230 protein-coding genes, 2 tRNA genes and 2 pseudogenes (1 of these 234 only partly in view) are annotated in these 221720 nt (G+C 70.8%); 129 read left to right on the top strand and 105 right to left on the bottom strand.

The window, feature by feature from the left end; genetic code table 11:
- Window positions 1–46: 46 nt before the first annotated feature.
- Complete coding sequence (locus MUY22_RS04255) at window positions 47–1006, top strand: aldo/keto reductase (RefSeq protein WP_247057258.1); 960 nt, start codon at window positions 47–49, stop codon at window positions 1004–1006.
- Window positions 1007–1022: 16 nt separating this feature from the next.
- Here the strand turns inward: MUY22_RS04255 and MUY22_RS04250 are convergent, their stop codons facing one another.
- On the bottom strand, window positions 1023–2387 hold the full coding sequence (locus tag MUY22_RS04250; protein WP_247057256.1) for a wax ester/triacylglycerol synthase family O-acyltransferase: 1365 nt from the start codon (window positions 2385–2387) through the stop codon (window positions 1023–1025).
- Window positions 2388–2483: 96 nt separating this feature from the next.
- Here MUY22_RS04250 and MUY22_RS04245 point away from each other — a divergent pair, with 96 nt between their 5' ends.
- The 6 genes from MUY22_RS04245 to MUY22_RS04220 are packed head-to-tail and all read left to right on the top strand — an operon-like array spanning window position 2484 to window position 10537.
- On the top strand, window positions 2484–3662 hold the full coding sequence (locus MUY22_RS04245; protein ID WP_247057254.1) for an FAD-binding oxidoreductase: 1179 nt from the start codon (window positions 2484–2486) through the stop codon (window positions 3660–3662).
- Between the two features lie 43 nt (window positions 3663–3705).
- The gene (locus MUY22_RS04240) at window positions 3706–5337 is read left to right on the top strand and encodes a thiamine pyrophosphate-binding protein (RefSeq protein ID WP_247057252.1); all 1632 of its coding nucleotides are present in this window, start codon (window positions 3706–3708) and stop codon (window positions 5335–5337) included.
- Window positions 5334–7364 (top strand): hydantoinase/oxoprolinase family protein, encoded by a 2031-nt coding sequence (locus tag MUY22_RS04235; protein ID WP_247057250.1) that lies wholly within the window; start codon window positions 5334–5336, stop codon window positions 7362–7364. Before MUY22_RS04240 ends, MUY22_RS04235 begins: the two co-directional genes overlap by 4 nt.
- Window positions 7361–9061, top strand: coding sequence for a hydantoinase B/oxoprolinase family protein (locus MUY22_RS04230; protein ID WP_247057248.1), 1701 nt, complete (start codon window positions 7361–7363; stop codon window positions 9059–9061). Before MUY22_RS04235 ends, MUY22_RS04230 begins: the two co-directional genes overlap by 4 nt.
- Window positions 9061–9846: an SDR family NAD(P)-dependent oxidoreductase gene (locus tag MUY22_RS04225; protein ID WP_247057247.1), complete on the top strand. Its 786-nt coding sequence runs from the start codon at window positions 9061–9063 to the stop codon at window positions 9844–9846. Before MUY22_RS04230 ends, MUY22_RS04225 begins: the two co-directional genes overlap by 1 nt.
- Before the next feature lie 10 nt (window positions 9847–9856).
- The gene (locus tag MUY22_RS04220) at window positions 9857–10537 is read left to right on the top strand and encodes a GntR family transcriptional regulator (protein WP_247057245.1); all 681 of its coding nucleotides are present in this window, start codon (window positions 9857–9859) and stop codon (window positions 10535–10537) included.
- Here the strand turns inward: MUY22_RS04220 and MUY22_RS04215 are convergent.
- From MUY22_RS04215 to MUY22_RS04170, 11 genes are all read right to left on the bottom strand, one after another.
- A complete protein-coding gene (locus MUY22_RS04215; protein ID WP_256475985.1) occupies window positions 10527–12071 on the bottom strand; it encodes an NPCBM/NEW2 domain-containing protein in 1545 nt (514 codons plus the stop codon). The genes MUY22_RS04220 and MUY22_RS04215 overlap by 11 nt on opposite strands.
- Window positions 12072–12089: 18 nt before the next feature.
- Window positions 12090–13136, bottom strand: a complete 1047-nt coding sequence (locus MUY22_RS04210) for a site-specific integrase (protein WP_247057241.1) — start codon at window positions 13134–13136, stop codon at window positions 12090–12092.
- A 231-nt stretch (window positions 13137–13367) separates the two neighbouring features.
- Window positions 13368–13610, bottom strand: a complete 243-nt coding sequence (locus tag MUY22_RS04205; protein ID WP_247057239.1) for an AlpA family transcriptional regulator — start codon at window positions 13608–13610, stop codon at window positions 13368–13370.
- A gap of 23 nt (window positions 13611–13633) precedes the next feature.
- Window positions 13634–15295 (bottom strand): replication initiator, encoded by a 1662-nt coding sequence (locus MUY22_RS04200; RefSeq protein WP_247057236.1) that lies wholly within the window; start codon window positions 15293–15295, stop codon window positions 13634–13636.
- Window positions 15292–16875, bottom strand: a complete 1584-nt coding sequence (locus tag MUY22_RS04195; protein WP_247057234.1) for an FtsK/SpoIIIE domain-containing protein — start codon at window positions 16873–16875, stop codon at window positions 15292–15294. The genes MUY22_RS04200 and MUY22_RS04195 overlap by 4 nt, the downstream gene beginning before the upstream one ends.
- Window positions 16876–17207: 332 nt before the next feature.
- Window positions 17208–17357, bottom strand: a complete 150-nt coding sequence (locus tag MUY22_RS49685; protein WP_371827579.1) for a hypothetical protein — start codon at window positions 17355–17357, stop codon at window positions 17208–17210.
- A gap of 101 nt (window positions 17358–17458) precedes the next feature.
- Complete coding sequence (locus tag MUY22_RS04185; protein ID WP_247057232.1) at window positions 17459–17785, bottom strand: helix-turn-helix domain-containing protein; 327 nt, start codon at window positions 17783–17785, stop codon at window positions 17459–17461.
- On the bottom strand, window positions 17769–18008 hold the full coding sequence (locus MUY22_RS49680) for a helix-turn-helix domain-containing protein (RefSeq protein ID WP_371827654.1): 240 nt from the start codon (window positions 18006–18008) through the stop codon (window positions 17769–17771). The genes MUY22_RS04185 and MUY22_RS49680 overlap by 17 nt, the downstream gene beginning before the upstream one ends.
- A gap of 62 nt (window positions 18009–18070) precedes the next feature.
- Window positions 18071–18358, bottom strand: coding sequence for an AMED_5909 family protein (locus MUY22_RS04180; protein ID WP_247057230.1), 288 nt, complete (start codon window positions 18356–18358; stop codon window positions 18071–18073).
- Entirely contained in the window at window positions 18351–18653 is a 303-nt protein-coding gene (locus tag MUY22_RS04175) for a helix-turn-helix domain-containing protein (RefSeq protein ID WP_247057228.1), read from the bottom strand. Before MUY22_RS04175 ends, MUY22_RS04180 begins: the two co-directional genes overlap by 8 nt.
- A 473-nt stretch (window positions 18654–19126) precedes the next feature.
- Window positions 19127–19597 carry a hypothetical protein gene (locus tag MUY22_RS04170; protein ID WP_247057226.1) on the bottom strand — a complete coding sequence of 157 codons (471 nt, stop codon included), beginning with the start codon at window positions 19595–19597 and terminating at the stop codon, window positions 19127–19129.
- A 161-nt stretch (window positions 19598–19758) separates the two neighbouring features.
- Here MUY22_RS04170 and MUY22_RS04165 point away from each other — a divergent pair, with 161 nt between their 5' ends.
- Both MUY22_RS04165 and MUY22_RS04160 read left to right on the top strand, forming a co-directional pair.
- Window positions 19759–20682 (top strand): DUF5919 domain-containing protein, encoded by a 924-nt coding sequence (locus MUY22_RS04165; RefSeq protein WP_247057224.1) that lies wholly within the window; start codon window positions 19759–19761, stop codon window positions 20680–20682.
- Complete coding sequence (locus tag MUY22_RS04160) at window positions 20679–21464, top strand: inositol monophosphatase family protein (RefSeq protein ID WP_247057222.1); 786 nt, start codon at window positions 20679–20681, stop codon at window positions 21462–21464. The genes MUY22_RS04165 and MUY22_RS04160 overlap by 4 nt, the downstream gene beginning before the upstream one ends.
- 79 nt (window positions 21465–21543) lie before the next feature.
- Here the strand turns inward: MUY22_RS04160 and MUY22_RS04155 are convergent, their stop codons facing one another.
- The 3 genes and pseudogenes from MUY22_RS04155 to MUY22_RS04150 all read right to left on the bottom strand — a co-directional run.
- Entirely contained in the window at window positions 21544–22044 is a 501-nt protein-coding gene (locus tag MUY22_RS04155) for a hypothetical protein (protein ID WP_247057221.1), read from the bottom strand.
- A gap of 65 nt (window positions 22045–22109) precedes the next feature.
- A complete protein-coding gene (locus MUY22_RS49675; RefSeq protein ID WP_371827653.1) occupies window positions 22110–22325 on the bottom strand; it encodes an ANTAR domain-containing protein in 216 nt (71 codons plus the stop codon).
- A 630-nt stretch (window positions 22326–22955) separates the two neighbouring features.
- Window positions 22956–23420 (bottom strand): annotated as a pseudogene (locus MUY22_RS04150) (glycoside hydrolase family 27 protein); the annotation flags it as partial.
- A gap of 169 nt (window positions 23421–23589) precedes the next feature.
- Between MUY22_RS04150 and MUY22_RS04145 the strand changes: the two are divergent.
- Complete coding sequence (locus tag MUY22_RS04145) at window positions 23590–24780, top strand: CaiB/BaiF CoA-transferase family protein (RefSeq protein ID WP_247057219.1); 1191 nt, start codon at window positions 23590–23592, stop codon at window positions 24778–24780.
- Window positions 24781–24924: 144 nt separating this feature from the next.
- A complete protein-coding gene (locus MUY22_RS04140) occupies window positions 24925–26190 on the top strand; it encodes an aspartate aminotransferase family protein (RefSeq protein ID WP_247057217.1) in 1266 nt (421 codons plus the stop codon).
- A 225-nt stretch (window positions 26191–26415) separates the two neighbouring features.
- On the opposite strand, the gene MUY22_RS04135 is transcribed toward MUY22_RS04140, so the two are convergent.
- The 6 genes from MUY22_RS04135 to MUY22_RS04110 all read right to left on the bottom strand — a co-directional run bounded on the left by MUY22_RS04135 (window position 26416) and on the right by MUY22_RS04110 (window position 30752).
- Window positions 26416–26853 (bottom strand): VOC family protein, encoded by a 438-nt coding sequence (locus tag MUY22_RS04135; RefSeq protein WP_247057215.1) that lies wholly within the window; start codon window positions 26851–26853, stop codon window positions 26416–26418.
- Entirely contained in the window at window positions 26832–27029 is a 198-nt protein-coding gene (locus MUY22_RS04130) for a hypothetical protein (protein ID WP_247057213.1), read from the bottom strand. Before MUY22_RS04130 ends, MUY22_RS04135 begins: the two co-directional genes overlap by 22 nt.
- 143 nt (window positions 27030–27172) lie before the next feature.
- Window positions 27173–27676, bottom strand: a complete 504-nt coding sequence (locus MUY22_RS04125; RefSeq protein ID WP_247057211.1) for a GNAT family N-acetyltransferase — start codon at window positions 27674–27676, stop codon at window positions 27173–27175.
- A 43-nt stretch (window positions 27677–27719) separates the two neighbouring features.
- Entirely contained in the window at window positions 27720–28505 is a 786-nt protein-coding gene (locus MUY22_RS04120; protein WP_326951649.1) for a helix-turn-helix domain-containing protein, read from the bottom strand.
- Between the two features lie 151 nt (window positions 28506–28656).
- Window positions 28657–30204: a PH domain-containing protein gene (locus tag MUY22_RS04115; protein WP_247057206.1), complete on the bottom strand. Its 1548-nt coding sequence runs from the start codon at window positions 30202–30204 to the stop codon at window positions 28657–28659.
- A complete protein-coding gene (locus MUY22_RS04110) occupies window positions 30201–30752 on the bottom strand; it encodes a PH domain-containing protein (protein ID WP_371827578.1) in 552 nt (183 codons plus the stop codon). Before MUY22_RS04110 ends, MUY22_RS04115 begins: the two co-directional genes overlap by 4 nt.
- A 142-nt stretch (window positions 30753–30894) precedes the next feature.
- On the opposite strand from MUY22_RS04110, the gene MUY22_RS04105 reads away from it, so the two are divergent.
- Entirely contained in the window at window positions 30895–31815 is a 921-nt protein-coding gene (locus MUY22_RS04105; protein ID WP_247057202.1) for a proteasome assembly chaperone family protein, read from the top strand.
- Here MUY22_RS04105 and MUY22_RS04100 read toward each other — a convergent pair.
- Window positions 31812–32417: an NAD(P)-dependent oxidoreductase gene (locus MUY22_RS04100; RefSeq protein ID WP_247057200.1), complete on the bottom strand. Its 606-nt coding sequence runs from the start codon at window positions 32415–32417 to the stop codon at window positions 31812–31814. The two genes, MUY22_RS04105 and MUY22_RS04100, sit on opposite strands and share 4 nt — an antisense overlap.
- A gap of 83 nt (window positions 32418–32500) precedes the next feature.
- Here MUY22_RS04100 and MUY22_RS04095 point away from each other — a divergent pair, with 83 nt between their 5' ends.
- Both MUY22_RS04095 and MUY22_RS04090 read left to right on the top strand, forming a co-directional pair.
- Window positions 32501–33232, top strand: coding sequence for a class I SAM-dependent methyltransferase (locus MUY22_RS04095; RefSeq protein ID WP_247057198.1), 732 nt, complete (start codon window positions 32501–32503; stop codon window positions 33230–33232).
- 53 nt (window positions 33233–33285) lie between these two features.
- Window positions 33286–34107, top strand: a complete 822-nt coding sequence (locus tag MUY22_RS04090) for a class I SAM-dependent methyltransferase (RefSeq protein WP_247057196.1) — start codon at window positions 33286–33288, stop codon at window positions 34105–34107.
- Here the strand turns inward: MUY22_RS04090 and MUY22_RS04085 are convergent.
- From MUY22_RS04085 to MUY22_RS04075, 3 genes are all read right to left on the bottom strand, one after another.
- Window positions 34094–34444 (bottom strand): YciI family protein, encoded by a 351-nt coding sequence (locus MUY22_RS04085; RefSeq protein WP_247057194.1) that lies wholly within the window; start codon window positions 34442–34444, stop codon window positions 34094–34096. The two genes, MUY22_RS04090 and MUY22_RS04085, sit on opposite strands and share 14 nt — an antisense overlap.
- Window positions 34445–34465: 21 nt before the next feature.
- On the bottom strand, window positions 34466–35380 hold the full coding sequence (locus MUY22_RS04080) for an MlaD family protein (protein ID WP_247057192.1): 915 nt from the start codon (window positions 35378–35380) through the stop codon (window positions 34466–34468).
- Between the two features lie 69 nt (window positions 35381–35449).
- Window positions 35450–36640, bottom strand: a complete 1191-nt coding sequence (locus tag MUY22_RS04075) for an FAD-dependent monooxygenase (protein ID WP_247057190.1) — start codon at window positions 36638–36640, stop codon at window positions 35450–35452.
- A gap of 108 nt (window positions 36641–36748) precedes the next feature.
- Here MUY22_RS04075 and MUY22_RS04070 point away from each other — a divergent pair, with 108 nt between their 5' ends.
- Together MUY22_RS04070 and MUY22_RS04065 are read left to right on the top strand one after the other, a co-directional pair.
- On the top strand, window positions 36749–36934 hold the full coding sequence (locus tag MUY22_RS04070) for a hypothetical protein (RefSeq protein ID WP_247057188.1): 186 nt from the start codon (window positions 36749–36751) through the stop codon (window positions 36932–36934).
- 67 nt (window positions 36935–37001) lie between these two features.
- Window positions 37002–37667: a TetR/AcrR family transcriptional regulator gene (locus MUY22_RS04065; protein WP_247057185.1), complete on the top strand. Its 666-nt coding sequence runs from the start codon at window positions 37002–37004 to the stop codon at window positions 37665–37667.
- Here MUY22_RS04065 and MUY22_RS04060 read toward each other — a convergent pair.
- The 3 genes from MUY22_RS04060 to MUY22_RS04050 all read right to left on the bottom strand — a co-directional run bounded on the left by MUY22_RS04060 (window position 37647) and on the right by MUY22_RS04050 (window position 39372).
- Complete coding sequence (locus MUY22_RS04060; RefSeq protein WP_247057184.1) at window positions 37647–37922, bottom strand: YggT family protein; 276 nt, start codon at window positions 37920–37922, stop codon at window positions 37647–37649. The two genes, MUY22_RS04065 and MUY22_RS04060, sit on opposite strands and share 21 nt — an antisense overlap.
- 68 nt (window positions 37923–37990) lie before the next feature.
- A complete protein-coding gene (locus tag MUY22_RS04055; protein ID WP_247057181.1) occupies window positions 37991–38464 on the bottom strand; it encodes a GNAT family N-acetyltransferase in 474 nt (157 codons plus the stop codon).
- Window positions 38452–39372: an MBL fold metallo-hydrolase gene (locus MUY22_RS04050; RefSeq protein WP_247057179.1), complete on the bottom strand. Its 921-nt coding sequence runs from the start codon at window positions 39370–39372 to the stop codon at window positions 38452–38454. Before MUY22_RS04050 ends, MUY22_RS04055 begins: the two co-directional genes overlap by 13 nt.
- Window positions 39373–39459: 87 nt before the next feature.
- Between MUY22_RS04050 and MUY22_RS04045 the strand changes: the two genes are divergently transcribed.
- The 4 genes from MUY22_RS04045 to fxsT all read left to right on the top strand — a co-directional run bounded on the left by MUY22_RS04045 (window position 39460) and on the right by fxsT (window position 47564).
- Window positions 39460–40341: an AraC family transcriptional regulator gene (locus MUY22_RS04045; protein ID WP_247057177.1), complete on the top strand. Its 882-nt coding sequence runs from the start codon at window positions 39460–39462 to the stop codon at window positions 40339–40341.
- 235 nt (window positions 40342–40576) lie between these two features.
- Window positions 40577–42073, top strand: coding sequence for a hypothetical protein (locus MUY22_RS04040; protein ID WP_247057176.1), 1497 nt, complete (start codon window positions 40577–40579; stop codon window positions 42071–42073).
- Entirely contained in the window at window positions 42070–43110 is a 1041-nt protein-coding gene (locus tag MUY22_RS04035; RefSeq protein WP_371827652.1) for an AAA family ATPase, read from the top strand. The genes MUY22_RS04040 and MUY22_RS04035 overlap by 4 nt, the downstream gene beginning before the upstream one ends.
- 53 nt (window positions 43111–43163) lie before the next feature.
- A complete protein-coding gene (fxsT, locus tag MUY22_RS04030) occupies window positions 43164–47564 on the top strand; it encodes an FxSxx-COOH system tetratricopeptide repeat protein (protein WP_247057172.1) in 4401 nt (1466 codons plus the stop codon).
- A gap of 23 nt (window positions 47565–47587) precedes the next feature.
- On the opposite strand, the gene MUY22_RS04025 is transcribed toward fxsT, so the two are convergent.
- A complete protein-coding gene (locus MUY22_RS04025; RefSeq protein WP_247057170.1) occupies window positions 47588–49372 on the bottom strand; it encodes an HEXXH motif domain-containing protein in 1785 nt (594 codons plus the stop codon).
- A gap of 453 nt (window positions 49373–49825) precedes the next feature.
- A tRNA-Arg gene (locus MUY22_RS04020) sits at window positions 49826–49898 on the bottom strand.
- Between the two features lie 148 nt (window positions 49899–50046).
- Here MUY22_RS04020 and MUY22_RS04015 point away from each other — a divergent pair.
- The gene (locus tag MUY22_RS04015; protein ID WP_247057168.1) at window positions 50047–51147 is read left to right on the top strand and encodes an epoxide hydrolase family protein; all 1101 of its coding nucleotides are present in this window, start codon (window positions 50047–50049) and stop codon (window positions 51145–51147) included.
- Window positions 51148–51324: 177 nt separating this feature from the next.
- Window positions 51325–52245 (top strand): cation diffusion facilitator family transporter, encoded by a 921-nt coding sequence (locus MUY22_RS04010; RefSeq protein ID WP_247057166.1) that lies wholly within the window; start codon window positions 51325–51327, stop codon window positions 52243–52245.
- An 89-nt stretch (window positions 52246–52334) separates the two neighbouring features.
- Here MUY22_RS04010 and MUY22_RS04005 read toward each other — a convergent pair whose 3' ends face one another.
- Both MUY22_RS04005 and MUY22_RS04000 read right to left on the bottom strand, forming a co-directional pair.
- On the bottom strand, window positions 52335–53057 hold the full coding sequence (locus tag MUY22_RS04005) for a DUF305 domain-containing protein (protein ID WP_247057164.1): 723 nt from the start codon (window positions 53055–53057) through the stop codon (window positions 52335–52337).
- Entirely contained in the window at window positions 53054–53869 is an 816-nt protein-coding gene (locus MUY22_RS04000; RefSeq protein WP_247057162.1) for a DUF3105 domain-containing protein, read from the bottom strand. The genes MUY22_RS04005 and MUY22_RS04000 overlap by 4 nt, the downstream gene beginning before the upstream one ends.
- Before the next feature lie 251 nt (window positions 53870–54120).
- On the opposite strand from MUY22_RS04000, the gene argS reads away from it, so the two are divergent.
- From argS to prfA, 8 genes are all read left to right on the top strand, one after another.
- A complete protein-coding gene (gene argS, locus MUY22_RS03995) occupies window positions 54121–55785 on the top strand; it encodes an arginine--tRNA ligase (RefSeq protein ID WP_247057161.1) in 1665 nt (554 codons plus the stop codon).
- A gap of 3 nt (window positions 55786–55788) precedes the next feature.
- Window positions 55789–57219 carry a diaminopimelate decarboxylase gene (gene lysA, locus MUY22_RS03990; RefSeq protein ID WP_247057159.1) on the top strand — a complete coding sequence of 477 codons (1431 nt, stop codon included), beginning with the start codon at window positions 55789–55791 and terminating at the stop codon, window positions 57217–57219.
- Window positions 57220–57225: 6 nt separating this feature from the next.
- A complete protein-coding gene (locus MUY22_RS03985) occupies window positions 57226–58536 on the top strand; it encodes a homoserine dehydrogenase (RefSeq protein ID WP_247057157.1) in 1311 nt (436 codons plus the stop codon).
- Window positions 58533–59594: a threonine synthase gene (thrC, locus tag MUY22_RS03980; RefSeq protein ID WP_247057155.1), complete on the top strand. Its 1062-nt coding sequence runs from the start codon at window positions 58533–58535 to the stop codon at window positions 59592–59594. Before MUY22_RS03985 ends, thrC begins: the two co-directional genes overlap by 4 nt.
- Window positions 59591–60478, top strand: coding sequence for a homoserine kinase (gene thrB / locus MUY22_RS03975; RefSeq protein ID WP_247057152.1), 888 nt, complete (start codon window positions 59591–59593; stop codon window positions 60476–60478). Before thrC ends, thrB begins: the two co-directional genes overlap by 4 nt.
- A 410-nt stretch (window positions 60479–60888) precedes the next feature.
- Window positions 60889–62997 (top strand): transcription termination factor Rho, encoded by a 2109-nt coding sequence (gene rho, locus MUY22_RS03970; RefSeq protein WP_247057150.1) that lies wholly within the window; start codon window positions 60889–60891, stop codon window positions 62995–62997.
- Window positions 62998–63203: 206 nt separating this feature from the next.
- Window positions 63204–63434: a 50S ribosomal protein L31 gene (gene rpmE, locus MUY22_RS03965; RefSeq protein WP_247057148.1), complete on the top strand. Its 231-nt coding sequence runs from the start codon at window positions 63204–63206 to the stop codon at window positions 63432–63434.
- A gap of 80 nt (window positions 63435–63514) precedes the next feature.
- The gene (gene prfA / locus MUY22_RS03960) at window positions 63515–64585 is read left to right on the top strand and encodes a peptide chain release factor 1 (protein WP_247057146.1); all 1071 of its coding nucleotides are present in this window, start codon (window positions 63515–63517) and stop codon (window positions 64583–64585) included.
- Window positions 64586–64623: 38 nt separating this feature from the next.
- Here prfA and MUY22_RS03955 read toward each other — a convergent pair whose 3' ends face one another.
- From MUY22_RS03955 to MUY22_RS03930, 6 genes are all read right to left on the bottom strand, one after another.
- Entirely contained in the window at window positions 64624–65064 is a 441-nt protein-coding gene (locus MUY22_RS03955) for a hypothetical protein (protein ID WP_247057144.1), read from the bottom strand.
- 78 nt (window positions 65065–65142) lie between these two features.
- On the bottom strand, window positions 65143–66609 hold the full coding sequence (locus MUY22_RS03950) for a hypothetical protein (RefSeq protein WP_247057142.1): 1467 nt from the start codon (window positions 66607–66609) through the stop codon (window positions 65143–65145).
- 18 nt (window positions 66610–66627) lie between these two features.
- The gene (locus MUY22_RS03945; protein WP_247057140.1) at window positions 66628–67059 is read right to left on the bottom strand and encodes a GtrA family protein; all 432 of its coding nucleotides are present in this window, start codon (window positions 67057–67059) and stop codon (window positions 66628–66630) included.
- Window positions 67056–68039: a glycosyltransferase family 2 protein gene (locus MUY22_RS03940; protein WP_247057138.1), complete on the bottom strand. Its 984-nt coding sequence runs from the start codon at window positions 68037–68039 to the stop codon at window positions 67056–67058. Before MUY22_RS03940 ends, MUY22_RS03945 begins: the two co-directional genes overlap by 4 nt.
- A gap of 32 nt (window positions 68040–68071) precedes the next feature.
- Entirely contained in the window at window positions 68072–68860 is a 789-nt protein-coding gene (locus tag MUY22_RS03935) for a TIGR03619 family F420-dependent LLM class oxidoreductase (RefSeq protein ID WP_247057136.1), read from the bottom strand.
- A complete protein-coding gene (locus tag MUY22_RS03930) occupies window positions 68857–69627 on the bottom strand; it encodes an alpha/beta fold hydrolase (RefSeq protein WP_247057134.1) in 771 nt (256 codons plus the stop codon). The genes MUY22_RS03935 and MUY22_RS03930 overlap by 4 nt, the downstream gene beginning before the upstream one ends.
- Window positions 69628–69679: 52 nt before the next feature.
- Here MUY22_RS03930 and MUY22_RS03925 point away from each other — a divergent pair, with 52 nt between their 5' ends.
- From MUY22_RS03925 to aroA, 17 genes are all read left to right on the top strand, one after another.
- Window positions 69680–70030 (top strand): MerR family transcriptional regulator, encoded by a 351-nt coding sequence (locus MUY22_RS03925; RefSeq protein WP_247057132.1) that lies wholly within the window; start codon window positions 69680–69682, stop codon window positions 70028–70030.
- A gap of 97 nt (window positions 70031–70127) precedes the next feature.
- Window positions 70128–70994: a peptide chain release factor N(5)-glutamine methyltransferase gene (prmC, locus tag MUY22_RS03920; protein ID WP_247057130.1), complete on the top strand. Its 867-nt coding sequence runs from the start codon at window positions 70128–70130 to the stop codon at window positions 70992–70994.
- A gap of 318 nt (window positions 70995–71312) precedes the next feature.
- The gene (locus MUY22_RS03915) at window positions 71313–73283 is read left to right on the top strand and encodes a M6 family metalloprotease domain-containing protein (RefSeq protein ID WP_247057128.1); all 1971 of its coding nucleotides are present in this window, start codon (window positions 71313–71315) and stop codon (window positions 73281–73283) included.
- A gap of 76 nt (window positions 73284–73359) precedes the next feature.
- Window positions 73360–74010: an L-threonylcarbamoyladenylate synthase gene (locus tag MUY22_RS03910; protein ID WP_247057126.1), complete on the top strand. Its 651-nt coding sequence runs from the start codon at window positions 73360–73362 to the stop codon at window positions 74008–74010.
- Between the two features lie 74 nt (window positions 74011–74084).
- Window positions 74085–75242: a glycosyltransferase family 4 protein gene (locus MUY22_RS03905; protein ID WP_247057124.1), complete on the top strand. Its 1158-nt coding sequence runs from the start codon at window positions 74085–74087 to the stop codon at window positions 75240–75242.
- A gap of 48 nt (window positions 75243–75290) precedes the next feature.
- Entirely contained in the window at window positions 75291–75740 is a 450-nt protein-coding gene (locus MUY22_RS03900; protein ID WP_247057122.1) for a hypothetical protein, read from the top strand.
- A 531-nt stretch (window positions 75741–76271) separates the two neighbouring features.
- The gene (gene atpB, locus MUY22_RS03895; protein ID WP_247057119.1) at window positions 76272–77057 is read left to right on the top strand and encodes a F0F1 ATP synthase subunit A; all 786 of its coding nucleotides are present in this window, start codon (window positions 76272–76274) and stop codon (window positions 77055–77057) included.
- A 55-nt stretch (window positions 77058–77112) separates the two neighbouring features.
- Window positions 77113–77370, top strand: a complete 258-nt coding sequence (locus MUY22_RS03890) for an ATP F0F1 synthase subunit C (RefSeq protein ID WP_247057118.1) — start codon at window positions 77113–77115, stop codon at window positions 77368–77370.
- A gap of 44 nt (window positions 77371–77414) precedes the next feature.
- Window positions 77415–77960, top strand: a complete 546-nt coding sequence (locus tag MUY22_RS03885; protein ID WP_371827651.1) for a F0F1 ATP synthase subunit B — start codon at window positions 77415–77417, stop codon at window positions 77958–77960.
- A gap of 6 nt (window positions 77961–77966) precedes the next feature.
- The gene (locus MUY22_RS03880; protein WP_247057114.1) at window positions 77967–78791 is read left to right on the top strand and encodes a F0F1 ATP synthase subunit delta; all 825 of its coding nucleotides are present in this window, start codon (window positions 77967–77969) and stop codon (window positions 78789–78791) included.
- A 57-nt stretch (window positions 78792–78848) separates the two neighbouring features.
- Entirely contained in the window at window positions 78849–80489 is a 1641-nt protein-coding gene (atpA, locus tag MUY22_RS03875) for a F0F1 ATP synthase subunit alpha (RefSeq protein ID WP_247057112.1), read from the top strand.
- Between the two features lie 11 nt (window positions 80490–80500).
- On the top strand, window positions 80501–81448 hold the full coding sequence (locus MUY22_RS03870) for a F0F1 ATP synthase subunit gamma (RefSeq protein ID WP_247057110.1): 948 nt from the start codon (window positions 80501–80503) through the stop codon (window positions 81446–81448).
- Window positions 81448–82875, top strand: a complete 1428-nt coding sequence (gene atpD / locus MUY22_RS03865) for a F0F1 ATP synthase subunit beta (protein ID WP_247057108.1) — start codon at window positions 81448–81450, stop codon at window positions 82873–82875. Before MUY22_RS03870 ends, atpD begins: the two co-directional genes overlap by 1 nt.
- A gap of 113 nt (window positions 82876–82988) precedes the next feature.
- Window positions 82989–83354 (top strand): F0F1 ATP synthase subunit epsilon, encoded by a 366-nt coding sequence (locus MUY22_RS03860; protein ID WP_247057106.1) that lies wholly within the window; start codon window positions 82989–82991, stop codon window positions 83352–83354.
- 25 nt (window positions 83355–83379) lie between these two features.
- Entirely contained in the window at window positions 83380–83814 is a 435-nt protein-coding gene (locus MUY22_RS03855) for a DUF2550 domain-containing protein (RefSeq protein ID WP_247057104.1), read from the top strand.
- Window positions 83815–83886: 72 nt separating this feature from the next.
- Window positions 83887–84207: a putative quinol monooxygenase gene (locus MUY22_RS03850; protein WP_247057102.1), complete on the top strand. Its 321-nt coding sequence runs from the start codon at window positions 83887–83889 to the stop codon at window positions 84205–84207.
- A 10-nt stretch (window positions 84208–84217) separates the two neighbouring features.
- Window positions 84218–85456 (top strand): 3-phosphoshikimate 1-carboxyvinyltransferase, encoded by a 1239-nt coding sequence (aroA, locus tag MUY22_RS03845; protein ID WP_247057100.1) that lies wholly within the window; start codon window positions 84218–84220, stop codon window positions 85454–85456.
- On the opposite strand, the gene MUY22_RS03840 is transcribed toward aroA, so the two are convergent.
- Window positions 85453–86028 (bottom strand): cob(I)yrinic acid a,c-diamide adenosyltransferase, encoded by a 576-nt coding sequence (locus MUY22_RS03840; RefSeq protein WP_247057098.1) that lies wholly within the window; start codon window positions 86026–86028, stop codon window positions 85453–85455. The two genes, aroA and MUY22_RS03840, sit on opposite strands and share 4 nt — an antisense overlap.
- 61 nt (window positions 86029–86089) lie before the next feature.
- Here MUY22_RS03840 and murA point away from each other — a divergent pair, with 61 nt between their 5' ends.
- Window positions 86090–87364 carry a UDP-N-acetylglucosamine 1-carboxyvinyltransferase gene (murA, locus tag MUY22_RS03835; RefSeq protein ID WP_247057096.1) on the top strand — a complete coding sequence of 425 codons (1275 nt, stop codon included), beginning with the start codon at window positions 86090–86092 and terminating at the stop codon, window positions 87362–87364.
- 4 nt (window positions 87365–87368) lie between these two features.
- Here the strand turns inward: murA and MUY22_RS03830 are convergent, their stop codons facing one another.
- Window positions 87369–87962, bottom strand: a complete 594-nt coding sequence (locus MUY22_RS03830; RefSeq protein WP_247057094.1) for a TetR/AcrR family transcriptional regulator — start codon at window positions 87960–87962, stop codon at window positions 87369–87371.
- 94 nt (window positions 87963–88056) lie between these two features.
- Between MUY22_RS03830 and MUY22_RS03825 the strand changes: the two genes are divergently transcribed.
- From MUY22_RS03825 to MUY22_RS03815, 3 genes are read left to right on the top strand one after another with little or no spacing between them, the layout of a single operon-like run.
- A complete protein-coding gene (locus MUY22_RS03825) occupies window positions 88057–88494 on the top strand; it encodes a nuclear transport factor 2 family protein (protein ID WP_256475478.1) in 438 nt (145 codons plus the stop codon).
- Window positions 88487–89305 (top strand): NAD(P)H-binding protein, encoded by an 819-nt coding sequence (locus tag MUY22_RS03820; protein WP_247057092.1) that lies wholly within the window; start codon window positions 88487–88489, stop codon window positions 89303–89305. Before MUY22_RS03825 ends, MUY22_RS03820 begins: the two co-directional genes overlap by 8 nt.
- Window positions 89302–90492: a S9 family peptidase gene (locus MUY22_RS03815; RefSeq protein WP_247057090.1), complete on the top strand. Its 1191-nt coding sequence runs from the start codon at window positions 89302–89304 to the stop codon at window positions 90490–90492. Before MUY22_RS03820 ends, MUY22_RS03815 begins: the two co-directional genes overlap by 4 nt.
- Here MUY22_RS03815 and MUY22_RS03810 read toward each other — a convergent pair.
- From MUY22_RS03810 to MUY22_RS03800, 3 genes are all read right to left on the bottom strand, one after another.
- Window positions 90489–91103, bottom strand: a complete 615-nt coding sequence (locus MUY22_RS03810) for a LysE family translocator (protein ID WP_247057089.1) — start codon at window positions 91101–91103, stop codon at window positions 90489–90491. The two genes, MUY22_RS03815 and MUY22_RS03810, sit on opposite strands and share 4 nt — an antisense overlap.
- A gap of 472 nt (window positions 91104–91575) precedes the next feature.
- Complete coding sequence (locus MUY22_RS03805) at window positions 91576–92202, bottom strand: LysE family translocator (protein ID WP_247057088.1); 627 nt, start codon at window positions 92200–92202, stop codon at window positions 91576–91578.
- Window positions 92202–92831 (bottom strand): LysE family translocator, encoded by a 630-nt coding sequence (locus tag MUY22_RS03800; RefSeq protein WP_247057087.1) that lies wholly within the window; start codon window positions 92829–92831, stop codon window positions 92202–92204. Before MUY22_RS03800 ends, MUY22_RS03805 begins: the two co-directional genes overlap by 1 nt.
- 145 nt (window positions 92832–92976) lie before the next feature.
- Here MUY22_RS03800 and MUY22_RS03795 point away from each other — a divergent pair, with 145 nt between their 5' ends.
- The 3 genes from MUY22_RS03795 (at window position 92977) to MUY22_RS03785 (ending at window position 96165) form a co-directional block, all read left to right on the top strand.
- Window positions 92977–93498 (top strand): PH domain-containing protein, encoded by a 522-nt coding sequence (locus tag MUY22_RS03795; protein WP_247057086.1) that lies wholly within the window; start codon window positions 92977–92979, stop codon window positions 93496–93498.
- Window positions 93499–93555: 57 nt separating this feature from the next.
- A complete protein-coding gene (locus tag MUY22_RS03790; protein WP_247057085.1) occupies window positions 93556–94065 on the top strand; it encodes a hypothetical protein in 510 nt (169 codons plus the stop codon).
- An 84-nt stretch (window positions 94066–94149) separates the two neighbouring features.
- Entirely contained in the window at window positions 94150–96165 is a 2016-nt protein-coding gene (locus tag MUY22_RS03785) for a protein meaA (RefSeq protein ID WP_256475475.1), read from the top strand.
- Here the strand turns inward: MUY22_RS03785 and MUY22_RS03780 are convergent.
- A complete protein-coding gene (locus MUY22_RS03780) occupies window positions 96158–96712 on the bottom strand; it encodes a cysteine hydrolase family protein (RefSeq protein WP_247057084.1) in 555 nt (184 codons plus the stop codon). The two genes, MUY22_RS03785 and MUY22_RS03780, sit on opposite strands and share 8 nt — an antisense overlap.
- A 71-nt stretch (window positions 96713–96783) precedes the next feature.
- On the opposite strand from MUY22_RS03780, the gene MUY22_RS03775 reads away from it, so the two are divergent.
- Window positions 96784–97746, top strand: a complete 963-nt coding sequence (locus tag MUY22_RS03775; RefSeq protein ID WP_247057083.1) for a GlxA family transcriptional regulator — start codon at window positions 96784–96786, stop codon at window positions 97744–97746.
- Entirely contained in the window at window positions 97743–98516 is a 774-nt protein-coding gene (locus tag MUY22_RS03770; protein ID WP_247057082.1) for an enoyl-CoA hydratase-related protein, read from the top strand. The genes MUY22_RS03775 and MUY22_RS03770 overlap by 4 nt, the downstream gene beginning before the upstream one ends.
- Window positions 98517–98536: 20 nt before the next feature.
- Here MUY22_RS03770 and MUY22_RS03765 read toward each other — a convergent pair whose 3' ends face one another.
- The gene (locus tag MUY22_RS03765; RefSeq protein ID WP_247057080.1) at window positions 98537–99085 is read right to left on the bottom strand and encodes an NUDIX hydrolase; all 549 of its coding nucleotides are present in this window, start codon (window positions 99083–99085) and stop codon (window positions 98537–98539) included.
- Window positions 99086–99121: 36 nt separating this feature from the next.
- Here MUY22_RS03765 and nucS point away from each other — a divergent pair, with 36 nt between their 5' ends.
- The 10 genes from nucS (at window position 99122) to MUY22_RS03715 (ending at window position 108828) form a co-directional block, all read left to right on the top strand.
- A complete protein-coding gene (nucS, locus tag MUY22_RS03760; protein WP_247057078.1) occupies window positions 99122–99781 on the top strand; it encodes an endonuclease NucS in 660 nt (219 codons plus the stop codon).
- Window positions 99782–99991: a DUF1653 domain-containing protein gene (locus tag MUY22_RS03755; protein ID WP_247057076.1), complete on the top strand. Its 210-nt coding sequence runs from the start codon at window positions 99782–99784 to the stop codon at window positions 99989–99991.
- Between the two features lie 553 nt (window positions 99992–100544).
- On the top strand, window positions 100545–101321 hold the full coding sequence (locus MUY22_RS03750) for a hypothetical protein (RefSeq protein ID WP_247057074.1): 777 nt from the start codon (window positions 100545–100547) through the stop codon (window positions 101319–101321).
- A 196-nt stretch (window positions 101322–101517) separates the two neighbouring features.
- Window positions 101518–103212 carry a sodium:solute symporter family protein gene (locus MUY22_RS03745; protein WP_247057073.1) on the top strand — a complete coding sequence of 565 codons (1695 nt, stop codon included), beginning with the start codon at window positions 101518–101520 and terminating at the stop codon, window positions 103210–103212.
- A gap of 10 nt (window positions 103213–103222) precedes the next feature.
- A complete protein-coding gene (locus tag MUY22_RS03740; RefSeq protein WP_247057071.1) occupies window positions 103223–103516 on the top strand; it encodes a hypothetical protein in 294 nt (97 codons plus the stop codon).
- Window positions 103517–103563: 47 nt separating this feature from the next.
- Window positions 103564–104568 carry a DUF3558 domain-containing protein gene (locus MUY22_RS03735; protein WP_247057069.1) on the top strand — a complete coding sequence of 335 codons (1005 nt, stop codon included), beginning with the start codon at window positions 103564–103566 and terminating at the stop codon, window positions 104566–104568.
- A gap of 67 nt (window positions 104569–104635) precedes the next feature.
- Complete coding sequence (dhaK, locus tag MUY22_RS03730; RefSeq protein ID WP_247057066.1) at window positions 104636–105637, top strand: dihydroxyacetone kinase subunit DhaK; 1002 nt, start codon at window positions 104636–104638, stop codon at window positions 105635–105637.
- Window positions 105637–106266: a dihydroxyacetone kinase subunit DhaL gene (dhaL, locus tag MUY22_RS03725; protein WP_247057064.1), complete on the top strand. Its 630-nt coding sequence runs from the start codon at window positions 105637–105639 to the stop codon at window positions 106264–106266. Before dhaK ends, dhaL begins: the two co-directional genes overlap by 1 nt.
- A complete protein-coding gene (gene dhaM / locus MUY22_RS03720) occupies window positions 106263–106940 on the top strand; it encodes a dihydroxyacetone kinase phosphoryl donor subunit DhaM (protein WP_247057062.1) in 678 nt (225 codons plus the stop codon). The genes dhaL and dhaM overlap by 4 nt, the downstream gene beginning before the upstream one ends.
- Before the next feature lie 118 nt (window positions 106941–107058).
- A complete protein-coding gene (locus MUY22_RS03715; RefSeq protein ID WP_247057060.1) occupies window positions 107059–108828 on the top strand; it encodes a 3-hydroxyacyl-CoA dehydrogenase family protein in 1770 nt (589 codons plus the stop codon).
- Here the strand turns inward: MUY22_RS03715 and MUY22_RS03710 are convergent, their stop codons facing one another.
- The 3 genes from MUY22_RS03710 to MUY22_RS03700 form a co-directional block, all read right to left on the bottom strand.
- On the bottom strand, window positions 108829–109326 hold the full coding sequence (locus tag MUY22_RS03710; RefSeq protein ID WP_247057058.1) for a hypothetical protein: 498 nt from the start codon (window positions 109324–109326) through the stop codon (window positions 108829–108831). It lies immediately after the preceding gene.
- A gap of 142 nt (window positions 109327–109468) precedes the next feature.
- Window positions 109469–109897, bottom strand: coding sequence for a nucleoside deaminase (locus MUY22_RS03705; protein ID WP_247057056.1), 429 nt, complete (start codon window positions 109895–109897; stop codon window positions 109469–109471).
- A complete protein-coding gene (locus tag MUY22_RS03700; protein WP_247057054.1) occupies window positions 109894–110733 on the bottom strand; it encodes an LLM class flavin-dependent oxidoreductase in 840 nt (279 codons plus the stop codon). The genes MUY22_RS03705 and MUY22_RS03700 overlap by 4 nt, the downstream gene beginning before the upstream one ends.
- Before the next feature lie 92 nt (window positions 110734–110825).
- Between MUY22_RS03700 and MUY22_RS03695 the strand changes: the two genes are divergently transcribed.
- A complete protein-coding gene (locus MUY22_RS03695; RefSeq protein WP_247057052.1) occupies window positions 110826–111290 on the top strand; it encodes an Lrp/AsnC family transcriptional regulator in 465 nt (154 codons plus the stop codon).
- Window positions 111274–111798: an adenylate kinase gene (locus MUY22_RS03690; protein WP_247057050.1), complete on the top strand. Its 525-nt coding sequence runs from the start codon at window positions 111274–111276 to the stop codon at window positions 111796–111798. The genes MUY22_RS03695 and MUY22_RS03690 overlap by 17 nt, the downstream gene beginning before the upstream one ends.
- A gap of 16 nt (window positions 111799–111814) precedes the next feature.
- Here the strand turns inward: MUY22_RS03690 and MUY22_RS03685 are convergent, their stop codons facing one another.
- A complete protein-coding gene (locus tag MUY22_RS03685; protein WP_247057047.1) occupies window positions 111815–112291 on the bottom strand; it encodes an Lrp/AsnC family transcriptional regulator in 477 nt (158 codons plus the stop codon).
- 58 nt (window positions 112292–112349) lie between these two features.
- Here MUY22_RS03685 and MUY22_RS03680 point away from each other — a divergent pair, with 58 nt between their 5' ends.
- On the top strand, window positions 112350–113468 hold the full coding sequence (locus MUY22_RS03680; RefSeq protein WP_247057045.1) for a PLP-dependent aspartate aminotransferase family protein: 1119 nt from the start codon (window positions 112350–112352) through the stop codon (window positions 113466–113468).
- Between the two features lie 6 nt (window positions 113469–113474).
- On the opposite strand, the gene MUY22_RS03675 is transcribed toward MUY22_RS03680, so the two are convergent.
- A complete protein-coding gene (locus MUY22_RS03675; protein WP_247057042.1) occupies window positions 113475–113684 on the bottom strand; it encodes a zinc ribbon domain-containing protein in 210 nt (69 codons plus the stop codon).
- Between the two features lie 45 nt (window positions 113685–113729).
- Between MUY22_RS03675 and MUY22_RS03670 the strand changes: the two genes are divergently transcribed.
- Window positions 113730–114854: an alkaline phosphatase family protein gene (locus tag MUY22_RS03670; protein ID WP_247057040.1), complete on the top strand. Its 1125-nt coding sequence runs from the start codon at window positions 113730–113732 to the stop codon at window positions 114852–114854.
- Between the two features lie 265 nt (window positions 114855–115119).
- Window positions 115120–115425, top strand: coding sequence for a hypothetical protein (locus tag MUY22_RS03665; protein ID WP_247057039.1), 306 nt, complete (start codon window positions 115120–115122; stop codon window positions 115423–115425).
- Between the two features lie 36 nt (window positions 115426–115461).
- Here MUY22_RS03665 and MUY22_RS03660 read toward each other — a convergent pair whose 3' ends face one another.
- Window positions 115462–116001: a GNAT family N-acetyltransferase gene (locus MUY22_RS03660; protein WP_247057037.1), complete on the bottom strand. Its 540-nt coding sequence runs from the start codon at window positions 115999–116001 to the stop codon at window positions 115462–115464.
- Here MUY22_RS03660 and MUY22_RS03655 point away from each other — a divergent pair.
- Entirely contained in the window at window positions 116000–116761 is a 762-nt protein-coding gene (locus MUY22_RS03655; protein WP_247057035.1) for an alpha/beta fold hydrolase, read from the top strand. The genes MUY22_RS03660 and MUY22_RS03655 overlap by 2 nt on opposite strands.
- Here the strand turns inward: MUY22_RS03655 and MUY22_RS03650 are convergent.
- Entirely contained in the window at window positions 116749–117576 is an 828-nt protein-coding gene (locus MUY22_RS03650) for a phosphotransferase (RefSeq protein WP_247057032.1), read from the bottom strand. The genes MUY22_RS03655 and MUY22_RS03650 overlap by 13 nt on opposite strands.
- 136 nt (window positions 117577–117712) lie before the next feature.
- Here MUY22_RS03650 and ctaD point away from each other — a divergent pair, with 136 nt between their 5' ends.
- From ctaD to MUY22_RS03630, 4 genes are all read left to right on the top strand, one after another.
- Entirely contained in the window at window positions 117713–119494 is a 1782-nt protein-coding gene (gene ctaD, locus MUY22_RS03645) for a cytochrome c oxidase subunit I (protein WP_247057030.1), read from the top strand.
- 120 nt (window positions 119495–119614) lie between these two features.
- The gene (gene serB, locus MUY22_RS03640) at window positions 119615–120844 is read left to right on the top strand and encodes a phosphoserine phosphatase SerB (protein ID WP_247057028.1); all 1230 of its coding nucleotides are present in this window, start codon (window positions 119615–119617) and stop codon (window positions 120842–120844) included.
- Window positions 120841–121635 carry a peptidyl-tRNA hydrolase gene (locus MUY22_RS03635; protein WP_247057026.1) on the top strand — a complete coding sequence of 265 codons (795 nt, stop codon included), beginning with the start codon at window positions 120841–120843 and terminating at the stop codon, window positions 121633–121635. The genes serB and MUY22_RS03635 overlap by 4 nt, the downstream gene beginning before the upstream one ends.
- Window positions 121636–121651: 16 nt before the next feature.
- Window positions 121652–122056, top strand: coding sequence for an OsmC family protein (locus MUY22_RS03630; RefSeq protein ID WP_247057024.1), 405 nt, complete (start codon window positions 121652–121654; stop codon window positions 122054–122056).
- 6 nt (window positions 122057–122062) lie between these two features.
- Here MUY22_RS03630 and MUY22_RS03625 read toward each other — a convergent pair whose 3' ends face one another.
- The 3 genes from MUY22_RS03625 to MUY22_RS03615 form a co-directional block, all read right to left on the bottom strand.
- On the bottom strand, window positions 122063–122404 hold the full coding sequence (locus MUY22_RS03625) for a hypothetical protein (RefSeq protein WP_247057022.1): 342 nt from the start codon (window positions 122402–122404) through the stop codon (window positions 122063–122065).
- A 58-nt stretch (window positions 122405–122462) separates the two neighbouring features.
- Window positions 122463–124514: an ATP-dependent DNA helicase gene (locus MUY22_RS03620; RefSeq protein ID WP_247057020.1), complete on the bottom strand. Its 2052-nt coding sequence runs from the start codon at window positions 124512–124514 to the stop codon at window positions 122463–122465.
- 122 nt (window positions 124515–124636) lie between these two features.
- Window positions 124637–125224 (bottom strand): biotin transporter BioY, encoded by a 588-nt coding sequence (locus MUY22_RS03615; RefSeq protein WP_247057017.1) that lies wholly within the window; start codon window positions 125222–125224, stop codon window positions 124637–124639.
- Window positions 125225–125435: 211 nt separating this feature from the next.
- Here MUY22_RS03615 and MUY22_RS03610 point away from each other — a divergent pair, with 211 nt between their 5' ends.
- Complete coding sequence (locus MUY22_RS03610) at window positions 125436–126068, top strand: choice-of-anchor P family protein (RefSeq protein WP_247063621.1); 633 nt, start codon at window positions 125436–125438, stop codon at window positions 126066–126068.
- A gap of 13 nt (window positions 126069–126081) precedes the next feature.
- Here the strand turns inward: MUY22_RS03610 and MUY22_RS03605 are convergent, their stop codons facing one another.
- From MUY22_RS03605 to MUY22_RS03595, 3 genes are read right to left on the bottom strand one after another with little or no spacing between them, the layout of a single operon-like run.
- Window positions 126082–126768, bottom strand: a complete 687-nt coding sequence (locus MUY22_RS03605) for a bifunctional 4-hydroxy-2-oxoglutarate aldolase/2-dehydro-3-deoxy-phosphogluconate aldolase (protein WP_247057015.1) — start codon at window positions 126766–126768, stop codon at window positions 126082–126084.
- Complete coding sequence (locus MUY22_RS03600) at window positions 126765–127334, bottom strand: isochorismatase family protein (protein WP_247057013.1); 570 nt, start codon at window positions 127332–127334, stop codon at window positions 126765–126767. The genes MUY22_RS03605 and MUY22_RS03600 overlap by 4 nt, the downstream gene beginning before the upstream one ends.
- A 13-nt stretch (window positions 127335–127347) precedes the next feature.
- The gene (locus MUY22_RS03595; RefSeq protein ID WP_247057011.1) at window positions 127348–128646 is read right to left on the bottom strand and encodes a nicotinate phosphoribosyltransferase; all 1299 of its coding nucleotides are present in this window, start codon (window positions 128644–128646) and stop codon (window positions 127348–127350) included.
- Between the two features lie 74 nt (window positions 128647–128720).
- Here MUY22_RS03595 and clpS point away from each other — a divergent pair, with 74 nt between their 5' ends.
- From clpS to MUY22_RS03580, 3 genes are read left to right on the top strand one after another with little or no spacing between them, the layout of a single operon-like run.
- On the top strand, window positions 128721–129020 hold the full coding sequence (clpS, locus tag MUY22_RS03590; protein WP_247057009.1) for an ATP-dependent Clp protease adapter ClpS: 300 nt from the start codon (window positions 128721–128723) through the stop codon (window positions 129018–129020).
- Window positions 129017–129574, top strand: a complete 558-nt coding sequence (locus MUY22_RS03585) for a DUF2017 domain-containing protein (RefSeq protein WP_247057007.1) — start codon at window positions 129017–129019, stop codon at window positions 129572–129574. The genes clpS and MUY22_RS03585 overlap by 4 nt, the downstream gene beginning before the upstream one ends.
- The gene (locus MUY22_RS03580) at window positions 129571–130545 is read left to right on the top strand and encodes a P1 family peptidase (RefSeq protein WP_247057005.1); all 975 of its coding nucleotides are present in this window, start codon (window positions 129571–129573) and stop codon (window positions 130543–130545) included. Before MUY22_RS03585 ends, MUY22_RS03580 begins: the two co-directional genes overlap by 4 nt.
- Here MUY22_RS03580 and MUY22_RS03575 read toward each other — a convergent pair.
- Window positions 130542–130922, bottom strand: coding sequence for a hypothetical protein (locus MUY22_RS03575; RefSeq protein ID WP_247057003.1), 381 nt, complete (start codon window positions 130920–130922; stop codon window positions 130542–130544). The genes MUY22_RS03580 and MUY22_RS03575 overlap by 4 nt on opposite strands.
- 81 nt (window positions 130923–131003) lie before the next feature.
- On the opposite strand from MUY22_RS03575, the gene MUY22_RS03570 reads away from it, so the two are divergent.
- The 3 genes from MUY22_RS03570 (at window position 131004) to MUY22_RS03560 (ending at window position 132703) form a co-directional block, all read left to right on the top strand.
- The gene (locus MUY22_RS03570) at window positions 131004–131411 is read left to right on the top strand and encodes a Mov34/MPN/PAD-1 family protein (protein WP_247057001.1); all 408 of its coding nucleotides are present in this window, start codon (window positions 131004–131006) and stop codon (window positions 131409–131411) included.
- Window positions 131412–131476: 65 nt separating this feature from the next.
- Window positions 131477–131749, top strand: coding sequence for a MoaD/ThiS family protein (locus MUY22_RS03565; protein ID WP_247056999.1), 273 nt, complete (start codon window positions 131477–131479; stop codon window positions 131747–131749).
- Window positions 131750–131752: 3 nt separating this feature from the next.
- The gene (locus MUY22_RS03560; RefSeq protein WP_247056997.1) at window positions 131753–132703 is read left to right on the top strand and encodes a PLP-dependent cysteine synthase family protein; all 951 of its coding nucleotides are present in this window, start codon (window positions 131753–131755) and stop codon (window positions 132701–132703) included.
- A 1-nt stretch (window position 132704) separates the two neighbouring features.
- On the opposite strand, the gene MUY22_RS03555 is transcribed toward MUY22_RS03560, so the two are convergent.
- On the bottom strand, window positions 132705–133538 hold the full coding sequence (locus tag MUY22_RS03555) for an MBL fold metallo-hydrolase (protein WP_247056995.1): 834 nt from the start codon (window positions 133536–133538) through the stop codon (window positions 132705–132707).
- Between the two features lie 10 nt (window positions 133539–133548).
- Between MUY22_RS03555 and MUY22_RS03550 the strand changes: the two genes are divergently transcribed.
- Entirely contained in the window at window positions 133549–134256 is a 708-nt protein-coding gene (locus MUY22_RS03550) for an aspartate/glutamate racemase family protein (RefSeq protein ID WP_247063619.1), read from the top strand.
- Window position 134257: 1 nt separating this feature from the next.
- Here the strand turns inward: MUY22_RS03550 and MUY22_RS03545 are convergent.
- Window positions 134258–135101 (bottom strand): annotated as a pseudogene (locus MUY22_RS03545) (arylamine N-acetyltransferase).
- Between the two features lie 271 nt (window positions 135102–135372).
- Between MUY22_RS03545 and MUY22_RS03540 the strand changes: the two are divergent.
- From MUY22_RS03540 to rdgB, 5 genes are read left to right on the top strand one after another with little or no spacing between them, the layout of a single operon-like run.
- Entirely contained in the window at window positions 135373–136023 is a 651-nt protein-coding gene (locus MUY22_RS03540; RefSeq protein WP_247056993.1) for a rhomboid family intramembrane serine protease, read from the top strand.
- A complete protein-coding gene (gene murI / locus MUY22_RS03535) occupies window positions 136020–136826 on the top strand; it encodes a glutamate racemase (protein ID WP_247056991.1) in 807 nt (268 codons plus the stop codon). The genes MUY22_RS03540 and murI overlap by 4 nt, the downstream gene beginning before the upstream one ends.
- Before the next feature lie 29 nt (window positions 136827–136855).
- Window positions 136856–137623 carry an MBL fold metallo-hydrolase gene (locus MUY22_RS03530; RefSeq protein WP_247056990.1) on the top strand — a complete coding sequence of 256 codons (768 nt, stop codon included), beginning with the start codon at window positions 136856–136858 and terminating at the stop codon, window positions 137621–137623.
- A 25-nt stretch (window positions 137624–137648) separates the two neighbouring features.
- The gene (gene rph, locus MUY22_RS03525) at window positions 137649–138425 is read left to right on the top strand and encodes a ribonuclease PH (RefSeq protein WP_247056988.1); all 777 of its coding nucleotides are present in this window, start codon (window positions 137649–137651) and stop codon (window positions 138423–138425) included.
- A complete protein-coding gene (rdgB, locus tag MUY22_RS03520) occupies window positions 138422–139030 on the top strand; it encodes an RdgB/HAM1 family non-canonical purine NTP pyrophosphatase (RefSeq protein ID WP_247056985.1) in 609 nt (202 codons plus the stop codon). Before rph ends, rdgB begins: the two co-directional genes overlap by 4 nt.
- Here the strand turns inward: rdgB and MUY22_RS03515 are convergent.
- Window positions 139027–141825 carry a transcriptional regulator gene (locus MUY22_RS03515; protein WP_247056983.1) on the bottom strand — a complete coding sequence of 933 codons (2799 nt, stop codon included), beginning with the start codon at window positions 141823–141825 and terminating at the stop codon, window positions 139027–139029. The two genes, rdgB and MUY22_RS03515, sit on opposite strands and share 4 nt — an antisense overlap.
- A gap of 168 nt (window positions 141826–141993) precedes the next feature.
- Here MUY22_RS03515 and MUY22_RS03510 point away from each other — a divergent pair, with 168 nt between their 5' ends.
- Window positions 141994–142419: a hypothetical protein gene (locus tag MUY22_RS03510; RefSeq protein ID WP_247056980.1), complete on the top strand. Its 426-nt coding sequence runs from the start codon at window positions 141994–141996 to the stop codon at window positions 142417–142419.
- A 19-nt stretch (window positions 142420–142438) separates the two neighbouring features.
- On the opposite strand, the gene bcp is transcribed toward MUY22_RS03510, so the two are convergent.
- From bcp to MUY22_RS03485, 5 genes are all read right to left on the bottom strand, one after another.
- The gene (gene bcp / locus MUY22_RS03505; RefSeq protein WP_247056978.1) at window positions 142439–142912 is read right to left on the bottom strand and encodes a thioredoxin-dependent thiol peroxidase; all 474 of its coding nucleotides are present in this window, start codon (window positions 142910–142912) and stop codon (window positions 142439–142441) included.
- Window positions 142913–142937: 25 nt separating this feature from the next.
- Window positions 142938–143477: a hypothetical protein gene (locus MUY22_RS03500; RefSeq protein ID WP_247056976.1), complete on the bottom strand. Its 540-nt coding sequence runs from the start codon at window positions 143475–143477 to the stop codon at window positions 142938–142940.
- 191 nt (window positions 143478–143668) lie between these two features.
- Window positions 143669–143851: a hypothetical protein gene (locus MUY22_RS03495; RefSeq protein ID WP_247056974.1), complete on the bottom strand. Its 183-nt coding sequence runs from the start codon at window positions 143849–143851 to the stop codon at window positions 143669–143671.
- A 362-nt stretch (window positions 143852–144213) separates the two neighbouring features.
- Window positions 144214–145101: a hypothetical protein gene (locus tag MUY22_RS03490; protein ID WP_247056972.1), complete on the bottom strand. Its 888-nt coding sequence runs from the start codon at window positions 145099–145101 to the stop codon at window positions 144214–144216.
- A gap of 49 nt (window positions 145102–145150) precedes the next feature.
- Entirely contained in the window at window positions 145151–146032 is an 882-nt protein-coding gene (locus MUY22_RS03485; protein ID WP_371827650.1) for an AraC family transcriptional regulator N-terminal domain-containing protein, read from the bottom strand.
- A 120-nt stretch (window positions 146033–146152) separates the two neighbouring features.
- Here MUY22_RS03485 and MUY22_RS03480 point away from each other — a divergent pair, with 120 nt between their 5' ends.
- The gene (locus tag MUY22_RS03480; protein ID WP_247056968.1) at window positions 146153–147235 is read left to right on the top strand and encodes an aldo/keto reductase; all 1083 of its coding nucleotides are present in this window, start codon (window positions 146153–146155) and stop codon (window positions 147233–147235) included.
- On the opposite strand, the gene MUY22_RS03475 is transcribed toward MUY22_RS03480, so the two are convergent.
- Entirely contained in the window at window positions 147229–148149 is a 921-nt protein-coding gene (locus tag MUY22_RS03475) for a helix-turn-helix domain-containing protein (protein ID WP_247056966.1), read from the bottom strand. The genes MUY22_RS03480 and MUY22_RS03475 overlap by 7 nt on opposite strands.
- Before the next feature lie 70 nt (window positions 148150–148219).
- Here MUY22_RS03475 and MUY22_RS03470 point away from each other — a divergent pair, with 70 nt between their 5' ends.
- Window positions 148220–149170 (top strand): NAD(P)H-binding protein, encoded by a 951-nt coding sequence (locus tag MUY22_RS03470; protein WP_247056964.1) that lies wholly within the window; start codon window positions 148220–148222, stop codon window positions 149168–149170.
- A 228-nt stretch (window positions 149171–149398) separates the two neighbouring features.
- Here MUY22_RS03470 and MUY22_RS03465 read toward each other — a convergent pair.
- Window positions 149399–149472, bottom strand: a tRNA-Leu gene (locus MUY22_RS03465).
- A gap of 121 nt (window positions 149473–149593) precedes the next feature.
- Between MUY22_RS03465 and MUY22_RS03460 the strand changes: the two genes are divergently transcribed.
- A complete protein-coding gene (locus MUY22_RS03460; RefSeq protein ID WP_247056962.1) occupies window positions 149594–149815 on the top strand; it encodes a DUF3618 domain-containing protein in 222 nt (73 codons plus the stop codon).
- 1 nt (window position 149816) lies between these two features.
- Here the strand turns inward: MUY22_RS03460 and MUY22_RS03455 are convergent, their stop codons facing one another.
- Both MUY22_RS03455 and MUY22_RS03450 read right to left on the bottom strand, forming a co-directional pair.
- On the bottom strand, window positions 149817–150266 hold the full coding sequence (locus tag MUY22_RS03455) for a hypothetical protein (RefSeq protein ID WP_247063617.1): 450 nt from the start codon (window positions 150264–150266) through the stop codon (window positions 149817–149819).
- A 217-nt stretch (window positions 150267–150483) separates the two neighbouring features.
- Complete coding sequence (locus tag MUY22_RS03450) at window positions 150484–151041, bottom strand: TetR/AcrR family transcriptional regulator (RefSeq protein ID WP_247063615.1); 558 nt, start codon at window positions 151039–151041, stop codon at window positions 150484–150486.
- 116 nt (window positions 151042–151157) lie between these two features.
- Here MUY22_RS03450 and MUY22_RS03445 point away from each other — a divergent pair, with 116 nt between their 5' ends.
- Window positions 151158–152615, top strand: coding sequence for an NAD(P)/FAD-dependent oxidoreductase (locus MUY22_RS03445; RefSeq protein WP_247056960.1), 1458 nt, complete (start codon window positions 151158–151160; stop codon window positions 152613–152615).
- Window positions 152616–152686: 71 nt separating this feature from the next.
- Here MUY22_RS03445 and MUY22_RS03440 read toward each other — a convergent pair whose 3' ends face one another.
- The 5 genes from MUY22_RS03440 to MUY22_RS03420 all read right to left on the bottom strand — a co-directional run bounded on the left by MUY22_RS03440 (window position 152687) and on the right by MUY22_RS03420 (window position 161045).
- Complete coding sequence (locus tag MUY22_RS03440) at window positions 152687–153157, bottom strand: helix-turn-helix domain-containing protein (RefSeq protein WP_247056958.1); 471 nt, start codon at window positions 153155–153157, stop codon at window positions 152687–152689.
- A 202-nt stretch (window positions 153158–153359) separates the two neighbouring features.
- The gene (locus MUY22_RS03435) at window positions 153360–155009 is read right to left on the bottom strand and encodes an LCP family protein (protein ID WP_371827577.1); all 1650 of its coding nucleotides are present in this window, start codon (window positions 155007–155009) and stop codon (window positions 153360–153362) included.
- A gap of 327 nt (window positions 155010–155336) precedes the next feature.
- Window positions 155337–157490 (bottom strand): phospholipase, encoded by a 2154-nt coding sequence (locus tag MUY22_RS03430; RefSeq protein ID WP_247056956.1) that lies wholly within the window; start codon window positions 157488–157490, stop codon window positions 155337–155339.
- A 581-nt stretch (window positions 157491–158071) separates the two neighbouring features.
- Complete coding sequence (locus tag MUY22_RS03425; RefSeq protein WP_371827576.1) at window positions 158072–159472, bottom strand: diguanylate cyclase; 1401 nt, start codon at window positions 159470–159472, stop codon at window positions 158072–158074.
- A gap of 364 nt (window positions 159473–159836) precedes the next feature.
- Entirely contained in the window at window positions 159837–161045 is a 1209-nt protein-coding gene (locus MUY22_RS03420) for an MFS transporter (protein ID WP_247056952.1), read from the bottom strand.
- A gap of 384 nt (window positions 161046–161429) precedes the next feature.
- Here MUY22_RS03420 and MUY22_RS03415 point away from each other — a divergent pair, with 384 nt between their 5' ends.
- The gene (locus tag MUY22_RS03415; RefSeq protein ID WP_247056950.1) at window positions 161430–162326 is read left to right on the top strand and encodes an SDR family NAD(P)-dependent oxidoreductase; all 897 of its coding nucleotides are present in this window, start codon (window positions 161430–161432) and stop codon (window positions 162324–162326) included.
- Between the two features lie 87 nt (window positions 162327–162413).
- On the opposite strand, the gene MUY22_RS03410 is transcribed toward MUY22_RS03415, so the two are convergent.
- The gene (locus MUY22_RS03410) at window positions 162414–164273 is read right to left on the bottom strand and encodes a long-chain fatty acid--CoA ligase (RefSeq protein ID WP_247056948.1); all 1860 of its coding nucleotides are present in this window, start codon (window positions 164271–164273) and stop codon (window positions 162414–162416) included.
- 197 nt (window positions 164274–164470) lie between these two features.
- On the opposite strand from MUY22_RS03410, the gene MUY22_RS03405 reads away from it, so the two are divergent.
- The gene (locus MUY22_RS03405; RefSeq protein ID WP_247056945.1) at window positions 164471–165127 is read left to right on the top strand and encodes a transcriptional regulator; all 657 of its coding nucleotides are present in this window, start codon (window positions 164471–164473) and stop codon (window positions 165125–165127) included.
- Window positions 165128–165151: 24 nt separating this feature from the next.
- Here the strand turns inward: MUY22_RS03405 and MUY22_RS03400 are convergent, their stop codons facing one another.
- Complete coding sequence (locus tag MUY22_RS03400; protein WP_247056943.1) at window positions 165152–165724, bottom strand: TetR/AcrR family transcriptional regulator; 573 nt, start codon at window positions 165722–165724, stop codon at window positions 165152–165154.
- Between the two features lie 630 nt (window positions 165725–166354).
- On the opposite strand from MUY22_RS03400, the gene MUY22_RS03395 reads away from it, so the two are divergent.
- The 5 genes from MUY22_RS03395 to MUY22_RS03375 are packed head-to-tail and all read left to right on the top strand — an operon-like array spanning window position 166355 to window position 170811.
- Window positions 166355–168940: an ATP-binding protein gene (locus MUY22_RS03395; RefSeq protein ID WP_247056941.1), complete on the top strand. Its 2586-nt coding sequence runs from the start codon at window positions 166355–166357 to the stop codon at window positions 168938–168940.
- Entirely contained in the window at window positions 168940–169359 is a 420-nt protein-coding gene (locus MUY22_RS03390) for a roadblock/LC7 domain-containing protein (protein ID WP_247056939.1), read from the top strand. Before MUY22_RS03395 ends, MUY22_RS03390 begins: the two co-directional genes overlap by 1 nt.
- Window positions 169356–169727: a DUF742 domain-containing protein gene (locus MUY22_RS03385; protein ID WP_247056937.1), complete on the top strand. Its 372-nt coding sequence runs from the start codon at window positions 169356–169358 to the stop codon at window positions 169725–169727. The genes MUY22_RS03390 and MUY22_RS03385 overlap by 4 nt, the downstream gene beginning before the upstream one ends.
- A complete protein-coding gene (locus MUY22_RS03380) occupies window positions 169708–170310 on the top strand; it encodes an ATP/GTP-binding protein (RefSeq protein ID WP_247056935.1) in 603 nt (200 codons plus the stop codon). Before MUY22_RS03385 ends, MUY22_RS03380 begins: the two co-directional genes overlap by 20 nt.
- A gap of 30 nt (window positions 170311–170340) precedes the next feature.
- A complete protein-coding gene (locus MUY22_RS03375) occupies window positions 170341–170811 on the top strand; it encodes an NUDIX domain-containing protein (protein ID WP_247056933.1) in 471 nt (156 codons plus the stop codon).
- On the opposite strand, the gene MUY22_RS03370 is transcribed toward MUY22_RS03375, so the two are convergent.
- The 5 genes from MUY22_RS03370 to MUY22_RS03350 all read right to left on the bottom strand — a co-directional run bounded on the left by MUY22_RS03370 (window position 170801) and on the right by MUY22_RS03350 (window position 174786).
- A complete protein-coding gene (locus tag MUY22_RS03370; protein WP_247056931.1) occupies window positions 170801–171448 on the bottom strand; it encodes an HAD family hydrolase in 648 nt (215 codons plus the stop codon). The two genes, MUY22_RS03375 and MUY22_RS03370, sit on opposite strands and share 11 nt — an antisense overlap.
- A 28-nt stretch (window positions 171449–171476) precedes the next feature.
- A complete protein-coding gene (locus tag MUY22_RS03365; protein WP_247056929.1) occupies window positions 171477–171998 on the bottom strand; it encodes an O-acetyl-ADP-ribose deacetylase in 522 nt (173 codons plus the stop codon).
- A gap of 98 nt (window positions 171999–172096) precedes the next feature.
- A complete protein-coding gene (locus MUY22_RS03360) occupies window positions 172097–172894 on the bottom strand; it encodes an alpha/beta fold hydrolase (protein WP_247056927.1) in 798 nt (265 codons plus the stop codon).
- 28 nt (window positions 172895–172922) lie between these two features.
- Window positions 172923–173567, bottom strand: a complete 645-nt coding sequence (locus MUY22_RS03355) for a DUF998 domain-containing protein (RefSeq protein WP_247056925.1) — start codon at window positions 173565–173567, stop codon at window positions 172923–172925.
- A gap of 97 nt (window positions 173568–173664) precedes the next feature.
- Window positions 173665–174786 carry a metallophosphoesterase gene (locus MUY22_RS03350; RefSeq protein ID WP_247056923.1) on the bottom strand — a complete coding sequence of 374 codons (1122 nt, stop codon included), beginning with the start codon at window positions 174784–174786 and terminating at the stop codon, window positions 173665–173667.
- A 74-nt stretch (window positions 174787–174860) separates the two neighbouring features.
- On the opposite strand from MUY22_RS03350, the gene MUY22_RS03345 reads away from it, so the two are divergent.
- The gene (locus tag MUY22_RS03345) at window positions 174861–175133 is read left to right on the top strand and encodes a DUF6412 domain-containing protein (RefSeq protein ID WP_247056921.1); all 273 of its coding nucleotides are present in this window, start codon (window positions 174861–174863) and stop codon (window positions 175131–175133) included.
- Window positions 175134–175194: 61 nt separating this feature from the next.
- A complete protein-coding gene (locus MUY22_RS03340) occupies window positions 175195–175851 on the top strand; it encodes a membrane protein insertase YidC (protein WP_247056919.1) in 657 nt (218 codons plus the stop codon).
- Here the strand turns inward: MUY22_RS03340 and MUY22_RS03335 are convergent.
- Entirely contained in the window at window positions 175834–176247 is a 414-nt protein-coding gene (locus MUY22_RS03335; RefSeq protein ID WP_247056917.1) for a DUF1992 domain-containing protein, read from the bottom strand. The genes MUY22_RS03340 and MUY22_RS03335 overlap by 18 nt on opposite strands.
- Before the next feature lie 106 nt (window positions 176248–176353).
- On the opposite strand from MUY22_RS03335, the gene MUY22_RS03330 reads away from it, so the two are divergent.
- Window positions 176354–177136 (top strand): TetR/AcrR family transcriptional regulator C-terminal domain-containing protein, encoded by a 783-nt coding sequence (locus MUY22_RS03330; RefSeq protein ID WP_247056915.1) that lies wholly within the window; start codon window positions 176354–176356, stop codon window positions 177134–177136.
- Between the two features lie 36 nt (window positions 177137–177172).
- Here the strand turns inward: MUY22_RS03330 and MUY22_RS03325 are convergent, their stop codons facing one another.
- The 3 genes from MUY22_RS03325 to MUY22_RS03315 all read right to left on the bottom strand — a co-directional run bounded on the left by MUY22_RS03325 (window position 177173) and on the right by MUY22_RS03315 (window position 179723).
- A complete protein-coding gene (locus MUY22_RS03325; protein WP_247056913.1) occupies window positions 177173–177439 on the bottom strand; it encodes a hypothetical protein in 267 nt (88 codons plus the stop codon).
- A gap of 5 nt (window positions 177440–177444) precedes the next feature.
- A complete protein-coding gene (locus tag MUY22_RS03320) occupies window positions 177445–178614 on the bottom strand; it encodes a lytic transglycosylase domain-containing protein (RefSeq protein ID WP_247056912.1) in 1170 nt (389 codons plus the stop codon).
- 206 nt (window positions 178615–178820) lie between these two features.
- Window positions 178821–179723: a LysR family transcriptional regulator gene (locus tag MUY22_RS03315; RefSeq protein ID WP_247056910.1), complete on the bottom strand. Its 903-nt coding sequence runs from the start codon at window positions 179721–179723 to the stop codon at window positions 178821–178823.
- Between the two features lie 103 nt (window positions 179724–179826).
- On the opposite strand from MUY22_RS03315, the gene MUY22_RS03310 reads away from it, so the two are divergent.
- Together MUY22_RS03310 and MUY22_RS03305 are read left to right on the top strand one after the other, a co-directional pair.
- Window positions 179827–180531 (top strand): SDR family oxidoreductase, encoded by a 705-nt coding sequence (locus tag MUY22_RS03310; protein WP_247056908.1) that lies wholly within the window; start codon window positions 179827–179829, stop codon window positions 180529–180531.
- Window positions 180532–180623: 92 nt separating this feature from the next.
- On the top strand, window positions 180624–181274 hold the full coding sequence (locus MUY22_RS03305; RefSeq protein ID WP_247056906.1) for a hypothetical protein: 651 nt from the start codon (window positions 180624–180626) through the stop codon (window positions 181272–181274).
- Here the strand turns inward: MUY22_RS03305 and MUY22_RS03300 are convergent.
- A complete protein-coding gene (locus MUY22_RS03300) occupies window positions 181271–181708 on the bottom strand; it encodes a GNAT family N-acetyltransferase (protein ID WP_247056903.1) in 438 nt (145 codons plus the stop codon). The two genes, MUY22_RS03305 and MUY22_RS03300, sit on opposite strands and share 4 nt — an antisense overlap.
- Before the next feature lie 132 nt (window positions 181709–181840).
- Here MUY22_RS03300 and MUY22_RS03295 point away from each other — a divergent pair, with 132 nt between their 5' ends.
- The 10 genes from MUY22_RS03295 to MUY22_RS03250 all read left to right on the top strand — a co-directional run bounded on the left by MUY22_RS03295 (window position 181841) and on the right by MUY22_RS03250 (window position 192064).
- Entirely contained in the window at window positions 181841–182068 is a 228-nt protein-coding gene (locus tag MUY22_RS03295) for a hypothetical protein (RefSeq protein ID WP_247056901.1), read from the top strand.
- A 212-nt stretch (window positions 182069–182280) separates the two neighbouring features.
- A complete protein-coding gene (locus MUY22_RS03290; RefSeq protein ID WP_247056899.1) occupies window positions 182281–183162 on the top strand; it encodes an SIS domain-containing protein in 882 nt (293 codons plus the stop codon).
- A 7-nt stretch (window positions 183163–183169) separates the two neighbouring features.
- On the top strand, window positions 183170–184069 hold the full coding sequence (locus tag MUY22_RS03285) for a 1-phosphofructokinase family hexose kinase (RefSeq protein ID WP_247056897.1): 900 nt from the start codon (window positions 183170–183172) through the stop codon (window positions 184067–184069).
- Between the two features lie 4 nt (window positions 184070–184073).
- Window positions 184074–184928 (top strand): class II fructose-bisphosphate aldolase, encoded by an 855-nt coding sequence (locus MUY22_RS03280; RefSeq protein ID WP_247056895.1) that lies wholly within the window; start codon window positions 184074–184076, stop codon window positions 184926–184928.
- 126 nt (window positions 184929–185054) lie between these two features.
- Window positions 185055–186431: an ABC transporter substrate-binding protein gene (locus tag MUY22_RS03275; RefSeq protein ID WP_371827649.1), complete on the top strand. Its 1377-nt coding sequence runs from the start codon at window positions 185055–185057 to the stop codon at window positions 186429–186431.
- Entirely contained in the window at window positions 186431–187384 is a 954-nt protein-coding gene (locus tag MUY22_RS03270) for a carbohydrate ABC transporter permease (protein ID WP_247056891.1), read from the top strand. Before MUY22_RS03275 ends, MUY22_RS03270 begins: the two co-directional genes overlap by 1 nt.
- 10 nt (window positions 187385–187394) lie before the next feature.
- Window positions 187395–188318: a carbohydrate ABC transporter permease gene (locus tag MUY22_RS03265; protein ID WP_247056889.1), complete on the top strand. Its 924-nt coding sequence runs from the start codon at window positions 187395–187397 to the stop codon at window positions 188316–188318.
- Window positions 188319–188324: 6 nt separating this feature from the next.
- Entirely contained in the window at window positions 188325–189374 is a 1050-nt protein-coding gene (locus MUY22_RS03260) for an ABC transporter ATP-binding protein (RefSeq protein ID WP_247056887.1), read from the top strand.
- Window positions 189371–191176, top strand: a complete 1806-nt coding sequence (locus MUY22_RS03255) for a DUF5107 domain-containing protein (protein WP_247056886.1) — start codon at window positions 189371–189373, stop codon at window positions 191174–191176. Before MUY22_RS03260 ends, MUY22_RS03255 begins: the two co-directional genes overlap by 4 nt.
- A gap of 102 nt (window positions 191177–191278) precedes the next feature.
- Window positions 191279–192064 (top strand): DeoR/GlpR family DNA-binding transcription regulator, encoded by a 786-nt coding sequence (locus MUY22_RS03250; protein WP_247056883.1) that lies wholly within the window; start codon window positions 191279–191281, stop codon window positions 192062–192064.
- Here the strand turns inward: MUY22_RS03250 and MUY22_RS03245 are convergent.
- From MUY22_RS03245 to MUY22_RS03230, 4 genes are all read right to left on the bottom strand, one after another.
- Entirely contained in the window at window positions 192061–192906 is an 846-nt protein-coding gene (locus tag MUY22_RS03245) for an SGNH/GDSL hydrolase family protein (RefSeq protein WP_247056881.1), read from the bottom strand. The genes MUY22_RS03250 and MUY22_RS03245 overlap by 4 nt on opposite strands.
- A gap of 72 nt (window positions 192907–192978) precedes the next feature.
- On the bottom strand, window positions 192979–194481 hold the full coding sequence (locus MUY22_RS03240; RefSeq protein ID WP_247056879.1) for an alpha/beta hydrolase: 1503 nt from the start codon (window positions 194479–194481) through the stop codon (window positions 192979–192981).
- A gap of 138 nt (window positions 194482–194619) precedes the next feature.
- A complete protein-coding gene (locus MUY22_RS03235; protein WP_247056877.1) occupies window positions 194620–195999 on the bottom strand; it encodes an MDR family MFS transporter in 1380 nt (459 codons plus the stop codon).
- Between the two features lie 46 nt (window positions 196000–196045).
- Window positions 196046–197038 carry a LacI family DNA-binding transcriptional regulator gene (locus tag MUY22_RS03230; protein WP_247056875.1) on the bottom strand — a complete coding sequence of 331 codons (993 nt, stop codon included), beginning with the start codon at window positions 197036–197038 and terminating at the stop codon, window positions 196046–196048.
- A gap of 96 nt (window positions 197039–197134) precedes the next feature.
- On the opposite strand from MUY22_RS03230, the gene MUY22_RS03225 reads away from it, so the two are divergent.
- A complete protein-coding gene (locus tag MUY22_RS03225; RefSeq protein ID WP_247056873.1) occupies window positions 197135–198625 on the top strand; it encodes an FGGY-family carbohydrate kinase in 1491 nt (496 codons plus the stop codon).
- Window positions 198626–198628: 3 nt separating this feature from the next.
- On the opposite strand, the gene MUY22_RS03220 is transcribed toward MUY22_RS03225, so the two are convergent.
- Window positions 198629–198940, bottom strand: a complete 312-nt coding sequence (locus MUY22_RS03220; protein ID WP_247056872.1) for a hypothetical protein — start codon at window positions 198938–198940, stop codon at window positions 198629–198631.
- A 532-nt stretch (window positions 198941–199472) separates the two neighbouring features.
- Between MUY22_RS03220 and MUY22_RS03215 the strand changes: the two genes are divergently transcribed.
- On the top strand, window positions 199473–202607 hold the full coding sequence (locus tag MUY22_RS03215) for a TIM-barrel domain-containing protein (RefSeq protein WP_247056870.1): 3135 nt from the start codon (window positions 199473–199475) through the stop codon (window positions 202605–202607).
- 993 nt (window positions 202608–203600) lie between these two features.
- Here MUY22_RS03215 and MUY22_RS03210 read toward each other — a convergent pair.
- Window positions 203601–204035, bottom strand: a complete 435-nt coding sequence (locus tag MUY22_RS03210; RefSeq protein ID WP_247056867.1) for a GNAT family N-acetyltransferase — start codon at window positions 204033–204035, stop codon at window positions 203601–203603.
- Window positions 204036–204138: 103 nt separating this feature from the next.
- Here MUY22_RS03210 and MUY22_RS03205 point away from each other — a divergent pair, with 103 nt between their 5' ends.
- Window positions 204139–204735, top strand: a complete 597-nt coding sequence (locus MUY22_RS03205) for a TetR/AcrR family transcriptional regulator (RefSeq protein ID WP_247056865.1) — start codon at window positions 204139–204141, stop codon at window positions 204733–204735.
- 4 nt (window positions 204736–204739) lie between these two features.
- Here the strand turns inward: MUY22_RS03205 and MUY22_RS03200 are convergent, their stop codons facing one another.
- Window positions 204740–205717, bottom strand: a complete 978-nt coding sequence (locus MUY22_RS03200; RefSeq protein ID WP_247056864.1) for a helix-turn-helix domain-containing protein — start codon at window positions 205715–205717, stop codon at window positions 204740–204742.
- A 43-nt stretch (window positions 205718–205760) separates the two neighbouring features.
- Here MUY22_RS03200 and MUY22_RS03195 point away from each other — a divergent pair, with 43 nt between their 5' ends.
- From MUY22_RS03195 to MUY22_RS03165, 7 genes are all read left to right on the top strand, one after another.
- Window positions 205761–206150, top strand: a complete 390-nt coding sequence (locus tag MUY22_RS03195) for a cupin domain-containing protein (protein ID WP_247056862.1) — start codon at window positions 205761–205763, stop codon at window positions 206148–206150.
- Window positions 206151–206159: 9 nt separating this feature from the next.
- Window positions 206160–206738: a GNAT family N-acetyltransferase gene (locus MUY22_RS03190; protein ID WP_247056861.1), complete on the top strand. Its 579-nt coding sequence runs from the start codon at window positions 206160–206162 to the stop codon at window positions 206736–206738.
- Between the two features lie 32 nt (window positions 206739–206770).
- On the top strand, window positions 206771–207274 hold the full coding sequence (locus MUY22_RS03185; protein ID WP_247056858.1) for a helix-turn-helix domain-containing protein: 504 nt from the start codon (window positions 206771–206773) through the stop codon (window positions 207272–207274).
- 68 nt (window positions 207275–207342) lie between these two features.
- Window positions 207343–207840 (top strand): SRPBCC family protein, encoded by a 498-nt coding sequence (locus MUY22_RS03180; RefSeq protein WP_247056856.1) that lies wholly within the window; start codon window positions 207343–207345, stop codon window positions 207838–207840.
- On the top strand, window positions 207837–208889 hold the full coding sequence (locus MUY22_RS03175) for an LLM class flavin-dependent oxidoreductase (RefSeq protein WP_247056854.1): 1053 nt from the start codon (window positions 207837–207839) through the stop codon (window positions 208887–208889). Before MUY22_RS03180 ends, MUY22_RS03175 begins: the two co-directional genes overlap by 4 nt.
- 66 nt (window positions 208890–208955) lie before the next feature.
- Entirely contained in the window at window positions 208956–209501 is a 546-nt protein-coding gene (locus MUY22_RS03170; RefSeq protein ID WP_247056852.1) for a dihydrofolate reductase family protein, read from the top strand.
- Window positions 209498–210622, top strand: a complete 1125-nt coding sequence (locus MUY22_RS03165) for an epoxide hydrolase family protein (protein WP_247056850.1) — start codon at window positions 209498–209500, stop codon at window positions 210620–210622. The genes MUY22_RS03170 and MUY22_RS03165 overlap by 4 nt, the downstream gene beginning before the upstream one ends.
- Here the strand turns inward: MUY22_RS03165 and MUY22_RS03160 are convergent.
- From MUY22_RS03160 to MUY22_RS03150, 3 genes are all read right to left on the bottom strand, one after another.
- Window positions 210619–210948: a hypothetical protein gene (locus tag MUY22_RS03160; RefSeq protein ID WP_247056848.1), complete on the bottom strand. Its 330-nt coding sequence runs from the start codon at window positions 210946–210948 to the stop codon at window positions 210619–210621. The genes MUY22_RS03165 and MUY22_RS03160 overlap by 4 nt on opposite strands.
- Window positions 210945–212468 (bottom strand): AMP-binding protein, encoded by a 1524-nt coding sequence (locus MUY22_RS03155; RefSeq protein WP_247056846.1) that lies wholly within the window; start codon window positions 212466–212468, stop codon window positions 210945–210947. The genes MUY22_RS03160 and MUY22_RS03155 overlap by 4 nt, the downstream gene beginning before the upstream one ends.
- 103 nt (window positions 212469–212571) lie before the next feature.
- Window positions 212572–213390 carry a hypothetical protein gene (locus tag MUY22_RS03150; protein WP_247056845.1) on the bottom strand — a complete coding sequence of 273 codons (819 nt, stop codon included), beginning with the start codon at window positions 213388–213390 and terminating at the stop codon, window positions 212572–212574.
- Between the two features lie 191 nt (window positions 213391–213581).
- On the opposite strand from MUY22_RS03150, the gene MUY22_RS03145 reads away from it, so the two are divergent.
- Window positions 213582–214445 carry a hypothetical protein gene (locus tag MUY22_RS03145; protein ID WP_247056842.1) on the top strand — a complete coding sequence of 288 codons (864 nt, stop codon included), beginning with the start codon at window positions 213582–213584 and terminating at the stop codon, window positions 214443–214445.
- 177 nt (window positions 214446–214622) lie between these two features.
- Window positions 214623–215360 (top strand): nitroreductase/quinone reductase family protein, encoded by a 738-nt coding sequence (locus tag MUY22_RS03140; RefSeq protein WP_247056840.1) that lies wholly within the window; start codon window positions 214623–214625, stop codon window positions 215358–215360.
- Here MUY22_RS03140 and MUY22_RS03135 read toward each other — a convergent pair whose 3' ends face one another.
- Genes MUY22_RS03135 through MUY22_RS03115 form a run of 5 tightly spaced genes read right to left on the bottom strand, consistent with a single transcriptional unit; the run spans window position 215361 to window position 220033 of the window.
- Entirely contained in the window at window positions 215361–216209 is an 849-nt protein-coding gene (locus MUY22_RS03135) for an LLM class F420-dependent oxidoreductase (protein WP_247056838.1), read from the bottom strand.
- 25 nt (window positions 216210–216234) lie between these two features.
- The gene (locus MUY22_RS03130) at window positions 216235–216924 is read right to left on the bottom strand and encodes a TetR/AcrR family transcriptional regulator (protein ID WP_247056836.1); all 690 of its coding nucleotides are present in this window, start codon (window positions 216922–216924) and stop codon (window positions 216235–216237) included.
- 28 nt (window positions 216925–216952) lie between these two features.
- Window positions 216953–217891 (bottom strand): phosphotransferase enzyme family protein, encoded by a 939-nt coding sequence (locus MUY22_RS03125; RefSeq protein ID WP_247056834.1) that lies wholly within the window; start codon window positions 217889–217891, stop codon window positions 216953–216955.
- A gap of 11 nt (window positions 217892–217902) precedes the next feature.
- Window positions 217903–219081 carry a histidinol-phosphate transaminase gene (locus MUY22_RS03120; RefSeq protein WP_247056832.1) on the bottom strand — a complete coding sequence of 393 codons (1179 nt, stop codon included), beginning with the start codon at window positions 219079–219081 and terminating at the stop codon, window positions 217903–217905.
- Window positions 219082–219112: 31 nt separating this feature from the next.
- Window positions 219113–220033, bottom strand: coding sequence for a hypothetical protein (locus tag MUY22_RS03115; protein WP_247056830.1), 921 nt, complete (start codon window positions 220031–220033; stop codon window positions 219113–219115).
- 202 nt (window positions 220034–220235) lie between these two features.
- Here MUY22_RS03115 and MUY22_RS03110 point away from each other — a divergent pair, with 202 nt between their 5' ends.
- Window positions 220236–220535 (top strand): YciI family protein, encoded by a 300-nt coding sequence (locus MUY22_RS03110; RefSeq protein ID WP_247056828.1) that lies wholly within the window; start codon window positions 220236–220238, stop codon window positions 220533–220535.
- A gap of 624 nt (window positions 220536–221159) precedes the next feature.
- On the opposite strand, the gene MUY22_RS03105 is transcribed toward MUY22_RS03110, so the two are convergent.
- Window positions 221160–221555 carry an NUDIX domain-containing protein gene (locus tag MUY22_RS03105; RefSeq protein ID WP_247056826.1) on the bottom strand — a complete coding sequence of 132 codons (396 nt, stop codon included), beginning with the start codon at window positions 221553–221555 and terminating at the stop codon, window positions 221160–221162.
- Between the two features lie 15 nt (window positions 221556–221570).
- On the bottom strand, window positions 221571–221720 hold the 3' portion of the coding sequence (locus MUY22_RS03100; protein WP_247056823.1) for a hypothetical protein. It continues 1521 nt past the right edge of the window; only the last 150 of its 1671 coding nucleotides appear in the window; the start codon falls outside the window, past its right edge — the gene reads right to left on this strand; it ends in the stop codon at window positions 221571–221573.

Below are 221720 nucleotides of genomic sequence, written 5' to 3'. Positions count from 1 at the left end.
CGGGAAGATCGGTGCAGTGGTCCGACGTCTGTGCTGTGCTGGACGCATGCGTACGACGATCTTGGGCCGCAGCGGCCTCGAAGTCTCGAAGATCGCCTTCGGGACGTGGCAGCTCGGCGGCGACTGGGGCGCCTTCGACGAGGACACCGCGATCGCGGCGATCCACCACGCCCGCGCGCTCGGCGTGAACTTCTTCGACACCGCGCAGGCCTACGGCCGCGGCCGGTCCGAAGTGCTGCTGGGGCGGGCGCTGCGAACGGAGAAAGACGTCGTCGTCGCCACCAAGGGCGGCATCAACCCGCGGGCGCAGCGGCCGCGCGACTCGCGGCGCGCGTGGCTCACCCAGGGGCTCGACGAGAGCCTGCGCAACCTCGGGCGCGACCACATCGACGTCTACCAGGTGCACTGGCCCGACCCCGACACCCCGGCGGCCGACGTCGCCGGTCTGCTTCAGGAGTTCGTCGACGCCGGCAAGGTCCGGCACGTCGGCGTCTCCAACTACGACGCCGCGCAGCTGGCGGCGTTCGACGAGACGCGGCCGGTCGAGACGCTCCAGCCGCCGTACCACCTGTTCCGGCGCGGCATCGAGACCGATCCGCTGCCCTACGCCCGCGAGCACGACATCGGCGTGTTCGTCTACAGCCCGCTCGGCAGTGGCCTGCTCACCGGCGCGGTCACCCCGGACAGCACCTTCGAAACCAGCGACTGGCGGTCACGCTCATCCGCGTTCCAGGGCGACAACCTGCGCCGCAACCTCAAGATCGTCGACGAACTCACAGCGTTCGCGGCCCAGCGGGACGTCGAAGTCGGCCAGCTCGCCATCGCCTGGACGCTCGCCCGGCCGGGAGTGCACGCCGCGATCGTCGGGGCGCGCCGGCCGCAGCACATCGAGGCGAGCCTCGCCGCCGCGGACATCACGCTGACGCCGGACGACCTGGCCGAGATCGACCGCATCGCTGCCGGCGCCGTGCAGATCGCCGGCGCCGCGCCGGAAGGTGTCGCCTAGTCCACTGTGGACAGACCTACTTGACGGCGGCTTCCAGCTCCACCAGCGCCGTGTCGAGGTGCGTGAGGATCCGCTGCAGGTGCGGCACGCTGCGGCGGCACCCCATGATGCCGAAGTCGAGGTTGTCGCCGTTGCTGGTCAGCGTGATGTTCACGGCCTGGCCGTCGAGCAGCACCGACGCCGGGTAGATGCCGTCGAGCTGCGCGCCGTTCCAGTACATCTGCTTGCGCGGGCCGGGGACGTTCGAGATCACCAGGTTGAACGGCGGCCGCGTGTTGTTGACGACGCCGGGGATCGGCGAGACGCCCAGCTGCGCCACGTTGATCCCGGACAGCAGCAGCGTCTGCAGCGGCGTCAGCTCCGAGAACAGCCGCTTGCCGTTGCGCATCGACTGGTGGATCGCGACGAGCCGCTTGCCCGCGTCCGGCAGGTCGGTGGCCAGGTTGCACAGCAGGGCGCCGATGTTGTTGCCCGTCGCCTCGCCCGGGTCGGTCTTGCGGCGAAGCGAAACCGGCACCATCGCGATCATCGGCGCGTCCGGCAGCGCGCGCTGCTCGATGAGGTAGTCCCGCAGCGCGCCCGAGCACATCGCGAGCACGACGTCGTTGCGCGACACCCCGGCCGCGTTGGCCACCTGCCGCACGCGGTCGAGCGACCACGACTGCGCCGCGAACCGGCGCGCGCCGCCGATCGGCACGTTGAACATCGTCCGCGGCGCCTGACCCGGCAGGGTCACCGTGTGCTCGCTGAACGCTTCCCGCGCCACCTTCACCGCGGCCGGCGCCAGGCTCGCGATCTGGTTGACCGTCTTGCCGGCGCTGTCCAGCAGGGACCGGGGGCGCTTGGTGCGGCCTTCGCCCGGTTTGCGCCGCGTGCCCCACCACGGCGGGCAGTCCATGTCCGACGGGTCGTCCGACAGCGTGCCCTGCAGGTGACGCAGCGCCGAGACGCCGTCCATCAGCGCGTGGTGGACCTTGGTGTAGACGGCGAACCGCCCGTCGGCCAGGCCTTCGACGAGGTGGATCTCCCACAGCGGCCGGTGCCGGTCGAGCAGCGTGCTGTGCCAGCGGCTGGTGAGCTCCAGCAGTTCGCGGATCCGGCCCGGCTGCGGCAGCGCGGAGTGCCGGAAGTGGTAGTCGAGCTCGAGGTCGGCGTCGGTCGACCAGGCCACGTGCCCGAGCGTGTTCACCGGGCGGGCGGGGCGGCGGCGGAAGACCGGCCGCATGTTGTCCGAGTCGAGCAGGTTCCGCCGGAGGCCGCTCAGGTAGTCGGGGCCAGCGCCCTCGGGCTTCTTGAACAGCTGCAGGCCGCCGACGTGCATCGGATGCTCGCGCGTCTCCACCAGGAGGAACATCGAGTCGGTCACCGGCATCATCGGCATCGGGCATCACCTTCCGCGCGCGGAGCGTCGCTGCCCCGGTGGGCCGACTCTACGCGTTCGGGTGCCACCGGTGGATCACGTTCTACATTGGCGAGTATGACCGTCCGCGGCGCCGGGGAAACGTCTCTGCCACAGTTCGCCGAAGTCGTCGTGATCGGCGGCGGGGTGATCGGGGTGAGCTGCGCGTTCCGGTTGGCCGAGGCCGACGTCGACGTCCTGCTGCTGGAGCGCGACGGCCTGGGCGGGGGCTCGACGGCGAAGGCCGCGGGCGGCATCCGGTCGTCGTTCACCAAGCCCGTGAACGTCGAGCTCGGGCTGCGCGGGCTCGCGGAGTACAGCGCTTTCCGGGAGCGGTTCGGCGTCGAGATCGACTTCCGCCGCGACGGCTACCTCTACCTGATCACCGACCCGGCGGACGTGCCCGCAATCGGACATTGCGCGGAGCTGCAGCGCGCGCACGGCGTCCGGAGCTACCTGCTCGACCCCGCGGAAGTGCGGGACGTCCTCCCGCTGCTCGAGCCGGACGGCGTCGTCGCGGCGCTCTGGTCGCCGGACGACGCGAAGGCGACGCCGGACGCGGTCGTGCAGGGCTACGCGAGAGCTGCGCGCGCGTGCGGCGCGCAGCTCCGGACCGGCGTCGAGGTCACCGGGGTCGAACGGGACGGTGACGCTCTGACGGGCGTCCGCACGACGGCGGGGTTCGTGCGGACCGGCGCCGTCGTGTGCGCGGCGGGCGCGTGGTCGGGGCGGGTCGGCGAGCTGGCCGGGCTGGACCTGCCGGTGCGCCCGTTCCGGCGGCAGGTCGTCTTCACCGGCCCGGTGCCCGGATTGCCGGAGTCGGTGCCGCTGGCCATCGAGCTGCCGTCGGCGTTCTACTTCCACCGCGAAGGTGCAGGCCTGGCGATGTCCTTTTGCGAGGACGACGGCTTCCCGGGCTTCGGCACCCGCTACGAGGCGGGCGAGTGGCTGCCGCGGCTGGCCGAGCTGGCCGGGCGCCGGATCCCCGCGGTGCTGGACGCCGGCATCCGCACGGCGTGGGCGGGGTTGTACGAGATGACGCCGGACCGCAACCAGATCATCGGGGAAAGCGTCCTCCTGTCGCGGTTCTTCTACGCGACCGGCTTCTCCGGCCACGGCTTCCAGATGGGCCCGGCCACCGGCGAGCTGGTCCGGGACCTCTACCTGGGGCGACCGACGTCGGCCGACGTCGCCGAGCTGGACGTCCGCCGGTTCGCGGCGGCCGGTAGCGCACCGGCCGAGCACCACATCGTCTAGGGCCGATTGCCAGATCGTTCAACGATCTGGCAGTATCCGGGCCGTGGCTGTGAGTGGTGCGCGGGAGCTGGCGGACGCTTTGAAGGCGTTGGGCACGGAGATCGCCTTCGGCCTGCCGGGAGTGCACAACCTGCCGTTGTGGGAGGCGTTCGCCGAGGCCGGCATCAAGATCATCGGCGTCCGCCACGAGCAGACGGCCGGGTACGCCGCCGACGGGTACGCCCGCGCCACCGGGAAGCTCGGCGTCGCGCTGGTGACCACCGGGCCCGGCGCCGCCAACACGCTCGGCGCCGTCGGCGAGGCCATGGCCTCCGCCGCGCCGGTGCTGATCATCGCCACGGACATCCCCTCGACGCTGCGGCGGCCCGGCGTCGTCCGCGGCGTGCTGCACGAGACGTCGGACCAGCAGGCCATGTTCGCGCCGATCACCAAGGGCGGCTTCACCGTCCGTGCGGCCGACCAGATCGGCACCACCGTGCACCGTGCGGTCCGGCTCGCGCTGCAGCCGCAGAGCGGGCCGGTGTACTTCGGCGTGCCGACCGACTACCTGCGCGAGGCCGTGCCGCACCGGCGGTCGCCCGCGCCGCACCGCAAGCCCGACGGCGACGTCCCCGACCTCGCCCGGGCCGAAGCGCTGCTGTCCGACGCGCAGCGCCCGCTGATCTGGGCCGGCGGCGGCGCCCTGCGCTCGGGCGCGGGCGAGGCCATCGGCGCGCTCGCCGAAAAGCTGGCCGCGCCGGTGATCACCACGTTCGCCGCCCGCGGCCTGCTGCCGCTCGACCACCCCTGCCTGGCGCCGAACCCGGTGCACACGCCGGAGGTCGGCGAGCTGTGGGACGAGGCCGACGTCGTGCTCGCCATCGGCACCGACTTCGACGGCCTGATGACGCAGAACTGGCTGATGCCCCAGCCGCCCACGCTCATCGCGATCAACGTCGATGCCGACGACGCCGCCAAGAACTACCCGCCGGACCTGACGCTGGTCGGTGACGCGCGCGCGATCATCGAGCGGCTGCTGCCGAAGCAGCGCGACGGCCTCGACGACATCACGCTGCGGCTGGCCGGCATCGGCCGCCGGGTGCGCCAGCGGATCCGCGACGAGGAACCGCAGGCCTACGACTTCCTGTCCACTTTGGACGAAGTGCTGCCGATGGACGCCGTGCTGGTGTCCGACATGTGCGTCGCCGGCTACTGGGTCGGCGGTTTCCACCGGGTGCGGGCGCCGCGCAAGCTCGCCTACCCGATGGGCTGGGGCACCCTCGGCTACGGCTTCCCCGCGTCGCTCGGCGCCGCCGCGGCGGGGGCCGGCCGCGCCATCTGCATCACCGGCGACGGCGGTTTCCTCTACGCCTGCGGTGATCTCGCGACGCTCGCGCAGGAACAGCTGCCGGTCACGGTCGTCCTGGTCGACGACGGCGGCTACGGCATGCTGCGTTACGACCAGGAGCAGGAAGGCGTGCCGCGTCGCGGGGTCGACTGGGACAGCCCGGACTTCGTCGGCCTGGCCCGCTCCTTCGGGGTGCACGCCGACCGCGTCTCCGGGTTCGGGCGCGCGTTCCGGCGGCTGCTCGGCGAGTTCGTCGAGTCGGACGAGCCGAACGTGCTGGTGGTGAAGGCCAAGCTGAAGCCGCCGCTGAACACGTCGCCGCGGTGGTACCGGAAGACCGCCGGATGAAGGTCGGTGTCGACATCGGCGGCACGTTCACCGATCTCTGCGCGGTGGACGGTACCGGGATCGTCGCCGTCGGCAAGGTGCTGACCACGCACGACGAGCCGGCCCGCGCGGTCGAGGAGGGCCTGGCCGCCCTCTTCGCCGACGCCGGGATCGCCGCGAGCGACGTCGAGCAGGTCGTGCACGGGACGACGCTGGTGACCAACGCGCTGATCGAGCGCAAGGGCTCGCGCACGGCGCTGCTCGCGACCGCCGGGTTCCGCGACGTCCTCGAAATGCGGCGCGAGCACCGGTACGAGCTGTACGACCTGCTCATCGAACTGCCCGGGCCGCTGGTCCCGCGGCACCTGCGCTTCGACGTCCCGGAACGGATCTTCGCCGACGGGTCCGTCCACATCGGACTCGACGAGGCGTACGTCGCAAGGCTTGGCCGTGAACTGGCGGACCGGGGGATCGACGCCGTCGCGATCTGCTTCCTGCACGCGTTCACCAACCCGGCCCACGAGCGGCGCGCGGCCGAGGTCCTCGCCGACGTCGCGCCCGGCCTGCGGGTCGCGCTGTCGTCGGAGGTCGTGCCCGAGATCCGCGAGTTCGAGCGCGCGTCGACCACGGTCGCGAACGTCTACGTCCAGGACCTCACCGAACGGTACCTGCGCGATCTCGAACACCGGCTGCGCCGGCTCGGCGTCGCCGGCGCGCCGCACATCATGCTGTCCAACGGCGGTCTGGCCACTGTGGACACCGCGGCCCGGTACCCGATCCGGATCCTCGAGTCCGGCCCGGCCGGCGGCGCGATCGCCGCCGCGTCGATCGGCCCGGCGGAGCTGCTGGCTTTCGACATGGGCGGCACGACGGCGAAACTCTGCCTGATCGCCGGCGGTGCGCCGCTGGTGACGCACCAGTTCGAAGTGGACCGGAAGTACCGGCTGCTGCCCGGGTCCGGCTTGCCGGTGCAGGTGCCGGTCATCGACATGATCGAGATCGGCGTCGGCGGCGGGTCGATCGCCCGGATCGACGCGCTGGGGTTGCTGACCGTCGGCCCCGATTCGGCCGGGTCCGAACCCGGGCCCGCGTGTTACGGCCGCGGCGGCACCGAACCCACGGTCACCGACGCCGACCTGGTGCTCGGCTACCTCGACCCGGATTACTTCCTGGGTGGTGGGATGACGCTCGACGCGTCGGCGGCGCGTGAAGCGATAGGTCGCATTGCCGAAAAGCTGGGCGTCAGCGTCGAAGAAGCCGCGTGGGGCATCCACACGAGCGTCAACGAGGACATGGCGAACGCCGCGCGCGTGCACGCCGTCGAACGCGGGCAGGATCCCGCGAAGCTGCCGATGTACACCTTCGGCGGCGCGGGCCCGGTGCACGGCGTCGGGGTCGCCCGCGCGCTCGGGGCGCCGTCGATCGTCGCGCCGCCGGCCGCGGGGGTGCTCAGCGCGGCCGGGTTCCTGACCGCGCCGCTGGCGTTCGACTTCGTCCGGTCGGCCCGCGCGGCCGTGCTCGACCTGTCGTGGGGCCAGGTCGACGCGCTGTTCGCCGAGATGGAGGCCGAGGGCGCGGCGCTGCTCGCGAAGTCTGGTGTGGACAGTGTGACGCACCGGCGGATCGCCGAGATGCGATATTCCGGGCAGGGGTACGAGATCCGCGTGCCGGTCCACGACGGCAGCTGGCCGGACACGCTGATCGACGAGTTCACGCGCACCTACCGCGCGCTCTACCGGCGCTCCGGGCCCGACGTCGGCGTCGAGGTGCTGAACTGGCGGGTCGTCTCCAGTGGCCCGGCCCCGGACGTCACGCTCCGCCTGGCCTCGGCCGAGTCCGCGGGAGATGCGCACAAGGGCAGTCGGAAGGCCTACTTTCCTTCGGCAGGTGGATTTGTCGACACGATCGTCTTCGATCGGTACCGGCTCGAGCCCGGTGACCGTGTCGATGGTCCGGCCATCGTGGAGGAACGCGAGTCCACTGTGGTCGTCCCGCCCGGTGCCTGCTGCGTCGTCCGAGGTGACGCGGGGCTGGAGGTGACAGTGTGACGGTCGATCCCATCGTCGTCGGGCTGTTCGCCAACCGGCTGCACTCGATCCTCGCCGAACAGCAGAACGCGCTGGTCAACACGGCCTTCTCCGCCGTGGTCCGAGAATCGCTCGACCTGGCGTGCGCGGTGTTCGACTCGCGCGGCGAGATGATCGGCCAGTCCGTCGGCGGCACGCCCGGCCACATCAACGCGATGGCCACCGGCATGCACCACTTCGTCGCCGCGTACCCACCGGAGCAGCTCGAACCCGGGGATGTACTGCTCACCAACGACCCGTGGCAGACCGCCGGGCAGATCAACGACATCACCGTCGCGACGCCGGTGTTCCGGGCCGGCCGGGTGGTCGCGTGGTTCGCGTCGTGCTGCCACGCGCCCGACATCGGCGGCCGGCTGGTGTCGGCCGAGGCGCACGAGGTCTTCGAGGAAGGCCTGCGCCTGCCGATCCTCAAGTTCCTGCGCGCGGGCGAGGTCAACACCGACCTGGAACGGCTGATCCGCGTCAACGTCCGCACGCCGGAGGAGACCATCGGCGACCTGTACGCGCAGGTCACCGGCAACGAGGTCGGTGCCGCGAGCCTGGTCCGGCTGCTGGACGAGTTCGGGCTCGACACCCTCGACGACGTCGCCGCCGAGATCATGAACCGCTCCGAGAAGGCCCTGCGGGACGCGCTGCGGGAGCTGCCGGACGGCACCTACACCAACGAGATCGTCACCGACGGCTTCGACGACGAAGAGATCGTCCTGCGTGTCACGGCCACTGTGGACGGTGACGAGATCCACCTCGACTTCGCGGGATCGTCGCCGCAGAGCCGGCGCGGGATCAACGTCGTGCTGAACTACACCCGGGCGTACGCGTCGTTCGCGGTCAAGGCGGCGATCGCGCCGGAGGTGCCGCACAACGCCGGCTCGTTCCGGCCGGTGCGCGTGACCGCGCCCGAGGGTTCGGTGCTGAACTGCCTGCCGCCGGCGCCGGTCGCGTCGCGGCACCTGATCGGGCACTTCCTGCCGTCGCTGCTGATCGGCGCGCTGCCCGGCGCGGCGATCGCGCCGAGCGCGGACGCGCTGTGGATGACCATCTGGCGCGGCCCCGGGTTCATGCTCAACGTCTTCCAGACCGGCGGCATGGGCGCGCGGGCGGCCAAGGACGGCCTGAACACCACCGGCTTCCCGAGCGGGCTGCGCTCGACGCCGACCGAGGTCATCGAGACCATGGCGCCGCTCGTGCAACGCTCCCGGGAACTGCGGGTGGACTCCGGCGGTGCGGGACGCCGGCGCGGCGGCCTCGGACAGGTGACCACGATGGTGGCACGCGACGTGGATTCCTGGAGCGTCAACGGGAACGTCGACCGCGTGCGCGCGGCGGCGTCCGGTGTGGACGGTGGCGGCGCGGGCTCACCCGGACGGTTCGGCTTGCGCGGCGGAGCCGACCTGCCGGCGAAGAGCCGCGTTACCCTCGCCGCGGAGTCCGTTGTGGACGTCACGCTCCCCGGCGGTGGCGGTTACGGGCCGCCGCGCGAACGGCCGGTGGCGGCCGTGCTCACGGACGTCGTCGAGGGGTACGTCTCGGCGGAGGCGGCGCGCGAGGTGTACGGCGTCGAAGTGCGGTACCTCGGGAAGGCGGACACACTCGTCCGGCTGCCCGAGGACTACGTGGTGGACGAAGAGCAGACAGCACGACTGAGAGCGGGTAAGTGATGGGTCGGTTGGCCGGCAAGGTGGCGGTCGTCTTCGGCGGCGCACGGGGCATCGGCCTCGCCACGGTGAAGGAGTTCCTCGCCGAGGGCGCGACGGTGTTCGCGTCGGACATCCGCGAGCCCGCCGAGACGCTGGAGGGCTGCCAGCACTCCATAGTGGACGCCACCGACGAGGACCAAGTCGGCGCGTTCGTCGACGGCGTCGTCGCCGAGACCGGCCGGATCGACGTGCTGTTCAACAACGTCGGCATCCACCTCGGCAAACCGCTCGTCGACACGACGCTGGCCGACTTCGACCACATCTTCGCGCTCAACGTGCGCGCGGCGTTCCTCGGCACCCGCGCCGTGCTGCCGCACATGCTCGAGCGCAAGGCGGGCAGCATCGTCACGACGTCGTCGAACGGCGGCGTGATGGGCCGCCCGGGCGACCCGGTGTACAACGCCACCAAGCACGCGCTGGTCGGGCTGACCAAGTCGATCGCCGTCGCCCACGCGCACCAGGGCATCCGCGCCAACACGGTGAACCCGGGCGCGATCGACACCGACATGCTGCGCGGTACGCTCGCCTCGGCGGAGGAGTTCGAAGCCAAGCAGCACCAGCTCGTCGCGAGCACCCCGGCGGCGCGCGTCGGCGAGGCGTGGGAAGTCGCGAAGGCCGTGGTGTTCCTGGCCAGCGACGAGTCGCGGTTCGTCAACGGCGTCGTGCTGCCGATCGACGGCGCGAAGGCCGCGGGGGCGATGCCGGGGAACCGGTACAGCCTCGACTTCGAACTCGGCGTCAGGTAGCGGAGTTCCGATGTCCACTGTGGACGCATCGGGGCTGGAGCGCGAGCGGCACCTGCTCGCGCGCAGCGGCACGGCCGAGCGGGTGGCCGCGATCCTGCGCCAGTACATCACGGACGGCGTCTTCGCCCCCGGTGAACGGCTTTCCGAGCCGGTGATCAGCTCGGCGCTGGGCGTCTCGCGCAACACGCTGCGCGAGTCGTTCCAGCTGCTGGCCCACGAACGGCTGGCCGTGCACGAGCTGAACCGCGGCGTGTTCGTGCGCGAACTGACCACAGAGGACATCGAAGACCTCTACGTCGTGCGCCGGGCCACCGAATGCGGTGCCCTGCGCCGCGCGGCCGAGCGATCCACTGTGGACCTGACGGCGGCCGAGGGCGCGTTGCGGAGCGGCCGCGCGGCGGCGGCGGCCGAGGACTGGCCGGCGGTCGGCACCGCGAGCATCCACTTCCACCAGGCGCTGGCCGACCTCGCCGGCAGCGAGCGGATCTCCGCCACGATGCGCCAGGTGCTCGCCGAGACCCGGTTGTTCTTCGTGCTCAACGAGAACACCCGTGAGTTCTACGAGCCGTTCCTCGACTGCCACGAGCAGATCTTGGAAGACCTGCGCTGCGGCCGGTTCGACGTCGCGGAGGCCGCGTTGGACCGCTACCTCCGCGACGCCGAAGCCTGGCTCATCGACCTCAGCAGGTGACCGTGGCGTTCGCCCAGTCGGCGTGGTCGTTGGTGTTGCCGTCGCCGCCGTCGTCGACCGACAGCTCCAGCACCTGGACGCCGGAGAGCTGCGCGGTCAGCGGCCGCGCCTGGTCGCCGGGGTGCATGACGCCGGTGGCGGCCAGCTCCTTGCCGTCACCGAGAATGCGGAACCCCGCGCTGCCACCGGAGTTCTCGTCGTCCAGCCCGACCAGCGCGCTGACCGACGTGCAGCCGGCGCCGACGTAGATCCGCACGCTCGACGGCGCGTGGGCGCCGATCCCGTCGTCGTAGCCGGTGCCGGCGATGGTGATCTTGTGGCCGTCACCCGCTTGGGCCTCGCCGTTGCTCGTGCCGCGTTCGACCGGGCCCCAGCCGTTGTCGGACGACATCCACGGCGCCTTCGACAACGCCGTCGTCCCCGCCGCCGGCCGCGAGACGAGCGGTGACGTGCCTTCCGACGTCAGGTCGCGCTTGCCCCACAGGGTCAGGTAGCTCGCCTTCGCGGTGAGCGTGACGTGGTCGCCGGCCGGAGCCGCCGGCTTGAAGGTGACCTGCTTCTGCCAGGACTTGCCCGGCAGGACGACCGGCACCGTGAACGAACCGGGCCCGTCCAGCTTCCAGCCCGCGGGCGCCGTGACGCTGGTGCGGACGTCCGCGATCGGCGTGCTGCCGTCGTTGGTCACCTTCAGCGTCGTGGTCAGCGGCCGGTCGGCGGGCACGTAGTCCGGGCTCGGCAGGGCCAGCGTCGTCAGCGGTGCGGCCGCCGGGTGGGTGGCGGGCCAGACGCGGAACACGGCCGAGCCGTGGGAGGGTACGGCGGCGCGGACAGTGCCGGCGGTCTCGGTTTCGGTGCCGCTCCAGAGGTCGCGGACGCGGTAGTCGCGCGCCTTGAGGCCGAGGTCCTTCGCCGTCGTGCTCATCGCCGCCGTCGCGGAACCGCGGTTGAACAGCACCACCGCGGCCGAGCCGTCGGACATCGGCTTGGCCCAGACCTCGGTGTCGCCGTCGTCGCGGATCTTGTGGCCCTGCGTGCCCGCCCAGTCCTGGTCGAGCGCGATGACGTCCTTGTTCTCCAGGATCTTCTTGGTCGCGGGCGACATCGCGGGCAGGTCGTTCCCGGCCAGCAGCGGTGCGTTCAGCAACGCCCAGAGCGAGAAGTGCGAGCGGTACTCGGCGTCGGTCATGCCGCCGTTGCCGACCTCGAGCATGTCCGGGTCGTTCCAGCCGCCCGGACCGGCGTACTTCTCCAAGCCGACCTGCTGGTCGAGGATGCCGGTCATGCTGCCCCAGTTGTCGCTGATGTCGCCGGTGGTGCGCCACAGCTGCGCGCCGGCGTCGCGGCCCCAGGTCCACGGGTCGTTCTCGCCCCATTCGCAGAGCGCGTAGACCATCGGGTGACCGGTCTTCTCGATCGCTTCGCCCATCTTCGTGTAGCGCTCGATCGCGTCGCGGCCCTCGTTGTTGCAGTTGTCGTACGAATGACACCGAAATGTGCTCTGACCTGGGGATCTCGCCCCGCCTGGATGGGCTATCAGTAGCTCAGGCCGTCGTCAGGCCGTCAGGCCGTCCCCACGGCGATTCTCCGGGCTCCGGCGCGGCCTGACCAGATCATCGATCGCATCCCGAGCCCGGTCGAAGCTGGAGGGCATGAGGTGCGTGTACACCTTGAGCGTGAACGCCTCCGAGGAGTGCCCGAGAAACGCGGCCAACGCTTTGATCGACACCCCGCGTTCGAGCATGGCTGAGGCGAACAGGTGCCGCAGCGCGTGCATCCCATCCTCACGGTTTTCGTAGGACAGTCCGGCTCGCTTGAACGTGGGCCGCCAGATGACGTTGCAGAACGCCTGCCGCGTATACAGCTCCCCAGCACCGTTGACCATGAGCACGTTCACCGTCTCGAACTCTTTCGAGTCCTGCTCTGCCCATGGCAGCGTGACCGCTACTGGCGGAAACTCCTCCATGTACGCGTCGATTTCGTCCAGCACGCCATATCCCAGTGGAATCACCCGGGTCTTGTGCCCTTTAGGAAGTTTGAACTTTCGCACCCCGTTTAGCATGACCATCTGCCGTGTGCAGCGGTATTCCATCCGTTCACGGTCGATGTTGTCCGGGCTGAAGGCGAAAATCTCACCCTGCCGCAGCCCGAGGCCGGCCCCGAGCGTAGCGCACGGCTTGTGTCGAGCCGGTAGTGCCAACTCGACACGGTGAAGCCGAGACTCCTTCCACGGCGTCACCTTTCGCGCCACAGGTACCGGAGCCGTGACCGACTTATCTCGGCACGGGTTCTTTTTGATCCTCCCATCGGCGGCGGCAGCATCAAGGATTGATGACACCAGGTCGAACACCTGCCGCTGGTAGTTCACTGAAATCGGGTTGTCCTGATCGGCCATCCATGCCAGCCATTTCCGGATCACCTCCGGGGTGGTGAACGACCGCAGCAGCTTCCGTCCAAGAAACGGAATGACCTGACTTTCCATTCGGGATTTGATATTAGCCACGGTAGACTCGTCCCTGGATCGGCCGGCCAGCACCTCCCATGCGTATTTGCCGAACTGAACCTCACCTGCCCTCGGGTCCGCGTAGGTACCGTCGTACAACGCGTTTCCATTTTTGTCAGATACTTCTGCGCCTCAGTCAGTTTCCCGTCCGGAAACGAACGGGACCGCTCGATCTTGTCCGGGTCCAGATAACGGACCTTGTACCGCAGCCCCTTCCCGTGCAGCTCGGTCCGCTCCTGCACTGGCTTGTTCTTCTTGTTCAGCACAACGTCACCAGTGACCGGGTCGACCTGGTCCCGAAACCACCGGTCCTGAATGTGACCCATCCTCTTACCCCTTCCTCATCATCGGAATTTCCGAAGCGTCATCCTCGCCAGAATCGCTCAGCTCGACTACCCACGCCCGCACCACCGCCGGGTCATACCGGACGTGCTTACCCAGCTTGATGAACGCAGGGCCGTATCCCCTCAATCGCCAATCCCGCAATGTCTTCTCCGGAATGCCGAGAAAAGCCCCCAGTTCTTCCGGCCCCCACAGCCCTTCCAGCTCCACCACCCGAACATGCACCGTCATCCCCGCCTCCCCTCGCTGCTTGGTCAGGCCGCCTCCACGGTCGTCGTCGCAGTTGCCGAAGTTTCCGGACCTGGTGGATCAGCAGCGGCCAGCATCGCCCGCGTGTACTCCGCCTGCCACGTAATCCGCTCCGCGATCGCCCGCATCACCAGATGATCCCGAGGCGGGCAATGCGTGTCCCCGGGCTCGACCTTGCGCCACACGAACCGATCCGGAGCCGGTTCCGGCTTGACGATTCCGACCGCCGCCAACGCCGACAACACGAACCCCCGCCGATCCGCCTTGTGCTCAGCCACCGTCTTGCCCGACCACTTGCGCGACACCAACACCCGCCGACCCGGAAGCCCCAACGTCGACCGGCGATGCGCACGCCCATTGCAGTGCCCCGGAGTCGTCTTCCCGTTCGCTCCCTTCGGATTGATCCCATACAGCAGCCACACCGCACAGCGCGGCGAACACGGCGTCACCGCCAAGTGGGCGTGCAACAGTTCGTGGTGATCCCGCTGACCCAAGGTGTCGGCGTCGACGACCTCACCCGTGGACTTCGTCAAGTACTTCGTGAGATAGCCGATATGCCGGCCAGCTTCCTCCGTCCCACCGAGGATGCCCTTGGAGTGCACCTGGGCACCGAACCTCACCACGTGCGCCGGTTCGGTCACCGCCTCCACCGCGTCATCCCACGACGTCAGCGCCTCCCGCGTCTCCGGGTCCACAAAGGAACGACTATCCGGGTCCCACAACGGTTTCCGGTCCGTGTAGACCAGTTCGTCATGAGCGGGCCACCACACCTGATGGTAGGTGGCTTCGGTGACCAACCGGATGGTGTCGTGCGAGATCGCCCCGCGCAACGCCGTGTGCAGGTGCGGAGCGGCCCGCTTCTGCGGCTCCACCGTCGCGAAGTACTGCACATCCCAGCCCACGACACGGCGCAGGTTCTGCCACCACCGATCCACCAGCGCCGCGAAGTGCACCGCATCCCGAGCCGCCCGGCGATAGTCATAGCTCGCCGGGTCAACCGGGGACCCATCAGGCCGGACCCGGCCGTAGGTGTCACAGGTCAGCGTGACAAACATCGACGGCCGGAACTTCCCCGCGAACTCCCGCCCCACCGTCGTCTTGGCCACCTTCCGCCGAGGCAGGTTCGGAGCGTCCTGCCGCCGCTTCGTCGACCGCTTCACCGCCTTCCGGTCCGGCACGTCGAGCGCGGGCAGGCGCCCCGTCATCCCCGACTCCCGCAACTCGACGTCTACAGTGGCCACTTCGGCGCGCAGTTCCTCCGCCTCCGCCTCATCACCGGCTGCCACTACGTCCCGGTAGTGCCCCGCCAGGTCAGCCCGGTAGGTCAACAACTCGGTTTGCGTCTCCGACGGCTTCTCCCGGGTGATCACCGGTTCTTCGGTCAGGTGCCAGCCTTCCCGGCATTGGGCCTGCCGCAACGCTTTCGCCTTCCGCGCACACGGCAGACACACCGACTCCACAGCGGACCCACACGGCACCGGGACGTAGCGGACCTCCCCGGTTTCGGTGTCCCCGACTTCCATCGTGAACGGCCGGACACACACCCCGTGCTTCTCCGCCGTCGCCTTGACCACGTCAGCGGCCAGCGCGCCCCGGACCCGTTCCACCGGGGACGCCTGACCCGATGCCGGCATGGCCCCGACCTGGGGATCTTCCGTGGTGGTCATGCCGACCTCCCTTCGCCCGCGCGCCGATCGGCCAGGTTGACCACCTGGGCACCACCGTTGGTGACGTAGTGCTCCAACTGTTTGATCGTCTGATCCGGCACCCACCCAGCACGGACCCGCAGGGGTTCGCGGATGCCTTCGCCCCAGACGTAGCCGACACCCGCCGCCGACTCGGGGATGCGGTTGGCCCACGCGCCCCGCTCATACGCGCCGTCACCCATTACCATCGGAACCTGCGTCCTCGACGTAAGCCGCATGGCGATCCGCCGGGGCAGCAGCTCCCGCACCGGAACCGTGTCCTTCGTCGGCTCCTGCACATACCCCCGCACCGTGAACCCCAGCGCCCGACCTTGGGTGGTCAGGATCGCCAGCTTCTCCACAATGGACTCACGGGTTTTGCGGTCGGTGTACTTGGTCAACGCCCCGATCTCGTCGAACTCCAGCAGCTCCACCGGATACTCGGCCGAGATCGGCACCTCACGCGTGTTCCCGGCAAAGACACGCTTGCGGTTCTCCAGCTCATCCAACAGCGCGTCCAAGACCTCCAAGGCCTCTTTCCCGGACCGGCCGTAACGGGCGAAGATCCCACGCCCGTAGGACAGCTCCATGGCCTTCGGGTCAATCCCCGACACCCGGATAACACCGGCCCGGATCGCCGACGCGGCCGCGACCAGAGGGCACCACATCACCGAGTTCTTCCCCGACCCCGTAGCCCCGGCCACCAGCGTGTGAGACCCCGTGCCGACCAGCGGGAGCCGCCACGGCTTGCCATACTCCGTCGACCCCGCATAGACGGCCCGCAGATCCACCCCGGTGCCATCGACCGCGACCAGGTCCGGCACTGGCAGGCACGTCACCGGCGAGGCCAGCAGGTCCCGGCGCATGTAGTCGATCGACACGACGTCCGGTTCCAGCTCGCGAATCTGGCAGCGGGTGACCTTCCGAGCCACCGCCAGCGCGCGGGCCGCCTGGTCGAACTCCTCGGGGGTCTGGCCGGCCACCAGCCGAACCCGCACCTCATCCCAAGAAGGACCGGAACGCACGGACAGCAACTTGGGCACCGCCACCGCATCGGCGCGCTTCTCACTGCGCGACACCGAATTGCGTCGACGCCCGATCAGCGACACCGTCACATCCACCGGCACCGAGGCGTCCCGGACCACCAAGCCGCAGGCGGTCAGCCAGCCACCGAGTTTCTGCCCGTACAGCGTCCACCGCAGCCACCACGAGCGCACCCACCGGCCGCACCACTGGTCATAGCCCACCGCGTCCAGCCGCCACCAGACGAGCTGGACCAGGCCCAGCACCGCGACCGTGATGGCGAGAGACACCCAGCCCAGCCAGTGCCACCAGGCCCACGCGGCCACCAAGGTCACGCAGGTCCGCCTGTGCGTGACCAGTTGCCGAACAATCCAGCCCACTGCCTGCAGCAGGCCCCACAGCGCGATCCCGACGACCGCCACGGCCGCCAGCAACTCGGCCAGACCGGCCAGGGCACGACCGATCTTCGCCAGGACCCACAGCAGCACCGCCAGGCCGCCGCCGACCAGCGTCACCATCATCACCGCGTGTGCGTTCATCGGCGACCACCCCGCACCCCAGCACTCGGCAGCACCAGCAGCAGCGGCAACATCCCCAGGCACGGGGCACAACGGTCCTCGCCCGGCAGCAGACGGGCGAACCTCCTACATTTCGCGCAGCGCATCCGGGTGACCCCGGTTGACGGGCGTTGGTTGTCATCATTTATTGTTTGCATTGTTCGCTTACTCCAGTGAACAGGCGCAGAACCGGAACAGGTTGGTAGCCAGGGGCCGGTTCTGCGCTTTAACAGGTCGATTGTGCGCGTGAGGACGCGTTTGTTTATCGCACGTCCTCACGCGCGGAATTGTCGATATTCAGTTACGCTTGCGAATCAACGACCGAAGATCTTGTTCTCCTCTCGCTCGATCTCCTGCACCACGCACAGCCACAGCGACGACGGCGACACCCCGAGAGCGCTCGACAGGTGCAACATGACCTTCGCGTTGCGCAGCTTCCGGTTTCCGTTTTCCAGGTTCACCACGTGCGATTTGGACAGACCCGCCCGTAGTGCTATCGCCTCAGGGCTCTGCCTCAGCTCTTGGCGTCGCGCTCGCAGCCAATTCCCGACCGGCACCCCGCCACTCACCGGTCCTCCACCGTGCGGAAGTCCCAGACAGCCCGGATTACCAGTTCCTCCCGCGACAGGCGCAGCGCGTCCGCGATCCGTACCGCCGTCTCCATCTGAATCAGAGCCCGCCGGCCTGTCTCCACTGCCACCAGTGTGTCTGTCGAGGTACCCATCCGTATTGCCGTCGCCTTCTGCGACAGTCGGGCACGGGTGCGGTGCCAGCGAATCCACCCGCCGACCATGCGCGTATCCGGCACGGGCAGCGTCTCCTCGGGTCCGGCGCAGACCATCCACGTCGATCCTGCGGACAGCGCAACCATCGAATCAACGTCGCTCGTCATCGAAACCCCTTTCAAACTCGCGAAGGGCCAGCAGCGCAGGTACTGCCCGGTCAACACCGAACGCGTCCGCCAATGCGGCTACGTGTGCCAGTGACCACGATTCCCGCTGCGCATAGACCATCGCGTAGATCGTGTTCGTCGACACCCCCGAACGCCTCGACAGCTCCTTGTGCGACCACCCGTGTGCGGCACACGCCCTGTCCACCCACACACCGAACCGCATCGGCGGGACCGTGGGAAGCCACACCGCAAGCGGGCGACGACCCGGACCGATACGACTGTCCATCACAACACCTCCCCGTGGCTCGACTCGCCGTCGTTCGGTGTGACCTGGTAGTCCTCTTTCCACTCCGGACGCTTGGTCAGCCGCTCCACACACCGCAACTGAATACCGTGACAGGCCAACGCTTCCCACTTGTGGGCCGGGTCGGTCTCAGCGATCGCGGCGAACATCCGGGCGTTGTAGCGGTGAAAGTCCACCCACTCCGCCCACGGCGTCTCCCGGCACGGCATTCGCCGCAACAGATCCGCTTGAGCGTCACGCAGCTTGATCGGAAACCTGGTGTCATTCACTGTTCGGCCCGCGCAGCCCGGTGTGGTGAAACTCCATTTCGCTGGTCACCCATTCCAAAAACTGCGTGCGCGGTACCTCCAGGCCGTCAGCGAGACTGATCAACATCCCTACTGCCTTGACCGTACGTCGACCAGTCTCGATCAACGACAACGCTCGAATATCAATACCAATCTGGTCCGACGCCTCCCGCTGCGTCAGACCGCGCAGATGACGCACTCGCGTCACCAGCACCCCGACCGGCACGAACGTGCCCGCCTCCACATCCTCAAACAGCACCCGTTCGCACTCCGCCATCACGCACCCCGGCCGTCCGGACGAGGCCGACGCACCGGCGACGGACCACGACGAAGCGGTGCCGCATCACCCGAAACGACGGGAGAATGTCCCGGCAACCCACGCGGATCGTGGTCGGTGAACCACTCCCCACGAGCCTCGCTACCTCCCGCGATTGGCCCCGCCGGCCGATCCGGAGGAGCCGTTCCTTTCGCTCGCCGCCGCCAGAACTGCGTCTGCCCCTCGAACGCCTCCGCCGCCGACAACGTCGCCGCCAACGACCACCACGGCAGGTTCGCACCCACCGTGATGCGCCGCCAGGCGACCGCCACCGCATGAGACGCATCCGCCATCTCATTTAAGACAGCCGGATCGAACGCCCGTACCCGCGCGACCTCATCCGAGGCAGCCCGATACCGGCGATACGCCTCTTCCCAGTCCCGAACCACTTTCTTGGTTTCCATCGCACCGAATCCAACTCAACCCGACCGCGATTACGCCGCCTTGCTCTGCTGCTCCTGCGCCGGACCCCCGGCCGTCTTCCCAGCCGAACCCCGGTTTCCTCCGCTGGCAGCAGCCTTGAAACCCGTCGCACGGAACGCGTAGGACTGGTACTTGAACTCGCCCTGCCCCGCCACCTTCGGCTGCGCCGTCAGCCCGTCCAGCTCGACCGGACGCATACCGGGCAGAACCTCCGACGTCGTCGGCACCGGCTGAACATCCGCAATCAACGTCACCTCAAATGACGCCCGCTTGGCCTTGATCTCGTCCGGGTCCGTCACCGTGCACACCCACTGCCGCTTACCGGTCAACTCGTCCACCCGCTGACGCACCGGACGACCAGCCGCCTTGTCTTCGCGCGACTGATACTCGTTGTCCGGCGACACCTCACCCACCAACACCAACCCCTGGGGGAAAGCGTCGTGGAACTCGATCGCGAACCTGTGATCCCTGGTGATAGCCATCTCGTGTGAAACCTCTCTAGTAGCGGTGACCACCACAGCAGTGGCCCCACCACTACTATCGGCCGACGACGGTCCCATTAAGACGCCCTGTATGTCTCCTCTAGACCGTCTACTGCTCATCTAGTCTCGTCTATGTCTCATCTAGCTGGTAGGATGGTTGCATGACAGAGATCGAGGGAGCGGGATCGGCCGTGGTAGAGCACTCCAACGTGCTTAAAGTGCTCCTCAGGCAGCGTCACTTGCAGAACCATCGGATGTTTTGTCGAGAATACAATAAGCTTGCCAAAGCAATTGATCACGATCTCGTGGACAGCTTTCCAAAAAAAGCGCAGTTTTATCGCTGGCTCGCGGGTGACATCATCGGCCTGCCTTATCCGCATCACTGTCGAATACTGGAAAGTATGTTTCCCGGATGGACGGTCGAGCAGCTTTTCCAAAAACATTCGGGAGGAATTGGTTTCGTGCCAGAACCGCCCGTCACGAAGTCGCCTATATTGATTGCCGAGACCGCAAATCAGGTTGCTTCCGTGCGCGATGGAGTGGCTGACGTTACCGCCGTATTTGAAACTCGACCACAATTCGCGCACGAAATGCCTCCGCATGAACTGTTTGATGATGCCGAGAATATCAGCATGGTTGGACTTTCTTTAAATATGCTTTGTCAACAGTATTCGGATCGCGCATTGAAGGAACTCCTTGAGCGTGGAACAATAGTCAAATGTCTCTTTCTTGATCCTGACGGCTATAATATTAAATCACGCGAGCGTGAAGAATCGCATCCTGATGGCGTGTTGATCACGCTAACCAAACTGAATATCGACGCATTGCGCCGACTGCGAACAAAGCTTTCGGATGATGCGTGTGCAAATTTGCATATTCGCACCTACGATGAAGCGGTTCGATTCAATATCACGGTAATCGACAACACCCTGTGCATAGTTCAGCCTTACCTGCCTGATGCGAGAGGTGTTGAATCACCAACGCTGGTTTTGGAACGACAGGATGAGCATCCTTCTGGACTTTTTCATACTTTTTCGTCCGTGTTTGAGACCATGTGGGAGCGCGGTTCGGATGTGTTGAAATGAAGGCCCTGAAAGAGCTTCTTGCTGTTGCACAGGAGGCGGTTGCCATTGGTAGCAAACTTATGTTAAAGGATGGCCCTGGTGGCGTGCATTTGAAGGGCGATAGGGATCTTGTCACCGACATGGACATTAAGATTCAAGAACAAGTCCGCACTTTCCTTGAGGAGAAGACTCCGGACTTTAACTTCCTAGGCGAAGAGCAGGGTGGCGGCTCGGTAGACGAATCTGAGGAGTTTGTCTGGGCCCTCGATCCGATAGATGGCACTTCGAACTTCGCGCACAGAATTCCTCTTTGTGCGAGTCAGTTAGCTTTGATTCATAGGGGTGAGCCTGTCATTGGTGTCATAACGGCACCATTCCTTGGTCTCAATTACTACGGCTCTAAAGGTGGCGGATCATTCTGCAACGGAGAGCCGATCAATTCAAGTAGTGTTACCGAGATTGATCGCGCTATTGTTTCAATAGGCGATTACGCAACCGGTTCGGGTGCCGCCAAGAAGAATGAACGACGGTTCGCCGTGACTCGAATGCTTGCTGAACAGGTCGAGCGTGTTCGCATGTGGGGATCTGCTGCGCTCGATCTAGCGTTTGTTGCAGACGGCCGGACGGACGCGTGCGTCATACTCGCTAACAAGCCGTGGGACACTGCGGCAGGTGTTTTGATCGCTAGAGAAGCTGGCGCGTTGGTTGTCGATGCGACCGGCGTGCGCCACGACTTCAGTTCCACTGCCACAATCGCCACAGCGCCAGGGCTCGAACTTGCATTGCTCGATCGGTTGCGCTAGATGGCAGCTAGCGTCTGGCATTGGGTTGCCGAATTTGGCTCTATGGGATCAAGGCGCCGCCTGCGGCGGCGCGCACGGGTCACCTTGCGTGCGGCGGGCTCCCGCCCTTGGCGGACCGGCCTCCCGCTCCGCTCCGGCCGGCCGCCGGGCGAGCCCGCCGACGACTCGGCACCCGCACGCGCGCCGCCGGAACACCATCGTTCCCCGCAGCCACATCCGCCGAGCCGAGCGACGCGCTGTCTGCCTTGGCCGACTCAACCTCGACCCGTTCCCGATCTGCCCACACGGCGGGGGCGTCGCGTGCAGCGTCGATCCGGTTCAGCCGTCGCAGCAAGCGATCCAATATCTCCCGCGACCGCGCCAACAGCTCGACGCGGCGCTGGATCTGCTCGTCCACCTTGATTCTCAGTGCATAAGCCCGACCTCTGGCACGGGCTATGTCATCGCGCCAATCGACAGCCCGGTCATGTTCATCAGTGAGCCGATCGCCCTCAACGGACTCGGTGTCACGGGCGTCAGCCGCAGCCTCACGCTGGTTCAGAGACTGAAACCTCGCCAGGTCATGGTCTGGCTGGTCCATCCTCTGACGATACTGACATGCAGGCCCCAACCAGAAGGGCCGGAACCTGGCTGAGTGCAGGGCGACTACCACCGTCGCGCGACAACCACACGGGCCATATCCTCCAGCGCCAGGTGGGCCGCGTTAGCTTCGCGCAAGAGGATCGCCCGTGCCTGCGTCGGCTCGCAGCCTCGTCGCTCCATCAGTACTCCGGTGGCCCGTTCAACGGCGATCAGGTCGTCCACTGCGCGCCAACAGTGAGCAAACCACAGGCGCACCAAGCGGTCGTCGGGCCCATCCATGCCGCTCGGAAACACCATCGGACTCGTCACCACCGTCAGCTTGAGTCAGGCACCCGCCGAACGCAGGACGACTGGATCAGGCACCCCGATATCCCGCACTTTCGGCACGGACCAAGAGGCCCCCGGCGCCACCGAGGGGGAGGGAGTGGCGCCGGGGGCCGCATTAAGTGTCCCGGCATGATCGCTGCCCCGCAACACTCTGACGACGACGCAACGCGGCTCCCCAGAGGTTCCCTCGCATCGCAGCGTCTAGCGGTGAGCTGGCCGCGTCAAGGCGGGAAAGCGTGCCTTGACCCGGCCAGCTCACCGCTAGAGGCGGCAGGGGCGAGGGAAAGGCAGCAAATAGGCAATCCGGTTCCGACTCGACTCATCGGCTAGCGAGCCGTGAAGAGCTGAACAAACGAGAGGACTCGACACATGTCCAGCCGCCAGCTCAGTCCGAACCAGATCGCCCTGTTCAGCCACTACCAACTCACTCTCTGGACCGAGCAGGCCCGGCCAGCCAGGCCGTCACCAGGCCGTCAAACGACCGGACCTAACCGGACGCAACCGGACGCAACCGGCGTAAAACACCTGGTCAAAGCCCCGGCGCACCGAAAGTCCCCAGGTCAGAAGCGCCAGGTTTCAGAAGTCGTACTTGACGTAGTCGACGCCCCAGTCGGCGAACGACTGCGCGTCCGCGTCTTCGTGGTCGAGGGCGCCCGGCATGGTCTTCTGGCAGGTCAGCGTGCCGGCGCTGGTGTAGATGCCGAGCTTGAGGCCGAGGCCGTGGACGTAGTCGGCGAGCGCCTTGATGCCGTGCGGGAACTTCTCGTGGTTCGGTTCGAGCTTGCCGTCGGCCGTGCGGTTCTGTTCGGCCCAGCAGTCGTCGATGTTGACGTACTGGTAGCCCGCGTCCTTCATGCCGGACGACACGAGCGCGTCGGCCGCGCCGCGGACCAGGTCCTCGTTGATGGCGCAGCCGAACTTGTTCCAGCTGTTCCAGCCCATCGGCGGGCGGTCGCCGACGCGCTGGGCGGCGAAGTACTGGGGCTCCGCGGCCGCGGCTTGGGTGACCGTGACCAGCGTGGCGCAGACGGCCAGCGCGGCCGCCATTCCCACAAGACGACGCATTGTTCCCTCCCGGAGTGCGCAACTCTGCACAGACTCGCTCAACAATCAACACGATGGGGGTGATCGTCGTCTAGGTCCGTTGGTAGGAAATCCCTTACCCGGGTGCGCGAGGTACAAAGGGGCGGACGCCGAGCCCGACGAGGAGCCGTTGATGCCCCCTGCCCCTGACGGATTCCGGCCGCTGGACGGGATCAAGGTCGTCGACCTCTCCCGCATCCTCGCCGGGCCGTACTGCACGCAGCACCTCGGCGAGATGGGCGCCGACGTGGTGAAGGTCGAGCCGCCGGGCCACGGCGACGACACCCGCGGCTGGGGCCCGCCGTTCGTCGGCGACGAGGCCGTCTACTACCTCGCGGCGAACCGGAACAAGCGCGGGATCGTCCTCGACCTCAAGAGCGACCGCGGGCGGGACGCACTGCGCCGGCTGGTCGCCGGCGCCGACGTGCTCGTCGAGAACTTCCGCCCGGGGACGCTGGAGAAGTGGGGGATCGGCTACGCGGAGCTGTCGGCGGTGAACCCGCGGCTGATCCACGTGTCGATCACCGGGTTCGGGCAGACCGGGCCCTACCGCGACCGCGCCGGTTACGACCTGGTCGCGCAGGCCCTCGGCGGCGTCATGTCGCTGACCGGCGAGCCCGACGGCGCGCCGGCGAAGGTCGGGCTGCCGGTGGCCGACCTCAACGCCGGGACGTGGGCGATCATCGGGGTGCTGATGGCGCTGCAGGCCCGCCACACCACCGGCCGCGGCCAGTACCTCGACGTGTCCCTTTTGGACAGTCAGCTGGCCTGGCACGTCTACGCGGCGGGCGCGGTGTTCTACGACGCGCCGCGCCCGCGCCGGATGGGTTCGGCGCACCCGAGCATCGTCCCGTACCAGGCGTACCCCGTGTCCGACGGCTGGCTGATCATCGCGGTGGGCAGCGAAAAGCTGTGGCACGCGTTCTGCGGCGTGCTCGGCTTGGACATCGCCGCGGACCCGCGGTTCTCTTCGAACGCCGCGCGCGCGGCGCACCGGGATCCGTTGAACGCGCTGCTGGAGCCGGTGCTCCTGACCCGCGCGGCGGCGGACTGGCTGAAGGCGTTCGACGAGGCGGGCATCCCGGCGGCCCCGATCAACGAGCTCGACGACGTCTACGCGGACCCCTGGACGGCCGCGCGCGACCAGGTGGTGCGGCTGCCGCACCCGACGGTGGGCACGTACGTGGGCAACGGGTTCCCGGTGAAGGCGTCGGACACCCCCGCGCGGCCGACGTCCGCGCCGCCGACGCTGGGCCAGCACACCGCGGAGGTGCTGGCGGAGCTGGGTTATTCGGAGGCGGAGATCGCGGAGTTCCTGGAGTGAGGGGTCAGCCCGTGCCGGGCGGCGTCGGTGTTACGGGTTGCAGTGCCGTTCCGGCCAGGTCCGGCCGCCGAACTGTGCACGATGGAGTGTTCGCGCCGACTGCTTCGCCCTGGTAAGGATGGGGGCGGGACCTGAGGAGGACCGATGTCAGCACAACCGAAGCACGCCCTCTGGCACCCGTTTGCCGATATGGGGGCCGTCGACGGGGATCGGATGGTCATCACCCGCGGCGAGGGCTCCTACGTCTGGGACGACGCCGGGCGGCGGTACTTCGATGCCACCGCGTCGCTCTGGTACGCCAACTTCGGGCACGGGCGGCCGGAGATCACCGAGGCCGTCGGCAAGCAGCTGCGGGCGCTCGACTCGTACAACCTGTTCGGCTACAACGCGAACGAGCCGGCGATCGAGCTGGCCGACCGCGTCGCCGAGCTGGCGCCGACCCCCGGCTCGAAGGTGTTCTTCGGATCGGGCGGCGGGGACGTCATCGACACCGCCGTGAAGCTCGCGCGCGCCTACTTCGCGCAGACCGGGCGGCCGGAGAAGGTGCACGTCATCGGCCGGACACAGGGCTACCACGGCACGCACGGGTTCGGCACGGCCGTCGGCGGCATCCCGGCCAACGCGGCCGGCGTCGGCCCGCAGCCGCCGGAGTTCTCGCACGTCCCGTTCGACGACGCCGGCGCGCTCGAGGCCGAGATCCAGCGGGTGGGCGCGTCGCGGGTGGCGGCCTTCTTCTGCGAGCCGGTGATCGGCGCGGGTGGCGTGCTGCTGCCGCCGGAGGGGTACATCGAGGCCGTCGCGGAGATCTGCCGCCGCCACGACGTGCTGTTCGTCGCGGACTGCGTCATCGCCGCGTGGGGCCGGCTCGGCACGTGGTTCGGCATCGACCGGTGGTCGGTGCAACCCGACATGATCACGACGGCGAAGGGCATCACCGGCGGGACCATCCCGCTCGGCGCGCTGGTCGTGGCGCCGCGCGTGGCGGAACCGTTCTTCACCGGCGCGCCCGGCGCCCCGATCTTCCGCCACGGCGCGACGTACGCCGGACACCCCGTCGCCTGCGCGGCCGGCCTCGCCACGCTGGACATCTACGAGCGCGACGGCCTGATCCCGCGCGGCCGCGAACTCGAGAAGCCACTCGCCGACGCCGTGTCGGGGGTCAGCGACCACCCGCTGGTGGCGGAGGTCCGCGCCGGGCTGGGCTTCCTCGCCGCGGTGGAGCTGACGGGCGACGTCATGGACGCCGACCCGGGCGCTCCGGTCAAGCTGCAGCGCGCGTGCCGGGACGAGGGCGTGATCGTGCGCAACCTCGGCCGCGGGATCGCCGTGTCACCGCCGCTGATCGCGGCGGAACCGGAGTTGGACCTACTGGCCACGGCGCTGCCCAAGGCCCTGGACCGCCTGCGCTGACGCCGCCGAGCGGCGCATCCAAGGCCTCCGACGCCCTGGATGCGCCCGCTCACGGTCGTGCGGGCCTGCCGCTGGCCTTCGCGGTGCCGGAGCCCGCCGCTCACGATCGCGTGAGCTGGCCCCGGTCGCGGTTGTGCGGGCCTGCTGCTCCTGCCCTCGGCGCGCCGAGGCTGCTCGCCGATCGTGCGGGCGGGCCGGTCGCGAGCTGGGCGAACGTCGCGAACGTCAGGACACGCAGAACTCGTTGCCCTCCGGGTCCGCCACCGTCACCCAGCTGTGTGGTCCCTGCTGTCCGCGGTGCAGGAACTTCGCGCCCCTCGTGGTCAGCTTCTCCACCGTCGCGTCGACGTTGGCCGCGCCTACCCAGACATCCAAGTGGAGGCGGTTCTTCACGGTCTTGGGTTCCGGAACCAGCTGGAACAGCACCCGCTTCGGCGGGCCTTCTGGTGGGGAATCCGGGTGCCGGATGGCGGCACCCGTCTTCCACACCAGTGCCCCGTTGTGCATCTTCGTCTCCGCGTCGCTCGCGTAACCCTTCGCGATCATCTCGCGGATGAAGTCTTCATCAGTCGGTTCCACGGCCCAGCCGAGCGTCTCGGCCCACCAGTCGGCGAGCACGTGCGGGTCGGCTGAGTCGACGGTCACCTGGAAGTCATACGCCATACCGGCACGTTAACGACCGAGTCCGACATTTTCCGGAGCGCGAGGTCTTCGGGCACCACCGTGAACCGCCACTTGTCGACGCCGCCGCCCATGATCTCGGCGTAGCGGCGGGCGCCGTCCGCGTTCGCGAAACGCACTTGCTGGCCGTTCGCCAGGTGGGTGATCTTGACCGCCACGCTGCCTCCTCAGAACTCCCCGAAAAGATTGGGCCGGCCCGCGGAGCTTCCCCCTCCGGGACCGGCCCGCACAGTAGAACACATGTTCGACTGGTCGCGCCAGTGGATCCCCCAGGTAGGGGAGAAAAGGGCATTTGTGCAGGTCAGAGCGGACGGATCAGCGCGACGCGCGGCCAGGTGTCCAGGCCGCGGGCGGCCTCGGAGCGGCGGATGTCACGCAGCCCGTCGCCGATTTCGGCGTCCTCGACGGCCCGGAACCGCAGCCGTTCGTAGTAGGGCGCGTTCCACGGCACCTCGGTGAACGTCGTGAGCGTGAGCGCCGGCAGACCGCGCTCGGCCGCCCACTCGGCGAGCGTCTCGATCAGCGCGCTGCCCAGGCCGCGTCGCGCGTGGCTCGGCCGGACCGAGACCTGTTCGATGTGCGCGCGTCCGTCGACGACCTCCGCGATGAGGTAGGCGACCGGGCGGTCGTCGGCGTCGACGCTCACCCAGGCGCGGCCGTCGGCCTGGTAGACCGACAGTTCCGCGACCGAGCCCGGGTCGTCGTCGGCGATCGCGGCCATGCCGAGGTCGCGGAAGAGCTGCCCGGCCTCGCGTTCGACGTCGATCAGGGCGGGCAGGTCGTCGGGGCGCGCGAGCCGGATCACCCGCGCATTCCTACTCGCGCGCCGGCTCCGGCGCGCGGCATTTTTACAGCGAGTACGACGAAATCGTCCGCTGGATGCGGTCGGCGTAGCCGCGCAACGCCGTGATCGCGTCGTCGCGGGCGCCTTCGGAGATCCGGGCGGCGGGACCGGCCACGGTCAGCACCGTCGGCCGCCTGCCCATCGTCGGCACCGGGACCGAACAAGCCCAGACACCTTCGTCGATTTCGCCGGAACTGACCGAGAACCTGTTCTCCTGCGCGAACTTCAGCTCGTCACGCACACCGGTGCCGTACTGGTCGATGATCGGCGGCAGCCGCCGGTCGCGTTCGATCTCCGGCAGCAGCGCGAGCAGCATCTTGCCGGACGCGCCGAGCCCGAGCGGCACCGAATGCCCGGGCTCGAAGGTGAACCGCATGGCGCGGTCGCACTCGACGCGGTCCGCGCACACGGCGGCGTCACCGAACTGCTGGAACAGCATCACGGTCTCGCCGAGTTCGCGGGCCGCTTCCTCCATGGCCGGCTTCGCCAGCCGGACGAGGTCGTTCGCCAGCTGCGCGGCCCGCGCGAGCGGCATCACCTGACTGGTCAGGTGGTAGTGCCCGGCGGTGCCCTCTTCGAGCAGCTGCAGCTCCTTGAGCAGGGCGACGTAGCGGTAGGTCGTCGCGACCGGGGTGCCGATCGTGGCGGCGAGCTCGGCCACGCTGGCCTCCCACCGGCGCTCGGAGAACGCGAGCAGCAGCTGCAGGACCTTCCGGGAACTGCTGGCCCCGGGGGTACGGCGGGGGGAAGTGGTGGCGGAACCGTCGACGGCACTGACGGCAGGCGTCATCATGACCTCTCGGTGAGACAAAAACGACCTTCGCTATCACACGGGGTGAATAAATTAGCACGTTGCGTGAAACGAAAGCCAGCATTTCCGAATCCCGGTCAGATTCCCACTTGCGCTCGCCGAAGTGATTTTTGTTGTAGCACAACGGTGTTCAACGACGCTCCAGGAACGGCGTCAGCAGCCCCGGAAGTGCCTCGTCGGCCAGTGTCAGCCCGTCCGTCTCGCCGACGTCCAGCACTTTGTAGTGGCCCTTGCCCGCGGCCACCGGGGCGATCACCGTGACCAAGCCCGCGCGGCGCTGGAAGAACGAACGCTCGACGACGACGCCCGTCATGCCGTCGCACCGGACCACCGCCGTGCCGCGGTCCAGTGAGCCCGACCGCGTCACCAGGTAGCGGCCCGTGAGCGCGTGGCCCAGGCCGCGGTAGCGGTCCCAGCCGACCAACGCCGCGAACGGCAGCAGCACCACGGCCACCTGCCACGGCCAGTCCGGCCAGCCGGCGAGCCACGCCAGGGCGTAGAGCGCCGCTCCCAGCAGGAGCACGCCGATCACCGCGCGGGTCAGCCGGCGGTAGAGCGCCCGGCGGGGGTGCCGCACCAGCGGCGTCGCCGCGGGGTCTTCGCCGAGGACCGCCGCGACGACCTCGTGGACGCGGGCGACCGGCGCCGGGGGCAGCAGGAGGCCGCCGCTCTTGTCCGCGCCCTTGCCCTCGCGCAGGCCGCCCGCGATGGCGACGCAGCGGGCGCCACCCGCCAGGCGCAGCGGCAGCGGCTCGCGGACCTCGACGCCGCGCAGCCGGTCCTCTTCGATCGACACCGAGCGCGTCGTGATCAGGCCGCGCCGGATGTGCAGCGTGCCGGCGGGCTCGCGGGTGAGCCGGAAGTTCCAGAACGACAGGATGTAGCCGCCGACCGACAGCACCGACACGAGCAGCAGCAGCCCGACGGCGGCGAGCACCACGCTCACCCACGCCGGGGTGTCGGCGAAGTGCCCGACAACCGTCCGGACCAGCGAGAACTGGACCGGGTCGAAGTGCAGTTCGTGCGCGAAGTGGTAGACGGTGCCGACGGCCGCACCCACCACCGCCAGCCCGGACAGCGTGAACGGCGCGTACCGCAGCCACCGCTTGTCGACGGCGGCGACGAGCTGCTCCGTCGGCGCGGCGGGCGCGGCTTCCGTCGAAGACGGAGCAGCCACGGCCTTCCGGTGCAGCAGCAGCGTCCGCAGCCGCTGGGCCTCGGCGACCGTGACGGCGTCGAGCACCAGTTCGTCCTTGTTCGGCCCCTTGCCGTGGTTGTGCCGCCCGGTGCCGATCCGCGTCGCGGCCAGCGAGAACAGCCGGTGCTTGGGCTCGGAGGTGACGTCGACCGTGCGGATCCGGTCGCGCGGGATGGCCCGCTGCTTGCGCAGCAGCAGCCCGGTGTGCCACTCGACCTGCGACTCGGTGATGCGGTAGCGCGACGTCAGTACGTGCGAGACGCCGGTGAAGACGGCGATGGCGGTGAAGGCCAGGCCGATCCACTGCCACGGCTCGCCGTGGCCGAACAGCAGCGCGCCCAGCAGCACCGGCAGCGACTTCACCAGGTCCAGCACCGGCCGGATGAGCAGCATGCGCCGGTCGAGGTGGTGCCACGGCGCGTCCTGCGTGCCCTCGGCGGGCCGGACCACGGCCGTCTCGGTGTCCGCGGTGCTGCTCATGTCGCGTCCCCCCGGATCGCCTGGGTCGTCTTCGTGAGCTCGTCGGCCAGCTCCAGCGCGCGGTCGTGCCGCAGGCCCGAGATGCGCAGCGGGCCGGCCGCGGACGCCGTCGTCACCGTGATCTTCGCCAGCCCGAAGAGCTGTTCGAACGGGTCGCGCTCGATGTCGACGGTCTGGATCCGCGAGATCGGCGCGATCCGCCACTGCTGCTTCAGCCAGCCCGCCTGCGTGTAGACGGCTTCCCCGGTGACCTCCCAGCGGTGCACGCGGTAGCGCCACTGCGGCATCACGATCAGGTGCAGCGGGCCGAGCACGCACGAGATCACCAGCGTCACGTCGAGGAACGCGGGTGCGTCGTCGCTGGTCGCCACGATGAGCGTCTGCACCCCGATCAGCACGATCCAGAGGATCGCGGCGGTCGTCGTCCAGTAGCCGATGGCCCGGGGGCTGACCCGGTGTGCCGGCGGCCGCAGCCGCAGGGCCGTACTCTCGGTGTGCTCGCTCACTGCTTCAGCGTGCCCGATCGGTGGCTTGCGTGCCCAGGACAAGTGTCACGATGCCGATCCGGTCCGGGCTCGATCGCATGCCGTTACGATCCCGGGCACAGCCGGTGGAATGGAATCCCCGTCGGGGTGTGTTGTGCTTGAAGGATTCACATACGTGTCGGAGAGCAGTGAGCAGGAGGATCCGGTGGGATTCGATCCCGACGACCTGTACGAGGTGGACTCGGACGTCCCCGACCTGACCGGGGCGGTGTTGCTGCACCACTTCGAGGGGTTCATGGACGCGGGTTCGGCGGGTCGGCTGCTGGCCGAGCACCTGCTGAGCGGGGAGCACCGGGTGGTCGCGCGCTTCGACGTCGACCGCCTCATCGACTACCGCTCGCGGCGCCCGACGATGACCTACGCGGTGGACCACTGGGAGGACTACGACGCGCCGGAACTGGTCGTCCACCTGCTGCACGACGCCGACGAGACGCCGTTCCTGCTGCTGGCGGGCCCGGAGCCGGACCACGACTGGGAGCGGTTCTGCGCCGCTGTCCGGAACCTGGTCGAGCGCTGGGGCGTCCGGCTGACCGCCGGCTTCCACGGCATCCCGATGGGCGCGCCGCACACCCGCCCGCTCGGCGTCACCGCGCACGCCACCCGCCAGGACCTGGTCGGCGAGCACCAGCCGCTGCCCAACCGGCTGCAGGTGCCGGGCAGCGCCGCCGCGCTGCTGGAGTACCGCTTCGGCGAGTGGGGGCACGACGCGGTCGGTTTCGCCGCGCACGTGCCCCACTACCTCGCCCAGCTGGCCTACCCGACCGCGTCGCTCAACCTGCTCGACGCGCTGGGCCGCGCCACCGGACTGAACCTGACCGTCGGCGAGCTGCGCGGGGCCGCGGACCTCGCCGCCGCCGAGATCGAACGGCAGATCGCCGCGTCCGACGAGAACGCCGGCGACGTCGTCCGCGCGCTGGAGCGGCAGTACGACGCGTTCGTCGAGGCGTCCGAGAAGGGCAGCCTGCTCGCCGAGTCCGTCGAGCACATGCCGACCGCCGAGGAGCTCGGGACGCAGTTCGAGCGGTTCCTCGCCGAGCAGAACGGCGGCGAGACCCCGGAGCGTTAGGCCACGGCCAGCAGCACCCGCGAGTGCTTCGGCGTCGTCGCCTCGTCGACCAGCGCGAGCGCGAAGTCGGCGTAGGCGAACGTCTCCGCCGGGAGGAGCGTCGTGACGGCTGTGCGGTAGGAGCCCGTGCCGCCGCCCTCGCCCAGCACGACCGGCGGCGGCGCGACGACCAGCCAGTCCAGGCCGCTCTCGCGCAGCACCGCCAGTTCGGCCGCGTGCCCCAGCGAGAACGCGCGGTGCTCGGCCGGGAAGTCCGGCGCGTCGTGCACCGCGACGCCGGGTGCCGTCTCGAGCGTCGTCCCGATCCCGGCGACGACCAGCCGGCTCACCCCGGCCCGCTTCAGGCCGTCCGCCAGCGCGCGGGCGGCGGCCGGGAAGAACTCGCCCGACGCTGTTCCGGCGGCGTAGGCCACGCTGATGACCGCGTCGTGCCCGGCCACCACCTCCGCGACGCTGTCCGCGTCGGTGACGTCGGCCGCGACCCCCTCGTGGCGACCCGGGTCGCGCACCGCCGCGGTGACCTGGTGGCCCCTCCTGGTCGCCTCGGCGACGACACGCTGTCCGGCCCGGCCGCCGGCGCCGAACACGATGATCCTGCTCATGGAATCCCCTTCCGTCGCCGGTGAAACTAGGCTCGGGGGTGCCGGTTACCGCAAGGAAATCGGCTTCGACCTGGGGGTGGGCGATGGCGACCTACGACCGCATCGGCGTCGGTTACGCGCTGGGCCGGCGGACCGACCCGCGCTGGCTCGCGCCGCTGCTCGACGCGCTGGGGGACGCGGGCACGGTGCTCGACGTCGGCTCCGGCACGGGATCCTACGAGCCGCCCGGGCGGCGGGTCACCGCCGTCGAGCCGTCCGCGGAGATGATCCGGCAACGCCCTCCCGGCGCCGCGCCGGTGGTGCGCGCGGTCGCGGAGGCCCTGCCGTTCGCGGCGGGCACGTTCGACGCCGCGCTCGCGGTGCTGACCGTGCACCACTGGCCCGGGTGGCGGCGCGGCCTCGCCGAACTGCGCCGGGTGGCGCGGCGGCAGGTCGTCCTGGCCTACGACACCGGGCGCCACAACGACTTCTGGCTGGTGCGCGAGTACGTGCCGGAGGTGGCGGAGCTGGAGCGGTCACGCCCGTCGGCGTCGGACGTCGCGGCTTTCCTGGGCGCGCGGAGCGTCGTCCCGCTGCCGGTGCCGTGGGACTTCACCGACGGCGTCTTCCCGGCCCACTGGCGGCGCCCGGAGGCCTACCTCGACCCGGCGGTGCGGCAGGCGTGCTCGGCCCTGGCCCAGACGGCACCTGACGCCGTGGCGCGCGGCATCGCCCGGCTGCGCGCGGACCTGGCGTCGGGTCGCTGGCACGAGGCGCACCGGGATCTGCTGGACCTCCCGGAGTGGGACGCGGGCTTCCGGCTCGTCGTCGCTTGAGCGGGCGTGAACTACCTCGGTGGGGTGGGGGCCGTGTCGGGTACCGTCCCGGGATGAACCAGACGGAAAGCCCTTCGTCCGCAGCGAAAACCTTGAGGCGCACGCTGGGCAGGCTGTTGTTCCGGGTGGCCTCGAAAGTGCACGACCCGTACACCGATCAGCTGAACCGGATGCGCACGGAACTGCGTGAGGAGATCGTCCGCCAGGGTGACCGGCTCCTCGATCGGGTGGTGGAGTTCGAGATCCGCAGCCGCCGCGACATCGTCTACGCCGGCGACCAGGACGCCGCGCTGGAGAGCAACGTCTTCGCCCGCGAGCACTTGGTCGGCGCCCCGCACTTCGGCCGTCCGAAGCAGACACTCGAGTACGCGCTTTCCCTGGCGCCGCAAGGCGGAATGGCACTGGAGTTCGGCGTCGCGTCCGGCAACACGCTGCGCACGATCACCCGCGCTCGCAACAGCGAGCAGGTCTACGGCTTCGACTCGTTCGACGGCCTGCCCGAGGCGTGGCTCAACGGCATGCCCGCCGGCGCGTTCGCCCGCGACGACCTGCCGGACGTCCCGGGCGCCGAGCTGGTCGTCGGCCTGTTCGCCGACAGCCTCCCCGGGTTTCTGGACGGGCACCCGGGCCACGTCGACTTCCTGCACGTGGACGGCGATCTCTACAGCTCCGCCAAGACCGTCCTTGACCTCTGCGGGCCGCGGCTGCACGCCGGCAGCATCGTGCACTTCGACGAGTTCTTCAACTTCCCCGGCTGGAAGAGGCACGAATACCGCGCCTGGACGGAGTACGTCGAGCGCACCGGCGTCGAGTTCGAGTACGTGGCCTACACCTACAACGACAACCAGGTCACGGTGAAGATCACGAAGGTGTAGGCGGTCCGTCGGCGATCCGGCGCAGTTCGAGCGCGCCGGCCTCGGCCCACGGGTGCCGCGACGCGACCTCGACGGCCGTCTCGTGGTCCGGGCAGTCGAGGATGACGTAGCCGCCGATCTGCTCCTTGGTCTCGGCGAACGGGCCGTCGGTGAGCAGGACGTCGCCGTCGCGCACCCGCAGCGTCTTCGCTTCGGCCGGCGGACGCAGGCCCGTGCCGGTCTGCCGGATCCCGCGCCGCGCCAGCTCGGCGCCCCATTCGTGGCAGCGCTGAGCCATCTCGGGGCCGGCGGCCGCCTCCGCGGATTCGTCACCGGCGAGCAGGAGCAGGTATCGCATGCGGTCAGCATGCCACGCGGCTCAGCCGTAGCAGCCTTCCTGGTTCAGCGGACCGAACGACGGCAGCAGCAGCCCGCACAGGTAACCGTCGAGCCACCGGCCGTTGCCGGAGAGGTTGACGCCGAGGCGGACCAGCGGCGCGAACCCGCGGATCCCGGCGGCGAGCGCGTCCTGGTTGCGCTGCAGCATCGACGTCAGCTGGTCGAGCTGGGTGAGCAGCGGCCCGAGCTGCCCTTCGTCGTCCTCGATCAGCCCGGACAGCTCGGTCGCGAGCTGCCGCGAACCGTCGAGCAGGGCGGCGTCGCGGTCGACGAGCGTCTGCGACACGGTCCGGGTGTTGGCGAGCAACGTCGAGAGCCGGCCGTCGCGCGCGGCGAGCGTGTCCGAGAGCCGCGACAGTCCCGTGAGCGCGGCGCGGACGTCCTGCGGGGTGTTCGCGAGCGTCGCGGACAGCGTGTCGAAACTCTTCGCCAGCTGCGCGGTGTCGATTCTGTCCACAGTGGACGAAAGCCGGCCGAACGCGGCGAGGACGTCGTACGGGACGGTCGTCCGCGAGCGGGGGATCGGCTCGTCCGGGTCGAGCGTGGCGTCGCCCTGCGGGTCGAGGGCCAGGAACTTCTGGCCCAGCACGGTTTTCAGCCGGATCGCCGCGCTCGTCGTGTCGCCCAGCCACGCGCCCTTCGCCTGGAACGACACCAGGACGTGGTCGCCGGCCAGCCGGATGTCCGAGACGCGGCCGACCCGCACACCGGCGATCCGGACGTCGTTGCCCGCGAACAGGCCCGCGGCTTCGCCGAACTCGGCGGAATACGTGGTCCCGTCGCCGATCACCGGCAGGGACCGGGCGTTCATCGCGGTCACCACGCCCAGGGTCAGCACCGCCAGGCCGGCGAGCGCCGTCCGGACCGGGGCGGCGTCGGCCCGGCGTATTGACATGGCGTCAAGGGTGACGCACGTCACGCCGGGCCGCCAGTGGGGTCCCCCGAAGAGGCGAAGATCGCCGCGTCACGCCGATGTGAGCAGCGGGTATTCGCGGTACTCCAGCGCGTTGGCCGCCCGGTCGGTCATCCGCAGGAAGATGCCACCGAACAGCCGCGTGCTCAGCATCTTGTAGGCGCGGTTGCGGTTGCGGATCTTCTTGGTCGTGCGCGGCGCGAGGAAGTTGCCCGAGCCCTTGCCGTTCTTCTGCCCGACCGCGGCGGGTTTGCGCAGCCGCTCCTCGTACTTCGCGAACGCCGCCGTGTGGTCGCCGCCGGCCGCCGCGAGCTCCCCGGCCAGCACCTGGGCGCCCATCATCGCCAGCCCGGTGCCGGACCCGCCCGGCCCGGCGCACCACGCGGCGTCGCCGAGCAGCACGACCCGGCCCGTCGACCAGCGGTCCAGGTGGATCTGGCTGATCGAGTCGACGTAGAGGTCGTCGGCCGCGGGCAGCGCTTCGAGCAGCTTCGCCGTCTCCCAGCCGGTGTCCGCGAACAGCCGCGCGACGAGCGCCCGCTGCTCGTCGGCGGTGCGGCGGCGGAACTCGACGTCGTCGGCGGCGAAGACCAGCCCGACGTGCAGCCGGTCGGCGTGCCGGTGGCTGCCGACCATCAGGCCGCGGCCGGGCTCGTTGTAGAGCACGCTCGTGTGGTCGAGCCCGAGGTGGTTGGGCGCGGTGAATCCGGCGATGCCGAAACCGAGGTCGCGGCGGAAGTCCCGCTCCGGGCCGAACGCGGCGGCCCGCACCCCCGAGTGCACGCCGTCGGCCCCGACGACCAGGTCGAACTTCCGCGGCGCCCCGCGCCGGAAGGTGACCTCGACGCCGTCCGCGTGTTCGGTCAGGCTCGTGACGCGGTCGCCGAAGACGTACTCGGTGTAGTCCTGGGTGTGCTCGTACAGGACGCGGGCGAGGTCACCGCGCAGGATCTCGACCTCGCCGCTCCACGCGGCGCCGGGCACGCTCAGCTGCGGCTTCCCGTCGAGGCCGAGCACGGTCTGCTCACCCATCGCCGTCTCGAACCGGCGCACGTCGCCGAGGACGCCCATCGCGGCCAGCAGCTTCACCTGCTCACCCCGGAAGTCGACGGCCTGGCCGCCGGGCCGCAGCTCCGGCGCGGTCTCGACGACGGTGACGCGGTAGCCGCTGCGGTGCAGCCAGTAGGCCGCGGACGGGCCGGCGATGCTGGCCCCGGACACGAGCACGGTCTTGGCGGTCATCGGGAGTTCCTCTCGGTCGGTGATGACCGAAGACTGCGTGCCGCCGCTGACGACCCGCGCACCGTTCACTGACGGCGGCGCCACTCGCTGGGCAGCACGCCGTAAGCCGTGCGGAACCCGCGCACCGAGGTCAAGGCCGACAACCTCGACCCCGACCGCGGGCCGATGCTCGTCATCTCCGGCGAGTACGGCCACCAGGTGCCGCACGCCATCGCGCACGCCACCTGCGAGCGGCAGCTGAAGAACCCGGGGACGACGGAGTTCGCCGAGCTCGCCGGCCGGTTCGTCGAGTAACCGCAGGTCAGCCGGGTAAGGCGTCAGTTGGCCGGTGATGTCCGGTTCCAGTGGTTAGCATGGCGCGGTGGACCGTTCCGCCGCAGGCCGGATCCAGGAAGACGCCGACGAGGCCGTCGAGGCGCGCATTCTGGACGCCGCCGCGCACCTCATCGCCGAGGACGGCTTCGGCCGGATGAAGCTCGGCGGTGTCTGCGCGCGCTCGGGGTACGCGAAGTCCGTGATCTACCAGCACTTCGGCGACAAGGACGGCCTCGGCGGCAAGCTGGTCGAGTACGCCGTCGAAGAGTTCACCGACGCCTACAGCGAAGCGGTGGCGGCCCGGACCGGGTCCGCCACCGCGACGCCGATGGACATGCTGCGGGCGCTGCTGGACATCATCTTCGAGCTCATCACGACGATGCCGACGCTCAACCACGCGTTCCTGGCCCTCTGGGGTGACGCGTCCGCGGAGAGCTCGGCCATGCGCGCCGCCCTCACCGAGGCCGACCGCCGGTTCCGCTTCGCCATCGCCCAGACCGTCGCCAGCGGCGTCGCGGACGGCAGCATCACCGGCGTCCGGGACGCCGACGCGTACGCGTCCGCCCTGCTCGCCCAGCTGCGCGGGATCTCGATGCAGGCCCTGATCGACCCGGACGGCATCGACCTGCGCGGCGTCCGCGCCGAGCTGGAGCGCGGCGTCGACCGGCTGTCCGCGAGCTTCCGCGGCACGCTACAGGCTGAAGGCGATTGACCGCAGCACCAGCACGGCGACGAACACCAGCGTGAAGGCCAGATCGAGCGAGATCCCGCCGAGCCGCACCGGCCGCACCACCCGTCGCACCGGCCCGATCACGGGCTCGGTCGCCGCGTAGGCCAGCCCGCGAGCCCGCCGGGTCCACGGCGGGCTGTCGGCCACCATGCCGACCCAGTCCAGCACCATCCGCGCGATCAGCACGAGCATGTACAGGGTCAGCGCGAACCCCAGCAACGTCCCCAACGCACCCATCGGTCCTCCTCCGTCTTGCTACCCGATGAACGCGCGGGGGTGGCGGAGAGTGCCAGGTCTGTCCGGTTTCACAGCTTTTCGACAGGAACCAGGGTGACGCGGTACCGCCACGACCCGTCTTCGCGGACGCCGCCGTGCCGCTCGATGGTCTTCGCCGAGGCGACGTTGCCCGGCTCGCAGACGAGGACCACCTCGGGCATCCCGCGGGCGCGCGCCTCGTCGAGCACGCGGGCCAGGGCCCAGCCCGCGAGCCCACGCCGGCGCGCGGACGGCCGGACGCCGTAGCCGATGTGCCCGGCACCCGCGTCCCGGCGGCGCAGCGCGATCCCGCCGAGCACGCGCTCGCCGTCGACGATCCACCAGTACTCGGTGGACTCGTCGGTCGTCAGCCGCGTCAGCCAGGCCGCGAATCCGGCTGGCGTCGCGACCTCGTCGGCGGGGAGCAGCCCGAAGCCGTCCTCGTGGCGGCCGGGGCCCCACTCGGCGTGCGCGTCCAGCCAGGCGGTGCGACGGTCCGCGGTGGGCGTGATCAGTTCCGGCACTCCGCGACCGTATCCGCCCAGCGGTGGATCGCGAAGTGACTGCCGTCGCGGCGGATCTCGGCCGCGCCGGGGCCCGCGAAGTGCGCCGGCACAACGAGTTCCCGGTTGTCGGCCGCGCGTTCGAGCACGCTCCGGCGAGTGGCGGCGGCCTGGCGCGGGTCTTCGCAGAAGCAGCTGCTGTGGCGGGGATCGAGGATCTGCACCGGGCTGTGCAGCAGGTCGCCGACGAACACGGCGCGGTCCGCACCGGACGTCAGGCGCACGAGCGCCGAGCCGGGCGTGTGGCCGGGCGCCGGCTCGAGCGTGAGGTTGCCGTCGATGCGGTGGCTCGTCTCCCACAGCACGGCCCGGCCGAGGACCGGGGCGATGCTGTCGGCGTAGACGAGAAGGCTGCCGTCGCGGCGCAACTGCTCCTGCTCGGTGCGCGGCGCCGGGCGGCGGTGGGCGTTGCGCGGGTCGAAGTACGTCTGGTCGGCGCGGGGGATCACGTAGGTGGCGTTGGGAAAGGCCGGCACCCACTCGTCGTTGCGCAGCAGGGTGTTCCAGCCGACGTGGTCGTAGTGGATGTGGGTGTTGACGACGACGTCGACGTCGTCGGCCCGCACCCCGGCTTCGGCGAGGCGGTCCAGGAAGCCGGTCTTCAGGTGGTCGAACAGCGGGATCTGCGGCCGCTGCCGGTCGTCGCCGACGCCGGTGTCGACGAGGACGACTTTCCCCTCGCTGCGCAGCACCCACGTCTGGACGGCGGCGTGGTAGCCGTCGGTCTCCGGGTGCCAGTGGTCGGGGGAGAGCCAGGATGCGTTGTCCCGCCGGAGTCCGGCCGGGCTGTCCGGCACGATGGTCCGCAGCGGGGCGATCTCGCCCTGCCACTCGACGACCTTGAGCACTTCGACGTCACCGATCTGCATGCCTCCACGCTAAGACGTTCACGTGAGTGTTTCCATGGCCGAAATGCTCGTCTGAATGCGCGATCGTCTCACGGTTACGATGGACTCGTGGACCTCCTGAGCGACGCGATCGCCGCGATGCGGATCGGGCAGCCGACGTCGAACCGCCTGCGCGCCGGCTCGACGTGGTGCTACCGCTTCGCGCCGTACGAGGGCGCGGGGTTCCACGTGCTGCTGCGGGGGAGCGGCTGGCTGGTCCCTTCGTCCGGCGAGCCGGTGCCCCTGGGCGCGGGCGACGTGGTCCTGGTCCCGCACGGCAGCGCCCACACGCTGTCGTCCGCCCCGGACGCCGCCGGCGCGGTGCCGTTCGAGACGGCGGTGCCCGAGCCGGACGGCCGCACGGAGTTCCTGTGCGGCAAGTACCGCCTGGACCGCGCGCGGCAGCACCCGGTGCTCGCGGCCCTCCCGGAGGTCGTCCACCTCCCCGCGAGGATCGGCCACCACCCGGAGCTGCGGGCGGCGATCGACCTGCTGGGCGGCGAGGTTGCGGCGTCCCGCCCCGGCCGGGACACCGTGGTGACGGGCCTGCTGGACCTGCTGCTGGTGTACCTGGTCCGGGCCTGGCTGGCTTCGACGGAGCACCCGGGCTGGCCGGAAGCCTTGCGGGACCGCGAGATCGCGGCCGCACTGGCGGCGTTGCACGAGAATCCCGCGGCCCCGTGGCGCATCGAGGACCTCGCGGCCCGGGTCGGCCTGTCGCGCGCAACACTGGCCCGCCGCTTCACGGCGTTGACGGGCCGCCCCCCGATGGCGTACTTGACGTGGTGGCGCATGACCACGGCGGCCCGGCTGCTGCAGGACACGGACCTGCCGCTGCCGTCGATCGCGTCGAAGATCGGTTACGGCTCGCCGTTCACCTTCTCGCACGCGTTCAAACGCCAGTTCGAAGTCGCGCCCGGCACATACCGCTCGAGCTCCGGTCGTAAATGATCTTTCGTTCGTTATCTTGACGAACAAGTCATTCTCGCGGGGGATCGCTATCGGTGACAAGTTCGGGAAAGCCTCGAATATTGGCTGGTCAGGCTCATTTCGGTGGCTGTCGAGTTTGTTGGGCCGGGTCGAACAGTGAGCCCAATCGGACTAAAACGGCAAGGATGAGCAAGTTTGTTGCAGAACCTCGCTAAGATGGCCTGGGCTATGCCCATAGTGAGGTGGAGGACTTGCGATGATGGGTGAGACACCGGGCGCGGGTGCCCTGTGGTCTCTGGTCCAGGCATTGCAGGGCGTGTCGTGCCTGAGCGACCCCAACAGCCGTCGGCTGGTCCTCCGGTTGCTCTCCGACGAACTGGGCTATTTGTTGCCCGTTAACGAATATTCGCAGACGAACTTGCATTTGCTCGCGATCGTCGACTCGTGCCGGCAGCGGCCGGACGGCTTGCTCGTCCTCCTCGGTGTGCTGGAGAGCGTGGAGCCCGGCACCATCGCGCTGACAGAGGTCCGGCAGATAATTCTCGACCTGACGTCGCTGCAGGCCTGGACGGCCGAGGAGCGGCACCAGTTGTTCGGCCTGTTGTCCGGCGTGACCGCGTCCGACGTCACCGACATCTACGCGCACGTCGCCGGTACCGGTGCGCCCCCACTGCCGCCCGAAGCGCAGCTGGAGCAGGCGTTTTTGCTGCTGGAGACCCTGAACTGCGGTCCGGACGGGGTGCCGAAGAGCTTGATGCTCGTCGAGCACGTCGCCGCGCGGCTTCGGTTCGACCTGGCCGCGGAGATCCGGGGATGGGTGGACGAGAAGGCCCGCCGGATGGATCTGGTCAAGGAACTCGAAGGTTTCCGTAATCAGATCAAGGGTGTAGCCCGTTTGGTGGATCCGCCGAAACCCCGGTCGGAGGCCTACCTGGTTTTCCTGCTGCAGCCCGACGGGCCGACCGGCGACGGCTATCTGTTGTCGCACTGGCGGCAGCTTGACGTCTCCGGTGGCTGGTACCCGGAACGCGGGCCCGACTTCTTCGGTGGATTTGAAGAGGTGCGGCGCAAAGTCGCCGAACTGGCCGAGAAGGTCGAAGGCGAGTGGGCGCCGTACGATCCGGACATCCGGCTCGATTTCATCCTTTCCCGGGACCTGTTGCACCTGGACGTCGACCAATGGCAGTGGGAAGTCGAGACCAGCATTCCGGAACCGCTCGGTTGCCATTTTCCCATGGGGGTGCGAAGTCTGGAAAGAATGAAGGCAAGGAAATGGCACCGTGCTTGGTACGTGCGGTGGAAAGAACTCAAAGCGCAGGCGGGGGGCGGTGGCTCGATCGCGCCCGAATCCGGGTTCTGGAGCCCGCGGGACGAGGCGCGGAATTTACGTGAGCTGACGGCGTGGTTCGAGGCGAAACCGGATCTCGTCGCCTTCGTGCTCAGTGAGCCGCCTCGTCCGTTCACCGTGGAAAGCGACGAGATCGCCGTGGGCCTGCGCGCCGGCTTTCCCGTCATGGTCTGGCATCGAGAAGACTGCCGTTCGGAGGAATTTTCCCACACCGTGAAAGAGCTACTGCACGCCGAAGACCCGCACCACCTGCTGGAACGCCTTCGGCTCATCAGGCTGTCCGCGTTCGCCGAAGGGCCGGAAGGAAGTCACGTCGGCAGCCGGCTGGCGATCTTGTGGGACGACCCCGAACGCATGGTGGTACCGCAGCGCCCGACCGCACCCGAGGCGGTGTCGAGCGTATGACCGGTGCCGAATCGGAAAACCACGAACGTGACTGGCAGGTCTACCGGGGAACCGGGCTTCCCGCCGGAACCGGGGAGGTCTCGCTGCCGGACCCGCCGCCCTGGCGTGAGTTCGGCGGTGAGGGGCCAGTCACCCTGCCGCCCGACGACGGCGGTGACGGGCAACGCCGGATCGGACGGCTGCGCAGCCAGGCCCGGGTCTCGGACCGGCAAGAGGTCGCGATGGTCAACGCGGCCATCTACCTGCGGCGCCCGCTGCTGGTCACCGGTCGTCCGGGTACCGGGAAATCGAGCCTGGCCTACCTGGTGGCCACGGAACTCGGGCTCGGTCCGGTGCTCAAGTGGCCCATCTCCAGTCGGTCGGTCCTGAAGGACGGGCTCTACCTCTACGACGCGATCGGCCGCGTCCAGGCGGCGGGCGAGCACCACGCCGAACCGGCCGACATCGGCGACTACATCCGTGTGGGCCCGCTCGGCACCGCTCTGCTGCCGTTCGAGAAACCGCGGGTCCTGCTCATCGACGAACTCGACAAGAGCGACATCGACCTGCCGAACGATCTGCTGAACGTGTTCGAAGACGGCGAATACGAAATTCCGGAACTCGTCCGTCTCGCGAAACTGCGGTCGGAAGTCACCGTGCTCACGCACGACCGCGGCGGTACGGCTGTGGTCAAGGACGGCCGCGTCCGGCCGCGGGCCTTTCCGATCGTCATCATCACGAGCAACGGAGAACGGGATTTCCCGCCCGCATTTCTCCGCCGGTGCTTGAAACTCGAAATGCGGCCGCCCACGTTCGAGCAACTGGGGCTGATGGTGGCGGCCCAGTTCGGCGACACCGACGGCCTGGACATCCGGCTGCTCATCGAGCAGTTCCTCGAACGCAGTGAACGCGTGGGCGGCTTGGCGGCCGACCAATTGCTGAACGCCGTCCACATGGCCGCCGAACTCGCGACTTCGGGGGCGTACCAGCGCGACGGCGACTGGACCGAACTCCTCGAAGCGATTTGGCACCCGTTGTCGTCCTTGGAGTCGGAGTGACCGCGACGCCCAGTGGAGCTCAGCCGCCCCGGGAACCGGGCGCGGCTGAGCCGGTGCTGCGCGTGCGGGACCTCTCGTGGCGGGAGGCCCGGGACATCTTGTGGCTGGCCGGCCGGCTCGGTGTGCCGCGAGCGGCGGCGAAACCGGCGAGGCCTGGCAAGAAGGATCCGCCGCCGGCGGTCGACGGGACAGACCAAGCACCGCCCGAAACGCCGGACACCGGCGCTGCTCCCCGGCAACCGGACGACACGGACAACACCGGTCCGGCGGGAGGGAATGCCCCACCGGACCCGGGGGCGTCGTCACTGCGCAGGCAGGACTGGCTGCCGGGGCCGACCCGGTTCGTCCACGCCGCGGGCGTGACAGCGGACGACGGCCGGGAGACCGCGCCGCTGAACTGGCCGACCGCGCCCGCGCTGCCACAGGCGCGGGAAATCAGCCGGGCGCTCCGGCCGCTCATGCGGTCGTCGCCCTCGCCGTGGGCGACGATCCTCGACGAGGAAGCCACCGCCACTCGAGCCGCCGACGACGGGATGTGGTTACCGGTCTGGAAGCCGGACCTGTGGCACCGGTTCGAACTCGCGCTCGTGGTGGACACCGCGCCGTCGATGGAGCTCTGGCAGCACACCGTCGGCGAGTTCCGGAACCTGGCCCGCAGGCAGGGAGCCTTCCGGGACGTGCGGGTGCACCTGATGGACAGTTCGGAGCCGTCGGCCGGCGATCCCATTCTGCGCGCGGAAGGGAATGGCGGGGCGGTCTACCGGGCCAAGGACCTCGCCGATCCGACCGGGCGCAGGTTGATCATGGTCATGACGGATGCGATCGGCACGACCTGGCACGACGGCGTTGCCCACGAAATGCTGGCCCGGTGGTCCGAGCAGATGCCCGTGGCCGTGGCGCACATGCTCCCGCAGCGGCTGTGGATGTGGGGTGGGCTTTCCCCCAGCAGGCTGCGGCTGTCGGCGTCCGCTCCTGGCGTGCCCAACCGCCGGTTGCGGGTCCACACCAAGGGCTCCGGCGCGCCCGCGGCCGGCGATATGCCTTCGGCGGCGACCGAGGGCGCGGTCGCCGTTCCGGTCCTGACCTTGTCGGAAGCCTGGTTGCGGGACTGGGCCAAACTGGTTTCGACGGCGACCACGATCGAGACGACCGCCGTGCTCGCCCACCCCGACCACCGCAAGCGGCTGCTGGACACCGCGGGCCAAGTCGAGCCACCCGAAGAAGTGACGCCACGGAACCAGGTGCTCCGCTTCCGTACTTACGCGTCCGAGCAGGCCTTCCAGCTGGCGGGCCTGCTCGCGGCCGCGCCCCTGAACCTGCCGATCATGCGGCTCGTGCAACGCGTGCTGCTCCCGGGTTCCGGACTTCCCGCGCTGGCCGAGGTGCTCCTCGGCGGTTTGCTCCACCGGGTCTCGCGAAACCATGCCGCGGCCGATCCGTCGGAAGTGACTTTCGAATTCCGGGACGGAGTCCGGGCGGAACTCCTTTCCGGCGAGCGGCGTGACACCACTGTGAGAGTCGCTCGTGTTCTCGGTCAGTACGCCGGTGCCCGGATCGCGGCGTTGCGGAACTACCGCGACGCGGTCGACGACCCGGATGCCGCGTCGTTGCTTGACGCCTCTCCGGAAAACGTGCCCTACCTGCGTGTTCAGGAAGCTGTATTCCGCGCGCTCTCGGGCAGGTACGCGCGCCGCGCGAAGAAACTCGAGGCGGATCTGGCTCCGCACACAGATGCGATGAGCGGCCGTACCTCCGGAGCCCCTAATGTGGTATTTGACACTGTTTCTGGATCAATTCAGAAATCCGGACCCGACCTCGAGGACCACGCCTTGACCACGACCGACACCCGGACCTCGTCGGGTGAGCCCGCGGGTACCACCACCCCCTCCGGAGGAGACGACGCCGTGACAGTTCCCGCCTCGCCTGTACCGGCCGCCTCAGGTCCACTGCGAACATCACGGCCGCAGATCTGGGGAACGATTCCCTTGCGCAACCCGGATTTCGTCGGCCGGATCGATCTGCTGGACCAGCTCAGGGCCCGGCTCGTCCAGGCCGGCGGAGCGACGGCGGTGCTCCCCGAGGCCTTGCACGGCATGGGTGGTGTCGGCAAGTCGCAGACCGTGGTCGAGTACATCTACCGCCACGCCAACGACTACGACGTCATCTGGTGGATTCCCGCCGAGCACCCGTCGCAGATCTCGAGCAGCTTGGTCGACTTGGCCAAACGGCTCGGCCTGCAAGTTCCGGGTACGGCGGACGCGGCGGTGCCCAGTGTTCTGGAAGCACTGCGCAAGGGCGATCCCTATTCACGCTGGTTACTGGTCTTCGACAACGCGGACCGGCCGGAGATCGTGAGCCCGTTCTTCCCGGCGGTCGCCGGCGAAACCGGGCATATCGTCGTGACTTCCCGGAACTCCCAATGGTCCGGAGTGGCGCGGACGGTCGAGGTCGACCTTTTCACCCGCGAAGAGAGCAAAGAACTGCTTCGCCGCGCCGGCGGCGAGATCAACGACGGTGACGCCGACCGGCTCGCCGAGGCACTCGGAGACCTGCCGCTGGCCATCGAGCAGGCGGCGGCGTGGCGCGCGCAAACCGGTATGCCCGTCGCCGAATACCTGGAACTGCTCGACCAGAACCTGGCCGAGATGACGGAGAGCGAAGGCTCGGCCGACTACCAGCGATCCGTGGCCGCGGCGTGGAACGTCCCGCTGGCCAAGCTTCGCGCGTCGCACCCGGCCGCGCTCCAATTGCTCCAGGTGTGTGCCTTCTTCGGGCCGGAACCCATCTCGCGGAACTTGTTCACCGCGGTGCGCGGCGTGCCGGTGCCCGATGATCTCGCCACCGCGTTCAGCCAGCCGATCAAGCTCAACCTGGCGATCCGCGAGATCAGCCGGTACAGCCTGGCCCGGCTGGACCACCGGAGCAACACCCTCCAGCTGCACCGGTTGGTCCAGACCGTGCTCAAGAACAAACTGGACGACGCCGAGCACGACGTGATGCGGCACGCCGTCCACATCCTCCTGGTGCACGGCGACCCGAACGACCCGGAGAACTCGGCCAACTGGAAGACGTACTCCGAGCTGCTCCCGCACGCCATGGTGTCGCGGATGATGGAGTGCCAGTCCGACGCGTGGGTGCGCCGGATGATGATCAATCTGGTCCGCTACCTCGTCAGCTACGGTGACTACGAGGGCGCGCGCGAAACTTCGCGGCAGGCGTTGACCAAGTGGACCGAGATGTTCGGCGAGAGTGACCCCGACACGCTGGCCATGGCCCGGCTGCAGGGTGTCTCACTGTGGCGGCTCGGCCAAACGGAAGAGGCCCGGGCGCTCAACAACCGCACCTACGATCTGGTGCGGGAGACCGTGGGGGAGGACAACGAGCTCTTCCTGAACGTCGCCGGCACCGTGCGGCAGGACATGCGGTCCCTCGGCCGGTTCGACCGGGAACTGGAAATGGGCGAGGACATCCTCGAGCGGTCGCGGCGGGTGCTCGGCGAGGACGACCCGGCAACCTTGGCCGCCGGCGGCAACCTGGCGAGCACGCTCCGCCTGGTCGGCAAGTTCTTCGAGGCGAGGGATCTCGACGAAGACGTCTGGCGGCGCAAGAAGATCGCGCTGGGCGAGGAGCACATCGACACGTTCCTGACCCTGAACGCGCTGGCCATGGATCTTCGTGAGTGCGGCCAGTACGTCGAGGCGTGCGAGCTTCAGGAAGGCACGTTGAAGCGGCAGCGCGAGGTCGTCGGCGACGACCACCCGCGCACGATCGGTGCGATGCGCAACCTCGCCGTCGCCCGGCGGAAGGCCGGCGACCACACGGGGGCGTTCGAGCTTTCGCAGGAATGCGTCGAGCGCTACCGCCGACGGCACGGTGACCGCCACCTCGACACGATCACGTCGGAAACCTGCATGGCTGCCGACCTGCGGCACCTGGGTGACCTGGCCGGTGCTCGCAAGCTCGGCGAGTCGAGTCACCAGCTGTTCGTCGATACCCATGGCGCGGAACACCCGTTCACGTTGGTGTCCGCCATCAACCTGGGGATCACCCTCCGCTTGATGGGTGACATCGAGCAGGCGCGGCTGATCGACGAGCGGACGAGCGCGGCGCTGCAGCGGGTCTTCGGCCACGACCACCCATCCACCATGGTGTGCGTGACCAACCTGGCCAGCGACCTCGAAGCGCTCGGCGAGACCGAGGCAGCGTACGAACTCGACGTCGCCAACCTGGAGCGGTCGGGCCGGGTACTCGGGACGGAACACCCCGCCACGCTGGCGATCGCCCTGAACTTTTCGATCGACATGCGCGCCATGGGCCGCGAGGACGAGGCCACGATCCTGCACGCGAACACGCTCGCCGGACTGCGCAAGGCCCTCGGCGAGCAGCACCAGGCCGTGGCCGCGGCGGTCAAATCCGAGCGGGCCAACTGCGACACCGACACCATGCAGCTTTGACGCACACGCTTCCGTGCTCGCCGTTAATCGGCGGGCACGGAAGCGGTGTTCAACCAGCGCACCAGCTCGACCGGCCGGTCGAGCCGGTGGTTACGGGCGAGCAACTTGTCCCGGACGGCGAGGACGACGTGCGGCGAAGTGAGCAGGATGCTGCGCGTCCCGTCGGCTTCGGCCGGCGATGTGAGCCCCAGCCCGAGCCATGCCTGGTCGTCCTGGGGGCTCGCGCGGATTGTGGCGGTGTAGGCCGCCCGGGCCTGGTCGCGGTCTCCCGCCACGTAGTGCAGGTCGGCCGTGGACAGGTTGCGCGTTCGCGCGGGTGGGACCGCGTTCTCCTGGCCCAGGAATCGCAGCTTGAGCAGATCGGAGCGAGGCGACCGGGTGAGTGACCGGTGGCACGGGACGACGACGGCCGGTCCGAGCGGGCCGGGAGGTTCCTGGGCGCCGGTCGACCAGGCTTTCGCGAGGGCGAGGACCTGGTTCTCATCGGGGCGCAGGTGCTGGAGTCGCCACGCGGCCTGGTGTTCGTCCGCGACCTTCGCCACCACTTCTCGTACCTCGTCGGTGACCGCGCTGTCTTCGACGGCCGACAACCGCTCGGCGATCGAGGCGACGAACCGGCGGCCGAACCCGGTCAGCGCCGGCGACGCGAGCAGCGTCTCGGCCGTCTGCCGCACTTGCCGTCGCCGGTAGGCGTAGTTGAACTGCGCGTACAGCTCGTCGTCCTGTTCGTGCTCGGCTTGCACCCGCCAGAATTCCACGGCCGTCACGAACGCGAGGGCGCCGTGCAGCAGGCCGCCGATCGGACGCGGATCGTCACGCCACGGCGCGTAGAAGAGTTCATCGCAGTCCGGGTCGTGCAGTTCGACGAGATCGAACAGCGCGTTCAGCTTCGAATGCTGGAGTTCGTGGACGAGCGCTTCGGCCAAGTCGACGGCCGAATATTTCGGGGTCATCGCGATCGCGCCGAACGCGATGGACGAAGACGCGCCGGTGATGGAGTTCTCGCTTTCCAGCGGAACGAGTGTGGACATACCGGTGGACAGTTCTTCGGCGAATCCCCGGTAGTGCGTGGTGAGGATGTCCCACGCCTCGTCGAGCAGTTTGGTCCATTCGGCGTACTCGAGCGGGTCGAGCGGGCGAGGGCCGATCGGCGCTGAAAAGGTCCGGTAGGGCCCGCGGTCGTCGACTTCGATCGAAAGGCGGAGCCGGTGCGAAGTCGCGGTGTGCCGGGTGACGGGCGCGAATCCGGGGCTGGGTTCCGGTGCGGAGAACGTGACAGACGCGCTCGAGGTGAGTGTCCGCACGGCCGCCGCGCCGTCCGGCGAGACTTCGAGGACCGCGCGGCCCGCGGGGAACGCCGAGGGCAGGGTGACCTGGCCGACGGTCGGCAGCGTGATCACCCCGTGCACCACCGGTACTTCCAGCGTGCAGGGTAGCCCGCAGCGCGTCGCCGCCGCACCGGCGATCGAGGCGAGGTAGTCCAGGTCGGTCCGCAGCGGCGTGCTGTCCGTGGCCGCTCCGGACAATTTCCGGAGCGTCCGGGTGAGCCAGACACCGGCCGAGGGGTGCAGCAGCAGTTCGTTGACCAGGCCGGGATCGCGCCGGTCGGCCGCGACCAGGACGGACCAGGCGTGCGCCGGGCTGTCCGGCCTGGTGGCGAGGAGTTCCGTCAGTGCGCGAGCCTGCAGTTTCCGCCGGCTGAGCTGCCCGGAGCGCAGGTTTTCGATGACGGCGGCCGATGCGGGCCCGGTGCAGAGCTGGACGAAGAACGACCACGGCAGCCGGTGACGCGGCAGTTCGGCCTGCATTCGATTGTGCTCCTTTTCGCCGGTTCGCCTGAAGCGAATCACGGAGATTCAGGCGCAGGATCGTCCGTCGTGGATCAGATCGAAATCTGTCCTTGAATCTCGTCGACGTCGACTCGCCTGGAGCGGTCGAACACTTTTCTGATTGCCGTGTTCAGCGATGGAGTGTGGAGCGTGCGGAGTTCCCCGAGGGGAACTCCGGTGAGATCGAGCAATTCCGTGTGTACCTCTGAATCGGTTGACCTCACGCCGACCAGCCTCCCTATCGCGATCGCGTTGTTCCATTATGCATGAGGGACATACCCCACGGGAACCGTCCAGCGGCGGGTCTGGGCCGGGTTGTCCACAACTTGTCAAGCCGAGACGGGTCGGCTGCAGGGGGGCACGGAGGAGGAAATGAGTCGGCCTCTACCGCGTTCTCGCTGGTAGAGGCCGGTCTTGCGCAATGGATCTGGGTGCCCTCGGCAGGATTCGAACCTGCGACACCTGCCTCCGGAGGGCAGTGCTCTATCCCCTGAGCTACGAGGGCCCATCGCTGGGCGACGTCAGAAGCTTAGCGCATCCCCCGTGACCCGCGCGGGCAGGGCGCCGCAAAACGAATTTGCTGGTCAGGGGGCTGAAGTTGATCCATTCGTGGGCGTCTCGATAGCGTGGGAGGCCCACCTGAAGGAGCTGTCGTGGTTGAGCCGTTCCGGGTACCGCTCGATGAGGCCGACGTCGCCGACCTGCGGGAGCGGTTGCGGCGGACCCGGTGGCCCGAGGCCGAGACCGTCGGCGACTGGTCGCAGGGGGCGCCGCTCGCCTACGTGCGGGAGCTCTGCCGGTTCTGGGGCGAAGAGTACGACTTCGGCTTCGCCGGCCGGCTCAACGCCTTCCCGCAGTTCCGGGCCGCCGTCGACGGCGTCGGCGTGCACTTCCTGCACGTCCGGTCGCCCGAACCGGACGCGCTGCCGCTCGTGCTCACGCACGGCTGGCCCGGGTCCGTCACCGAGTTCCTCGACGTGCTCGGGCCGCTGACCGATCCGCGGGCGCACGGCGGGGATCCGGCCGACGCCTTCCACGTCGTCGCGCCGTCGCTGCCCGGGTTCGGGTGGAGTGACAAGCCCGCGCTCAAGATCCCGCGGGTCGCCGAGCTGTGGGACGCGCTGATGACGTCGCTCGGCTACGCGCGCTACGGCGCCCAGGGTGGCGACTGGGGTGCCGCCGTCACCAACGCGCTCGCGCGGTACGAGCGCGTCGCCGGGGTGCACGTCAACTACGCGCCCGTGTCGCTGGACCGGGACGACCCGACGGAGCAGGAAGGGCAGGCCCGCGCCGACCTGGCGGAGTTCCGGCGGACCGGCAGCGGCTACGCCGCGCAGCAGGGCACCCGGCCGCAGACGCTCGGTTACGGCCTGACCGACTCGCCCGCCGGGCAGGCCGCCTGGATCGCCGAGAAGTTCTGGGCCTGGACCGACCACAAGGGACAGCCCGAGGACGCCATCGCCCGCGAACGGCTCCTCGACGCGATCTCCGTCTACTGGTTCACCGCGACGGCCGCCTCGTCGGCGCGGATGTACTGGGAGAACACCGACCGCGACCTGTCCCCGATCACCGTGCCCGCCGGGGTTTCGGTGTTCCCCAAGGAGATCGTGCGGCCGTCGCGGCGGCAGGCGGAGCAGCGCTACGCCGACCTGCGGTGGTTCGAAACGCTGCCCGTCGGCGGTCACTTCGCCGCGCTGGAGCAGCCCGAGCTGTTCGTCCAGCAGGTCCGCGGCTTCTTCCGGCTGGTGCGCTAGCCGGAAGAAGCGCCGAAGCGTAATCGGTCCGCCAGGCGGGAAACCCCTCCTGGTGGATTGGTCGGCGCGCGCGTGCGGGGTACTTTTCGGATGGGTGAACTTAGGCTGCCCTCTGTTGCATATATGCGCATCCGACTATATGTTGGGTCTCGACGGTGAACCGGGAACGGAGGCGAAATGGGGCACGGACACGGGCACGGCCAGGCGGCCGCGCCGGCGAGCGCGTCGGGCCGGTACGTCCGGAGCCTGACGATCGCCCTGGGCATCGGCGCCGGGTTCATGGTGCTGGAGTTCGTCGTGGGCTTCGCGACCGGCTCGCTGGCGCTGATCTCGGACGCGGCGCACATGTTCACCGACGTCCTCGGCGTCGGCATGGCCCTGACCGCGATCATCCTGGCCCGCCGCTCCGGTCCCACCGTCAGCCGCACGTTCGGCCTCTACCGCGCGGAGGTGCTGGCGGCGCTGGGCAACGCGATCCTGCTGTTCGGCGTCGCGGGGTACGTCCTCGTCGAGGCCGTCGGCCGGATCAGCGACCCGCCCGCGGTGGCCGGCCTGCCGGTGCTGCTGGCCGCGACGGCCGGCCTGGTGGCGAACATCGTGTCGTTCGCGGTGCTGCGCTCGGGGGCGAAGGAGAGCCTCAACGTCCGCGGCGCGTACCTCGAGGTGCTGGCCGACCTGATCGGCTCGGTCGGTGTGCTGGTCAGCGGCGCGCTGACGCTGCTCACCGGCTGGCGCTACGCGGACCCGATCATCGGCGTCGCGATCGGCCTGTTCGTCCTGCCCCGCACGTGGACCCTGGCCCGCCGCGCGCTGCGCATCCTCTTCCAGCACGCCCCGCAGGGCGTCGACGTCGGCGCGATCAGCGCGGAGCTGTCGGCTCTCCCGGGCGTCGCGGACGTGCACGACCTGCACGTCTGGACCCTGACGTCGGGCATGGAGGTGGCGTCCGCGCACCTGACGCTCGCGCCGCCGGCGCAGCAATCGGACGTGCTGACCGAGGCTCAGAACCTGCTCTCGACGCGCTACGCGATCGAGCACGCGACCCTGCAGGTGGAGGCACCGCACTGCGCGCGCCGCTGCCAGGAACTCTCCTGGTAGCTCGCGCCGCCCCAGCCCCCGAAAGCCGTGAAGGCCTCCTTACCGGCCATAAGAGCCGGTAAGGAGGCCTTCACGGCTTTTCGGAACCGTCAGGGGAGCGGCTGGGCGCCCCGGCCGGCGAGCATCAGCTTCATCTGGTCCATCTCCGCGCCCTGGGACGTGAGGATGCTGTTCACCAGGGCCTTCAGCGCCGGCAGGTTCGAGTGCTCCGACGCGTACTGCGCCATCGACGTGCCGCCCTGGTGGTGGCGGAGCATCAGCTGCAGGAAGTAGACGTCGAACGGGCGGCCCGACAGCGAGCGCAGCTTCGTCAGCTCCGTGTCGGTCGCCATGCCCGGCATCAACGCGCCGCCCGACGGCGACAGCGACGACGGGGCCATCGACATGCCGTCGTGGCCGGACATCGGTTCCGTCATCCACTTCATCGGCGCGCCGATCGCCTGCTCCGGCTGGTCCCACAGCATGAGCCAGCCCTTCATGCGGCCGACCTGCTCGAGCTGCGTGCGTTCGATGTCGAACGCGAGCTGCTTGATCTCCGGGTCGGTCGTGCGGTCGCGGGCGATGCCCGACATCGTGACCGCCTGCAGGTGGTGCGTCGACATGTCCTGCGCGAAGCCGACCTCGACGGAGTCGCGGGCCGGTGTGGCCGTGGCCGCCGGGTCGTCGACGGCGCGGGTGACGAACATCCCCGCGACGCCGCCGATCAGCAGGACCGCCAGCAGCGTCCCGCCGATGATCACCCAGCGCGACCACGTCGGCTGCTCGACGACCTCATCGGTTTCGAGGTCGTCGAGGTCGGCTCCGGAACTCACTGGGACGGCGCGCCCGAGGCCGGGGCGGACGCGGGAGCGGTCGGCACGCCGCCGGGGGCGCCCTGCTCACCCTGCGCGGCGGTGCTGCCCTTGTAGTCCATCGGCTTCGCGTCCGGGCCCGGCTTCGACGGGTCGAACGGCGGCGGGTTGTCCGGGTCGAACGAGCCGGGCACCGCGTCGCAGGACGCGCCGACCTCGGGGTAGACGCCGTTCGGGTTGCTGCGCAGGGCCGCGATGAACTCGTCGATCCGCGGGTCGTCGGCGCTGTCCAGCTTCAGCTGGTGGCCCCAGGACTGCAGCGAGATCGGCTTGTCGAGACCGGGGTAGGGCGACAGCATCGTGAACGGCTTGTCCTTGGCGCGCACGCTCAGCAGGTTCAGCGCGTCACCCGAGATCTGCTGCGGGTTGTAGGCGATCCACACCGAGCCGTGCTCCAGCGCGTGCACCATGTTCTCGGTGCGGACGGCGTTCGGGTAGACGATGCCGGTGCAGGTGGCCCACGTCTGGTCGTGCGGGCCGCCGAACGGCGGGGTCTTGTCGTAGGCGACGCGCTCGGTCGGCAGGACGTGGACACTGCCGGTGTAGGTCGCGGTGATGACGCCGGGGATGCGCTTCGAGGGATCCGGGTCGGACGCGGTCGGCGCGAACGCGGCGGCGGCCTCTTCGCGGCTCGCCTGGTCACGCTTCGGCGCGGACGCCACCATGTAGTAGGTGATCACGGCGGCGGCGAGGGCGACGATGGCCACGACCGCGATGATCGTGCCCCACGGCGTGCCCTTCTTGCTGACCACGGAACCGCGGGCCGCCTTCACGGCCGACCCCTTTTTCCCAGTTGTCCGGTTCGCCATGGCTCCCGCGTTCTCCTCTGCTGGCTGCGGACGGATTCCCGCCCGGGCCAGTGTAGAGACCACGCGTCTGATCACCGTTAACACCTCACACAGTGCCCACCGAGGGCCGAGGGCTCCGCCACCCGGAACCCCCGAAAAGCGGTCTGTGGATGCCCGCCGTGACGTCGCCGAGACCGCCGGAAGCGCCCGACCTGGGCACACCTAGAATTCGACGAGTGACTCCCGCCGCTCTCGCCGACCTGGTCCGCAGCTCCGCCGTGCAGGTACTGACCGCACGCGGCATCGACGACACCGTGCTGCCGGAGCAGGTGACCATCGAACGCCCGCGCAACCCCGACCACGGCGACTACGCGACGAACCTGGCCCTGCAGGTGGCGAAGAAGGCCGGCCTGAAGCCGCGTGAGTTCGCCGAGGCGCTGGCCGCGGCGGTCGCGGCGGCCGACGGGGTCGCTTCGGCCGAGGTCGCGGGCCCGGGATTCCTCAACTTCCGCCTGGCCGCGGCCGCGCAGGGCGACATCGTGCGCCAGGTCATCGAGGCCGGCGCCGCCTTCGGCCGCGGGGACGCGCTGGCCGGCACCAAGATCAACCTCGAGTTCGTCTCGGCCAACCCGACCGGCCCCATCCACCTGGGCGGCACCCGCTGGGCCGCGGTCGGCGACGCGCTGGGCCGCGTGCTCGGCGCGCAGGGCGGCGAGGTCACCCGCGAGTACTACTTCAACGACGCCGGCGCGCAGATCGACCGGTTCGTCCGGTCCCTGATCGCCGCCGCGAAGGGCGAGCCCGCGCCGGAGGACGGCTACGCGGGCGGCTACATCAACGACATCGCCGCCGAGGTCATCAAGGCCGAGCCGAGCGCGCTGTCGCTGCCGGAGCAGGAGCGGCACGAGACGTTCCGCCGCATCGGCATCAACCTGATGTTCACCGAGATCAAGGACAGCCTGCACGAGTTCGGCGCCGACTTCGACGTCTACTTCCACGAGAACTCGCTGCACGAGTCGGGCGCGGTCGACGCCGCCGTCCAGCAGCTGAAGGACTCCGGGAACCTCTACTTCGCGGACGGCGCCTGGTGGCTGAAGTCGTCCGAGTACGGCGACGACAAGGACCGCGTCGTCATCAAGCAGGACGGCAACCCGGCCTACATCGCCGGCGACCTGGCCTACTTCAAGGACAAGCGCAACCGCGGCTTCGACCTCTGCATCTACATGCTCGGTGCGGACCACCACGGCTACATCGCCCGGCTCAAGGCGGCCGCGGCGGCGTTCGGCGACGACCCGGCCACGGTCGAGGTGCTGATCGGCCAGATGGTGAACCTGGTCAGCGACGGCAAGCCGGTGCGGATGTCCAAGCGCGCCGGTACCGTGATCACGATGGAGGACCTGGTCGAGGCGGTCGGCGTCGACCCGGCCCGCTACGAGCTGATCCGCTACTCCGTCGACTCCACTTTGGACGTCGACCTGGACCTGCTGCGCAAGCACTCCAACGACAACCCGGTCTACTACGTCCAGTACGCCCACGCGCGGCTGGCGTCCCTGCAGCGCAATGCTGCCGACCTGGGCATCAAGTCCGCCGAGTCCTTTTCGGACGTCGACTTCGGACTGCTCACGCTGCCCGCCGAGGGCGACCTGATCCGCACCATCGGCGAGTTCCCGGAAATGGTGCGTCGGGCCGCCGACATGCGGGAGCCGCACCGGATCGCGCGCTACCTCGAAGAACTCGCGGGCGCTTACCACAAGTTCTACACCGTGGGCCGTGTGCTGCCCCAGGGCGACGAAGAGGTGACCCCGCTGACCCACGCGCGGCTCGCGCTGTGCGAAGCGGCCCGCCAGGTCCTGGCCAACGGCCTCGCCCTGCTCGGTGTTTCTGCTCCGGAACGGATGTAATCGATGGCGCACCCCGCGGGCCCACGGCACGCCGACGTCTACCCCCACGCCGACTCCTCCGGGTTCCCGCCCGCGAGCGGCGACGAGCTCGACCGGCTCTACCCGAAGGTCTGGCCCCGCAACACCTTCCGCGGCGCGGACGGCGTCGTGCGGATCGCCGGCGTCGACGTGCGCGAGCTGGCCGAGCAGCACGGCACGCCGCTGTTCGTCGTCGACGAGGCCGACTTCAAGTCCCGCTGCGCGGACTACGCCGAGGCGTTCGACGACCCGGCGCTCGTGCACTACGCGTCCAAGGCCTTCCTCTCCATCGAGATCGCCCGCTGGGTGGCCGAGCAGGGGCTGAGCCTGGACGTCTGCAGCGGCGGCGAGCTCGCCGTGGCGCAGCGCGCGAGCTTCCCGGCCGAGCGGATCACCTTCCACGGCAACAACAAGTCGCCGGCGGAGCTCGAAGCCGCGGTCGTCGCGGGCGTCGGCACGATCGTGCTCGACTCCTACTACGAGATCGCCCGGCTGGCCGACACCGCCGCGCGCCACGACGTCGTGCAGCCGGTGCTGATCCGGGTGACCGTCGGCGTCGAGGCGCACACCCACGAGTTCATCGCGACGGCCCACGAGGACCAGAAGTTCGGCTTCTCGCTGGCGGCTGGGGACGCCGCGGAGGCGGTGCGGCGGGTGCTCAACGCGCCGTCGCTGAAGCTGACCGGCCTGCACAGCCACATCGGCTCGCAGATCTTCGACGCCGACGGCTTCGAGGTCGCCGCCCGCCGCGTCGTCGGGCTGCTCGCCGACCTGGCCAAGGAACACGGCCCCGAGCTGCTCGACCAGCTGAACCTGGTCGACCTCGGCGGCGGCTTCGGCATCGCCTACACCGACAAGGACAACCCGCCGCCGCCGGCGCAGATGATCACGCAGATCCGCGAGATCGTCCGCAAGGAGTGCGCCTACGCCGGGCTCCCGGTGCCGCGCATCGCCGGCGAGCCGGGCCGCGCGATCGCCGGGCCGGGCACGATCACGCTCTACGAGGTCGGCACCATCAAGGACGTCGCGCTCGGCGACAACGCCGTGCGCCGGTACGTGAGCGTCGACGGCGGGATGAGCGACAACATCCGCACCGCGCTCTACGACGCGGTGTACGACGTCCGGCTGGTTTCCCGCTCCGCGAGCGACAACGAAGAGCCGGTGCACGCCGTGCTGTCCCGGGTCGTGGGAAAACACTGTGAGTCCGGCGACATCGTCGTACGAGACTGCTGGCTGCCCGACACGCTGGCTCCGGGCGACCTGGTGGCCGTCGCGGCGACCGGCGCCTACTGCTACTCGATGGCGAGCACGTACAACCGGCAGCCGCGCCCGGCCGTGGTCGCCGTGCGCAACGGCGGCGCCCGGCTGCTGCTGCGGCGTGAGACGACCGACGACATGCTGCGCCTGGAGGTCTGAGAAACCGTGTCTGCTGCTGAACCTCGAGCGATCAGGGTCGCCCTGCTCGGCTGCGGGACCGTGGGCGGCGAGGTCGCCCGGTTGCTCACCGAGCAGGCCGGCGAGCTGGCCGCCCGGGCGGGCGCGCCGGTCGAGCTGGCCGGCATCGCCGTCCGCCGCCCGGACAAGCACCCCGAGCTGCCCCCGGAGCTGCTGACCGCCGACGCCGAGAAGCTCGTGACCTCCGACGACGTCGACGTCGTGGTCGAGCTCGTCGGCGGGATCGAGCCGGTGCGCAGCTGGCTGCTGGCCGCGCTGAAGGCCGGGAAGTCCGTGGTCACCGCGAACAAGGCGCTGCTCGCCGAGCACTCCGCCGACCTGTTCGAGGCGGCCGACGCCGCCGGTGTCGACCTCTACTTCGAGGCCGCCGTCGCCGGGGCGATCCCGCTGCTGCGACCGCTGCGCGAGTCCCTGGCGGGTGACCGGATCACCCGCGTGATGGGCATCGTCAACGGCACCACGAACTACATCCTGTCCGCGATGGACTCGACCGGCGCGGGCTACGCCGAGACGCTCGACGAGGCCAGCCGGCTCGGGTACGCCGAGGCCGACCCGACCGCCGACGTCGACGGCTACGACGCCGCGTCCAAGGCCGCGATCCTCGCCTCGCTCGCCTTCCACACCCGGGTGACGGCCTCGGACGTGCACCGCGAGGGCATCGCCGACGTCACCGCCGCCGACCTCGGCGCGGCGCGCGTGCTCGGCCGCACGGTCAAGCTGCTGGCCATCTGCGAACGGGTGACCGACGACGACGGCGTCGAGTCGGTGTCCGCCCGCGTGCACCCGGTGATGATCCCGCGCAGCCACCAGCTGGCCGGCGTGAGCGGCGCGTTCAACGCCGTCTACGTCGAGGCCGACGCCGCCGGCGAGCTGATGTTCTACGGCCAGGGCGCGGGCGGCGCGCCGACGGCGAGCGCGGTGCTCGGCGACCTGGTCGCGGTGGCCCGCAACCAGGTGGCCGGCGGCCGCGGCCCGCGCGAGTCGGCGCACGCGGCGCTGCCGGTGCGGCCGATGGGCCAGACCCCGACCCGGTACCACGTAAGCCTTTCCGTGGCCGACCGCGCCGGGGTGCTCGCCCAGGTGGCGCAGGCGTTCGCCGCCCACGGCGTGAGCATCGCGGCGGTCCGCCAGCTCCACGTCGACGACCGCGCGAGCCTGGTCGTCGTCACGCACCAGGCCCCCGACGCGGCCCTGCGGTCCACTGTGGACGAGATCGGGCGGCTCGACGTCGTCCACCATGTTGTCAGTGTGATGCGGGTGGAAGGCGAAGACGCATGAGTATCAAGGCCTGGCCCGGCATCATCGAGGCTTACCGGGACCGCGTCCCGGTCCCCGACGGCGCGCGGGTGATCACGCTCGGGGAGGGCAACACCCCGCTGCTGCCCGCCCGCTACCTGTCCGAGCTGACCGGCTGCGACGTCCACCTCAAGGTCGAGGGCGTCAACCCGACCGGCTCGTTCAAGGACCGCGGCATGACCGTGGCCATCACGCACGCGCTCGCCAGCGGGCTCAAGGCGGTGATCTGCGCGTCGACCGGCAACACCTCGGCCTCGGCCGCCGCCTACGCCGTGCGCGCCGGGCTCACCTGCGCCGTGCTGGTGCCCCAGGGCAAGATCGCGATGGGCAAGCTCGCCCAGGCCGTGCTGCACGGCGCGCGGATCCTGCAGGTCGACGGCAACTTCGACGACTGCCTCGAGCTGGCCCGCAAGACCGCGGCCGACTACCCGGTCACGCTCGTCAACTCGGTCAACCCGGTGCGCATCGCCGGCCAGAAGACCGCCGCGTTCGAGGTCTGCGACGCGCTCGGCCGGGCGCCGGACATCCACTGCCTGCCGGTCGGCAACGCGGGCAACATCACCGCCTACTGGGCGGGGTACTCGGAGTACGCGGCCGACGGTGTGGTGAAGAACACCCCGCGGATGTTCGGCTTCCAGGCGGCCGGCGCGGCGCCGCTGGTGCTGGGCGAACCGGTGCGCGACCCGGACACGATCGCCACCGCGATCCGGATCGGCAGCCCGGCGTCGTGGACCGCCGCGGTCAAGGCGAAGAACGAGTCCCACGGGCTCTTCGAAGCCGTCACCGACGAGAAGATCCTCGAGGCCTACCGGCTGCTCGCCGGGCGCGAGGGCGTGTTCGTCGAGCCGGCGTCGGCCACCAGCGTGGCCGGCCTGCTCGCGACGGCCGCCGACGGCCGGCTGCCGAAGGGCGCCACGGTCGTCTGCACCGTCACCGGCCACGGCCTGAAGGACCCGCAGACGGCGCTGGCGGGCAACGTCGAGGTCGAGCCGCTGGCCGTGGACCCCTCGGCGGTCGCGGCGGCGCTGGACCTGCGGTGAGCGGCGCCTTCCGCGTCACGGTCCCGGCGTCGACGGCGAACCTCGGGCCGGGCTTCGACGCGTTCGGGATGGCGCTCGCGCTCTACGACGTCGTCGAGGTGCAGGTCACCGACGAAGGCCTCAAGGTCGAGGTGATCGACGCGGGCGCGGGCGGTGTCGCCGACGTGCCCACCGACGAGTCCCACCTCGTGGTGCGGGCGATCCGGCGGACCTGCGCGCACCTCGGCGTCGACCCGCCCGGCCTGCACCTGCGCTGCTACAACGCGATCCCGCACGCGCGCGGGCTCGGGTCGTCGGCCGCCGCGGTGGTCTCCGGCGTCGCCGCCGGGTACGCGCTGGCGGGCCGGGAAATCGACGAATTCGACGCCCTGCAGCTGGCCGCGGGCTTCGAGGGCCACGCCGACAACGCGGCCGCGAGCCTGTTCGGCGGGCTCGTGCTGGCCTGGTGCGAGGGCACGGTGTTCCACGCCGAGCGGCTGACCCCGCACGCCGGGATCCGGCCGGTCGTCGCGGTCCCGGCGGTCCGCTCGGCCACCGCGACCACCCGCGGCCTGCTGCCGGCGACGGTGCCGCACCGCGACGCCGCGCACAACGCCGGTCGCGCCGCCCTCGCCGTGCACGCGCTCACGGCGAAACCGGAGCTGCTGCTGGCGGCCACCGAAGACCGCCTGCACCAGCTCTACCGCGCGCCCGCTTACCCGGCGAGCACCGCGCTGGTGGACACGCTCCGTGCACAAGGCGTGGCCGCGGCGATCTCCGGCGCGGGCCCGACGGTGCTCGCGCTGACCACGACGGGAATATTGCCGCCAGGGGCCGGTGTTGAGGGTTTCGACGTCTGCGAGCTGCCCGCGGATCTCGCGGGTGTGCAGGTTGCGGCTCAGTAAAGGCTGGGTCACGTGCCTGCGGTGGGGGCCGCCACGCGGGGGGTGGTTGTTGCACCCGGCACCGGTGCGGTCTACCCTCGGGGGCGTTCGATCACCGTGCGTTTCCGCACCCGATGCCGGTCCAGGGGAGTTTCCCGGATCGCATCCTTCGTCGATCCGCCAGATCCGCACCGCCTGGCAAGCGGGGTAACGCGGAGGGACGCAGGCGGGTTTCCGGTCTCGGCGGTGTCGGATTCCGCATCCTCCGAATGGAGGACGCAAACCCCTGTGGTGGAGGCGCTCCAGCTGTGTTTCGCACGGCCGAAGAGCTCATCTCCCGTATCGGGGGGCAGTTACGCCGGTTCGCGATCAGAAGCGAGCGGCAGTCCGCTGATCCGCCTGGAGGCGTGGATCGGTCAGGAAGGACATGTGTGAGCAACACCGATCTTTTGAGCGACGTGGGTAACGGCGCCGCAGAGTCGAACGGCACGGCCCCCGCTCCCAAGAAGACGGTCGGCGGGTTGACCGGCAAGACTGTGGCCGAACTGCGTTCGCTGGCTGGGGAGCTCGGCGTCGGCGAGACGACGGGTATGCGCAAGGGCGACCTGATCGCCGCGATCCGTGAGCGTCAGGGCAAGTCTCGCAAGCGTGCGGCGAACGAGACCCTGCCTCTGGAAGGCGTCGGCGAACCGCCCAAGGCGGCCCCGAAGAGCGAGGCCAAGGCCGCGGCCCCGGCGACCAAGCCGGAGCCGAAGAAGGCCGTGGTCCCGGAGGCGTCCGTCGAGGCGCCGGCTGCGCCCGTCGCGGACACCCAGCCGCAGGCCGAGCGCCCGCAGCAGGACAAGCAGGACGGCCAGCAGGGCCAGGACGGCGCGCCCGAGGAGGGCGGCCGCAGCCGACGTCGCCGCGGTTCCAACCGCGCCGCCGGTGCGCCCGAGAGCCAGAACGGCGCCGACCGCCAGAACGACCGCCAGCAGGGTGGTGACCGCCAGAACGGCGGCGACCGCCAGCAGGGTGGCGACCGCCAGCAGGGTGGCGACCGCCAGCAGGGTGGCGACCGCCAGCAGGGTGGCGAGCGTCAGGGCAGCGGCGAGCGTCAGCAGGGCGGTGACCGCCAGCAGAGCGGCGACCGTCAGCAGCGCGACCAGCGTCAGGGCAACCGGAACGACAACCGGCAGGGCCAGGACGGCAACCGTCAGCGCAACCAGCAGGACGGTGGCAGCCGCGGGCAGGACAACAACCGCGACCGTGACCGTGACAACCGCGCCCAGCAGCAGCAGGACGACGACGAGGAAGGCGGCCGTCGCGGCCGTCGCTTCCGCGACCGTCGTCGCAGGGGCACCGGCGGTGGCCAGCGCGAGGTCGGCGGTTCGCCGGACACCGAGATCCGCGAGGACGACGTCCTGCTGCCCGTCGCGGGCATCCTGGACGTGCTCGACAACTACGCGTTCGTCCGGACGTCGGGCTACCTCGCCGGCCCGAACGACGTGTACGTCTCGCTTTCGCTGGTCCGCAAGTACGGCCTGCGCCGTGGTGACGCCATCACCGGCGTCGTGCGTCAGCCGCGGGACGGCGAGCAGCAGCGGCAGAAGTTCAACCCGCTGGTGCGCGTCGACTCGATCAACGGGCTGGAGCCGGACGAGGCCAAGCGCCGCCCCGACTTCACCAAGCTGACCCCGCTGTACCCGAACGAGCGGCTGCGCCTCGAGACCGAGTCGCACAAGCTCACGACCCGCGTGATCGACCTGATCATGCCGGTCGGCAAGGGACAGCGCGCCCTGATCGTGTCGCCGCCGAAGGCCGGTAAGACCACGATCATGCAGGACATCGCGAACGCGATCTCGACGAACAACCCCGAGTGCCACCTGATGGTCGTCCTCGTGGACGAGCGTCCGGAAGAGGTCACGGACATGCAGCGCTCGGTGAAGGGCGAGGTCATCTCCTCCACCTTCGACCGGCCGCCGGCGGACCACACCTCGGTCGCGGAGCTGTCCATCGAGCGGGCCAAGCGCCTGGTCGAGATGGGCCACGACGTCGTCGTGCTGCTCGACTCGATCACGCGTCTCGGCCGTGCGTACAACCTGGCGGCCCCGGCGTCCGGCCGGATCCTGTCCGGTGGTGTCGACTCGACCGCGCTCTACCCGCCGAAGCGGTTCCTCGGCGCGGCGCGCAACATCGAGAACGGCGGCTCGCTGACCATCTTCGCCACGGCGATGGTGGAGACCGGGTCGACGATGGACACGGTCATCTTCGAAGAGTTCAAGGGCACCGGTAACGCGGAGCTCAAGCTCGACCGCAAGATCGCCGAGCGCCGCGTGTTCCCGGCCGTCGACGTCAACCCGTCGGGTACCCGCAAGGACGAGCTGCTGCTCAACCCGGACGAGCTGGCCGTGACCGTGAAGCTGAGCCGGGTGCTGCACGCGCTCGACTCGCAGCAGGCCATCGACCTGCTGATCTCGCGGCTGCGCAAGACGAAGACGAACACCGAGTTCCTCATGCAGGTCTCGAAGACTGCCCTCGGCGGCAACGAGGACGACTGAGTTTCCGGTCGAACATCCGTGAAGGCCCCCTTACCGGCTCTTATGGCCGGGAAGGGGGCCTTCACGGCTTTCCCGGCCGGGAATACCAGGTCAACGGGGTCTGTTCAAGTAGTCGTCAGCTTGTCTGGCAGAATCACCCGCTGAAGTCCGGCACCGGTTCACCCCGCTCGAAGACTGGGGACCCGGAGCCAACGAGAGAGGACACCATGAAGAGCGGCATTCACCCCGAGTACGTGGTCACGAACGTCGACTGCGACTGCGGTAACACCTTCACCACGCGTAGCACGAAGACCAGCGGCACCATCCACGTCGAGATCTGCTCCAACTGCCACCCGTTCTACACGGGCAAGCAGAAGATCATGGACACCGGTGGCCGCGTCGCGCGCTTCGAGGCTCGCTACGGCAAGCGTCAGAAGAAGGACGCCGAAGCCAAGTAGCTTGGTCGACGGCGCCCACCCGCACGTTCGGGTGGGCGCCGTTTCTTTGTCTGAAAAACCGGGCCTGAGAGGTGGCAGAGGTGGATTCGAGCTCGCTCAAGGGGCTGCTCGCCGAACACGCGGAGCTGGAGACCCAGCTCGCGGACCCGGCGGTGCACGCCGACCAGGCGCGCGCCCGCAAGCTCGGCCGCCGCTACGCCGAGCTGACGCCCGTGGTGCGCGCCGTCCACCAGCTCGACACCGCCCGTGAAGACCTCGTGGCCGCGCGCGAGCTGGCGGCGGAGGACTCCGGGTTCGCCGCGGAGGCCGAGGAGCTGGCTTCGGGGATCCCCGAGCTGGAGTCGAAGCTCACCGAGCTGCTGCTGCCGCGCGACCCGTACGACGGCTCCGACGTCGTGATGGAGATCAAGTCCGGCGAAGGCGGCGAGGAGTCGGCGCTGTTCGCCGGCGACCTGCTGCGGATGTACCTGCGCTACGCCGAGCGGCACGGCTGGAAGGCCGAGGTGCTCGACTCGGTCGACTCCGACCTGGGCGGCTTCAAGGACGTCACGCTCTCGATCAAGACGAAGTCGGCGGTCGTCGACGGCGTCTGGTCGCGCCTGAAGTTCGAGGGCGGCGTGCACCGCGTCCAGCGTGTGCCGGCGACCGAGTCGCAGGGCCGGATCCACACTTCGGCGTCCGGGGTGCTGATCTACCCGGAGCCCGAAGAGGTCGAGGTCGAGATCGACCCGAACGACCTGCGCATCGACGTCTTCCGCTCGTCGGGCCCGGGTGGCCAGAGCGTCAACACGACCGACTCGGCGGTGCGGATCACCCACCTGCCGACCGGCATCGTCGTCTCGTGCCAGAACGAGAAGTCGCAGATCCAGAACCGCGCCCGCGCGCTGCAGGTCCTGCAGGCCCGCCTCCAGGCGGTCGCCGAGGAGGAGGCCGCGGCCAAGGCGTCCGACGCCCGCCGCTCCCAGGTCCGCACGGTCGACCGCTCGGAGCGCATCCGGACGTACAACTTCCCGGAGAACCGCATCTCGGACCACCGGGTGAACTACAAGTCGTACAACCTGGACCAGGTCCTGGACGGCGAACTGGACGGCGTCCTGGACGCCCTGGCGACCGCGGACCGCGAAGAGCGCCTGGCCTCGCAGTCCGGCTGAGGCCCGCCGCCCGCTCGGCGGACGGCGGGCTCGGCACGTCAGCCGCAGGCGACCGGTCCGGCCGAGGCGCGGAACTGGTTGACCTGGCCGGTGCCCAGCGAGAGGCTGCCGGAGACGTAGATGCAGTGGCCGTTCGTCCCGGTCACCACCACTCCGCCGGCGTAGGTGGAGAACGTGCCGGAGTCGGTCACCGTGGCAGAGGTGTCCGTCCGGATGCTGACCGACATGGAGTGCGACCCGGACGCGTCGTCGTAGACCTTCGCGCAGTTGGTGCCGCCGTTCGCACTGGAGTACCAGAGGTGGAGCGTGCCGGCCGCCTCGCCGAGCCGGTTGGTCAGCGACTTGGGCAAGCCCTCCTTGTGGAGTTCGGTGCCCGGACAGGTCGTCACCGGCGCGGCTTCCGCGCCGGGCACCGCGACGAGAGCCGCCGCCACGACGACACCGGCGACGACGGCGAACTTCCGTACTGCTGACCGCACACTTGCCTCCCACAGGTAAGCGGTGTCCGGGCTGTTCCCGGACCACCGCCTTCCCCACGCCCGGGAGGCCGGAACGGTTTAGCGGACCGCGGGCTTCTCCGGCTCCCGGAAGGCGTCGAAGACCTCGGTCATGGCCTCGGACTCCGGCTCTTCCCCGGCGTCTTCCGGAACGACCCGGGACGGCCGCGGGAAGAAGCTCAGCACCGCGAACACCAAGGCCAGGAACGTCGGGAACAGCGTCAGCAGCTGGTGCTTCACGCCTTCGACGCCCTCGCCGAGGGCCGACAGCCCGAACTGGCCGATCGCGAACAGCAGCAGGAAGAACACCACGGTCCCGTACTCGCGCGCCTTCCGGCGGAACGCGCGGATGCCCGCCCAGCCGATCAGCAGCCAGAACGGGACCAGCGCGAACAGGCCCAGCGGCGCGGCGAGCGCGGACAGGCCCGACAGCACCGGCACCCGGTACTCCTGGGCCATCTGCGGGTAGCCGGCCGACTCGGCGAAACTGCCCAGCCGCGACGGGCGGGCCGTGAGCGTGTCGACCGCGCCCTGCTGGAGGACCTGCAGCGTGCGGGTCGGGTGGGACGCGTAGTACTGCACGACGTTGCGGCGGCTGATCTTGTCGCGGTAGGTGTTGTAACCCGGGTCCGTCCAGGGGCTCGCTTCCCACCAGCCCTTGCCGATGAACTTCTTCGCGTCCGGCGGGAGGCCCAGCGCGGTCAGGTCGGCGTCGGTGTCGTGCTTGCCGTCCACGATGCTGTCGAACACCACGTGGAACATGTTGGCTTCGCGGTACTCGGCGTTGGCCGGGTCGCCCTTCGACTGCACCATCGCCGTGCCGGCGCCGACGATCACCAGCACGCCCAGCGGCACGAGCCACCGCGCGCGGCCCTTCGCGCCGAGCGGCCGGACCAGGGCCAGCGCGATCACGAACAGCGGGATCAGCAGCAGCGTCTGCGACTTCGCGTTGATCCCGATCAGCGCGCCCACCACGGTCAGCGCCGCGCCCCAGTAGCGCCACGCGCCCGTGCGGTGCATCAGCAGCAGCCCGCCCGCGGTCAGCAGCATCCCGACGAACCCGGCGCCTTCGCTGAGCACCGAGGCGAAGTAGCCGAAGAACGCCGAGTCGGCCATCACGAGCAGCAGCAGGACGGCGGCGATGACGCGGTTGCGGCGGCTCAGGTCCAGGCCCAGCACGGTGGCCGCGACGCCCACGGCGACCAGCACGCACGTGATCGCGCCGAGCACCAGCAGGTTCAGCTCGGCCGACGAGCCGAGCACGTGCCCGAGCTTGCTCGCGAACCAGTCGAGCCACGCCTGGCTCGAGATGTAGTCGCTCTTGCAGGCCGAACCCGGCCCGTAGCTGAAGTGGACGTAGAACTCGGGCTTCAGCTCCGGGTGCCGGCCGCCGAGGTCGCACAGCAGGCGCCAGCCGTCGCCGTTGTCGGCCATCCCGACCGGCCTCGGCACGAGGAACCGGAGCAGCAGGACGCCCAGGGAAAGGACGAAGACGCCCAGGCCGAAGCGCAGTTCACGGGATCGCACGCAGGTCAGCGTACGAGATCACGCTGAGTCGGCGGGTGCCGCACCGGGTACCGGCGTCACCGGCCGGTGGCGGAAGACGACGTAGTGGTAGAGCAGGTAGTTCCAGAACAGCCCGACGACGATCGCGGCGCCCTTGGGCACCAGCAGGTTGATCCCCGGGAACAGGTGGTTCACCAGGGTGATGACGAGGAACTGCACCACCCAGAGCCCGAACGCGGTGACCACGAAGAACAGCACGGCCTGGCGGCGGACGTCGCCGTCCTTCGCCCGGAACGTGAAGTTCCGGTTCAACGTGAACGACAGCAGCATGCCGACCGTCGTGGAGATGAAGTTCGCGACGAACGTCGGCACGCCGAGCGTGGCCAGCAGCGCGTACCCGAGGACGTCGACCAGCGTGTTGCCGATCCCGACGATGCCGAAGCGCACCTGCGTGGCGGTGACGAGCCTCATCGGACGGTGCTCCGGCTGTCCTCGTTCGCGCCCGTCCGCACCGACGCGACGCTGTAGAGCGGCCGGTTCTGCACCTGCGAGTACGTCCGGCCGATGTAGCTGCCGAGCACGCCGAGCATGATGATCTGGACGCCGCCGAGGAAGAACATCGCGATGGTGATGAACGCCCAGCCGGGCACCGCGGTCGCGGGCGCGAACAGCTTGACGCCGATGACGTAGAGCACGCCGAGGAAGCTCAGCAGCGAGAACAGGTAGCCCATCCGCGTGATCATCCGCAGCGGCGTGGTCGAGAACCCGACGATGCCGTCGGCGGCGAACCGCATCATCTTCGTCAGCGGGTAGCCGGTGGCGCCGGTGTGGCGCTTGTCGCGGTCGAACAGCACCGCCGTCTGCTTGAACCCGATGTAGCTGACCAGGCCGCGCAGGAACCGGTCGCGCTCGCGGTACTTGCGCAGCTCGTCGACGACCTTGCGGTCGACCAGCCGGAAGTCGCCGGTGTTCTTCGGGATGTCGACGGCGGCCATCTTGCCGAGGAACCAGTAGAACGCGCTCGCGGTGAGCCGCTTGAACGGCGAGTCCTGGCGCGACCGCCGCTGCGCGTAGACGACGTCGAAGCCCTCCTCCCACTTCTCGATGAGCTCCAGCGCCACCCGCGGCGGGTCCTGCAGGTCGCTGTCCATGATGATCGCGGCGTCCGCGTCGACCAGGTCGAGCCCGGCGGTGACGGCCATCTGGTGGCCGAAGTTGCGGGACAGCTCGATGACCGTGATCCGGCCGTCGCGGGCGCTCAGCCCGGTGAGCGCGGCCAGGGAGCCGTCCTTGCTGCCGTCGTCGACGTAGATGAAGCTGAAGTCGTACTTCCCGGCCAGCGGCGCGGTGACCTCGTCGACCGTGCGCTGCAGCAGCTCGATGTTCCCTTCCTCGTTGTAGATCGGGAAGATGAACGCGACCCGGCGGCGCGTGGTCGGCTCTGTCGGCACTGGCGCTCCCGGGGTTCGGCGTCTCGGGCATCCTAAAGACCGGCGACGGCCTCGGCGAACGCGGTCATCCGCCGGTCGAACGCCTCGGCCGGGCCGAAGTGGACGGCCACCGCGTCCGCCCCGGCCAGGATATACGCCCGGAACCGCGCGACGGCGGCGTCGAGATCGGTCCCGTCCCACTCCATCCGGGCGGTGGCCCGCACGTCGCGGCCGGCGGCCAGCTCCCCGAGCTTCCCGGCCCGCTCGCCGAACTCGGCGGGGGACAGCCCGGCGCTCTGCCACGCCGAACCGACGCGGGCGGCGCGGCGCAGCGCGATCGCGGAGTTGCCGCCGACGGTGATCGGCACCGATCCCGCCGGCCGCGGCTCGAAGTGGCCGCCGCCGGGGCCGCGGCCGGCGCGGAACAGCTCCGCGAGCAGGTCGAGAGTGGTGTCGGTCCGCTTCCCACGGCCGGCGAAGTCGGCCCCGACCTCGGCGAACTCCGGCTCGTTCCAGCCGGTGCCGACGCCGAGGTCGAACCGGTGGCCCGAGAGCGCATCGAGGGTCGCGACCTGCTTGGCCAGCGCGAACGGCTCCCGCAGCGGCACGATCAGCACCGACGTCCCGAGCCGGATCCGGCTCGTCAGCGCGGCGATGTGGGCGAGGGTGACGAGCGGCTCGTAGACCCCGCCGAAGACGTCGCCGAACGCGCCGGGCGGGATCAGGTGGTCGGGCAGCCACGCCGTGCGGTAGCCGAGGTCCTCGGCGAGCCGCGCCAGCTCGGCGGGCCGGCCGGGCGGCAGGTCCGGCTGCTCGTTCGGCAGTACGACTTCCAGGTTCACGACAGCCTCCCGAGAAACTTTTCGATCGCGGCGAGCCACTCGTCGCGGGCTTCGGCGCCGATGTTGTGCCCGGCTTCGACCTCGACGAGTTCGGCGCCGGGAATGCCGTCCGCGAGTTCCCGGGACAGCGCGGGCGACGCGAGCCCGTCGAGGGTGGTGGCGACGACGAGCGCGGGCACGGCGATCCCGGCCAGCTCGGCCCGGGTGTCGACCCTCGCGACGAGGGCGACGTGCTCGGGACTGCCGTCGGGGACGAACGCGGCGAGCTGGTCGACGGCCGTCTCCAGCTGCCCGGGCGTCAGGGCTTCGAGGTGGTCGCGGCCGGTCGCGACCAGCGTGAGGAACTTCGCGAGCAGCTTCGGGTCGTCGTGCAGCAACGCGGCCCAGACGTCGACGGCGAGCCGGATCCGGTTGTCGAGCCGGGCGAAACCGCTGGTCAGGATCAACCCGGTGACCCGATCGGGGTGCCGCGTGGTGGCGCGGACCGCGACGGCCGTGCCGAGGGAGTAGCCGAGGATCGCGAACCGCTCCAGCCCGGCGCCGACGGCGATCGCGACCAGCTCGTCGGCGAGCTCGTCCAGGTCCAGCGGGGTCGCGCTGCGGGGCGTTGCGCCCGAGCCGGGGTAGTCCGGGCCGACGACGGTGCGCGTCCGCGCGAGGTCGCCGAGGATGGCGCCGAAGTTGCCCTCGACACTGCCGCCCCCGCCGTGGGCGAGCAGCAGGCCCGGGCCGGTGCCGCGGACGACGTGGTGGAAATGTTCGGTCATGCCGGCGACGTTAGGTCTTCACATCAGTGTGAAGGTCAAGTCCGGGGGACACATGCGGATCGGCGAGCTCGCGGAACGGACGGGCGTCAGCACGCGCCTGCTGCGCTACTACGGGGAACAGGGTCTGCTGGTGGCGTCGCGCGACCGCAACGGCTACCGGTGCTACGGCGAGGACGCCGTCGTCCGGGTGCGGCAGATCCGCCGGCTCCTCGAAGCCGGGCTGACCACCGGGGTCATCGCGTCGGCGCTGCAGTGCGCGAGCGGTGAGGAGGCCCACCTCGACCTCTGCCCGGAGCTCGCGCAGCTGCTGCACCGCGAGCTGACGGCGATGGACGACCGGATCGGGACGCTCCAGCGTCGTCGCAGCACCTTGGCCGGGTACCTGACCGAGGAGGGCGGGTGACCGCTCGCTCGATACGCTGCACGGCGTGGGACCGGCGCGTGTCCTGACGGGGGAGTTCCGCCTGGTGTGCCAGGCTTGACGAGGTGAAGGACGACGAGTGAATCGGCAGCCGCTGCGCCTGGCCATCATGGAGGCCACCCGCATTCTCGGGCGGGCGGGCGTCGCTTCGCCGCGGTTCGACGCCGAAGTGATCGCCGCGCACGTGCTCGGGGTCGAACGCGGGCGGCTGCCGATGGTGCCCCTGGTCGACCCGCCCGTCATCGAGGCCATCGGCCAGCTCGTCCAGCAACGCGCGAAGCGGATCCCGCTGCAGTACCTGACCGGCTGGGCCGCGCTGGGTGACATCACCGTCGCGGTCGGGGCCGGCGTGTTCGTGCCGCGCCCGGAGACCGAGCTGCTGCTCGAATGGGGCGTCAAGTTCCTGCAGGGCCGGGAGTTCCCGGTCGTCGTCGACCTGTGCACCGGCTCCGGGGCACTCGCTCTCGGCGTCGCGCACGCGCGCCCGGACGCCGTCGTCTACGCGGTGGACGTCGACCCGCAGGCGCTGGCCTGGGCGCGGCACAACGCGGACGTCCACGCCGACGCCGGCAACACCCCGATCCGGCTGTACTCCGGCGACATCAGCGACCCGACGATGTTCGCCGAGCTCGACGGCCTGGTCGACCTGGTGCTGTGCAACCCGCCGTACGTCCCGGACGGCACGCCGGTGCCGCCCGAGGTCGCCGAGCACGACCCACCGCGCGCGGTGTTCGCCGAGGAGAGCGGCCTGGCGGTGATCCGCCACGCGATCGCGGCGGGCGCGCGGCTGCTGCGCCCGGGCGGCGGCCTGGCCATCGAGCACGACGACACCCACGGCTCGGCGGTCCCGGCGCTGGTCCGCGCGCGCCGGGTGCTGACGGCCGTCGAGGGCCACAACGACCTGGCGGGCCGCGCGCGCTTCGTCACGGCGAAGCGGCTGGGCTGAGCAGCCCCCGAATTCCACGCTACCGCCGGCCACCGACAGTTCCCGGTGCCCGCCGCGCGCGGGGCCGGACTTGTCCACAGTGCCGGGCAAACGCCCCAATGTGGCGTTGGGTGCGTCCAACGCACCCAATGTGGCGTTCGGTGCGTCAGATGCACCCAACGCCACATTGGGGCGCTCGGGGCCTGACAAACCGGCCAGACTTTCGTCGTGGGGCAAGCGGGTAAACCCTCGCTTCGGGGCAGAACCGCGACAGCGCGGCTCAATACGGTCGATCACGGGACACCGCGACCCCGCCGGTTCCCAGTGAAGGAGCCGCAGATGCGCGCCAGAACCCCGAAAGCGCTCGCCCTGCTCGCCGCCGTCACGGTCCTGACCGGGCTCGGCGCCGGGACCGCGGCCGCCGAGCCGCTCACCCGTGGCTGGCCCGCCCCGATCGACGCCGCGCACTGGGAGAACCAGGACCACATGACGTGGTCCGACTACCGCAAGGTGCCCGGGACGAACTGGGCCGACCCCGCCCTGAAGCCGACGCAGCGCGTCTTCAAGGGCGCCGTCGTCCTCGCCGACTACCCCGACCAGGACTTCGTCGTCACGCAGCCGCCGAAGTCGACCGTGTTCGGCAATCCCGGTCCCGAAGCCTCGAACATCCCGCGGGCGGGCGTCGCGCAGTACTACCAGGACTTCCTCAACAAGCCCGAAGCCCTCAACAACGGGCACACCATCAACGAGTACTGGATGGAGGACTCCGGCGGCCGCTTCGGCGTGCAGCTGACGGCGTTCGGCCCGTACCGGATGCCCGGCCAGTCCTTCGAGTACGGCATGGAGTTCCAGCCGAACGCCTGCCCGCCGAGCGCGAACTGCGACCGCGACATCCGCACGGACGCCGGGAACGCCTGGCGCGCCGACGTCGGCGACACGGCGAACCAGTTCGACTTCGTCTTCTACCTCTCCGCCGGCCAGGACGAGAGCTCGACCTGGCAGGAGTTCGGCGAGATGAAGTTCGGCACCAAGGAGAACGTGCCCGACGCGTTCGGCCCGCCGAACCACGACCTGCCCAACTACGCCGCCACCCGGTACGTCCCGTGGACGTCGTGGGCGTCGGCCGCCAGCATCTGGCCCAACGCCGGGAACGGCAGCTCGGTGCAGGCCGAGAGCTCCGGGCAGTCGACCTACGCCCACGAGTTCAGCCACATCCTCGGCATCGGCGACAACTACAACAACCCGTTCGGGATCCCGCCGTGGCGGGACTACTCCGGTGCCTGGGAAATGCTGTCCCGCGGCACGTTCAACGGCCCCGGCGGCCCGCACACGCGCTGGCAGATCCCGGCGACGCAGGGCAGCTCGATGGGCGCCCAGCACATGCTGCGCAACAAGATGAAGCTCGGCATCGTCGACCCGGCCGACGTCCTGCAGCTCGACCGCAACCAGCTGGCGGCGTCCGGGCCGGTGTCGGCGCGCATCACCGCGCGCGAGGCGGACGCGCAGCCCGGCGCGTTCACCGGGCTGAACATCAAGCTCACCGGCGGCGACAAGAGCCCGAAGTGCGACAAGACGACCGACCCGTTCTGCGACGGCGGTGGCTACGACAACTACACCGTCGAGGTCGTCGACCGGATGGGCGCGGACTCGTTCTCGCCGGACTCCGGCGTGCTGCTCGCCAAGACGAAGGACAAGGACAACGCGCCCTTCGAGTGGGTGATCGACGCCAACCCGGCCGACATCGGCATCACCGACTACACCAAGCCGGACGGCACGCCGGTGAAGATCACCATCGGCGACTACCGCCAGCTCAACGACGCGCTGTTCAAGGCGGGCACCGAGGCGGCGAGCCCGTACGAGTACACCGACCAGGCGAACCGGCTGAAGTTCCTGATCACCGACCTCGCCCGCGATCGCAAGGGCGTGCTCTCGTACACCGTCACGGTCGCGTCGCTGGACGGCTCGGGCAGCCAGGCGCGCGGCGCCGCGGTGACCCCGGCGCTGCCGGCGTTCGCCCGCGGCGGGCTCGCGACCTGCGACTTCGGCCTGTTCAACACCGGTTCGGCGAAGGGCGCGAAGGCGCCGTACGACACCGATACCTACCGACTGAGCGCGTCGACCGACGCGAAGGGCTGGCAGGTCCGGCTGCCGAACGAGCTGGCCACGGCGAAGTTCGGTCAGTTCGTGAAGGTGCCCGCCTTCGCGAAGCGCAGTGGCGGTGACCTGGCCGCCCGGGTGAAGCTCACGGCGACGTCGGTGAGCGACCCGTCGAAGACGGCCACCGCGAGCTGCACGGCGTTCGGCTTCTGACGCGCACCTCGTGACCACGACCCGGAGGGGCCTGCCGCGGCGGGCCCCTCCGGCGCGCGGGGCTACCCTTGGCGCCATGAGCGTGGTCTACGACTGCAGCAAGCGGGACTCCCGGGCGGACGGGCTGGCCGCCGCGGCCGGCGCGGTCCGGTCGAGCCGGCTGGTCGTCCTGCCGACCGACACGGTCTACGGGATCGGCGCCGACGCGTTCGACGCTGGCGCCGTCCAGGCGCTGCTGCGCGCGAAGAACCGCGGCCCGGACATGCCGGTCGGCGTGCTCGTCGGCTCGTGGTCCACTGTGGACGGTCTGGTGCTCGGCGTGCCGCCGCAGGCCCGCGCGCTCATCGAAGCCTTCTGGCCCGGCGATCTGTCCATTGTGCTCCCGCACGCGCCGAGCCTGCAGTGGAACCTCGGCGACGCCCGCGGCACCGTGATGCTGCGGATGCCGCTGCACCCGGTGGCGCTGGAGCTGCTGCGCGACGTCGGCCCGATGGCCGTCTCGAGCGCGAACGTCTCCGGCCGGCCGCCGGCGAGCACGGCGCAGGAGGCGCAGGAGCAGCTCGGCGACTCGGTCGCGGTGTACCTCGACGGCGGCTCCAGCGGCGAGGCCGTCGCGTCGAGCATCGTCGACCTCACCGGCACCGAACCGGTGGTGCTGCGCGAAGGCGCCGTGAGCAAGGACGCCATCGCGGAGGTGCTCGGTGTCCCCGCGGAATCGTTGGCGTGAAGCCGGATCAAGGCGCCGGGCGCGGCACGATAGCGTGTCGCGGGTGACCCCGACCCCGCGAGCGTGACGCACCCGTGCCGCCCACATCCGGTCTTCTCCCGATCCGGGAATACATCCTCGTCGCGCTGACCGCGACGGCCGTGACCTACCTGCTCACCGGCGTCGTGCGCCGGATCGCGATCCGCGTCGGCGCGATCGCGAACCCCCGCGCGCGCGACGTGCACGTCGCGCCGATCCCGCGCATGGGCGGGATCGGCATTTACCTCGGCGTCGCCGCCGCGATGGGCCTGGCCCACCAGCTGCCCGCGCTGTCGCACGGCTTCGACGCCTCGTTCGACTCGGTCGGCGTGCTGCTCGCCGCCGGCGTCATCTCGCTCATCGGCGCGCTCGACGACCGGTTCGAGCTGGACGCCTGGACGAAGCTGGCCGGCCAGGTCATGTGCGCCGGGATCCTGGTCATCTTCGGCGTGCAGTGGGTGTCGTTCTGGGTGCCGTGGGGCGGCACCGGCGCCTCGTTCGGCTCGGTGCTGGTGCTCGACAAGAACCAGGGCGCGCTGCTCACCGTCGTGATGGTCGTGGTGATGGTCAACGCGATGAACTTCGTCGACGGCCTCGACGGCCTGGCCGGCGGCCTCGGTTTCATCGCGGCGGCGGCCACGTGCGCGTTTTCCCTGGGACTGCTCGACAGCTCGGGCGGCGACGTCGGCACGTACCCGCCGGCGCTGATCGCGGCCACCCTCGCCGGCGCGTGTCTGGGGTTCCTCCCGTACAACTTCCAGCCCGCCAAGATATTCATGGGCGACTCGGGCTCGATGATGATCGGCCTGGTGCTCGCGGGCGCGACGACGTCGGCGTCCGGGCGCGTGCCCTACCCGCAGTTCAGCGGCAAGGACGCGATCGCGCTGCTGTCCCCGCTGGTGGTCGTGGCGGCGGTGCTGTTCGTCCCGATGCTGGACCTGATCATGGCGGTCGTGCGCCGCACCCGCCGCGGCGAAAGCCCGTTCGCCGCGGACAAGATGCACCTGCACCACCGGTTGCTGGAGATCGGCCACTCCCAGCGCCGCGCCGTGCTGCTGATCTACTTGTGGGCCGGCATCCTGGCGTTCGGCGCGGTCTCGGTGACCCTGTTCGACGACGCCGCCGCGCTCTGGATCATCGGCGTCGGCCTGGTGTTCGCGGTGGGGGTCTCGGTCATCCCGCGGCTGCGCTCACGCCACCAGCCGCGTACCTAGTCCGCGGGGTTCTCTACACTCGGTGTCGAACCGAGCAGGGAGCCAGCTGTGAGCGAGACCGAGACTTCGACCGAAGCGCAGGAGAACCCGCACGCCAAGGTGGTGCTGCAGGCGGCCCGCGCCATGACGAAGGCTTCGCTGCTGGTGACCCCGCCGGCGGTGCTCGTCTGCATCGTGCTCTTCAGCGTCCTCAACGGCATGCCGGGCTTCTGGGGCTCGCTCGTCGGCGGGGCGCTGGCGATGCTGGCGTCGCTCTCGACCCTGGGCATGATGCGCTTCAGCGCCGGCCAGGACCCGATGTTCGTCATGGTGATCGCGCTCGGCGGGTACGTCGTGAAGGTCGTCCTGCTGTTCGGCGCGCTGACGCTGCTGAAGGGCGTCTCCGCGCTGCACCCGATGTCGCTCGGCATCACCATGATCGTGGCCATCCTGCTGGCCGCCGCGGCCGAGTTCGCCGCCTTCCGCAAGACCAAGATCCCGACGATCATCCCCTCCTGACGCCGTCCGGTTCGCCGGGGTGTTCCGTTACCCAGGGTGAACCGGCCTGCGGCCACCCGAGTGTGACCGGCGTCACGGCCGTGCGCTTTCGCGCGGACCTCGAAAAGGGTCCCGGACGGCTCGCCTGCGACGTTCCCGGGAGGGTCCCGGCCCCCGCCGGACCTGGGTCCCGGGTCGACCCGGGACCTAAGTCCTGGGCTGATCGGTTGGTATGGAGTACGCCTGTACGGCACTGATTGACCTGCTGGTATGGTCCGCGTCAAGGGTGGCGGCCTCGGCCGCGCGCTTCCTGAGACGAACCGCGATCAGCAGTGTGGCGACCGTGTAGTTCCGCCTTCCGCCGCTGGTCCGAAGTAGACCGCAGGGCAGTGTTCACGCGAGACAACCCCATGTGCAGAACGTGAAGCCGTGTTCATCGCACAGTGGGGCAGCCGCCTCCGACGTCCCGATACGTATCGGGTACGTTAAGTCCAGATCGTGACGATTCCCCCGGCGGAGTGAACGCCGGCCGGGAGAACCGGAAGGAGCCCAGTGGGCGCGCTGGTATTGGCCGAGGGTGCGGTGTTCGCACCGCCCGGTGCCGGAAGCTTCGAGTTGCCGCCGCTGTTCGGCGGCGTCACCAAGCCGATGGTGCTCGTCGTGCTCTCGGTGGTCATCATCGCGACGTACTTCCTGCTGGCGACCCGCAAGCTGAAGGTCGTTCCGAGCAAGGGGCAGTTCGTCGCTGAGTCCATCTACGACTTCAGCCGCAACAACATCGCGCGCGAGCAGATCGGCTCGAAGGACTTCAAGCCGTACGTGCCGCTCGTTTTCTCGTTGTTCACCTTCGTGTTGGTGAACAACCTCTACGGGATCATCCCCGTTCTGCAGTTCCCGACCATGGCGCGCTTCGGTTTCCCGGTCGCGCTGGCGGTCCTCGTGGTCTACCCGGTCTACCACTACGCCGGCTTCAAGCGGCACGGTTTCGCCGGGTACTTCAAGAAGGAACTCGCGCCGCCGGGTGTGCCCAAGGCGGTGCTGCCGCTCTTCTCGCTGATCGAGTTCGCGGAGAAGTTCTTTCTCAACCCGCTCACGCTCGCCATCCGTGTTTTCGCCGCCATGTTCGCCGGCCACCTCATCCTGGCCGTGTTCACCCTCGGTGGCACCTTCCTGCTGACCGAGACCTCGGGCTGGGCGTTGAAGCCGGTTTCGCTGGTGGCGTGGATCTTCGCCATCGGGATGACTTTCCTCGAGGCCTTCATCCAGGTGCTGCAGGCCTACATCTTCGCCCTGCTTTCGGCGGGGTACATCGGCGCCGCGCTGGCGTCGGAGCACTGAGAACACAAGCCCCCGATCCACGCGAGCGCGTGGACCGAAGTGAAGGGAAATGCACGTGAGCAACATCGTTCTGGCCCAGGCCGCCGAAGCCGCCGTCAACATCAACCCCGGCCTCGCCGCCATCGGTTACGGCCTCGGCGCGATCGGCCCGGGCATCGGTGTGGGTCTGATCTTCGCCGCCGTCATCAACGGCACCGCGCGTCAGCCGGAGGCCCAGGGCAAGCTGCAGGGCATCGGCTTCTCGACCTTCGTGCTGACCGAGGTTCTGGCCCTGATCGGCATCGTCATCTACTTCATCGCCTCCGCCGCCTGAGTCAGCAGCTCATCGCTTAAGGAGACGCCGTGCTGAAGAGTGCAATGCTCCTCGCCGCTGAAGGCGAGACGCACAACCCGATCATCCCCGACATCTCGGAGCTGATCCTCGGCATCGTCGCCTTCCTGATCCTGCTGTTCATCCTCAAGAAGTACGTCGTCCCTCGCTTCGAGGCCGCGTACGAAGAGCGTGCGCAGAAGATCGAGGGTGGCATCGAGAAGGCCGAGAAGGCTCAGGCCCAGGCCGAAGCCGCGCTGGCGGAGTACCAGGCGCAGCTGAAGGAAGCTCGTGGCGAGGCCGCGAAGATCCGCGACGACGCCCGGCTCGAGGCCGAGCAGATCAAGGCGGAACTGCGGGCCGAGGCCGAGTCCGAGTCCCAGCGGATCGTCGCCCAGGGCCAGGCTCAGCTGCAGGCCCAGAAGGCGCAGATCATCGCCGAGCTGCGGGCCGACATGGGCCGCAACGCCGTGGAGCTGGCCAGCCGCATCGTCGGCGAGTCGCTCGAAGACGAGGCGCGCCGTCGTGGCACCGTCGACCGGTTCCTCGCGGAGCTGGACACCGCCGGTGCCGCTGGTGGAGCGGGGAAGTAGACCGGAATGACGCTGCATGCTGCGAGCCGTGAAGCGCTCGGCCTCGCCGAGGAACGCCTCGGCGAGGTTCTGGCCGACGCGGGAGCCGACGCGGCCACGGTCGGCGACGAGCTGCTCTCGGTCGTCGACCTGCTGGACCGGGAGATCGGTCTGCGCCGGGCGGTGAGTGACGCCTCGGCGACGCCGGAGTCGCGCACCACGCTGGTGCGCCGGCTGTTCGACGGCAAGCTGTCCGAACCGGCGCTGAAGGTGCTCGACGCCGTGGCGGGCAGCCGCTGGTCCAGCCCTCGTCAGCTGGTCGACGGGCTCGAGTCGCTCGGGCACTCCGCGCTGCTGACCGCCGCCGAGAAGACCGGCAACATCGACGCCGTCGAGACCCAGCTGTTCCAGGTCTCGCGCGTCGTGGCCAACCACCCGGAGCTCGAGACCGCACTGGCGGACCTGGCCGGTCCGGCGGACGCGAAGCGGTCGCTGGTGCGCGGGCTGTTCGCCGACAAGGTGGACGTGGTCACCGAGACCCTCGTCGAGCAGGTCGTCCGCCGGGCCAAGGGCCGTGGTGTCGGCGCCGGGCTCGACGCGCTGGTCAAGCTGGCCGCGGAACGCCGTCAGCGCTCGGTCGCCTACGTGACCAGCGCGAGCCCCCTGACCGACGAGCAGACCACCCGGCTGGGCGAGAAGCTCGACACCCTCTACGGGCGGTCGATCGCGCTGCACGTCGAGGTCGATCCCAGCCTCGGCGGCGGGCTCGTCGTCCGCGTCGGCGACGAGATCATCGACGGGAGCGCGGCGGGTCAGCTCGCTGCCCTGCGCAGGCGGCTGGCCCGGGCCTAGTCCCCGGCCACACAAGACTTTGCATACTGGCAAGAACGAAGCGAGAGCGGGAAAGACATGGCCGAGCTGACGATCTCCTCGGATGAGATCCGTAGCGCGATCGAGAACTACGTCTCGAGTTACGCCCCGGACGTGAGCCGGGAAGAAGTTGGCGTCGTGATCGACGCGGGTGACGGTATCGCCCACGTCGAGGGCCTCCCCTCGGCCATGGCCAACGAGCTGCTCGAGTTCCCCGGCGGCGTCCTGGGCGTCGCACTGAACCTGGACGCGCGCTCCATCGGTGCCGCGATCCTCGGCGACTTCGAAAGCATCGAAGAGGGCCAGCAGGTCAAGCGCACCGGCCAGGTCCTGTCCGTGCCGGTCGGCGACGGCTACCTCGGCCGCGTCGTCAACCCGCTGGGCGCCCCGATCGACGGCCTCGGCGACATCGAGACCACCGACCGCCGTCCGCTGGAGGTCAAGGCCGCTTCGGTGGTCGAGCGCCAGCCGGTGTCGGAGCCGCTGCAGACCGGCATCACCGCCATCGACGCGATGACGCCGATCGGGCGCGGCCAGCGCCAGCTGATCATCGGTGACCGCAAGACGGGCAAGACCGCCGTCGCCGTGGACACGATCATCAACCAGAAGTCCAACTGGGAGACCGGCGACGAGAAGAAGCAGGTCCGCTGCATCTACGTCGCGATCGGCCAGAAGGGCTCCACGATCGCCGCGGTCAAGAAGTCCCTCGAGGACGCGGGCGCGATGGAGTACACCACCATCGTCGCCGCCCCGGCCTCGGACTCGGCCGGCTTCAAGTGGATCGCCCCGTACACCGGCTCGGCCATCGGCCAGCACTGGATGTTCGAGGGCAAGCACGTCCTCATCGTGTTCGACGACCTGACCAAGCAGGCCGACGCGTACCGCGCGATCTCGCTGCTGCTGCGCCGCCCGCCGGGCCGCGAGGCCTTCCCCGGCGACGTCTTCTACTTGCACTCCCGTCTCCTCGAGCGGTGCGCGAAGCTCTCGGACGAGCTGGGCGCCGGCTCGCTGACCGGGCTGCCGATCATCGAGACGAAGGCCAACGACGTGTCGGCCTACATCCCGACGAACGTCATCTCGATCACCGACGGCCAGTGCTTCTTCCAGTCGGACCTGTTCAACGCCGGTCAGCGCCCGGCCATCGACGTGGGCATCTCGGTGTCCCGCGTGGGTGGTGCCGCGCAGGTCAAGGCGATGAAGTCGGTTTCCGGCTCGCTCCGCATCGACCTGTCGCAGTACCGCGAGCTGGAGGCGTTCGCCGCCTTCGCCTCGGACCTTGACGACGCCTCGAAGGCGCAGCTCGAGCGCGGTGCCCGGCTGTACGAGGTGCTCAAGCAGTCGCAGTACTCGCCGATCCCGGTCGAGGAGCAGGTCTGCACGGTGTGGCTGGGCACGAACGGCCACTACGACTCGGTCCCGACCGAGGACGTGCGCCGCTTCAACCACGAGTTCCTCGACTCGGCCCGCCGCAAGCACGACGACGTCCTGGGCGCGATCCGCGACTCCGGGAAGTTCGAGGACGCGACCGCCGAGAAGCTGGTCGCCGCGGTGAACGAGTTCAAGAAGGAGTTCACCACCGCCGACGGCAACGCCCTGGTCGGGGTGGACGCCGACGCGATGGACGCCGACAAGGTCGGGCAGGAGACCGTCAAGGTCAACAAGCCCGCCCCGAAGAAGTGAGCTGATAGCTCATGGCCGCACAACTCCGGGAACTCCGGTCGCGCATCAAGGCGACCAAGTCGATCGGCAAGATCACCAAGGCGATGGAGCTCATCGCCACCGCGCGCATCACCAAGGCGCGGGCGAAGGTCGCCGCTTCCCGGCCGTACGCCGACGAGATCACCAAGGTGCTCTCGGCGCTGGCCGGTGCGGCGGCCAACCTCGACCACCCGCTGCTGGTCGAGCGCCCGAACCCGAAGCGGGCCGCTGTCCTGGTCGTGACCAGTGACAAGGGCCAGTGCGGTGGTTACAACTCCAACGTGCTGCGCGCGACCGGCGAGCTGCTTTCCCTGCTTCGCGACGAGGGCAAGGAAGCTCGGGTCTACGTCACCGGCAACAAGGGCCTGAACTACTACCGGTTCCGCGGCCGCGAGGTGGTGGACGGCTGGACGGGCTTCTCCGACCAGCCGAACTACGCCGCGGCGGTCGAAGCGGCCGAGACCCTGGTCGAGTCGTTCATGGCCGGCGTCGACGACGGGCACGGCAACGCCGACGGCATCGAGGGTGTCGACGAGATCCACATCGTCTACACCGAGTTCGTGTCGATGCTGACCCAGCGGCCGATCGCCAAGCGCGTCGCGCCGCTCGAGGTCGAGTACACCGACGGCGACGAAGAGCAGAAGCCGCAGCCCGGCGACCTGCTGCCCAGCTACGAGTTCGAGCCGAGTGCCGACAAACTGCTGGACTCGCTGCTGCCGAAGTACATCAACACGCGCATCTACTCGGCGCTGTTGGAGTCGGCGGCGTCCGAGCTGGCCGCGCGCCGGACGGCGATGAAGGCCGCTTCGGACAACGCCAACGACCTGGTCGGCAACCTGACGCGGGAGATGAACCAAGCGCGCCAGGCGCAGATCACCCAGGAGATCTCCGAAATCGTCGGTGGCGCGAACGCGCTCACCGCAGCAGGAAGTGATGATTGATGACCAGTACTGAAGCCCCGCGCGCCAAGGGGCGCATCGTGTCGGTGACCGGTCCGGTCGTCGACGTCGAGTTCCCGCGCGGTTCCGTTCCCGACCAGCACAACGCGCTCAAGGTCGAGATCGAGTTCGAGCAGCTGCGCAAGACGGTGACGCTCGAGGTCGCCTCCCACCTGGGTGACAACCTCGTCCGCACCATTTCGCTGCAGCCGCAGGACGGTCTCGTCCGCGGTGCCGAGGTCACCGACACCGGTGGCCCGATCACCGTGCCGGTGGGCGACAAGGTCAAGGGCCACGTCTACAACGCGCTCGGCGAGTGCCTCGACGAGCCCGGCTACGGCGACGACCTCGAGCGCTGGGGCATCCACCGCAACCCGCCGTCCTTCGACCAGCTCGAGGGCAAGACGGAGATGCTGGAGACCGGCCTGAAGGTCGTCGACCTGCTCACCCCGTACGTCCAGGGTGGCAAGATCGGCCTGTTCGGCGGCGCCGGCGTCGGCAAGACGGTGCTCATCAAGGAGATGATCACCCGTGTCGCCCGGAACTTCGGTGGTACGTCGGTGTTCGCCGGGGTCGGCGAGCGCACTCGTGAGGGCAACGACCTCTTCCTGGAGATGAGCGAAGACGGCGTCATCAACGACACCGCCCTCGTGTTCGGCCAGATGGACGAGCCGCCGGGCACGCGCATGCGCGTCGCCCTGTCCGCGCTGACCATGGCGGAGTACTTCCGCGATGTGCAGAACCAGGACGTGCTGCTGTTCATCGACAACATCTTCCGGTTCACCCAGGCCGGCTCGGAGGTGTCGACCCTGCTGGGCCGGATGCCGTCGGCCGTGGGTTACCAGCCGACGCTGGCCGACGAGATGGGCCAGCTGCAGGAGCGGATCACCTCGACCCGGGGCCGGTCGATCACCTCGATGCAGGCGATCTACGTTCCCGCGGACGACTACACCGACCCGGCCCCGGCCGCGACGTTCGCCCACCTGGACGCCACCACCGAGCTTTCGCGTGGTGTCTTCCAGAAGGGCATCTTCCCGGCGGTGGACCCGCTGGCGTCGACGTCGACGATCCTCGACCCGGCCATCGTCGGCGAGGACCACTACCGCGTGGCTTCCGAGGTCATCCGGATCCTGCAGAAGTACAAGGAACTGCAGGACATCATCGCGATCCTCGGTATGGACGAGCTCTCGGAAGAGGACAAGCTCACCGTCCAGCGCGCCCGCCGGATCGAGCGCTTCCTCTCGCAGAACATGCTGGTCGCGGAGGCGTTCACGCAGATCCCGGGCTCGACGGTGCCGCTGTCGGAGACCATCGAGTCGTTCGACCGCATCGCCAAGGGTGACTTCGACCACTACCCGGAGCAGGCGTTCCTGGGTATCGGTGGCCTCGAAGACCTCGAGAAGAAGTACAAGGAAATCACCAAGAAGTGATCTCCTGAGGCGGCGGGGGCAGTGTCCATTGTGGACTCGGGCCCCCGCCGTTCTCATACCGGGATACAGACCTATTACACTCGGTGGCAACACCCCGAGCGAAGGAGTGCTACGTGGCTGAGATGTCCGTGGAGCTGGTGGCCGTCGAGCGCCGTCTCTGGTCGGGTACCGCCACTTTCGTGGTGGCCCAGACCACCGAGGGTGAGATCGGCATCATGGCCGGTCACGAGCCCGTGCTCGGGCAGCTCGTCGAGGGTGGCGTGGTCAAGGTGACGACCACCGACGGCGAAACGGTCTGCGCGGCCGTGCACGGCGGTTTCCTGTCGGTCACCGGCACCGGGGTGAGCATCCTCGCCGAAAGTGCCGAGCTTTCCGACGAAATCGACGTCGACGCGGCGAAGGCGGCCTTGACCGCCGACGACGAGACCGAGCGGACCAGGGCCTCGGCCCAGCTCCGCGCGGCAGGTCAGTCGGTCTGAGCGAGCGACGGGCAGGAGCCGGGCCGTGCAGATCACCGTGGTGGTAGTCGGGCTCCTGATCGTGCTCGTGGTGCTGGTCGGCTGGTACGGCCAGCGGTGGATCCGGATGCGCCGCGGTGGGGGCGTGAGCGTCGCGCTGCGGTGGCGTCCGGACAGTGCGCGGGCCAGCTGGCACCTGGGGCTCGGCCGCTACGAGGGTGACGAGTTCGTCTGGTACCGGGTGTGGAGCCTGCGCAGCGGCCCGGACCGCGTCTTCCAGCGCGCGAGCATGCAGATCGCCGACCGCCGTGACCCCTCCGGCAGTGAGGCCTACGCGGTTCCCGAAGGCGCCATCGTGCTGCGCTGCGAGTCCGAGACCCAGGAAGCGATCGAGATCGCCATGGGCCCGGGCGCGCTCACCGGGTTCCTCTCCTGGCTCGAATCCGCTCCTCCCGGGCGACGTCTCCCGCGCGCGTCCTGACCTGCCCCTGTCTCACTCCGCTGTCTCAAACCGAGACAGCCAGGGCCGCCGTTTTGGCCTACGGTTGAGCGCATGATCTTCATCGTGGTCAAGTTCCCGGTCAAACCGGAGCACGCCGAAGCCTGGCCGGACATCGTGGCGGACTACACCACGAATACCCGCGCCGAAGCGGGCAACCGGTTCTTCGAGTGGTCCCGCAGTCTCGAAGACAAGAACACCTACGTGCTGGTCGAGGGCTTCGAAGGCCAGGACGCCGCCGTCGCGCACGTCGGCTCCGACCACTTCAAGTGGGCGGTCGCGAACCTGGGTGCCTACATCTCGGACAACCCGCAGATCATCAACGTCCAGGACGCCTCCGACTGGGGCCCGATGGCCGAGATCGCGCCCCACTAAACTGGGGTTCGTGACTCTCGTCGACATCCCCGGCTCCAAGTCCGTCACCGCCCGAGGCCTGTTCCTGGCCGCCGCCGCGCGCGGCACCACCGTGCTCGGCCGTCCGCTGCATTCGGACGACACGGAGGGCTTCGCCGAGGGGCTCGTGAAGCTCGGCTACCAGGTTGACAGGCAGCCGGACGCCTGGACGATCGAGGGCCGGCCGTCGGGGCCGGGCGTGGCGTCCGCCGACGTCTTCTGCCGCGACGGCGCCACCACGGCCCGCTTCCTGCCCGCACTTGCCGCGGCCGGCGCCGGCACCTTCCACTTCGACGCGTCCGACCAGATGCGCCGGCGTCCGCTGGGTCCGCTCACCGACGCGCTGCAGGAGCTGGGCGTCGACCTGACCTTCGAGGGCGAGCCGGGTCACCACCCGCTGACCGTCCGCGCGAACGGCGTCAAGGGCGGCGACCTGACCCTGGACGCGGGCCTGTCGTCGCAGTTCCTGACGGCGTTGCTGCTGCTCGGGCCGCTGACCGCGGAGGGGCTGCGGATCACCGTGACCGACCTCGTGTCGGTGCCCTACGTCGAGATCACGCTGGAGATGATGCGGCGCTTCGGCGTCGACGTCCGCCGCGAGGGCAAGACGTTCGTCGTCCCGCCGCAGCCGTACCAGGCGTGCGACTACCCGGTGGAGCCCGACGCGTCGACGGCCAGTTACTTCCTGGCCGCGGCGGCGGTCACCGGCCGCACGGTGACCATCCCCGGCCTGGGTTCGACGGCGCTGCAGGGCGACGTGCTGTTCGTGGACGTCCTGGAGCAGATGGGCGCCCACGTGCAGCTGGAAGAGAACTCGGTGACGGTCGCGGGCCCGTCGGACGGCCTGCGCGGCGTCACGGTGAACATGCGCGACATCTCCGACACGGTCCCGACGCTGGCGGCGATCGCGCCGTTCGCGGCCGGGCCGGTGCGCATCGAGGACGTCTACAACACGCGCATCAAGGAGTGCGACCGCCTGGACGCGTGCGAGGAGAACCTGCGCGCGCTCGGGGTGGCGGTCGAGACGGGCCGCGACTGGATCGAGATCCAGCCGGGCGCGCCCGCCGGTGCCCTGGTCAAGTGCCGCCGCGACCACCGGATCGCGATGGCGTTCAGCATCACCGGCCTGCTGGTCGACGGCATCACGCTGGACGACCCGGAGTGCGTGAAGAAGACGTTCCCCGGCTTCCACCAGGCCCTCGGGTCGCTGCGGGAGAGCTGGGGGATCTAGGAGGGCTGCCCGCCCGGCTGCCACAGCACGTCACCCTCGGGGTTGGCCAGCCGGGCGAGGATGAACAGCAGGTCCGACAGCCGGTTCAGGTACTTCACCGCGATCGGGTTCGTCCTCTCCGGCTCGGCTTCGTACAGCTCCCACGCGCTCCGCTCCGCGCGGCGGGACACCGTGCGCGCCTGGTGCAGGAACGCCGCGCCCGGGGTGCCGCCCGGCAGGATGAACGACGTCAGCTTGGGCAGGCGGTCGTTGAAGTCGTCGCACCAGCCCTCGAGCCGTTCGAGGTACTTCTCGGTGATGCGCAGCGGCGGGTAGGGCGGGTCGTCCTGGATCGGCAGGCAGAGATCGGCGCCGACGTCGAAGAGGTCGTTCTGCAGCACGCGCAGGACGTCCGTGATCTCGGCCGGCAGCGCGCCCATCGCGACGGCCAGCCCGATGACGGAGTTCGCCTCGTCGGTGTCGGCGTAGGCGCCCAGCCGGGGCGATGTCTTGGGCACGCGCGACCCGTCGCCGAGCGCCGTCGTGCCGTTGTCGCCGACCTTGGTGTACACGCGGTTGATGCGAACGACCATGAAGCCACCATAGCGGCCCCCGCCCGGGTCGAATCCGGGCGAGAGGGCATGATTGGCGGCCATGAGCGAGCACTTCGACGTGCATGGCGGAGCCCGGCTGGTCGGCGAGGTCGACGTGGTCGGGGCCAAGAACAGCGTGCTGAAGCTGATGGCCGCGGCCCTCCTCGCGGAGGGCACCACGACCATCACGAACTGCCCGCAGATCCTCGACGTCCCGCTGATGGGCGACGTGCTGCGGAGCGTCGGCTGCGAGGTCGTCATCGAGGGCGACACGGCCACGATCACCACGCCGGCCGAGCTGTCCCACCGCGCCGACTCGGCGGCGATGGGCAAGCTGCGCGCGTCCGTCTGCGTGCTGGGACCGCTGGTCGGCCGGCTGAAGCAGGCCGTCGTGGCGCTGCCGGGCGGCGACGCGATCGGCTCGCGGCCGCTGGACATGCACCAGAACGGCCTGCGCAAGCTGGGCGCGACGAGCACCATCGAGCACGGCTGCGTCGTCGCGAAGGCCGAGACGCTGGTCGGCGCGCAGATCTGGCTGGACTTCCCGAGCGTCGGCGCGACCGAGAACATCCTGATGGCCGCCGTCCTCGCCGAGGGCACCACGGTGATCGACAACTGCGCGCGCGAGCCCGAGATCGTCGACATCTGCACGATGCTCGTGGAGATGGGCGCGAAGGTCGAAGGCGCCGGGACGTCGACGCTGACCGTGCACGGCGTGGAGCAGCTGCACCCCACCGAGCACAGCGTGATCGGCGACCGGATCGTGGGCGCCACCTGGGCGTTCGCGGCGTCGATGACCCGCGGCGACCTGACCGTGCGCGGGGTCAACCCGCACCACCTCGACCTGGTGCTGGACAAGCTCCAGCTGGCCGGCGCCGAGGTCACCACGTTCGGCGACAAGGGCTTCCGCATCGTGCAGGCCGAGCGGCCGCAGGCGGTCGACTGGGTGACGCTGCCGTACCCCGGCTTCGCGACCGACCTGCAGCCGTTCGCGGTCGCGCTGTCAGCGGTGTCCGAGGGCACGTCGATGATCACGGAGAACGTCTACGAGGCCCGGTTCCGGTTCATCGAGGAGATGATCCGGCTCTCCGGCGACACCCGCACGGACGGCCACCACGCGGTGGTCCGCGGCGTCGAACGGCTCTCCAGCGCGCCGGTCTGGGCGTCGGACATCCGCGCGGGCGCCGGGCTGGTGCTGGCCGGGCTGTGCGCGGACGGCGTCACCGAGGTCTGGGACGTCTTCCACATCGACCGCGGCTACCCGCACTTCGTCGAGAACCTGAACCGCCTGGGCGCGCGCATCGAGCGCGTCAGCGGCGAGCCCGACCGCACCTGAGCCGTCACACGTCCTGCGCGCCCAGCGCGCGCAGGACGTACTCCACCAGCCGGTCCAGGTAGTCCGGCTCCACCGGGGCCCGGCGGACCACCATGCGCCAGTAGATCGGCGCGCCCAGGACGTCCATCGCCATCTCGACGTCGAGGTCCGCCGGCAGCTCGCCGCGGTCCATCGCGCGGCGCAGCATTACCTCCGCGCGGTCGCGGCGCGGGCCGCCGATGCTGGTGCGCGCGCTTTCGGCCATCTCGGGGTTCCGCGCGCCCTCGGCGACGAGGTCCGGCAGGATCCGCGAGAACACCGGGTGCGTGAGCCAGTCGATCATCGCCTGCAGCGTCACGCGCAGGTCGCCGCGCAGTGAGCCGGTGTCTTCGAGCACCGCGCGCGACACGCTGAACTCCGCGACGACCGCGGTGATCATCTCGTGCTTCGACGTCCACCGCCGGTACAGCGCGCTCTTGCCGACCCCGGCCCGTTTCGCCACCGCTTCCATCGACAGCCGCCCGTAACCCTGCTCGGCGAGCTCGTGCAGCACCGCGTCCGTGATGGCCTGGGTGACTTCGGGCTGGAGGACCGCGGCGCCGGTCGGGGTGCGTGCCATGACGCGCAGTCTAGCGGGTGGACGGAACGGTACCGTCCCGTCTACAGTGACGTCGGGACGGTACCGTCTCGTCCAAACGTTCAAGGAGGCATCCGTGCTACCGAGCGAACTCGTCGAGCACGCGCTCGACCTGCTGGTGAAGCACGACATGGCCGGGTTCGCCGGGCTGTGGGCCGAGGACGGCGTCCTCGAGTTCCCGTTCGCCGCGGCGGGCTACCCGGCCCGCGTCGAGGGCCGGGACGCCATCGCCGACTACCTGCGGGGCTACCCGGACCTGCTCGACGTCCGGGCGATCACGGCGAAGACCGTGCACGAGACCGCCGACCCGGGCGTGGTGGTCGTGGAGATGACCGCGGCCGGTGTCGTCGTCGCGTCGCGGAAGCCGTACGAGCTGTCCTACATCGCCGTGCTGACGGTCGAAGACGGCGAGATCCGGCGCTACCGCGACTACTGGAGCCCGCTCGCCGCGGCCGAGCTGATGGGCGGCGTCGACGAGCTGACGGCGGCGTTCGCCGGGAGCGACCGTGGCTGACGTCCTGGTCCTCGGCGGCACCGGCACCACCGGCGGCCGGGTCGTCGCGGGCCTGCGCGCCCTCGGTGTCACAGCGCGGGCCGCCACGCGCAAGGTGAGCGAACCCGGCCAGGTGCGCTTCGACTGGACCGACCGCGCCACCCACGCCGCCGCGCTGCACGACGTCTCCGCCGTGTACCTGCTCGCCCCGATCGGCGAGGCCGAGCCCGCGCGGCTTGTCGAACCGTTCCTGGCGGACGCGCTCGACGCCGGCGTCCGGCGGGTCGTGCTGCTCAGCTCGTCGGCCGTCACCGCGGACTCGCCCGGCCTCGGCGAGCTGCAGCGCCTGGTGCGCGCCGCGCCGGAGTACGCCGTGCTGAAGCCGTCGTGGTTCATGCAGAACTTCACCGGCGAGCACCTGGTCGCCCAGGGCGTGCGGGACGGCGAGATCGTCACCGCCACCGGGGACGGCCGGGTGGCGTTCGTCGACGCCGGCGACATCGCGGCGGTCGCCGTCCGCGCGCTGACCGACGCCGAACCGCACAACACCGAACACGTCCTGACCGGCCCTTCGGCGGTCAGCTACGCCGAAGCCGCCGAGATCGTCGCCGCGCACACCGGACGTCCGGTGCGGCACCGCGCGGTGAGCACCGCCGAGTTCGCCGCTTTGGTTACCGCGTCCGGGATTCCCGCCGAGTTCGCCGCCGTTCTCGCCGCGCTCGACGAGGACATCCGCCGCGGCACCGAAGACCGCGTCACCCCGGCCGTCGAAGAGGTCACCGGCCGGCCCGCTCGTTCGTTCCGCACGTTCGTGGAGGAGGAAATCCGATGAAGCAGCTCATGTTCACCGAGGACCCGCAGTTCTGGTTCGAGACCCTGCGCCTGTTCGGCCACGCGGCCTACGGCGGTTCGGACTTCGGCGAGGTGCTCGCGGCGGCGTCGACCGTGACGCCGGGCGACTACGACAGCTGGCACGACGCCTACCGCGCCCTGGCCGACCGGCTGTACGCCGAAGCGGCCGACGCGAGCCCGGTCACCGCGCGCGATCTGCTGCTGCGCGCGTCGACGTACTACTTCTCGGCGGACTTCTTCCTGCACGGCGACCCGGCGGACCCGCGGATCGCGGCGGCGTACGACCGCAGCGTCGAGTGCTTCCGCCGCGCGGGCGTCGCCGAGCCGGTCGAAATCCCGTACGAGGGCACGGTGCTGCAGGGCTACTTCTACCGCGCGCCCGGTGCCGGGCCGAAGCCGGTCCTGGTGATGCACAGCGGTTTCGACGGCAGCGCCGAGGAACTCCACTTCTTCGGCGCGGCGTCCGGCGCCGAGCGCGGCTACCACGTCCTGACCTTCGACGGTCCCGGCCAGCCGAGCGCGATGCACCGCGACAAGCTCGTGTTCCGGCCGGACTGGGAGCACGCCGTCACGCCGGTGGTGGACTTCGTGCTCGGCCTCGACGGCGTCGACCCGGCGCGGATCGCGTTGCTGGGCGTCAGCCTGGGTGGCGAGCTCGCGCCGCGCGCGGCGGCGTTCGAGCCGCGGCTGGCGGCGGTGATCGCGGTCGACGGCGTCTACGACGCGGGCTCCGCGGTGACGTCGATGCTGCCGTGGGACCGCGACGAGATCGTCCGCCGCGCCAACGCCGAGCACGACGAGGAGTTCGACGCACTGCTCGCCGCCGGCCGGCAGGCCAGCTCGACCCTGCGCTGGGCGTGCGACCACGGCCGGTACGTCCTGGGCGCGGCGACGGACCGCGAGTTCGTCGCGAAGTACCTCGAGTACACCCTCGAAGGCGGCATCGCGGAGAAGATCACGTGCCCGACGCTGATCTGCGAAGCGGCGGACGACCTGTTCTTCGCCGGTGAGACGGAAACCGAGCCGCGCCGGCTGTACGAGCACGTGACGGCGCCGAAGACGTTGCTGACGTTCACGGCGGAGGAAGGCGCGGACGCCCACTGCCACGTCGGCGCGCAGCGGCTCGCGACCGGCCGCGTCTACGACTGGCTGGACCGCACGCTCTAGCTTTCGACGGCGAGCGCGGCCCCGAAACCGAGCAGCGCGGCGCCGGTGACACCGTCGAGGGTGCGGCGGACCCGGCGCCGCAGCAGCCACGCGCGAATCCGCTGCACCCCGGCGACGATGACGAGCTGCCACAGCGTCGCGAGCACCCCGACGGTCCCGGCGAGCACCAGCGCTTCGGCGACGGTCGAGTCCGGCGTGAGGAACTGCGGCAGCATCGAGAGGTAGAAGACGAGGACCTTCGGGTTGGTGAGGTTGCAGAGAAAGCCCTCACGCCACCGCCGCCCACCGCGGGGCGCGCCGGCGGCGAGGGCCCGGTAGTCCCCCCGCCACGCGGCGACGAGCGCTTTGACGCCGAGATAACCGAGGTAACCGGCACCGGCCCAGCGCAGAGCTTCGAAAACGGGTTCGGACCGCACGATCACGGCACTCAGCCCAAGCGCGGCGGCCAGGCCTTGCGCGAGGTTCCCGGACCCGATGCCGAGAGCGGTCAGCACCCCGCCCCGCCGCCCACCGGCGAGCGAGTTCTTGAGCACCAGCGCGGTATCCGGCCCGGGCACGACGAGCATGAGTAGGACGAAGAGCAGATAGGTGCCGTAGGTTCCCCAGGTCATACGACCGAGGCTAGGACGCACGGCGGCGGTTGTCGCCGGATCCCGGAATGCGGTCCCGCCGGGCGCGGCCGATGCTGTCACGACGCCCCGTCGAGCCTCGGCCACCCAGGCCCGCCCCCACCCTCCTCCAGGGGGGCGTGCCCAAGTCCAGTCTATCGGCGGGGACCGACCAGACCGGCCGTGAAGCGGTTTTCGCGCGGAGTTGTCCACATCGGGCGAGGCCTGTGGACAACGCTTGGCGCCGGCTCGCGCGGTGGCCGGAACGGGGTCTTGGAAAGCCTCGTCCCGGGGCGGCGACGAAAGCTTCGCTCCGGGCCAGGCGATAAAAGGCTCGCTCGGGGCGGGTGACGAAAGCCTTGCCCCGGGAGCAGGCAACGTCGCTCCGGGAGCGGGTGACAAAAGCCTCGCTGCGGGGCGGGTGACAAAGCCTCGCTCCGTGAGCAGGCAAACTCGCCCCCGGAAGCAGGCGACGTCAGCCTTCGAGGGCCAGTGCCGCGCCGAAGCCGAGCAGTGCCGTTCCGGTGACGCCGTCCATGGCGCGGCGCACCTTCCGCTGCTGCAACCAGCCGCGGACCCGGTGCACGAACAACAGCAGCAGCACCTGCCACACCACGCCCAGGGCGGCGACCGTGTACGCCAGCAGCAGCGCGTCGCCCTGGTCCGTCACGCCCGGGGTCAGGAACTGCGGCAGCACCGACAGGTACAGCACGATCACCTTGGGGTTGGTGATGTTGGAGAGGAACCCTTCGCGGAACCGCCGGGCGCGGGACGCGCGGGCCCGGCGGACGTCGTCGAGCGCTTCGTAGTCTCCGCGCCAGGCGCCGCGCAGGGCCTGGACGCCCAGGTACACCAGGTAGGCCGCGCCGAGCCACTTCACCGTCACGAACACCGGCTGGTAGCGGGTGATCACCGCGCCCAGCCCGAGCGCGGCCGCCGTGCCCTGCAGGAAGTTCGCGACGCTGATGCCGCCGCACGCCCAGCCGCCGCCGCGCGCGCCGCCGGTGAGCGCGTTCTTCAGCACCACCATGGTGTCCGGGCCCGGCATCATCGCCAGCAACGCCATCATCGCCGCGAACCCGGCGTAGGTGCTCCACGTCATCAGGACTCCAGGGCGAGGGCGGCGCCGAACCCGACCAGCGCGGTGCCGGTGACGCCGTCGAGCGTCCGGCGGACCCGGCGACGGCCCAGCCACGCGCGCACGCGGTGCACGAACACCAGCAGCACCAGCAACCACAGCCCGCCGATCACGGCGGTGGTGTAGGCCAGCGCGAGCGCGTCCCACGTCGTCGTGTGCCCGGGGTCGAGGAACTGCGGCAGCACCGACAGGTACAGCACCAGCACCTTCGGGTTGGTGACGTTGGAGAGCAGGCCCTCGCGGAACCGCCGGAAACCCCCGCCGCGACGGCGTTGCTGCGTCTGCTCGACGACGTCGTAGTGCCCGCGGAACGCGCCGCGCAACGCCTGGAAGCCGAGGAAGACGAGGTAGGCCGCGCCGACCCACTTGAGGGCGAGGAACACCGGCTGCGACTTCGCGATGAGCACGCCGAGCCCGAGCGCGGCGGCGCTGCCCTGCACGACGTTCCCGGTGACGATCCCGAGCGACGCGAGCAGCCCGCCCCGGAAGCCGCCGGACAGCGCGTTCTTCAGCATCACCATCGTGTCCGGCCCCGGCGCGAGCACGATCAGGACCACGATGAGCAGGTAACTCCCGTACACACTCCACGTCACGGCTACCCACGCTAACCGACGGATCTCGGTCCGGTCTCGCGGATTTCCGTCACAACGGCAGCCCTTCGGAACCGGGCGCGCACAGAGGGTGCGCGGGCCCGCACGGCATTCGGCGCCGGCCACCCCGGCAGAGTAGTGTTCGGCCATGTCAGCAGGGGAAATCGATCTTCTACCCGGTGAGCGCGTGCTCTGGGCGGGCGAGCCGGTCCAGCGCCCGTTCTACGTCGCCGCGGACGGGGTGATCGCCCCCGCCGGGCTCGTGGTCGCCGCGGCCGCGCTGTGGTTCCTCCTCACGCAACGACCCGAAGGCGCGGGCATGCTCGCCGGGCTGATCGTGCTGGCGGCCGGCTTCTACGGCGCAGTCGGCCGGTCCGCCGTCCGCTACCTCGCGCTCGGCCGGACGACCTACGCCGTGACGGACAGCCGGATCATCGCGCGCTCGGGCCTGTTCCGGCAGAAGGAACGTTCCAGCGAACTGGCCGGCCTGTCGGCACCGGCCCTCAAGCCCGGCCGGTCGAGCACGGGCACCTTCGCCTTCCCCGAGCCCGGCTCGGTGACGCTGATGGGCGTCGGCGAACCCAAGCGCGTCCGCGACCTGCTGACCAAGGCCATCGACGAGGCGAAGAGCCGCCAGGCTCCGCCGGAACCGGGCAGTTCGGCCGCCTGAAGGCAACCTTTCCGGGGCGTTCGGGCGTCAGCTCGGAGAGAGCCTGGGGAGGTCACCGTGGATGTACCGCCGAATGTCCTGCGACACGGCGAGCAGCTGCTCTGGTCGGGACGGCCGCAACGCTTCGCCCTCCGAGGGGACGACTGGGCGCTCCTGGTCTTCGGCGTGGTCTGGGCGGCCTCGGGCATCGTGCTTCCGGTGTTCGGCGCCAGCGGTCGGATCTCGCTCTTTCCGGCGGGTGTCGGGATCTTGGGTCTCGCGGTCGTCTGGGGCGTGGTCATCGCCAGGCAACGGGCGCTGCGCCGTTCCGTGTACGTCCTCACCGAGCGGCGGCTCGTGGTGGCCGATCGCGTTTCGGGCGGGGTTCGCGCTTCGGTGCACTTGGGTGCGCTGCGGTCGCCGGTCGCCCGGGTCGGCCGCGGTGCTTTCGGCAGCGTCACCCTCGGCCGGACCGACGTCCCCGGTTCCGCTGCGGCGTGGGCGGGCCGGAAACCCGCGGTCGCACTGCTCGGCCTGCCCGACGCCGAGTACGTCCGGGACCTGATCGCGCAGGTCCAGGCCCGCTAGTCACCCGGACGTGTCCGATTCCACTCCGCTACCTAAGTTACCGGCCGGTACACTCTGTGGGTCGACCAGCGCCGGAGGTGCACAGTGCCGTACCCATCCGACCACGAGCGGGATCGCCCGTGGGTGATGCGCACGTACGCGGGGCACTCCTCCGCGGCCGCGTCGAACGAGCTCTACCGGCGCAACCTCGCCAAGGGGCAGACCGGGCTCTCCGTCGCCTTCGACCTGCCGACCCAGACCGGTTACGACCCGGACCACCAGCTCAGCCGCGGCGAGGTCGGCAAGGTCGGCGTGCCCGTGTCGCACATCGGCGACATGCGGCGGCTCTTCGACGGCATCCCGCTCGCCGAGGCCAACACGTCGATGACCATCAACGCGCCGGCCATGTGGCTGCTCGCGCTGTACGTCTCCGTGGCGCGCGAGCAGGCCGAAGCCGAGGGCCGGGACGTCGACGAGGTGCTCGCGAAGCTCACCGGCACCACGCAGAACGACATCATCAAGGAGTACCTGTCCCGCGGGACCTACATCTTCCCGCCGGGCCCGAGCCTGCGGCTGATCACCGACATGATCGCGTGGACCGTGCACCACGTGCCGAAGTGGAACCCGATCAACATCTGCAGCTACCACCTGCAGGAAGCCGGCGCGACGCCGACGCAGGAGGTCGCGTACGCGCTGTGCACCGCGATCGCCGTGCTCGACGCCGTCCGCGACTCCGGGCAGGTCGACCCGGCGGACATGGGCAAGGTCGTCGCGCGGATCTCGTTCTTCGTCAACGCCGGCGTCCGGTTCGTCGAGGAGATGTCCAAGATGCGCGCGTTCACCGCGCTCTGGGACGAGATCACGCGGGATCGTTACGGCGTAACGGATCCGAAGGCGCGCCGGCTGCGTTACGGCGTCCAGGTCAACTCGCTCGGGCTCACCGAAGCCCAGCCCGAGAACAACGTCCAGCGGATCGTGCTGGAGATGCTCGCGGTGTCGCTCTCCCGCGGCGCGCGGGCCCGCGCGATCCAGCTGCCGGCGTGGAACGAGGCGCTCGGCCTGCCCCGGCCGTGGGACCAGCAGTGGGCGCTGCGGATGCAGCAGGTGCTCGCCTTCGAGACGGACTTGCTGGAGTACGAGGACATCTTCGACGGCTCGCACGTCATCCAGGCCAAGGTCGACGAGATCACGGCCGGCGCGCGCGAGGAGATCGCCCGCGTCCAGGACGTCGGCGGCGCGGTCGCCGCGGTCGAGAGCGGCTACATGAAGTCGCAGCTGGTCGGGTCGCTGGCCGAGTACCGCCGCGGGATGGAGAACGGCGAGCGGGTGCTGGTCGGGGTCAACAAGTTCGCGACGACCGAGCCGTCGCCGCTGCAGGCCGAAGGTGCGAAGGCGATCGAGACGATCGACCCGGCCGTCGAGAAGGACGCCGTCGCGGCGCTGGAGGAGTGGCGCGGCCGGCGGGACAGCGACGCCGTCGAGCGGTCGCTGGCCACGCTGAAGGAGACCGCGCGGACGTCCGCGAACCTCTTCGAGGCCACTGTGGACTGTGCGCGGGCCGGCGTGACCACCGGCGAGTGGTCCGGCGCGCTGCGCGAGGTGTTCGGCGAATACCGGGCGCCCACCGGGGTTTCCGCGACCGCCGCGGGTGGCGGCGACCCGGGGATCGAGCGGGTGCGCGCCCGCGTCCGCGCCACCGAGGCGGAACTGGGCGAGCGGCTGCGGATCCTGGTCGGCAAGCCGGGGCTCGACGGCCACTCCAACGGCGCCGAGCAGGTCGCCGTCCGCGCCCGCGACGTCGGCTTCGAAGTCGTCTACCAGGGCATCCGGCTGACGCCCGAGCAGATCACCGCGGCCGCCGTGCAGGAAGGCGTGCACGTCGTCGGGCTGTCGGTGCTGTCCGGCTCGCACCTCGAGGTCGTGCCGCACGTCGTCGACGGCCTGCGGGCCGCGGGCGCGGGTGACGTGCCGGTGATCGTCGGCGGGATCATCCCGCCCGACGACGCCGCGTTGCTCACCGAACGCGGCATCGCGCGGGTGTTCACGCCCAAGGACTACGAGCTGACCGACATCATGGACGGCATCGTCTCGCTCATCCGGGAGCGCCACGGCCTCAGCTGAGGCCCGCCAGGATGTCCTTCGTGGACTTGACGGTGGCGAACTGGTTGTGCAGGTTCGCCGCCGTGACGCGGTACAGCTCGTCGGCGGTGACGACGTCGCCGTCCACGCCCGGCAGGTCGAACGTGAACGTCGCGTCGAGCGCGAAAGTCACGTCGTAGCCGAGGTTCCCGCCCATCCGCGCGGTGGTCTCGCAGCAGAAGTTCGTCTGGATGCCGGCGAGCACGAAGCTCGTGATGCCGCGCTTGCGCAGCCACGCGTCGAGGTCGACGTCGCCGATGAACGCCGAGTTGACCCGCTTGCCGAACACCAGGTCGGGGCGCGCGTCGTCGAGTTCGGGCTTGAAGTCGTTGCCCGGCTGGCCGGGCCGCAGCGACGACTTCGGTCCCGTCGAGTCGTGGTGCACCAGCACGACCGGCAGCCGCCGCTCCTGCCACGCGTCGAGCAGGGCCTTGATGTTCGCTTCGGCGCCGGGGTTGTTGCGCGGTCCCCAGACGGGCTCGTCGAACCCGCGCTGGACGTCGATCAGGATGAGTGCCGTTTCGGTCATGACGTCGAGTTTCGCGGTTCCGTGCCGCCCCGGGGAGTGGCAGAAGACGCGCGATGCGGTACTTTTCTGCCATGCGCACGATCGGCGTCCTGCTCCTGCCCGGCACCCGGATGTTCGACCTCGCGGTGATCGGCGAGGTCTGGGGCCAGGACCGCACCGACAGCGGGATCGGCCCGTTCACCCTGCGGCTGTGCAGCCCGGGCCGGGTCCGCACGGCCGTCTCGCCGTTCGGCGACGTCGCGGCCACGCACGGCCTGGCCGGGCTCGACGGCTGCGACCTCGTGCTGGCGCCGGGCCGCGACGACCCGCTCGCTCCGGTGCCTTCGGCCGCCGGCGCGGCCCTGCGGCGGGCGCACCGCGCGGGGACGACGGTGGCCGCGCTGTGCTCGGGCGCGTTCACGCTGGCCGCCGCCGACCTGCTCGACGGGCGCGCCGCGACCACGCACTGGCGCGACTTCGACGCGCTGACTGTCGCCGCGCCGCGCGCCGACCTGCGGCGCGACGTGCTCTACACCGACGACGACGGCGTCCTGACCTCGGCGGGCGTCGTCGGCGGCCTCGACCTCTGCCTGTACCTGGTCCGCCGGGACCACGGCGCGGACGTCGCCGCCGCGCTCGCGCGCCGGCTGGTGATGCCGCCGGCGCGCGAAGGCGGGCAGCGCCAGTACGTCGACAACCCGCTGCCGCCGGCGACCGCCCAGCCGGGCATGGCGTCCACAATGGACTGGGCGCTGGCCCGGATCGGCGACGACATCGGCGTCGAGGACCTGGTCGGGCACGCGCGGATGAGCGAGCGGACGTTCCACCGGGAGTTCGCCGCGGCCACCGGCGTGACGCCGGGACGCTGGCTGCGCGTCCAGCGCGTCCGGTACGCGCAGCGCTTGCTGGAGACGACCGAGCTGCCGGTCGAACGGGTCGCGCAACGCTCCGGCCTGGGCACCGCGGCGAACCTGCGGCGCCGGATGCGCGCCGAGGTCGGCGTCGGCCCGGACAGTTACCGGCGCACGTTCCGACGGGTTACCGTCGGGGCATGACCGAGTACGAGCACATCCTGGTCAAGCGCGACGGCGACACCGTCACGATCACCATGAACCGCGCGGCCCGGCGCAACTCGCTGTCCGCGGGCCACCTCGCCGAGCTGCTGGCCGCGTTCCACGAGGCCGGGACGTCCGACGCGACGGGCATCGTGCTGGCCGGCGCCGGCCCGGTGTTCTCCGCCGGCCACGACTTCGGCGACGTCGCCGCGCGCGACCTGATGGGCGTGCGCGAGCTGCTGACGTTGTGCACGGACCTGATGCGCACGATGCAGTCGGTGCCGCAGGTGGTCATCGCGCGGGTGCACGGCCTGGCCACCGCCGCGGGCTGCCAGCTGGTGGCTTCGTGCGACCTCGCCGTCGCCGCCGAGTCGGCGGGTTTCGCGCTCCCGGGCGGCAAGGGCGGCTGGTTCTGCCACACGCCGGCGGTCCCGGTGGCGCGCTCGATCGGCCGCAAGCGCCTGATGGAGCTGGCGCTGACCGGCGACGTCGTCGAAGCGCCGACCGCGCTCGACTGGGGCCTGGTCAACCGCGTCGTGCCGGACGAGCGGCTCGACGACGCCGTCGCGGAGCTGCTCGCGCGGGCGACGCGGGGCAGCCGGGCGAGCAAGGCGATGGGCAAGGTGACGCTGTACGCCCAGCTGGACCGGCCCGAAGCCGACGCGTACGCGATCGCGCTGGAGGTCATGGCCTCGGCGTCGCAGCTGCCCGGCGCCCGCGAAGGCATGGCGGCGTTCCTGGAGAAGCGCAAGCCCTCCTGGCCCGACTGATCACGGCTTCCCGGCGAGAGTCACCTGATCGGGTACCGCTCGGCCAGCATGAGCTGGGCCCACGCGGCCAGCGACTGCGCGTCGGTCATCTCGCCGGTGAGGATCATCTTCTCGACGTCGGCGCGGGTGAACCAGGCGCTGCGCATGTCCTGCTCTTCGATCTCGCGCTCCGGCTCGCCCTCGGTGAGCTCGGTGGCGAGGAACACCCAGCCGCGCTGGCTGCTCATCCCGGCCGCGACGTCGAGCCGGCCGAGCGTCACCATCGAGCCGGCGCGCAGCCCGGTCTCCTCGCGCAGCTCGCGGGCCGCGAGCTCGCCGGGCGGCACGTCGGCCAGGTCGGGCGCGGTGCCCTGCGGGAACTCCCAGCGGCGTTCGCCGAGCGGGTAGCGGAACTGCTCGACCAGCCGGAACCGGTCGCCGTCCTGGGCGATGACGAGCGCGTACGCCGGTTTGTCGATCACGCCGTAGATGCCGGCCGAGCCGTCGAGACGGCGGATTTCGTCCTCCCGGACGGTCATCCAATTGTTCCGGTACACCTCGCGGGACGCGACACGCTGAATGGGGTCCACCAGACCAGTATCCCGGACCTGTCCTACCCTCCTCGGGTGCGTCTCGTGATCGCGCGGTGCCAGGTCGACTACGCCGGCCGGCTGACCGCCCACCTGCCGATGGCTACCCGGCTGCTGCTCGTGAAGTCCGACGGCTCGGTGTCGGTCCACTCCGACGACCGCGCGTACAAGCCGTTGAACTGGATGAGCCCGCCCTGCTGGCTGATCGAGGACGGCAAGATCTGGATCGTCGAGAACAAGCAGGGCGAGAAGCTGGTGATCTCGATCGAGGAGATCTTCCACGACTACTCCCAGGCGCTGGGTGCGGAGCCGGGCCTGCAGAAGGACGGCGTCGAGGCGCACCTGCAGGCCCTGCTGGCCGAGCACATCAAAACCCTCGGCGACGGCTACACCCTGGTCCGCCGCGAGTTCCCCACGCCGATCGGCCCGGTCGACATCATGGCCCGCGACGCCGACGGCAAGTCGGTGGCGGTGGAGATCAAGCGCCGCGGCGAGATCGACGGCGTCGAGCAGCTGACGCGCTACCTGGAGCTGCTGAACCGCGACCCGCTGCTGGCCCCGGTGCAGGGCGTGTTCGCGGCCCAGATCATCAAGCCGCAGGCGCGCACGCTGGCGGAGGACCGCGGGATCCGCTGCCTGACCCTGGACTACGACGAGCTGCGCGGCATCGAGTCCGACGAGTTCCGGCTGTTCTGAGTGGTGCAGCCCGGCCGCTACGTCCACTACAAGGGCAACGAGTACGAGGTGCTCGGCGTCGCGTCGCACAGCGAGACCGAGGAACAACTGGTCGTGTACCGCGCGCTCTACGGCGAGCGGGGCCTGTGGGTGCGCCCGGAAGCGATGTTCACCGAGACGGTCGAGACGCCGGGCGGTCCGGTACCGCGGTTTTGTCCGGTGACTTCCTGAGCCACCTTCACCACAGTTCGACGGTCGCCCCGGCGCTCTCGAGCGCCCGCCGCGCCGCTTCGGCCTGTTCCGCCGGCACCTGCTGAAGAGGGCCGGTGCCGGGCTCGTTCGTTCAGCGGATCGGTGAAATCGCGTGCCTCGAACCGTGAAGGGGGATTCCTCCGGGCGGTCCGGTGGCGGGAAGACGCACCTGAGCCGCTTCACCCGTCGCCGTTGTCACGGTGATGCCGAATCGATGCCGTATTCGTGTATCTGATTCGGCTGCCATTACTCCGGCCGGGGAATTGTTGACCGGATAGCGCGCGTTGCGGTGGGCCGATCATTTCATCCGCCTTATCTTAATGCGCTGTTCGGGTGAGGTGCGGATCCATTGAGTGCGGCTCGTGGGATACTCGATTCGAGGGGTTCCGCCGGTACGTCCGGTGTGGCCGGAGGGTGGTGCGCTCGGCCGTCTTTCTTCGTCGTGCCAACGTTTGTTTCCGCCTTTGAGCTCGGTGTGCGCATGTCCTCTGGTCGATGTGCGCGCGTTTTCGCCTGCACGGAGGAGGAAGTCATGCGTTATCGCCCGCTCGGTTCCGATCCGCTCGACCCGCGGCTGGGCCGGTTCATTCCGGACGACTGGGAGCACGTCGAACGGTATCCGTTGTCGGCGCTCGCCGACGACGACCGGCCGACGCGGTCGCCCGTCGTCATCGGGGTCAACTGGTACTCCGCTTTCGACACGCCGGAGCAGGACGAGAAGTCCGGCGAGTTCTTCATCGCGAAGGCGGGCGCCGCCGCGCTCGGCCGGATCCGCGGCGGGCACTGCGTCTGCCTCGAACCGGGCGGCACCCCGGACACCGACGCCAACTACGCCTTCTACGACCAGGGCGCGGAAGGCGCCTGTGTCGGCTTTGGCTGGTCGCGGTGCATGTCGCTGTTCAACGGCGGCGAGTACACCGCCCGCTGGCTCTGGGACGCGGCCAAGAAGGGCGACGAGTGGCCCGAGACCAACCCCGGTGACGACAACGGCACCTCCGTCCGCGCCGGCGCCGAGGTGCTCAAGGACGCCGGGCACGTCCTCTGGGACGACTCGTACAAGAACGACGACTGGGAGGCGCGGGAGAAGTACGTCCCCGACGCCAAGCAGGGCATCGCGGCCTTCCGCTGGGCCAAGTCGGTCGACGACGTGCACGCCGTCCTCGGCAACCCGCGGGCCGACGAGCTCGGCGCGGTGCCGCTGCTCAACTCGTGGGGTCCGCAGTACCCGCACCGCACCTACCTGCCCGACGACGTGCTCGCCCGGCTGATCGACGAGGAGGGCGAGATCGCCGTCCCGACCGATCGATGATCGGCAACTGAGCCGCTCCCGCGGCGTCGAGGGCGCGTTTCCGCTGGTCATAGACCGGGAAACGCGCCCTCTGTGCACAATGGACAGCTCAGCGTGCCGACCCGGAAACCATGCAGTACTGTCCGGATCCGACAGGACAGTGGTGATTCCTGTCGGTTCTTGTCCAGTTTGAAAGTACAGCCGGGAGGTGGGTCGGGTGCTTCTCGCCGATGCGAACCTGCGACTCGACGCCAACGCGATCGACTACATCGAGCTGGCGTTCTACTTCGTCCTGGTGCTCGGCATCGGGTACCTGGCCCGAAGGCAGGTGTCGAGCAGTCTCGACTTCTTCCTGTCGGGCCGTTCGCTGCCCGCCTGGGTGACCGGCCTGGCGTTCATCTCCGCGAACCTCGGCGCGGTCGAGGTCATGGGCATGTCGGCCAACGGCGCCCAGTACGGCCTGCCGACCGTGCACTACTTCTGGATCGGCGCGATCCCGGCGATGCTGTTCCTCGGCATCGTGATGATGCCGTTCTACTACGGCTCGAAGGTCCGCAGCGTCCCGGAGTTCATGCGCCGCCGCTTCGGCAAGCCGGCCCACCTGCTCAACGGCATCAGCTTCGCCGCCGCTCAGATCCTGATCGCGGGCGCGAACCTGTTCCTGCTGGCCAGTGTCGTGAACCTGCTGCTGGGCTGGCCGATCTGGGTGTCGATCATCATCGCCGCCGTGATCGTGCTCTCCTACACCGCGCTCGGCGGTCTCTCCGCCGCGATCTACAACGAGGTCCTGCAGTTCTTCGTGATCGTCATCGCGCTGGTCCCGCTGACGATCATCGGCCTGGTGAAGGTCGGCGGCTGGCAGGGCCTGGTCGACAAGGTCACCGGCAGCCCGGGCGGCACCGCGCAGCTGCACTCGTGGCCCGGTGACAACCTGACGGGCTTCGGCAACAACATCCTCTCGATCCTCGGCATCGTGTTCGGTCTGGGCTTCGTGCTCTCGTTCGGCTACTGGACGACGAACTTCGTCGAGGTCCAGCGCGCGATGGCGTCGAAGAGCATGTCCGCCGCGCGGCGCACGCCGATCATCGGCGCGTTCCCGAAGATGCTGGTCCCGTTCATCGTGATCATCCCCGGCATGATCGCCGCGGTCACCGTGTCCGAGTACGTCAAGGACAAGCAGGTCCTGCTCGACGGCGGCACCGCGGAAAGCGGCGTCACCTTCAACAACGCGCTCCTGCTGCTGATGCGCGACCTGCTGCCCAACGGCATGCTCGGCATCGCGATCGCCGGCCTGCTGGCCTCGTTCATGGCCGGCATGGCCGCGAACCTCAGCTCGTTCAACACGGTCTTCACGTACGACATCTGGCAGACGTACGTCCAGAAGGACAAGCCGGACGGCTACTACCTGCGCCTCGGGCGCATCGTGACGTCGGTCGGCACGGTCCTCGCGATCGGCACCGCGTTCATCGCCTCGAACTCCGGCAACATCCTGGACTACCTGCAGGACCTGTTCTCGTTCTTCAACGCGCCGCTGTTCGCGACGTTCATCCTGGGCATGTTCTGGAAGCGGATGACGCCGCACGCCGGCTGGAGCGGCCTGCTCCTCGGTACCACGTCCGCGATCACCGTCTGGGGCCTGTCGCAGGGCGGGGTGATCGGCCTGAGCGGCCAGGGCACCAGCTTCGTGGCCGCCGGTACCGCGTTCGTCGTCGACATCGTGGTGAGCGTCGTGGTCTCGCTGGCGACCAAGCCGAAGCCGGACGAAGAGCTGGTGGGTCTCGTCTACTCGCTGACGCCGAAGTCGACGCGGCAGCACGACAACACCGGCGAGAACGCGGGCTGGTACCGCAAGCCGGGCCTGCTCGCGGGCATCGTGCTCATCCTGACCATCGCGCTCAACGTCATCTTCTAGGAGGTCCGTCATGGCTACCGAGTCCGGCGCGCGGCCGAAGAAGGCGGGCGCTTTCGACATCCGGCTGATCATCGCCCTGCTGATCGGCGTCTACGGCGTCATCCTCACGGTGCTGGGCATCGGCTTCACCACGGACGCCGAGCTGCAGAAGGCGGCCGGGGTGAACATCAACCTGTGGGCCGGGATCGGCATGCTGGTGGTCGCCGCGCTGTTCTTCACCTGGGCGCAGGTCCGGCCGCTGGTCGTGCCGGCCGAGACCGAGACGGAAGAGACCATCGACACGACCCCGGCGGCGGGCGAATAGCCGGGTTGTCCGGACAGCGGCGCGCTGCTGCCGCTACCGTGCATCGCGTGCTCCCTGATGTTCGACGCCGCCGTCTTCCGAAGCTGTTCCTGCTGGTCACCGCCCTCACGCTGACGCTGACCGCGTGCGGGCAGGACCTCGGCCGGTCCAACTTCGCGCGGACGACGGTGCCCGCGGGGGCCGGCTCGGGCCCGGCCACCGACGGCCCGATCACCGACGCCGCGGTGGCCACCGGCGCTCTGCGCACGATCAAGCCGTGCCAGTTCCTGACCAAGGACGCCCTCGGCGCGCTCGGCCTCGGCACGGTCGAGGAGGACCCGACGCCGTCGTCGATCGCCTACGACCGCTGCACCAACAAGGTCAAGGACCCCGGCGGCAAGGAGATCCGGCTCGACTTCGAGATCGGCAACACCCTGCTGCCGCACGCGGACAAGACGACCGGCCTGGTCGGCGGGCTGCCGCTGCGCGTCGACAAGACCGACGACTCGGACTGCACGGTCGCGGCGATGACCGCGCTGAACCCGGACACGGCCATCACCCTGACGGTCGCCTACCCGGGTGATCCCTGCCGTCCCGGGCAGACGCTGATGGACGCCGTCGTGCAGAAGCTGCACAGCTCGCCGGAGAAGTACTCCACGCCGCCGGGCACGCTGCTGACCGCCGACCCGTGCGCGATGGCGGAGTCCTCTGTGGTCGCCTCGGCCGCGCCGTCCGCTAAGCCGGCGCCGTCGGGCCTGCACGCCTGCGACTGGAAGGCCAAGGCCGCCTCCGCGACGGTGACGGTCGGGTTCCTGCCGGGCCTGCCCCCGATCGTGGGCGACGGTTACTCCAAGGTGGACCTCGGTGGCGGGATCACCGGCTTCCAGAAGAAGGGCACGTCGGGCTCGTCGCAGTGCGACGTGGAGTGGCAGCACCGGCCGTGGCAGGGCGACGACGTCGAACTGGCCCAGGTGCGCTACCAGAACTACGACGCCCAGGCGGACAAGGACGACCCGTGCGGCAAGGCGGTCACCGTCGCGAAGAACGTCGTCTCCCTGCTCCCGAAACCCTGACCTGGCGTACGGCCGCGCGGAGATGTAGGAAGAGGGCACCCACCCGCCGATGTTGCCGGAGGTTGCCGTGAAGAAGATCATCAACGATCCGGCGAACGTGGTCGTGGAGTCGCTGCGGGGACTCGCCGCCGCGCACGCCGACATCCTCCGCGTCCAGGAGGACCCGGACGTCGTGGTCCGCGCCGACGCCCCGGTCGCGGGCAAGGTCGCCGTCATCTCCGGCGGCGGGGCCGGGCACGAGCCGCTGCACGGCGGCTTCGTCGGCCTGGGCATGCTCGCCGCCGCCGTCCCGGGTGCGGTGTTCACCTCGCCCACCCCGGACGCCGTGCAGGCCGCCGTCACCGCGACCACGGGTGACGCCGGGGCGCTGCTGATCGTGAAGAACTACACCGGTGACGTGCTCAACTTCGAGACCGCCGCCGAGCTGGCCGCCGCCGACGGCCTCGAGGTGCGCAGCGTCGTGATCGACGACGACGTCGCGGTCAAGGACTCGACGTTCACCGCCGGCCGCCGCGGGGTCGGCGGCACGGTGCTGCTGGAGAAGATCACCGGCGCCGCCGCCGAGCGCGGTGACTCGCTCGACGCGGTGACCGCGCTGGCGGAGAGGGTGATCGGCCAGGTGCGCTCGATCGGCGTCGCGCTGACCGCGCCGACCGTGCCGCACGCCGGCACCCCCAGCTTCGAGCTCGCCGACGACGAGATCGAGTTCGGCATCGGCATCCACGGCGAGCCCGGCCGCGAGCGGATCCCGCTCGAACCGGCCGACGCGCTGGTCGCGCGCATGGTCGAGGCGATCGTCTCGGACCTGCCGTTCGCCTCCGGGGATCGCGTGCTGCTGTTCACCAACTCGATGGGCGGCACCCCGCTGGTCGAGCTCTACCTGGCCCACGGCATCGCCGAGCGGCTGCTGGCCGAGCGTGGGATCGTGGTCGAACGCCGGCTGGTCGGGCCGTACATCACCAGCCTCGAGATGCAGGGGATGAGTCTGACGTTGCTCAAACTGGACGACGAGCTGACGGAGCTCTGGGACGCGCCGGTCAACACCGCGGCCCTGCGGTGGGGGCTCTGATGACCTGCAAGTCCGAAGGGGTCGCGGCGGCCGTGCGCGCCGCCGCGGCGGTCGTCGCCGAGCACCGGGCCGAGCTGATCGAGCTCGACCGCGCGATCGGCGACGGCGACCACGGCGAGAACCTGAACCGCGGCTTCACGGCCGTCGTCGCGGCCCTCGACGCCGCCGAGCCGGACACCCCGGGCGGGGTGCTGAAGCTCGTCGCGACGACGCTGATCTCCAAGGTCGGCGGCGCGGCCGGCCCGTTGTACGGCACGGCTTTCCTGCGTGCCTCGGCCAAGCTGGGCACGGCCGCCGAGCTCGACGTCCCGGCGCTGCTGGACGCGCTGCGCGCCGGGCTCGAAGGCGTCCAGGCCCGCGGGAAGGCCGTGGCCGGCGACGCGACGATGGTCGACGCCCTGATCCCCGCCCTTTCGGCCGCGGAGAAGGCGGCCGAGGACGGCGGGGACGTCGCCGCGGTGCTGACCGCGGCCGCCGACGCCGCCGACCGCGGCGCCGAGTCCACAGTGGACCTGGTGCCGCGCAAGGGCCGGGCGTCCTACCTCGGCGAGCGGGCGGTGGGCCACCTGGACCCGGGCGCGCGCTCGTCGGCCCTGCTGCTGCGGGCGTTCGCGGGAGCCGCCCGGTGAGCGTCGGCATCGTGCTCGTGTCGCACAGCGGGAAGCTCGCGGAAGGCCTCGCCGAACTGGCCGCCCAGATGGCCCCGGACGTCACGATCCTGGCCGCCGGTGGCCTCGCCGACGGCGGGATCGGCACGGACTACGACGAGGTCGTCGCGGCCACCCAGCGCGCCGACTCCGGGGCCGGGGTGGTGCTGCTCTACGACCTCGGCAGCGCCCAGATGACCGCGGAATTGGCCGTCGAGTCGCTGGCCGACCCGTCGGCCGCCCTCGTCGCCGACGGCCCGCTGGTCGAGGGCGCGATCGCGGCGGCCGTCGCCGCGCAGGCCGGCGGGGACCGCAAGGCGGTGGCGGAGGCCGCCGCGGCGGCCGGGATGCCCGAGGACCTGACGCCCGCCACCGCCGAGCCCGCCGCCGGTGGTACCGAAATCGAGCTGGAACTGCACAACGAGGTCGGGCTGCACGCACGGCCGGCCGCGGTGCTGGTGCGCACGCTGAGCGCGTTCGACGCCGAGGTGAAGGTCGGCCTCGGCGAGCAGGAGGCCGACGGGCACAGCGTGCTGGCCCTGATGTCGCTCGGCGCCCGGCAAGGTGACCGGATCCGCGTCCGGGCCAGCGGCCCGCAGGCGTCCGAGGCGCTGGCCAAGGCGAAAGAGCTGGTGGAGGGCAATTTCGGCGAGTGAGCCCGCGTTGCCGACCGGGTGACAAACGCCGTTCTGACTCGATTCCGTCTGGGCTTCAGAAGGCGGCGCGTGGCAGTATCGGGGCAATTACCGGCGAGTAACATCACTGGAGGCCTCGATGGCGCGGGACATCTCGACAGTCGGAGTGGTCGGCCTCGGCACGATGGGGGCCGGTATCGCCGAAGTGCTCGCGCGCAGCGGCCTCGACGTCATCACGGTCGAGCTGGACGAGACGGGCGTCGCACGCGGCCGGGGGCACCTGGAGCACTCGACCGAGCGCGCCCTGTCCGGCGGAAAGCTCGACGAAGCGGGCCGGGAGGCCCTGCTGGGTCGGATCCGGTACAGCACCACGCTCTCGGATCTGTCCGAAGTGGACCTCGTGGTCGAGGCGATCCCGGAGAGCCTGGCGGCCAAGGCCGACGTCTTCACGCAGCTGGACAAGGTCACCCGGCCGGAGGTCGTGTTCGCGTCCAACACGTCCTCGCTGTCGATCACCGAGATCGGCGTGCACACCGCGCGCCCCGGCAAGGTCGTCGGCATGCACTTCTTCAACCCGGCGCCGGTGCAGAAGCTCGTCGAGATCGTGAAGACCGTGGTCACCGAGCCGGAGGTGGTCACCGACGTCGTCGCGTTCGCCGAGCGGCTGGGCAAGGTGCCGGTGGTGATCGGCGACCGGGCCGGGTTCATCGCGAACGCGCTGCTGTTCGGCTACCTGAACCACGCGGTGCGGATGTACGAGCAGCGCTACGCCACGCGCGAGGACCTCGACGCCGCGATGCGCTTCGGCTGCGGCTACCCGATGGGCCCGCTCGCGCTGCTCGACCTGATCGGGCTGGACACCGCGAACGAGATCCTCGACACGATGTACCACCAGTCCCGCAACCGGCTGCACGCGCCGGCGCCGCTGCTCAAGCAGATGATCACCGCGGGCCTGCTCGGCCGCAAGACCGGCCGCGGCTTCTACACCTACGACGCGCCGGACTCGCCGAACGTGGTCGTGGACGCCACGGCGACGTCCACTGTGGACGGTGTCGCGCCGCGGCCGGTCGCGAAGGTCGGTGTGGTCGGCACCGGCACGATGGCCACCGGCATCGCGGAGGTCTTCGCGAAGCGCGGCCTCGACGTCGTGCTGCGGGCCCGCAGCCTGGAGAAGGCCCAGGCTTCGGTGGCGAAGGTGAAGAAGTCGCTCGACAAGGCCGTGGTCAAGGGCAAGCTGTCCGAAGAGGACGCGGCGCTGGCCTTGGGGAGGATCACCCCGGTCACCGACTTCGATGCCCTGGCCGACGTCGACCTGGTCGTCGAGGCGGTGGCCGAGGAGCTTTCGGTGAAGCAGGCGGTGTTCGCGGCCCTGGACGAGGTCGTCCGCCCCGGCGCCGTCCTGGCCACGACGACGTCCTCCCTGCCGGTGATCGAGTGCGCCGCGGCGACTTCGCGGCCGGGCGATGTGGTCGGTCTCCACTTCTTCAACCCGGCCCCGGTGATGAAGCTGGTGGAGGTCGTGTCGACCATCGCCACGGCCCCGGACGTCGTCGCCACGGCGAGCGCGGTCTGCCAGGCCGTCGGCAAGCACGCCGTCCACTGCGGCGACCGCGCGGGCTTCATCGTCAACGCGCTGTTGTTCCCGTACCTCAACGACGCCGTGAAGATGCTGGAGGCGCACTACGCCGGCGCCGACGACATCGACACGGCGATGAAGGTCGGCTGCGGCCTGCCGATGGGCCCGTTCGAGCTGCTGGATGTCGTGGGCCTCGACGTCTCCCTGGCCATCCAGCGGACGCTCTACAACGAGTTCCGCGAGGAAGGCTTCGCGCCGGCGCCGCTGCTGGAGCACCTGGTCACCGCCGGCCGGCTGGGGCGGAAGACCGGGAAGGGCTTCAAGGACTACTGATCAGCCACCCAGGCTGAGCGCGACGTCGCCGTCGCGCGCGTCCTGCGGTGTCACCATGGTCCGGCCGCGGTGGGCGACCTCGACCAGGTAGATCTGCTCGCCCGCGGGGACGCTCTGCGCGGACAGGGAGAACACGCAGGTGCCCATGCCCGCCGGCCGTCCGGTGCCGAGCGCGCCCCGGGAGAGCACGGTGCCGGCGGCGTTGTAGACCGTGACCGCGGCGCCACCGGTGATGTCCGCATAACCGCCGGAGCCGACGCACGTGCCGAAGCCGTCCCCGCCGCTGGTCAACGTGAACGTGCCACGGAGGTCGAACGTGCCCCCGGACGGGCCCGCGGGACCGCCGGAACCGGCCAGGCCGAGGCCGGCCCACAGCGCGCCGACCAGCGCCGCGCCGCCCGTGGCCGCGAGCACCAGGCGCCAGGGGCTGGTCCGGTACCCGGGCCGAGCCGGTGCGGCCGCCGGCGCGCCGGGATCCGGTTGGTACAGGTCGGTCATCGGGACACCTCCGGTCGGCACGATCGGCGGGTCCGTTCGTGCGAAGGAGGTCGTCCGGAGGATGGCGCCCGTTACCCCGGCGCCCGGATCGTGCTCGGTTGGCGCAACGCTCGCCAGGACCGCTTCCAGGGGGCGTCGGCCGCTACCGGTAGTACCCCTCGACCGGGACGCGGGCCTCGTCGAACAGCGCGGGGCCGTCGAGCTTGTGGCCGCCCCAGGTGACCGGCGGCCGCAGGGTGAGGAACTGCTCGGTCGACAGCGCGTAGACGACCCGGCCGAGCCCGGACCGCTCGATCGCGCCGGCGCACATCCCGCACGGCTGGGTGCTGGTGAACATCGTCGTCGCCGCCGCGACCTCCGGGGCCAGGTGCTGCGCCGCCCAGCGGGCGAGCTTCAGCTCGGGGTGCGCCGTGATGTCGTCGTCGGTGATCGAGGTGTTGCGGTCCTCGGCCAGGACGTTGCCGTCGGTGTCCGCCAGCAGGGAGCCGAACGGCGGGTTGCCGTGCACCTCGCGCGCTTCACGGGCCAGCTCGATCGCCCGCCGGAGCAGGGTTTCCTCGGTGTCGTTCACAGTTTCTCCTTCCAGGACGCGGCAATCACCGCGAGGTCTCGCCAAGCCGGCTCCGGGTGGAGGGTCTCGGCCGGGTCGGCGTCGAACGGGTCGAGCACGACGGTGTCGGCACCCAGGTCCCGCAACCGCGCCAGGTCGTCGAGGACCTGGTCGAGCGTGCCCTCGCCGGCGCGCCGGTCCGGCCCGGTCACCGGCGTGTCCGTCAGCCGCAGCAGGATCCGCGGCGCGAACCCGGGCACCGGCCGGTCGCCGGCCAGGGTTGTCAAGCGCCCCAGCCCTTCCCGGAACCCGGCCATGGTCAGCCGCAACGGGTGCCACGCGTCGCCGAGCTCGATCGCCCGGCGCAGCCCGGCGTCGCTGAGCCCGCCGAGCCAGAGCGGGATCGGGCCCGCGCGGTAGTCGTCGTGCTCGGCCCAGGCCGCGCGGATCGTCCGCAGGTACTCGGTGGTGAGCTTCCCGCGCCGCTCGAACGGGACGCCCAGCGCGTCGAACTCCTGCTTCGCCCAGCCGATGCCGGCGCCGAGCACGAGCCGGCCGCCGCTGAGCTGGTCGAGGTTCGCCGCCATCCGGGCGACCAGCAGGGGATGGCGGTACGGCACGACCAGCACGGTGGTCCCCAGGCGCACCCGCGTCGTGACGCCGGCCAGCCACGACAGCGTCGTGAACGGCTCGTAGAACGGCGCCGGGTACTGCACCGCGACGTCGGGCGTGATCGCGACGTGGTCGGACACCATCAGCAGGTCGTAGCCGAGGCCTTCGACGGTCTGCGCCCACGAGCGCAGTGCGCCGGGATCCGTGCCGGGGCCGAAGTTGGGGACGTTCACGCCGATCTTCACCCACCAAGGCTACGAGGGGAAAGCCCTGATCGGAAGGGATCGGCCACGGCGTTCACCGGCTTCGGCCGTGGATCTCGCGGTATATTCGCCGGATGACCGAGAGTCTCGATCCGACCGACTGGGCCATCCTGGTCGAGCTCCAGCGTGACGCCCGGCTGCCCCTCACCGAGCTGGGCCGCCGGGTGAACCTCAGCGCGTCCGCGACCACCGAACGCCTCCGCCGCCTCGAGGCCACCGGCGTGATCACCGGGTACCGCGCGGACATCGACCTCGGCAAGGTCGGGTACGCGGTGCTGGCCGTCGTCCGGCTCAAGTACCCGGGCAGCCGCCACGAGCCGCTGCACAAGCTGCTGGCCGAGCGCTTCGAGATCCTCGAATGCGTGCGCACCACCGGCGACGACTGCTACACGCTCAAGGTCGCTGCGGCCTCGATGGCCCACCTCGAGCGCACGATGGACGAGCTGGCCCAGTTCGGCAGCACGACCACGAGCATCGTCTACAGCCAGACCCTGCCCTACCGAGGACCGCAGGAGCCCGCCCGTGACCTCGACTCCTGACCGGATCGTCGTCTACGGCGTCACCGGCTCGGGCAAGTCGACGCTTGCCGCGCGGATCGCCGAGCGCACCGGCCTGCCGTACCACTCCGTGGACGACCTCACCTGGCAGCCGGGCTGGGTCCAGGTGCCCGACGAGGAGCAGCGCCGCCGCATCGCGGAGGTCTGCGCGGGGGAGCGCTGGGTCCTCGACGCCGCGTACAGCCGGTGGAAGGACGTCGTGCTGCCCCGCACCCAGCTCATCGTGGGACTCGACTACCCGCGCGGGCTTTCGCTGGGCCGCCTGCTGCGCCGGACGGCCGTGCGGTCGGTGACCCGCGAGCGGATCTGCAACGGCAACGTCGAGTCGTTCCGCCAGACGTTCTCCGCCGACTCGATCATCCGCTGGCACTTCGCGTCGTTCGCGCGGAAGCGGGCGACCATCCGGGGCTGGGCCGTCGAACCGCCGTGCCCCGCGGTCCTCCGCATGACGTCCCCGCGCCAGACACGCCGGTGGCTCGAGACGCTGTGACGTCGACGGCCGGACGTCAAGCACCGGGTGGCAGCAGCGGGCCGCCGCTCCAGTGCTGGAACACCAGGTTCGTGTGGACGCGGGCGACCTCGTCGCGGGCGGTCAGCTCGTCGAGCACCAGCCGCTGCAGCTCGCCGGCCGAGCTGGTGGCGACGTGCGCGAGGAAGTCGTCCGGCCCGGTCAGGTGGTAGACCGCGCGCACCTCGGGCAGGGACAGCAGGTGCTCGATGAACGGGTCCACCAGCGGCCGCCGGTGCGGGCGCACCTGGACGAACAGGAACGCCTCCAGCGGCCGCCCGAGCTTCGCCGCGTCGACCGACGCGTGCTGCCCGGTGATCACGCCGGTGTCCCGCAGCCGCGCCACCCGGTCCAGGCACGTCGACGGCGCCAGGCCGACCGCGGCCGCGAGGTCCTTGTTGGTGATCCGGGCGTCGTTCTGCAGCAAGCGCAGAATGTCAAGATCAACCGGACTGAGTTCGACGGAATCGGGCATCGGCGAATGATATCCGAGACTGTTGCCTTCGATCCGGTGAAAGATCGAGCATGCTCCTATGACTTCCGCCCTGCGCACCCGCGCCGTCCACGCCGGCCGTGACGACCTCACGGACCTCGGCGTGCACGCCGCGCCGCTCGACCTGTCCACGACCTACCCGTCCCGGGACAGTGCCGGCGAAGCCGCCCGGATCGACGAGTTCGCCGCCGGCGGCGAGGTGGCCGGCCCGCCGATCTACGGCCGGGTGGGCAACCCGACCGTCGAGCGGTTCGAGCGGGCCCTGGCCGAGCTCGAAGGGTTCGACCACGGCGTCGCGTTCGCCAGCGGCATGGCCGCGGTGTCCGCCTGCCTGCTTTCCGCGGTGGCGCAGGGGAAACGCCACGTCGTCGCCGTGCGCCCGCTGTACGGCTGCAGTGACCACCTGCTCCAGTCGGGACTGCTCGGCACCGAGGTCACCTGGGCCGCGCCGGACGCCGTCGCCGCCGCGCTGCGGCCCGACACCGGCCTGGTGTTCGTCGAGACCCCGGCGAACCCGACGCTCGCCGAGGTCGACATCGCCGCGCTGGCTCTCGCGTGCGGGGACGTGCCGCTGGTGGTGGACAACACTTTCGCGACACCGGTGCTGCAGCGCCCGGGCCGCCACGGCGCCCGGATCGTGCTGCACAGCGCGACGAAGTTCCTCGGCGGCCACGGCGACGTGATGGGCGGGATCGTCGCGTGCGACGCCGAGGAAGCCGCCCGGCTGCGGCAGATCCGCTTCGCCACCGGCGGCGTGCTGCACCCGCTCGCCGGATACCTGTTGCTGCGCGGGCTTTCCACGCTGCCGCTGCGGGTCGGCGCGGCGTCCGCGACCGCGGCGACGCTGGCCGAGCGGCTCGCCGCCCACCCGGCCGTGACGAAGGTGCACTACCCGCGGCTTGGCGGCCCGCTGGTGGCGTTCGAGGTCGACGGCGACCCGCACGCCCTGATCGGTGCCGTCCGGCTGATCACGCCCGCCGTCAGCCTGGGCAGCGTCGACACGCTGATCCAGCACCCGGGGTCGATCAGCCACCGGATCGTCGACGCCGGCGACCGCCACGACGCCGGCGTGTCCGAGCAGCTCATCCGGCTGTCCGCCGGGCTGGAAGACGTCGAGGACCTCTGGCACGACCTCGACCAGGCGCTGAAGGCGCTCTGAGGCCGGTCAGCCGCAGCAGCCGCCGCCACAGCACCCGCCGCCACCGGCCGGGGCCGCGGGACCACCCGCGGCTCCGGTGAGGGCGACCGTCGTGAGCAGCTTGACGGTGTCCGCGTGGCCCTCCGGGCAGGCGGCCGGCGCGCCGGACTCGCTCATCGGGCGCAGGAGCTCGAAGGTCTCGGTGCACTCGCGGCAGCGGTAGGCGTAGGTCGGCATGCGGCGATTATCGCCGGGCCGGCCCCCGGATGGGAAGGTGGGCGCGTGCAGCCCCCTTCGCTCGCCGACGTCGCGCACCTCGGCCAAGTCGTCCCTTCCCTGCTCGCCGCGCTCGGGGTGCCCGGGTGCGCGAACACGCTGGACCTGCCGGCGGCGCGGAGCGCGGCGGTGCTGCTGATCGACGGGCTTGGCTGGGAACTGCTGACCGAGCACGCCGCGGACGCCCCGGTGCTGACCGAGCTCGCCCGGCGGACGGTGCGCGTGGGCTTCCCGTCGACCACCGCCGCCGGGGTGGCCGCGATCGGGACAGGCCTCGCGTCCGGTGAGCACGGCATGGTCGGCTACACCTTCGAGATGCCGGGCGTCGGCGTGCTCAACGCGTTGCGCTGGCGCAGCCACGAGGACGGCGGCGACCTTCGCGGCGCGCTCCCGCCGCGTGAGGTGCAGCCGCTGCCGACGACGTTCGAGCTGGCCGCCGCGGCCGGGATCGACGCGGCCGTCGTGTCGTCCGCGCAGTTCGCCGACTCGGCGCTGACCCGCGCCACCCAGAGCGGCGCGCGTTACGCCGGGGTGCACGCGCTCGGCGACCTCGCCGCCCGGACGTTGTCGGTGCTCGCCGGACGGGCCTTCTGCTACGCCTACCACAGTGAACTCGACCTGCTCGGGCACGTGTACGGCCCGGGTTCGAACGCGTGGCGGATGCAGCTGCGCCAGGTCGACCGGCTCGTGGAGTCCCTTGTGGACGGTCTGCCGGCCGGCGCCCTGCTCGCCGTGGTGGCCGACCACGGCATGGTCACCGTCGAGGACAAGCTCGACCTCGAGGACGTGCCGGAGCTGCTGGCGGGTGTCCGGACGTTCGGGGGTGAGGTCCGGGCCCGGCACGTCTACACCGAGCCGGGTGCCACCGCCGACGTGCTCGCCGCCTGGCGGGCGGTGGTGGGCGAGCGGGCCTGGGTGCGTTCGCGGGCGGAGGCCGTCGCCGAGGGGTGGTTCGGTCCCACCGTCAGCGACCGGGTGCTGCCGCGGATCGGCGACGTCGTCGTGGCGGCCCGCGGGCGGTTCGGGATGGTGCGCGGGCTGGCCGAGGCCGTGGAGACGTCGCTGGTCGGGCAGCACGGTTCGCTGACCACCGCCGAGCAGCTCGTGCCCCTGGCGATCGCCCAGGGGTGACGGCCCGCGAGGTCGCGTGCCCGGGCGGACGACTCGCGTGCCCGGAGGGTCGGCTCGCGTACCTGGGCGGTCGGTTCGCGTGCCCGGGCGGTCGGTTCGCGTGTTTCGGCGGGAATCTCGCGTGACTGAGGAGGCATCACGCGTGATGGGAAGGGCATCACGTGTGATCGGAGCGCCGGCACGTGTGATCGGGAGGTCGACACGGGGTGGTGGGCGCTGTCACGCGGGTGCGCGGTGGTGGGTGGGGTGCGGTTACCGTTTGGGCGTGCCTCGACGCAACCGTCCCGGCCACCGCTCGGACGGTGGGCCGCCCGAGCGGGAGATCGGTGCTGCCACCGGGTGGGCCCGTGCCGAAGCCGGGAGCGACGGCGAGTGGCTGGTCCGGACGGTGCCCGGCGCGCAGGCCACGAAGTTCTACCGCTGCCCCGGCTGCGACCACGAGATCCGGCCGGGCACGCCGCACCTCGTCGTCTGGCCCGCCGACGAGACCGGCTCCGTCGCCGACCGGCGGCACTGGCACCGGCCCTGCTGGGACGCCCGCGCCCGGCGCCGCCCGCAGCGCCGCCGGTGATCCGCTTCTCTCTGGAGTTGTCAAACAACGCCCGGCTCAGCGCCGGTAGTGCCGGGACAACGCGCCTTCGTACGCTTCCTCCGTGTACTCGGTGAAGCCGAGCCGCTCGGCCACCCGCAGCGACGGCTTGTTGTCCACGTTCACACTCGCCAGCACCGGCAGGGACGCCTGCTCGCGGGCGCACCACTCCAGGACCGCGGCCCCGGCCTCGACCGCGTAGCCCTTGCCCCACGCGGACGGCCGGAACCGGTAGCCGAGGTTGAGCACCTTCTCGCCGTGGAACTCGCGCAGCCGCACGCCGCACACACCGATGACCTCCTTGCCGCCCGGTTCGGTCACCGCCAGGTAGCCGAAGCCCCGCTCGGCCCAGTGCACCAGCCAGGCCGTGAACATCTCCGACGCCCGCGCGACGCCGGGCGGGTCGGGGTTGAAGCGGTTGGTGCGCGGGTCGGTGTGGATGTCGACCATCGCCTGCCGGTCCGCCTCGTGGAGCGGACGCAGGTGCAGCCGGTCGGTTTCGATGTCGGTGAACACGTCGGCGAAGCTAGCGCGGGGGTCCGACAAAATGACGCGCATGACCGAACTGCCGCTGGTCCTCCTCCACGCCTTTCCCCTGGACGCCCGCATGTGGAACGCGGTGCGCGAGCCTCTCGCTTCACACCTTCGGGTGATCACTCCGGATCAGCGCGGGCTCGGCCGCTCGCCGCTGCCGGAGTCCGGCCGCGAACCGAGCCTCGACGACGCCGCGCGCGACGTCGTCGCCCTGCTCGACCGGCTGGACCTGGACCGCGTGGTGCTCGGCGGCTGCTCGATGGGCGGTTACCTCGCGATGGCCGTGCTCCGGCTGGCGCCCGACCGGGTCGGCGGGCTCGTCCTCATCGACACCAAGGCCACGCCCGACACAGCCGAGGCCGCGCAGAGCCGCCTCGACGTCGCGGTGCGCGTCGAGCAGGAGGGCACCGCGGGCTGGCTGGCCGAGGCGAACCTGCCCACCTTGCTGGCCGAGTCGACGCGCGAGGAGCGGCCCGACGTCGTCGAAACCGTCCGGGCGATCATCGAATCCCAGCCGCCCGCCGGGATCTCGTGGACCGCGCTGGCGTTGCGGACCCGGCCGGACTCCCTCGGCCTGCTGCGGGACGCCGGTGTCCCGGCGCTGGTCGTCGTGGGCGAGGAAGACCCCATCACGCCCGTCGCGGCGGCGAGCGCGATGGTCGAGGCCATGCCCGGCGCCACGCTCGTCGTGCTGCCCGGTGCCGGCCACCTGACCCCGCTCGAGGACCCGGCGGGCGTCGTCGAAGCGATCCTCTCCTGGTACCCGGCGACTCACGAGAAGTAGGCAGCGAGTGCTTCGCGCGCTTCGGGAAGCCGGTGCGGGAACCGCTTCGCGATGATGAAGCGCCACGCGACGGCGAAGAGTTCGCGCAGCTCCGTACAAGCTTCAGCAGGGACGTCAGCCCCGCCCGGGTAGGCGGCCAAGTACTCCGGACCGCCCTGGCGGGCCAGGATCCCCAGGTCCCAGCCGAGCGGCCCGCGCCAGGTGTCCTCGAAGTCGAGCCAGCACGGCCCGGCCTCGGTGGCGATCAGGTTGCCGGGGTGCGCGTCGCCGTGCAGCGGCTGCACGGCGACGTCCGGCAGGGCGGCCTCGATCCGGGCGGCTTCGGCCCGCAGCCGCGGCGCCGCGCCGTCCATCGTGTCGCCGTGGCGGGCGAGCATCCGTTCGAGGTCGTCGAGCGGGCCGCGCCGGGGCAGTTCGCCCGGATACTCCCGCAGTACCGCGTGCACCCGGGCGAGCGAGCGCGCGACGACGTCCGGTGCGTACCGGTGGTCCGGATCGTGCGGTGTGTGGTGCCAGAGCGTGACCGGGAGACCGTCCGCGAAATGCGGTCCGGCCGGGGGATCCGCGGCCGGTGAGACGACGAGCACACCACGTTCGGTGAGGAAGCGGGAGACGGCGACGTCGCGGGCCAGCCAGGGCGCGGGCGCCGGCCGGGCGAGCAACGTCGTCGCCGGCACACGCGCGACCAGCGGACCCAGCCTCACCAGCACGTTCGACCGTGCGTGCAGGACCTCCGGCGAGTGCTCCGGCAGGCCGAGCCGGGCGGTCACCGTGCGGGCCGCGCGCACCGCCGCGCGGGTGTACTCGTCGGCCATGCGCCGATCTTGCCAGCCGGTGCGCGCGACTGTCGGTAGCGAGGGCTACGATCCCCCTAAGCCGCCGGACCGGGTCTTCCCGGGCCTTGGCGGCGCGACGATGACCACCACAAGGTTTCAAGTGTTGGAGGCAGGAGTGACGGCCGTAGCCCCCAAGCCGATCGCGACGCGCCCGTATCCCGCGCGCGAGTCGGTCAAGGGTTCGTACCTGCTGCGGTTGTTCCGCACGACGGACCACAAGCAGATCGGGATCATGTACCTGGTCACGTCGTTCGCCTTCTTCATGGCGGGCGGCGCGATGGCCATGCTCATCCGTACCGAGCTGGCGCGACCCGGGCAGCAGTTCCTTTCGCAGGAGCAGTACAACCAGCTCTTCACCATGCACGGCACGGTGATGCTGCTGCTGTACGCGACGCCGATCCTCTTCGGGTTCGCGAACTTCATCCTCCCGCTGCAGATCGGTTCGCCGGACGTCGCTTTCCCGCGGCTGAACGCGTTCTCCTACTGGCTGTACCTCTTCGGCGGCCTGATCGTGCTGTCGGGCTTCCTGACGCCGGGTGGCGCCGCCGACTTCGGCTGGTTCGCCTACACCCCGCTGTCGGACGCGATCCACTCGCCGGGCGTCGGCGCGGACCTGTGGATCTCGGGCCTGGTGGTCTCCGGTCTGGGCACCATCCTCGGCGCGGTCAACATGGTCACCACCGTGGTCTGCCTGCGCGCGCCGGGCATGACGATGTACCGGATGCCGATCTTCACCTGGAACATCCTGGTGACGTCGATCCTGATCCTGCTCGCCTTCCCGATCCTGACCGCGGCCCTGATGGGCCTGCTGGCGGACCGGCATCTGGGGGCACACGTCTTCGACCCCGAAAACGGCGGGGTCATCCTCTGGCAACACCTGTTCTGGTTCTTCGGCCATCCAGAGGTCTACATCGTCGCGCTACCGTTCTTCGGGATCGTGTCGGAGATCTTCCCGGTCTTCAGCCGCAAGCCGATGTTCGGCTACAAGAGCCTGGTCTGGGCGACGCTGGCCATCGCGGCGCTGTCGGTCGCGGTGTGGGCGCACCACATGTACGCCACCGGCGCCGTGCTGCTGCCGTTCTTCTCCTTCATGACGTTCCTGATCGCGGTCCCGACCGGCGTGAAGTTCTTCAACTGGATCGGCACGATGTGGAAGGGCCAGCTGTCCTTCGAGACGCCGATGATCTTCTCGATGGGCTTCATCGTCACGTTCCTCTTCGGCGGCCTGACCGGCATCCTGCTGGCCGCGCCGGCGATCGACTTCCACGTGTCGGACAGCTACTTCGTCGTCGCGCACTTCCACTACGTGCTCTACGGCACGATCGTGTTCGCCACCTTCGCCGGCATCTACTTCTGGTTCCCGAAGATCACGGGCCGGATGATGGACGAGAAGCTCGGCAAGTGGCACTTCTGGACCACGTTCATCGGCTTCCACGGCACGTTCCTCGTCCAGCACTGGCTGGGCGCGGAAGGCATGCCGCGGCGGTACGCGGACTACCTGACCAGTGACGGCTTCACGACGCTGAACACGATCTCCACGATCGGCGCGTACATCCTCGGTGCCTCGACGCTGCCGTTCATCTGGAACGTCTTCAAGAGCTACCGGTACGGCGAGATCGTCACGGTGGACGACCCGTGGGGCTACGGCAACTCGCTCGAGTGGGCGACGTCCTGCCCGCCGCCGCGGCACAACTTCACCGAGCTGCCCCGGATCCGGTCCGAGCGGCCGGCGTTCGAGCTGCACTACCCGCACATGATCGAGCGCCTCCACAAGGAGGGCGAGATCGGCTTCTTCGGCAAGCAGAAGCTGAACAGCCACGGGTCGGCGCCGTCGCAGGTGCTCACCGAGGCCGTCATGCCGGGTGACCACAGCAAGGACAACTCGGGCGAGCAGTAAAACACCCCGAACGAGTGAGAGCGCGTGCCCGGCTTTTGTGAAGCCCGGCACGCGCTCTACTTATGTCCAAGGCCGGACCGGCAGACTGATCGTGCAGCGTTGCCGAGCGAGGGATGACCAGTGACCCAAACCCCCGTCCTGATCACGACGACCGGCCCCGACAAGCCGGGCGTCTCGTCCGTGCTGTTCGCCGTGCTGACCAGGCACGACGTCGACGTGCTCGACGTCGAGCAGGTGGTCATCCGCGGGCAGCTCGTGCTCGGGGTGCTCGCCGGGGTCTACCGCGACCCGGAAGGGCTGCAGGAGTCCGTCGAGCAGGCGCTGGCGTCGGTCGGGATGCAGGTCGAGGTCAAGATCGGGTCGGCGATCGGGGAAGACCCGTTCGCGCTCGGCCGTCGCGACTCGTCGCACGTGCTGGTGGTGCTGGGCCGCCCGGTCACCGCGCGGGGCTTCTCCGAGGTCGCGCGCCGGCTCGCGTCGCTCGGCGCGAACATCGACTCGATCCGCAGCGTCGCCGACTACCCGGTGACCGGGCTGGAGCTGTACGTCTCGGTCGACCGTGACACCCCCGACGCCGACGCCGCGTTGCGGACGGTGCTGGCCGACGCCGCCGTCCAAGCGGGCGTCGACATCGCCGTGGAGCGGGCCGGGATCACCCGGCGGGCGAAGCGGCTGGTCGTCTTCGACGTCGACTCGACGCTGATCCAGGGCGAGGTCATCGAGATGCTGGGCGCGCACGCCGGCGTCGAGCCGGAGATCCGCGAGATCACCGAGGCCGCGATGCGCGGCGAGCTGAACTTCACCGAGTCGCTGGAGCGGCGGGTCGCGCTGCTGGCCGGGCTGCCGGCCACGGCGATCGACGAGGTCGCCGCGACGATCGAGCTGACCCCGGGCGCGCGCACGACGATCCGCACGCTCAAGCGGATGGGGTTCAAGACCGGCGTGGTGTCCGGCGGGTTCACCCAGGTCATCGGCGGCCTGGTGGACGACCTCGGGCTGGACTTCGCGGCGGCGAACGAGCTCGAGATCGTGGACGGCAAGCTCACCGGCCGGGTGATCGGCGAGGTCGTCGACCGCGCGGGCAAGGCGAAGGTGCTTCGCCGCGTCGCCGGTGAGTACGACATTCCGCTGGAGCAGTGCGTGGCGGTCGGCGACGGCGCCAACGACATCGACATGCTGTCCGCGGCCGGGATGGGCGTCGCGTTCAACGCCAAGCCCGCGCTGCGCGAAGTCGCGGACGCCGCGCTCTCGCACCCCTACCTCGACGCCGTGCTGTTCATGCTCGGCCTCACCCGCGGCGAGGTCGAAGCGGCCGACGCCGCCGACGGGCTCGAGCTGATGCGTCCGTGAGCAGCGTTCTCGACCCGTTGGGCACCCGGTACGCCTACTGGCTCGGGTTGCCGCCCGAAGACACCTCGGACACCTCCGACGAGCTGCCGGAACAGGTGCGGGCGATGCCGGTCGTCTTGCGCATCGAACGCGCCGAGCCGCCGGGGCGCACGCCGCTGCTGGAGGCCGCGGCGGCGGCCGCGCTGGCGGTCTGCCTGGACGAGCGGGCCGAGCCCGAGGGCGAGTGGGCCGAGCCGATGCACGCGTGGCTCGACAACCGGATCCGCAAGGTCGCGCGGCGGGCGCGGGGCGCGCACTGGGCGGCGGTGCAGGAGCTGCCGGGCATCACCGTCGAGGTCGACGGCGCCGAGGCGCGGGCCCTGGTGCCGGGCCTGGTCACCGAGACACCCAAGGAGGTGTCGCGGCTCCAGATCTCGGGCAGCGAGCTGCCACCGGACGAGCCGGGGCCGATCCCCGACGGCGTCCCGCTGCTCCTGCTCAACCCGCAGGTCCCGATGACCGTCGGCAAGGGGGCCGCGCAGGTCGGCCACGCCACGATGATCCTCGCCGCGCTGCTGGACGACGCCCAGCTCGCCGGCTGGGCCGCGCAGGGCTACCGGACGGCCGTGCGCACGCCGAGCGTCGCGCGGTGGAAGGAACTGCACCCGGGCGACGACCCCGAGGGCGCGTGGCGGCGCGACCGCGTCATCGCCGTGCGGGACGCCGGGTTCACCGAGGTCGATCCGGGCACGATCACCGTGCTCGCCCAGTTCCCGCCCACGTACTGGACGCCGGAACAAGCGGCTTCCTGAGCCGGTTGGAGCCGATATGGGACTCGAAGTACAGCGCGACGGGCAGCACAGCTTCGTCGGACGCAACGACCGCGGCGCCGAGGTCCGGCTGGGCCGGACCGGTGCGGAGGGGGCGTTTTCGCCCGCCGAGCTGCTGCAGATCGCGGCCGCGGGCTGCAGCGCCGTGACAGCCGAAGAGCTGATCACGCGGCGAGTGGGCGAGGACGCGAAGTTCCGCGTCACCGTCTCGGCCGATCGGCGTGAGGGTGCCGCGGAACTGGACGCGGTGCACGTCGCGTTCGATGTCGACGTGTCGACTTTGGCGGAGGATCAGCGGGAAGCGCTCGCCGGCGCCGTGGACCGCGCGATCGAACGGCTCTGCACGGTGAGCCGGACGCTCAAGAAGGGGATTCCGGTGACGGAGGAGTTCCCGACCGCGTAAGCGACGTCAGTTCTCGCTGGATTCCCAGACCACGTAGGCCTGGTCCGCGTCCGTTGTCATGGCTTCGATGAACTTGTCGTTGTCGAAGCCCGGCAACGACTGCAGCCGCTCGATCAGGGCGTCGGCCGCCGGGTCGCCGCTCGGGACCGCTGTGCCCTTGCCGTCCGTGCCCACCAGCATGAAGAAGACGTCTTCGTTCCACGGGCCGTCGGGGATGACCCTGACCATCACCGAGGACAGGTCGGACCACGTGACGGCTTCTTCGCTGCCGTCCGCGAGGCGACGGCGCACGCCGGTGTCGTCGACACTGACAGTCCGGGACTGTGCGCTGGACGAATCCTGGGTCAACCGGTGCTCCCTTGTCGCTTCGGTTGCTTCACCGTACCGGTCGGTGTTGTGGACCGCGTCACGCGGGCGCGGCTGCGTCGAGGCGGCGCAAGGCGTCGCGCGCCACCTTCGGATCCATCGTGGGCCAGAACGGCGGCAGCGACGCACGGAGGAATCCGCCGTAGCGGGCGTTCGCGAGCCGCGAATCCAGCACCGCGACGACGCCGCGGTCGGTCACCGAGCGGTGCAGCCGGCCGGTGCCCTGCGCCAGCAGCAGCGCCGCGTGCGTGGCCGCCACGGTGAGGAACCCGTTGCCGCCGCGGGCTTCCACCGCGCGCTGGCGCGCCGACGACACCGGGTCGTCCGGGCGGGGGAACGGGATCCGGTCGACGACCACGAGCTGCAGCGACGGCCCCGGGACGTCCACGCCCTGCCACAGGCTGAGCGTGCCGAACAGACAGGTCCGGACGTCCTCGGAGAACTTCTGGACCAGCAGCGACGTCGCGTCGTCGCCCTGGCACAGCACCGGGAAGTCCAGCCGCTCACGCATTTCCTCGGCCGCCTGCTTGGCCGCGCGCATCGAGGAGAACAGGCCCAGCGTGCGCCCGCCCGCGGCCTCGATCAGCTCGGCCAGCTCGTCCATTGTGGACGACGCGAGGCCGTCACGGCCCGGCGGCGGCAGGTGCTTGGCCAGGTAGAGGATGCCGTTGCGCTGGTGGTCGAACGGCGACCCGACGTCCAGGCCGAGCCACTTCGGGCCGGTGTCGGCGTCGGACGGCGCTTCCTTGTCCGTGGCCGCGCCCGGCGCCTTTTCGACGCGGGCCCCGCCCGGCGGGAGCCCCCACTGGCGCGCCATCGTGTCGAACGTGCCGCCCAGCGTCAGCGTGGCCGACGTCAGGATCGTCGTGTGCAGGTTGAACACGCGCTCGCGCAGCAGGCCGGCGACGCCCAGCGGCGCGACCTTCAACGCCGGCGGGCGCGGGTTCGACGAGAACTTGTCGCCCGCGAGCCAGACGACGTCACGCTGGTGCGCCTGGTCTTCGTCGAACGCCTCGAGCAGCCGGACCGCGGTGTCGTGCACCTCGTCGAGCAGCGTGCGCGCCAGCTTGCGCGCGGTGGCCCCCTCGACGTCTTCCTTGCGGTCGGACCCGAGCGCGGAGATGCACGCGTGCGCGGCGTCGCGGACCGCCGGGATGGCGCCCTTCAACGCCTGCGGCAGCGCGTCCATCCGGCCGGCGGGCAGGTCGTCGACGATCAGGGCCAGCCCGTCACCCGCTTCCAGCAGGCGGTCCGCGACGTCGGCGTCGATCAGCTTGCCGCAGCGGCGGGCGGCGGCCGAGCACATCGCGCTGGTCAGCTCGCCGGTGGCGACCGAGGTGACCCGGTCGACCAGGTCGTGCGCCTCGTCGATGATCACGACGTCGTGGTCCGGCAGGACCTGGTAGCCCTGCAACGCGTCGATGGCCAGGAGCGCGTGGTTGGTGATGATGACGTCGGCCCGGCCGGCCTCGGCGCGGGCCTTCTCGGCGAAGCAGTCCGTGCCGATCGGACAGCGGGACGCGCCGAGGCATTCCCTTGCGGTCACGGAGACCTGGCGCCACGCCTGGTCCGTCACGCCCGGGACGAGCTCGTCGCGGTCGCCGGTTTCGGTGTCCGACGCCCACTCCCGCAGCCGCGTGACCTCCTTGCCGAGACGCGACACCGCGAACGGGTCGAAGAGCTGGGCGTCCTCCGGCTCGTCCGGCGCGCCGGAGTCCAGGCGGTGCAGGCACATGTAGTTGCGGCGGCCCTTGAGGATCGCGAAGGTCGGTTCGCGGCCCAGCGGCTTCTTCAGCGCCTTCGCGAGCCGGGGGAGGTCGCGGTCGACGAGCTGGCGCTGCAGCGCGATGGTGGCCGTGGAGACCACGACCGTGGCTTCCTTCTGGACCGCGTGCCGGATCGCGGGGACGAGGTAGGCCAGTGACTTGCCGGTGCCGGTACCGGCTTGCACGGCGAGGTGTTCGCCGGTGCGGATGGCGCGGCCGACGGCGTCGGCCATCTCGACCTGCCCCGGCCGCTCGGCTCCGCCCACCGACTCCACCGCGTGGGTGAGGAGTTCGAGGACGCCGGGGAAGTCAGTTCGAGCGGGCACAGCGACACATTAGCCGCCGCCACCGACAGGATCGGTGATCCGTCGCGAACGGGCCACTCGCGCCGTACTGGTAAACGGCGAAGGGCCCGCCGTCGTGACGGCGGGCCCTTCGGCGAGGGACCTCAGTCTTCGGTGCGGCGCGAGACCAGCTTCCACGTGAGCGGCAGCAGGCCGGCGGCCACGACGATCTTCAGCGCGTCGCCGACCAGGAACGGCGTCACGCCCTTGGCGAACGCCGTCGACAGGTCGAACCCGGTCGAGGCCATCAGCCACGGCACGCCGAACGCGTAGATGACGACGTTGCCGAGCACCATGGTGGCGGCGGTGCGCAGCGGCGTCCGGTCACCACCGCGGCCGGCGAGCGCGCCGACGAGGGCGCCCGCGAAGACGAACCCGACGATGTAGCCGGCGCTCGCGCCGGACAGGCCCGCGGTGCCGTTCTGGAACCACGGGACGCCCACGGCGCCGACGAGCAGGTAGACCAGCATCGACGCGGCCCCGCGCGACATGCCGAGCGAGGCGCCGACGAGCAGCGCGGCGAACGTCTGGCCGGTCATCGGCACCGGGCTGCCCGGTACCGGGATGATCAGCTGCGCGGCGGCGCCGGTGAGCACGGCACCGCCGGCGACCAGCGCGATGTCCCGGACGAGCGAGCCGGGCACGAGGTCGGCCAGCACGGGCCGCTTTCCGGCGATGGACAGCGAAGACACAGAACCTCCCACGGTGGACACACGCGACGCCCGAGGTTAACGCTCGTTACCCCCGGGAAACGCCGGAAAGTCGCGTTCCTCACCGGCCACTCGTCCGGGTGGACCCGATCAGGCGGCCCGCCGCGCCTGCCGATGATCCAGAGGACAACTACGAAACGTCACGAACCCAGGAGGCCGGTGCATGCGAAACGCCAGGAAGAGGACGATCCGGTTGCTGGCCGTGACGGCGCTGGCGGGCCCGTTCCTGGTCGCCGCCGCGCCCGTGACGTCCACTGGCTGGGCATCCGCCGGTTCGCTCGACGTGCTGATCGACAACGAGCACGTCGTCACCGGCGAGCTGGCGAAGTGCACGGCCGACGGCCCGGCCTCGGCGCGGACGGACGGCGGCGTGACCGGCGACGTCGCATCGTTCGGCCTCGGGGAGTCCGGCTGCGGCCGCTCGGGCGAGGTGGCCATCGCGCAGGCGTCCGGGCACCGGTTCGAGGCGTCGGTCCTCAAGCGCTACGGCGGCCCGGTGATCACGGTCCGGACGTTCTCGGCGAAGTGCGCGACGAGCGCCACCGGCAGCGGCGGCGAGGTGACGATCGGCGCCGTCACCGGCATCACTGTTCCCGCTCAGATCCCGCCGAACGACCGGATCGTCATCCCCGGCGGCCCGGCGGGCACCGCGCTGGCCACGGTGATCCTCAACGAGACCGTGACGCCGCAGCCGCCGGACGGCAGCCTGGTCACCCACGCGGTGCACATCGTGCTGTTCCCGCAGGGCGGCCCGGCGAGCGGCGACGTCTACCTCGGCACGGCCGCCTGCGACCCGTACGGCAAGAAGAAGGCGCCACTTTCCTAGGGAAAGATGCGTTTCAAGGGGCCCTGGACGTATCTTTCCCGGCGAAAGTGCCGCCTCGGGCGGTGGCGAAGCGGGCCGCGGCGGCGACGAACTCGCCGGCCCGGGTCGCCAGGTCCGGGAGGCTGCCGGCGGAGGTCAGCGCGTCGCCCAGCAACGGCGTCGCCGCGGCCACCGCGATCGCGCCCGACCGCAGGTAGCTCTCGACGTCGGCCAGGTGGACGCCGCCGGTCGGGACGAGCGGCACGTCCGGCAGCGGCGCCCGGACCGCGCGCAGGTAGGCGACGCCGCCGGCCGCCGCGACCGGGAAGACCTTCACCGCGGCCGCGCCGAGGCGCCAGGCCTGGTCGATCTCCGTCGGCGTCAGCGCGCCGCAGATCACCGGGACGTCGAGGGCGGCGGCGCGCTCCAGGACGGCCGGGTTGACGGTCGGCGTGATCAGGTAGCGCGCGCCCGCGTCGACCGCGATGTCCACATCGGACGCTTCGCGGACGCTGCCGGCGCCGATCAGCGCGTCGTCGCCCAGGGCCAGGCGCAGCGCGGTGATCGCGGCGGGCGCGCCCGGCGTCGTCAGCGTGGCTTCGAGCAGGCGGATCCCCGCCGCGTGCAGGACCATCGCCGCGTCGGCGAAACGCGCCGCGTCATCGGCCCGCAGGATCGCGACGAGCCGGTGTTCCGCCAGAGCGGCCCGCAGGTCCTTCATCCGACGTGCGCCTCGCCGGTGTGCGTGACGCCGGCCTCGTCGAAGTCCCGCAGCGCGCTGTCCACCGAAGCCCGGGCGATCCCGGCCGTGTGGTCGAGCAGCACGCGGACGCCGAACCCGGCGCGGGCCGCGTCCAGCGCCGTCGCGCGCACGCAGTAGTCCGTGGCGATGCCGACGACGTCGACGTCGGTCACGTCGTGTTCGCGCAGCCATGCCTCCAGGGACTTGCCGTCCCCGGACGCGCCTTCGAAGCCGGAATAGGCCGCGCTGTACTCGCCCTTCGAGAACACCGCGCCGATCGGGACGACGTCGAGGGCGGGGTGGAACGACGCGCCGGGCGTGCCCGCCACGCAGTGCGGCGGCCAGCTGGCGACGAAGTCGGGCGTCTCGCTGAAGTGGTCACCCGGGTCGACGTGGTAGTCGCGGGTGGCCACGACGTGCGAGTAGCCGCCGGTCGCGCTCAGCGCGGAGATCGCCGCCGCGGCCGCCGCACCGCCGGCCACCGCCAGCGAGCCGCCTTCGCAGAAGTCGTTCTGCACGTCCACCACGATCAGCGCGGTCCCCATGGGCTGACTCCGTTCAGAGGAAGAGCGTCGGGATTGCGGGCTCGCCGTGCGAGAGCTTCAGACCCTCCCACGGCAGGCTGACCAGGCCGCGGCGCAACCGCTGCCTGGCGTCGTCCAGCGTAGGCAGGTCCGGCTCGACGCGGCCGCCACGGATCAGCGGCAGTTGCAGCGGCCGGTCGTTCGGCTCCGGCTCGGGCGTGGTCCCCGCCGTCCAGACGACCTCTTCGACAGCCGTGCCGGTGCCGCGGTGGCGCCGCAGCGCGGACTTGCGCCCGCCGCGGGACTCCTTGTGCGCGCTGCGCTTGGCGACCGGCTTGCCGTCCACCTCGACCAGCTTGTAGACCATGCCCGCGGTCGGCGCGCCGGACCCGGTGACGACCGAGGTGCCGACGCCGTACGCGTCCACCGGCTCGGCCCGCAGCGCGGCGATGGCGTGCTCGTCGAGGTCGCCGGAGACGACGATCCGGGTGTCCTTCGCGCCGAGGGAGTCCAGCTGCTCGCGGGCGCGGCGGGCGAGCGGGCCGACGTCGCCGGAGTCGATCCGGATCGCGCCGAGCTCCGGGCCGGCGACGCGCACCGCGGTCTCGATGCCGGCGGTGATGTCGTAGGTGTCGACCAGCAGCGTCGTGTCCGCGCCCATCTTGCCGACCTGCGAGCGGAAGGCCTCTTCCTCGCTGTCGTGCAGCAGCGTGAAGGCGTGCGCGACGGTGCCGCGGGTCGGGATGCCGTAGCGGCGGCCGGCCTCGAGGTTGGACGTCGTCGCGAAGCCGGCGAGGTAGGACGCGCGCGCGGCGGCGACGGCGGCCCACTCGTGCGTGCGGCGCCCGCCCATCTCGATGATCGGCCGGCCGTGCGCGGCGCCCGACATGCGGGCCGCGGCCGACGCGATCGCGCTGTCGTGGTTGAGGATCGACAGCACCAGCGTCTCGAGCAGGACGCACTCGGCGAACGAGCCGGCGAGCGTGAGGATCGGCGAGCCGGGGAAGTACAGCTCACCCTCGGCGTAGCCGTCGAGGTCGCCGGCGAACTCGTAGTCCGCGAGCCAGGCCAGTGTCGTGTCGTCGACCACCGCGGTGGCCTCCAGCTGCGCCAGCTCGGCGTCGGTGAAGCGGAAGTCCGCGATCGCGTCGAGCACCCGGGCGGTGCCCGCGACGACGCCGTAACGGCGGCCGTCCGGCAAGCGCCGGGCGAACACCTCGAACACGCAGGGGCGCTCCGCCGTGCCGTCGGCGAGCGCGCTGCCCAGCATGGTCAGCTCGTAGTGGTCGGTGAGCAGCGCAGTGCTGGTCGTGGCCGGCTCCGGTGAACCCATGGGGTCAGCCTATTCACCCACATGGCCGGACCTGGCGCGGCGTGCCCTGTCGACCCCGTGACACCATGGGGTGCATGTCCACGCCTGTCGCAGCCGAGCAGACGCAGGTCGAGCCGGCCGGTGCCGAGGTCGCCGAGTCGGACACACCGTGGCGGACCGTGGTGTGGAACGACCCCGTCAACCTGATGTCGTACGTGACGTACGTCTTCCAGAAGCTGTTCGGGTACAGCCGTGACCACGCCACCAAGCTGATGCTGGACGTGCACCACAAGGGCAAGGCGATCGTGTCGTCGGGCAGCAAGGAAAAGGTGGAGGTGGACGTGGCGAAACTCCACGCGGCGGGCCTGTGGGCCACCATGGAGCAGAAGTCGTGAACGGTTGGCGGCGCAAGGGCGCGGTCATCCACGCCGGGTTCGAGCAGCAGGAAGCGGCCGTGCTGCGCGGCCTGGTCAGCCAGCTCGAGGACATGCTCACCGCGCGCGCCGAGGAGGCGCCGCAGGACGAGCTCGCCGAGCTGACCGGCATCCGCACCGGCCCGACCGAGTCGCCGGACGACCCGGTGCTCTCGCGGCTGCTGCCCGACTTCCACCGGCTCGACCCGGACAACCCGACCCGCGAGGACCTCGACTCGGCCGCGGCGATGCGCTCGCTGCACGAGCCGGAGCTGCTCGACATCAAGGTCGGCGTGGCCAAGATCGTGCTCGACACGCTGCCGCGCGACGGCGGCAACGTCCGGCTGACCGAGGAGCAGGCCGACGCCTGGCTGGGCGCGCTCAACGACGTCCGGCTGGCCCTGGGCACCGCGCTCGACGTCACCGAGGACATGCCCGACGAGCTGCCCGAGGACGACCCGCGGGCGCCGCACCTGGGCGTCTACCACTGGCTGACCTGGGTGCAGGAGACGCTGATCCAGGCACTGGCCGGATGATCACCGACGTCCCCGGGGTGCTGGTCGGGCACCACGAGCGGGTCGGGGACGGCTGGGCGACCGGGACGACGGTGGTGCTCGTGCCGGACGGCGCGGTCGGCGCCGTGGACCAGCGCGGCGGCGCGCCCGGGACGCGTGAGACGAACCTGCTGGAGCCGGAGAACCTGGTCGAGCGCGTGAACGCCGTCTGCCTCTCGGGCGGATCGGCGTACGGGCTGGCCGCGGCCGACGGCGTCATGCGGTGGCTTTCGGAGCGGAACCTGGGCTTCCCGGTGGGCACCAAGCCGCACGAGGTCGTCCCGATCGTGCCCGCGGCGGTGCTGTTCGACCTGCCGCGCGGCGAGTGGGGCAACCGGCCCGACGCGTCCTTCGGCTACGCGGCCTGCGCCGCGGCGGCCGCGGGGCCGGTGGCGCAGGGCACGGTCGGTGCCGGTGCGGGCGCGGCCGTCGGGTCGCTGAAGGGCGGCATCGGCACGGCCAGCGAGGTCGTCGGCGAGTTCACGGTCGGGGCCGTGGCCGCGCTCAACGCGGCGGGCGAGGCCGTCGACCTCTCGACGGGCCGGGCGTACGCGGCCGACCACGGCGGCTTCGGCGTGACCTGGCCTTCGCGGGCCGTTGAGCTGCCGTCGCGCCGGACCGACCTGAACACGACGATCGGCGTGGTCGCGGTCGACGCCGCGCTGTCGAAGGCCGAGGCCCGGCGGCTCGCCGTCGCCGCGCAGGACGGCTTGGCGCGCGCGGTCCGCCCGGCGCACACGATGTTCGACGGCGACACCGTGTTCGCGCTGGCCACGGGCGCGCGGGAGCTGCCGGGGGCGAGTCACCCCGCGGTCCGCCCGGCGGCGCTGGACGCGCTCTGCTCGGCGGCGGCCCGGGTGTTCGCGCGGGCGATGGTGCACGGCCTGCTGGCCGCGACCACGGCCGGCGGGATGCCGGCCTACCGCGAGGTCTGGCCGGAGGCGTTCGCCTAGAGGTCCGGGTGCGGGTCCTCGGGCAGACCGTCGCGGCTCACTTCGAGGTTGGCGGCGCGGACGGCGCTCACGTACTCCTCGTCGATCTCCAGCTGCAGCTCGGCGACGGTGAGGACCGGGCCGAGCGAGGGGTGGACCTCGACCGGGCCGATCTCGGTGCGCCGGGACAGCCGGTCGTAGACGGCCTTCGGCGTGTAGCGCCGGAAGCGGCCGCCGTAGAGCACCGTGATGCTCCGGTCGGTGACGACGACGAAGAACGCGGCCCGGGTGCGGATCCCGCGGATGTAGAGCGAGATGCCCGGGATCAGGTACTGGATCCGCTCGCCGTCCTCGAGGAACTCGCGGCAGCGTTCACGGGCTTTCGCCGGCAATGGCACCCCGGAAGTGTCCCAGGAACCACCGGTGAGCGGTAGATCTCAGAGTCTGGACAGCTTGTGTCCACCACCTAAGATGGCGGTGTGCTCCGGATCCGCCGTGAACTCGTCGACGAGATCGTCGCCCATGCCCGCCGTGACCATCCCGACGAGGCGTGCGGGGTGATCGCCGGTGCGGAGGGGTCCGATGTGCCCGAGCGGTTCATCCCGATGCTCAACGCGGCGCGGTCCCCGACGTTCTACGAGTTCGACTCGGGTGACCTGCTGAAGCTCTACCGCGAGATGGGCGCCAACGACGAAGAGCCGGTGGTGATCTACCACTCGCACACCGCGACCGAGGCGTACCCGTCGCGGACCGACGCGTCGATCGCGGCCGAGCCCGGCGCGCACTACGTGCTCGTCTCGACCCGGGACCCCGAAGTGCACGAGTTCCGGTCGTACCGGATCGTGGACGCCGAGATCACCGAGGAGCCGGTCGAGATCGTCGACTGAGCCACTCGGAACAAACCGCGCGCCGCAGGCGTCTGCGTGTAGGAACCCACCGGAGGTAAGAACCCATGGCCGTGACCGTCTCCATCCCGACGATCCTGCGCACCCACACCGGCGGCGAGAAGTCCGTCGAGGCGAAGGGCGCGACCGTCCTGCAGGTCATCGACGACGTCGAGTCCCGGCACGCCGGCCTCAAGGCGCGCCTGGTGAAGGAGGAGAAGCTGCACCGCTTCATCAACGTCTACGTCAACGACGAGGACGTGCGCTTCGCCGGCGGGCTCGAGGCCGAGGTCAAGGACGGCGACACCCTGACCATCCTCCCCGCCGTGGCCGGTGGCTGATCGATGGCTCGCTTCGAGTCCCTGCTCGACGCGCTCGGCGGCACCCCGCTGGTCGGGTTGCCCCGGCTCTCGCCGACGCACGACGTGCGCCTGTGGGCGAAGCTGGAGGACCGCAACCCGACCGGCTCGATCAAGGACCGCCCCGCGCTGGCCATGATCGAAGCCGCCGAGCGTGAAGGCAAGCTGCGGCGCGGCTCCACGATCCTGGAGCCGACGTCGGGCAACACCGGCATCTCGCTGGCCATGGCCGCCAAGCTCAAGGGCTACGGGCTGGTCTGCGTGATGCCGGAGAACACCTCGACCGAGCGCAAGCAGCTGCTGCAGGCCTACGGCGCGCGGATCGTGTTCTCCCCGGCCGCGGGCGGCTCGAACGAGGCCGTCCGGCGGGCGAAGGAGCTGTCCGCGGCGAACCCCGAGTGGGTGATGCTGTACCAGTACGGCAACCCGGCCAACGCCGAGGCGCACTACCGCGGCACCGGCCCCGAGCTGCTCAAGGACCTGCCGACGTTGACGCACTTCGTCGGCGGCCTCGGCACCACCGGCACGCTCGTCGGCTGCGGGCGGTACCTGCACGAGGCGAAGCCGGACGTCCAGATCATCGCGGCCGAACCGCGCTACGGCGAGCTGGTCTACGGCCTGCGCAACCTCGACGAGGGGTTCGTGCCGGAGCTGTACGACCCCAGCGTGCTCAACGGCCGGTACTCCGTCGGCGCGTACGACGCGTTGCGCCGGACGCGGGAGCTGCTGGAGCACGAAGGCATCTTCGCGGGCATTTCGACGGGCGCGGTGCTGCACGCGGCGCTGGCCGTCGCCGAGAAGGCCGTGGCCGCCGGCAAGCCCGCCGACGTGGCGTTCGTCGTCGCCGACGCCGGCTGGAAGTACCTGTCGACGGGGGCTTACGCGGGCTCGCTGGACGAGGCCGCCGAGCGGCTCGACGGGCAGCTCTGGGCCTGAGTCACTCGGTCTGCCAGAGCTCCGGCAGGGCCAGGTCGACGTCGTCTTCGGCGGCGAGCCGCTTGAACGTGGCCATCGTCGTGTCCAGGTCGTCGACCAGCTTCGGGAGCAGCTTCAACGGCTTGGACAGCGGCCGCCAGAAGGCGTCCCAGTGCACCGGGCGGACGACCTTCGGCCCGAGCGCGCCGACCGTCTCGCGCCAGTACTCTTCCCGCCACGCCTCGGACTGCTTCCCGGCCGCTCCGGCGCCCAGGTAGACGACGTCCGCGGAGTAGCCGGCCAGGGCACCCGGTACGAAGTTCGCCGACGGGTGGACCAGGACGTTCCCGTCGGGGTGCGCGATGTGGAACGAGTAGCAGCGCCCGGTCTTGAACGCGCTCGCCTTCGCCGGTACGCGGACCGGCTCGGTGATCTCGCCCGGCACCCGGTCGCCGTCGCTGTGCCGGGCGTCGACGCCGGTCACCGTGAACTCGCCGAACTTCACCGGCTCGCCCGGCACCAGCTCGTGGAACGGCTCGGCGGCGAGGTCGTAACCCTCCTGGACCCGGCGCGTCGACGGCGAGCCGCACAGCGTGGCGCCGGTCCGCTGGGCGACCACCGGCGCGTCCAGGACGTGGTCGACGTGGGAGTGCGCCACCAGGACCGCGTCCAGCTTCGTGACGTCCAGCCGGCGCAGGCACTCGTCGATCCGGCTTCGTGACGGCGAGACCCGGGTGGCCAGCTTCAGCAGCGACGGCCGCGTGAAGAAGCCGTCGACGAGGATGGCCGACGTCCCGTCGCTGATCAGGACGTTGGACACGCCGGCGAAAGTGGTGCGGACTGTCGTTTCGGGCATGCTGAACAGCATGAAGGTCATCGGGCTGCTGGGCGGGATGAGCTGGGAGTCGTCCATCGAGTACTACCGACTGGTAAACGAACGGGTGAAGGACGTGCTCGGTGGCTTCCACTCCGCGCACACCGTGCTGTATTCGGTGGACTTCGCCGCGATCGAGGCGATGCAGGCCGAGGGCCGCTGGGACGACGCGGGCGCGGAGCTGAACCGCGCGGCTCGCGCGCTGGAGGCCGCCGGTGCCGACTTCGTCGTGCTCTGCACCAACACCATGCACAAGGTCGCCGAGCGGCTGACCGACGGCCTGGGCATCCCGCTGCTGCACCTCGCCGACGCGACGGCGGCCGCTGTGCGGGCCGCCGGGATCCGCCGGGTCGGCCTGCTCGGCACCGGGTTCACCATGAGCCAGCCGTTCTACCGCGACCGGCTCGCCGCGCACGGCCTGGACGTGCTCGTGCCCAGCGCCGAGGACCGCGACCTGGTGCACCGCGTGATCTACGACGAACTGGTGCTCGGCGTCGTGAAGCCGGAGTCGCGCGAGGCCTACCGGGGCGTGATCGCGCGGCTCGTCGAGGCCGGTGCCGAAGGTGTCATCTACGGCTGCACCGAGATCGAGCTGCTGGTGGGGCCCGAGGACAGCGCGGTGCCGACGTTCCCGACGACCCGGCTGCACGCCGCGGCCGCCGTCGACTACGCCCTCGGCAAGGCCCCGCTGCCCGCTTGAGTCACACGGCGACCACCGGCCCGCCGCTCACGTGCGCCTCGTGCTGGGCGACGACGACGCGCCACAACCGGTCGCGCTCCCCGGCCGTGAAAGCCGCCGACGGGATCCCGAAAACGTCACCCGCCGCGGCCCACCAGCCTTCGGGTGACTCGACGAGTTCCTTGGCGCCGTGGCGGTTCAGCGTCAGCGCGCGCAGGGTGTCGACGCCCGCCGCGTCCCGCCGCTGGATCACGCAGACCCGCACGAACCCCGACTCCGGTGCCGTCGACAGCCACGCGTGCTTCTCGGCGAAGTCGGCCATCCCGGCGACGCCCGGCGCGAAGTCGAAGCCGGCGAAGCTGCCCGACGGGTCGTGGTCGAACCGCCAGCCGCCCGGCGCCACCTCCGACGGCCGCAGCCGGTAGGTGTGCGGACCCTGCGTGTAGGTGCCTTCCCCGTAGGGGGAGCGGCTCGTGGATGCCGTCACCCAGCCCGACGTCCACCAGCCACGCCGCCGACGGGTCCTCCGGCAGGCCCGTGACGGTCAGCGCCAGGTGGTTCCGGTCCACGTTCGGCGCGTCCGCCACGCTGCCCTGCACCCCGCCCAGGTGCCGCGTGACGTCGTAGCCGAGTTCGCGCAGCAGCGCCGAAAACGCGCCGTTGAGGTGGTAGCAGTAGCCGCCGCGGCCGCGCAGGATCCGCGCCAGCGACGCCGAAGGCGCCAGCGGCGTCGGCCGGCCGAGGGTGATCTCCAGCGCCTCGTACGGCACGCGCTCGACGTGCGCCGCGTGCAGCCGCCCCAGCGCGGCCACGCCCGGCGGCTCCGCGTCGAGGCCGAGCCGCTCCAGATATCCGGTGACATCCATGGCGCGAACGCTAGCGGCAGGCACCGACAAAAACCGGATCTCCGGCCGCACCGGCGATCACTCGGCCTCGGTGCGTTCGGTGGTGGTTGCCGGCATGCACCCAATGTGGCGTTGGGTGCGTTGGACGCACCGAACACCACATTGGGTGCGTTGGACGCACCCAACGCCACATTGGGGCGTTGGGGCACAACCAGCGGCGGGCGCCGGCAAACCCCGGATCAGGGATTTCACCCGAGGCGGACCCGCCGGGCCCTGACGTAGCGTCGAGGACGTGAGCACCTTGCCTGTGACCCCGGACCCGGAAACCGACGCCCGCAAGCGCGTGCTGCCGCCGAAGCCGAAGGCGGCCGCGCTCGTCGCGTTGTCCTTCACCCTGCTGCTCTACCTGGTCGAGCTGGCCGACGTGATCCTGCCCGGCGACCTGGACCAGGGCGGCATCCACTCGCGCGAGCTGTCCGGCCTGGACGGCGTGCTGTTCGCGCCCGTGCTGCACGCCGGCTGGTCGCACCTGTTCGCCAACACGGTGCCGGTGCTGCTGTTCTCCTTCCTCGCGATGGCCGCCGGGATCGGCCGGTTCGCGCTGGTCACGGGCATCATCTGGCTGGTGTCCGGGCTCGGCGTCTGGCTGATCGGGCCGGCCAACACCGTCACGGTCGGCGCGTCCGGGCTGGCCTTCGGCTGGCTCGCCTACCTGCTGGTCCGCGGCGTCTTCAACCGCGCGGCCGGGCAGATCCTGGTCGCCGTCGTGCTGCTGGGCATCTGGAGCGGGATGCTGCTGGGCCTGCTGCCGGGCAACACCGGCGTCTCCTGGCAGGGGCACGTCTTCGGCGCGCTGGCCGGCGTCCTGGCGGCGTGGCTGACCGGCCGCACCGGGAAGTCCCGCAAACCCGCTCCGGCGGCCACGGGTAGCCTCGACGTGTGACCCTGCCGCTCGCTGATGCCCCGATCGGTGTGTTCGATTCCGGCGTCGGCGGGCTGACGGTCGCGCGGGCGATCCTCGAGCAGCTGCCCGCCGAGCAGCTCCGCTACGTCGGTGACACGGCGCACAACCCGTACGGCCCGCTCCCGATCGCCACCGCCCGCAGCTACGCGCTCGCGGCGCTCGACGAGATCGTCGAGAGCGGTGTGAAGGCCTTGGTGATCGCCTGCAACACGGCGTCCGCGGCCTGCCTGCGCGACGCCCGCGAGCGCTACGACGTCCCGGTCATCGAGGTCGTCCTGCCCGCCGCCCGCCGTGCGGTCATCGCGACGCACACCGGGCGGGTCGGTGTGATCGGCACCGAGGGCACCGTGCGGTCGCGGGCCTACGAAGACGCCTTCGCCGCGGCGCCGGGCATCACGCTCACCAGCGTCGCCTGCCCGCGGTTCGTGGACTTCGTCGAGCGCGGCATCACCTCCGGGCGGCAGGTGCTCGGGCTGGCCCAGGGCTACCTGGAGCCGTTGCTGGACGCCGAGGTCGACACGCTCGTGCTCGGCTGCACGCACTACCCGCTGCTGCAGGGTGTGCTGCAGATCGTGATGGGCCAGGAGGTCACCCTGGTGAGCAGCGCCGACGAGACCGCGAAGGACCTCGTCCGCGTGCTCACCGAGCGGGACCTGCTGACGACCAGGGAGACCGCGCCCCGGCACGAGTTCCTGGCCACCGGCTCGGCCGAGCCGTTCACCCGGCTCGCCCAGCGGTTCATGGGTTTTGCCCCGGGTGTCCTCGCTCCCACCACCGCGTGATCACCCCTTCGGGCGCTTAGGGTGGCGAAGTGCGACTGACCATCCTCGGGTGCTCCGGCAGCATCCCCGGGCCGAACGCCGCCGCGTCCGGTTACCTGGTCGAGGCCGAGGGCTTCCTGCTCGGCCTCGAACTGGGCAACGGCACGCTGGCGCAGCTGCAGGCCGTGGCCGATCCGTTCGACCTCGGCGCGCTCGTGCTCACCCACCTGCATCCCGATCACTGCGCCGACGTCAGCGCGCTCACCGTCCTGCGCCGCTACCACCCGGCGCCGCCGTACCCGGCCCGCCCGCGCCTGCTGCCGCTGTACGCGCCGGACGACGCGCCGGTCCGGCTCGCGAACGCGTACGCGCCCAACGAGACCGAGCGGGCCGGCACGGACCTCTCCGACGTCTACGCCTTCCACCCGCTGCGCTCCGAGCCGTTCCGGATCGGGCCGTTCGAGGTGGTCGCGGTCGAGGTCGACCACCCGACCCCGGCGTTCGGCCTGCGCATCTCCTACGGCGGCCGGATCCTCGCCTTCACCGGCGACACCGGGCCGTGCCGGGCGCTGAACGAGCTCGCCGACGGCGTCGACCTGCTGCTCGCCGAGGCGTCCTGGACGGACTCGGCGGAGCGCCCGGCCGGGGTGCACCTGTCCGGCAAGCAGGCGGGCGAGCTGGCGCGCGACGCCGGTGTCGGACGGCTGCTGCTGACGCACATCGCGCCGTGGACGGACCCCGGTGCCGTGCTGGCCGAGGCCGCGGCCGAGTTCGCCGGGGCCGAGGTCGTCAAGCAGGGTGCCGTCTACGACGTGTGAGCGGCGCGGTCCTAGAGTGCTCTTCGTGGCTCGAAAAGATGGCAGGAACGACGACCAGCTCCGCGACATCAAGATCACCCGGGGGTTCCAGCAGTGGCCCGCGGGTTCGGTGTTGATCGAATTCGGCAACACGCGGGTGCTGTGCGCCGCGAGTGTCACCGAAGGGGTGCCGCGCTGGCGGGCCGGTTCCGGCCTCGGGTGGGTGACGGCCGAGTACGCGATGCTGCCGTCCGCGACGAACACGCGCGGCGACCGTGAATCGGTCAAGGGCCGCATCGGCGGGCGCACGCACGAGATCTCGCGGCTGATCGGCCGTTCGCTGCGGGCCTGCATCGACTTGGCCGCGCTGGGCGAGAACACGATCGTCATCGACTGCGACGTCATCCAGGCCGACGGCGGCACCCGCACGGCCGCGGTGACCGGCGGTTACGTGGCCCTCGCGGACGCGATCACCTGGCTGGCCGCGGCGAACCGGCTCAACGACCCGCAGCCGCTGTCGTCCTCGGTGGCCGCGGTGAGCGTCGGCGTCGTCGACGGCCGGGTGCGCCTCGACCTGCCGTACGAAGAGGACTCGCGCGCCGAGGTCGACATGAACGTGGTGGCCACGGACGCGGGCACGCTGGTCGAGGTCCAGGGCACCGGCGAGGGCGCCACCTTCGCGCGGTCCACTTTGGACAAGATGCTGGACCTGGCGCAGGCCGGCTGCGAGGAGCTGACCCGGCTGCAGAACGAGGCGCTGGCGCTGCCGTACCCGGGCGAGCTGCCGGAGCCGCGTCCGGACAAGAAGAAGGGCTCGAAGTGACGAAGCTGCTTCTCGCCACTCGCAACGCGAAGAAGCTCGGCGAGCTTCGCCGGATCCTGCTCGCCGAGGGCATCTCCGGCATCGAGGTCCTCGGCCTCGCGGACGTCGAGCCGTTCCCGGAGGCGCCCGAAACCGCGCCGGACTTCGAGGGCAACGCCGTCGCGAAGGCACGTGACGCCGTGGCGGCGTGCGGTCTGCCCGCGATCGCGGACGACTCGGGCATCGCGGTGGACGCGTTGAACGGCATGCCGGGTGTGCTGTCGGCCCGCTGGTCGGGCGGCCACGGCGACGACGACGCCAACCTGAACCTGGTGCTGGCCCAGCTCGGCGACGTCCCGGACGAGCGCCGCGGCGCGCAGTTCGTCTGCGCGGCGGCGTTGGTCTTGACGTCGGGTGAGGAGACGGTGGTCCGCGGCGAGTGGCGCGGCACCATGGTCCGGGAACGCCGTGGCACCAACGGTTTCGGCTACGACCCGATCTTCCGCCCGGACGGCGGGACCCGGACGTCGGCGGAGATGGAGCCGTCCGAAAAGGACGCCGTCTCCCACCGGGGAAGGGCGCTGCGGGCGTTGCTCCCGGCGCTGCGGGACCTCGCGGAGAGCTAGCCGCCAGTCGCTTGTGGACGGTCGTCGTCGCCCGGCGGGCGGACGGTCTCCAGGTGCCACGCCTCGCGGAAGGCGCTGACGGTGAGCCAGGCGAGCCGGGCGTTCACCGGGAACAGCTGGCGCACCGAGGTGAGGGTGTCGAAGGACGCGTCGCCTTCGGTGCGGCCGAGTTCGAGGGACCGCGGGCTGAAGGCGGGCCCGAAGACCTCCAGGATCGTGCCCAGGTAGTAGAGGTACCCCAGGGTTTCGAGCTGCAGCCGGTGCAGCTCGGCCGATTCCGGTGTCCGCCCGCCCGCGACCGGCGGGTGCGCGGCCGCGTGCAGCAGTTTCGCCGGCTCGGCGACGGCGTGCGCGTCGATGTGGCGGACCAGGTCGCTGACGAGGACCTCGTCGTACGCGCCGCGGGTCACGACCGTGCGCAGGGCGCCTCGTTTCTCCAGGAGGTCCTGCTCGACGAGCCGGCGCGTGACGCGGTCGAGGGAACCGCTGTCGCCGACCACCTGCCGCGCGACGCGGATGAGCTCCCGCGGCAGCCCGCCGGCCAGGCAGTGGCACAGGCAGATGAACGGCTCGGGCAGGCCGAGGACGCGGCCGGTCAGCACCTGCCGCGCGTCGCGCAGCTTGAGGTACTCCACGCGGAAGATGACGTCGAAGGCGCTGTCGAACGCGTCCCGCACCGGCAGGCCCCGCCGTTCGAACGAGGCCAGGGCGTCCTCCGACACGGAGACGAGGAGCAGGAAGCCCGGGACGTCGAGGGTCAGCAGCGCCTTCACCTCGTTGACGAAGTCCTGGGCCGCGTCGGGGGCGACGATCTTGTCCAGCTCGTCGAGGATGATGACCACCGCCGGCCGCGAGACCTCCGGCTCCCGGGCGAGGCACGTGATCGTCAGGTCGAGGAAGTCGCGGAACCCGCGGATGATCTCCGGGTAGGTGCGCGGCTGCCGGGTCGTCTCCCGTGACCTGGTGGTGGTCGCTTCGACGCCGATCGGCAGGCCGGCCTTGCCCGACCAGCCCGCGGTGTGCTTCTGCTGGAACTCGATTTCGGCGAGCCGGTGGGTGGCGATCGTCCGCAGCTCGGCCAGGCTGCCGGGCCGCGTCCCGGCGGGCTCGGCCGGCGGCGTGGTGGCGGCCGGGCCGGGACGACGGCGGGCGGCCATCGCGGCCAGCCCGGCCACCGCGACCACGGACACCACCGGCCACCACATCGAGGTGAGCCACACCCGGAAGTCGAACTTCGGGTCGCGCAGGGCGAACGTGCCGGCGAGGCCCAGTCCGAGCCACGCCACCACCACCGCGGCGAACGGCCACAGCCGGCGAAGCCGGGCCCGGCGGGCCGGCCAGGCGCTGGGCGGCTTCGGGCTCGTGGTGGCCCGGCCGGCGCAGAAGTCGATCACCGCCGCGCACATCCGAGCGTAGAGGTACAGCGTGAACTCGCGGACGTCGTAGCGCACCGGGACGCTTTCGAGGAGCGCGACGTGCACACCGCCGGTCTTCAGCAGCTGCCCGGCCTGGTAGGCCTCCAGCAGGGTGGACTTCCCGACGCCGCGCGGCCCGGCCATGCCGACCGCGCCGCCGCTGATCCCCGCCAGGAGCGACTTCAACCGGACACCGGCCGCTGTGTCCGTGACCACCCGGTCACCGGCCCGCATCTGACCGAGCGAGCCGCGCTCGAGCTCCGGCAGCACCGTGCTGAACGGCGGCTCCAGCACGGCGTTGAGGTGGTGCCGCACGCTGCGCTCGACAGGTGCGGCGGCCGCGGCCGACCACGCCTGGTCGGCGGCCTCCCGCAGGTCCCGCAGCTCGTCGCGGCGTCGTTCCCACGCCCGGCTGCCGTACCGCGCGACGTCGTCCGAGAAGGCGAGCGGGGCCAGGAGCGACAGCGGTCCGCCGAGCGCCGTCCCCGCGAGCAGGAGCGCGTCCAGCGCAAGCCAGACGACCCACGCGGGCCACGGCACCGGGACGACGCCGGTCAGCACCGGAGCCAGGAGCACGGCCACGACGACCGTGACGAGCAGCTCCCGGCGGACGAGGGCCACCGCCAGGCAGTTCGCCTGCGGCTTCGCCTTGGTGGGCAGGTTGACGATGCTGTACAGGATGAAGGTCACGAACCAGACCAGCAGGGCCGCGACGACCCAGACCACGACCGCCAGGACCGGGCCCATGCCCTCGGCCGAGGACGGCCAAAGCCGCCAGAGGGACAGCGCGTACGTCGTGGGGACGCCGACTACGAGCAGCCAGCCGCCGCCGTCGCTGAACTTCGTGCCGGCGAGCCGTTGCCCGGCCCGCACCACGACCCGGCCGGCGGGCCACATCAGGACGAGGCCGGCCACCACGACCGCCACCGAGGTCCAGACCTGCCCGGACGTGCTCATCGGCACCTGGAGGAGCTGCCAGAAGACGAGGGGGACCAGCACACCGGTGCCGAAGACCAGGCCCAGGCCGGCGTGGGCGCGTTTGTCCCGGGCGTCCGGCAGCCGCGGGGCCGAGGGAGCCGGACGCCGTTCGTGCGCGGCCAGGTCCCGGCGGGCCTGGCGCAACCGGGAGATCTGCTCGTTGGTTTCGCTGAGGAAGGTCGCCGCGTCCTCGGTCACGCGGTCCTTGATCTTCGTGCGCGCCGTTTCGCGATCGGCGGCGTGGCCGATGCCTCTGTCCAGCCGATCCTCGAACCTGACCAGCACCTGCTCGGCCAGGCCCGGGATCCGGGCGTACAGCTCTTCGACCAGCTCGTCGGGGCCCTGGTCCGCCGGAACGGTGAGCTCGGCGACGTCGGCGGGGATCTGGCTCGGCACGGACACGGGACGAAAGCTTATCGGGATGTCACACGGCCGAATGGGCGAACTCTGCTTGTCACTCGGGCCGAGGATCGAGACTTCGCAGTCGTGTTCGATCTTGTCCGCGTTCGGCGGTTGGGTGTCGCTTCCGTAGGTCCACGGGGACTCGTCGTTGTCCGGGGTCTCCACCACGTGCATGCCCTTGTCGTTCATGCACGTGCGCCACGGCTCGATCAGCCGCTGGGACTCCTCCGCCGTCTCGTCGAGGCGGTGGCGGGGGCGGCCGGCATCGGCGCGAGCACACCCGCGTACCCCAGCGTCACCTCGGGCAGGTTCCTGCCGGGCCGCGAAAACGCCGATCTCGTCGCTCGGGTGCTCGACACCGACGAGCGGGTCCGGGAGCTGTGCCTCGCGTCCGAGGTGTCGCGGCTCGTGCAGTGGGACTGGGCGATGTCGAAGGCCGTCGCGGCCGATCCGGTCACCGCGCTGGATCCGCGGAAGCTGGCCGCGAAGCTCGCCGAGGAAGCCGTTCCGAGGACTCCGAGGCGCGCTGGTGTGAAGGTTGGCTGCTCGCGCCGGCGTTGGCCGGCTGACGGCGTGAGCTGCCCGGCCCCGTGACCGGGCAGCTCCGCGGTGATCAGGCGGCCAGGCCGAGATCCCGGATCAGCTTCGCGACGTGACCGGTCGCGCGGACGTTGTAGAAGGCCTGCGCGATCTTGCCTTCCGGGTCGACGACGAACGTCGAGCGGATGACGCCCAGGTACGTCTTTCCGTAGTTCTTCTTCTCGCCGTACGCGCCCCACGCCTCGATCACGGTCTTGTCCGGGTCGCCCAGCAGCGGGAACGTCAGCTCTTCGTTCGCGACGAACTTCGCGAGCTTCGCCTGCGTGTCCGGTGAGATGCCGATGACCTGGTAGCCGGCGTCGTTCAGCTCGGCGAGGTTGTCGCGGAAGTCGCAGGCCTGCTTGGTGCAGCCCGGCGTGCTCGCGGCCGGGTAGAAGTACACGACGACGGACTTGCCGCGGAACTCGCGCAGCGACACTTCCTTGCCCTCGCTGTCGGGCAGTGCGAAGTCCGGGGCGTCGTCACCGGGGGAAAGGCGCTCGGTCATGCCGCCGAGCGTAACGGGCGCCTGCTCAGGCGGGTCCGCAGTAGGTGACCACGGCTTCTTCGGTCGTGCTGGGCCTGACCCGCAGCCGGAGCTGCGTCGGGTCCTGCGGCACCGCGAAGGCCAGGGTGACGTGCACCGAGCGGCCCGGCAGCACGTCCTTGCCCGCGTCGGCGATGCCGGTGAAGCCCTGCGTCGTGTCGACGACCTGCTTGACCGCCGCGCCGGACGCGGTGGCCGTGACCGCGAGGCCCGAAAGCTTGTACGTCGTGGTGCCGTTGTTGGTCAGCAGGACGTCGAAGGCTGCGCCGCGCGGGCTCTGCGGGTACGCCGACGGGCTGGGCTGGAACGACTGGGGCGAGCCGACCGAGATGGTGACGCCGCTGGCGAACCGGTGGTCGGCGCCGAACTTCAGGTCGTTGCCCGCCTGGGCCGCCGCGGCACCCGCGGGTGCGGGGGAGCCGGCGCCGAGCGCGGCGGTGCCTTCCTGCGCCGGGACCCCGCACGCCACCGCCAGGCACAACAGCCCTGAGGTGAAAATGATCTTGCACGTGCGCGCGGGCGCCATCGCGGGTACTCCAGTCGGCGGGTCGGGGGTGCCGTCGGCATCGGGGTGTGCCGGGCGAACCCGCTCCACTCTGGTCGTGATCGCGCGGGGTTACGAGGCGCCACGGGGGGTTGTCGCGCACCTGGTGCCGCCCCGTGGCCAATCCGTGACCGGAACGGCACGGGTGGTGACAATCACCATCCACATGCCACTTAAACCGCGAGGGCGAACAACAGGATGAAGATCGCCACTCCGGCGACCCAGGCGGCCATCAGCCAGCCGAAATCGCGGACCGGGTCGACCGCGCGGCTCTCCTCGCCGGGCACGTAGACGCCGCGTCCTTCGAACCAGTCCGCCCAGCGGGCGAACCAGCCAAGGGGGTTGCGCGACGCCATGGCTCACCTCCGGGTACCGGCTTCCCCGTCACCCTACGGGTTCGGCGCCGGACACCGGAAGCCGCGTGATGATCAGGAGTTTCGTCCCGAACCAGACAACGGCCGCGCGCTCGTTCGAGCGGGTTCGACGGCTTCGACCGGCCGTCGCGACGGCGGCGGGCGGAGGCCGTGCCACCCCAGGTGGTCCGGTCGCCCGCCGGTCGCCCGCCGGCCGCCCGCCGGCCGCCCGCCGGCCGCCGTCCGGCCGGCTCCGTTCGGTGACGTCGGCACGTCGCCGTCCGTGGTCGTCTCACGGGCTGCGATGTGATACGCCACGGCCGAGTGAACGTCGGCGTCACCCGTGTAGAGCTTTCCGCGATAGGTCAGAGGACGCCGTTGCGCTGCAGGATCGACACGGCACGCACGGTGGCGTAGCCGCGCCATTCGAGGGCCGCGGCGGGCGAGAAGCTCGCGAAGTCGACGCGCCAGCCGCCGTCGTCCTGCTGCTCCCCGGCGAGCCGCCGCAGCTCGGCGTCGATCACGTCCTGCTTGAACAACGCGCGCGCCGGGCGGTCCGGCAGCGGCGCGAAGTCCAGGGCGCGCAGGGTTTCGCCCTCGGAACCGCCGGCCACCGCGGCCAGGCCGTCGGCCGGGACGAACGCGCCTAGGTGGTCCAGCAGCTCGCTCGCCCCGGGGTGAATGTCGTGGGCCGCGTCGGCGAACTGCACCGCGAAGGACAGCACGATCGCGTGCGGCGCTTCGGAGAGTTCTTCGATGGCGCGGAAGCAGTACTGCGTCGCACCGGCCAGCCACGGGTGGTCGCGCACGGTGCGGTCGTGCCGCGCGACGCGCAGCGCGACGGCGGCCGCGAACGCCGTGCTCTGCAAGGTGGCTTCGTCGGGATCGGCCTGGACCCAGAACGGCGCGCAGCCCGCCGGGTCGGCCACCGGCAGCGCGAAGGGCAGGCCACCGTCGGGGCGGGACGCGCCGGCCAGCCAGTCGCAGAGCTTCGCCGCGTGCGGCGCGGTGTCCGGGGCGATGTCTTCGAACACCTCGAACGCGTGCAGGGCGCCGCCGGGCTGGCTTTCCGGGGCGCGCAGGTCCGGTTCGAGGCCCCAGCCGTAGCCGCCGTCGGGATTGCGATAGCCGTCGACGGCGGCGAGCACGGCGGCGGCGTCGGTCTCACCGAGAAGCAGTTCGAAGCGGCGGCGGTCGAGGAGACGGGCGTGCGTGGCCAGGAAGGACGCCGCCGCGGAGAGGTTCGCAGTCACCGGTTCAGGGTCGCACCGGCGCGGCCGGCGGTCTTGAACGGATCGGCGGTCAGGGCAGTTGCGCCGCCGGCGCCGCGGCCTCGCGCAGGCGCGCCGCGTCCTGACCGGGCGGCGCCCCGAACAACCGCCGGTACTCGCGGTTGAACTGCGACGGGCTGTCGTACCCCACGAGGTGCCCCACCCCGGCGATGTCGCCCGCGCCGGCGACCAGCAGGGACCGCGCTTCCTGCAAGCGGATGCGCTTCTGGAACTGCAGCGGGCTCATCGCCGTCACCGCGCGGAAGTGGCGGTGGAACGCCGACGGGCTCATGCCGGTCAGCCGCGCCAGCTCGTCGACGCGCATCGGCTCGGCGTAGTTGCCGCGGATCCAGCGGATCGCCCGGCTGACGTGCGACAGGCTGCTGTCGGCCAGGCCGATCTGGCGCAGCAGGCCGCCGTGCGGGCCGGTGAGCAGCCGCCACAGGATCTCGCGCTCGATCAGCGGCGCGAGCACCGGCGCGTCCGCCGGGTGGTCGAGCAGGCGCAGCAGCCGCGCGGTGGCGTCCAGCAGGTCGACGCCGGCGTCGCCGATCGCGATCGGCGACGTGTCGCGCGAGCGCGTCGGCGGTGTCTCCAGCAGCAGCGGCGCGATGGCCGCGGGCCGCAGGGTCAAGCCCATGCCCAACGCCGGCGTCCGCGGCGACGCGCCCACGAAGTGGCCGGTCACCGGCAGGTCCGTGGTGACCAGGAGGTACTGCCCGGCCGTGTACTCGTGCACCTGCTCGCCCAGGAGCAACCGCTTGCCGCCCTGCGCCATGACGACCAGCAGCGGCTCCGTCAGCGAATGGTGCGGCTCCGCGGAGTCCACTTCGGACAGCAGCAGGCCCGGCACGCGGGTGCGCAGGTCCGCGTGGGCGTGCGCCGCGATGAGGTCGCGGATCTCGGCGAGCAGCATGTCTCAAGGGAACCAAGGTCGGCAGGATCGTGCAAGAGGTCGCGTGGATCGATCTACCGCTGAGCTGGTGATTCGCGTTTCCTGGTGGCAGGCAATCCGACACGCAAGGAGCGTTTCATGTCACTCGACCACTACGTCACCCTCGGCCGGTCCGGTCTGCGCGTCAGCCCGTTCGCGCTCGGTGCGATGACCTTCGGCGAGGACCCGGGCGGCGCCGGCTGCAGCGTCGAGGAGTCCGAGAAGATCCTCGCGTCGTACCTGGACCTGGGCGGGAACTTCGTCGACACGGCCAACTTCTACACCAACGGCCACTCGGAGAAGATCCTCGGCGACTTCTTCGCCGCGCGGCCCGGGCGCCGCCAGCACGTCGTGCTGGCGTCCAAGTTCTTCGGCAACATGTTCCCCGGCGACCCGAACGGCGGCGGCGCGGGCCGCGCGTCGATCATCGCCCAGCTCGACCAGACCTTGCGCCGCCTGCGGACCGACTACCTCGACCTGTACTGGCTGCACAACTGGGACCGCAACACCCCGATCGAGGAGACCCTGCGGACCCTCGACGACCTGGTCCGCGCGGGCAAGATCCGCTACGTCGGCTTCTCCAACACCCCGGCGTGGGTCACCGCGCAGGCCCAGACGACCGCGCAGCTGCGGGGCTGGACGCCGCTGATCGCGCTGCAGGTCGAGTACTCGCTGCTGGCCCGCACCGTCGAGGGCGAGCTCGCCCCGTTCGCGCTCGACCAGGGGATCGCGCTGACGCCGTGGAGCCCGCTGAAGAACGGCTTCCTGTCCGGCAAGTACCGCCGCGGCGCCGGCACCCCCGAGTCGGCCCGCACGGCGTACGTCGGCGGCCCGAGCGAAGCGGAGTTCGACGTCGTCGAGGCCGTCGCGGCGATCGCCGGCGAGCTGGGCACGACGTCCGCCGCGGTGGCCCTGGCCTGGCTGCGCGCCCGCCCGGGCACGGTCGTCCCGATCGTCGGCGCCCGCCGCCTGGAGCACCTGAGCGGCAACCTCGCGGCGCTGGAGATCGCGCTTTCGGCGGACCAGCTCGCCCGGCTGGACGACGTCTCGGCGCCGACGCTCGACTACCCGGCCCCGATGCGCGGCGCCCAGCGCGCGATGCTGCAGTTCGCGGGCACGACGGTCGACGGCGAGCCGTCGGCGGTCTACCCGCCCCTGCTGCAGAGCGACGTCCGCTACTGACCGCGGAACGTCCGGCGGTAGGCGTCCGGGGCCACGCCGACCGTGCGGTGGAAGTGCCGGCGCAACGTCGTGGCCGTGCCCATGCCGACCGCCTCCGCGATGGCGTCGACGCTGCTCTTCGACGTCTCCAGCAGCTCCTGCGCGCGGCGGATGCGCTGGGTCAGCAGCCACTGCAACGGGGTCGTGCCGGTGACCGTCCGGAAGTGGCGGGTCAGCGTGCGGGTGCTCATGGTGGCCCGCCGCGCCAGGTCGTCCACCGACAGCGGCCGGTCCAGGCGCTCGGCCGCCCAGGGGAGCAGCTCGGTGAGCGGGTGGTCGTCCCGGGCGGGCACCGGGGCCGGGACGAACTGGGCCTGGCCGCCGTCGCGGTGCGGCGGCACGACCAGGCGGCGGGCGATCGTGTTGGCGACGGCCGAGCCGTGGTCGGTGCGGACCAGGTGCAGGCACAGGTCCATCGCCGCGGCCTTGCCCGCCGACGTCAGGACGCTGCCGTTGTCGACGTAGAGCACGTCCGGGTCGACGGTCACCGCCGGGTAGCGCTCGGCCAGCACGCCGGTGTGGGCCCAGTGGGTCGTCGCGCGCAGGCCGTCGAGCAGGCCGGCGGCGGCCAGCACGAACGCGCCGGTGCAGAGGGACGCCACCCGCGCGCCCCGCGCGTGGGCCTCGCGCACGGCGTCGAGCAGGTCGGCAGGCGGGTCGACGTCGACGTCCGCCCAGCCCGGCACGAGGACCGTGTCGGCGCGCGCCAGCCGGTCGAACCCGTGCTCCGGCTCCAGCCGGAACCGGCCGACCAGCACGGGCGCCGAGCCGCAGACGGCGAAGTCGTACCGCGGGTTCTCGCCGAAGACCTCCGACGCGATGGCCAGCTCGAAGGACAGCATCCCGTCGGTCGCGGCCAGCGCCACAGTCTTCATGTCCGGAATTGTACGCAGGATGGCGTTCCGGACACTGTCAGCGCGGCGCGGCGCTCGTCAGGATGGCTGCATGACATCGGTACTGGTTTACGGCGCCTACGGGCACACCGGCCGTTTCGTGGTGGCCGAGCTGCGCGAACGCGGCTTCGAGCCGATCCTCTCCGGCCGCGACGCGGCGCGCCTGCCCGGCGGCCGGCCGGCGTCGGTCGACGACCCGGCGTCGCTCGACCGCGCGCTGGCGGGCGTGGCCGCGGTGATCAACACCGCAGGACCCTTCGCCGAGACGGCCGCCCCGGTGATCGAGGCGGCGCAGCGGGCGGGCGTGCCGTACGTGGACGTCGCGGCCGAGCTGGAGGCCAACCTCGACACCTTCGCGCGCTTCGCGGACGCGGACACCGTGGTCGTCCCGGCGATGGCCTTCTACGGCGGTCTCGGCGACCTGCTGGCCACGGCGGCGATGGGCGACTGGACGGGCGCGGACGAGATCCACGTCGCGTACGGCCTGAGCGGCTGGCACCCGACGGCGGGAACGCTCGCCGCAGGCCGCGTCTCCCACACGCGACGGGGCGGCAAGCGCATCCGGTTCGCGGACGGTCGCCTGGAGCACCACGACGACGCGCTGCCGAAGCTGTCGTGGCCGTTCCCCGAGCCGCTGGGCGCACAGCCGGTGCTCGGCGAGTTCACGATGGCCGACGTCGTGACGATCCCCAGCCACCTGAAGGTCCCGTCGGTGACGACGTACATGACGTCGGTGGCGGCCGAGGGCCTGTCGGCGGCGCAGGAGCGGTCGGGGGCCCCGGAGACGTTCGTGGTCGATGTCGTGGTGCGGTCTGGTGGCGAGGAGCGCCGGATGGTGGCGCGGGGCCGGGACATCTACGCGGTCACGGCGCCGCTCGCGGTGGAGGCGGTGGAGCGGATCCTGACGGGCCGCACCAAGGCGAAGGGCGTCGCCTCGGCGGGCGAGCTGTTCGACGCCCCGGACTTCCTGCGGGCGCTGGCACCGCACGTCACGCTCGGCTGAGCTTCAGGGGAGCAGGGCGAAGATCGCCGGATCGGGGATGCCTTCGGCGATGTTCGCCGGATACGCCTCGTGGTCCTCGTCGAATGATGGGCGAGTGTGCCGCGAAGTCCTCGGTCGGCGGAAGCGAACCGAGGTGGGCCCGGAGGGACCGGAAGCCGTACTTCTGCTGTACGCGGCGTTCCAGGTGCTCGGCGCCGCAGGGTGTCGTTGCTGCTCAGGGGATTCGAGTGGGCCCGGAGAGACTCGAACTCTCACTGGCACGGACCTAAACCGTGTGCCTCTGCCAATTGGGCTACGGGCCCTGCGCATCCGGAAGCGTAGCGTGCTGCGGCCTTCGCCACGCCGGGCCGTGGCCGGTGCGGGGTTCCGGGGGCGGGCCAGCTAACGTTGGCCACCAGCAGTCCCTTGCGGCGAGGAGGACCCGTGGCCCGCGATCCCGAGACGATCGAGCGTGAGATCGAGCAGGCTCGAACCGCCCTGGCGGCGACGCTCGACCAGCTGACCGTCAAGGCCGACCCGAAGAAGCTCGCGGACGCGGCCAAGAACGGCGTGCGCGCCAAGCTGGACAACCCCAAGGTCAAGTACCCGCTGATCGGTGCGGGTGTCCTGGTGCTCGCCCTGCTGGTGCGCAAGCTCCTCAAGTAGCTCAGGCGCGGGCCGGCTTGGCCGGGGTCTTCGTTTCGACCTCGGGGGCCGGCTCGGCCACCGGCTTGGGCTCCTCGACTTCCTTGGGGAGCTGCTTGCCCGTCGGCAGCACCGGCTTCTTCTCGGCCGGCTTCTCGACCTTCTCGACAACCTTCTCGGCGGTCTGCTGCTTCGGCACGCTGCCGGGCGGCGGGACCTCGAGCGGCGGGAGCTTCGGGAGCGTCAGCCGGGCGGTCATGTAGGCGCTGGTGAAGTCCAGCGCACTGCCGTTGATCAGGTGCACCACCGTGGTCCGGCCGCCGACGGCCAGCTGTTCGACCAGCTGGTCCGCGCGGTCCCGAGCGGCGATGATGCCCGGTGCCCGGGCGGTCAGCTCCTTGCCCTGGCCGCTGACCGTGATCGCCCAGTCCGCGTCCTGTTGGACGTACGTCGCCGTGATCGCTTCCACCATCTGCCTCACGCCCCTCTCCCTCTCCAGCATGCCCTCACGCGTACGTGACCCGGTCGCCACGCCCTTATGACGTGGTTCCCGCCACCCTGTTCACGACCGCGCGAAGCCCAGCACACTTTTGTACCGTGTCATCGATACCGTAGAGCAACTCTGTGTCACAAGACACGGAGCGCAAAGTGCGCTGAGTAACGACCGAATGGCCTAATGCACGAGCAGATTACCGTGCACGACCCCGAAGTCCAGCCCAAAGGACGTCCATCGCGTACCCGGTGGCCATTTCGGGGGTCACTTCTTCGTGGCGCTCGCACCAGATAGCGAGCCGCTCGCAGGCTCCGACGACGAATTCCGCGGCCGCTTCGGCTTGCAGGTCGTCGTCTCCGGTGAAATAACCGCTCATCAGTGCGGCGATGAGGTCGGTCTGCTGCCGGCGGGTCTCCTCGACCTCGTCGGCGGCCGGCGTGCCGATCAGCGCCATCTCGTGCCGCAGCAGTGACCAAGCCTGCCGCCGCTCCCGGATGAACACGAAGAACGCCAGCAGGCCGCGCCGCAGGGCGTCTTCGGCGCTGGTCGCGCCCACCATCGCCTGCTCGGTGACCTCCCGCAGGACCGCGCGCGACTCCTGGATGCAGGCCAGGAGCAGGCCTTCCTTCGAGTTGAAGTACTCGTAGAGCATCGGCTTCGAGACGCCCACCAGCTCGGCGATCTCGTCCATGGACGCCGCCGCGTAGCCGCGCGCCGAAAAGACCTGCTCGGCGACGTCGATCATCTGCCGCATCCGCTCGGCCCGGGGCATGCGCTTGCGCTTGGCGGTGGTCACGGGCAACACTCTACCGGTAGTAACCTACTCTGAGTAAGCTGGACGACGGGTAACAGGAAACCGGGAGGCAGGTCATGGGCAACCGCACGGAGACCGGGGTCGTCATCGTCGGGACCGGGTTCTCCGGTCTCGGCATGGCGATCCAGCTGCGCAAGGAGGGGCGCGACGACTTCGTCATCCTCGAGAAGGCGCACGACGTCGGTGGCACGTGGCGCGACAACAGCTACCCGGGGTGCGCCTGCGACATCCCGTCGCACATGTACTCGTTCTCCTTCGAGCAGAACCCCGGCTGGTCGCGGGCGTATTCGCCGCAGCCGGAGATCTGGCGCTACATGCGCGAGGTGGCCGACAAGCACGACCTGCGCCGGTTCATCCGCTTCGGCCAGGAGATGACCGGGGCCCGCTGGGACGGCGAGGAGAACCGCTGGCACGTCGCCACGAGGGGCGGCGACGAGTTCGCGGGTCAGGCACTGGTCGCCGGCGTCGGGGCGCTGCACCTGCCGCAGATCCCGGAGCTGCCGGGCATCGAGAACTTCGCGGGCCCGGCGTTCCACTCCGCGCGGTGGCGCCACGACGTCGACCTCGCGGGCAAGCGGGTCGCGGTGATCGGCACCGGCGCCAGCGCCGTCCAGTTCGTGCCGCGGATCGCGCCGGAGGCCGGGCAGCTGACGCTGTTCCAGCGCACGCCGCCGTGGATCATGCCGAAGGCCGACCACGAGATGTCCGGCCGCGCGCGGACGCTGTTCAAGGCGTTCCCGCTCGCCCAGCGCGCCTACCGCAACTTCCTCTACTGGACGCTCGAGGCGCGCGCCATCGGCTTCAACGGCCAGACGTGGATGATGAAGATCGGCCAGCGCCTGGCCAAGCGCAACATCGACCAGGCCATCCAGGACCCGGTGCTGCGCCGCAAGGTCACGCCGGACTACACCATGGGCTGCAAGCGCGTGCTCATCTCGAACGACTACTACCCGGCGCTCGCGCGGGACAACGTCGACGTCGTGACCGACGGCGTCCGGGAGGTCCGCGAGCACAGCGTCGTCGACGCGGCCGGGGTCGAGCACGAGGTCGACGCGATCGTCTACGGCACCGGTTTCCACGTCTCCGACGCCTTCGACGACCTGGAGATCGTCGGCCGCGACGGGCGCAACCTCGGCAAGGAGTGGGCGACCGAGGGGATGCGGACGCACCTCGGGATCACCGTCGCCGGCTTCCCGAACCTGTTCTTCCTGCTCGGCCCGAACACCGGTCTCGGCCACAACTCGGTGGTGTTCATGATCGAGGCGCAGATCTCCTACGTCGCCGAGGCGCTGCGGCTCGCGGGCGGCCGGGCGATCGAGCCGAAGGCCGAGGTGCAGGAGCGGTTCAACACGCGGATCCAGCGCAAGCTCGCGAAGGGCATCTGGACCCGCGGCGGCTGCAAGAGCTGGTACCTGGACGCGAAAGGCGTCAACCGGACGATCTGGCCCGGGTTCACCTGGCGCTACTGGCTCGACACGCGAAAGGTGCGGCGCGAGGACTACCTCGTCGGCTGAACCCGATCTGTCGTGAAGGGCACCCTCAGGGCTGTTGAGTCCCTGGGGGTGCCCTTCACGGCTTTCGGGGATCAGCGGGAGACGTAGCGGCGGAGGCTGGCGATCAGGTCCACAGTGGGCAGTTCGCAGAGCTCCGCCATCCGCTCCAGGGCGGGCAGGTCGAGGGCGACCTCGCCGGGGCCGTGCTCACCGGCCGTGCGGAGGCGGTCTTCGGCCCAGCGGCGCAGGGGAAGCAGTTCGGGCGGCGCGTCGGCGACGACCTTGCGCAGGTCGACGCGGACCCGGCCGGGCTCGTCGACGAACACCCGCCGGTGCACCTTGGCCAGCAGGTCCTGGGGCAGCTCGTCCATCGCGACGCACAGCTCGACCAGCCGCACCACGGAACACTGTCTGGTGCCCAGTTCGTAGGTGGCCAGCGTCTGCAGCGAGATCTCGCTCTGCAGGTGCTGGTTCAGCTCCTTGCGCGTCCAGCCTCGGCTGCGCCTGAGCTTGCGGAGCTCGTCTCCGAGTATCCGCTGGTAGTCCTCGGCGTCGATCAGCACATCAATGTCCCCTGCCGTGTTCCTCCCGCGGCACCTTCACGGAGGTGGCAGTTTCCGTGCAGGTGCACCCTCACGTGTATGTAAGTGCGCAGGTGCCCGCGCATTACGCGGATTCCGGCATGTCTTTGATACCGATTGCGAGAGTTAGGCCTAACGGGTTAACGGCAGATGACCACGACGTGCAATTTGCAGGTGCCGTGACTCAGTTGACGCAGGGAACGCCCTCGGCGGTGATGGGCTTCTCCTCGTCGGCCGGCGGCGGCGCGGGTGCCTGGGACGTCGCGCCCCCCGCGCTGGAACCGGCGTTCGAGTCGGTGCTCGGGGCCTTGTAGTCGGAGCCGAGGAACACCGTCACGTGCCCGGCCTGGACGCTCTTGTCCTCCTGGACCGTCGGCGAGCCGCCGAGGGTGTCCGCGACGGCCTGGCCGGTGTCCTTGCCGCCCTTCGGCACCCAGATCACCGTGGTCTTGCGCGCGGCCGAGTTCGCCGTGTCGCCCGCGGTGAAGCCCTTGGCCTCCAGGGCCTTGGCGACGGTCGCGGCCAGGCCGGTCTTGCCGGAGGCGTTGCGGACGTCGACCTTGGTCGCCTTGTTCGCGCTGTCGACCTGCGGCGCGGGCGTCGTCGCGCCCGGCTGCGGCCCGGCGAGGCCCTGGACGAAGTTCTTCACCTCGGCCGGGTCGACCTGGATGGCCGAGCCGTCTTCGGGGGTCTTGTAGTCGATGTTCTTCACCGGGATGGTGCGGAACTCGAGCTGGCCGCCGGTCAGGCCCTTCATCTGCTGGGCGAACCCGAAGATGTCCCAGTTCTGGTTGAGCACGACCGACTTCTTGATCGCGTCGATCAGGTCGCTGAGCTTGCCCGGGTTCGTCAGCGTGCCGGCCGAGAGCACCTTGCGGGCCATGCCGGCCATGAACACCTGCTGCCGGACGACCCGGTCGAGGTCGCCGTTGGGCAGGCCGTGGCGCTGGCGGACGAACTCGAGCGCCTCGACACCGGAGATCGTGTGCTGGCCCTTGGTGAAGTTCGCGCCGGAGTACTCGTCCTTGACGGTGTTGTTCAGGCAGACGTCGACGCCGCCGATGGCCGTGGTGATCTCGCTGAAGCCGAGCAGGTTGACCGCGGCGTAGTTGTCGATGGTCGACCCGGTGAGCTTCTCGACGGTCTGGATCAGCTCCTTCGCCCCGGCCTGGTTGGCCTGGACGTCGAGCTGCTTGGGGTCGGTCACGCCCTGCTTCTGCAGGTCCTTGCGGGCCGACAGCATCGCGCGGGCGTACGCAGAGTTGATCTTGTGCTTGCCGTAGCCGCCGGGGATGTCGACGTAGGTGTCGCGCGGCAGCGAGATCGCCACGGCCTTGCTGCCGTCGTTCGGGATGTGCACGAAGATCAGCGAGTCGGTGTTCAGCTCGCCGTCGGAGTCGCCGGCCCGCAGCTGGTCGAGCACCTCGCGCGAGAGCGGGTTGCCCTGGGCGTCGGTGCGGCTGTCCAGGCCGACGAGCAGGATGTCGCGGGCGCCGTCGGCGGGCTTGTCGCCACCGGCGTCGTCGCTGATCACGTTCGCGTAGTTGAGGCCGTTGACCAGGCCCTGCATGGCGGCCCACGCGTACCCGGTCAGGCCCATCACCAGCAGCGAGACGACGGTCAGCGCGATCTTCGCGCCCCGGAAGGAGTTGCGGCGGGCCCGCGGCGCCGGCCGCTTCGGCGGCGGCGGGCGGCGGGCGTCGACCGGTTCACGGCGAGGTGCCGGACGGCGAGGAGGCGGCGTGCCACGGCGAGCGTCGGCTCGTCCTGGCTCGTCCTGCCAGGGCCGGGCGGGGCGGCGGTCGCCTTGCCCGTTCCGAGGCGGGTGATCCACGCGGGCGCCTCCTCACTGCTCAGATCTGTAGGGCTACAGGATGGGACGCATGGTGCCTTCCCCTGGTTGCCGTAGCGTTACACATCCCCCTGTGGATGTGGCGTGCACCACCCATTTTCCCGCAGGCCTGCCGGTTTCGCCTGGTCAGGACACTGCCTTCGCCGGACGCCGGAGCGGCCGCCGCGAAGAGCAGGGCGAACCGGTCAGCCTGAAGCGTTCCGGCGTCCCACGGACGAGTGAACGCGAGACCGAGCTTTCCCCAGGAAAGATGCGTCGCGGGGGCCCTCGGACGCATCTTTCCTGGAGAAAGCTCGGCCTTCGGACGGGTCAGGGGGCCGCGTTGGCGGCTCGGCGCGCCGGGAGCAGCGTTCCCGCCGCGGCCAGCAGGGCGAACACCGCCGTGGCCGCGTGGAGCGTCACGCCCAGCAGGCCCGGGGTGCCGCCGTCGGCCGCGAAGAGCAGCGAGGGCGCGCAGGCCAGCGCCGTGGCCAGCCAGGTGCCCGTCGCGGCGCTCGCGCCGATCCGGATCGTGTGCAGCAGGAACACCCCGAGCAGCAGGTGCACCAGGCTCTGGATCGGGTCGAGCCGCAGGCCGAGGATGTCCGCGTCCGCCGCGACGCCGCCGAAGCGCGTCAGGGCGAAGCCGAACACCCCGAGCGTCGCGTAGCCGATGCCCAGCGCCGCCGCGGCCCTGGTCAGCACGGCCGTCCGGCGGCCGGGGAGCTCCGCCGCGCGCGGGTGGCCGGCGCCGTGCGTGTGCCGCTCGAACCACCAGAACACCAGCGCGCCCGGCACCGCGAGCAACCCGACCGCGACCAGGGTGCGCGGCCGGACCAGCCACGTCAGCCCGTCGGCGATCCGGCCCGGCAGGTAGACGAGCGCCACCAGCAGCAGCATCCCGGCGAGGAACGCCAGGTACAGGCTCATCGGCGCGCGCACGACGAGCCGGCACACCGCGGTGACGCGGGGCCGGGAACCGAGCCGCGACAGCGGGCCGGCCAGCAGCCCGAGCAGGCTCAGCTGGGTCGCCCCGAGCAGCAGCACGCCCCACGGCGGCGCCGAGAACGCGGCCGGCGCGCCCGGGCTGCCGAGCAGCAGCGGCGGCCCGCCCCGGACGACGCTCACCACGGCGAGCGCCGCGACACCGGCGAAGGCCGTGAAGCCGAGAAGACGTCGTGACGGCCGTACGCCGTCGGCGTGTGCGAAGGCGAGTTGCTGGGCGAGGAGCGCGAGAGCGAAGGTCGCCGCGTAGCGGGGCTGCGGCGAGCCGGTCCAGTTCGCGGCCAGCTCGCCCCCGACGACCAGCGCGAGCAGGCCGGCGGCCGCCGCCACCGGGGCGCGGCGGTGCAGCGCCAGCAGCGGCGGCGCGCAGACGATCGTCAGCAGGTAGACGCCGAGCAGCCAGAGCGGGTGCAGCGCGATCCGCATCACCGTCGCCGTGGTGCCCGCCGGGATGCCGAGCAGTTCCAGCGCGAGCGGCGTCAGCAACGCGACGACGGCGAAGATCAGCGCCGGGCGCAGCAGCGGGCTGGCGCGTTCGGCCAGGTAGTGGCGGTAGCCGCCGCCCGTCTCCTGCTCGGCGCGCCAGCCGGCCGCGTTGGCGTGGCCGCCGGCGAAGAAGATCAACGGCGCGAGCTGGGCGAGCCAGGTCAGCGGCCACAACGCCGGTTCGGGCGCTCCGGCCCAGTCGGCGAGCGCCGTCACGGACTCGCCGAGCAGCAGCAGGACGACCCCGCCGGCGCCGAGCAGCGCCCAGCGGCTCACCGACGCGGGTGCGGGAGCGGGGCGCGGCGTGGGCGTGACGCGGCGGGCGTAGTGCCAGCCGCGCAGCCGGAACACCAGCAGGCAGGCGATCACGAGCACGCCGGCGACCATCGGGCCGATCGGGTCGCCGACCGGCGGGCCCCAGCGCTGGTGCCACGAGTTGACGACCAGCCCGGCCGAGTAGAACGACGCGACGACCCGGCAGGTGCCCGCCGAGTCCATCGGGTTGAGGTCGCAGGCGTGGTGCATGTCGTAGGACAGCCGGCTGTCGAGCGCTTCGCGGACCTCCGGGCCGAGCGGGTGGCCCTTGCGGTCGGCGTAGCGCAGCAGGTCGTACCCGAGGTCGTGCGCCTTGCACGGCACCGCGTAGTCCCACTTGGTGTTGTCGTCGCCCCACGGCGTCGAGCAGCCGCCGTCGACGTGCACCGCGCGGACGGTGCCGTCGCGGGCCGGCATCGAACCCGGCGTGACGCCGCTGAGCGCGGTGAAGTCCTTGGGCAGCAACGCCAGCGCGTCCGGGTGCGGGCCGGGGTGGACCAGGGCCTCGATCGCGTTCTGCGCGGCGAGGACGTCGCCGGCAGGCGGCCCCTGGTCGGGCGGCGACGGCGGGCGCGAGGCGATCAGCCCGAACGCGAACACCACCAGCAGCACCAGCAGCAGCCAGCCCGACGTCGACCAGGGTCGGCGGACACGCGGCGGCTCGGTCGGGGCTGGCATGGGACAAGGGTGCCAGCCCCGCCGCCGGGCCGACACGGGGCTAACCCCCGGGTGCGCGGTGGGGGTTGCCCGATCGGCTGCCCGTTCCCGCCTTCCGCGGCCGGGCGGCGGTGCGCAGACTCGGGCGGGGGCGCGGTGACCCGGAGGACGTCCGGTGTGCTCGACCGATCGGCGGGTGCCGGTGGAGAACACCGTGCGCGCGCTGCGCCGCCTCGCCCCCGGCGCGACCCTGCGGGAACCGCGGGATCCCGAAGTCCGGGTGCTCGCCCGGGCGCTGCGGAGCGTGGAGCCTGCGTCGCTGGCCCGCGACTGTCCCGGGGAGGTCGCGCGCGTGGTGCCGGCCGACCAGGTGCGCGGGCTGGGACAGTCGCCCTGCGGGTCGCGGCCGCGTGGGTTGTTCCGGTGGTCGGCTGAGGAGGTGGACCTCCGCGCGGCGCCTCTCTCCCGGAATCCGGTGAACGCGCCCGGGTGCTGCGCCTGGAGTCCGCGGCGAGCGGCTGCGGCTCACCCCGGCGGCGCTGGGGACGACGGCGGAGGTGCTGGTGAAGGCCCGGCTCACGCTCCGGCTGGGCGCCCGGCCGTCAGGACGCGGGTAGCTCGTCCGGGGTGTCCGGGGCAAAGCTCACCTGGTCGCGGCCGTTTTCCTTGGCCCGGTAGACCGCCGCGTCGGCCGCCTGCAGGAGACGGTCGAGCGTGTCGCCGTGCCTCGGGTACCGGGCCACGCCGATCGACGTCGTGCGGTCGGCGATCGTGGCCGGGTCGCCGCGCTTGTCCGTGGTGACGATGTGCAGCTTGGCGATCGCGATGCGGATGCGCTCGGCGGCGTCGTGCGTGGCCTCTTCGTCGATGTCCGGTAGCAGAATGAGGAATTCCTCGCCGCCGAAACGGCCTACCGAGTCACTCGGTCTGGTCACCTCGTCGAGGGTTTGCGCAACAGTGCGCAGCACGTCGTCACCCGCCGGGTGTCCATAGGTGTCGTTAATCCACTTGAAGTGGTCGAGATCGACCATCAGGAGCGCCAGCTGATCACTCGAACGCGCGGTCCGTTCCAGTGCGCGCTCCGCCGTCTCCGACCAGCCGCGCATGTTGAGAATGCCGGTTTTCGGATCCGTCCGGACGTCGTTCTGCAGCTGGTCCAGTTCGGCCAGGCGATTGAACACGACCGTCACCACGGCCATCACCGCGACCATCGGCGGCACCACCGCCAGCAGGATCGCGGTCACCGCGCCGAGGCCGATGGTGATCGCTTCGAGCATGTTGTCGGCCGGGCTGCCGAGGACGTTGCGAACCGTGGGCTCCGACGACATGCCGAGCGCGAGCGCCCCGCCGACGTAGACGATCTGGATCGCCTCGTAGATCGCGCCGGTGATGACGATCGTGGCGAACTCGTACAGGAAGTCGCCCCAGCCGAGGCCCAGCAGGTGCGGCCCGAGCGCGACGTAGGTGAGGTGCGCGAGCACGCCCGCGAGGCCGTGCGTGAGCGACGAGAAAATGAAGTTGTGCGCCGGCCGCCGGGCGATGAACCAGTGCTGGAGCCGGATGACGAAGATGACGAGCAGAATCAACAGCGGGGGAAGGATCATCGCCGCCGAAAAGGTCCACACCGCGGTGAGGTCGATGAGGACCGTCTTTTTGCGGTTCCGGCGTCTTTCTTCCTGTCGCTGGGTCAGCTGGATGTGAATGGTGGCGCCGGCGGCGAGAATCGCGAAATTGATCCAGTCGCGCGGCACCAATGCCGGGGAACGGGTGAGCGAAAAAGCGAGGACGGCGACGGCGATCGCCTCGCTGGCGAGGATGAAGGCGACCACTCGCGGACGGCGGCGCCAGAGCGCCCAGTTGCGCGGCGAGTACGGGTGGTCGCGCCGGAGTGTCCCGGATGGACCACTGGTAGTGGTCGCCACCTGGTCCGGTTCCGCGCGCGACGACGCGGGCCGCGGTGCGCGGCGGCCCGCGGTCGGGGCGTCGTCTGGTCCGGGATGCAATTGGTCACCTCCTTTCCAGCCTACTTGGGGTCTTGAGTAATCTCATCGGTACCTGCCAGAGTGGTTCACGCATTCCGCCGCCGGGTATCATCCGACAGCAACGGAACTGCCGGGTCCCCGTCGTATCCGCCGGGAACGCGGCCCGAAAGCATCTTCAGGCTCCCCACACGGAGGTGGCACCGTTGAGCAACCGCGATCTCTGATCCGTCGGCTAATTGTCGTCCCTTGATTACTCCGAGAGGTGGCTCCCGTGCGCAACCGCGACCTGTGACGAGTGCGAATCCCATTCACGATCTTGACTTCACGGAGAGGTGGCTTCCGATGGCGAACCGTGACCTCTGAAACCAGACCTTTTCACCCCGGCTCATGACGGCGGTGGTTCCAGCCCGCCGACCCGGCGCCAGGCGAGCGCGACCGGGACGGCCAGCAGCAGGCCCACCGCACCGGCGAGCGCGATCGTCGTGTTCGCGGAGCCGACCCACTGCGCGACCAGCCCGCCGATTCCCACGCCCAGCCCTTGGGCGACCCGCAGCCCGGTCCGGTACAGCCCACCGGCGCTGCCGCGGATGTCGTTGGGGACCCACGTGATGAACGTGGCCGACACCGTGATGACGTACGCACCCGTTGCCCCCGCCAGCGCCAGCAGGACCAGCGCGGTCGCCAGCCCCGGCCGCAGCGCGAAGGCCGCCAGCGCGGCCAGCGGCAGCGCGGCCAGCACCCCCAGCAGCTTGCGGCGGCGCTCCGTCGAGACGAACCGCGACAGCACGAACGTGCCGGCCACGAAGCCCAGCGGGTCGGCGGCCAGCAGCCAGCCGACGGCTTGTTCGCCCACGCCCAGTTGCGCGGCGAGCGGCGCGGCGAGGCCCTCCGGGATGACCGCCAGCCCGACCAGCCAGGACAGGTAGAGCAGCACGCGCAGCCGTTCGTCGCCGAAAACCTGCCGGATGGCGCCGAACCACGGGGCGCCGCCGTCGCCGGCGGCCGGGCGGCGCAGCACCAGCAGCTGGACCGCGGCCGCGGCGACCAGGAACGTCAGCGCGTCGATCGCCAGCGCCCACGACGTGCCGATCGTCGTCACCAGCAGGCCGCCGACGGCGAGGCCGCCCAGCATGGCCGTGTTGTTGGTGATCCCGCGCAGGTCCTGGCTCTGCAGGTAGACGTCGTCGTCGGTGAAGATCTCCCGGCCGAGCGCGTTCTGCGCGGCGTTGCCCGGCGCGTTCGCCAGCCGGGCGAGGACGAACAGCACGAACAGCCAGCCCATCGGCAGGCCGGGCACGGCCATCAGGCCGATCAGCACGGCCTGCGCGAGCGACCCGGCGGCCAGCACCGCCCGCCGCGGGAAGCGGTCTGCGAGCTGGGACAGGCCCAGGCCGCCGGCGAGCGCGGGCAGGAACGTCAGTGAGTAGACGACGGCCGAGAGCAGCGGCGACCCGGTCCGGTCGAACACGAGGATGGCCAGCGCGACGATGGTGAGCTGGTCGCCCAGCATCGACTGCGTCTCGGCGAACCACAGCGCGCGGAACTCGCGGTTGGCGAGGACGGCCCGGAACCGGGGTGTCGCGCGCGTCGTCACCTTCTGACCACCGTCCCCCGATCGAGTGAATATGGATCGCCCCGCATTGTGCCTCGTCAGTGACGATCCGGTCCGGGGGCGTCACACCCGCGCTCCCGGGACCACGAACAGTATGCCGCCGACTACTCGCCGATGTACGCGGAACGGCGCGGTGCCGCGTCCTCGAACCGATCGGGTTACACCGCCTGACCGGCGGCGGACGGTGGCCGTGACCGGTGCGCGGGTATCTCCGGGCTGATCGAACCGGACTCGCTCGGCGCAGGGCAGCGGCCGCTCGTCGTCGTGGCGCTGCTCCGTTGGGCCGAACGGGCGAAGACTGGAGCCAGGACCGGCCGGGGTGGACGGGCCGCCGCGCCGACGGCGCCGCAGATCGGGGAGATGACAATGGACGACTTGATGCAGGGCAAGGCGGTCGTGGTGACCGGCGCCGGGCGGGGGCTGGGCGAGGCGTTCGCGGTGCACATCGCGCGGGCCGGCGGCGCGGTGGTCGTCAACGACATCGACGTCGAGCTCGCCGAGCGGACCGCCCGGACCATCCGGGACCACGGCGGCCGGGCCGTGGCCAGCGGGCACAGCGTGGCCGACGCCGGCGAGGCGCAGGAGATCATCGACTGCTGCGTCAAGGAGTTCGGCGGCATCGACGGGCTCGTCAACAACGCCGGGCTGAACTACGAGGCGCTGCCCTGGGAGGACGACGCCGAGCAGGCCCGCGAGCTCGTCCAGGTGAACGTGCTGGGCGTCGTCAACACCGGCCTCGCCGCGATCAAGGCGATGGTCGACGCGGGCACCGGCGGCTCGATCGTCAACATCTCCTCCGGCGCCTCGCTCGGCCAGCGCAAGCTCGGCGTCTACGCCGCGAGCAAGGGCGCGGTCGCGTCCCTGACCTACTCGTGGGCGCTGGACCTCGAAGACGTCGGCATCCGCGTCAACGCCGTCTGCCCGCTCGCGCACACGCGCATGGTGTGGAAGTCCGAACGCTCCCTGCGCGCCTGCCCGCCGGACCGCACGCCGTCGCGGATCGCGCCGGTGGTGCTGTTCCTGCTCGGCGAGGGCTCGGACGGCATCACCGGCCAGATGATCCGCTGCAACGGCCCGCAGCTGCACGTCATGGGGCAGCCGTTCCTCAAGCAGCCGATCCTGGAGCGCCCGGTGTGGGACACCGAGACGGTGCAGAAGGCGTTCGACGAGGTCTTCAGCGCGCACCTGGAGAACTACGGCCTGGAGAAGCGCGTCCCGCCGCGGCTGCGCAAGTGGACCGACACCTCGCCCCGCACCGCCTGACCACTTTGCATTCCAAAGCTGAGCTTTCGCTAGGAAAGATGCGTCCGAAGGCCCTCCGGACGCATCTTTCCCAGCGAAAGTGACGTTCTAGGAGCCGGCGGTGGGGGCTGGGTTGCGGGTGGCGGCGTAGAGCGCCTCGATGTCGGCCGAGTAGCGATCGTTGATGATGCGGCGCTTGAGCTTCAACGTCGGGGTCAGCTCGCCCGACTCGGGCGTCCACGTCTTCGGCAGCACGTGGTACCGCTTGATCTGCTCGATCCGCGCCAGCCGGCTGTTGGCCGACTCGACGGCACGCTCCAGCTCCGCGCGCACCGCCGGGTGGTCGGCCAGCTCGTCCGGCTTCGCGTCGACGCCGTTCGCCGCGGCCCAGCCGGGCGCGATCTCGTCGTCGATGACGAGCAGCGCCGTGACGTAGGGCCGGTCGTCGCCGATCGCGACGGCCTGGCCGATCAGCGGGTGCTCCTTGAGCAGGCCCTCGATCCGCGTCGGGGCGATGTTCTTGCCGCTCGACGTGATGATCAGTTCCTTCTTGCGGTCGGTGATCGTCACGAAGCCGTCTTCGTCGATCGTGCCGATGTCGCCGGTGGCGTACCAGCCGTCGGCGTCGGTCGCGTCGGCGATCGTGCCGTCCTCCTGCAGGTAGCCGAGGAAGACGATCGGGCCGCGGACCAGCAGCTCACCGTCGTCGGCGACACGCACGTCGACGTCGGCGAGCGGCTTGCCGACGCTGCCCGCGCGGAACGCGGTGCCCGAGTTCGACGTCGCCGCGCCGGTCGTCTCGGACAGGCCCCAGACCTCGGCGATCTCGATGCCGAGGCCGGCGAGGAAGTAGATGATCTCCACCGGCAGCGCGGCCGCGCCGCTGGAGGCGACGAGCACCTGGTCCAGCCCGAGCAGCGCCCGCACCGGGGCGAGGGCGGCCGCGTCGGTCTGCTTGATCCGCTCGGCCAGCTCCGGCGGGACCTCCTGACCGGCGCTGCGCAGCTTGTAGCCCTGCTGCAGCAGCTCGTTCGCCGCGAGCAACGCCGCACGCCGGTCTTCCGGCACGCCGCCGAGCATGTTCTTCAGCCCGGCGACCATCTTCTCCCACACGCGCGGGACGCCGAAGAAGCTCTGCGGGTGCACCTTGCCGAGCGCGCCGACCACGCCGGACGGGTCGGCGAGCGTGTGCACGTGCCCGGCCCAGACGATCGGCAGGTAGACCGACAGCTCCCGCTCGGCGATGTGCGCGAGCGGCAGGTACGCGATGTTCGTCGCGTGCATCGGCGGGTGGTGCAGCTCGGTCACCGCGTACGCCTGGTGGATCGCGTTGCGGTGGGACAGCACGACGCCCTTCGGGTCGCCGGTGGTGCCCGAGGTGTAGATCATCGACAGCGGGTCGTCGGGCTGGATGCCCTGCCAGGACTGCTCGAAGACCTCGGGGTCGGCGGCCAGCGCGTCCCGGCCGCGCGCCCGGAGGTCGGCCAGGGAGACGAACCGGTCGTCACCTTCCGGGATCGCCGTCTCGTCCATCACGACGATGTGGCGCAGCGCCGGGAGGTCGTCGAGCACCGTCCGCCAGCGGGCCAGCTCGGTCTCACCGCCGAGCACGACGACCGGCGCCGCGCTGTGCAGCGCGACGAACCGGATCTGGTCCGGGCTGAGCGTGGCGTACGCCGTGCACGGGATCGCGGACAGGTGCGCCGCGGCGAGGTCGGCGATGATGTGGTCCGGGCAGCCGGGCGCCATGATCAGCAGCCGGTCGCGCGGGGCGAGCCCGAGCCCGGCCAGGCCGCGGGACACCTCGGCGATCGCGGTGCGGAACTCCAGCCAGCTGAGCGTCGGCTGCCCCTCGATGTCGAGCGAAGTGATCGCCGGCAGGTCGGGGTAGGTGACCGCGTTGCGGTGCAGCAGGCGCGGGATCGTCTGACCTTCGGTCTGCTCGGCGACGGACGGGGTGGTCAACACTGGCCTCCTGGTGGTCCGGATGGCCACACTTTAGGGGCTCCGCAGCCTGGTGGATAGAGAATCGCGGCCAGGTCAATGTCTCCTTCATCCGGTTTCGGCCGGTCAGCTCCTCACGACCGGACCCAGCGCACGCGGGCGCCGGGCCGCGAACTTCGCTTGAATGGACGGGCCACGTCCGGCGCACGACAGGGGATCCGATGACCCGGCAGGCTCGTGAACTGCTCGACCAGATCCAGGCCGGGCTCGTCGCGCGCGACGACGACAACCGGCTGGTCCCGCTGATCACCGCCGGCCGCGCGCCGCGGCGGGTGTTCGCCGCGCTCGCCGCGGAGGAGAAACGGATCACGCTCAGTGACTGGCGGAGCTTCCACGCGCTGGCCGCGCGGGCCGACGAGCCGAACGCGCGCACGTTCTTCGGCGGCCTCGCGCCGGGGGAGCAGCAGGCGCACCTGATGCTCGACGCGCTGATCGCGGCGGCTGGTCCAGACCACGGCGAAGAGCAGCCGCGCGCGGGCTGTCAGGCGTACCCGGCCTACGTCGCGTGGCTGGCGCTGAACGGCGAGCAGGCGGCGGCCACGGCCGGGATCTTCGCCAACTTCGCCGCCTTCGGCCGGTACTGCGCCGACGTCGCGGCCGGCATGCGCGAGCACTACGGGTTCGACGACGCCGCCTGCGCGTTCTTCGACTTCTTCGCCGCGGACGTCCCGGAGATCGAACAGCAGGCGCTCGCCGCGATCCAGGCCGGGATCGACGCGCACCGCCTCGACGTCCACGAGGCCCTGCTCTGCGCCCGGCTGTTCCAGAGTTACGAGCTGCAGTTCTGGAACACCCTCGCCGACGAGTTCCCGGGCTGAGGAAACCCTTGCGGTGAAAGGACTTCAGCCGCCGACGACGGCCTCGGCGGCGCGGATGAGGCTCGCGCGCACCGCCGGCGCGTCTTCGAGGTAACCGCCGACCATCGCGCCGTCGCGCAGCAGCGTCAGCTCCCGGGCGGCCTCCCCGGGTTCCGGGTGGCCGGTGGCGCCGAGGATCCCGGCGATCGACTCGCGGAACCAGGTGCGGTGCTCGTGCACGACCTGGCGGATCGGGTGGTCGGGGTCGGGGTACTCGGCGGCGGCGTTGATGAACGGGCAGCCGCGGAACCCCGGGCCGCAGATCTCGTCGCCGATGCCGAGCACCAGCAGCTTGACCAGTTCGGCCGGCGCCACGGCCGCTCCCGCCGCTTCCGCGACGCGCGCCCGGATCGCCGCGTCCTCCGCCGCCAGGTAGGCCTCGACCAGGTCTTCCTTGCCGGGGAAGTGCCGGTAGAAGGTGGCGCGGCTGACGTCGGCCGCCTCGATCACCTCGTCGACGGCGACGGCGTGGATCCCGCGGGTGTAGAAGACGCGCGACGCCGTCTCCAGCAGGCGGTCCCGGGCCGCGGACCGGCGTCCGGTGGTCGTGGTGCTCATGCCCGGAGTATAGAGAACGCTCTGTCTCATCGCCGTCCGGTAATCGAATTCTTCGACGACGCGCTATTCCATTCGGAGCAGTACCGCGGTATCGACTTCCGGAACCGGTTCCGGGCCTGTCGCGAGCCGGTCGAACTCGCGATACGCGGAATGGCGCGAATTCCGGCTCGCGCTCCGGTGAATCCGTGGCGCCGCTCGCGAATCGTGCGCATTTCCGCTTTCCGGCGGCCCGCGGGCCCGAACGAAGTGACGATGTGTCCTGGTCGTGGCACACTCGTGATGTTTCTCACCGAACGATTCGGCGCCGCTGTACGTAGCGCACCCTGGTGCGGCGACTGGTTCGACCGCGCCCGATCACAGCGTGCGCCCGTGGCGTGAAACGGAAGCCGCCTCGGGACGAACGTCACGACTTTCGGTGGTGGACTTTCCAAGCACGGGCAACGAGTGTGAGCAGGTCACCGTTTCCAAGATCACGGTTATCGCCGCGGACTTGACGTGCCCTGAAGGGCTGCCTAACGTCGTCGCGGGCGAAGCAGACCACGGTGATGTTGATCCGGCTGGTCGGAATCCGGGTGTTGACCGCCTCGGGCGACCCGAAACCATGTACTGCCGGAAGGAAAACGGACCCAGGTGAAGCAGATTTCTCTTCGACGCAACCGGGGATCCTCGATTCGGAAGCGCGTCCTCACGATCGCGCTCATCCCCAGTGTCGCGCTGTTGCTCGTCGGCGTGGCCCTCGCAGGTTACCTGATCTACGACGCCGTCACGGGCCGTGACTACGTGAACCGGATCCGCGGCTCGGAAGCGCCGTCGATCCCGTTCTTCGGCGCGCTGCAGCAGGAGCGCCTGGCGACCCTGAGCCTGCTCGCGGGCCAGGGCAACCAGCGCGCGGTGCTCGCGGCCGTCCGCCCGAAGACGGACCAGAACGCCGCGAAGACGATCGAGTACCTCAAGGACAGCTTCGCCGGCTACGACGACACCCCGCCGAGCGTCCAGAAGAACATCACCACGTTCTTCGGGCTCTACCAGCAGCTGCCGCAGACGCGCCAGGCGGTCGACAGCGGGCAGATCCAGATCAGCCAGGCCTTCGCCTTCTACAACAAGATCATCGACCAGTTCACCGACGGCCTGGCCGGGCTGGCGCAGAACGCGCGTGGCGCGCAGAACGCGTTCGACCGGCTGACCGCCATCCCGATGTTCACCGCGGCGGAGGCGATGCAGCGCAGTGACGCGCTCGCGGCCGCCGGGCTGGCCGCGGGCGGGCTGACGAACGACGACTTCCGCACCTACGTCGGCCAGGTCGGTGCCTACCACGCGCAGCTCGACGCGTCGGCGCCGAAGATGATCCCCGACGTCAAGGCCAAGTACGACCAGCTGCTGGCGAGCCAGCCGTGGCAGATCGTGAACCAGGTCGAGACCGCGTTCCTGCGCGGTGACCTCACCAAGCTGCCGGTGGCGCAGGACCAGTGGCGCGCCGCCGCGAAACAGGTCGGCGACGCCCTGTCGGGCATCTTCGTCGCGCAGAGCGCCAGCGCGAGCCAGGCCGCGATCGACGACGCCGACTCGACGTTCACCGAGTCGCTCATCGCCGGTGTGATCGCCGTGCTGTTCGCGGTCTTCGTCGTCTTCGTCGCCGTCCGGCTGTCGAACCGGCTCATCGGCCGGCTGCACCGGCTGCGCGAGGACACCCTCGACGCGGCCGAGGTCCGGCTGCCCGAGCTGGTCGCCCGGGTCCAGGCGGGTGAGCCCGTCGACCTCGAAGAGGGCGGGCACTTCCTCGACCACGGCACCGACGAGATCGGCCAGGTCGCCGACGCGTTCAACAAGGCGCAGCAGACCGCCATCGCGGCGGCCATCGACGAGGCGAAGATCCGCGAGGGCACCAAGACGGTGTTCCTCAACATCGCCCACCGCAGCCAGGTCATCGTGCACCGCCAGCTCAAGGTGCTCGACCAGGCCGAGCGCAAGCAGGAGGACCCGGAGCAGCTGGACACGCTGTTCCAGCTCGACCACCTCTCCACCCGCGCGCGCCGCAACGCCGAGAACCTGATCATCCTCGGCGGCGGGCAGCCGGGCCGGCAGTGGCGCAACCCGGTCGGGCTGGCCGAGCTGGTCCGCGGCGCGTCCGCCGAGACCGAGGACTTCGCCAGGGTGAAGACGGCGGCGCTGCCGCAGATCGCCATCCGCGGCCCGGTCGTCGGCGACCTCGTGCACCTGCTGGCCGAGCTGATCGACAACGCGACGTCGTTCTCGCCACCGCAGTCGCGGGTCGAGGTCCGCGGCAACGTGGTCGGCAAGGGCGTCGTCATCGAGGTCGAGGACCAGGGCCTCGGGCTCGAGCCGGACCAGACCGAAGAGATCAACACGCTGCTGGCCGCCCCGCCGGACTTCGGCATCATGGCGCTGTCCGACGAGCCGCGCCTCGGCCTGTTCGTGGTCGCGCGGCTGGCCGCGCGGCACGGCATCCAGGTGCACCTGCGCGAGTCGGCCTACGGCGGCACCCGGGCCATCGTCCTGGTCCGCACCGACCTGCTCGCCCCGCTCGCCGAGCTCGAGCCGGAGCAGCCGATCACCCCGCCGAAGCCGGAACTGGTGCCGAACCCCGGCGAGACCGAGCCGCCGAACGACGAGGTCCGGCAGCTGCGGCGGCAGCCGCGCCGCCCGGCGCGCCACCGCACCGACCCGCCGCCGATGCCCACGCAGCCGGCCCCGGTGATCGCGCCGGCCCCGGCGCAGCCGCCGTCCGAGCCGACGCCGGTGCCGGTCGGGACCGTCTCCGAGCCGTCCAGCCAGCCCACCCAGATCCAGCCGGTGAGCCAGCCGTCCAGCCAGCCGACCCAGGCCCAGCCGGCGGCGTCGGCCCGGCCGCCCGCGCCCCCCGTCCGCTCGCGCCCGGCCCGCCCGGCCGCGCAGCAGCCGGTGTGGCCGCCGCAGGAGCCCCGGCAGGAGCCGCGGCCCGCGGTGTCGGAATCCCGGCCCCAGCAGCCTCGGCGTCCGGAGGCCCCCGGCCGCCCGCCGCTGCCGCAACGGCGACGTCAGCAGAGCCTCGTTCCCCAGTTGAGGGAAGATAGGCCCGCACAGCAGGAGCGGGAAGAGGTCCGGCTCGACTCACCGGAAGCAGCCCGCAGTCGGCTGTCCGCGTTCCAGCAGGGCACCCGCCGGGCCCGGGACGCGGAACCAGCCGAGAACGACGACACGTACGGAGAGCGCGAGTAATGGCCAACTCAGGCGTCAGTGAGCTCGACTGGCTGCTGGACGACCTCGTCAAGCGGGTCGCCGGAGCGGACCGCGCCGTGGTGCTGTCCTCGGACGGCCTGCTCATCGGGCGGTCCGGGAACCTCACCGAAGAGGACGCCGAACACCTGTCGGCGGTGGCTTCGGCGTTCCAGAGCCTCGCGCGCGGTACCGGGCGGCACTTCGGCGGCGGTAACGTCCGGCAGACGATGGTCGAGATGGACCACGCGTTCCTGTTCGTGACGGCGGCCGGGCGCGGTGCCTGTCTCGCCCTGCTCGCCCGGGAGGACGCGGACATGGGCCTCGTGGCCTACGAGATGAACCTGATGGTGAAGCGGGTCGGCCAGGTGCTCACCTCGGCCCCGCGGACCGGCGCCGGCGTCCTGCCCACGACGACATGAGTGCCAAGCACGAAGCCTGGTTCGACGACGAGGCCGGCCCCCTGGTCCGGTCCTACGCCGTCACGGGTGGGCGCACGCGGTCCGACACCCTGGGGCTCGACCTCATCACCCTGGTCGTCGCCCTGCGCACGGCGCACGAGGCGGGCATGCTCGAACCCGAGTACGCCCGCATCGTCGCGCTGTGCCAGCGGCCGGTCTCGGTGGCCGAGGTGGCCGCGCGGGTCGATCTGCCGTTGCCCGTGGTCAAGGTGATGCTCAGCGACCTCATCGAGCAGAACCTGGTGCTGTTCCGTACCGCGGCGCCGGTGAACGAAACCCCCAACAAACACGTACTCCAGGCGGTTCTTGATGGCATCCGGAAACTCTGAACCCCGGCGCAACCTGACCGCGACCGCGGTCAAGGTGCTGATCGCCGGCGGCTTCGGGGTCGGCAAGACCACGATGGTCGGTTCGGTGAGCGAAGTGCCGCCGCTGCGCACCGAGGAAGTCATCACGACCGCGTCCGAGGGCGTGGACGACCTTTCGGGCGTCGAGCAGAAGACCACCACGACGGTCGCGCTCGACTTCGGCCGCATCACGATCAACCCCGACCTGATCCTGTACCTGTTCGGCACGCCGGGGCAGGACCGGTTCTGGTTCATGTGGGACGAGCTGGCGGAGGGCGCGCTCGGCGCCGTCGTGCTGGCCGACACCCGGCGCCTCGACAGCTGCTTCGCCGCGGTGGACTTCTTCGAGCGCCGCAACCTGCCGTTCGTCGTCGGCGTGAACTGCTTCGACGGCGGCTACCGCTACGGCACCGAAGAGGTCCGGCAGGCGCTCGACATCGGCATGGACGTCCCGCTGCTGCTGTGCGACGCGCGCGAGCGGGAGTCGACGAAGCAGGTGCTGACCAGCCTGATGGAACACGTGATGGCGCGGTCCGACCTGGCGGCCGCCCAGGGCGGCTTCTGAGCCGCGGACGGGTTTCGGCAGACTGGGCCGATGGCGGGCAAACGCAGTGCCGGGCTCCTGCTCCACCGCGGGCGGGGCGACGACGTCGAAGTGCTGCTCGGGCACATGGGCGGGCCGTTCTGGGCGAAGAAGGACGCGGCTTCGTGGTCGCTGCCGAAGGGCGAGCTCGACGAGGACGAGCCCCCGGAGGACGCGGCGCGGCGCGAGTTCCGGGAGGAGCTGGGCCTGCCCGCGCCCGAGGGCGACTACGTGCCGCTCGGCGAGATCAAGCAGTCGGGCGGCAAGGTCGTCACGGCGTGGGCGGTCGAGGCCGACCTCGACCCGGCAGCCGTCGTGCCCGGGACGTTCACCATGGAGTGGCCGCCGCGTTCGGGCAAGCAGCAGGAGTTCCCCGAGCTGGACCGGGTCGAGTGGTTCACCCTCGACGTCGCCCGGGAGAAGCTGCTCAAGGGCCAGCTGCCGTTCCTCGACCGGCTGGTCGCGTCGCTGCCTAACGGCTGAGAAGCGCTTCGAGCGGCTTCGCCGTGAAGGACGGCAGGACGACGTCCGCCGCGCCGAAGTCGAGGTTCTCGGTGATCGCGTTGGGCACCGCGACGCAGGTCAGCCCGGCCGCTTTGGCCGAGGTCACGCCGTGCGGGGTGTCCTCGAAGGCGATGGCGTCGCCGGCCTTGGCGCCCAGCGCGTCGAGGGCGGCGAGGTAGAGGTCGGGCCGGGGCTTGGCGGCGTGCCGGTCACCGGTGCAGACGGCGTCGAAGTAGCCCGCGATGCCGAGCCGTTCGAGGTGCGGGAGCACCCAGCCCCCGGACGAGCTGGACGCGACGGCCAGCTTCAGGCCGTGGTCCCGCGCGGAGTCGAGGTAGCCGAGGACGCCGTCGCGCGGCCCGAGGGTCTCGAGGAGCTTGAGGACCCGGGCCCTGGTGATGGGCCGCAGCGCCTCGGTGTCGACGCCCGGAACCCGCTCGGTGAGCAGGGCGAACATCGCGTCCGTGGTGTGCTGGGTGCCGATCACGGCGTACCAGGCTTCGAGCGGCAGCTCGACGCCGTGGTCGCGGAAGGTCTCCTGCCAGGAGGCGAGCACGGCGGACTCGGTGTCGGCGAGCGTGCCGTCGAAGTCGAAGACCAGAGCGCGAGTGGGCACGCCTGCACCTTGCCCGCTGGGTGATCGCTCAGGCAAGGGAGTTGTGACACGCGCGAAAGACCCGGACGGCTTCGTCCCCGCGAAGCGCGAAGACGATTTCCTCGACACCGGTCGCTGTTCCGCGGACGGTGGCGAGCGCGATCTCGGCGGCGGACTCCATCGGCCAGCGGTAGATCCCGGTGGAAATGGCGGGAAACGCGATGGTCTTGGCTTGGAGTTCGTCAGCGACCTTCAGCGAGTTCCGGTGGCAGTCGGCGAGGAGTCCTGACCGGTCTTCGTCGGCGGACCACACGGGCCCGACGGTGTGCACGACCCACTTCGCGGGCAGGTTCCCGGCGGTGGTGGCGACGGCCTGCCCGGTCTTGAGCCCCCGCCCGTAGTGCCCGGCCCGCAGTTCGCGGCACGCGGCGAGGATCGCGGGCCCGCCCTTGCGGTGGATGGCCCCGTCGACGCCGCCCCCGCCCAGCAGCGAGGAGTTGGCGGCGTTGACGACGACATCGACGTCGAGGGTGGTGATGTCGGCTTCGACGATCCGGATGGACGGGCTCATGGTGACCAGGTTCCCGGGTCCGTCCACCGGTAATCGGAAGTCCGTGAATGCCACATCCACGGACGCTTGGTCCCTCGATGTGGCATTCACGGACTTCCCTAGCCGCGGAAGAAGTCCCTCAGCACCGGGGCCAGAGCCGCCGCCTTCACGATGTGTGTCTGGCCCGCCAACGTCCGGTGGTCCGCCGACGGCAGGGCCTTCGCCAGCGCCGCCACGCCGTTGCGCATCCACTCCGGGCTCTTGCCGCCGTCGATGGTCATCGTCGGGATCTTCACCTGCGGCCACGCCGGGGACGGCAGCGCGGCGCCCGACTGGTGGTCACCCACCACCGCCGTGTCGTACGGGAGGGTGTGGGCCACTCGCTTGAGCTTCGACCAGAACGGCATGATCCGCATCATCGCGACCACGCCGCCGCTCAGGCCGACGCCCTCCCTCATGAAGATCTTGACCGCCTTGCCGCGCTTGCCCGTCGCCACGGCTTCGTCCAGGCGGGTCGCGTAGTCGGCCGGGACCGGCTTGCGGGTGTCGTCGAGGATGAACGGCGGTTCGTACAGCGCCAGCTTCGTCGCCGGGAGCCCGCGGTCCACCGCCTCCAGCGCCAGCGCGGCGCCCGACGAGATGCCGAACAACAATGCAGTGCCGCCCGCTTCCCCGATCAGCGCCTCGAGGTCCTCGACCTCGCGCTCGACCGCGTACGGCGTCGTGTCGGTGCTCTCGCCGCGGCCTCGGCGGTCGTAGGTGTAGACCGTGAAGTGAGCGGCCAGCTCCTTCGCCAGGTCGTCGTTGGGGGACGACCCCCGGTAGCACATCGCGCCGTCCACGAGGACGAGCGCGGGGCCGGACCCGGCGCGGGTGTAGGCGATCTTGGTGCCGTCGGCGGAAACCGTCGTGCTCATGGGGACTTCTCCTTGTCCGGTAGGGGTTTCAGCGCCGCGCCAGGTGGGCTGACGTCGTCGCGAGCCAGAGCCAGGCGACGGTGACCGCCGCCCAGAAGCCGAGCGTCACGGCCGGGCTCGTCGAACCGGACGCTACGCCCGCGAAGCCGAGGAAGAAAAGCACGCCGGTGATCCGCGCGTACCAGGCCCGCCCCGGCGTGAGGTGCGAGCCGATGACGAAGCACGCCGCGACCAGGCCGGCGAAGCCGAGGCCGCCGCAGACGAAGTGCAGCGTGCCGTGCCAGCTCACCGACGCCGGCGGCCCGGCGGGCGTGCCGAGCGGGAAGCCGTCCTGCGGGTCGGCCCGGAAGACGCCGGCGCAGAGCAGGCCGACGCCGTAGACGGCGAGGAATCCCGGCCCCCACCGGCCGGGTAGCGCCCGCCGGATCCCGGCGGCGGCCGCGATTGTCAGCAGGCCGCTGACCAGGAAGTTCGTGATCTGGATGAAGCCGAGCGAGCCGTTGGACAGCAGGCTCGCCGGGTGCCGCGTGAGGTCGAAGCCCGCTCGCGTCAGGCCCTGGACCAGCCCGGTCAGGACGAAGACGGGTCCGGCGAGGACGCCGCAGGCGAGCAGGGCGCGGGTCCGGCCGTCCGACGTCGCGGCGGTGCGGGCGGGGCTCAGGGAGGTGGTCATGCCGCACAGCCTGACATCCGAGTGTAAAAACTGTCAAGACAAAAAAACTTGTCGGTGACGCCGGAGAGAGGCCGCCCCGGGGTCGAGGCGGCCTGACTCAGGCGCGGCGCAGCGTGAGGAGCGTGATCTCGCTGGGCGCGAAGACCCGGAACGGCGGGCCCCAGAACCCGGTGCCCCGGCTGTTGTACAGCTGGGTCGGGCCGAACCGCTTGAGGCCGGACAGCATCGGCTGGTCCAGCCGCACCAGGTAGTGGAACGGCCAGATCTGGCCGCCGTGCGTGTGCCCGGAGATCTGCAGGTCGATGCCCGCTTCCCGGGCCTGCACGACCTGCTTCGGCTGGTGTGCGAGCAGCACCACCGGCACCTCGGACGGGACGCCGTCGAGCGCCGCGGGCAGGTCGGGGCCGTGGCCGGGCAGGCCGGACGACGCGCCCGTCGGGTCGTCGATGCCGGCGAACACGATCCGGTCGCCGCCGCGCTCCAGCAGCGTCGAGCGGTTGTGCAGCGGGTCCCAGCCGAGCCCGGCCATGTGGTCGAGCCAGCCCTGCGCCTCGCCGAAGTACTCGTGGTTGCCGGTGATGTAGAACCGCCCGAGCTTGGCCTGGACGCCGCCGAGCGGGTCGACCTGCTTGCGGCGCCGCGCCACCGAGCCGTCCGCGAGGTCGCCGGCGTGGCAGACGACGTCCGCGTCGAGCGCGTTCACCGCCGCGACGACCTTCTCCGACCACTTCGTGCGGTCGATCGGGCCGAAGTGGGTGTCGGTCAGCACCGCGACGCGCAGGCCGTCGAGCGCCGGGCCGAGCCGCGGGATGACGACGTCGGTCGCCTTCACCGGCGGCACGCGCATCGCGACGCGGTTGCCGTACACCAGCAACGTGACGGCGACGAGCGCCGCCGCGCCCGCGACGATCCGCGACCGCGCCGGGTCGTCGACGCCGAGCAGCGCGACGCGCAGCACCAGGCTCAGCACGGACCACGTGAACAGCACCCAGCTGACGGCGAGCAGCGTGTCGCCGAGACGGGCGCCGCCGTCACGCTGGCGATTGCCGTGGCCGAAGACCATTGCGACGGGCATCGTCACCAGGCCCAGCGCGAACAGGGCAGTACCCGCGACGAAGCCCGCGGTACCCCACTCCGGCGCGAGAACGAGCGTCCACCACGGGACGGTGAACAGCAGAAGCAGCGCCAGAATCGGCACCGCGAGCAAAGGGCCTCTCATCGAACCAGGTTACAGCCCATCGGGCTGTTAGCACTTCGGCTACGCTGGGAGCGGAAGGAAGGGGGACGGCTGCCGTGAACACGTTGCTCGAGCTGGCGTTCCCCGCGCTGATCAGCCCCACCGCGCTGGTCGCCTTCGCCTCCCTCGCCGCCGCGAGCCTCCTGGTCGTCCTGCTGGTCGGGAGCACGCAGCGCAGCGAGCTCGCGCTCTGGTCGGTGCCGGCGCGCAGCCGCGTCGCCGCCGCTCGCCGCCGCGCCCGCCGGGCCGAGTCCATCCGGCTCCGCGACCCAGGCGCACCCGGACGCAGCAGGCCACGAGCACCCGGTTTCCGCAGCCCGGCTGCGTAAAACCCTTTCACGCAGCCATTCCGCCTGCCCTTCTCCTTCTCACTCATGCGGAGTGCTGCCCATGTTCGGCTTTCTCGACGTGCCCGTTTCCGGCGCGTACCACCTGATCCACTGGCTGACCCCGCTTCCCGCGGTGCTCGCCATCGTCCTGTTCACCCTGTCCGTGCGGCTGCTGCTGCACCCGTTCGCCCGCGCGGCGGCCCGCGGCGAGCGCGCCCGGGCGGTCCTGATGCCCGAAATCAAGGCGCTGCAGACCAAGCACGGCCGGGACCGGGAGCGCCTGGCCGCGGAGATGACGAAGCTGCAGCAGGAGAGCGGCACGTCGATGTTCGTCGGCTGCCTGCCGATGCTGGCGCAGCTGCCGTTCTTCATGGTGATGTACCGCGTCTTCACGACGGCGACGATCGGCGGCGAGCCCAACTCGCTGCTCGGCGCGACGCTGTTCGGCACGCCGCTGGGCGCGCACGGCCTGGCCGGCAGCCCGCTCGTCTTCGTGATCGCGGCCGGGCTCGCCGTCGTCGCGTGGTTCTCCGTGCGCTGGCAGGATCGGCAGCGCGCGGCCGGCGCGGCCGAGGTGCCGGGCGGGAAGCTGCTGCGGCTGCTGCCCTACGGCACGGTGCTCGCGACGCTCGTCGTGCCGCAGGCCGCCGGGATCTACCTGCTCACGACGACCGCGTGGAGCGCGGCGGAACGCGCGTGGTTACGGCGTGGCGCGTGACCGGCGCCAGTCCTCGAGCGCTTCTTCGACGTCGACCGGCGCGACGGTGAGCGGCGGCCCGGACAGGTGGTTGCGGTAGGCCTGGCGGATCCGCTCGTTGAGGTCCTCGACGACCTCCCGCACCCGCCGTTCGGTCCGCTCACCGGCGACGGTGCCGGGCAGGTCCTGCACCTCGCGCTTGAGCGCCAGCGCGGGCGGCAGCAACGCCGCGGTGTCGTGGCCCTCGGCCCGGACCCGCCGCAGGACCCAGTCGGTCGCGGCGTCGTTGCCGGTGGGCGGCGGCAGCGGCTTGCCGGTGCCGGGCAGGTCGTCGAACTCCCCGCGGTCGCGCGCTTCGCTGATCTGGCGGTCGACCCACCAGCGGAAGGAGACCTTGGGCGGCTTGCGTCCGGTCATGTGGTCCAGGGTAGGTGGACGCGCGTCCGGATTCACGGGACCAACGTCCTGAAGTGCCAGGTGAGGGCGGTTCGCCGGTAGGATCCGGGAGGAGCGAGGGGAGCGCATGACCGCCGAACGCAGTGGTGCCGAGAACATCGACCGCACGCTCGGATTGCTCTGGCGCGCCCGGGGCGGCGGTGCCGAACCGACGAGGGGCCGCCGGCCGACGCTGACGGTCGAGCGGATCGTCGCGGCGGCGATCACGGTCGCGGACGCCGACGGGCTCGCGGCCGCGTCGATGCACCGCGTCGCCAAGGAGCTCGGCGCGGGCACGATGACGCTCTACACGTACGTGCCGGGCAAGACCGAGCTGGTGGACCTGATGGTCGACGACGTGCTCGTCGAGCGGCGGCTGCCCGGGCCGGGCGAGCCGCGCCCGGCCGGCTGGCGCGAGCAGGTGGCGTTGTACGCGTCGCGGACCGGCGACGCCTACCGGAACCACCCGTGGCTGTGCGAGGTCTCGCGGGTGCGGCCGCCGCTGGGCCCCGGGCAGCTGGCCGGCCAGGAGTACCTGCTGTCCATCATGGACGGTCTGGGCCTGCCGCCGCGGGACGCCGTCGCGGCGGCCAACGGGATCGGCACGTACGTCGACGCGAACGCGGCCATGGGCGCGGAGAACACGCGCCTGGAGCGCAGCACGGGACAGTCCACCGAGGCCTGGTGGCACCAGCGGTCGTCGTTCTGGGAGAACCACTTCACGGTCGAGGGCCACCCGGCGATCAACCGCGCCTGGCTGGGCGGCGGCTTCGACGGGACGGCGGCGGCCCAGGGCGAAGCGGCCTACGAGTTCGGGCTGCACCGCATGCTCGACGGCATCCAGGCCCTCGTGAGTGGTAATTCGGGTTAGAACCCGCATTGCCACTCACGACCACCGGCACCGGGTCTAGCGGCGGGTGGTGCGCAGCCACCGTGACCGGCGGCGTTCCTGGGCCGGGACCGACGGCTCGGCCGGCGTCGTGTCGCCGCGCAGGATGTCGCGGCACGTCGGGTCGAAGCGGCCCGGGGCCTCGATCATCGGGGCCGCCAGCACGACGTGCCCGCAGATCGCGCGGAACCGGCCGCCGTGGCGGCCCGTCGCGAACTCGTCCTCGGTGACGGCGTGGGTGTAGCCGTCGGTGTCGCAGCGGATGTGCACCAGGAACGGCTCCACCGCGCTCAGCCCGTCGGGCTGGTCGTGGTGGAGGTCTCGGTGGGCGTCTCCGCCGAGTCCGCCGGGGTCGTCGCCGTGGTCGACGGCGGCGGGGTGGTCGTGCTCGTGGTCGACGGCGGCGGCGTGGTGGGCGTTGTCGGCGTGGTGGAGGTCGGCGAGGTCGACGTCGTCGGGGTGGTCGAGGTCGACGGCGACGTCGGGGACGTCGAGGTGGTCGGCGTCGTCGACGTGCCCGGCAGCGGGAGCGACCCCGGTGGGCCGGTGACCACCGGCGGAGCGGGCGGGGCGGGGACGCCGACCGGGCCGCCGGCCGCGGCGTTGTCCGGGGCGCTCGGCGTGCCGATCGGGACGTCGCTGTCGGGCAGCTGCGCCACCCCGCCGCGGTAGGCCGTGGCCCACGCCAGCACGGTGTCCACATAGGACTGGGAGTTGTTGTAGCGGCGGACGGCGACGCGCTGGCCGGCCTCCGTCGAGAGGTCGAGCCCGCCCGAGCACAAGTACCGCGCGCTGGCCAGGGTCTCGTCGTAGATGTTGTTCGGGTTCGAGACGCCGTCGCCGTTGCCGTCGGAGGCGTAGCCGCGCCAGGTCGCCGGGATGAACTGCGTCGGGCCGACCGCGCGGTCCCACAGCGCGTCGCCGTCGTACTTGCCGCCGTCGGTGTCCGGGATCGCGGCGAACGCGCCCGCGCCGTTGAGCACCGGGCCGAGGATCGGCTCCAGCGTGTCGCCGGCCGCGTTGACGTACCCGCCGCGGGCGTGGTTCGACTCGATGCGGCCGATGCTCGCGATCAGCGCCCAGTCGATGTGGCAGCCCGGCTGTTCCTTGTTCAGGATGTCGGCGGCGTTCTTGTACGCCTTGAGCATGCTGGCCGGGATGCCGAGCGGCCCGGAGATGCCCGCCGAGCCGGCGTGCCCGCCCGGCACGATCAGCGGCATCGGCACGGGCGGCTGCGGCAGGCTGCCGTCGACCGCGACCGGCGGCATGACGATGTTCGGCTGCTGCAGCGGCGCGGCCTGGCCGGGCAGCAGCGCGTCCCCGGTGTTCGCCACGACGACCGGCGCGGGCAGGCCGCCCGCGGTCAGCGTGGGCAGCACGACGAGCGCGCCACCGGCGAGCGCGGCGGCGGTCCGGCGAACGGAACGCGCGCTCTTGCGACGTGGCCGGTGCTTCGGCATGGTCGTCCCCGCTTCCCTCGATCTTCGCTGATCGCCCTCACCCGATCGGCCCCACCGCCGGTACTGGCCGGTAGGAGCAAGCTATCCGATGGAAGCAAACTTTGGCGAATGGCACAGCGAAATCCGGCCGCGACGGAGAAGTTCGTCCTGTTGGCACAAAACCTTCGTAGGGAATCTGTCACATTCACCAGGATTTAACGGGTCACTCAGGAGAGTTTGTCCAGTAGCGCGGCCGGGACGGTGATCCCGCGGTGACGCACGTCCGAACGAAACCGCCGGACGAGCGAATCCGACGGCGTAACGATGAAAGTGACGACGTCGCGGTGCGGCGCGGGCTTCAGCCGCCGCAGCGCCCCGGCGAACGTGCGGGTCAGCGCCGTCGTCGGGACCAGCGCGACCCCCAGGCCGGCCGCGGCCAGCTCGGCCGCCGTCGCCGCCTGCTTCGTCCGCATCACCGCGTCGAGCACCGTGCCGTGCTCCGCCGCCACCTCGTCCAGCCAGCCGCCGAGGCCGTTGTCCGGGTGGTAGTGGACCACCGGCAGCCCGGCCAGGTCCGTGATCGGCACCGACGCGCGGGTGGCGAGCGGGTGGTCGGTGGCCAGGGCCAGGACGATCTCCTCGCGCCCCACCGCCTCCTCGTGCCCGCTCCGGCGGCTCGGCCGCGGCCCCACCGCGACGTCCGCTTCGCCCGCCTCCAACGCTGCGACCAGGGCGTCCGCGCTCGTCGTCTCGGTGAGCGTGATCAGCACGCCCGGCCGGTGCCGGTGCCAGGCGCGCAGGACCGGCGCGAGCAGCCCGGCGGTCATGGACTCCGCGCACGCGATCCGGAGGGTGCCGGCACCGCCGCCCGCCACCGCGCGGCCGGTGCGAACCACCCGCTCGGCCGCCGCCAGCGCCGCGCGCGCGTCGGCCAGGACCGCCCGGCCCACCGCGGTCGGCCGGACCCCGCGCGGCAGCCGTTCGAGCACCGGCGTGCCCAGTTCGCGCTCGAGCGCGCCGATCTGGTGGGACAGCGCGGGCTGCGACAGGTGCAGCCGCGCGGCCGCTTCGGTGATCGACCCCGCGTCCAGCACGGCGACCAGGCACTCCAGCGCGCGCAGCGTAGGCATTCGCCGATTCTATCGCAGCCATCGAAAACCTTCGGATCGCGACGGGATGGATCCGGCTCCGCCGTGCGCTGAACCCGGGGTGCGAGACGAAAGGAGCACGAAGATGTCATTGGTGTCATTGCGGGAAAAGCGATTGGTGATCGTGGGCGGCGGTTCGGGGATCGGCCGCCGGATCGCGGCGGACGCGCACGCGGCGGGCGCGGAAGTCGTCTTCGCCGGGCGGAACCCGGAGCGTTTCACCGAGCCCGGAATACGCGCGGAATTCGCGGATCTCGGGAACGAATCATCGCTGGAAACGCTCGCCGGGAAGGTGGGCGAACTCGATTACCTGATCACCCTCGCCGCGGCGCCGGCGAACGGGCCGGTCGCGACGCTGGAGCGGGACGCGATCACCCGGGCGTTCGACGCCAAGGTGATCGGGCCGCTGCTGCTGGCCAAGCACTTCGCGCCGCGATTCCGCGCCGGGGGCGCGATCGTGCTGTTCTCCGGCGTCGCCGCGTGGCGCCCGCAGCCCGAGCGGGCGGTCATGGCCACGACGAACGGCGCGGTCGCGTTCCTGGCCGAGGCGCTCGCGGTGGACCTCGCGCCGATCCGCGTCAACGCGGTGTCGCCGGGCATCGTCGACTCGGGCGCGTGGGACCGCCTCGGTGAAGCGAAGGACGGCTTCTTCCGCCGGACGGCGGAATCGAATCCGGCGCGCCGGGTCGGCACGACGGCGGATATCTCCGCGGCCACCCTGAGCGTGCTGGCGAATCCGTTCATCACCGGGACGACCCTGCACGTCGACGGCGGTGGCCGGTTGTCCTGAGCGCGGATCCTTTACACGGCCCCCGGTCATTCCTAAGATCGCCTCGACCGGCCGCGTCGCCACCGTCCGGTCGACCCAGGGTGGAGGGTTTGATGACACGTCGGGCTCCGCGCCGCGAGCAGGTCAGCGTGGCCGAGTTGCTGGTCAGGTCGGACAGCTGGCAGGACGCGCTCGAGGCGCCGCCGTCGCGGCACCGGCGCCGGTCCCCGGTGCTGCGGTCGCTCGCCCGCGTCCGGGCGCTCTCGGTCGTCGCCGGGGCGCTCGCGATCACCGGCGGGGTCGCGGCCTTGGCGGCGCAGCCGTTCGAGCACGCCGCGGGCGCGGTCTGGCCGCCCGTCGGTCTCGAACCCGTGCCGCTGGCCCTGACGCCGTCGCCGGCGGACGTCGTGACGCCACCGGAATCCGTGGTACCGGAATCGAAACTCGGCGGAATCGTTCCCGCGGCTGTGGTCCGGCCGTCGAATTCCGGAAAGTCGGCCGGAAACACCGCCGCGCCGTCGACTCAGGTGGCGCCGGTGCGGCACGAACTCCCGGCCTGGGCCGCCGGTGCCGATCGGCACTCGGCCCGGTCCGCGAGTCCGTCGCGCCAGCAGGTTTCGCAATGGCAGCCGGCTTCGGAACGGCAGTCGGTCTCGCAACGGCAATCCGCCTCGTCGCGGCAGTCGGCCTGGTCCGGCGGTCACCACGACGGCGGCGGGCACGGCCACCACCGCGGTGGCGGCGGTGGCCGGCACCGCCGCTAGCCGAGCGGGATCTGGTACTGCATGAACCCCTTGTCGAGCGCGACCTGGTCGTAGAGCCGGCGGGCGGTCGTGTTCGACGTCTGCGTGTGCCAGTAGACGCGCGCGCAACCCCGGGCCCGCGCCCAGCCGGCGACGGCTTCGATCAGCGCGCGGCCGACGCCGTGGCCGCGGGCTTCGGGCGCGGTGAAGAGGTCCTGCAGGTAACAGACGTCGCCCGACGTCGTGCTGGCGTGCGTCAGGAAGTGGGTGATCCCGACGAGCTCGCCGTCGAGCCGCGCGCCGAGCGCGTGCATCCGCTCGCCGGTCGAGAACTCGCGCCAGTCGCGATCCGCCAGCTCCGGTGTGAGCGGCCTGCCGTAGAACTCGTTGTAGCCGGCGAACAGGTTTTCCCAGGCCACGCGGTCGGTTTCGGTCAACGCCCCAGTGGTGATCATGCGGCGAGGCTAACGCGGCAGGTGACCGTTCGAAGGACACGCCGGACACAACTGGTGAGTAAGGTGACGAACCCGAATTTGATTCATAGAATCAGCGCCATCCCGCACGGCAGCTACTCCCGGAGGTTCCCGATGGCGCGCACGGCACCCCGTGCCAGTGGCAAGCCTGTCACGGTCAGCGAGCTGTACCTGCGGCCGGACGTCCACGGCAGACGCCGGCCCGAAGATCTCGAAGTGCTCGAACTCGCCTACCGCATGCGCCGCCGGATCGGCCCGGACGCGGTGGTGACGCCGGTGCCGTCGTCGCGTTCGCGCGCGATGGCCGTCGTCGCCGGGCTGCTGCGCCGCAAGCCCCGGTAGCCGCCGGACCCGCTCGCCTGCTGCAGGCCACCCTCGCCGAGGGTGGCCTTTTTGCTGCGCCCGGACCCGGTGCCGGTCCCGTCGGCTGCTGCCTTCTCGCGCACTTCTCTGCGCGGACTCTGTGTGAAGTTGCACGATACGACGATTGACGACGCACAAAACTGCACCTAACGTGACAGGTGTTGCGCACAACCGGCACGGATGGGGAGTTCATGAGCGGGACCTTCATGGCGGCGGAGATCGCGAGCCAGCCCGGCTGCTGGCGGGACGCGGCCGCGCTGGCCTCGGCGAACAGCGGGCAGCTGCCCGCGCCGGGCGCCCGGGTGGCGATCGTCGGCTGTGGCACGTCGTGGTTCGTCGGCCAGGCGTACGCGGTGCTGCGCGAAACCGCCGGGCTCGGCGAGACCGACGCGTTCGCCGCGTCCGAGTTCCCGGCCGGCCGGGCCTACGACCACGTGCTCGCGCTGAGCCGCTCGGGCACCACGACCGAGGTGCACACGGTGCTCGAAAAGCTGCGCGGGCGCACTCGGACGACGGCGATCACCGGCGTGCCCGCCGAGATCGAGCGGGCCGCGGACGGCGTCGTCGACCTGTCCGCGGTGGACGAACGCTCGGTCGTGCAGACCCGGTTCGCCACCACCGCGCTCGCGATGCTGCGCGCGCACCTCGGCGAGGACCTGACCGGCGTCATCGCGCAGGCCGAGCAGGTGCTGGCCGAGCCGTTGCCGGAGTCGCTGGTCGGCGCCGGGCAGTTCAGCTTCCTCGGCACCGGCTGGTCGGTGGGGCTCGCGAACGAGGCCGCGCTCAAGTTCCGCGAGGCGTGTCTGCTGTGGACGGAGTCGTACCCGGCGTGGGACTACCGGCACGGCCCGATCAGCATCGCCGAGCCGGGCCGGGTGACCTGGATGTTCGGCCACGCGCCGGACGGGCTGGCCGAGGACGTCCGCCGGGCGGGCGGCACGTTCGTCGAAAGCGGCCTCGACCCAATGGCCGACCTGGTCCGCGCGCAGCTCGTCGCGGGCGCGATCGCCCGGCGCAAGGGCCTGGACCCGGACAACCCGCGCAGTCTCTCCCGCTCCGTCGTCCTGACGTGAGCCCGCCGTGATCCTCACCGTCACGCCGAACACCGCGCTCGACGTCACGTACACAGTGGACGGTCTGGCACCGGACGGCGTGCACCGCGTCCGAGAGGTCCGGAGCCGGGCCGGGGGCAAGGGGATCAACGTCGCGCGGGTGCTGCGCGCGCTCGGCGCGGACGTCGTCGCGATCGCGACAGTGGGTGGGCCGACCGGCGCGGCCGTCACGGCGGAACTCGGCGCGGCGGGCGTGGCGGCGGACTGGGTGCCGATCGCCGGGGAGACGCGCCGCACCACGACGGTGCTGGGCGACGACGGGTCGGTCACGCTGCTGAACGAGCCCGGCCCGGCGCTTTCCGGCGAGGAGTGGACGGCGCTGGCCGGCGCCGTCCGGCGGCACGAGCCCGACGTGCTGGTCTGCTCCGGCAGTCTCCCGCCCGGCGCCCCGCCCGACGGCTACGCGTCGCTGCTCGGCGGAACGTCCGTCTTGGACACCTCCGGGGCCGCGCTGCTGGCCGGCCTGGCCGCGCGCCCGGCCGTGGTCAAGCCGAACGCCGAGGAACTCCGCGAGGTCACCGGCCTGGACGACCCCGAGGCCGCCGCCCGCGAGCTGGTGAAAGCGGGCGCGGGCGCGGTCGTCGTGTCGCTCGGCCCGGACGGCCTGCTCGCGGTGACCGGCTCGGGCACATGGCACGCGACGCCGTCCACCGCACTCCGGGGCAACAGCACCGGCGCGGGTGACGCGGTGGTCGCGGCTCTCGCACTGGGCCTCAACCGCCGCGAGCCGTGGCCGGACATCCTGCGCCGCGCGGTCGCGCTGTCCGGCGCGGCCGTACTCGGGCCGCTGGCCGGGGACGTCGACCTGGCGCACTACCACCGGGAACTGGGGTTGGTCGCCGTGCGCGCCCGGCCGGAACAGGAGTAACACGATGCCTCTGGTGAGCACCGGGGAGATCGTCGGCACCGCCGCGGCGGCGAGACGCGGCTGCGGGGCCTTCAACGCCATCCAGCTCGAACACATCACCGCCATCGTCGACGGCGCGGCCGCGGCCCGAGCGCCGGTGATCGTGCAGCTCAGTCAGAACGCCGTCCGCTACCACGGCGCCCTCGCGCCGATCGGTGGTGCGGCGCTCGCCGCGGCCCGGGAGGCCGAGCCGGACGTCGCCGTGCACCTCGACCACGCCGAGTCCGCCGACCTCGTGCGGGAAGCCGTCGGGCTCGGGTTCGGGTCGGTCATGTTCGACGCGTCCAACCTGGACTACGCCGACAACGTCCGCGCGACCCGGGAGATCACCGCGTTCTGCCACGACCACGGTGTCTGGGTCGAAGCCGAGCTGGGCGAGGTCGGCGGCAAGGACGGCGTGCACGCGCCCGGCGCGCGCACCGATCCGGACGAGGCGGCGGAGTTCGCCGCGGCCACCGGGGTCGACGCGCTCGCCGTCGCCGTCGGCAGCTCGCACGCGATGCTGACCCGGGACGCCGCGCTGGACTTCGAGCTGATCGCGCGGCTGCGGGCCCGGGTGCCGGTCCCGCTGGTGCTGCACGGTTCTTCCGGGGTGTCCGACGAAGGCCTGGCCGACGCGGTGAAAGCCGGGATGACGAAGATCAACATCGCCACCCAGCTCAACAAGGTGTTCACCGCGGCCGCCACCGGCGACTGGCGAGCGCACCCGGACCGCGTCGACCCGCGGAAGTACCTGGGGGCCGGGCGGGACGCCGTCGCCGTCGAGGTGCGGCGGTTGCTCGGTGTGCTCATGCTGGTCACGGAGGGCGGGCCCAAGTGACGATTGAGCAGAATTTGTTCCAATGAGTGTTGACAGATGCGTGAAACCTAACAAAACTGCGCAGCAACGCGCAGAAGTTGCGTGAAACTCGAACTCTGGTGGTGGCGGATGCGGCGAAGCAAGGTCATGGCGTGTGCGGTGGGGGCCTCTCTCCTGCTGGCCGGCTGCGGCGGGGGCGCGGACTCCGGCAGCGACACCGGTGAGAACGCGCTGCCCGGTGTCGACCAGTACCTCAACGCGCCCTGCCCGGAGGCGGCGGTCAAACCCGCCACGGACAAGGAGTTCACCTACTGGGCGATGTGGACGGCCGACGAGCCCCAGGGCAAGGTCCTGCAGAAGGCCTTCAAGTGCTTCCAGGAGAAGACCGGCGTCAAGGTGAACGTGCAGTGGCTGGGGCGCAAGGCCTACACGCAGAACCTGGTGCCCGCGCTGAACACCGACGCGGTGCCGGACCTGTTCGACCAGGACGTCAGCAAGGTCGGCGCGGCGATCGCGACGCCGGGCGGCACGCAGAGTGTCGACGACGTCTTCGCGATGAAGGTCGGCGAGGGCGACAAGACCGTCAAGGACGTGCTTTCGCCCAGCTCGTACGACTTCCCGCAGAACAAGGACCGCGAGGGCCACAACTTCATGGTCCCGTACACCGTCCAGTCGAGTGCCTGGTGGTTCAACAAGGACGCCGCCGGTGACGTCCAGCAGCCGAAGACGATGGACGACCTGACCGCGCTGTTCGACAAGGCGAAGGCCGACGGCAAGGCGGCGATCAGCCAGGACGGCGACATCCCGTTCTACAACATGTACTTCTTCACCCAGCTCGCCGAGCGCTACGTCGGCTCGGGCGGGCTGAACAAGGCGGCGGCCGATAAGACCGGGCAGCTCTGGAAGACCGACCCCGGTTTCCTCAAGGCCGCCACCGAAACCGCGAAGCTGCCGAAGTACTTCATCGACGGCTGGGACGCGGCGAAGTTCCCGCAGGTGCAGCAGCGCTGGGCGGACGGCGACTCGCGCTACCTCTACGTCGGCACCTGGGCGCCGAGCGAGACGCGCGAGTACCTGGACAAGCAGGGCGCCGGGACGAAGATCAACTACGGCTCGTTCCAGTTCCCGATGCCGGCCGGCGCCACGCACGACACCGTCGAGCAGATGTCGATCGGCTTCGCCGTCACCAAGAAGGCGAAGCACGCCGAAGCCGCGAAGGCATTCATCGCCTACTTCCTCAACAAGGACATCCTGTCCGGCATCCCGGCGGTGGCCGACAACCTGGTGCCGCGGGCCGACCTCGCCGTGCCGGACGACCTCAAGCAGGTCAAGGCCGCGATGGACGACCCGAAGAAGGAGCACGTCCTGCAGTACGACGGGATCGACGGCATCGCCGGCGGCAAGTGGCAGACCGACGTCTTCGACCCGGCCGACACCTCGCTGCTCAAGGGCGAGCTGAACCCGCAGCAGTTCGTGGACCAGCTCGCGGCCAAGGGTGCCGACTTCTGGAAGAACCAGAGCTGATGGCCACGGTCACGACGACGGCGGCGCGGGATCGGGGGACCCGCGCCGCCGGGGCCGCGCACCTGCGCCGCAAGAAGCGGCTGTTCTGGCCGTTCGCCGCCCCGGCTCTGGTGCTGTACCTGGCTTTCCTCGTACTGCCGACGCTCGCGACCGTCGTCCTGAGCTTCACCAGCTGGGCCGGCGCGGGGGACACGCCCAAGCCCAACGGCGTCACCAACTACACGCAGATGTGGGCGAGCGACTCGTTCCAGTACGCCTTCCGCAACACGCTGGTGTACGTCTTCCTCGGCGGCATCGGCACGTTCGCGATCGCGTTCCTGTTCACCATGGTGCTGCGGGACATGCGGGGCGGCAAGGTCGTCCGGGCCATCCTGTTCTTCCCGAACATCGTCGCGCCGGTGGCGCTCGGCATGTTCCTCGGGTTCGTGTTCAAGTACCAGCCGGGCAAGCAGGGCCTGGCGAACTACGTGCTGGAGCACGTCGGCGCGGACGCGGCGAAGTTCCTGGCCCCGGCCAACGTGACAGGTGTCGTGACGGCGTCGCTGATCTGGGCCAGCTCGGGCTTCTACATCACCATCCTGATGGCCGCGGTCGACCGGATCCCGCCGTACCTCTACGAGGACGCCGAGCTGGGCGGCGCGTCGCCGTGGCAGAAGTTCCGCAACATCACGCTGCCGATGACGTGGGACGTCGTCGGCGTCGCCGGTGTCCTGTGGACGATCAACGCGCTCAAGATCTTCGAGCTGGTGTTCGTGCTGGCCGGGCCGGGCACCTACGCCCCGCCGAACCAGGCGTGGACACTCGGGATCTACGTGTTCGACCGGACCTTCGGCTCGAACGGCACACCCGACTTCGGGGCCGCCTGCGCCTGCGCGGTGGCGATGATCGCGCTGGTGTCGATTCTCGTTGTCCTGCTGCGCCGGTTGATGCGCCGTGACGCGATCCAGTTCTGAGGGAGATCCGATGACCGTCACCGAAGCGCCGGCGCGCGCGGTCGCGAAACCGCCGCGCAAGGTACCGCGCAAACCGCGTCCCGCGCCGGGTTCGCGGAAGCTGAGCCCGTTGCGGCTGCTGGGTTCCGTGATCGTCTGGGCGTTCACCGCGGGCAACGTGCTGGTGCTGTACTGGCTGCTCACGGCGTCGTTCAAGACGCCGGTGGAGATCTTCACCAAGCCGTTCGCGCTGCCGTACCAGTGGTTCCACCTCGGCAAGCCGTTCCGGAACTTCATCTACGCGTGGAACAATGCCGGGTTCGGCGACGCCGTGCTCACGACCGTGGTGCTGGTCGGGCTGGCGACGGTCGCGACCGTCGCCGTGTCCGCGCCCTGCGCGTACGCGCTGACCCGGCTCGGCGTGCGCGGGTCCGGGCCGCTGACGAACGTCGTCGCGATCGGCATGGGCGTCCCGTTCCAGACGGTGATCATCCCGCTGTTCGTGACCATGAGCAAAGCCCACCTGGACAACGAATACGGCCTGTTCCTGCTCTACGTCGCGCTGTCGATCCCGTTCACCGTGTTCCTGCTGACCGGGTTCTTCCGCTCGCTGCCGGACGAGCTGGAGGAAGCGGCCTCGTTGGACGGTGCTTCGCCGACGCGGACGTTCTTCTCGGTCATGCTGCCGCTCGCGCGCGGCGGCCTGATCACGGCGTTGACGCTGAACGCCATCGGCCTGTGGAACGAGACGCTGCTGGCGATCGTGTTCCTCAAGGACCAGGCCCACTTCACGCTCTCGCGGGCGCTGTTCACCTTCTACGGCGCCGCGAGCTACCAGTCGGAGTACGGCGGCCTGATCGCCGGCGTGGCGATCGTCGTGCTCCCGATGCTCGTGCTCTACCTCGTGCTCGCCCGCCGGATCATCACCGGCCTGACCCTCGGCGCCGGAAAGTAGGACCTGATGGCCACCGTGAGTTTCCAGGACACGACCCGGTTCTACGCCGGTGTCGAGCGGCCCGCCGTCGACGGGCTCGACCTCGAGGTCGCCGACGGCGAGTTCCTCGTGCTGGTCGGGCCGTCCGGCTGCGGCAAGTCGACGACGCTGCGGATGCTGGCCGGGCTGGAGGGCGTCGACGACGGCTCCATCCACATCGGACAGCGGGACGTCACCGAACTGGCGCCCAAGGACCGCGACATCGCGATGGTGTTCCAGAACTACGCGCTCTACCCGCACATGTCGGTCGGCGAGAACATCGGCTTCCACCTGAAGCTGGCCAAGATGCCGAAGGCCGAACGCGAGCGCCGGGTGCAGGAAGCGGCGAAGGTGCTCGACCTGACCGAGTACCTGGACCGCAAGCCCGCGAAGCTGTCCGGCGGGCAGCGCCAGCGCGTCGCGATGGGCCGGGCGATCGTGCGTGAGCCGAGCGTGTTCCTGATGGACGAGCCACTGTCCAACCTGGACGCCAAGCTGCGGGTGCAGACGCGCACGCAGATCGCGTCGCTGCAACGGCGCCTCGGCGTCACGACGCTGTACGTCACGCACGACCAGGTCGAGGCGATGACCATGGGCGACCGGGTCGCGGTGCTCAAGGACGGCGTCCTGCAGCAGGTCGACACGCCGATCGGCCTGTTCGCGCGGCCGGTGAACGTGTTCGTCGCCGGGTTCATCGGCTCGCCCGCGATGAACCTGCTGGAGACCACTGTGGATGCCGAGGGCGCGCTGGGCGTCCCGCTGACCCCGGCGCAGCGCTCGGCGCTGACCGGCCCCGGCATCGTCGTCGGCGTCCGGCCCGAGGGCTGGACGATCGGCGACGGCGGGTTCGACGCGATCGTCGAGGTGGTCGAGGAGCTGGGCAGCGACCAGTACCTGTACTGCCGCGACGGCGACCGGGTGCTGACGGTCCGCACGCCGGGCATGTCGCCGTGGCAGCGCGGCCAGACGATCGCGCTGGCCCCGCAGGTCGGCTCGGTGCACCTGTTCGACGCGGCCACCGGTGACCGGCTGCCATGACGCGCCTGTACCGCACCACGCTGGTCCTGCCCGCGGCCGAACTGGGGCCGGAAAACCCGCTGCCGCCGCTGGTGAAGCCGGAGGCCGTCGCCTCGGTGTCCAATGTGGACGAACTGCCGCCGGACCTCGCGGCCGGGCTGGCGTACGGGCGGCTCGACACCGTGCTGCCGTGCCGACTTCAGGACGGGTACTCGAGGAATCGCGTCGAGCGGGAACTGCCCGCGCTGGTGCTGGAGAACGACCGGGTGCGCGCGACCATCCTGCCGACCCTGGGCGGACGGCTGTACTCGCTGGTCTGCAACGGACGTGAGCTGCTCTACCGCAACCCGGTGTTCCAGCCCGCGAACCTCGCGCTGCGCGACGCCTGGTTCGCCGGCGGCGTCGAGTGGAACCTCGGCAGCACCGGGCACACGACGCTGACCTGCGCGCCGATGTTCGCGGCTCAGGTCGACGGGCCGGACGGCACGCCGGTGCTGCGGCTGTGGGAGTGGGAACGCACCCGCGACCTGCCCTACCACCTCGACTTCTGGCTGCCGGACGACTCGGACTTCCTGCTGGTGGGCGTGCGGATCCGCAACCCGCACCCGCACGACGTCCCGGTGTACTGGTGGTCGAACATCGCGGTGGCGCAGACGGCGGACACCCGCGTGCTCGCGCCGGCCACGCAGGCCTGGCACTACGGCTACTCCGGCCGGCTGGACCTGGTCGACGTCCCGGGTGCGCTGACCTACCCGGCGCGGGCGGAGTCCGCCGCGGACTACTTCTTCGAGTGCTCGAAGCCGTGGATCGCCGCGGTCGACGGCGACGGGCGCGGTCTGCTGCAGACGTCGACCGAGCGGCTGCGCGGCCGGAAGCTGTTCCTGTGGGGCGAATCCGCGGGCGGCCGGCGCTGGCAGGACTGGCTGGCGCCGGGCGCCGGCGGCTACCTGGAGATCCAGGCCGGGCTGGCCCGCACGCAGCTGGAGCACCTGCGGCTCCCGTCGGGTGAGGCGTGGGCCTGGCTCGAGGCGTACGGCCCGCTTTCGGCCGACCCCGCGGTGGTCCACGGCGACGACTGGCAGGCCGCCACCGACGCCGTCGTCGCGCCGGTGTTGACCGGGTACCACGAACAGTGGCGGAAGATCCTCGACGTCGAGCCGGGTCCGTTGCTGGCCACGGGATCCGGCTGGGGCGCGCTGGAGGCCCGCCGGATGCCGGCGTACCTGCCGGGCACGCCGTTTCCCCCGGAGTCACTGGGGCCGGAGCAAGAGCCGTGGCTGTCCCTGCTGGACGGTGTCCCGCCGGCGGGTGATCCACGGGCCGTGCCGCCGTCGACGCTGGTCAACCGGTACTGGGCCGATCTGCTGGAGCACACGGCCGGCAACTGGCTGACCTGGTACCACCGGGGTGTCGCGCGCTGGGCGGCCGGGCGTCACGAGGCGGCGCGGGAGGCGTGGGCGGCTTCGGTGTCGGCGGCCGAGAACCCGTGGGCGCTGCGCTGCCTGGCGGTGACAGCCGGCTCGGCGGAGGCGGGCCGGCTGTACGACCGGGCGGTGAAGCTGGCGCCGGCTCTGGAGCCGCTGCTGGTGGAGGCCGTCGCGGCCGGGTGTGCGCCGGAGCTGCCGCCGGAACCGACGGGACGGCTCGCCCTGCTGGCCGCTCAGGCGCGGCTCGCGCGGGGCGACGTCGAGGGTGCGCGGGCGATCTTCGACGCGGGGTTCGAGGTCGCGAACATCCGGGAGGGGGAGACGTCGTTGTCCGACACCTGGGCGGCGCTGTCAGCCGATCCGCTGCCGGGGCGCTATGACTTCCGGATGAAGTAGGCGGCGTGCCGCGTTCCACGGACAGTGATCGTGCAGCATAATGCTCGAAACGGTGGTCAACAGCGCACTTCTTTGTGCACAGGAACCTAGGGAGTACCGCCGATGGCCCGGCACGAACGGTTGAGCACCCTGCTGGACATGCTGGGGCAGCGGGAAAAGATCGACGTCGAGGACGTCGCCGAGGAGCTGAGCGTCTCCGCGGCCACCATCCGCCGCGACCTCGACCACCTGGCCGAGCAGCAGCTGCTCACGCGCACCCGCGGTGGCGCGGTCGCCAACGACCTCGCCTACGACCTGCCGCTGCGCTACAAGACCGCGCGGCACGTCCCGGAGAAGCAGCGGATCAGCAACGCCGCGGCCGCGTTCGCCGCCAAGGGGATGGTCGTCGGCCTCAACGGCGGCACGACCACCGCCGGCGTGGCGCGGGCGCTGGCGATCCGCTCCGACCTGTCCGGCCGGGGTGACGCACCGGGCATCACGGTGGTGACGAACGCGCTGAACATCGCGCACGAACTGGCGGTGCGCCCGAACGTCAAGATCGTGGTGACCGGCGGGGTGGCGCGGCCGCAGTCGTTCGAGCTGAGCGGGCCGCTGGCCACGCGGGTGCTCAGCGAGCTGACGATCGACCTGCTGTTCCTCGGCGTCGACGCGTTCGACCCGGACGCGGGCGCGTTCGCCCACCACGAGGGCGAGGCCAGCATCAACCGCCTGATGGTGGAACGCGCCGAGCGCGTGGTCGCGGTGACGGACGGGTCGAAGCTGGGTCGCCGCGCGTTCGCGCGCATCTGCGAGACGTCGCAGGTGCACGCGCTGGTGACCGACGCGGAAGCGGACCCGGAGGTCGTGCGCGCGTTCGAGGCCGCGGGCGTCGAGGTCCAGGCCGTCTAACGCGCCAGGGCGAGGGCCGCCGTGAGGACGCGGTGGCCGGCCGCGGTCGGGTGGACGTCGCAGCCGCCCGTCGGCAGCTTGATCAGCAGCCCGGCCGCGCACGGGTCGCCGCCCGTGCGCAGGGACGCCAAGCGGAACGCGGTGAAGCCGTCGGCGATCTTCCCGTGGTAGCGGCGGGTCACCTGCGTGAGCGCCGCGTCGATCGCCTGCGTCTGCTCGACCTGCACCGGATCGCGGTAGTCGAGCGAGTAGTACGACATCAGCACGACGTCACCGCGGTAGTGGGCGCGCACGGCGCCGAGGATCGTCGCGACGTTGCGGCTCATCCGGTTCAGCGCCGCCTGGAAGTCCGGGCCGGTGCACTGGTCCGGCGTCGTGGCCTGGCAGACGAACATGTCGTTGGCGCCGATGTTCAGCGTCACCAGCTTGGTGCCGGAGTGGGTGCGCAGGTACCGCGTGGCGTAGTCGATCTGGGTGCCCGCGTACGTCACGTGCAGCGGGAACGTCGTCCGGTAGCCGACCGGGGAACCGACGGAGTTCTCGCAGCCGTTGCTCTGCGCGCCCGCCTTCAGCATGCTCCCGGTCGTCTCGCCGGGACAGGACGCGTTCGCGACCCGCAGGCCGCGCAGGGCCGCGTAGTTCTCGGCGTAGCCGCGGAAGTTGGCCGCGTTCAGGTAGTCCGAAACCGGCGTCACGGCGCCGGGGCGATACCCGAACGCCACGGAGTCACCGAGCGCGAGGTACCCGCCGCCGTGCCGGACCCCGGCGTCCGCGGGAGCCGTGGCCAGCCCGGTCAGCGTGACGGCGATCGCCGTGCTCGCGAGGAAAGTCCTGAACCGCATGACGGTCTCCTTTGCCCGCGACGTTGCGGGGCCGGAACCGATTGTGCCGGTCCCGGCCCCGCAACGGAAGCGTCAGAAACCGATCGTCACCGGCGCCTTCGGCCCGGCGATCCGGGCCTGCGCCGCGTTCGGTTCCACCGCCGCGCAGTGCGTGCCCCGCGCCGGGAGCTTGCCGGTGATCAGGTAGTCGTCGGTCGCCTTGGTGACGCAGTCGCTGTTCTTGAAGTAGGCGCCGTGGCCCCAGCCGTCGTAGGTGAGCAGCGTGTTGCCGGTCTGCCGGGCCACGGTCTGCGACCACGCGTACGGCGTCGCCGGGTCGTACTCACTGCTCAGGACCAGCAGCGGCGGCGCGCCGTGCACCTGCAGCGGGTGCTGCGGGTTGCTCGCCTTCTCCGGCCAGCCGATGCAGGCGGTCACGGCGGACCAGCCCAGCGAGTTGACCTTGACGTCCGGTGCGGAGGCCGCGGCCGCACGCCGGTAGATCTCCAGCTCGGCGTAGCTGTGCACCGGCAGTTTCCAGTCGTCGCAGAAGATGCTCTGGAACACGGTGTTGACCGGGATCTCGTCCCGCGCTCGCGCCGACGCGGCCGGCGGCGTGCCCTCCGCGAAGGACTTCAACGTCTTCGCCAGCTGGTCCCAGCTCGGGCCGTAGAAGGCGCCCTGGAAGATCGACGCGAGGTTCAGCGGGGTGATCGGTTCACCGCTCTGCGGCGCCTTCAGTTCCCCGCGCGCGGCCTTGTCCTGCAGGTCCCGCGTCAGCTTGGAGACGTCCTGGCCGTGCAACACGCAGGACGGCGTCCGGCCGCACCAGCCGGCGAACTCGCCGAACTCCGCCTGCACGGACTGCGTTTCGCTGCGCAGGAAGTCCCACGCGCCCAGCTGCGAGTGGTCCATGTTGCTGTCCAGCACGAGCGCGCGGACCTTGCCGGGGAACAGCTCGGCGTACTGCTGGCCCATCAGCGTCCCGTACGAAACGCCGTAGTAGGTCAGCTTCTTCTCGCCGAGCGCGGCGCGGATCACGTCCATGTCCCGCGCGACGGTCTTGGTGTCGGCGAAGCTCGCGAGCGGCCCGGTGAGCCGGGAGCAGCTTTCGCCGACCTTCCGGTTGTACTGCGCGAGCTGCTCGAACTCGGCCTGGCTGCGCGGCACCTCGGGGTGGTCGGCGATGACCTCGTCGAGGCCGCACTTGATCTGGGTGCTGTCGCCGATGCCACGCGGGTCGAAGCCCACGGTGTCGAAGCGCTTGGTGACCTCGGCCGAGAGCGACCAGCCTTCCTTGACCTGGCCCGCGCCCGGTCCGCCGGGACCGCCCGGGTCCATCAGGACCGCGCCGATCCGGGCCTGCGGGTCGGTGGCCTTCCGCCGGGCGAGCGCGACGCTCGTGGTGCCCTTCTCCGGGTGGGCGTAGTCGATCGGCACGGTCACCGCGCCGCAGTCGACGCCCGGCGCGTCCGCGCAGGGTTTCCAGTCGACGCTTCCCGTGCCGGCCGCCGACGCCGGCGCGGCGGCCAGCAGGCTTCCCGCTACCGCCGTGACCGCCGCCGCGATCAGCAGCCGCTTGCGTACCCCCAGCATGGTCCGTCCTCCCCGTCACTGACCGTGGTTGATCGGCTCCAGGAAATCACCAAACCGGTGATCGCGCCAGGTTCGCAGGTGGGTCCCATCGTGGCGTCCACTGTGGACGATCGCGCGGCGCGGCCGTCGCGGTGCCGGTCAGCTCTTTCGCCGCTCCGCGCGGCGCAGCCAGGCCGTCGCGACGGTACCGAGCACGCACAGCGCGCCCAGCACGCCGAACGCCCAGCCGAAGCCCGTCGCCGGATCGATCGTGAGGCCACGGGACAAGACGATCACGCACAACGCGCCACCGACCGCGCCGCCCACGCGCAGCACGATGTTGACCAGGGCCGTCGCGTGCCCCAGTTCGCCCGCGTCGACCGACGCGTACGCCGCCGTCGACGCGGGCACGATCGACAAGCCCAGCCCCGCGCCGCGGACCAGCAGCAACGCCTGGATCAGCCACATCGGCGTGGCCGGGCCGAGCCAGGGCATCGGCACCGTGCTCGCCAGCACCACCAGCGACCCGGTGAACGAGACCGCGCCGCCGCCGTACCGGTCGGTCAGCCGCCCGGCCACCAGCAAGAACACCGTGGTGGCCAGGCCCATCGGCGCGAGCAGCACCCCCGCTTCGGCCGGTCCGGCGCCGAGACGGACCTGGAACCACAGGGGGAGCAGCAGCACCGCGCCGAACATCCCGGCGCCGGCCAGCAGCACAGTGGCCAGCGCCGCGCCCATGACCGGCCGGGCGGCCAGCCGCAGCTGCAGCACCGGGTGCGGCGCGCGTGACGACCACCAGGTGAACACCGCGAGCGCGACCGCGCCGGCCGCCGCCAGCACGACGTTCAGCGGGCCGGCAGACCCCGGCGTGCCGAGTTCGGTGAGCGCGTAGACGACCAGCGGCAGGCCGAGCGAGATCAGGACCAGGCCGGGCCAGTCCACCGGCGGCGGCTGCCGCCGGTCGCCGCGCGGCACGAACCGCAGCGCCAGCCCGAACGCGACCACGCCGATCGGCAGGTTCAGCCAGAACAGCACCGGCCACGAGAAGTGCGCGAGCAGCAAGCCGCCGACGCTCGGCCCGATCACCGGCGCGAGCCCGACGACCAGGCCGAGCGTGCCCATGGTCCGGCCGAGCCGTTCCGGGCCGACGGCCAGCCCGATCACGGTCTGCCCGGCCGTGACCATGACGCCGGCGGTCATGCCCTGCACCGCGCGGACGCCGATCAGCGTCCCGACGTCCGGCGCGAGCGCGCACGCGGCCGACGTCACCAGGAACGCCGCGAGCGCGCCGAGCCACAGCCGTCCCGCGCCGAGCTTCCGGACGAGCCACGGCGTCAGCGGCAGGGCCGCGGACAGCCCGAGGAGGTACGCCGTGGCGACCCACTGGACCTCGACCAGCCCGACGCCCAGGCTCAGCCGCATCGACTCCAGCCCGACGGCGACGATCGAGCCGTCCATGTTGCCGAGGAAGCCGCCGAGGGCCATCACCCCGGAGGCGATCCAGACGGTCCGCGGGATCGGCGGCAGGAGAGCAGTCATACCGCCGACGGTAAAAGCTCAAGAATGGTTGAAGTCAACCTTGCCTTCAGCGCGTGGAGCTGCCCCGGACGATCAGCTGCGCCGCCATCGTCGTGGTGGTCGTCGCGGGGGAGCCGCCGCCGATGCGGTCCAGCAGCAGGCGCGCCGCGAGCTGGCCCATCGCGTGGGCGGGCTGGGCCACCACCGTCAGGGTGGGCGAAATCAGCGTCGTCCACGGCGCGTCGTCGAACGAGACGATGCCGACGTCGCGGCCCGAACGCAGGCCCAGCTCCGCCATCGCCTGCAGCACCCCGATCGCCATCGTGCTGCTGGACACCAGGAGCGCGTCCGGCGGGTCGGTCTGCGCCAGCAATTGTTTCGCCGCTTCGTATCCGCCGGTTTCGCGGAATTCGCAGCGGCGCACCAGCCGCGTCGAGAGCTTCCGGCCCGCGTCGCGAAGCCCGTCGCGGTAGCCGTCGAGACGGTCGTCCGCGGTGGTGATGCCCGGCGGCCCCGCGATGCAGGCGATCCGCTCGTAGCCGCGGTCGACCAGGTGCCGCACGGCATCCCGGGCCGCGACGCGGGAGTCGACGAGGACCGCGTCGCAGTCGGCCGCTTCCAGGAGCCGGTCGACCGTCACGATCGGCGTGCCGTGCGCGAGCAGCGGGCGGACGTCGCTGCCGCCGGTGGTCGGCGACATGATCACGCCCGCCAGCCGTTCCTGCGCCGCGACCTCGACGTACCGGCGTTCCTTCGCGGTGTTCTCGTCGGAGTTGCACAGCATCACGGAGAACCCGGCGGCCTGCGCGGTGTCCTCGACCCCGCGCGCGATCGCCGTGAAGAACGGGTTCTCGACGTCGGAGATGATGAGCGCGAGCACCGCCGTCTCGCGGCGGCGCAGGCTGCGGGCCAGCCCGTTCGGCGTGTAGCCGAGCTCTTCCACCGCCCGCGCGACCCGCTCGGCCAGCACCGGGTCCACAGTGGACTTGCCGTTGAGCGCCCGGGACACGGTCGCGGTGGACACCCCGGCCAGCGCCGCCACGTCGGAGATCGTCGCCACCCGCGTCTCCGTCCACCCGTGTCGTTGACAGTGTTCCCGGCACACCATAGCTTGGAGGTAATCGATTTCCCGCACAAGCGGTGCGTGGAGGGGCGGATGACGGGGCTGCTGCTCGGCGTGGACATCGGCACGGCCGGCTCGAAGGGCGTGCTGGTGGACGCCGGGGGCGCGGTGCTCGCCCGGGCCGTCCGCGAGCACGGCGTCTCGACGCCCTGCCCCGGCTGGGTGGAGCACGACGCCGAAACCGTGTGGTGGGCCGACTTCACCGCCATCGTCGCGGACCTGCTGCGCGCCGCGAACGGCCGGCCGCTCGCCGGGCTCGGGGTCAGCGGCATCGGCCCGTGCCTGCTGCCGGCCGACGAGCACGGTGATCCGCTGCGGCCGGCCATCCTCTACGGCGTCGACACCCGGGCGGGCGCCGAGATCGCGGAGCTGAACGAAGAGTTCGGGGCCGGCGAGATCCTGGCGCGCGGTGGTTCGCCGCTGACCAGCCAGGCCGTCGGGCCCAAGGTGCGCTGGCTGGCCCGGCACGAGCCGGACGTCTACGCGCGCACGGAGAAACTCCTGATGGCGAGCTCGTTCCTGGTGCACCGGCTCACCGGCCGCTACGTCTTGGACCACCACTCGGCCAGCCAGTGCACGCCGCTGTACGACCTCGCGGCCGGCGAGTGGGCGAAGGACTGGGCGGAACGCGTCGCACCCGGGCTCGAGCTGCCGGAACTACTGTGGCCGACCGAGATCGCGGGCGAGGTGACGGCGGCCGCGGCGGCGCGGACCGGGCTGCCGCGGGGCCTGCCGGTCACCGCCGGGACGGTCGACGCCTGGGCGGAGGCGGCCAGCGTCGGCGTCCGCGAGCCGGGTGACGTGATGGTCATGTACGGCACCACGATGTTCCTCGTCCAGGTGCTCACCGAACCGCGGCCGCACCCCGGCCTGTGGGGCACGCGCGGCGTCACGCCGGGCAGCTTCACGCTGGCCGCGGGCATGGCGACGTCCGGCGCGGTCACCGACTGGCTGCGCCGGCTCGTCGGCAGCGACTACGCCGGCCTGGTCGCCGAAGCCGCGGAAGTGCCGGCGGGCAGCCGCGGGCTCCTGCTGCTGCCGTACTTCGCCGGGGAGCGGACGCCGTTGTTCGACCCGGACGCGCGCGGCGTGCTCGCCGGGCTGACGACCACGCACGGCCGCGCCGACCTCTACCGCGCGGCGCTCGAAGGCATCGCGTACGGCGTGCGGCACAACCTGGAGGCGATGGCCGCCGCGGGTGGTGCGGCCGGGCGGCTGGTCGCGGTCGGCGGCGGCACCCAGGGCGGGCTGTGGACGCGCATCGTCTCCGACGTCACGGGCCTGCCCCAGCAGATCCCGGCCGAGACGATCGGCGCCTGCCTGGGCGACGCGCTCTTGGCGGCGGAGGCCACCGGCGTCGAGATCGACCTGGCCCGCGCCAACCCGATCGCGACGACGGTGACGCCGGACCCGGCGAACGTCACGCGGTACCAGGAGTTCTACGAGCACTACCGCGCGTTGTACGACGCCACGGCGAAGACGGCGCACTTCCTGGCGGCCCAGCAACGCGAAGCGGCTCGGTAGCGGCTACTCCGGTGGGGGCAACCGGCGTACCGCCGGGCCATGCCAACGTTGTCGGTCGACGCGGCCGCGGTAGTCCTCCAGCGCCGCGATCGACTCCGTGACCTGTTCGAAGGACGGCAGCGCCCGCACGTTCGCGATCAGCGTCATGTCCTTGCGCGGGATCTCGACGAAGCACACTTCGACTCCGGAGAGTGACGCTTTGGCGGCCACCTCGGCCTGCCACGTCGGCAGATCGCCGTCGTCGCCCAGCCATTCGTGCAGGTACACGCACCACTTGCCGCGTAGCAGCTCTTCGGCGATGGCGTCCTGTGCCACCAAGTATGGCTCTGTCACTCGGTCGGACACTGCTTGTCCTGTGCGTACCACGGCATGACATCCCTCCTGCACCCGACGGCGACCCGACCGCCGGTAAGCGCTCTCTCCGGTCACCTCCCCGATCCCGTCGAGCAGCACGAGCCCCGATGACTGATCCCCAGCCTTCGGTGGGCTGCCAACTTACAGCGGAAAGTGTTTCACAGCAAGCACTTCATCACTTGCTGACAACTTGCGTGCGCGAGCGTCGTGCGGATGCACGTGCTGTTGCACGCCGGAAAACGCGCAACGGAACTTGAAGTGTGACAACGGGAAACGGCGCGCGGCATCGTCCTGAATGGACGGAGAGATGCGATCTGCAATTTGCAGATGGGGTGACCTCTAAGACGCCGTTCAAGTACCCGGAGTAACTGTACAGCGGAAGGCCGACGGAAGTCGGGAGTCGGGAGTCGGAACCGGTTCAGTGGGTGACACTGCGCGAAACGTGCGCTATACAGACTCCAACATGCGTATTGATGCGCGAAAGGTGTCAGTAATGAGCAGAGTTGCGCAAACGCTCTGGTGTCTGGCGACGGCCGCCGTCCTCGGGCTCTCGCCCGCCACGGCCTACGCCGACCCGTCCGCGGCGCCCTCCGGGCAGCTCGGTGATCTGACCGGGATCGCCGCCGACGGCGCCACGGTGACGCTGACGTCGGGAAGCGCGGCGGTGCGCGTGAGCTTCCCGGCCGACGGCGCCGTCCGGGTCTGGCTCGCCCCCGACGGGTCCTTCACCGACCCCGCCGGCGGCAAGATCGTCCTCCCGAAGAGCACGCCCCCGGCCACGCCGAAGCGCGTCGACAAGGGCGCGTACTGGGCCATCTCCACCCCGAAAGCGACATTGCGGGCGTACAAGCGTCCGCTGAAGTTCGCTCTCTACGACGGCGCGGACCGCAAGCAGCTCTGGGCGGAGTCCGCGCCGTTGTCCTGGACCGGCTCGACGACCACGCAGCGCCTCACCCGGACCGCGTCGGAGCAGTTCGTCGGCGGCGGCGAGCAGAACGGCCGCTACAGCCACCGCGACCAGACGATCAAGATCTTCGCCGACGACAACTGGAACGACGGCGGCGCGCCCAACTCGCAGCCGTTCTACGCCTCGACCGCGGGCTACGGCGTCCTGCGGAACACCTTCGCGCCGGGCAGCTACTCGTTCACCGACCCGGTCGAGACCACCCACGACGAGCGCCGCTTCGACGCCACCTACGTCGTCGGGAACACCCTCAAAGACGTCATCGGCGGGTACACCGACCTGGTCGGGAAGCCCTTTCTGCCGCCGATCTACGGCCTGGAAACCGGCGATTCGGACTGCTACCTGCACAACGCCAACCGCGGCGAGCGGCACACGCTCGACGCCGTCAAGGTGGCCGACGGCTACGCCGCGCACGACATGCCGAACGGCTGGATGCTGGTCAACGACGGCTACGGCTGCGGTTACGAGAACCTGCCGCAGACCGGCGAGGGCCTGCGGAAAGACAGCATGCAGCTCGGGCTGTGGACCGAGAACGGCGTGCCCAACCAGGCCGAAGAGGTCAAGGCCGGGGTGCGGGTGCGCAAGCTGGACGTCGCCTGGGTCGGCCCGGGTTACCAGTTCGCGCTCGACGCCTGCGACACCGCCTACAAGGGCATCGAGGACAACAGCGACGCCCGCGGGTTCGTCTGGCAGCCGGTGAGCTGGGCCGGCGCCCAGCGCTGCGGCGTGCTGTGGAGCGGCGACCAGTCCGGCTCCTACGACTACATCAAGTGGCAGATCCCGACGTACGCGGGCGCGACGACGTCCGGCATCGCGTACAACACCGGCGACATCGACGGCATCTTCGGCGGCAGCCCGCAGACCTACGTCCGCGACCTGCAGTGGAAGGCGTTCCTGCCGGCGGCGATGACGATGGACGGCTGGGCGTCGGCGGACAAGCAGCCGTGGCAGCAGGGTGAGCCGTACACCTCCATCAACCGCAAGTACCTCATGCTCAAGGAACGCCTGCTGCCCTACACCTACAGCTACTCCGCGCAGGCGCACCAGACCGGCGTCGGCCAGGTCCGGCCGCTCGCGCTCGAGTACCCGGACGACCCGAACGTCTGGACCGACAAGGCCAAGTACGAGTTCCTGTCCGGCACCGACTTCCTGGTCGCGCCGGTGTACGAGAAGGCGAACGTCCGCAACGGCATCTACCTGCCCAAGGGCACCTGGGTCGACTACTGGAGCGGCAAGACCTACACCGGCCCGACCACGATCGACGGTTACGACGCGCCGCTCGACACGCTCCCGCTGTTCGTCCGGGCCGGCGCCGTGGTGCCGATGTGGGCCGCCGGCACGAAATCGTGGCAGACGCGGGACAAGTCCGTTTTGGACCTGGACGTGTACCCACAGGCCAAGGGCAGCTTCACCCTCACCGAGGACGACGGCGTGACCCGCGGGTACCAGCGCGGGGAGCAGGCGAAGCAGACGTTCACCGTGGACGCGCCCCAGTCCGGCCCCGGCACGGTGACGGTCGGGATCGGCGCGAGCACCGGGAACTACGCAGGCAAGCCGGCCGCGCGGAACTACCAGCTGTCCGTCCACACGGGAACGAAACCGGCGCTCGTCCAAGCGGGCACCGGGATCCTGCGGCAGTACGCCAGCAAGGCCGAGCTGGACAAGGCGGCTTCGGGCTGGTGGTACGACCCGGCCGCCCATGGCGTCGTGCGCGTGAAGACTGCGCAGATCAGCGCTGGCGCGAGTCAGGACGTGCGGCTCTTCGGGGCCAGTGCGGTCGGCGGGTTCTTCCCCGAGGACGACAACGGCACGACGACGCTGGCCATGCCCTCGCTGGCCGCGCCGGGGCAGCCCACGGCGGCGACGGTGAGCTTCACCAACGGCACGCCGCTGCCCGTCCGGGACGTCGCGTTGTCGGTGCAGGGCACCGGGTTCCGCGCCGACGTCCCGGCGCTGCCGAAGCTCGTTCGGCCTGGTCAGACGGTGAAGGTGCCGGTGACGCTGACCCCGGACGCCGGGCTGAAGCCGGCGGGCTACCAGGTCACCGCGACCACGACCTACCGCGCGCGGCTGGACACGCACCAGGCCGTGGACTCGTCGACGGTGACGGTGCCGTACGCGTCCCTGGCGGCGGCCGCGTCGAACGTCGGCGTCACCGACGCGGGCCACGTGACGGCCGGTGATCTCGACGGCGGGGGCAGCAGCTTCCGGGCCGAAGGCCTCACCGAGGCCGGGCTCAAGCCGGGAGCCGCGTTCTCGGCCCTCGGGGCGACGCTGACCTGGCCGGACGCCGTGGGCGAGAAGCCGGACAACGTCGTCGCGGCCGGTCAGACCGTCGCGGTGCGCGGAACCGGGGCGAAGCTGGTGCTGGCCGGCACGGGCACCGGGACCGCGAAGGGCACGGTCGTCGTCCAGTACGCCGACGGCAGCACCAGCCAGGCCGACCTCGGGTTCCCGAACTGGTGCTGCGCCGATCCCGCCCAGTACGGCGCGACGACCGTCGCGACCGTCCTGGGCAAGAACACCGGGACCGGCGCGGCCTACCCGACCACGCCGTACCGGGTGTTCGCGAACTCCGTCCCGCTGACCGCGGGCAAGGAGGTCGTGGCGGTGACACTGCCGGCGAACCCGGCGTTGCACGTGTTCGCCGCGAGCGTCGCCTGAAGCAGGTTCGGCGAGCCACCGAAGTAGGCGCCGTCCGTGACGAACAGCGTGTCGTCACGGACGGCGACCGCCGTCGGGTTGGCCAGTCCGTCCGAAGTGGACAGGATGGTCTTGACGCCGTCGCGGCCGACGGTGACCACGCGGTTGTCCTGGTTGATCGCGGCGACGACGGTGTCGCCGTGGAAAGCGAAGTCGTCGACCGGGCCGAGACCCGACGTGACGACCCGGCCGGGACCGCCGTGCAACGGGAACCGGACCAGGGTGCCGCGGTCCAGGTTGGACACCCAGAGCGCGTCGTCGTGGACCTTGACGCCGTTGGCGCCGAAGCCGCTGACCGGAGCGAGCAGCTCGCCGGTGGCCCAGGCGGTGACGCGTCCCCGCGAAACCCGCCAGACCGTCGAGCCGAACGAGTCGGCGACAAAGAGGTCGCCGGTCGCCGGGTCGCGCGCGACGCCGTTCTGGAAGCCGGACGGCGGCAGTTTCGCCACCTGCACCGGCGGCACCCCGGCCCTGACCCGGTAGAGGCCGGTGGCCGCGGTGCCGGTGGAGACGGCGACGTACAGGTCACCACCGGGCGCGCGGACGATGCCGCCGAGGAACAGTCTCTTGTGGACGACCGGGACGTCGCCGTCGGCGGGGATTGGGATCCGGGCGATGACGGTGACGTTGCCGTCGCGGGAGACCCGGCCGATCTCGCCGGTGTAGGCGAAGGTCAGGTCCGCGGAGCCGTCGGGCTCCAGGGTGATGTTTTCGGGCTGCTGCCCGGGGGCGAGTGGCACGATCCGCGGTGCCGCGCCGGCCGGGGTGGCCGGCAAGGCGACCATGGCGATCGCGGCCAGCGCGACGCCGATGTGCTTGATGCGCAAGGGAAAACTCCGTCTGAGTCGGGAGCGGCGGCCCGACCCTGGGCCGCCGTGCTATCGACGGTAGGCCCGTGGTGTCCTCGCGAACCAATAGCTTGCCTTGGCCTGGCCATCGGAAATCCGATGGCGCTCAGAGATCCCGGGCGAAGCAACGCGAAATCGATTCGCCGCGGTACGGCCCGTAGGCCTCGATCGGCTCGTAGCCTTCACGCTGGTAGAAGCGCATCGCGTCCGGCTGCCCGGTGCCGGTTTCCAGCAGCAGCCGCGGAATCCCGAGGTCGCGCGCGTGGTCTTCGAGGGCGCGCAGCAGGGCGGTCGCGACGCCGGTGCCGCGCGCGGCCGGGTCGACGTACATCCGCTTGATCTCGGCGGAGCCCGGTCCGAGCGGCCGGAGCCCACCACAGCCGACGGCGGTGCCGTCGCGGTCGCGCGCGACGAGGAACACCGCCATGGTCTCGGCGGTCGGCAGCGCGCCGGGCTCGTGGTCGTCGGTGCCGTAGCGGGCGTCGAGTTCGACGCGCTGGGCCTCGCGCAGCCGGACGGCGTCGGGATCGTCCCAGCTCACAGGCGTTATTTCGCTCGTGCCGAGATTGGTCATGGGGCACCCCTCCGTTTCGTAACGAGCGTTACCGTAGCACCTGTTACGCTACCGGGGAAGGAGGTTCCGGGTGCCGAGACAGCGTGACGTGGAGGCGCAGCGCGAGCTGCTGTCGAACGCGGTGTGGCAGGTGCTCGCCGAGGCGGGCCTGCCGGGCCTGACGCTGCGCGCGGTCGCCGAACGCGCCGGCTGCACGACGGGCTTGGTGCTGCACACGTTCCCGACGAAGAAGGCCCTGCTGCTGCACGCGCGCGACCTGCTGTACGAGCGCACGGCGATCCGCGCGGACGCGGCCGAAGCAGCGGCCGTCGACGCCCCCGCCGCGTTGCGCGCGGTCCTGGGCTGCGCGATCGACCTGCCGCACGGCCACCACGAGGAGTCGAGCGTCTGGGTCGGTTTCCTGGCGGCCGCCCTCGCCGACGACGACCTCGCGCAGCGCCACCGCGCGGCGAACCACTCGTTCCTGGCCCGCGTCCGCCGCCTGATCGCGGCCTGCCGTCCGGAATGGACGGACGACCGCCTGGAGCTGACGACGAAGAGCCTGGTGGCACTGGTGGAAGGCCTCAACGTCCTCGCGGCGGCCGACCCCCGCGGCTACCCGGCGCGGCTGCAAGAGGACGCCCTGGCCAAGGCGCTCCAAGACGTCGTGAGTGGTAATACGGGTTAGAACCCTAACTTCCACTCACGAGGGCCGGGCCGAAGCGGCGGCGGTACGCGCTCGGGCTGAGACCCGTGTGGCGTCTCAGCTGCAGCCGCAGGTTCGCCGCCGTCCCGAAGCCGCTCGCCTCGGCCACCCGGTCCAGCCGTAGCTCGCCGCGCTCGATCAGGCGGCAGGCCAGCGTCACCCGCTCGGTCGTCAGCCACGCCAGCGGCGTCGTCCCCAGTTCCGCGCGGAACCTCCGGTGCAGCGTTGCCGGGCTGGTCACCGCCCGTGTGGCCAGGTCGGTCACCGTCAGCGGGGTGTCCAGCCGTTCGAGGGCCCAGGCCAGCAGCGGTGCCAGCGAGGTGTCCGGCACCGCCGGCACCGGCCGGGCGATGAACTGCCGCTGCCCGCCGTCGCGGTGGCCGGTGAACACCAGGCGGCGGCTGACCGCGTTGACGACCTCCGCGCCGTGGTCGCGGTGGATGAGGTGGAGGCCGAGGTCGAGCGACGCCGCGCTGCCCGCCGCCGTGAGGACGTCGCCCTCGTCGACGAACAGGACGTCCGGCTCCCAGCGCACCGCCGGGAAGCGCTCGGCGAACTCCGCGGCCCACCGCCAGTGCGTGGTCGCGCGCCTGCCGTCCAGCACGCCCGCCTCGGCGAGCGCGAACGCGCCGGTGCAGAAGCTGACCAGCCGGGCGCCCCGGTCCGCGGCCCGGCGGATCGCCGCGATGATCGCCGGATCGGTCGGCACGCCGGTGTCGGGCCGGGCCGGCGCGATGAGCGTGTCCGCCGTGTCGGCGGCCTCGAGCCCGGCGACGCCGGAGAGCGTGAACATGCCCAGGTTCATCCGCACGTCCGGCGTCGCGGCGCAGAGCGTGAAGTCGTACCAGGGCCGGTTCAGCTCGGGCCGCCGCAGCCCGAACAGCTCGGTTGCGACGCCCATCTCGAAGGGATTCGACTCCGCGGTCACGATCGCGACGACCCGGTGAGAGAATTCTTGCGGCATGTGCGATTCCTAGCACTCGTGCCGCCCGCCCGCCAGGCCGACCATGGCAGGCATGAACCCGATCGACCTGACCGAAGTCCTGGCGAGTTTCGACGCCGCCTGGAGCCCGCGGATCGTCACCCGCGTCAACGACTACGACATCCGCCTCGCGCGGTTCGCCGGCGAGCACGTCTGGCACGTCCACGAGGACACCGACGAGTTCTTCCTGGTGCTGGACGGCGAGATCGAGATCGGCCTGCGCGACCCGGCGGAACGGGTCGTGACGCTCAAGAGCGGCCAGGTCTTCGTCGTGCCGAAGGGCACGTTCCACAAGCCGTCGTCGAAGGCGGGCGCGAGCGTGCTCCTGGTCGAGCCGGCGGGCACCCTCTCGGTCGGCGACCAGCACGACGAGGTCCCGGACCACGTCGACGTCACGACCGGCCACCTGGTCTAGCTTCGGGGCATGGCGCTGACCTTCGTGCCCTCGGACCAGGCGTCCTGGGCGGACCTGCAGGCGATCTTCGGCGACCGCGGGGACCCGGCCCGCTGCCGGTGCCAGTACTTCAAGGACACGCCCGCGCAGTGGCGGTCGGGCACCGCGGAAGAGCGCGCCGAGCGGCTCCGGACCCAGACCGCCGGGCACGCGACCGGGCTCGTGGCCTACGTCGACGGCGAGCCCGCCGGGTGGTGTGCGGTCGAGCCGCGCACCGCGTACCGGCGGCTCCTCGGCAGCCACCTCGTCTGGGCCGGCCGCGACGAGGACCCGGCGGACGACGGCGTCTGGGCGGTGACGTGTTTCGTGACCCGCAAGGGCTTCCGGCGGCGCGGCGTGAGCGCCGCGCTGGCCGGGGCGGCGGTCGGCTTCGCGCGCGAACGCGGGGCGCGGGCCGTCGAGGGTTACCCGATGCTCGTCGAGCCGGGGCAGAAGCTCGCCTGGCCCGGCGAGCTGTTCGTCGGCACCTCCGGCGTCTTCGCCGCCGCGGGGTTCACGGAGGTGAGCCGCCCGACCGCGCGGCGGGTGGTCATGCGGCTGACCTGCTGAGTCTCTCCGGAAAACGGCGTACCCTCGGCCGCATGAAACGGACCTCGTTCGCGCAGTGGCCGTGCTCGATCGCGCGCACCATGGATCTGCTGGGGGACTGGTGGACGCCGCTGGTGCTGCGTGACGCCTTCTACGGCGTCCGTCGCTTCGACGAGTTCCAGCAGGCGCTCGGCATCGCCCGCAACACCCTCGCCGACCGGCTCAAGCGGCTGGTCGACGAGGGGTTGCTGGAGAAGGTGGCCTACCAGACCGAGCCGGTGCGCTACGACTACGTGCTCACCGAAAAGGGCCGCGACTTCTACCCGGTGCTGCTCGCGATGACGCGCTGGGGCGACAAGTGGCTCGCCGGCGAGGGCGGCCCGCCGATCACCGTGCACCACCTGGCCTGCGGGCACGACACGCACGCCGAGATCGTCTGCGCCGAGTGCGCCGCGCCGATGACGCCGGACGACACGCGGATGCGCCGCGGCCCCGGCTTCCCGGCCCGGCTGGCGCAGCGCGCGGACGTCGAGGAGCGCTTCGCCCGGCAGGAGTGAGATTGACAGCTGGGTCTACCTACGCAACTATCGTGGTCAGAAGCTCACCGAGAGGAGTGGCGACCACGATGGAGTGGACAGGCGCGCGGTACGCGGACAAGCCGACGGCCGAGGTCTCGACCTGGATCGACGCCGCCCCCGAGGCCGTCTGGCCGGTGGTCTCGGACATCGGGCTGATGCCTTCCCTGAGCTCGGAACTGCAGTCCGTCGAGTGGTGCGACGGCGAGACCCGCCGCAAGTTCGTCGGCCGGAGCAAGCACGACGCGTTCGGCGAGTGGGAGACGACGTCGTACGTCGTCGAGTGCGAAGCGCCGCGGGTGTTCGCCTGGGCCGTGCAGGATCCGGCCGAGCCGAGCTCGGTCTGGAAGTTCACCCTCGAGCCCGACAACGGCGGCACCCGGCTCTCGCAGTGGATGCAGCTGGGGCCGGGCCGGTCCGGGCTGTCGTTCGCCATCGACCGGATGCCCGAGAAGGAACAGAAGATCGTCTTCGTGCGGCTCCGCGAGTTCGAAACCGCGATGACCGGCAACCTCGCCGCGATCAAGGACCGGGTCGAAGGCTCGTGAAGACCGCGACGACGGTCGAGTTCTCCCGCGACACTCCCGTGACGCTGGACTTCGTGCTGGAGGCGGAAAAGCTCGGCCTCGACGTCTGCTGGGTCGCCGAGGCCTGGGGCTCGGACGCGCCGTCCGCGCTCGGCTACCTCGCCGCGCGCACCGACCGGATCCGGCTCGGCTCCGGCATCGTCCAGCTCGGCACGCGCACGCCGGTCGCGATCGCGCAGGCCGCGCTGACGCTCGCCGACCTGTCCGGCGGCCGGTTCGCGCTCGGCCTCGGCCCGTCCGGGCCGCAGGTGATCGAGGGCCTGCACGGCGTCCCGTTCGCCAAGCCGCTGACGCGGATGCGCGAAACCGTCGAAATCATCCGCCAGGCCTTCGCGGGGGAGAAGATCTCCTTCTCCGGCAAGGCTTTCGAGATCCCGCTGCCCGGCGAGACGCGCCCGATGCGGCTGTCGACCGCGCCGAACCCGGACATCCCGATCTACCTGGCCACGCTCTCGCCGAAGCTCCTCGAGCTGACCGGCGAGGTCGCCGACGGCTGGCTCGGCACCAGCTTCGTCCCCGAAGGCGCCGACGCGTACTTCACCCACCTCGACGCCGGGCTCGCGAAGTCGGGCCGCACGCGTGCGGACATCGACGTCTGCCAGGGCGCCGAAGTCGCCTTCGCGGCGAACGAGGACGAGCTGCGCACGATGGTCGGCGGGCGCAAGAAGGAACTCGCGTTCAGCCTCGGCGGGATGGGCTCGGCCACCACGAACTTCTACAACAACGCCTACAGCCGTCAGGGCTGGGCCGACGTCGCCGCCGAGGTCCGCGAGCGCTGGCAGGCCGGGGACCGGGACGGCGCCACCGCGCTCGTCACCGACGAGATGGTGCTCGGCACCACGCTGATCGGCACCGAGGAGATGGTCCGCGCACGCCTGCGCGTCTGGCGTGACACCGGCATCGACACGGTCCGGCTGTACCCGGCCGGCGAGACGCTCGAAGCGCGGCTGGACACCCTCGGCCGCGCGCTCGACCTGCTGAAGCCTGTCGCGAATGGACGGATCGGATAGTCCGGGCAAACCGCTGCGGGACGGCGGCCTTTCGGTCATAGTGAGAACTCGACCGAAGGGGTGGCCATGCGCAAGATCGTGTCGAACCTGTTCCTCTCGCTGGACGGTGTGGTCGAGGCACCCGACAAGTGGTCGCTGCGCTACTGGAACGACGAGATCGGCCGCGCCGTCGGCGGCGGGATGGCGGCGGCCGACGCGATGCTGCTCGGCCGTGTCACCTACGAGGGCTTCGCCGAGGCGTGGCCCGGGCGGACGGTCGAGGACGACGCGGGCGCCGAGTTCATGAACAGCGTCCGCAAGTACGTGCTGTCGTCGACGTTGTCCGAGGTCAGCTGGAACAACTCGACGTTGCTGACCGGCGATCCCGTCGAAGCCGTCCGGGCGTTGAAGGCCGGGGAGGGTGGCGACATCATGACCAGCGGCAGCACCACGGCCGTGCGCTGGCTGCTGGCAGAAGGCCTGGTCGACGAGCTGAACCTGCTGCTGTACCCGATCGTCGTGGGCCGTGGGAAGCGGCTGTTCCCCGAAGAGGGGCCGGGATTCCCGCTGGTGCTCAAGAAGTCGGCCACCTTCGGCAACGGCGTCGTCCAGCTGACCTACGTCCCGGCGTGATCACGCCGTTCCGGATCGACGTCCCCGAAGCCGACCTCGACGACCTGCGCGCACGCCTGCGCCGGACCCGCTGGCCCGAAGAGGAGCCGGTCGAAGACTGGAGCCAGGGCACGCCGCTGGCCGTGCTGCGGGAATACTGCGAATACTGGGCGGCCGGCTACGACTGGCGCCGCGCGGAGGCCCGGCTCAACGGATTTCCGCAGTACCGCACCGAAATCGACGGCCTGGGCCTGCACTTCCTGCACGTGCGTTCGCCGCACCCGGACGCGCTGCCGCTGGTGCTGACGCACGGCTGGCCCGGCTCGATCGTCGAGTTCACCAAGGTGATCGGCCCGCTGACCGACCCGCCGGACCCGGCGGACGCGTTCCACGTCGTCTGCCCGTCGCTGCCGGGTTACGGCTTCAGCGACAAGCCGTCGGCCCCGGGCTGGGGCATCGAGCGGATCGCGGCGGCGTGGGCGGAGCTGATGGCCCGCCTCGGCTACTCCCGCTACGGCGCCCAGGGCGGCGACTGGGGGACGTCGATCACGACGTCACTGGCCCAGCGGGACGCGGCCCACTTGGCGGGCATCCACCTGAACCCGCCGATCGCCGCCCCCGACCCGGCGACGTTCGACGACCTGACCGCTGCCGAGCGAGCCGCGCTGGCGGCGTTGGAGCACGCGCGGCGCTGGGAGGACGGCTACTCGGTCCAGCAGTCGACCCGCCCGCAGACCCTGGGCTACGGCCTGGCCGACTCCCCGGCCGGCCTGTGCGGCTGGCTGCTGGAGAAGTTCCACGCCTGGTCCGACGGCTTCCCCTTCACCCGCGACGAGCTGCTGGACACCATCACGCTCTACTGGCTGACGGGCACGGCGACGTCGTCGGCGCGGCTGTACTGGGAGAGCATCGCCAAGGTCCAGAAGTGGTTCAGCGAGGCCACCGACGACACGGTCGACGTCCCGACGGGCTGTTCGATCTTCCCCGCGGAGATGCCGCGCCCGTCACGCCGGTGGGCGGCGCGGAGGTACACGGACATCCGGCACTGGAACGAGCTGGACCGGGGCGGGCACTTCGCGGCGTTCGAGCAGCCGGAGCTGTTCGTCAACGAGGTGCGGACGTTCTTCCGCCTGGTCCGCTAGCGCTTGAAACCCTTGGGGTCGGCCAGATAGTGGTCCAGGTGCGGATCCTCGTGCAGCTCGGTGAACCCGTCCTCGACGTCCTCCCCGAGTTCACGGCGCAGCCGGGCCAGCGCCGCGCGGACGTCGGCGTTGAAACGCCGGCACCGCGCCTCCCGCCACGGGCCCGGATCCGGTGGGTAGTCCCAGTTCAGCGACTCGTCGTACTGCTCCACGAGGCTGTCCAGCTCCGCGCGCAACCCGGCGCTGATCGGCAGCCGGTCCACGTCCGCCGGGCCGACGCCGGCCCAGAGCACCGCGCCCGAACCCGCGTCGAAGAAGAACCTCAATTCACCCCTCGGGCCTGGCCCTGCCAGAACGGCTCCCGCAGTTTGAACTTCTGGATCTTCCCCGTCGCCGTCCGCGGCAGCTCGTCCAGGAACTCCACCCGCTTCGGGCACTTGTACCCCGCCAGGTACTCGCGGCAGTGCTTGATCAGCTCCTCGGCGGACACGTCCGAACCCGTCACCACCAACGCCGTCACCAGCTCGCCCCACTTCTCGTCCGGGATGCCGATCACCGCGGCCTCCCGCACGGCCGGGTGCGAGCTGAGCGCGTCCTCCACCTCGATCGACGACACGTTCTCGCCGCCCGAGATGATCACGTCCTTCTTGCGGTCCGCGATGGTGAGGTAGCCGTCTTCGAACGAACCGCCGTCACCGGTGTGGAACCAGTTGCCCTCCTGCACCCGCGCGGTCTCGTCGGGGTTCTCCCAGTAGCCGTCGAGGTTGTGGTTCGACTGCGCGAGCACCTCACCGTCGGTGTCGACGGCGATCCGGACGCCCAGCGCGGGCGTGCCGGCGCGGCCCAGCAGCCGGGCCTGCTCGTGCGGGTCCAGGTCGGCCCACTCGCTGCGCATCCGGTTGACCGTCAGCAGCGGCGCCGTCTCGGTGAGGCCGTAGATCTGGATGAACTCCCAGCCCAGCTCAGCCCGCACCCGCTCGATCGTCCGGGTCGGCGGGGGCGCGCCGGCCACGACGATCCGGACGCGGTCGCGGCCCGGGATCTCGCCGTCCCAGCTCGCGGCGCCGTCGAGCGCCGCGCTGACCACCGCGGGCGCGGCGCACAGGATCGTGACGCCGTGCTCCTCGACGCGCCGCAGGATCTCGGTGCCGTCGACCTTGCGCAGCACGATGTGCCGCCCGCCGAGCCCGGTCACCGCGTACGGCATGCCCCAGCCGTTGCAGTGGAACATCGGCAGCGTGTGCAGCAGGACGTCGTTGTCGGTCAACGTCGTGTGCAGCCCGAAGACGGCCGCGTTGAGCCAGATGTTGCGCTGGGTCAGCTGCACGCCCTTCGGCCGCGCCGTGGTGCCGGACGTGTAGTTGATCGTCGCGGTGGCCGACTCGTCACCCGCCCACGGCCGCGGTTCGCCGTCGCCGCCCCAGATCGCGTCGTCGTCGCGGCCCAGCACGAAGACGTGCTTCGCGGTGACCGTGCCGAGCAGGTGTTCCAGCTCGGGGTCGACGATCAGCACCTCCGCGCCGGAGTGCTCCACGATGTAGCTCACCTCGGCCGGCGCGAGCCGGAAGTTCACCGGCACCAGCACCCGGCCCCAGGCCGAGACGCCGAAGAACGACACGAGCAGGCGGGCGGCGTTGTGCGACACCACCGCGACGCGCCCGCCGACCGGCACACCCAGCGCGTCGAGGTGGGCGGCCTGCGCGCGGGCTCGCCGCGCGACCTCGCGGTAGGTGAGCGAACCCCAGCTCGGCGCGGGCTGGTCCGGCTCGTCGACCACCGCGACGCGGTCCGGGTACACCGCCTCGGCGCGGTCGAGGAAGTCCCGGACACCCAGATCGAAGAACACGCGCCGTCCCTTCGTCGCCCCTGACCCGATGATGACTGTTCGCGGGTGCTCGCACCAGTCCGATGTGGTTGGCTGGGTGGGATGTGCGACTCCGGCGTGGGCTCTAGCAACACGTCGCCCAGCGTGCCGTCTCTGAGTTGTACCTGACGTACTCGTGCATGTTCGAGCTTGCCGACGTATGGAAGGGCTGCCCCTTGTAACCGACTTCCGAAGTCCCGGTTCTGTCTCCGACAGCCCAAGAGATGTAGGCCTTCCACTGACACTCACACTGCTTGGTTTCAGCGATCAAAAGGAGCGGTTCGGTGTCTTGGGCAGTGACCTTGTATGGGAAGGTCAAAGGCGTCGTTCGCCACTCGTCATCGCCCCACGTGCGTGGAACGGATGTGGACTGGGTGATCTTGGGCGGGTTCTGATCGAGGTCGACCACCGCAAACTTTCCTTCGGTGCTGCTTCCGCATTCGTTGCTCATGATCTGGCTGGTGAGCGCGGGTTTTCTGTCGGTGACGACGAAGCGGATCCCAGTGATCGTGACCGGCTTGTCATCACGGCCGGTGATGTTGACCATGACCTTGTTCTGATCGAGAGTCGCAAGGTTGTTGGCGTGTGCCCAGCTGGCGTACTTTTCGTCGCTGTCAGCGGCAGTGTCGGTAGGAGGTGCCTGTACGTCTTCGATCTTCTTCGTCGTCGGGCCGAAAGAGGTGCAAGAGCCGAGGTTTTCCGCGACGGCCAGATCGATGGCGTCACCAGGGAAGAACTTTTCCTTGATCACGCCCGGTAGTGGTGACATCCAGGCTACGAGCAGTGCGCCGAGCACGGTGGCGACGACTCCGAGGATCCATTTCTTCGCGCCACTTCCGGCCTTTTCACCAGTAGCGGTGGTAGCTGGCTTCTTGGCGGAGTTGTGCCGCTTTTTGTTGGCCATATCGAGATCCGCATCTTTGCTCAGTCGGCGAGGTCGATGAAGAGTCGTTCACCTGAGTGCTGGTGTGACGAGTGTGGATCGGTGGGTGCGTTGATTCATCCGAATGGCGTACTGGGTGCTGCATCCCGTCTTGCCGGTTGGATGACTGTTCGCGGGTGCTCGCACCAGTCCGATGTGGTTGGCTGGGTGGGATGGACCTGAAGACGGTGGCCGGTGAGCTCTACGGGGGTGACCTCGCGGAGTTCGTCAGCGCGCGCAACGCGGCGGCGAAGACGGCGAAGGCCGAGGGCGACACCGACCTGGCGGCGAAGATCAAGGAGCTGCGGAAGCCGACCACGGCCGCGGCGATCGTCAACCGGCTGGCCCGCGACGACCCGGACGAGCTGCGTGAGCTGGCCGAGCTCGGCGACGAGCTGCGGGACGCGCACACCCGCCTGGCCGGCGACGACCTGCGCGCGCTGGCCCGCCGCCGCGGCGAGCTGGTGCGGCGGATCCTGCACGGCCTGGCCAAGATGAGCGACACCGTCGCGCGGGAGGTCGAGGCGACGCTCGAAGCCGTCGCGGCCGACCCGGACACCGCCGCGCTCGCCTTGGCCGGGTGCCTGACGTCGGTGGCGCACCAGGACACCGACCAGTGGTTCACGCTCGCCGCGACCGCGCCGCCGTCGACCGGCAAGCGCCCGGCGAAGCTGGTGGAAAAGGCCGAACCCGCGAAGGCCAAGCGGACCGAAAAGGCCGAGCGGGCCGAAAAGGACGCCAAGCGCGAGGACGAGGAGCGGGCCGAGCGGGAGCGCGTCCGCGCCGAACGCGAGCGCCTGCGCAAGGAAGCCGCCGAGCTGGCGAAGGAACGTGCGGTGGCCGAGCGCGACCTCGTCCGCACCGAGCGCGCGGCCGAGCAGGCCACGGCCCGCGTCGAAGACCTGCGGGCCCGCCTGGTGGAAGCCGAGGAACGCGCCGAGCGCGCGACGGCCGAGTTCGAGACGGCCAAGGAAGCCTTCGACCAGGCCGACGAAGCCTCCATCGCGGCGAAGGAAGCCGCTGACGACGCGCGCTGATTCCGTGCTACCGTGGGAGTGCGCCCCGGATGGGCCTACGCACGGAGGTAGTGGCTACTCAGCCCCCTGAGATCGACACGTCGGTGTCTCTCGTCTTTTCCCTGCTGTGGGACAAGTGTGCCTCCGTCGTGCCCTCTCACGCCTCCGATCACTCCACATCGGAAGGACCACGCGAGTTTGATCCAGCTCACCACGACCGGTGCCCGCACCGGCCGGAAACACCGCGTCACCTTGGGAGCCCTGCACATCGACGGCCGGCTGGTCGTCGTCGCCTCGGCGATGGGGTTGCCGAAGCACCCCGCCTGGTATCACAATATCCGCAAGAACCCTTTGGTGACCGTGGAAACCGGCACCGAGACGTTCGAGGCGATGGCCGCGATCGCCCCCGACCGTGACGCCCTGTTCGCCAAGGTCGTCGAGCAGCAGCCGGGCTTCGGGGACTACCAGGCCCGCACCACCCGGGTGCTGCCGGTGCTCGTGTTGCACCGCCTCGACCGCCTCGACCGCGTCCGGCGCATGGGCGACTGGATCGTCGAGGTGCACGACTGGCTGCGCACCGAACTGCGGGACCTGCGTGCCCAGCTGGATTCCGGCGAACCGCTGAGCTTCGGCAAGCGCTGTCTCGGTTTCTGCTCGGCCCTCACCCGCCACCACACGGGCGAGGACACGGCGATCTTCCCGATGCTGGCAGCGCAGTTCCCCGCGCTCGCCCCCGCGTTGACGAAGCTCGGCGAGGAACACGTCGTCGTCGCACAGCTGCAGGACCAGATCCAGCGGCTCGTCGACGAGGAGTCCGACCCTGCCCGGCTGCACGCGGAGTTCGACCGGCTGGCGTCTCTTTTGGACACTCACTTCACCTACGAGGAAAGCGTGATCGTCACGGCGTTGAACGCGCTGGCCCCGGCGCCGGGCTGATCAGAGCAGCAGGCCGGCGAGGATCCGGTGGTGCTCGGCCTCCACGTCCGGCGTGGGGCCGAGCACCTGGACGGCCACGTGGTCGGCTCCGGCGTCCACATGGGACCGCAGGCGCTTCGCGATGCTCTCGGGTGTGCCGTGCAGCACGAGGTCGTCGATCAGGCGGTCACTGCCGCCATCGGCGACGTCCGCCTCGGTGTACCCGTGGCGCCGCAGGTTGTTCACGTAGTTGCGCAACCCGAGGTACGGCTCGCGGACGAACGGCCGGCCGATCGCGCGCGCCGCCACCGGGTCCTCGTCGACGACCACTTTCTGTTCCGGCGTCAGGAGTTTGCCCGGGCCCAGCACCGATCGCGCGTGTCGCGTGTGCGCGACCGGCACGAGGTAGGGGACCGCGCCGGCGGTGCGCTCGGCGGCCAGCTTCAGCACGCGGTCGCCGAGCGCCGCGAGAATCCTGGCCTCGACGGGCACACCGGCCGCGTCCAGCCGGTCGAGGTAACCGACGATCTTGTCGTACGGGCTCTGATATTCCGCGACCGACTCGGGGTGCCCGACGCCGACGCCCAGGAGCAAGCGCTTTCCGTACCGGCCCGCCAGCCGGTGGTACGACTCGGCCAGGACCTCCGGCTCGTCGGCCCACATGTTCACGATCGCCGTCGCCACGGTGATCCGCTCGGTCGCGGCCAGGACGTCCTCGACGAACGCGAGGTCGCCGACCGATGCGCTGCCGGTGCCGAACCAGACCGTGCCGTAGCCGAGCTTGTCGGCCGCGACGGCGTGCGCCTTGCGCGTCTCGTCGTCGCGGTGCGGGGCCAGGAACACGCCGAACTCGTTCACTACATTCGCCATACGGCTCAATGTAGCAAATGTAACGTCAGCTCGCGAGGCGGTGCAGCCACTCCCGCAGCAGCTGCCGCTCGGTGGTCGTCAGCTCGTCGACGTCGTCCGCGAGCGCGGTCGACAAAGCGACCGCGAGCGCGCTCGTCGACGACCCCGCGGCCGGGCCGTCGGTGAGCAGCCCGGCCAGCACGGCGTCCCGGACCTGCGTGGACATCGCCAGGTCGCGGGCGCCTTCGGGCTGGGCGATCAGGCTGAGCGTCACTCCGCTGTTCGCCGCCGCGAACTGCCGCGCGGCCTCGGTCGCCTCGACGCGCAGCCGCCCGGCGCGGGCGAGCGGGGTGAACAGCTCGAGCAGCATCGCCTCGGCGCTACTGGTGAGGTTGCACGGCACGCCGGGCTCGATCTGGCCGTAGAGCAGCACGTAGAACGCGGGGTTCTCCAGGCCGTACGCGACGTGCCTGTCCCAGCCCTCGCGGATCCGCGCCACCGGGTCGCCGCCGGTTTCGGGCGCCTGGACGTACTGGGTGAAGCCGTAGTTCACGACGGCGTCGAGCAGGCCCTGCTTGCTGCCGAAGTGGTGGTACAGCGTCGGGGCCTGGACGCCGGCGCGTTCGCAGATCGCGCGCGTCGACACCGCGCCGCCGTCCGCCTCGTGCAGGAGCTGCCCGGCGGCCAGCAGGAGGCGGTCGCGGGTGCTGGTGGCGTTGCTCGATCGTCCGGCCATGTAGCAAGTGTAGCGGCGATCTGTAACGTCAGGCCGTCCCGTCGAGCGCGCGCAGCCGCAGCTGGACCCGGCGCAGGCCGATGAACGCGTCGAGCACGGCCGGGTCGGTCGCGAACGTGGCCGGGCGCACCGATCGGTACCCGTCCAGCAGCGCCTCCCGCAGCTCCGCGCGGTGCGGCAGGTGCGCGAACGCCTCGACCGTCACGGCCAGGTCGTAGGCGTAGTGCCCGTACCCGCAGCCGTCGAAGCCGACCACCGCGACCCGGCCGCGGTGCACCAGGTAGTTCTCCTGGTGCAGGCCGCCGTGGACCAGGCCGAACACGTCGGCGCCGAACCCGAGCGCGGCCCGCACCGCCCGCACCCGCTCCAGCGCGGCGCGGACGTCCTCGCCGGCCAGCGCGACCGCCCGCGCGACGACGGTCGCCGAGAAGCCGTCCACCTGCGCCCGGCCGAACGCGCTGAGGTCGTCGACGCGGCCGCGGTCGAGGCCGTTCATCCGGGCGCCGTGGCGCTGCAGCCGCGCGGTGACCTCGCCCAGCCGGTACAGCTGCGACGCGTTGAGCCGCTCGTCGAGGAACCGGCCCTCGACCCAGTGGCGCAGCACGCAGGTGCGCGGCTCGGGCACGGCCGGATCGGCGACGACGGTGGCCGGCTCCCGGTGCCGCGTCGGCACCGGCCGCGGCACCACCAGGTCCGTTTCCCGGCACAGCGCCGCGAGCCAGGCCACCTCGGCCCGCACCTGCGTGACGCTCGGGCCGTCCGGCCGCTCCACGCGCAGCACGTAGCGGCGGCCGTCCGCGCCGTCGACCCGGAACGTCGTGTTGCGCCCGCGCGCCAACGGCGTCAGCCGCGCCACCGGGACGTCGTAGTCGGTCAACGCCGCTTCGGCGAGCCGGCGCAGCCTGCGCGTGCGGCCCGCGCGGTCGAGTTCGGCGAACGGCCGGAGGTTCGCTTGGAAGTCGGCCATCGACCACGTGGTCAGCTGATCGACCGTTCCGGCTCGCGGGAGTGCGAGACGAGCTCGATCGGCGGCGTGTGGCGGCCGCCGCCGAGCCGCTCGACCCCGCGCAGTCCCTCGACCAGCCGCTCGACCTCGGTGTCCGGCCGCACCCCGAAGCGCATGAACTGGCTGGTCATGCCGATCTTGTTGCCGCACTGGCGCACCAGCAGGTGGTGTTCGGTCAGCAGGTAGTCGCACAATTCGGCGCCGTCGACCGAGCCGGGCAGCTTGACGAGCAGGAAGTTCGCCTGCGACGGGTAGACCGTCAGCTCCGGGAACTGGCTCAGCTGCGAGTTCATCATGAACCGGTCGAGCGCGAGCCGCTTGAGGCTGTCCTCGTACTCCGCGCGGTGCTCGGCGAGCATGAAGATGACGGTCTCGGCCAGCGAGTTCAGGTTCCACTTCGGCAGCGCGGCCGACAGCTTGCGCGTCAGCGCCGGGTTCGACACCTGGTAACCGAAGCGGATCCCGTGCAGCCCGAAGTTCTTCCCGAGGCTCTTCAGCACGATGACGTTCGGCCGCACGACGGCCTCGGCGGCCACCGACGGGTTCATCTCGGCCTCGACGAAGTCGATGAACGACTCGTCGATCACCACGAGGTCGAGGTCTTCCAGGGCATCCATGAACCGGATGACCTCGCGACGTGACAGGTAGCCGCCGTCGGGGTTGTTCGGGTTGCACAGCACCGCGACCCGCGAGCCGCGGCGCTTGATGAACTCGATGTACTCGTCGACGCGCAGCTCGAAGCCGTTCGCTTCCTTCAGCAGGAACATGTCGACGCGCTTGCCGGTTTCCAGCGGCTGGTCGGTCCAGCGGCCGAACGTCGGGATCGGCACCGCGATGCTGGCGTCCACCAGCAGGTGGTCGATCCAGGTGATCAGCTCGGTCGAGCCGTTGGCCAGCGAGATCGTCGAGGGGTTGAGGCGGAGCACGTGCGCCAGCTGCGCGGTGATCGCACCCGCGTCGCTCGGGTAGAACTTGAGGATCGTGCGGAGGTTCCGTTCCAGCTCGCCGAACATCCCGTCGGTCGGGAAGTACGGGTTGCAGGGGATGCAGAAGTCCGCGAGGTCGTCGCCGTGCTGGCCCATCGCCCGCATGACGGAGAAGAACGACGGGCTGTGGGCCTGACTCTGCTGGAAAAGGCCGTTCGTGGTCATGCCGTGCCGCACGTGGTCTCCGTCCGCCGCTTTACCGGCCCCTTGCCTTCCCATCGGAGATACGTACGAATCGGATACCCGGTTCAACGCCGCTCAGCGCGTAAAGCCCGGTGCCGGCCAGCGCGGCCGCCGCCAGGACGGACAACGCGAGCACCGGCAGCGGCGCGGCGAACGGCGAGACGCCGGTGAAGGACTCGACGCCGATCACGGCGGTGAGCACGGCGTCGGCTGCGACCGCGATCTTGACGACACGCAGCCGGTGGGCCTCGGGCCAGCGGGTGAAGGTGAGCAGCCAGGCCAGCCCGGGCAGCACGAGGATCGCGTGCATCGCGACCGCGTGCAGCGGCTTGAGCGAACCGGCGGTCGTGTAGGCCAGCTGCGGATCGCCGCCACGGGCTTCCACCACGCCGCGGGCGATCATCACGGCCCCGGTGGCCAGCGCGACCACCAGCACGAGCAGCCCGGCCCGGACGGCGAGACGCAGGCTCGGCGCGTCCGGCCCGGGTTCCACGAGCGCGGCCGCGGTGAAGCCGATGACGGTCAGGATCAGCACCCCGCCACCCGCGGCGAGGGTCATCGACACGACGTTGTCGAACGGCGTCTCGAAGTCGAAGTGCGACGGCACACCACGCCAGGACTGCATGCTGACCAGGGCGACCTCGACGACGCTGGCGACGCTGAACGCGCCCAGCAGTATCGACCGCCACCGCGGCCGGACGGTGAGGAACGACGTCGCCCAGGCCACCGAGGCCAGCGTCAGGCCGAACGACAGCCCGAAGGTGACGGCCTTGCGCATCGACAGCGGCCCCAGCCACGAGCCGCCGGTGGCGAGGAGCACGATCGCGTGCACGAGGCCGCTCACGAAGAGGACCGCGCCGACGAAGTAGGCGATCCGCTCGGCGCGCCGGCCGTGCTGCCAGACGTCGCGCCGGATCCGGGTCAGTGCGTTCATGCCCCCGAGTCTCGCGCGCCACGGGGGCGCCCCGCGTCGGCCCGGCGTCGACTCCCTGTCGTACGCCGATCTACGTACGGTGGATTCAGAAAGCCGCCGTAAAGAATTACCGGAATTCTTGACCGGAATATTGCCGAATACGGTGTCCGGCGCCACTCGGCAGGCGGATGCGGGGTGGCCGGGGGAGTTCTACTCTTGAATCATGTACATCGCACTGCTGACCTACACAGCGCCCGAGACAGAAGTAGACTACGCGCTCCCGGACCATTCGGACTGGTTGCGCACCCAATTCACGAGAGGAATTTTCCTCGTTTCCGGAAAGGGAACCGGAGCGGCCGACCACGTGATCCTCACCCGCCCGGTACTACGCGGCAAACTCGACGCGGTCCTCGCCAGCGACCCGTTCGTGGTCCAGCGCCTGGCCCGCTACGACGTCATCGAGTTCACCGCCACCCGCACCGCACAGGAGCTACTGGCGATCAACGAGGCCATCGCCTCCTGAGGAGCCACGCCGACGGCCAGGTGGCCCGCAACGACGCCCGCCACCTACCGGCAAACGCCGACGCACGCTCGCGCCTTGCGTCCTCTTTCGCCCAGCCCCACTCGCCTTGCCTGGCCCTGCTCGCCTTGCCTGGCCCTGCTCGCCCGGTCCCCTTGTCCAGCCCCACTCGCGTGGCCCTAGTCGCTCGACCCCACTCGCCCAGCCTGACTCGCGTGGCCCCGCTGGCTCGGCCCCGCTTGCCCGGCTTCACCGGTCCAGCCTCGGTCGCGTGGCTTGCATCCGCGTGGCTTGCTTGCCTGGCCGCACTCGCTCGACCCCACTCGCATGACTTGCTTGCCTGGCGCCGCTTACCTGACTCTGATCGCCCGGCCTCCGCTCACCCCGGCCCCGCTCGCCCCGCTTTGCTCGCCCGCCCACTGCGCCGCAGTTTTGTCGGTCCCCTCCGGTAGCATGGAGACCGGGGGCAGCGCCCATCATCATCGCGCGATTTACCTTGCACCACAACGAAATCTCACGCCGAAGCCCGACGCCACACATCACCCGATTCAGCGATGATCTTCGCACGTGTGTTCGGGTAACGTCGATGGCGTGACCAGAACGATCCGCCCGCCCGGCCGGGGCCGGCTACGAAGACAGCAGTCGGCGAAAGTGCTCCGGCAGCTCCAAAGCGCGTGCTGCCGCTGGCGTAAGCCACGCGAAGTCATCGTGTTCTCCGGGATTGAGCGCCACTTCGCCCGCGCCCGTTTCCTCGGCCGTGTAGAAGATCGCGTGGATCTGCAGCGGCCGTCCCGTGATGTCCGGCCAGGAATCGCGGCCGCGTTCCCCGGTGATCCGCACCGTCAGCCCGGTTTCCTCCGCCGCTTCGCGCACCGCTGTGGCCTCGAAAGGTTCGCCCGGTTCGGCCGTCCCGCCCGGCAGTTCCCAGCGCCCGGCGAGGAAGACGCCGGGCGCGCGGCGGAGAAACAGCACCTCGTCACCGCGGGCGATCCAGCAGTACGCGAGGTGCTTGTGGTCCGTCATGCCCGCGATTCTCGCTCAGTTGGTCTTCGATGTTGGCAGGTGGGCGCCCAGGTACCCGACGTACACCGTGCCCGTGCGATCGGTGTCGTCGAGGAAGTGCAGCCGCGGCGCCGGCGACTTGAAGCGCTCCAGCGCGATGTGGGCGCCGAAGTAGTCGCGCCCCGC

The organism is Amycolatopsis sp. WQ 127309 (genome assembly GCF_023023025.1).
Classification (GTDB): domain Bacteria; phylum Actinomycetota; class Actinomycetes; order Mycobacteriales; family Pseudonocardiaceae; genus Amycolatopsis.
This window is presented reverse-complemented; position numbering and strand designations above follow the sequence as displayed.

Excerpts from the sequence above, each read along its gene's own strand:
- MUY22_RS04255 (WP_247057258.1), top strand. The coding sequence starts at position 47 with ATGCGTACGACGATCTTGGGCCGCAGCGGCCTCGAAGTCTCGAAGATC.
- MUY22_RS04250 (WP_247057256.1), bottom strand. The coding sequence starts at position 2,387 with ATGCCGATGATGCCGGTGACCGACTCGATGTTCCTCCTGGTGGAGACG.
- MUY22_RS04245 (WP_247057254.1), top strand. The coding sequence starts at position 2,484 with ATGACCGTCCGCGGCGCCGGGGAAACGTCTCTGCCACAGTTCGCCGAA.
- MUY22_RS04235 (WP_247057250.1), top strand. The coding sequence starts at position 5,334 with ATGAAGGTCGGTGTCGACATCGGCGGCACGTTCACCGATCTCTGCGCG.
- MUY22_RS04225 (WP_247057247.1), top strand. The coding sequence starts at position 9,061 with ATGGGTCGGTTGGCCGGCAAGGTGGCGGTCGTCTTCGGCGGCGCACGG.
- MUY22_RS04220 (WP_247057245.1), top strand. The coding sequence starts at position 9,857 with ATGTCCACTGTGGACGCATCGGGGCTGGAGCGCGAGCGGCACCTGCTC.
- MUY22_RS04205 (WP_247057239.1), bottom strand. The coding sequence starts at position 13,610 with ATGACGGTGCATGTTCGGGTGGTGGAGCTGGAAGGGCTGTGGGGGCCG.
- MUY22_RS04200 (WP_247057236.1), bottom strand. The coding sequence starts at position 15,295 with ATGACCACCACGGAAGATCCCCAGGTCGGGGCCATGCCGGCATCGGGT.
- MUY22_RS04195 (WP_247057234.1), bottom strand. The coding sequence starts at position 16,875 with ATGAACGCACACGCGGTGATGATGGTGACGCTGGTCGGCGGCGGCCTG.
- MUY22_RS04185 (WP_247057232.1), bottom strand. The coding sequence starts at position 17,785 with ATGACGAGCGACGTTGATTCGATGGTTGCGCTGTCCGCAGGATCGACG.
- MUY22_RS49680 (WP_371827654.1), bottom strand. The coding sequence starts at position 18,008 with ATGCGGTTCGGTGTGTGGGTGGACAGGGCGTGTGCCGCACACGGGTGG.
- MUY22_RS04175 (WP_247057228.1), bottom strand. The coding sequence starts at position 18,653 with ATGGCGGAGTGCGAACGGGTGCTGTTTGAGGATGTGGAGGCGGGCACG.
- MUY22_RS04170 (WP_247057226.1), bottom strand. The coding sequence starts at position 19,597 with ATGGCTATCACCAGGGATCACAGGTTCGCGATCGAGTTCCACGACGCT.
- MUY22_RS04165 (WP_247057224.1), top strand. The coding sequence starts at position 19,759 with ATGACAGAGATCGAGGGAGCGGGATCGGCCGTGGTAGAGCACTCCAAC.
- MUY22_RS04160 (WP_247057222.1), top strand. The coding sequence starts at position 20,679 with ATGAAGGCCCTGAAAGAGCTTCTTGCTGTTGCACAGGAGGCGGTTGCC.
- MUY22_RS04155 (WP_247057221.1), bottom strand. The coding sequence starts at position 22,044 with ATGGACCAGCCAGACCATGACCTGGCGAGGTTTCAGTCTCTGAACCAG.
- MUY22_RS49675 (WP_371827653.1), bottom strand. The coding sequence starts at position 22,325 with ATGGATGGGCCCGACGACCGCTTGGTGCGCCTGTGGTTTGCTCACTGT.
- MUY22_RS04145 (WP_247057219.1), top strand. The coding sequence starts at position 23,590 with ATGCCCCCTGCCCCTGACGGATTCCGGCCGCTGGACGGGATCAAGGTC.
- MUY22_RS04140 (WP_247057217.1), top strand. The coding sequence starts at position 24,925 with ATGTCAGCACAACCGAAGCACGCCCTCTGGCACCCGTTTGCCGATATG.
- MUY22_RS04135 (WP_247057215.1), bottom strand. The coding sequence starts at position 26,853 with ATGGCGTATGACTTCCAGGTGACCGTCGACTCAGCCGACCCGCACGTG.
- MUY22_RS04120 (WP_326951649.1), bottom strand. The coding sequence starts at position 28,505 with ATGACGCCTGCCGTCAGTGCCGTCGACGGTTCCGCCACCACTTCCCCC.
- MUY22_RS04115 (WP_247057206.1), bottom strand. The coding sequence starts at position 30,204 with ATGAGCAGCACCGCGGACACCGAGACGGCCGTGGTCCGGCCCGCCGAG.
- MUY22_RS04100 (WP_247057200.1), bottom strand. The coding sequence starts at position 32,417 with ATGAGCAGGATCATCGTGTTCGGCGCCGGCGGCCGGGCCGGACAGCGT.
- MUY22_RS04095 (WP_247057198.1), top strand. The coding sequence starts at position 32,501 with ATGGCGACCTACGACCGCATCGGCGTCGGTTACGCGCTGGGCCGGCGG.
- MUY22_RS04090 (WP_247057196.1), top strand. The coding sequence starts at position 33,286 with ATGAACCAGACGGAAAGCCCTTCGTCCGCAGCGAAAACCTTGAGGCGC.
- MUY22_RS04085 (WP_247057194.1), bottom strand. The coding sequence starts at position 34,444 with ATGCGATACCTGCTCCTGCTCGCCGGTGACGAATCCGCGGAGGCGGCC.
- MUY22_RS04080 (WP_247057192.1), bottom strand. The coding sequence starts at position 35,380 with ATGTCAATACGCCGGGCCGACGCCGCCCCGGTCCGGACGGCGCTCGCC.
- MUY22_RS04075 (WP_247057190.1), bottom strand. The coding sequence starts at position 36,640 with ATGACCGCCAAGACCGTGCTCGTGTCCGGGGCCAGCATCGCCGGCCCG.
- MUY22_RS04060 (WP_247057184.1), bottom strand. The coding sequence starts at position 37,922 with ATGGGTGCGTTGGGGACGTTGCTGGGGTTCGCGCTGACCCTGTACATG.
- MUY22_RS04050 (WP_247057179.1), bottom strand. The coding sequence starts at position 39,372 with ATGCAGATCGGTGACGTCGAAGTGCTCAAGGTCGTCGAGTGGCAGGGC.
- MUY22_RS04040 (WP_247057176.1), top strand. The coding sequence starts at position 40,577 with ATGATGGGTGAGACACCGGGCGCGGGTGCCCTGTGGTCTCTGGTCCAG.
- MUY22_RS04035 (WP_371827652.1), top strand. The coding sequence starts at position 42,070 with ATGACCGGTGCCGAATCGGAAAACCACGAACGTGACTGGCAGGTCTAC.
- MUY22_RS04025 (WP_247057170.1), bottom strand. The coding sequence starts at position 49,372 with ATGCAGGCCGAACTGCCGCGTCACCGGCTGCCGTGGTCGTTCTTCGTC.
- MUY22_RS04010 (WP_247057166.1), top strand. The coding sequence starts at position 51,325 with ATGGGGCACGGACACGGGCACGGCCAGGCGGCCGCGCCGGCGAGCGCG.
- lysA (WP_247057159.1), top strand. The coding sequence starts at position 55,789 with ATGGCGCACCCCGCGGGCCCACGGCACGCCGACGTCTACCCCCACGCC.
- thrC (WP_247057155.1), top strand. The coding sequence starts at position 58,533 with ATGAGTATCAAGGCCTGGCCCGGCATCATCGAGGCTTACCGGGACCGC.
- rpmE (WP_247057148.1), top strand. The coding sequence starts at position 63,204 with ATGAAGAGCGGCATTCACCCCGAGTACGTGGTCACGAACGTCGACTGC.
- MUY22_RS03945 (WP_247057140.1), bottom strand. The coding sequence starts at position 67,059 with ATGAGGCTCGTCACCGCCACGCAGGTGCGCTTCGGCATCGTCGGGATC.
- MUY22_RS03930 (WP_247057134.1), bottom strand. The coding sequence starts at position 69,627 with ATGACCGAACATTTCCACCACGTCGTCCGCGGCACCGGCCCGGGCCTG.
- MUY22_RS03925 (WP_247057132.1), top strand. The coding sequence starts at position 69,680 with ATGCGGATCGGCGAGCTCGCGGAACGGACGGGCGTCAGCACGCGCCTG.
- MUY22_RS03915 (WP_247057128.1), top strand. The coding sequence starts at position 71,313 with ATGCGCGCCAGAACCCCGAAAGCGCTCGCCCTGCTCGCCGCCGTCACG.
- MUY22_RS03910 (WP_247057126.1), top strand. The coding sequence starts at position 73,360 with ATGAGCGTGGTCTACGACTGCAGCAAGCGGGACTCCCGGGCGGACGGG.
- MUY22_RS03885 (WP_371827651.1), top strand. The coding sequence starts at position 77,415 with ATGCTCCTCGCCGCTGAAGGCGAGACGCACAACCCGATCATCCCCGAC.
- MUY22_RS03880 (WP_247057114.1), top strand. The coding sequence starts at position 77,967 with ATGACGCTGCATGCTGCGAGCCGTGAAGCGCTCGGCCTCGCCGAGGAA.
- atpA (WP_247057112.1), top strand. The coding sequence starts at position 78,849 with ATGGCCGAGCTGACGATCTCCTCGGATGAGATCCGTAGCGCGATCGAG.
- MUY22_RS03870 (WP_247057110.1), top strand. The coding sequence starts at position 80,501 with ATGGCCGCACAACTCCGGGAACTCCGGTCGCGCATCAAGGCGACCAAG.
- atpD (WP_247057108.1), top strand. The coding sequence starts at position 81,448 with ATGACCAGTACTGAAGCCCCGCGCGCCAAGGGGCGCATCGTGTCGGTG.
- MUY22_RS03850 (WP_247057102.1), top strand. The coding sequence starts at position 83,887 with ATGATCTTCATCGTGGTCAAGTTCCCGGTCAAACCGGAGCACGCCGAA.
- MUY22_RS03840 (WP_247057098.1), bottom strand. The coding sequence starts at position 86,028 with ATGGTCGTTCGCATCAACCGCGTGTACACCAAGGTCGGCGACAACGGC.
- murA (WP_247057096.1), top strand. The coding sequence starts at position 86,090 with ATGAGCGAGCACTTCGACGTGCATGGCGGAGCCCGGCTGGTCGGCGAG.
- MUY22_RS03830 (WP_247057094.1), bottom strand. The coding sequence starts at position 87,962 with ATGGCACGCACCCCGACCGGCGCCGCGGTCCTCCAGCCCGAAGTCACC.
- MUY22_RS03815 (WP_247057090.1), top strand. The coding sequence starts at position 89,302 with ATGAAGCAGCTCATGTTCACCGAGGACCCGCAGTTCTGGTTCGAGACC.
- MUY22_RS03810 (WP_247057089.1), bottom strand. The coding sequence starts at position 91,103 with ATGACCTGGGGAACCTACGGCACCTATCTGCTCTTCGTCCTACTCATG.
- MUY22_RS03805 (WP_247057088.1), bottom strand. The coding sequence starts at position 92,202 with ATGACGTGGAGCACCTACGCCGGGTTCGCGGCGATGATGGCGTTGCTG.
- MUY22_RS03795 (WP_247057086.1), top strand. The coding sequence starts at position 92,977 with ATGTCAGCAGGGGAAATCGATCTTCTACCCGGTGAGCGCGTGCTCTGG.
- MUY22_RS03780 (WP_247057084.1), bottom strand. The coding sequence starts at position 96,712 with ATGACCGAAACGGCACTCATCCTGATCGACGTCCAGCGCGGGTTCGAC.
- MUY22_RS03775 (WP_247057083.1), top strand. The coding sequence starts at position 96,784 with ATGCGCACGATCGGCGTCCTGCTCCTGCCCGGCACCCGGATGTTCGAC.
- MUY22_RS03770 (WP_247057082.1), top strand. The coding sequence starts at position 97,743 with ATGACCGAGTACGAGCACATCCTGGTCAAGCGCGACGGCGACACCGTC.
- MUY22_RS03750 (WP_247057074.1), top strand. The coding sequence starts at position 100,545 with ATGCGTTATCGCCCGCTCGGTTCCGATCCGCTCGACCCGCGGCTGGGC.
- MUY22_RS03740 (WP_247057071.1), top strand. The coding sequence starts at position 103,223 with ATGGCTACCGAGTCCGGCGCGCGGCCGAAGAAGGCGGGCGCTTTCGAC.
- dhaL (WP_247057064.1), top strand. The coding sequence starts at position 105,637 with ATGACCTGCAAGTCCGAAGGGGTCGCGGCGGCCGTGCGCGCCGCCGCG.
- MUY22_RS03715 (WP_247057060.1), top strand. The coding sequence starts at position 107,059 with ATGGCGCGGGACATCTCGACAGTCGGAGTGGTCGGCCTCGGCACGATG.
- MUY22_RS03710 (WP_247057058.1), bottom strand. The coding sequence starts at position 109,326 with ATGACCGACCTGTACCAACCGGATCCCGGCGCGCCGGCGGCCGCACCG.
- MUY22_RS03695 (WP_247057052.1), top strand. The coding sequence starts at position 110,826 with ATGACCGAGAGTCTCGATCCGACCGACTGGGCCATCCTGGTCGAGCTC.
- MUY22_RS03685 (WP_247057047.1), bottom strand. The coding sequence starts at position 112,291 with ATGCCCGATTCCGTCGAACTCAGTCCGGTTGATCTTGACATTCTGCGC.
- MUY22_RS03680 (WP_247057045.1), top strand. The coding sequence starts at position 112,350 with ATGACTTCCGCCCTGCGCACCCGCGCCGTCCACGCCGGCCGTGACGAC.
- MUY22_RS03675 (WP_247057042.1), bottom strand. The coding sequence starts at position 113,684 with ATGCCGACCTACGCCTACCGCTGCCGCGAGTGCACCGAGACCTTCGAG.
- MUY22_RS03655 (WP_247057035.1), top strand. The coding sequence starts at position 116,000 with ATGACCGAACTGCCGCTGGTCCTCCTCCACGCCTTTCCCCTGGACGCC.
- MUY22_RS03660 (WP_247057037.1), bottom strand. The coding sequence starts at position 116,001 with ATGCGCGTCATTTTGTCGGACCCCCGCGCTAGCTTCGCCGACGTGTTC.
- MUY22_RS03650 (WP_247057032.1), bottom strand. The coding sequence starts at position 117,576 with ATGGCCGACGAGTACACCCGCGCGGCGGTGCGCGCGGCCCGCACGGTG.
- MUY22_RS03630 (WP_247057024.1), top strand. The coding sequence starts at position 121,652 with ATGGGACTCGAAGTACAGCGCGACGGGCAGCACAGCTTCGTCGGACGC.
- MUY22_RS03605 (WP_247057015.1), bottom strand. The coding sequence starts at position 126,768 with ATGAAGGACCTGCGGGCCGCTCTGGCGGAACACCGGCTCGTCGCGATC.
- MUY22_RS03600 (WP_247057013.1), bottom strand. The coding sequence starts at position 127,334 with ATGGGGACCGCGCTGATCGTGGTGGACGTGCAGAACGACTTCTGCGAA.
- MUY22_RS03595 (WP_247057011.1), bottom strand. The coding sequence starts at position 128,646 with ATGGGTTCACCGGAGCCGGCCACGACCAGCACTGCGCTGCTCACCGAC.
- clpS (WP_247057009.1), top strand. The coding sequence starts at position 128,721 with ATGTCCACGCCTGTCGCAGCCGAGCAGACGCAGGTCGAGCCGGCCGGT.
- MUY22_RS03580 (WP_247057005.1), top strand. The coding sequence starts at position 129,571 with ATGATCACCGACGTCCCCGGGGTGCTGGTCGGGCACCACGAGCGGGTC.
- MUY22_RS03565 (WP_247056999.1), top strand. The coding sequence starts at position 131,477 with ATGGCCGTGACCGTCTCCATCCCGACGATCCTGCGCACCCACACCGGC.
- MUY22_RS03560 (WP_247056997.1), top strand. The coding sequence starts at position 131,753 with ATGGCTCGCTTCGAGTCCCTGCTCGACGCGCTCGGCGGCACCCCGCTG.
- MUY22_RS03555 (WP_247056995.1), bottom strand. The coding sequence starts at position 133,538 with ATGCCCGAAACGACAGTCCGCACCACTTTCGCCGGCGTGTCCAACGTC.
- MUY22_RS03550 (WP_247063619.1), top strand. The coding sequence starts at position 133,549 with ATGAAGGTCATCGGGCTGCTGGGCGGGATGAGCTGGGAGTCGTCCATC.
- bcp (WP_247056978.1), bottom strand. The coding sequence starts at position 142,912 with ATGACCGAGCGCCTTTCCCCCGGTGACGACGCCCCGGACTTCGCACTG.
- MUY22_RS03500 (WP_247056976.1), bottom strand. The coding sequence starts at position 143,477 with ATGGCGCCCGCGCGCACGTGCAAGATCATTTTCACCTCAGGGCTGTTG.
- MUY22_RS03495 (WP_247056974.1), bottom strand. The coding sequence starts at position 143,851 with ATGGCGTCGCGCAACCCCCTTGGCTGGTTCGCCCGCTGGGCGGACTGG.
- MUY22_RS03480 (WP_247056968.1), top strand. The coding sequence starts at position 146,153 with ATGTCACTCGACCACTACGTCACCCTCGGCCGGTCCGGTCTGCGCGTC.
- MUY22_RS03475 (WP_247056966.1), bottom strand. The coding sequence starts at position 148,149 with ATGAAGACTGTGGCGCTGGCCGCGACCGACGGGATGCTGTCCTTCGAG.
- MUY22_RS03470 (WP_247056964.1), top strand. The coding sequence starts at position 148,220 with ATGACATCGGTACTGGTTTACGGCGCCTACGGGCACACCGGCCGTTTC.
- MUY22_RS03455 (WP_247063617.1), bottom strand. The coding sequence starts at position 150,266 with ATGGTGGAAGCGATCACGGCGACGTACGTCCAACAGGACGCGGACTGG.
- MUY22_RS03450 (WP_247063615.1), bottom strand. The coding sequence starts at position 151,041 with ATGCGGCAGATGATCGACGTCGCCGAGCAGGTCTTTTCGGCGCGCGGC.
- MUY22_RS03445 (WP_247056960.1), top strand. The coding sequence starts at position 151,158 with ATGGGCAACCGCACGGAGACCGGGGTCGTCATCGTCGGGACCGGGTTC.
- MUY22_RS03430 (WP_247056956.1), bottom strand. The coding sequence starts at position 157,490 with ATGCCAGCCCCGACCGAGCCGCCGCGTGTCCGCCGACCCTGGTCGACG.
- MUY22_RS03415 (WP_247056950.1), top strand. The coding sequence starts at position 161,430 with ATGGACGACTTGATGCAGGGCAAGGCGGTCGTGGTGACCGGCGCCGGG.
- MUY22_RS03405 (WP_247056945.1), top strand. The coding sequence starts at position 164,471 with ATGACCCGGCAGGCTCGTGAACTGCTCGACCAGATCCAGGCCGGGCTC.
- MUY22_RS03400 (WP_247056943.1), bottom strand. The coding sequence starts at position 165,724 with ATGAGCACCACGACCACCGGACGCCGGTCCGCGGCCCGGGACCGCCTG.
- MUY22_RS03390 (WP_247056939.1), top strand. The coding sequence starts at position 168,940 with ATGGCCAACTCAGGCGTCAGTGAGCTCGACTGGCTGCTGGACGACCTC.
- MUY22_RS03385 (WP_247056937.1), top strand. The coding sequence starts at position 169,356 with ATGAGTGCCAAGCACGAAGCCTGGTTCGACGACGAGGCCGGCCCCCTG.
- MUY22_RS03380 (WP_247056935.1), top strand. The coding sequence starts at position 169,708 with ATGGCATCCGGAAACTCTGAACCCCGGCGCAACCTGACCGCGACCGCG.
- MUY22_RS03375 (WP_247056933.1), top strand. The coding sequence starts at position 170,341 with ATGGCGGGCAAACGCAGTGCCGGGCTCCTGCTCCACCGCGGGCGGGGC.
- MUY22_RS03365 (WP_247056929.1), bottom strand. The coding sequence starts at position 171,998 with ATGAGCCCGTCCATCCGGATCGTCGAAGCCGACATCACCACCCTCGAC.
- MUY22_RS03360 (WP_247056927.1), bottom strand. The coding sequence starts at position 172,894 with ATGAGCACGACGGTTTCCGCCGACGGCACCAAGATCGCCTACACCCGC.
- MUY22_RS03355 (WP_247056925.1), bottom strand. The coding sequence starts at position 173,567 with ATGACCACCTCCCTGAGCCCCGCCCGCACCGCCGCGACGTCGGACGGC.
- MUY22_RS03350 (WP_247056923.1), bottom strand. The coding sequence starts at position 174,786 with ATGAGAGGCCCTTTGCTCGCGGTGCCGATTCTGGCGCTGCTTCTGCTG.
- MUY22_RS03340 (WP_247056919.1), top strand. The coding sequence starts at position 175,195 with ATGTTCGGCTTTCTCGACGTGCCCGTTTCCGGCGCGTACCACCTGATC.
- MUY22_RS03335 (WP_247056917.1), bottom strand. The coding sequence starts at position 176,247 with ATGACCGGACGCAAGCCGCCCAAGGTCTCCTTCCGCTGGTGGGTCGAC.
- MUY22_RS03330 (WP_247056915.1), top strand. The coding sequence starts at position 176,354 with ATGACCGCCGAACGCAGTGGTGCCGAGAACATCGACCGCACGCTCGGA.
- MUY22_RS03320 (WP_247056912.1), bottom strand. The coding sequence starts at position 178,614 with ATGCCGAAGCACCGGCCACGTCGCAAGAGCGCGCGTTCCGTTCGCCGG.
- MUY22_RS03315 (WP_247056910.1), bottom strand. The coding sequence starts at position 179,723 with ATGCCTACGCTGCGCGCGCTGGAGTGCCTGGTCGCCGTGCTGGACGCG.
- MUY22_RS03310 (WP_247056908.1), top strand. The coding sequence starts at position 179,827 with ATGTCATTGGTGTCATTGCGGGAAAAGCGATTGGTGATCGTGGGCGGC.
- MUY22_RS03305 (WP_247056906.1), top strand. The coding sequence starts at position 180,624 with ATGACACGTCGGGCTCCGCGCCGCGAGCAGGTCAGCGTGGCCGAGTTG.
- MUY22_RS03300 (WP_247056903.1), bottom strand. The coding sequence starts at position 181,708 with ATGATCACCACTGGGGCGTTGACCGAAACCGACCGCGTGGCCTGGGAA.
- MUY22_RS03295 (WP_247056901.1), top strand. The coding sequence starts at position 181,841 with ATGGCGCGCACGGCACCCCGTGCCAGTGGCAAGCCTGTCACGGTCAGC.
- MUY22_RS03290 (WP_247056899.1), top strand. The coding sequence starts at position 182,281 with ATGAGCGGGACCTTCATGGCGGCGGAGATCGCGAGCCAGCCCGGCTGC.
- MUY22_RS03280 (WP_247056895.1), top strand. The coding sequence starts at position 184,074 with ATGCCTCTGGTGAGCACCGGGGAGATCGTCGGCACCGCCGCGGCGGCG.
- MUY22_RS03275 (WP_371827649.1), top strand. The coding sequence starts at position 185,055 with ATGGCGTGTGCGGTGGGGGCCTCTCTCCTGCTGGCCGGCTGCGGCGGG.
- MUY22_RS03270 (WP_247056891.1), top strand. The coding sequence starts at position 186,431 with ATGGCCACGGTCACGACGACGGCGGCGCGGGATCGGGGGACCCGCGCC.
- MUY22_RS03265 (WP_247056889.1), top strand. The coding sequence starts at position 187,395 with ATGACCGTCACCGAAGCGCCGGCGCGCGCGGTCGCGAAACCGCCGCGC.
- MUY22_RS03260 (WP_247056887.1), top strand. The coding sequence starts at position 188,325 with ATGGCCACCGTGAGTTTCCAGGACACGACCCGGTTCTACGCCGGTGTC.
- MUY22_RS03255 (WP_247056886.1), top strand. The coding sequence starts at position 189,371 with ATGACGCGCCTGTACCGCACCACGCTGGTCCTGCCCGCGGCCGAACTG.
- MUY22_RS03250 (WP_247056883.1), top strand. The coding sequence starts at position 191,279 with ATGGCCCGGCACGAACGGTTGAGCACCCTGCTGGACATGCTGGGGCAG.
- MUY22_RS03245 (WP_247056881.1), bottom strand. The coding sequence starts at position 192,906 with ATGCGGTTCAGGACTTTCCTCGCGAGCACGGCGATCGCCGTCACGCTG.
- MUY22_RS03240 (WP_247056879.1), bottom strand. The coding sequence starts at position 194,481 with ATGCTGGGGGTACGCAAGCGGCTGCTGATCGCGGCGGCGGTCACGGCG.
- MUY22_RS03235 (WP_247056877.1), bottom strand. The coding sequence starts at position 195,999 with ATGACTGCTCTCCTGCCGCCGATCCCGCGGACCGTCTGGATCGCCTCC.
- MUY22_RS03225 (WP_247056873.1), top strand. The coding sequence starts at position 197,135 with ATGACGGGGCTGCTGCTCGGCGTGGACATCGGCACGGCCGGCTCGAAG.
- MUY22_RS03215 (WP_247056870.1), top strand. The coding sequence starts at position 199,473 with ATGAGCAGAGTTGCGCAAACGCTCTGGTGTCTGGCGACGGCCGCCGTC.
- MUY22_RS03200 (WP_247056864.1), bottom strand. The coding sequence starts at position 205,717 with ATGCCGCAAGAATTCTCTCACCGGGTCGTCGCGATCGTGACCGCGGAG.
- MUY22_RS03195 (WP_247056862.1), top strand. The coding sequence starts at position 205,761 with ATGGCAGGCATGAACCCGATCGACCTGACCGAAGTCCTGGCGAGTTTC.
- MUY22_RS03190 (WP_247056861.1), top strand. The coding sequence starts at position 206,160 with ATGGCGCTGACCTTCGTGCCCTCGGACCAGGCGTCCTGGGCGGACCTG.
- MUY22_RS03185 (WP_247056858.1), top strand. The coding sequence starts at position 206,771 with ATGAAACGGACCTCGTTCGCGCAGTGGCCGTGCTCGATCGCGCGCACC.
- MUY22_RS03180 (WP_247056856.1), top strand. The coding sequence starts at position 207,343 with ATGGAGTGGACAGGCGCGCGGTACGCGGACAAGCCGACGGCCGAGGTC.
- MUY22_RS03170 (WP_247056852.1), top strand. The coding sequence starts at position 208,956 with ATGCGCAAGATCGTGTCGAACCTGTTCCTCTCGCTGGACGGTGTGGTC.
- MUY22_RS03150 (WP_247056845.1), bottom strand. The coding sequence starts at position 213,390 with ATGGCCAACAAAAAGCGGCACAACTCCGCCAAGAAGCCAGCTACCACC.
- MUY22_RS03145 (WP_247056842.1), top strand. The coding sequence starts at position 213,582 with ATGGACCTGAAGACGGTGGCCGGTGAGCTCTACGGGGGTGACCTCGCG.
- MUY22_RS03135 (WP_247056838.1), bottom strand. The coding sequence starts at position 216,209 with ATGGCGAATGTAGTGAACGAGTTCGGCGTGTTCCTGGCCCCGCACCGC.
- MUY22_RS03130 (WP_247056836.1), bottom strand. The coding sequence starts at position 216,924 with ATGGCCGGACGATCGAGCAACGCCACCAGCACCCGCGACCGCCTCCTG.
- MUY22_RS03125 (WP_247056834.1), bottom strand. The coding sequence starts at position 217,891 with ATGGCCGACTTCCAAGCGAACCTCCGGCCGTTCGCCGAACTCGACCGC.
- MUY22_RS03120 (WP_247056832.1), bottom strand. The coding sequence starts at position 219,081 with ATGACCACGAACGGCCTTTTCCAGCAGAGTCAGGCCCACAGCCCGTCG.
- MUY22_RS03115 (WP_247056830.1), bottom strand. The coding sequence starts at position 220,033 with ATGAACGCACTGACCCGGATCCGGCGCGACGTCTGGCAGCACGGCCGG.
- MUY22_RS03110 (WP_247056828.1), top strand. The coding sequence starts at position 220,236 with ATGTACATCGCACTGCTGACCTACACAGCGCCCGAGACAGAAGTAGAC.
- MUY22_RS03105 (WP_247056826.1), bottom strand. The coding sequence starts at position 221,555 with ATGACGGACCACAAGCACCTCGCGTACTGCTGGATCGCCCGCGGTGAC.